General features: G+C 38.0%; 233 protein-coding genes, 15 tRNA genes, 1 rRNA gene, 1 pseudogene, 1 riboswitch and 1 other annotated feature (1 of these 252 cut by a window edge). Of the genes and pseudogenes, 174 read left to right on the plus strand and 76 right to left on the minus strand.

Annotation, left to right across the window (positions count from 1 at the left end):
- Nucleotides 1-247 precede the first annotated feature (247 nt).
- The 17 genes from rrf (at nucleotide 248) to CEY16_RS00090 (ending at nucleotide 5,709) form a co-directional block, all read left to right on the plus strand.
- Nucleotides 248-363, plus strand: a 5S ribosomal RNA gene (gene rrf, locus CEY16_RS00010).
- Nucleotides 364-404: 41 nt separating this feature from the next.
- Nucleotides 405-479 (plus strand) — tRNA-Asn (locus CEY16_RS00015).
- A gap of 8 nt (nucleotides 480-487) precedes the next feature.
- Nucleotides 488-580: transfer RNA gene (locus CEY16_RS00020), tRNA-Ser, on the plus strand.
- Nucleotides 581-591: 11 nt separating this feature from the next.
- Nucleotides 592-666, plus strand: a tRNA-Glu gene (locus tag CEY16_RS00025).
- A 16-nt stretch (nucleotides 667-682) separates the two neighbouring features.
- Nucleotides 683-758, plus strand: a tRNA-Val gene (locus CEY16_RS00030).
- A gap of 27 nt (nucleotides 759-785) precedes the next feature.
- Nucleotides 786-862: transfer RNA gene (locus CEY16_RS00035), tRNA-Met, on the plus strand.
- 75 nt (nucleotides 863-937) lie between these two features.
- A tRNA-Asp gene (locus CEY16_RS00040) sits at nucleotides 938-1,014 on the plus strand.
- Nucleotides 1,015-1,046: 32 nt separating this feature from the next.
- Nucleotides 1,047-1,122: transfer RNA gene (locus CEY16_RS00045), tRNA-Phe, on the plus strand.
- A 15-nt stretch (nucleotides 1,123-1,137) separates the two neighbouring features.
- Nucleotides 1,138-1,223: transfer RNA gene (locus CEY16_RS00050), tRNA-Tyr, on the plus strand.
- A gap of 16 nt (nucleotides 1,224-1,239) precedes the next feature.
- Nucleotides 1,240-1,313: transfer RNA gene (locus CEY16_RS00055), tRNA-Trp, on the plus strand.
- 11 nt (nucleotides 1,314-1,324) lie between these two features.
- A tRNA-His gene (locus CEY16_RS00060) sits at nucleotides 1,325-1,400 on the plus strand.
- Nucleotides 1,401-1,403: 3 nt separating this feature from the next.
- Nucleotides 1,404-1,478, plus strand: a tRNA-Gln gene (locus CEY16_RS00065).
- 3 nt (nucleotides 1,479-1,481) lie between these two features.
- Nucleotides 1,482-1,556 (plus strand) — tRNA-Gly (locus CEY16_RS00070).
- Between the two features lie 6 nt (nucleotides 1,557-1,562).
- Nucleotides 1,563-1,636 (plus strand) — tRNA-Cys (locus CEY16_RS00075).
- Between the two features lie 231 nt (nucleotides 1,637-1,867).
- Nucleotides 1,868-2,061: riboswitch (cobalamin riboswitch) on the plus strand.
- 129 nt (nucleotides 2,062-2,190) lie between these two features.
- Nucleotides 2,191-4,473, plus strand: a complete 2,283-nt coding sequence (locus CEY16_RS00080; protein ID WP_101329867.1) for a ribonucleoside-diphosphate reductase subunit alpha — start codon at nucleotides 2,191-2,193, stop codon at nucleotides 4,471-4,473.
- Between the two features lie 12 nt (nucleotides 4,474-4,485).
- Nucleotides 4,486-5,526, plus strand: a complete 1,041-nt coding sequence (locus CEY16_RS00085) for a ribonucleotide-diphosphate reductase subunit beta (RefSeq protein ID WP_101329868.1) — start codon at nucleotides 4,486-4,488, stop codon at nucleotides 5,524-5,526.
- A gap of 101 nt (nucleotides 5,527-5,627) precedes the next feature.
- Nucleotides 5,628-5,709 (plus strand) — tRNA-Leu (locus CEY16_RS00090).
- Nucleotides 5,710-5,950: 241 nt separating this feature from the next.
- Here CEY16_RS00090 and CEY16_RS00095 read toward each other — a convergent pair.
- Genes CEY16_RS00095 through CEY16_RS00105 form a run of 3 tightly spaced genes read right to left on the minus strand, consistent with a single transcriptional unit; the run spans nucleotide 5,951 to nucleotide 8,205 of the window.
- Nucleotides 5,951-6,787 carry a MetQ/NlpA family ABC transporter substrate-binding protein gene (locus CEY16_RS00095; protein WP_101329869.1) on the minus strand — a complete coding sequence of 279 codons (837 nt, stop codon included), beginning with the start codon at nucleotides 6,785-6,787 and terminating at the stop codon, nucleotides 5,951-5,953.
- 13 nt (nucleotides 6,788-6,800) lie between these two features.
- Nucleotides 6,801-7,463, minus strand: a complete 663-nt coding sequence (locus tag CEY16_RS00100; protein WP_101329870.1) for a methionine ABC transporter permease — start codon at nucleotides 7,461-7,463, stop codon at nucleotides 6,801-6,803.
- Nucleotides 7,456-8,205, minus strand: coding sequence for a methionine ABC transporter ATP-binding protein (locus tag CEY16_RS00105; RefSeq protein ID WP_101329871.1), 750 nt, complete (start codon nucleotides 8,203-8,205; stop codon nucleotides 7,456-7,458). Before CEY16_RS00105 ends, CEY16_RS00100 begins: the two co-directional genes overlap by 8 nt.
- Before the next feature lie 468 nt (nucleotides 8,206-8,673).
- On the opposite strand from CEY16_RS00105, the gene CEY16_RS00110 reads away from it, so the two are divergent.
- Nucleotides 8,674-9,474 carry an alpha/beta fold hydrolase gene (locus tag CEY16_RS00110; protein WP_101329872.1) on the plus strand — a complete coding sequence of 267 codons (801 nt, stop codon included), beginning with the start codon at nucleotides 8,674-8,676 and terminating at the stop codon, nucleotides 9,472-9,474.
- A 211-nt stretch (nucleotides 9,475-9,685) separates the two neighbouring features.
- Here CEY16_RS00110 and CEY16_RS00115 read toward each other — a convergent pair whose 3' ends face one another.
- Together CEY16_RS00115 and CEY16_RS00120 are read right to left on the minus strand one after the other, a co-directional pair.
- Entirely contained in the window at nucleotides 9,686-10,327 is a 642-nt protein-coding gene (locus CEY16_RS00115) for a hypothetical protein (RefSeq protein WP_101329873.1), read from the minus strand.
- Between the two features lie 22 nt (nucleotides 10,328-10,349).
- A complete protein-coding gene (locus CEY16_RS00120) occupies nucleotides 10,350-11,084 on the minus strand; it encodes a hypothetical protein (protein ID WP_101329874.1) in 735 nt (244 codons plus the stop codon).
- A 638-nt stretch (nucleotides 11,085-11,722) separates the two neighbouring features.
- Between CEY16_RS00120 and CEY16_RS00125 the strand changes: the two genes are divergently transcribed.
- The 7 genes from CEY16_RS00125 (at nucleotide 11,723) to CEY16_RS00155 (ending at nucleotide 19,210) form a co-directional block, all read left to right on the plus strand.
- Nucleotides 11,723-12,913, plus strand: a complete 1,191-nt coding sequence (locus tag CEY16_RS00125) for a DUF4317 domain-containing protein (protein ID WP_101329875.1) — start codon at nucleotides 11,723-11,725, stop codon at nucleotides 12,911-12,913.
- Between the two features lie 391 nt (nucleotides 12,914-13,304).
- Entirely contained in the window at nucleotides 13,305-14,036 is a 732-nt protein-coding gene (locus CEY16_RS00130) for a GntR family transcriptional regulator (RefSeq protein ID WP_101329876.1), read from the plus strand.
- Between the two features lie 55 nt (nucleotides 14,037-14,091).
- Complete coding sequence (locus CEY16_RS00135) at nucleotides 14,092-14,601, plus strand: TRAP transporter small permease (RefSeq protein ID WP_101329877.1); 510 nt, start codon at nucleotides 14,092-14,094, stop codon at nucleotides 14,599-14,601.
- Nucleotides 14,598-15,869, plus strand: a complete 1,272-nt coding sequence (locus CEY16_RS00140) for a TRAP transporter large permease (RefSeq protein ID WP_101329878.1) — start codon at nucleotides 14,598-14,600, stop codon at nucleotides 15,867-15,869. The genes CEY16_RS00135 and CEY16_RS00140 overlap by 4 nt, the downstream gene beginning before the upstream one ends.
- Nucleotides 15,870-15,913: 44 nt before the next feature.
- Nucleotides 15,914-16,705 (plus strand): creatininase family protein, encoded by a 792-nt coding sequence (locus CEY16_RS00145; RefSeq protein WP_101329879.1) that lies wholly within the window; start codon nucleotides 15,914-15,916, stop codon nucleotides 16,703-16,705.
- A 100-nt stretch (nucleotides 16,706-16,805) separates the two neighbouring features.
- Nucleotides 16,806-17,852, plus strand: coding sequence for a TRAP transporter substrate-binding protein (locus CEY16_RS00150; protein WP_101329880.1), 1,047 nt, complete (start codon nucleotides 16,806-16,808; stop codon nucleotides 17,850-17,852).
- 173 nt (nucleotides 17,853-18,025) lie between these two features.
- A complete protein-coding gene (locus CEY16_RS00155; protein WP_101329881.1) occupies nucleotides 18,026-19,210 on the plus strand; it encodes a M20 metallopeptidase family protein in 1,185 nt (394 codons plus the stop codon).
- Between the two features lie 163 nt (nucleotides 19,211-19,373).
- On the opposite strand, the gene CEY16_RS00160 is transcribed toward CEY16_RS00155, so the two are convergent.
- On the minus strand, nucleotides 19,374-20,852 hold the full coding sequence (locus tag CEY16_RS00160; RefSeq protein ID WP_101329882.1) for a methyl-accepting chemotaxis protein: 1,479 nt from the start codon (nucleotides 20,850-20,852) through the stop codon (nucleotides 19,374-19,376).
- Nucleotides 20,853-21,008: 156 nt separating this feature from the next.
- Between CEY16_RS00160 and CEY16_RS15000 the strand changes: the two are divergent.
- Nucleotides 21,009-21,164, plus strand: a pseudogene (locus CEY16_RS15000) (CBS domain-containing protein); the annotation flags it as partial.
- Between the two features lie 78 nt (nucleotides 21,165-21,242).
- Here CEY16_RS15000 and CEY16_RS00165 read toward each other — a convergent pair.
- Entirely contained in the window at nucleotides 21,243-21,965 is a 723-nt protein-coding gene (locus tag CEY16_RS00165) for a DUF421 domain-containing protein (protein WP_101329883.1), read from the minus strand.
- A 160-nt stretch (nucleotides 21,966-22,125) separates the two neighbouring features.
- Here CEY16_RS00165 and CEY16_RS00170 point away from each other — a divergent pair, with 160 nt between their 5' ends.
- From CEY16_RS00170 to CEY16_RS00190, 5 genes are all read left to right on the plus strand, one after another.
- Complete coding sequence (locus tag CEY16_RS00170) at nucleotides 22,126-23,082, plus strand: alpha/beta hydrolase (RefSeq protein ID WP_238378723.1); 957 nt, start codon at nucleotides 22,126-22,128, stop codon at nucleotides 23,080-23,082.
- A gap of 119 nt (nucleotides 23,083-23,201) precedes the next feature.
- On the plus strand, nucleotides 23,202-23,408 hold the full coding sequence (locus CEY16_RS00175) for a DUF6366 family protein (RefSeq protein ID WP_101329884.1): 207 nt from the start codon (nucleotides 23,202-23,204) through the stop codon (nucleotides 23,406-23,408).
- Nucleotides 23,409-23,420: 12 nt separating this feature from the next.
- A complete protein-coding gene (locus CEY16_RS00180) occupies nucleotides 23,421-23,927 on the plus strand; it encodes a DNA-deoxyinosine glycosylase (protein WP_101329885.1) in 507 nt (168 codons plus the stop codon).
- Between the two features lie 103 nt (nucleotides 23,928-24,030).
- A complete protein-coding gene (locus tag CEY16_RS00185) occupies nucleotides 24,031-24,888 on the plus strand; it encodes an AraC family transcriptional regulator (RefSeq protein ID WP_238378724.1) in 858 nt (285 codons plus the stop codon).
- A gap of 132 nt (nucleotides 24,889-25,020) precedes the next feature.
- Nucleotides 25,021-25,215 (plus strand): YwbE family protein, encoded by a 195-nt coding sequence (locus tag CEY16_RS00190; protein ID WP_101329886.1) that lies wholly within the window; start codon nucleotides 25,021-25,023, stop codon nucleotides 25,213-25,215.
- A 37-nt stretch (nucleotides 25,216-25,252) separates the two neighbouring features.
- Here CEY16_RS00190 and CEY16_RS15360 read toward each other — a convergent pair whose 3' ends face one another.
- Nucleotides 25,253-25,876: a peroxiredoxin gene (locus CEY16_RS15360; protein WP_238378767.1), complete on the minus strand. Its 624-nt coding sequence runs from the start codon at nucleotides 25,874-25,876 to the stop codon at nucleotides 25,253-25,255.
- Nucleotides 25,877-26,076: 200 nt separating this feature from the next.
- On the opposite strand from CEY16_RS15360, the gene CEY16_RS00205 reads away from it, so the two are divergent.
- The 3 genes from CEY16_RS00205 (at nucleotide 26,077) to CEY16_RS00215 (ending at nucleotide 28,424) form a co-directional block, all read left to right on the plus strand.
- Nucleotides 26,077-27,297 (plus strand): MFS transporter, encoded by a 1,221-nt coding sequence (locus CEY16_RS00205; RefSeq protein ID WP_238378725.1) that lies wholly within the window; start codon nucleotides 26,077-26,079, stop codon nucleotides 27,295-27,297.
- 64 nt (nucleotides 27,298-27,361) lie between these two features.
- Entirely contained in the window at nucleotides 27,362-27,880 is a 519-nt protein-coding gene (locus CEY16_RS00210; RefSeq protein WP_101329889.1) for a hypothetical protein, read from the plus strand.
- On the plus strand, nucleotides 27,870-28,424 hold the full coding sequence (locus CEY16_RS00215; protein WP_101329890.1) for a hypothetical protein: 555 nt from the start codon (nucleotides 27,870-27,872) through the stop codon (nucleotides 28,422-28,424). The genes CEY16_RS00210 and CEY16_RS00215 overlap by 11 nt, the downstream gene beginning before the upstream one ends.
- Nucleotides 28,425-28,458: 34 nt before the next feature.
- On the opposite strand, the gene CEY16_RS00220 is transcribed toward CEY16_RS00215, so the two are convergent.
- Nucleotides 28,459-29,409, minus strand: a complete 951-nt coding sequence (locus tag CEY16_RS00220) for a DUF4349 domain-containing protein (protein ID WP_101329891.1) — start codon at nucleotides 29,407-29,409, stop codon at nucleotides 28,459-28,461.
- A gap of 139 nt (nucleotides 29,410-29,548) precedes the next feature.
- Between CEY16_RS00220 and CEY16_RS00225 the strand changes: the two genes are divergently transcribed.
- The 12 genes from CEY16_RS00225 (at nucleotide 29,549) to CEY16_RS00275 (ending at nucleotide 44,586) form a co-directional block, all read left to right on the plus strand.
- A complete protein-coding gene (locus CEY16_RS00225; RefSeq protein ID WP_101329892.1) occupies nucleotides 29,549-30,208 on the plus strand; it encodes a TVP38/TMEM64 family protein in 660 nt (219 codons plus the stop codon).
- Between the two features lie 27 nt (nucleotides 30,209-30,235).
- On the plus strand, nucleotides 30,236-31,933 hold the full coding sequence (locus tag CEY16_RS00230; RefSeq protein ID WP_101329893.1) for an ABC-ATPase domain-containing protein: 1,698 nt from the start codon (nucleotides 30,236-30,238) through the stop codon (nucleotides 31,931-31,933).
- 52 nt (nucleotides 31,934-31,985) lie between these two features.
- The gene (locus CEY16_RS15075; protein WP_162297810.1) at nucleotides 31,986-32,135 is read left to right on the plus strand and encodes a hypothetical protein; all 150 of its coding nucleotides are present in this window, start codon (nucleotides 31,986-31,988) and stop codon (nucleotides 32,133-32,135) included.
- A gap of 90 nt (nucleotides 32,136-32,225) precedes the next feature.
- On the plus strand, nucleotides 32,226-33,365 hold the full coding sequence (gene queG / locus CEY16_RS00235) for a tRNA epoxyqueuosine(34) reductase QueG (protein WP_101329894.1): 1,140 nt from the start codon (nucleotides 32,226-32,228) through the stop codon (nucleotides 33,363-33,365).
- 27 nt (nucleotides 33,366-33,392) lie between these two features.
- Nucleotides 33,393-33,926, plus strand: a complete 534-nt coding sequence (locus CEY16_RS00240; RefSeq protein WP_101329895.1) for a methylated-DNA--[protein]-cysteine S-methyltransferase — start codon at nucleotides 33,393-33,395, stop codon at nucleotides 33,924-33,926.
- Nucleotides 33,927-33,972: 46 nt separating this feature from the next.
- On the plus strand, nucleotides 33,973-34,446 hold the full coding sequence (gene trmL / locus CEY16_RS00245; RefSeq protein WP_101329896.1) for a tRNA (uridine(34)/cytosine(34)/5-carboxymethylaminomethyluridine(34)-2'-O)-methyltransferase TrmL: 474 nt from the start codon (nucleotides 33,973-33,975) through the stop codon (nucleotides 34,444-34,446).
- A gap of 325 nt (nucleotides 34,447-34,771) precedes the next feature.
- Entirely contained in the window at nucleotides 34,772-36,463 is a 1,692-nt protein-coding gene (locus CEY16_RS00250; protein ID WP_101329897.1) for a hypothetical protein, read from the plus strand.
- Between the two features lie 227 nt (nucleotides 36,464-36,690).
- Complete coding sequence (locus CEY16_RS00255) at nucleotides 36,691-39,528, plus strand: 2-oxoglutarate dehydrogenase E1 component (protein ID WP_143484578.1); 2,838 nt, start codon at nucleotides 36,691-36,693, stop codon at nucleotides 39,526-39,528.
- A 14-nt stretch (nucleotides 39,529-39,542) separates the two neighbouring features.
- Complete coding sequence (odhB, locus tag CEY16_RS00260; protein ID WP_101329898.1) at nucleotides 39,543-40,856, plus strand: 2-oxoglutarate dehydrogenase complex dihydrolipoyllysine-residue succinyltransferase; 1,314 nt, start codon at nucleotides 39,543-39,545, stop codon at nucleotides 40,854-40,856.
- Nucleotides 40,857-40,970: 114 nt separating this feature from the next.
- Entirely contained in the window at nucleotides 40,971-41,726 is a 756-nt protein-coding gene (locus CEY16_RS00265) for a hypothetical protein (protein ID WP_101329899.1), read from the plus strand.
- A 121-nt stretch (nucleotides 41,727-41,847) separates the two neighbouring features.
- Nucleotides 41,848-43,044: a NupC/NupG family nucleoside CNT transporter gene (locus CEY16_RS00270; RefSeq protein ID WP_101329900.1), complete on the plus strand. Its 1,197-nt coding sequence runs from the start codon at nucleotides 41,848-41,850 to the stop codon at nucleotides 43,042-43,044.
- 111 nt (nucleotides 43,045-43,155) lie between these two features.
- The gene (locus CEY16_RS00275; protein ID WP_101329901.1) at nucleotides 43,156-44,586 is read left to right on the plus strand and encodes an aldehyde dehydrogenase family protein; all 1,431 of its coding nucleotides are present in this window, start codon (nucleotides 43,156-43,158) and stop codon (nucleotides 44,584-44,586) included.
- A 53-nt stretch (nucleotides 44,587-44,639) separates the two neighbouring features.
- On the opposite strand, the gene CEY16_RS00280 is transcribed toward CEY16_RS00275, so the two are convergent.
- Nucleotides 44,640-45,995: an MATE family efflux transporter gene (locus tag CEY16_RS00280; protein ID WP_101329902.1), complete on the minus strand. Its 1,356-nt coding sequence runs from the start codon at nucleotides 45,993-45,995 to the stop codon at nucleotides 44,640-44,642.
- Between the two features lie 93 nt (nucleotides 45,996-46,088).
- On the opposite strand from CEY16_RS00280, the gene CEY16_RS00285 reads away from it, so the two are divergent.
- The gene (locus CEY16_RS00285; RefSeq protein ID WP_101329903.1) at nucleotides 46,089-47,159 is read left to right on the plus strand and encodes an undecaprenyldiphospho-muramoylpentapeptide beta-N-acetylglucosaminyltransferase; all 1,071 of its coding nucleotides are present in this window, start codon (nucleotides 46,089-46,091) and stop codon (nucleotides 47,157-47,159) included.
- A 67-nt stretch (nucleotides 47,160-47,226) separates the two neighbouring features.
- On the opposite strand, the gene CEY16_RS00290 is transcribed toward CEY16_RS00285, so the two are convergent.
- Genes CEY16_RS00290 through CEY16_RS00300 form a run of 3 tightly spaced genes read right to left on the minus strand, consistent with a single transcriptional unit; the run spans nucleotide 47,227 to nucleotide 50,960 of the window.
- Nucleotides 47,227-48,366, minus strand: coding sequence for a Ger(x)C family spore germination protein (locus tag CEY16_RS00290; protein ID WP_101329904.1), 1,140 nt, complete (start codon nucleotides 48,364-48,366; stop codon nucleotides 47,227-47,229).
- A complete protein-coding gene (locus tag CEY16_RS00295; protein ID WP_101329905.1) occupies nucleotides 48,350-49,462 on the minus strand; it encodes a GerAB/ArcD/ProY family transporter in 1,113 nt (370 codons plus the stop codon). Before CEY16_RS00295 ends, CEY16_RS00290 begins: the two co-directional genes overlap by 17 nt.
- A 16-nt stretch (nucleotides 49,463-49,478) precedes the next feature.
- Complete coding sequence (locus CEY16_RS00300) at nucleotides 49,479-50,960, minus strand: spore germination protein (protein ID WP_101329906.1); 1,482 nt, start codon at nucleotides 50,958-50,960, stop codon at nucleotides 49,479-49,481.
- A gap of 86 nt (nucleotides 50,961-51,046) precedes the next feature.
- On the opposite strand from CEY16_RS00300, the gene CEY16_RS00305 reads away from it, so the two are divergent.
- The 23 genes from CEY16_RS00305 to CEY16_RS00415 all read left to right on the plus strand — a co-directional run bounded on the left by CEY16_RS00305 (nucleotide 51,047) and on the right by CEY16_RS00415 (nucleotide 76,524).
- Nucleotides 51,047-52,084, plus strand: a complete 1,038-nt coding sequence (locus CEY16_RS00305) for a TIGR00341 family protein (protein ID WP_238378726.1) — start codon at nucleotides 51,047-51,049, stop codon at nucleotides 52,082-52,084.
- 538 nt (nucleotides 52,085-52,622) lie between these two features.
- Nucleotides 52,623-54,365: an ABC transporter ATP-binding protein gene (locus CEY16_RS00310; protein WP_101329908.1), complete on the plus strand. Its 1,743-nt coding sequence runs from the start codon at nucleotides 52,623-52,625 to the stop codon at nucleotides 54,363-54,365.
- Nucleotides 54,366-54,367: 2 nt separating this feature from the next.
- The gene (locus CEY16_RS00315) at nucleotides 54,368-56,389 is read left to right on the plus strand and encodes an ABC transporter ATP-binding protein (protein ID WP_101329909.1); all 2,022 of its coding nucleotides are present in this window, start codon (nucleotides 54,368-54,370) and stop codon (nucleotides 56,387-56,389) included.
- Between the two features lie 30 nt (nucleotides 56,390-56,419).
- Complete coding sequence (locus CEY16_RS00320) at nucleotides 56,420-57,244, plus strand: S1C family serine protease (RefSeq protein WP_101329910.1); 825 nt, start codon at nucleotides 56,420-56,422, stop codon at nucleotides 57,242-57,244.
- A 56-nt stretch (nucleotides 57,245-57,300) separates the two neighbouring features.
- On the plus strand, nucleotides 57,301-58,044 hold the full coding sequence (sigI, locus tag CEY16_RS00325) for an RNA polymerase sigma-I factor (protein WP_101329911.1): 744 nt from the start codon (nucleotides 57,301-57,303) through the stop codon (nucleotides 58,042-58,044).
- A complete protein-coding gene (locus CEY16_RS00330) occupies nucleotides 58,041-59,375 on the plus strand; it encodes an anti-sigma factor domain-containing protein (protein ID WP_101329912.1) in 1,335 nt (444 codons plus the stop codon). Before sigI ends, CEY16_RS00330 begins: the two co-directional genes overlap by 4 nt.
- 131 nt (nucleotides 59,376-59,506) lie before the next feature.
- On the plus strand, nucleotides 59,507-61,090 hold the full coding sequence (locus CEY16_RS00335; RefSeq protein WP_101329913.1) for a DUF6583 family protein: 1,584 nt from the start codon (nucleotides 59,507-59,509) through the stop codon (nucleotides 61,088-61,090).
- A gap of 56 nt (nucleotides 61,091-61,146) precedes the next feature.
- The gene (locus CEY16_RS00340; protein WP_162297811.1) at nucleotides 61,147-62,334 is read left to right on the plus strand and encodes an ABC transporter permease; all 1,188 of its coding nucleotides are present in this window, start codon (nucleotides 61,147-61,149) and stop codon (nucleotides 62,332-62,334) included.
- Nucleotides 62,331-63,350, plus strand: a complete 1,020-nt coding sequence (locus tag CEY16_RS00345) for an ABC transporter permease (protein ID WP_101329915.1) — start codon at nucleotides 62,331-62,333, stop codon at nucleotides 63,348-63,350. The genes CEY16_RS00340 and CEY16_RS00345 overlap by 4 nt, the downstream gene beginning before the upstream one ends.
- A gap of 13 nt (nucleotides 63,351-63,363) precedes the next feature.
- Nucleotides 63,364-64,065 carry an ABC transporter ATP-binding protein gene (locus CEY16_RS00350; protein ID WP_101329916.1) on the plus strand — a complete coding sequence of 234 codons (702 nt, stop codon included), beginning with the start codon at nucleotides 63,364-63,366 and terminating at the stop codon, nucleotides 64,063-64,065.
- A gap of 94 nt (nucleotides 64,066-64,159) precedes the next feature.
- Nucleotides 64,160-64,744, plus strand: coding sequence for a YhcN/YlaJ family sporulation lipoprotein (locus CEY16_RS00355; RefSeq protein WP_101329917.1), 585 nt, complete (start codon nucleotides 64,160-64,162; stop codon nucleotides 64,742-64,744).
- 57 nt (nucleotides 64,745-64,801) lie between these two features.
- A complete protein-coding gene (locus CEY16_RS00360) occupies nucleotides 64,802-66,007 on the plus strand; it encodes a SpoVR family protein (protein WP_101329918.1) in 1,206 nt (401 codons plus the stop codon).
- A gap of 16 nt (nucleotides 66,008-66,023) precedes the next feature.
- The gene (locus tag CEY16_RS00365) at nucleotides 66,024-67,796 is read left to right on the plus strand and encodes a methyl-accepting chemotaxis protein (RefSeq protein ID WP_101329919.1); all 1,773 of its coding nucleotides are present in this window, start codon (nucleotides 66,024-66,026) and stop codon (nucleotides 67,794-67,796) included.
- 99 nt (nucleotides 67,797-67,895) lie between these two features.
- Complete coding sequence (gene chrA / locus CEY16_RS00370) at nucleotides 67,896-69,065, plus strand: chromate efflux transporter (RefSeq protein ID WP_338015846.1); 1,170 nt, start codon at nucleotides 67,896-67,898, stop codon at nucleotides 69,063-69,065.
- A gap of 12 nt (nucleotides 69,066-69,077) precedes the next feature.
- Nucleotides 69,078-69,863 (plus strand): cobalamin-binding protein, encoded by a 786-nt coding sequence (locus CEY16_RS00375; RefSeq protein WP_101329921.1) that lies wholly within the window; start codon nucleotides 69,078-69,080, stop codon nucleotides 69,861-69,863.
- Nucleotides 69,864-69,911: 48 nt separating this feature from the next.
- A complete protein-coding gene (locus CEY16_RS00380) occupies nucleotides 69,912-70,649 on the plus strand; it encodes an AzlC family ABC transporter permease (RefSeq protein WP_101329922.1) in 738 nt (245 codons plus the stop codon).
- Nucleotides 70,646-70,939, plus strand: a complete 294-nt coding sequence (locus tag CEY16_RS00385) for an AzlD domain-containing protein (RefSeq protein WP_101329923.1) — start codon at nucleotides 70,646-70,648, stop codon at nucleotides 70,937-70,939. The genes CEY16_RS00380 and CEY16_RS00385 overlap by 4 nt, the downstream gene beginning before the upstream one ends.
- A gap of 22 nt (nucleotides 70,940-70,961) precedes the next feature.
- A complete protein-coding gene (locus CEY16_RS00390; protein WP_101329924.1) occupies nucleotides 70,962-71,501 on the plus strand; it encodes a GNAT family N-acetyltransferase in 540 nt (179 codons plus the stop codon).
- 92 nt (nucleotides 71,502-71,593) lie between these two features.
- Entirely contained in the window at nucleotides 71,594-72,190 is a 597-nt protein-coding gene (gene wrbA, locus CEY16_RS00395) for an NAD(P)H:quinone oxidoreductase (RefSeq protein WP_101329925.1), read from the plus strand.
- Between the two features lie 201 nt (nucleotides 72,191-72,391).
- Nucleotides 72,392-73,486 (plus strand): hypothetical protein, encoded by a 1,095-nt coding sequence (locus CEY16_RS15005; RefSeq protein ID WP_143484579.1) that lies wholly within the window; start codon nucleotides 72,392-72,394, stop codon nucleotides 73,484-73,486.
- Nucleotides 73,487-73,730: 244 nt separating this feature from the next.
- The gene (locus tag CEY16_RS00405) at nucleotides 73,731-73,967 is read left to right on the plus strand and encodes an IDEAL domain-containing protein (protein WP_101329926.1); all 237 of its coding nucleotides are present in this window, start codon (nucleotides 73,731-73,733) and stop codon (nucleotides 73,965-73,967) included.
- A gap of 187 nt (nucleotides 73,968-74,154) precedes the next feature.
- Nucleotides 74,155-75,126, plus strand: coding sequence for a M15 family metallopeptidase (locus CEY16_RS00410; protein WP_101329927.1), 972 nt, complete (start codon nucleotides 74,155-74,157; stop codon nucleotides 75,124-75,126).
- A 96-nt stretch (nucleotides 75,127-75,222) separates the two neighbouring features.
- Nucleotides 75,223-76,524: an MFS transporter gene (locus CEY16_RS00415; protein ID WP_101329928.1), complete on the plus strand. Its 1,302-nt coding sequence runs from the start codon at nucleotides 75,223-75,225 to the stop codon at nucleotides 76,522-76,524.
- Nucleotides 76,525-76,596: 72 nt separating this feature from the next.
- On the opposite strand, the gene CEY16_RS00420 is transcribed toward CEY16_RS00415, so the two are convergent.
- Nucleotides 76,597-77,514, minus strand: a complete 918-nt coding sequence (locus CEY16_RS00420; RefSeq protein ID WP_101329929.1) for a zinc dependent phospholipase C family protein — start codon at nucleotides 77,512-77,514, stop codon at nucleotides 76,597-76,599.
- 100 nt (nucleotides 77,515-77,614) lie between these two features.
- On the opposite strand from CEY16_RS00420, the gene fumC reads away from it, so the two are divergent.
- Together fumC and CEY16_RS00430 are read left to right on the plus strand one after the other, a co-directional pair.
- Nucleotides 77,615-79,006 carry a class II fumarate hydratase gene (fumC, locus tag CEY16_RS00425; protein WP_101329930.1) on the plus strand — a complete coding sequence of 464 codons (1,392 nt, stop codon included), beginning with the start codon at nucleotides 77,615-77,617 and terminating at the stop codon, nucleotides 79,004-79,006.
- 100 nt (nucleotides 79,007-79,106) lie between these two features.
- Complete coding sequence (locus tag CEY16_RS00430) at nucleotides 79,107-79,322, plus strand: alpha/beta-type small acid-soluble spore protein (RefSeq protein WP_101329931.1); 216 nt, start codon at nucleotides 79,107-79,109, stop codon at nucleotides 79,320-79,322.
- Between the two features lie 93 nt (nucleotides 79,323-79,415).
- Here the strand turns inward: CEY16_RS00430 and CEY16_RS00435 are convergent, their stop codons facing one another.
- Nucleotides 79,416-79,616 carry a hypothetical protein gene (locus tag CEY16_RS00435; RefSeq protein ID WP_101329933.1) on the minus strand — a complete coding sequence of 67 codons (201 nt, stop codon included), beginning with the start codon at nucleotides 79,614-79,616 and terminating at the stop codon, nucleotides 79,416-79,418.
- A 157-nt stretch (nucleotides 79,617-79,773) separates the two neighbouring features.
- Here CEY16_RS00435 and CEY16_RS00440 point away from each other — a divergent pair, with 157 nt between their 5' ends.
- Both CEY16_RS00440 and CEY16_RS00445 read left to right on the plus strand, forming a co-directional pair.
- The gene (locus CEY16_RS00440; protein ID WP_101329940.1) at nucleotides 79,774-80,910 is read left to right on the plus strand and encodes a DUF445 domain-containing protein; all 1,137 of its coding nucleotides are present in this window, start codon (nucleotides 79,774-79,776) and stop codon (nucleotides 80,908-80,910) included.
- 118 nt (nucleotides 80,911-81,028) lie between these two features.
- On the plus strand, nucleotides 81,029-81,382 hold the full coding sequence (locus CEY16_RS00445) for a YlbF/YmcA family competence regulator (protein ID WP_101329943.1): 354 nt from the start codon (nucleotides 81,029-81,031) through the stop codon (nucleotides 81,380-81,382).
- A 207-nt stretch (nucleotides 81,383-81,589) separates the two neighbouring features.
- Here CEY16_RS00445 and CEY16_RS00450 read toward each other — a convergent pair whose 3' ends face one another.
- Nucleotides 81,590-81,775 (minus strand): YhzD family protein, encoded by a 186-nt coding sequence (locus CEY16_RS00450; protein ID WP_101329947.1) that lies wholly within the window; start codon nucleotides 81,773-81,775, stop codon nucleotides 81,590-81,592.
- A 176-nt stretch (nucleotides 81,776-81,951) separates the two neighbouring features.
- On the opposite strand from CEY16_RS00450, the gene CEY16_RS00455 reads away from it, so the two are divergent.
- The 4 genes from CEY16_RS00455 to yhaM all read left to right on the plus strand — a co-directional run bounded on the left by CEY16_RS00455 (nucleotide 81,952) and on the right by yhaM (nucleotide 87,731).
- On the plus strand, nucleotides 81,952-83,193 hold the full coding sequence (locus CEY16_RS00455) for a metallophosphoesterase family protein (protein WP_101329949.1): 1,242 nt from the start codon (nucleotides 81,952-81,954) through the stop codon (nucleotides 83,191-83,193).
- The gene (locus tag CEY16_RS00460) at nucleotides 83,190-86,123 is read left to right on the plus strand and encodes an ATP-binding protein (RefSeq protein ID WP_101329954.1); all 2,934 of its coding nucleotides are present in this window, start codon (nucleotides 83,190-83,192) and stop codon (nucleotides 86,121-86,123) included. The genes CEY16_RS00455 and CEY16_RS00460 overlap by 4 nt, the downstream gene beginning before the upstream one ends.
- Nucleotides 86,124-86,198: 75 nt before the next feature.
- Complete coding sequence (locus CEY16_RS00465) at nucleotides 86,199-86,753, plus strand: GbsR/MarR family transcriptional regulator (RefSeq protein WP_101329958.1); 555 nt, start codon at nucleotides 86,199-86,201, stop codon at nucleotides 86,751-86,753.
- Between the two features lie 42 nt (nucleotides 86,754-86,795).
- Complete coding sequence (gene yhaM, locus CEY16_RS00470; RefSeq protein WP_101329961.1) at nucleotides 86,796-87,731, plus strand: 3'-5' exoribonuclease YhaM; 936 nt, start codon at nucleotides 86,796-86,798, stop codon at nucleotides 87,729-87,731.
- Between the two features lie 45 nt (nucleotides 87,732-87,776).
- Here the strand turns inward: yhaM and CEY16_RS00475 are convergent, their stop codons facing one another.
- Entirely contained in the window at nucleotides 87,777-88,649 is an 873-nt protein-coding gene (locus CEY16_RS00475) for an HpaA family protein (protein ID WP_101329964.1), read from the minus strand.
- Nucleotides 88,650-88,799: 150 nt separating this feature from the next.
- Between CEY16_RS00475 and CEY16_RS00480 the strand changes: the two genes are divergently transcribed.
- Nucleotides 88,800-88,889, plus strand: a complete 90-nt coding sequence (locus tag CEY16_RS00480; protein ID WP_101329967.1) for a YjcZ family sporulation protein — start codon at nucleotides 88,800-88,802, stop codon at nucleotides 88,887-88,889.
- Between the two features lie 279 nt (nucleotides 88,890-89,168).
- Here CEY16_RS00480 and CEY16_RS00490 read toward each other — a convergent pair whose 3' ends face one another.
- The 3 genes from CEY16_RS00490 to CEY16_RS00500 form a co-directional block, all read right to left on the minus strand.
- A complete protein-coding gene (locus tag CEY16_RS00490) occupies nucleotides 89,169-89,708 on the minus strand; it encodes a DUF3267 domain-containing protein (RefSeq protein ID WP_101329971.1) in 540 nt (179 codons plus the stop codon).
- Nucleotides 89,709-89,831: 123 nt separating this feature from the next.
- Nucleotides 89,832-90,302, minus strand: coding sequence for an HTH-type transcriptional regulator Hpr (locus CEY16_RS00495; RefSeq protein ID WP_238378769.1), 471 nt, complete (start codon nucleotides 90,300-90,302; stop codon nucleotides 89,832-89,834).
- Between the two features lie 179 nt (nucleotides 90,303-90,481).
- Nucleotides 90,482-90,970 carry a GbsR/MarR family transcriptional regulator gene (locus CEY16_RS00500; RefSeq protein WP_238378728.1) on the minus strand — a complete coding sequence of 163 codons (489 nt, stop codon included), beginning with the start codon at nucleotides 90,968-90,970 and terminating at the stop codon, nucleotides 90,482-90,484.
- Between the two features lie 284 nt (nucleotides 90,971-91,254).
- Between CEY16_RS00500 and CEY16_RS00505 the strand changes: the two genes are divergently transcribed.
- The 4 genes from CEY16_RS00505 (at nucleotide 91,255) to CEY16_RS00520 (ending at nucleotide 95,288) form a co-directional block, all read left to right on the plus strand.
- Nucleotides 91,255-92,454, plus strand: a complete 1,200-nt coding sequence (locus tag CEY16_RS00505) for a quaternary amine ABC transporter ATP-binding protein (protein ID WP_101329974.1) — start codon at nucleotides 91,255-91,257, stop codon at nucleotides 92,452-92,454.
- Nucleotides 92,447-93,289 carry an ABC transporter permease gene (locus CEY16_RS00510; RefSeq protein ID WP_101329977.1) on the plus strand — a complete coding sequence of 281 codons (843 nt, stop codon included), beginning with the start codon at nucleotides 92,447-92,449 and terminating at the stop codon, nucleotides 93,287-93,289. Before CEY16_RS00505 ends, CEY16_RS00510 begins: the two co-directional genes overlap by 8 nt.
- Before the next feature lie 66 nt (nucleotides 93,290-93,355).
- Nucleotides 93,356-94,297: a glycine betaine ABC transporter substrate-binding protein gene (locus tag CEY16_RS00515; protein WP_101329979.1), complete on the plus strand. Its 942-nt coding sequence runs from the start codon at nucleotides 93,356-93,358 to the stop codon at nucleotides 94,295-94,297.
- 91 nt (nucleotides 94,298-94,388) lie between these two features.
- On the plus strand, nucleotides 94,389-95,288 hold the full coding sequence (locus CEY16_RS00520; RefSeq protein WP_238378729.1) for a glycine betaine ABC transporter substrate-binding protein: 900 nt from the start codon (nucleotides 94,389-94,391) through the stop codon (nucleotides 95,286-95,288).
- A gap of 136 nt (nucleotides 95,289-95,424) precedes the next feature.
- Here CEY16_RS00520 and CEY16_RS00525 read toward each other — a convergent pair whose 3' ends face one another.
- Nucleotides 95,425-95,802, minus strand: a complete 378-nt coding sequence (locus tag CEY16_RS00525) for a YtxH domain-containing protein (protein ID WP_101329982.1) — start codon at nucleotides 95,800-95,802, stop codon at nucleotides 95,425-95,427.
- Nucleotides 95,803-95,900: 98 nt separating this feature from the next.
- Nucleotides 95,901-96,329, minus strand: a complete 429-nt coding sequence (locus tag CEY16_RS00530; RefSeq protein WP_101329984.1) for an HIT family protein — start codon at nucleotides 96,327-96,329, stop codon at nucleotides 95,901-95,903.
- Between the two features lie 137 nt (nucleotides 96,330-96,466).
- On the opposite strand from CEY16_RS00530, the gene CEY16_RS00535 reads away from it, so the two are divergent.
- The 4 genes from CEY16_RS00535 to CEY16_RS00550 all read left to right on the plus strand — a co-directional run bounded on the left by CEY16_RS00535 (nucleotide 96,467) and on the right by CEY16_RS00550 (nucleotide 99,895).
- Nucleotides 96,467-97,216, plus strand: coding sequence for an ABC transporter ATP-binding protein (locus tag CEY16_RS00535; RefSeq protein WP_101329985.1), 750 nt, complete (start codon nucleotides 96,467-96,469; stop codon nucleotides 97,214-97,216).
- The gene (locus tag CEY16_RS00540) at nucleotides 97,206-98,429 is read left to right on the plus strand and encodes an ABC transporter permease (protein WP_162297812.1); all 1,224 of its coding nucleotides are present in this window, start codon (nucleotides 97,206-97,208) and stop codon (nucleotides 98,427-98,429) included. The genes CEY16_RS00535 and CEY16_RS00540 overlap by 11 nt, the downstream gene beginning before the upstream one ends.
- 222 nt (nucleotides 98,430-98,651) lie before the next feature.
- Entirely contained in the window at nucleotides 98,652-99,512 is an 861-nt protein-coding gene (locus CEY16_RS00545; protein WP_101329988.1) for a YitT family protein, read from the plus strand.
- Between the two features lie 59 nt (nucleotides 99,513-99,571).
- Nucleotides 99,572-99,895 (plus strand): YbjQ family protein, encoded by a 324-nt coding sequence (locus tag CEY16_RS00550; protein ID WP_101329990.1) that lies wholly within the window; start codon nucleotides 99,572-99,574, stop codon nucleotides 99,893-99,895.
- A gap of 173 nt (nucleotides 99,896-100,068) precedes the next feature.
- Here the strand turns inward: CEY16_RS00550 and CEY16_RS00555 are convergent, their stop codons facing one another.
- Together CEY16_RS00555 and CEY16_RS00560 are read right to left on the minus strand one after the other, a co-directional pair.
- The gene (locus tag CEY16_RS00555) at nucleotides 100,069-101,244 is read right to left on the minus strand and encodes a M20 family metallopeptidase (RefSeq protein WP_101329993.1); all 1,176 of its coding nucleotides are present in this window, start codon (nucleotides 101,242-101,244) and stop codon (nucleotides 100,069-100,071) included.
- A gap of 107 nt (nucleotides 101,245-101,351) precedes the next feature.
- Entirely contained in the window at nucleotides 101,352-101,783 is a 432-nt protein-coding gene (locus CEY16_RS00560; RefSeq protein WP_101331093.1) for a ferritin-like domain-containing protein, read from the minus strand.
- 190 nt (nucleotides 101,784-101,973) lie between these two features.
- Between CEY16_RS00560 and liaF the strand changes: the two genes are divergently transcribed.
- The 4 genes from liaF (at nucleotide 101,974) to CEY16_RS00580 (ending at nucleotide 105,108) form a co-directional block, all read left to right on the plus strand.
- A complete protein-coding gene (liaF, locus tag CEY16_RS00565) occupies nucleotides 101,974-102,939 on the plus strand; it encodes a cell wall-active antibiotics response protein LiaF (RefSeq protein WP_101329997.1) in 966 nt (321 codons plus the stop codon).
- A gap of 11 nt (nucleotides 102,940-102,950) precedes the next feature.
- Nucleotides 102,951-103,991 (plus strand): sensor histidine kinase, encoded by a 1,041-nt coding sequence (locus CEY16_RS00570; protein ID WP_101330000.1) that lies wholly within the window; start codon nucleotides 102,951-102,953, stop codon nucleotides 103,989-103,991.
- 11 nt (nucleotides 103,992-104,002) lie between these two features.
- Nucleotides 104,003-104,647: a response regulator gene (locus tag CEY16_RS00575; RefSeq protein WP_101330003.1), complete on the plus strand. Its 645-nt coding sequence runs from the start codon at nucleotides 104,003-104,005 to the stop codon at nucleotides 104,645-104,647.
- Between the two features lie 62 nt (nucleotides 104,648-104,709).
- On the plus strand, nucleotides 104,710-105,108 hold the full coding sequence (locus CEY16_RS00580; protein ID WP_101330006.1) for a hypothetical protein: 399 nt from the start codon (nucleotides 104,710-104,712) through the stop codon (nucleotides 105,106-105,108).
- Nucleotides 105,109-105,130: 22 nt separating this feature from the next.
- Here the strand turns inward: CEY16_RS00580 and CEY16_RS00585 are convergent, their stop codons facing one another.
- Nucleotides 105,131-105,625, minus strand: a complete 495-nt coding sequence (locus CEY16_RS00585; protein WP_101330009.1) for an antibiotic biosynthesis monooxygenase family protein — start codon at nucleotides 105,623-105,625, stop codon at nucleotides 105,131-105,133.
- A 134-nt stretch (nucleotides 105,626-105,759) separates the two neighbouring features.
- On the opposite strand from CEY16_RS00585, the gene CEY16_RS00590 reads away from it, so the two are divergent.
- On the plus strand, nucleotides 105,760-106,899 hold the full coding sequence (locus CEY16_RS00590; RefSeq protein WP_101330013.1) for an acyl-CoA dehydrogenase family protein: 1,140 nt from the start codon (nucleotides 105,760-105,762) through the stop codon (nucleotides 106,897-106,899).
- 291 nt (nucleotides 106,900-107,190) lie between these two features.
- On the opposite strand, the gene CEY16_RS00595 is transcribed toward CEY16_RS00590, so the two are convergent.
- Together CEY16_RS00595 and CEY16_RS00600 are read right to left on the minus strand one after the other, a co-directional pair.
- Nucleotides 107,191-107,961 (minus strand): 3-hydroxyacyl-CoA dehydrogenase, encoded by a 771-nt coding sequence (locus tag CEY16_RS00595; protein ID WP_101330017.1) that lies wholly within the window; start codon nucleotides 107,959-107,961, stop codon nucleotides 107,191-107,193.
- Nucleotides 107,961-109,124, minus strand: a complete 1,164-nt coding sequence (locus CEY16_RS00600; protein ID WP_101330021.1) for a thiolase family protein — start codon at nucleotides 109,122-109,124, stop codon at nucleotides 107,961-107,963. Before CEY16_RS00600 ends, CEY16_RS00595 begins: the two co-directional genes overlap by 1 nt.
- Before the next feature lie 180 nt (nucleotides 109,125-109,304).
- Here CEY16_RS00600 and CEY16_RS00605 point away from each other — a divergent pair, with 180 nt between their 5' ends.
- From CEY16_RS00605 to hemY, 5 genes are all read left to right on the plus strand, one after another.
- Nucleotides 109,305-111,506, plus strand: coding sequence for a transglycosylase domain-containing protein (locus CEY16_RS00605; RefSeq protein WP_101330025.1), 2,202 nt, complete (start codon nucleotides 109,305-109,307; stop codon nucleotides 111,504-111,506).
- A 58-nt stretch (nucleotides 111,507-111,564) separates the two neighbouring features.
- Nucleotides 111,565-112,683, plus strand: a complete 1,119-nt coding sequence (locus CEY16_RS00610; protein ID WP_101330027.1) for an HD-GYP domain-containing protein — start codon at nucleotides 111,565-111,567, stop codon at nucleotides 112,681-112,683.
- Between the two features lie 120 nt (nucleotides 112,684-112,803).
- A complete protein-coding gene (gene hemE / locus CEY16_RS00615) occupies nucleotides 112,804-113,835 on the plus strand; it encodes a uroporphyrinogen decarboxylase (protein WP_101330031.1) in 1,032 nt (343 codons plus the stop codon).
- An 18-nt stretch (nucleotides 113,836-113,853) separates the two neighbouring features.
- On the plus strand, nucleotides 113,854-114,783 hold the full coding sequence (gene hemH, locus CEY16_RS00620; protein ID WP_101330035.1) for a ferrochelatase: 930 nt from the start codon (nucleotides 113,854-113,856) through the stop codon (nucleotides 114,781-114,783).
- Between the two features lie 6 nt (nucleotides 114,784-114,789).
- The gene (gene hemY, locus CEY16_RS00625) at nucleotides 114,790-116,169 is read left to right on the plus strand and encodes a protoporphyrinogen oxidase (RefSeq protein WP_101330039.1); all 1,380 of its coding nucleotides are present in this window, start codon (nucleotides 114,790-114,792) and stop codon (nucleotides 116,167-116,169) included.
- A gap of 75 nt (nucleotides 116,170-116,244) precedes the next feature.
- On the opposite strand, the gene yhfH is transcribed toward hemY, so the two are convergent.
- Entirely contained in the window at nucleotides 116,245-116,373 is a 129-nt protein-coding gene (gene yhfH / locus CEY16_RS15490) for a protein YhfH (protein ID WP_101330041.1), read from the minus strand.
- 103 nt (nucleotides 116,374-116,476) lie between these two features.
- Between yhfH and CEY16_RS00635 the strand changes: the two genes are divergently transcribed.
- The 7 genes from CEY16_RS00635 to CEY16_RS00665 all read left to right on the plus strand — a co-directional run bounded on the left by CEY16_RS00635 (nucleotide 116,477) and on the right by CEY16_RS00665 (nucleotide 123,860).
- The gene (locus CEY16_RS00635) at nucleotides 116,477-117,208 is read left to right on the plus strand and encodes an MBL fold metallo-hydrolase (RefSeq protein ID WP_101330042.1); all 732 of its coding nucleotides are present in this window, start codon (nucleotides 116,477-116,479) and stop codon (nucleotides 117,206-117,208) included.
- A gap of 90 nt (nucleotides 117,209-117,298) precedes the next feature.
- A complete protein-coding gene (locus CEY16_RS00640) occupies nucleotides 117,299-118,306 on the plus strand; it encodes a lipoate--protein ligase (RefSeq protein WP_101330043.1) in 1,008 nt (335 codons plus the stop codon).
- A gap of 207 nt (nucleotides 118,307-118,513) precedes the next feature.
- Nucleotides 118,514-120,052 carry a fatty acid--CoA ligase family protein gene (locus CEY16_RS00645; protein ID WP_101330044.1) on the plus strand — a complete coding sequence of 513 codons (1,539 nt, stop codon included), beginning with the start codon at nucleotides 118,514-118,516 and terminating at the stop codon, nucleotides 120,050-120,052.
- 160 nt (nucleotides 120,053-120,212) lie between these two features.
- Nucleotides 120,213-121,226: an ABC transporter substrate-binding protein gene (locus tag CEY16_RS00650; protein WP_101330045.1), complete on the plus strand. Its 1,014-nt coding sequence runs from the start codon at nucleotides 120,213-120,215 to the stop codon at nucleotides 121,224-121,226.
- A 15-nt stretch (nucleotides 121,227-121,241) separates the two neighbouring features.
- Nucleotides 121,242-122,267 carry an ABC transporter permease gene (locus CEY16_RS00655; RefSeq protein ID WP_101330046.1) on the plus strand — a complete coding sequence of 342 codons (1,026 nt, stop codon included), beginning with the start codon at nucleotides 121,242-121,244 and terminating at the stop codon, nucleotides 122,265-122,267.
- The gene (locus CEY16_RS00660; protein WP_101330047.1) at nucleotides 122,242-123,036 is read left to right on the plus strand and encodes an ABC transporter ATP-binding protein; all 795 of its coding nucleotides are present in this window, start codon (nucleotides 122,242-122,244) and stop codon (nucleotides 123,034-123,036) included. Before CEY16_RS00655 ends, CEY16_RS00660 begins: the two co-directional genes overlap by 26 nt.
- Before the next feature lie 323 nt (nucleotides 123,037-123,359).
- Nucleotides 123,360-123,860 (plus strand): competence protein ComK, encoded by a 501-nt coding sequence (locus CEY16_RS00665; protein ID WP_101330048.1) that lies wholly within the window; start codon nucleotides 123,360-123,362, stop codon nucleotides 123,858-123,860.
- On the opposite strand, the gene CEY16_RS00670 is transcribed toward CEY16_RS00665, so the two are convergent.
- On the minus strand, nucleotides 123,820-124,209 hold the full coding sequence (locus CEY16_RS00670) for a YhjD family protein (protein ID WP_101330049.1): 390 nt from the start codon (nucleotides 124,207-124,209) through the stop codon (nucleotides 123,820-123,822). The genes CEY16_RS00665 and CEY16_RS00670 overlap by 41 nt on opposite strands.
- A 149-nt stretch (nucleotides 124,210-124,358) precedes the next feature.
- Here CEY16_RS00670 and CEY16_RS00675 point away from each other — a divergent pair, with 149 nt between their 5' ends.
- From CEY16_RS00675 to addA, 3 genes are all read left to right on the plus strand, one after another.
- Nucleotides 124,359-125,012 carry a TVP38/TMEM64 family protein gene (locus tag CEY16_RS00675; RefSeq protein WP_101330050.1) on the plus strand — a complete coding sequence of 218 codons (654 nt, stop codon included), beginning with the start codon at nucleotides 124,359-124,361 and terminating at the stop codon, nucleotides 125,010-125,012.
- Between the two features lie 224 nt (nucleotides 125,013-125,236).
- Nucleotides 125,237-128,722 carry a helicase-exonuclease AddAB subunit AddB gene (gene addB / locus CEY16_RS00680; protein ID WP_101330051.1) on the plus strand — a complete coding sequence of 1,162 codons (3,486 nt, stop codon included), beginning with the start codon at nucleotides 125,237-125,239 and terminating at the stop codon, nucleotides 128,720-128,722.
- A complete protein-coding gene (gene addA, locus CEY16_RS00685) occupies nucleotides 128,719-132,438 on the plus strand; it encodes a helicase-exonuclease AddAB subunit AddA (RefSeq protein ID WP_101330052.1) in 3,720 nt (1,239 codons plus the stop codon). The genes addB and addA overlap by 4 nt, the downstream gene beginning before the upstream one ends.
- A 50-nt stretch (nucleotides 132,439-132,488) precedes the next feature.
- Here the strand turns inward: addA and CEY16_RS00690 are convergent, their stop codons facing one another.
- From CEY16_RS00690 to CEY16_RS00715, 6 genes are read right to left on the minus strand one after another with little or no spacing between them, the layout of a single operon-like run.
- Nucleotides 132,489-132,707 (minus strand): spore germination protein, encoded by a 219-nt coding sequence (locus CEY16_RS00690; RefSeq protein WP_101331094.1) that lies wholly within the window; start codon nucleotides 132,705-132,707, stop codon nucleotides 132,489-132,491.
- A gap of 32 nt (nucleotides 132,708-132,739) precedes the next feature.
- Nucleotides 132,740-133,099 (minus strand): spore germination protein GerPE, encoded by a 360-nt coding sequence (locus CEY16_RS00695; protein ID WP_238378771.1) that lies wholly within the window; start codon nucleotides 133,097-133,099, stop codon nucleotides 132,740-132,742.
- A gap of 46 nt (nucleotides 133,100-133,145) precedes the next feature.
- Nucleotides 133,146-133,343 (minus strand): copper-exporting P-type ATPase CopA, encoded by a 198-nt coding sequence (locus CEY16_RS00700; protein WP_274379923.1) that lies wholly within the window; start codon nucleotides 133,341-133,343, stop codon nucleotides 133,146-133,148.
- Nucleotides 133,321-133,920 carry a spore germination protein GerPC gene (gerPC, locus tag CEY16_RS00705; RefSeq protein ID WP_101330055.1) on the minus strand — a complete coding sequence of 200 codons (600 nt, stop codon included), beginning with the start codon at nucleotides 133,918-133,920 and terminating at the stop codon, nucleotides 133,321-133,323. The genes CEY16_RS00700 and gerPC overlap by 23 nt, the downstream gene beginning before the upstream one ends.
- Before the next feature lie 41 nt (nucleotides 133,921-133,961).
- Nucleotides 133,962-134,180, minus strand: coding sequence for a spore germination protein GerPB (locus CEY16_RS00710; protein WP_101330056.1), 219 nt, complete (start codon nucleotides 134,178-134,180; stop codon nucleotides 133,962-133,964).
- 4 nt (nucleotides 134,181-134,184) lie between these two features.
- Complete coding sequence (locus tag CEY16_RS00715; protein ID WP_101330057.1) at nucleotides 134,185-134,406, minus strand: spore germination protein; 222 nt, start codon at nucleotides 134,404-134,406, stop codon at nucleotides 134,185-134,187.
- 108 nt (nucleotides 134,407-134,514) lie between these two features.
- Between CEY16_RS00715 and CEY16_RS00720 the strand changes: the two genes are divergently transcribed.
- The 4 genes from CEY16_RS00720 (at nucleotide 134,515) to CEY16_RS00735 (ending at nucleotide 138,883) form a co-directional block, all read left to right on the plus strand.
- Nucleotides 134,515-135,693 (plus strand): DUF418 domain-containing protein, encoded by a 1,179-nt coding sequence (locus CEY16_RS00720; protein ID WP_162297814.1) that lies wholly within the window; start codon nucleotides 134,515-134,517, stop codon nucleotides 135,691-135,693.
- On the plus strand, nucleotides 135,683-136,891 hold the full coding sequence (locus CEY16_RS00725; RefSeq protein WP_101330059.1) for a DUF2157 domain-containing protein: 1,209 nt from the start codon (nucleotides 135,683-135,685) through the stop codon (nucleotides 136,889-136,891). The genes CEY16_RS00720 and CEY16_RS00725 overlap by 11 nt, the downstream gene beginning before the upstream one ends.
- 2 nt (nucleotides 136,892-136,893) lie before the next feature.
- On the plus strand, nucleotides 136,894-137,406 hold the full coding sequence (locus CEY16_RS00730) for a GDYXXLXY domain-containing protein (RefSeq protein ID WP_101330060.1): 513 nt from the start codon (nucleotides 136,894-136,896) through the stop codon (nucleotides 137,404-137,406).
- A 100-nt stretch (nucleotides 137,407-137,506) separates the two neighbouring features.
- The gene (locus CEY16_RS00735) at nucleotides 137,507-138,883 is read left to right on the plus strand and encodes a DUF2254 domain-containing protein (protein WP_238378730.1); all 1,377 of its coding nucleotides are present in this window, start codon (nucleotides 137,507-137,509) and stop codon (nucleotides 138,881-138,883) included.
- Between the two features lie 104 nt (nucleotides 138,884-138,987).
- On the opposite strand, the gene CEY16_RS00740 is transcribed toward CEY16_RS00735, so the two are convergent.
- Nucleotides 138,988-140,178, minus strand: a complete 1,191-nt coding sequence (locus CEY16_RS00740) for an ornithine--oxo-acid transaminase (RefSeq protein ID WP_101330062.1) — start codon at nucleotides 140,176-140,178, stop codon at nucleotides 138,988-138,990.
- 147 nt (nucleotides 140,179-140,325) lie between these two features.
- Here CEY16_RS00740 and CEY16_RS00745 point away from each other — a divergent pair, with 147 nt between their 5' ends.
- Both CEY16_RS00745 and CEY16_RS00750 read left to right on the plus strand, forming a co-directional pair.
- Complete coding sequence (locus tag CEY16_RS00745) at nucleotides 140,326-140,703, plus strand: YisL family protein (RefSeq protein WP_101330063.1); 378 nt, start codon at nucleotides 140,326-140,328, stop codon at nucleotides 140,701-140,703.
- A 59-nt stretch (nucleotides 140,704-140,762) separates the two neighbouring features.
- Complete coding sequence (locus tag CEY16_RS00750) at nucleotides 140,763-142,163, plus strand: alpha-amylase family glycosyl hydrolase (protein WP_162297815.1); 1,401 nt, start codon at nucleotides 140,763-140,765, stop codon at nucleotides 142,161-142,163.
- Between the two features lie 11 nt (nucleotides 142,164-142,174).
- Here the strand turns inward: CEY16_RS00750 and CEY16_RS00755 are convergent, their stop codons facing one another.
- Entirely contained in the window at nucleotides 142,175-143,032 is an 858-nt protein-coding gene (locus CEY16_RS00755) for a DegV family protein (protein WP_101330065.1), read from the minus strand.
- Between the two features lie 145 nt (nucleotides 143,033-143,177).
- Between CEY16_RS00755 and CEY16_RS00760 the strand changes: the two genes are divergently transcribed.
- Both CEY16_RS00760 and CEY16_RS00765 read left to right on the plus strand, forming a co-directional pair.
- Nucleotides 143,178-144,032 carry a YitT family protein gene (locus CEY16_RS00760; protein ID WP_101330066.1) on the plus strand — a complete coding sequence of 285 codons (855 nt, stop codon included), beginning with the start codon at nucleotides 143,178-143,180 and terminating at the stop codon, nucleotides 144,030-144,032.
- Between the two features lie 56 nt (nucleotides 144,033-144,088).
- Nucleotides 144,089-145,036 (plus strand): BsuPI-related putative proteinase inhibitor, encoded by a 948-nt coding sequence (locus CEY16_RS00765; protein WP_101330067.1) that lies wholly within the window; start codon nucleotides 144,089-144,091, stop codon nucleotides 145,034-145,036.
- A 55-nt stretch (nucleotides 145,037-145,091) separates the two neighbouring features.
- On the opposite strand, the gene CEY16_RS00770 is transcribed toward CEY16_RS00765, so the two are convergent.
- The gene (locus tag CEY16_RS00770; RefSeq protein ID WP_101330068.1) at nucleotides 145,092-145,355 is read right to left on the minus strand and encodes a NifU N-terminal domain-containing protein; all 264 of its coding nucleotides are present in this window, start codon (nucleotides 145,353-145,355) and stop codon (nucleotides 145,092-145,094) included.
- A 111-nt stretch (nucleotides 145,356-145,466) separates the two neighbouring features.
- On the opposite strand from CEY16_RS00770, the gene CEY16_RS00775 reads away from it, so the two are divergent.
- A complete protein-coding gene (locus CEY16_RS00775) occupies nucleotides 145,467-145,922 on the plus strand; it encodes a hypothetical protein (RefSeq protein WP_101330069.1) in 456 nt (151 codons plus the stop codon).
- On the opposite strand, the gene dat is transcribed toward CEY16_RS00775, so the two are convergent.
- The 7 genes from dat to CEY16_RS00810 form a co-directional block, all read right to left on the minus strand.
- Complete coding sequence (gene dat / locus CEY16_RS00780; RefSeq protein ID WP_101330070.1) at nucleotides 145,919-146,770, minus strand: D-amino-acid transaminase; 852 nt, start codon at nucleotides 146,768-146,770, stop codon at nucleotides 145,919-145,921. The two genes, CEY16_RS00775 and dat, sit on opposite strands and share 4 nt — an antisense overlap.
- Nucleotides 146,771-146,869: 99 nt before the next feature.
- Nucleotides 146,870-147,667 carry a phosphonate ABC transporter, permease protein PhnE gene (gene phnE / locus CEY16_RS00785; protein WP_101330071.1) on the minus strand — a complete coding sequence of 266 codons (798 nt, stop codon included), beginning with the start codon at nucleotides 147,665-147,667 and terminating at the stop codon, nucleotides 146,870-146,872.
- Entirely contained in the window at nucleotides 147,667-148,512 is an 846-nt protein-coding gene (gene phnE, locus CEY16_RS00790) for a phosphonate ABC transporter, permease protein PhnE (RefSeq protein WP_420795498.1), read from the minus strand. The genes phnE (CEY16_RS00785) and phnE (CEY16_RS00790) overlap by 1 nt, the downstream gene beginning before the upstream one ends.
- Entirely contained in the window at nucleotides 148,466-149,281 is an 816-nt protein-coding gene (gene phnC, locus CEY16_RS00795) for a phosphonate ABC transporter ATP-binding protein (RefSeq protein ID WP_101330072.1), read from the minus strand. Before phnC ends, phnE (CEY16_RS00790) begins: the two co-directional genes overlap by 47 nt.
- A 125-nt stretch (nucleotides 149,282-149,406) precedes the next feature.
- Nucleotides 149,407-150,336, minus strand: a complete 930-nt coding sequence (locus tag CEY16_RS00800; protein ID WP_101330073.1) for a phosphate/phosphite/phosphonate ABC transporter substrate-binding protein — start codon at nucleotides 150,334-150,336, stop codon at nucleotides 149,407-149,409.
- Between the two features lie 151 nt (nucleotides 150,337-150,487).
- Complete coding sequence (locus CEY16_RS00805; protein ID WP_101330074.1) at nucleotides 150,488-150,676, minus strand: DUF3813 family protein; 189 nt, start codon at nucleotides 150,674-150,676, stop codon at nucleotides 150,488-150,490.
- Between the two features lie 206 nt (nucleotides 150,677-150,882).
- Entirely contained in the window at nucleotides 150,883-151,719 is an 837-nt protein-coding gene (locus CEY16_RS00810) for a Cof-type HAD-IIB family hydrolase (protein WP_101331096.1), read from the minus strand.
- A gap of 160 nt (nucleotides 151,720-151,879) precedes the next feature.
- Here CEY16_RS00810 and yjfP point away from each other — a divergent pair, with 160 nt between their 5' ends.
- Both yjfP and CEY16_RS00820 read left to right on the plus strand, forming a co-directional pair.
- Nucleotides 151,880-152,641: an esterase gene (gene yjfP, locus CEY16_RS00815; RefSeq protein ID WP_101330075.1), complete on the plus strand. Its 762-nt coding sequence runs from the start codon at nucleotides 151,880-151,882 to the stop codon at nucleotides 152,639-152,641.
- Nucleotides 152,642-152,718: 77 nt separating this feature from the next.
- A complete protein-coding gene (locus tag CEY16_RS00820; RefSeq protein ID WP_101330076.1) occupies nucleotides 152,719-153,030 on the plus strand; it encodes a metal-sulfur cluster assembly factor in 312 nt (103 codons plus the stop codon).
- A gap of 117 nt (nucleotides 153,031-153,147) precedes the next feature.
- Here the strand turns inward: CEY16_RS00820 and CEY16_RS00825 are convergent, their stop codons facing one another.
- Nucleotides 153,148-153,960: an undecaprenyl-diphosphate phosphatase gene (locus tag CEY16_RS00825; protein ID WP_101330077.1), complete on the minus strand. Its 813-nt coding sequence runs from the start codon at nucleotides 153,958-153,960 to the stop codon at nucleotides 153,148-153,150.
- 77 nt (nucleotides 153,961-154,037) lie between these two features.
- Here CEY16_RS00825 and CEY16_RS00830 point away from each other — a divergent pair, with 77 nt between their 5' ends.
- Nucleotides 154,038-154,331 (plus strand): hypothetical protein, encoded by a 294-nt coding sequence (locus CEY16_RS00830; protein WP_420795499.1) that lies wholly within the window; start codon nucleotides 154,038-154,040, stop codon nucleotides 154,329-154,331.
- Nucleotides 154,332-154,446: 115 nt separating this feature from the next.
- On the opposite strand, the gene CEY16_RS00835 is transcribed toward CEY16_RS00830, so the two are convergent.
- Nucleotides 154,447-154,626 carry a YjzD family protein gene (locus tag CEY16_RS00835; RefSeq protein ID WP_101330079.1) on the minus strand — a complete coding sequence of 60 codons (180 nt, stop codon included), beginning with the start codon at nucleotides 154,624-154,626 and terminating at the stop codon, nucleotides 154,447-154,449.
- Between the two features lie 114 nt (nucleotides 154,627-154,740).
- Here CEY16_RS00835 and CEY16_RS00840 point away from each other — a divergent pair, with 114 nt between their 5' ends.
- From CEY16_RS00840 to fabF, 4 genes are all read left to right on the plus strand, one after another.
- Nucleotides 154,741-155,214 carry a hypothetical protein gene (locus CEY16_RS00840; RefSeq protein WP_101330080.1) on the plus strand — a complete coding sequence of 158 codons (474 nt, stop codon included), beginning with the start codon at nucleotides 154,741-154,743 and terminating at the stop codon, nucleotides 155,212-155,214.
- Between the two features lie 143 nt (nucleotides 155,215-155,357).
- Entirely contained in the window at nucleotides 155,358-156,302 is a 945-nt protein-coding gene (locus tag CEY16_RS00845; protein ID WP_101330081.1) for a BMP family ABC transporter substrate-binding protein, read from the plus strand.
- Nucleotides 156,303-156,392: 90 nt separating this feature from the next.
- Nucleotides 156,393-157,331 carry a beta-ketoacyl-ACP synthase III gene (locus CEY16_RS00850; RefSeq protein ID WP_101330082.1) on the plus strand — a complete coding sequence of 313 codons (939 nt, stop codon included), beginning with the start codon at nucleotides 156,393-156,395 and terminating at the stop codon, nucleotides 157,329-157,331.
- Nucleotides 157,332-157,347: 16 nt separating this feature from the next.
- The gene (gene fabF, locus CEY16_RS00855) at nucleotides 157,348-158,589 is read left to right on the plus strand and encodes a beta-ketoacyl-ACP synthase II (protein ID WP_101330083.1); all 1,242 of its coding nucleotides are present in this window, start codon (nucleotides 157,348-157,350) and stop codon (nucleotides 158,587-158,589) included.
- Nucleotides 158,590-158,656: 67 nt separating this feature from the next.
- Here the strand turns inward: fabF and CEY16_RS00860 are convergent, their stop codons facing one another.
- On the minus strand, nucleotides 158,657-159,637 hold the full coding sequence (locus CEY16_RS00860) for an LCP family protein (protein ID WP_101330084.1): 981 nt from the start codon (nucleotides 159,635-159,637) through the stop codon (nucleotides 158,657-158,659).
- A gap of 139 nt (nucleotides 159,638-159,776) precedes the next feature.
- On the opposite strand from CEY16_RS00860, the gene CEY16_RS00865 reads away from it, so the two are divergent.
- Together CEY16_RS00865 and CEY16_RS00870 are read left to right on the plus strand one after the other, a co-directional pair.
- Nucleotides 159,777-159,983, plus strand: a complete 207-nt coding sequence (locus CEY16_RS00865) for a YuzI family membrane protein (protein WP_101330085.1) — start codon at nucleotides 159,777-159,779, stop codon at nucleotides 159,981-159,983.
- 110 nt (nucleotides 159,984-160,093) lie between these two features.
- Entirely contained in the window at nucleotides 160,094-160,849 is a 756-nt protein-coding gene (locus CEY16_RS00870; RefSeq protein WP_101330086.1) for a DUF3603 family protein, read from the plus strand.
- Nucleotides 160,850-160,891: 42 nt separating this feature from the next.
- Here the strand turns inward: CEY16_RS00870 and trpS are convergent, their stop codons facing one another.
- Nucleotides 160,892-161,893, minus strand: coding sequence for a tryptophan--tRNA ligase (gene trpS / locus CEY16_RS00875; protein WP_101330087.1), 1,002 nt, complete (start codon nucleotides 161,891-161,893; stop codon nucleotides 160,892-160,894).
- A 59-nt stretch (nucleotides 161,894-161,952) separates the two neighbouring features.
- Nucleotides 161,953-162,157: a binding site (T-box leader), on the minus strand.
- A 182-nt stretch (nucleotides 162,158-162,339) separates the two neighbouring features.
- Between trpS and CEY16_RS00880 the strand changes: the two genes are divergently transcribed.
- From CEY16_RS00880 to spxA, 3 genes are all read left to right on the plus strand, one after another.
- Nucleotides 162,340-163,572: a putative glycoside hydrolase gene (locus tag CEY16_RS00880; protein ID WP_101330088.1), complete on the plus strand. Its 1,233-nt coding sequence runs from the start codon at nucleotides 162,340-162,342 to the stop codon at nucleotides 163,570-163,572.
- 288 nt (nucleotides 163,573-163,860) lie between these two features.
- On the plus strand, nucleotides 163,861-164,451 hold the full coding sequence (locus CEY16_RS00885; RefSeq protein ID WP_101330089.1) for a GNAT family N-acetyltransferase: 591 nt from the start codon (nucleotides 163,861-163,863) through the stop codon (nucleotides 164,449-164,451).
- A 320-nt stretch (nucleotides 164,452-164,771) separates the two neighbouring features.
- Nucleotides 164,772-165,167, plus strand: a complete 396-nt coding sequence (gene spxA, locus CEY16_RS00890; RefSeq protein WP_101330090.1) for a transcriptional regulator SpxA — start codon at nucleotides 164,772-164,774, stop codon at nucleotides 165,165-165,167.
- 100 nt (nucleotides 165,168-165,267) lie between these two features.
- Here spxA and CEY16_RS00895 read toward each other — a convergent pair whose 3' ends face one another.
- Complete coding sequence (locus CEY16_RS00895; protein WP_101330091.1) at nucleotides 165,268-165,939, minus strand: TerC family protein; 672 nt, start codon at nucleotides 165,937-165,939, stop codon at nucleotides 165,268-165,270.
- A gap of 308 nt (nucleotides 165,940-166,247) precedes the next feature.
- On the opposite strand from CEY16_RS00895, the gene mecA reads away from it, so the two are divergent.
- The 4 genes from mecA (at nucleotide 166,248) to pepF (ending at nucleotide 171,864) form a co-directional block, all read left to right on the plus strand.
- Nucleotides 166,248-166,952, plus strand: a complete 705-nt coding sequence (gene mecA, locus CEY16_RS00900) for an adaptor protein MecA (RefSeq protein WP_101330092.1) — start codon at nucleotides 166,248-166,250, stop codon at nucleotides 166,950-166,952.
- 324 nt (nucleotides 166,953-167,276) lie between these two features.
- Complete coding sequence (gene cls / locus CEY16_RS00905; RefSeq protein ID WP_101330093.1) at nucleotides 167,277-168,788, plus strand: cardiolipin synthase; 1,512 nt, start codon at nucleotides 167,277-167,279, stop codon at nucleotides 168,786-168,788.
- Between the two features lie 25 nt (nucleotides 168,789-168,813).
- A complete protein-coding gene (locus CEY16_RS00910) occupies nucleotides 168,814-169,959 on the plus strand; it encodes a competence protein CoiA (RefSeq protein WP_101330094.1) in 1,146 nt (381 codons plus the stop codon).
- Nucleotides 169,960-170,055: 96 nt separating this feature from the next.
- Nucleotides 170,056-171,864 (plus strand): oligoendopeptidase F, encoded by a 1,809-nt coding sequence (gene pepF / locus CEY16_RS00915; RefSeq protein ID WP_101330095.1) that lies wholly within the window; start codon nucleotides 170,056-170,058, stop codon nucleotides 171,862-171,864.
- 262 nt (nucleotides 171,865-172,126) lie between these two features.
- Here the strand turns inward: pepF and CEY16_RS00920 are convergent, their stop codons facing one another.
- The 3 genes from CEY16_RS00920 to CEY16_RS00930 all read right to left on the minus strand — a co-directional run bounded on the left by CEY16_RS00920 (nucleotide 172,127) and on the right by CEY16_RS00930 (nucleotide 174,126).
- Nucleotides 172,127-173,041 (minus strand): ClpXP adapter SpxH family protein, encoded by a 915-nt coding sequence (locus CEY16_RS00920; protein WP_274379924.1) that lies wholly within the window; start codon nucleotides 173,039-173,041, stop codon nucleotides 172,127-172,129.
- Between the two features lie 19 nt (nucleotides 173,042-173,060).
- Complete coding sequence (locus CEY16_RS00925; protein ID WP_101330096.1) at nucleotides 173,061-173,447, minus strand: globin domain-containing protein; 387 nt, start codon at nucleotides 173,445-173,447, stop codon at nucleotides 173,061-173,063.
- A gap of 112 nt (nucleotides 173,448-173,559) precedes the next feature.
- A complete protein-coding gene (locus CEY16_RS00930) occupies nucleotides 173,560-174,126 on the minus strand; it encodes a CYTH domain-containing protein (RefSeq protein WP_101330097.1) in 567 nt (188 codons plus the stop codon).
- A 150-nt stretch (nucleotides 174,127-174,276) separates the two neighbouring features.
- Between CEY16_RS00930 and yjbM the strand changes: the two genes are divergently transcribed.
- From yjbM to CEY16_RS00945, 3 genes are read left to right on the plus strand one after another with little or no spacing between them, the layout of a single operon-like run.
- Nucleotides 174,277-174,891 (plus strand): GTP diphosphokinase, encoded by a 615-nt coding sequence (yjbM, locus tag CEY16_RS00935; protein WP_101330098.1) that lies wholly within the window; start codon nucleotides 174,277-174,279, stop codon nucleotides 174,889-174,891.
- A 31-nt stretch (nucleotides 174,892-174,922) separates the two neighbouring features.
- Nucleotides 174,923-175,735 (plus strand): NAD kinase, encoded by an 813-nt coding sequence (locus CEY16_RS00940; protein ID WP_101330099.1) that lies wholly within the window; start codon nucleotides 174,923-174,925, stop codon nucleotides 175,733-175,735.
- Between the two features lie 2 nt (nucleotides 175,736-175,737).
- A complete protein-coding gene (locus tag CEY16_RS00945; RefSeq protein ID WP_101330100.1) occupies nucleotides 175,738-176,601 on the plus strand; it encodes an RluA family pseudouridine synthase in 864 nt (287 codons plus the stop codon).
- Between the two features lie 48 nt (nucleotides 176,602-176,649).
- Here CEY16_RS00945 and CEY16_RS00950 read toward each other — a convergent pair whose 3' ends face one another.
- The gene (locus tag CEY16_RS00950) at nucleotides 176,650-177,831 is read right to left on the minus strand and encodes an FtsW/RodA/SpoVE family cell cycle protein (protein WP_101330101.1); all 1,182 of its coding nucleotides are present in this window, start codon (nucleotides 177,829-177,831) and stop codon (nucleotides 176,650-176,652) included.
- Between the two features lie 108 nt (nucleotides 177,832-177,939).
- Here CEY16_RS00950 and mgtE point away from each other — a divergent pair, with 108 nt between their 5' ends.
- The 3 genes from mgtE to CEY16_RS00965 all read left to right on the plus strand — a co-directional run bounded on the left by mgtE (nucleotide 177,940) and on the right by CEY16_RS00965 (nucleotide 181,061).
- Nucleotides 177,940-179,337, plus strand: a complete 1,398-nt coding sequence (mgtE, locus tag CEY16_RS00955) for a magnesium transporter (protein WP_420795500.1) — start codon at nucleotides 177,940-177,942, stop codon at nucleotides 179,335-179,337.
- A gap of 157 nt (nucleotides 179,338-179,494) precedes the next feature.
- A complete protein-coding gene (gene fabI, locus CEY16_RS00960; RefSeq protein WP_101330103.1) occupies nucleotides 179,495-180,271 on the plus strand; it encodes an enoyl-ACP reductase FabI in 777 nt (258 codons plus the stop codon).
- Between the two features lie 421 nt (nucleotides 180,272-180,692).
- A complete protein-coding gene (locus CEY16_RS00965) occupies nucleotides 180,693-181,061 on the plus strand; it encodes a CotO family spore coat protein (RefSeq protein WP_101330104.1) in 369 nt (122 codons plus the stop codon).
- Nucleotides 181,062-181,123: 62 nt separating this feature from the next.
- On the opposite strand, the gene CEY16_RS00970 is transcribed toward CEY16_RS00965, so the two are convergent.
- A complete protein-coding gene (locus tag CEY16_RS00970) occupies nucleotides 181,124-181,576 on the minus strand; it encodes a CotY/CotZ family spore coat protein (protein ID WP_101330105.1) in 453 nt (150 codons plus the stop codon).
- A 188-nt stretch (nucleotides 181,577-181,764) separates the two neighbouring features.
- On the opposite strand from CEY16_RS00970, the gene CEY16_RS00975 reads away from it, so the two are divergent.
- From CEY16_RS00975 to CEY16_RS00990, 4 genes are all read left to right on the plus strand, one after another.
- Complete coding sequence (locus tag CEY16_RS00975) at nucleotides 181,765-181,971, plus strand: hypothetical protein (protein WP_101330106.1); 207 nt, start codon at nucleotides 181,765-181,767, stop codon at nucleotides 181,969-181,971.
- Nucleotides 181,972-182,054: 83 nt separating this feature from the next.
- Complete coding sequence (locus CEY16_RS00980; RefSeq protein ID WP_101330107.1) at nucleotides 182,055-182,234, plus strand: hypothetical protein; 180 nt, start codon at nucleotides 182,055-182,057, stop codon at nucleotides 182,232-182,234.
- Nucleotides 182,235-182,314: 80 nt separating this feature from the next.
- Nucleotides 182,315-182,617 (plus strand): hypothetical protein, encoded by a 303-nt coding sequence (locus CEY16_RS00985; RefSeq protein ID WP_101330108.1) that lies wholly within the window; start codon nucleotides 182,315-182,317, stop codon nucleotides 182,615-182,617.
- 30 nt (nucleotides 182,618-182,647) lie between these two features.
- Nucleotides 182,648-183,553 (plus strand): MBL fold metallo-hydrolase, encoded by a 906-nt coding sequence (locus tag CEY16_RS00990; RefSeq protein ID WP_101330109.1) that lies wholly within the window; start codon nucleotides 182,648-182,650, stop codon nucleotides 183,551-183,553.
- A gap of 103 nt (nucleotides 183,554-183,656) precedes the next feature.
- On the opposite strand, the gene CEY16_RS00995 is transcribed toward CEY16_RS00990, so the two are convergent.
- From CEY16_RS00995 to CEY16_RS01010, 4 genes are all read right to left on the minus strand, one after another.
- Nucleotides 183,657-184,328 carry a DUF421 domain-containing protein gene (locus CEY16_RS00995; protein ID WP_101331098.1) on the minus strand — a complete coding sequence of 224 codons (672 nt, stop codon included), beginning with the start codon at nucleotides 184,326-184,328 and terminating at the stop codon, nucleotides 183,657-183,659.
- A gap of 119 nt (nucleotides 184,329-184,447) precedes the next feature.
- Nucleotides 184,448-184,873, minus strand: a complete 426-nt coding sequence (locus CEY16_RS01000; protein WP_101331099.1) for a GNAT family N-acetyltransferase — start codon at nucleotides 184,871-184,873, stop codon at nucleotides 184,448-184,450.
- Between the two features lie 6 nt (nucleotides 184,874-184,879).
- Entirely contained in the window at nucleotides 184,880-185,398 is a 519-nt protein-coding gene (locus tag CEY16_RS01005) for a YjcG family protein (protein ID WP_101330110.1), read from the minus strand.
- A 97-nt stretch (nucleotides 185,399-185,495) separates the two neighbouring features.
- A complete protein-coding gene (locus tag CEY16_RS01010; protein ID WP_101330111.1) occupies nucleotides 185,496-186,221 on the minus strand; it encodes an alpha/beta hydrolase in 726 nt (241 codons plus the stop codon).
- 126 nt (nucleotides 186,222-186,347) lie between these two features.
- Here CEY16_RS01010 and CEY16_RS01015 point away from each other — a divergent pair, with 126 nt between their 5' ends.
- Nucleotides 186,348-186,908, plus strand: a complete 561-nt coding sequence (locus tag CEY16_RS01015) for a phosphatidylglycerophosphatase A family protein (RefSeq protein ID WP_101330112.1) — start codon at nucleotides 186,348-186,350, stop codon at nucleotides 186,906-186,908.
- Nucleotides 186,909-187,009: 101 nt separating this feature from the next.
- On the opposite strand, the gene pcp is transcribed toward CEY16_RS01015, so the two are convergent.
- From pcp to CEY16_RS01030, 3 genes are read right to left on the minus strand one after another with little or no spacing between them, the layout of a single operon-like run.
- On the minus strand, nucleotides 187,010-187,624 hold the full coding sequence (gene pcp / locus CEY16_RS01020; protein WP_101330113.1) for a pyroglutamyl-peptidase I: 615 nt from the start codon (nucleotides 187,622-187,624) through the stop codon (nucleotides 187,010-187,012).
- Between the two features lie 22 nt (nucleotides 187,625-187,646).
- The gene (locus CEY16_RS01025) at nucleotides 187,647-188,267 is read right to left on the minus strand and encodes a flavin reductase family protein (protein ID WP_101330114.1); all 621 of its coding nucleotides are present in this window, start codon (nucleotides 188,265-188,267) and stop codon (nucleotides 187,647-187,649) included.
- Nucleotides 188,268-188,280: 13 nt separating this feature from the next.
- Entirely contained in the window at nucleotides 188,281-189,060 is a 780-nt protein-coding gene (locus CEY16_RS01030; RefSeq protein ID WP_101330115.1) for an AAA family ATPase, read from the minus strand.
- A 133-nt stretch (nucleotides 189,061-189,193) separates the two neighbouring features.
- Between CEY16_RS01030 and CEY16_RS01035 the strand changes: the two genes are divergently transcribed.
- The 12 genes from CEY16_RS01035 to CEY16_RS01090 all read left to right on the plus strand — a co-directional run bounded on the left by CEY16_RS01035 (nucleotide 189,194) and on the right by CEY16_RS01090 (nucleotide 199,933).
- Nucleotides 189,194-189,595: a zinc ribbon domain-containing protein gene (locus tag CEY16_RS01035; protein WP_101330116.1), complete on the plus strand. Its 402-nt coding sequence runs from the start codon at nucleotides 189,194-189,196 to the stop codon at nucleotides 189,593-189,595.
- The gene (locus CEY16_RS01040; protein WP_101330117.1) at nucleotides 189,592-191,178 is read left to right on the plus strand and encodes a zinc ribbon domain-containing protein; all 1,587 of its coding nucleotides are present in this window, start codon (nucleotides 189,592-189,594) and stop codon (nucleotides 191,176-191,178) included. Before CEY16_RS01035 ends, CEY16_RS01040 begins: the two co-directional genes overlap by 4 nt.
- 8 nt (nucleotides 191,179-191,186) lie before the next feature.
- A complete protein-coding gene (gene pxpB, locus CEY16_RS01045; RefSeq protein ID WP_162297816.1) occupies nucleotides 191,187-191,903 on the plus strand; it encodes a 5-oxoprolinase subunit PxpB in 717 nt (238 codons plus the stop codon).
- A complete protein-coding gene (locus CEY16_RS01050; RefSeq protein ID WP_101330119.1) occupies nucleotides 191,893-192,645 on the plus strand; it encodes a LamB/YcsF family protein in 753 nt (250 codons plus the stop codon). Before pxpB ends, CEY16_RS01050 begins: the two co-directional genes overlap by 11 nt.
- A 19-nt stretch (nucleotides 192,646-192,664) precedes the next feature.
- Nucleotides 192,665-193,525, plus strand: coding sequence for a 5-oxoprolinase subunit C family protein (locus tag CEY16_RS01055; RefSeq protein WP_101330120.1), 861 nt, complete (start codon nucleotides 192,665-192,667; stop codon nucleotides 193,523-193,525).
- Between the two features lie 149 nt (nucleotides 193,526-193,674).
- Complete coding sequence (locus tag CEY16_RS01060) at nucleotides 193,675-195,417, plus strand: carbon starvation CstA family protein (protein ID WP_101330121.1); 1,743 nt, start codon at nucleotides 193,675-193,677, stop codon at nucleotides 195,415-195,417.
- 69 nt (nucleotides 195,418-195,486) lie between these two features.
- Nucleotides 195,487-195,783, plus strand: coding sequence for a cory-CC-star protein (locus CEY16_RS01065; protein WP_420795501.1), 297 nt, complete (start codon nucleotides 195,487-195,489; stop codon nucleotides 195,781-195,783).
- 24 nt (nucleotides 195,784-195,807) lie between these two features.
- A complete protein-coding gene (locus tag CEY16_RS01070; protein ID WP_101330122.1) occupies nucleotides 195,808-196,752 on the plus strand; it encodes an ArsA family ATPase in 945 nt (314 codons plus the stop codon).
- Nucleotides 196,752-197,741 carry a zinc-binding dehydrogenase gene (locus tag CEY16_RS01075; RefSeq protein ID WP_101330123.1) on the plus strand — a complete coding sequence of 330 codons (990 nt, stop codon included), beginning with the start codon at nucleotides 196,752-196,754 and terminating at the stop codon, nucleotides 197,739-197,741. The genes CEY16_RS01070 and CEY16_RS01075 overlap by 1 nt, the downstream gene beginning before the upstream one ends.
- 94 nt (nucleotides 197,742-197,835) lie before the next feature.
- A complete protein-coding gene (locus CEY16_RS01080; protein ID WP_101330124.1) occupies nucleotides 197,836-198,810 on the plus strand; it encodes a DUF3221 domain-containing protein in 975 nt (324 codons plus the stop codon).
- A 173-nt stretch (nucleotides 198,811-198,983) separates the two neighbouring features.
- A complete protein-coding gene (locus CEY16_RS01085) occupies nucleotides 198,984-199,667 on the plus strand; it encodes an N-acetylmuramoyl-L-alanine amidase (RefSeq protein WP_101330125.1) in 684 nt (227 codons plus the stop codon).
- Nucleotides 199,664-199,933 (plus strand): phage holin family protein, encoded by a 270-nt coding sequence (locus CEY16_RS01090; protein WP_101330126.1) that lies wholly within the window; start codon nucleotides 199,664-199,666, stop codon nucleotides 199,931-199,933. The genes CEY16_RS01085 and CEY16_RS01090 overlap by 4 nt, the downstream gene beginning before the upstream one ends.
- 30 nt (nucleotides 199,934-199,963) lie before the next feature.
- Here CEY16_RS01090 and CEY16_RS15080 read toward each other — a convergent pair whose 3' ends face one another.
- From CEY16_RS15080 to ligD, 3 genes are all read right to left on the minus strand, one after another.
- On the minus strand, nucleotides 199,964-200,140 hold the full coding sequence (locus tag CEY16_RS15080) for a hypothetical protein (RefSeq protein WP_162297817.1): 177 nt from the start codon (nucleotides 200,138-200,140) through the stop codon (nucleotides 199,964-199,966).
- Nucleotides 200,141-200,201: 61 nt separating this feature from the next.
- A complete protein-coding gene (locus CEY16_RS01095) occupies nucleotides 200,202-201,686 on the minus strand; it encodes an HD-GYP domain-containing protein (RefSeq protein WP_101330127.1) in 1,485 nt (494 codons plus the stop codon).
- 81 nt (nucleotides 201,687-201,767) lie between these two features.
- Nucleotides 201,768-203,534 carry a DNA ligase D gene (ligD, locus tag CEY16_RS01100; protein WP_101330128.1) on the minus strand — a complete coding sequence of 589 codons (1,767 nt, stop codon included), beginning with the start codon at nucleotides 203,532-203,534 and terminating at the stop codon, nucleotides 201,768-201,770.
- An 88-nt stretch (nucleotides 203,535-203,622) separates the two neighbouring features.
- Between ligD and ku the strand changes: the two genes are divergently transcribed.
- From ku to CEY16_RS01125, 5 genes are all read left to right on the plus strand, one after another.
- Nucleotides 203,623-204,444: a non-homologous end joining protein Ku gene (ku, locus tag CEY16_RS01105; protein WP_101330129.1), complete on the plus strand. Its 822-nt coding sequence runs from the start codon at nucleotides 203,623-203,625 to the stop codon at nucleotides 204,442-204,444.
- A gap of 83 nt (nucleotides 204,445-204,527) precedes the next feature.
- Nucleotides 204,528-205,154 (plus strand): flavodoxin family protein, encoded by a 627-nt coding sequence (locus tag CEY16_RS01110; protein ID WP_101330130.1) that lies wholly within the window; start codon nucleotides 204,528-204,530, stop codon nucleotides 205,152-205,154.
- Between the two features lie 65 nt (nucleotides 205,155-205,219).
- On the plus strand, nucleotides 205,220-205,705 hold the full coding sequence (locus tag CEY16_RS01115; RefSeq protein ID WP_101330131.1) for a DinB family protein: 486 nt from the start codon (nucleotides 205,220-205,222) through the stop codon (nucleotides 205,703-205,705).
- Between the two features lie 126 nt (nucleotides 205,706-205,831).
- Entirely contained in the window at nucleotides 205,832-206,326 is a 495-nt protein-coding gene (locus CEY16_RS01120) for a DinB family protein (protein WP_101330132.1), read from the plus strand.
- A gap of 80 nt (nucleotides 206,327-206,406) precedes the next feature.
- Nucleotides 206,407-207,051: a class I SAM-dependent methyltransferase gene (locus CEY16_RS01125; protein WP_101330133.1), complete on the plus strand. Its 645-nt coding sequence runs from the start codon at nucleotides 206,407-206,409 to the stop codon at nucleotides 207,049-207,051.
- Between the two features lie 47 nt (nucleotides 207,052-207,098).
- Here the strand turns inward: CEY16_RS01125 and CEY16_RS01130 are convergent, their stop codons facing one another.
- Nucleotides 207,099-208,259 carry a thermonuclease family protein gene (locus tag CEY16_RS01130; RefSeq protein WP_143484580.1) on the minus strand — a complete coding sequence of 387 codons (1,161 nt, stop codon included), beginning with the start codon at nucleotides 208,257-208,259 and terminating at the stop codon, nucleotides 207,099-207,101.
- A gap of 90 nt (nucleotides 208,260-208,349) precedes the next feature.
- Nucleotides 208,350-209,540: an NO-inducible flavohemoprotein gene (gene hmpA, locus CEY16_RS01135; protein ID WP_101330134.1), complete on the minus strand. Its 1,191-nt coding sequence runs from the start codon at nucleotides 209,538-209,540 to the stop codon at nucleotides 208,350-208,352.
- A gap of 161 nt (nucleotides 209,541-209,701) precedes the next feature.
- Between hmpA and CEY16_RS01140 the strand changes: the two genes are divergently transcribed.
- The 4 genes from CEY16_RS01140 to CEY16_RS01155 all read left to right on the plus strand — a co-directional run bounded on the left by CEY16_RS01140 (nucleotide 209,702) and on the right by CEY16_RS01155 (nucleotide 212,407).
- Nucleotides 209,702-210,142 (plus strand): Rrf2 family transcriptional regulator, encoded by a 441-nt coding sequence (locus CEY16_RS01140; RefSeq protein ID WP_101330135.1) that lies wholly within the window; start codon nucleotides 209,702-209,704, stop codon nucleotides 210,140-210,142.
- 82 nt (nucleotides 210,143-210,224) lie between these two features.
- Complete coding sequence (locus tag CEY16_RS01145; RefSeq protein ID WP_101330136.1) at nucleotides 210,225-211,202, plus strand: ring-cleaving dioxygenase; 978 nt, start codon at nucleotides 210,225-210,227, stop codon at nucleotides 211,200-211,202.
- A gap of 7 nt (nucleotides 211,203-211,209) precedes the next feature.
- Nucleotides 211,210-211,623 (plus strand): VOC family protein, encoded by a 414-nt coding sequence (locus CEY16_RS01150; RefSeq protein ID WP_101330137.1) that lies wholly within the window; start codon nucleotides 211,210-211,212, stop codon nucleotides 211,621-211,623.
- A 154-nt stretch (nucleotides 211,624-211,777) separates the two neighbouring features.
- Nucleotides 211,778-212,407, plus strand: coding sequence for a hypothetical protein (locus CEY16_RS01155; protein ID WP_101330138.1), 630 nt, complete (start codon nucleotides 211,778-211,780; stop codon nucleotides 212,405-212,407).
- Between the two features lie 53 nt (nucleotides 212,408-212,460).
- Here CEY16_RS01155 and CEY16_RS01160 read toward each other — a convergent pair whose 3' ends face one another.
- The 3 genes from CEY16_RS01160 to CEY16_RS01170 form a co-directional block, all read right to left on the minus strand.
- Nucleotides 212,461-213,183, minus strand: a complete 723-nt coding sequence (locus CEY16_RS01160) for a 3-ketoacyl-ACP reductase (protein ID WP_101330139.1) — start codon at nucleotides 213,181-213,183, stop codon at nucleotides 212,461-212,463.
- Nucleotides 213,184-213,202: 19 nt separating this feature from the next.
- Nucleotides 213,203-214,120, minus strand: coding sequence for a YncE family protein (locus tag CEY16_RS01165; protein WP_101330140.1), 918 nt, complete (start codon nucleotides 214,118-214,120; stop codon nucleotides 213,203-213,205).
- An 88-nt stretch (nucleotides 214,121-214,208) separates the two neighbouring features.
- The gene (locus CEY16_RS01170; protein WP_101330141.1) at nucleotides 214,209-214,922 is read right to left on the minus strand and encodes a YwaF family protein; all 714 of its coding nucleotides are present in this window, start codon (nucleotides 214,920-214,922) and stop codon (nucleotides 214,209-214,211) included.
- A gap of 178 nt (nucleotides 214,923-215,100) precedes the next feature.
- Between CEY16_RS01170 and CEY16_RS01175 the strand changes: the two genes are divergently transcribed.
- From CEY16_RS01175 to CEY16_RS01190, 4 genes are all read left to right on the plus strand, one after another.
- Nucleotides 215,101-216,195 (plus strand): NAD(P)/FAD-dependent oxidoreductase, encoded by a 1,095-nt coding sequence (locus CEY16_RS01175; protein ID WP_101330142.1) that lies wholly within the window; start codon nucleotides 215,101-215,103, stop codon nucleotides 216,193-216,195.
- A 30-nt stretch (nucleotides 216,196-216,225) separates the two neighbouring features.
- Complete coding sequence (locus CEY16_RS01180) at nucleotides 216,226-217,635, plus strand: amidase (RefSeq protein ID WP_101330143.1); 1,410 nt, start codon at nucleotides 216,226-216,228, stop codon at nucleotides 217,633-217,635.
- Between the two features lie 150 nt (nucleotides 217,636-217,785).
- The gene (locus CEY16_RS01185; RefSeq protein ID WP_101330144.1) at nucleotides 217,786-218,583 is read left to right on the plus strand and encodes a 3D domain-containing protein; all 798 of its coding nucleotides are present in this window, start codon (nucleotides 217,786-217,788) and stop codon (nucleotides 218,581-218,583) included.
- A gap of 137 nt (nucleotides 218,584-218,720) precedes the next feature.
- Complete coding sequence (locus CEY16_RS01190) at nucleotides 218,721-220,313, plus strand: peptide chain release factor 3 (RefSeq protein ID WP_101330145.1); 1,593 nt, start codon at nucleotides 218,721-218,723, stop codon at nucleotides 220,311-220,313.
- 197 nt (nucleotides 220,314-220,510) lie between these two features.
- On the opposite strand, the gene CEY16_RS01195 is transcribed toward CEY16_RS01190, so the two are convergent.
- A tRNA-Val gene (locus CEY16_RS01195) sits at nucleotides 220,511-220,582 on the minus strand.
- Nucleotides 220,583-220,671: 89 nt separating this feature from the next.
- Here CEY16_RS01195 and CEY16_RS01200 point away from each other — a divergent pair.
- The gene (locus CEY16_RS01200) at nucleotides 220,672-220,872 is read left to right on the plus strand and encodes a hypothetical protein (protein ID WP_101330146.1); all 201 of its coding nucleotides are present in this window, start codon (nucleotides 220,672-220,674) and stop codon (nucleotides 220,870-220,872) included.
- 216 nt (nucleotides 220,873-221,088) lie between these two features.
- Here CEY16_RS01200 and CEY16_RS01205 read toward each other — a convergent pair whose 3' ends face one another.
- From CEY16_RS01205 to CEY16_RS01220, 4 genes are read right to left on the minus strand one after another with little or no spacing between them, the layout of a single operon-like run.
- Nucleotides 221,089-221,766, minus strand: a complete 678-nt coding sequence (locus CEY16_RS01205; protein WP_101330147.1) for a hypothetical protein — start codon at nucleotides 221,764-221,766, stop codon at nucleotides 221,089-221,091.
- A gap of 25 nt (nucleotides 221,767-221,791) precedes the next feature.
- Nucleotides 221,792-222,703: an ATP-binding cassette domain-containing protein gene (locus tag CEY16_RS01210; protein ID WP_101330148.1), complete on the minus strand. Its 912-nt coding sequence runs from the start codon at nucleotides 222,701-222,703 to the stop codon at nucleotides 221,792-221,794.
- Nucleotides 222,703-223,872 carry a hypothetical protein gene (locus tag CEY16_RS01215; protein ID WP_101330149.1) on the minus strand — a complete coding sequence of 390 codons (1,170 nt, stop codon included), beginning with the start codon at nucleotides 223,870-223,872 and terminating at the stop codon, nucleotides 222,703-222,705. Before CEY16_RS01215 ends, CEY16_RS01210 begins: the two co-directional genes overlap by 1 nt.
- Before the next feature lie 20 nt (nucleotides 223,873-223,892).
- Entirely contained in the window at nucleotides 223,893-225,101 is a 1,209-nt protein-coding gene (locus tag CEY16_RS01220; protein ID WP_101330150.1) for a hypothetical protein, read from the minus strand.
- 629 nt (nucleotides 225,102-225,730) lie between these two features.
- Here CEY16_RS01220 and CEY16_RS01225 point away from each other — a divergent pair.
- The 4 genes from CEY16_RS01225 (at nucleotide 225,731) to CEY16_RS01235 (ending at nucleotide 229,010) form a co-directional block, all read left to right on the plus strand.
- Nucleotides 225,731-227,077, plus strand: a complete 1,347-nt coding sequence (locus CEY16_RS01225) for a cytochrome ubiquinol oxidase subunit I (RefSeq protein ID WP_101330151.1) — start codon at nucleotides 225,731-225,733, stop codon at nucleotides 227,075-227,077.
- Nucleotides 227,077-228,090, plus strand: coding sequence for a cytochrome d ubiquinol oxidase subunit II (locus tag CEY16_RS01230; protein ID WP_101330152.1), 1,014 nt, complete (start codon nucleotides 227,077-227,079; stop codon nucleotides 228,088-228,090). Before CEY16_RS01225 ends, CEY16_RS01230 begins: the two co-directional genes overlap by 1 nt.
- A gap of 12 nt (nucleotides 228,091-228,102) precedes the next feature.
- A complete protein-coding gene (cydS, locus tag CEY16_RS15560) occupies nucleotides 228,103-228,216 on the plus strand; it encodes a cytochrome bd oxidase small subunit CydS family protein (RefSeq protein WP_420795503.1) in 114 nt (37 codons plus the stop codon).
- A 107-nt stretch (nucleotides 228,217-228,323) separates the two neighbouring features.
- Nucleotides 228,324-229,010, plus strand: a complete 687-nt coding sequence (locus CEY16_RS01235; protein WP_101330153.1) for a CPBP family intramembrane glutamic endopeptidase — start codon at nucleotides 228,324-228,326, stop codon at nucleotides 229,008-229,010.
- A gap of 54 nt (nucleotides 229,011-229,064) precedes the next feature.
- Here the strand turns inward: CEY16_RS01235 and CEY16_RS01240 are convergent, their stop codons facing one another.
- Nucleotides 229,065-230,357 (minus strand): MFS transporter, encoded by a 1,293-nt coding sequence (locus CEY16_RS01240; RefSeq protein WP_101330154.1) that lies wholly within the window; start codon nucleotides 230,355-230,357, stop codon nucleotides 229,065-229,067.
- A gap of 119 nt (nucleotides 230,358-230,476) precedes the next feature.
- Here CEY16_RS01240 and CEY16_RS01245 point away from each other — a divergent pair, with 119 nt between their 5' ends.
- Nucleotides 230,477-230,686, plus strand: the beginning of a protein-coding gene (locus CEY16_RS01245; RefSeq protein WP_101330155.1) for a helix-turn-helix domain-containing protein. It continues 993 nt past the right edge of the window; the window shows 210 of its 1,203 coding nt (coding positions 1-210); its start codon is at nucleotides 230,477-230,479; the stop codon falls past the right edge of the window.

Below are 230,686 nucleotides of genomic sequence, written 5' to 3' on the forward strand. Positions count from 1 at the left end.
ATAGGTCCGAGGTGGACGTGTGGTGACACATGGAGCTGACGGATACTAATCGATCGAGGACTTAACTTCAATATTTGTGGTAATGACGCTTTGATTCGTGCTTGCGCTTTGATTCTTATCTAGTTTTGAAGGTGTATAATAATATTCAATAATAAATTTATTTTTATTATCGAAATTCCCTTGCTTTTTCGAGTGAAGGTGAATATAATATTATTTGTCCTCAAAATTATTAACAAGATTAATATTATCCGGTGGCTATAGCAGAGAGGTCACACCTGTTCCCATGCCGAACACAGCCGTTAAGCTCTCTAGCGCCGATGGTAGTTGGGGTTCTTCCCCTGTGAGAGTAGGACGCTGCCGGGCAATATTACATAATATCCTTCAAGGACAGTTGATTTTAAAATTCCAGCGTAGCTCAGTGGTAGAGCAATCGGCTGTTAACCGATCGGTCGCAGGTTCGAATCCTGCCGCTGGAGCCATACTACCTGGAGAGCTGTCCGAGTTGGCCGAAGGAGCACGATTGGAATTCGTGTAGGCCTCTACCGAGGTCTCGAGGGTTCGAATCCCTCGCTCTCCGCCATTTTAATTAATGGCCCGTTGGTCAAGTGGTTAAGACACCGCCCTTTCACGGCGGTAACACGGGTTCGAATCCCGTACGGGTCACCATTTATTTACTTAGGCTGGAGGATTAGCTCAGCTGGGAGAGCACTTGCCTTACAAGCAAGGGGTCGCAGGTTCGAGCCCTGCATCCTCCACCATTTCTTTCGACAATCAAATGTCAATATCGCGGGGTAGAGCAGTCTGGTAGCTCGTCGGGCTCATAACCCGGAGGTCGCAGGTTCAAATCCTGCCCCCGCAACCAATTAATTTTGATTGAAACTAAATAGGAAGCGATCCTGGTCGTAACCCATTTAATTCAATATCAATAATTACATATGGTCCGGTAGTTCAGTTGGTTAGAATGCCTGCCTGTCACGCAGGAGGTCGCGGGTTCGAGTCCCGTCCGGACCGCCACTTTTAATTTTATAATTTGCACTTGTATGTATGGCTCGGTAGCTCAGTCGGTAGAGCAACGGACTGAAAATCCGTGTGTCGGCGGTTCGATTCCGTCCCGAGCCACCATCTATTTAAAATGATGGAGGGATAGCGAAGTTGGCCAAACGCGGCGGACTGTAAATCCGCTCCCATCGGGTTCGTAGGTTCGAGTCCTACTCCCTCCACCATTTTTTTGTTATGTGTAGGGGTATAGTTCAAAGGTAGAACAGCGGTCTCCAAAACCGCCGATGTGGGTTCGATTCCTACTACCCCTGCCATTTTTAATATGGCGGTCGTGGCGAAGGGGTTAACGCACCGGATTGTGGCTCCGGCACTCGAGGGTTCGATTCCCTCCGATCGCCCCATATTGGGCCATAGCCAAGCGGTAAGGCAACGGTTTTTGGTACCGTCATGCGCTGGTTCGAATCCAGCTGGCCCAGCCATTTGCGGAAGTAGTTCAGCGATAGAACACCACCTTGCCAAGGTGGGGGTCGCGGGTTTGAATCCCGTCTTCCGCTCCATATGAAGGCGGCATAGCCAAGCGGTAAGGCAGAGGACTGCAACTCCTTTATCACCGGTTCGATTCCGGTTGCCGCCTCCATGTTTTTATATATTTACATACCTTTCTCAAGTTGGTAGACAGTACAAGCTCTGTCTATCAACTTTTTTATTTGGGCATTTTTGAACCTATGATAGTTAGTGATTGATATTCGTTCCATTATCTTATTCTAATCAAGGAATTAAATTTGCTCTTGTTTTTATATATTATTTCTTCTATAATGAAATCAAATCACGATATATAGTGATTTTTATTAACTTAAACAACTATATATAGTATTCCGTTTATTTAGATGCCTTCAAGGCTTAATAGGGAATCTGGTGAAAATCCAGAGCTGCCCCCGCAACTGTAAGTGTGGACGAGCTGGTATATCCACTTTATGAGAAAACTTTAGAGGTGCTCATAAGGGAAGGACCGGTGTAGATCGAAGCACGAGTCAGGAGACCTGTCTGAGTAAACAAAGTTTCTATTTTCTTCGGGGAATAAGAGAATGAAACGACGTGATAAACTAGTTCAATTATTGATTATAGTATATTGCTCGTTTCTATTCGCTTCCTCCGGAGAAGCGAATTTTTTTATTTTGAGGAGGACTATTGATGACAATTACTCAAGAGAGACAAGCTTTTGTAAAAGATGATCAAGGAATTGAAGAAGAGTTTGATCAGTATCGTTTAAAAGATTTCATTGAGAAAGTATCAAAAGATTATCCGCATCTGGATACAGAAAGTTATCAAGATACGATTTTGGAGACCATGAAATCAAAAGGAGATATGACTAAACGACAAATCACGAATGAATTACTTCTCCGTGGTTTAGAAAACATTCAACCTTCAGCTCCAGATTGGACGTATGTGTGTGCTAATGTATTTCTTAGACAAATGTACAATGAAGCAGCTGAGAATAGAGGTAATGCTTCTTCTGGGGGTTATGGCTCATTCTTTAACTTACAAAAGATTCTTGCTGAAAAAAACATATATAGCGAAAGAATTCTTGCAGAGTATTCTAAAGAAGAGATTACTCAGCTTGGCGACATAATTGAGCCGGAACGTGACCAGTTATTCACATATATTGGATTAAGAACACTAGCGGATCGGTATTTGGCTCGTGATCATGACGGTAAATTGTTTGAACTGCCACAGGAACGCTTTTTGACGATTGCCATGACTTTGATGATCCAAGAACCAAAGGAGCGTCGAATAGATCTCGTAGAAGAAGCATATTGGGCGTTAAGTAACCTTTATATGACGGTTGCGACTCCTACGCTTGCGAATTCCGGAAAGTCATACGGGCAGCTATCAAGCTGTTTTATAGATACGGTGGATGATAGTCTTCAAGGAATTTATGATTCTAATACAGATATCGCTAATTTATCAAAAAATGGTGGAGGAATCGGTGTTTATCTAGGTAAAATTCGCTCTCACGGAAGTTCAATTAAGGGATTTAAAGGGGTATCCAGCGGAGTGATGCCTTGGATGAAGCAGTTGAATAACACGGCTGTCAGTGTCGACCAACTTGGGCAACGCCAAGGCGCTATCGCGGTCTACTTGGATGTTTGGCACAAAGATATATTCAAATTCCTAGATGCTAAGCTGAATAATGGTGACGAACGCCAACGCACGCATGACTTGTTCACCGGTGTATGTTTACCTGATCTTTTCATGGAAAAAGTTGATGCGAGAGAAGATTGGTATCTATTCGATCCCCATGAGGTAAGAGAAGTGATGGGATATAGTTTAGAAGATTTCTATGATGAAACACAGGGTAATGGATCTTTTCGTGAAAAATATGGGCAATGTGTACAGCATCAGGAATTATCAAAAACACCTGTACCAGCGATTGACATCATGAAAAGAATTATGGTCAGTCAGCTTGAAACAGGGACGCCTTACATGTTCTATCGTGATGAAGCGAACCGTCAAAATCCGAATAACCATCAAGGGTTGATTTACTGCTCAAACCTTTGTACGGAAATCATGCAGAATCAAAGTCCAACAACCGTAGAGGAGGAAGTAACTCAAGACGGTAAAATTGTCATCACGAAAAATCCTGGTGACTTCGTGGTTTGTAATTTATCCAGTATCAATTTAGGAAAAGCTGTACCCGCGAATGTATTAGAGCGATTGATTCCCATTCAAGTTCGCATGCTTGATAATGTGATTGACTTGAATACAATACCTGTACTGCAAGCCCAATTAACGAATCAAAAGTATCGTGCGGTTGGTCTTGGTACCTTTGGATATCATCATCTGTTGGCATTAGAGGGGATACGCTGGGAATCAGAAGAAGCAGTTGACTATGCAGACCATCTTTATGAAAAAGTTGCTTTTTTGACGATACAGGCAAGTATGGAACTCTCAAAAGAGAAGGGTAGCTATCCACTATTTAATGGATCGAAATGGGAAACAGGCAGTTATTTCGAAGATTATATGGACACTGAGGAATTCAAATGGTCATTATTAGCAGATGAAGTTAAAGAACATGGCATCAGGAATGGATATTTGATGGCTATCGCGCCAAATTCCAGTACGAGTATCATCGCTGGAAGTACCGCCAGCATCGATCCGATTTTTAAAAAGTTTTATTCAGAAGAGAAGAAGAATTACAAGATTCCTGTCACGGCACCTGATTTAAGCGAGAAAACGTTCTGGTATTACAAATCAGCTTATGAAATTGACCATCATTGGAGCATCAACCAGAACGCTGCACGACAAAAGCATGTCGACCAGTCGATTTCATTCAATCTATATGTGAAAAACAATATAAAAGCGAAGGAACTACTCGAATTACACATGCATGCATGGAAGTCAGGTTTAAAAACGACTTATTACACACGCTCTACATCATCAGACATTGAAGACTGCGAAAGCTGCTCATCATAAGGGAGGATGACGATGACTCAACAATTACACGAACGTAAATTATATGAAACTAACGCACCGAACGCTTCAACAGGCATCATCAATGGACAAAGTTCAAACGTGCTAAACTGGGATGACGTTCGCTTCAGCTGGGCATATCCCATGTATAAAAACATGCTTGCGAACTTTTGGACGCCATTTGAAATCAATATGTCGAACGATCGTAAGCAGTGGCCAGAGCTTACAGCAGACGAGCAAGAAACCTTTAAGAAAATAATCGGACTATTAGCTTTTTTAGATTCGATTCAGACTGACTACTCCTCTAAAGTAGCCGATTATTTGACCGATTCAAGCCTTGCAGCCTTAATGCAGGTGCTATCTTTCCAGGAAGTTGTTCATAACCAGTCATATTCCTATGTGTTATCTTCTTTAGTAGAAAAAGATGAACAGGATGCAATATTTGAATACTGGAAGCACGATGAAATCCTCAAAGAACGTAATGAATTCATTGCACAAGGCTATGAACGATTCGTGAAAGAAAAGTCCCCCCAAGCATTTATAGAGTCAATCGTCTATGATGTTGCCCTTGAAGGTTTATTCTTTTACGCAGGGTTCGCCTTTTTCTATAATCTGGCTCGTAACCAGAAGATGGTATCAACTAGCACGATGATCAATTACATCAATAGAGATGAACAATTGCATGTTAACTTGTTCGCGTATATTTTTAAAGAGACATTGAAGGAAAATCCAGAACTGAATACAGAAGAAAACCTACAGTTTGTAACTGATACATTCAGAAAAGCTACAGAGCTAGAAATCAAATGGGGTCATTACATCATCGGTAATCGCATGGATGGAATCCATATGAGTGATCTCGAAAACTATATCAAATATATGGCTAATAAGCGCTGTAAGCTATTAGGCGCGGGGATACCATTTCCGGAAGTGACAGAAAACCCTATGAAATGGATCAAAGCATACAAAGATGTGGACGAAGGAAAGTCTGACTTCTTCGAACAAAAATCCAGACAATATACAAAAGTGTCCGACACGAACGGATTTGATGAACTATAGATTGAAGCGGGTTTACCAAGTTGTAAACCCGCACATTTTCATTGAGAAAACCCATTGACAAACAAGCCAATCCATACTATTATATTCTTTGTGACACATTTGCCGGTGTGGCGGAATTGGCAGACGCGCACGACTCAAAATCGTGTTCCTCACGGAGTGTCGGTTCGAACCCGACCACCGGTATTTTAGTTGATTACGAGATAATTCTTAAAAAAGCATTCACAAATGTTGATGTATCAATGTTTGTGAGTGCTTTTTTGTTATTGAGAAAAAGATTTTAATAATCATTAAAAGAATTTAAAAAGGAATTTCATCTGCAAAAATAAAGGGTCAGCCACCTCTTATATGGACGAATGTCCGAGGAGGTCCTGACCCTAGCTCTGACTTTATAAGATAAATGTCAGAGGAAAGTTGTACAATTTTTTTAGAATGCTGGAATAGAAGCTTTGCCTTCACGAGAATTTAAAAATTCGCGAACCTCTTCGCTAGTCATCGCCTCAGATAATTTCTGAATCAATTCTGAGTCCACATTATCTTCGCGTGCGACTAATGTAATTGCGAATTTATTATCTTCTTTTTCGGTGATGAGCGCATCCTCAGCTGGAGTTAAATCTAAGTTACCAGCGTGTGTTGGGTTAATTATAACGCCATCAAAATCTTCATATAAACGAGTTAATGCAGCAATACCCGCTTGTTCAAAACTATAGTTGTGTGAGTCTTCCTTGATATCATCTAATCCGTATTGCTCGCCGTCTATTTCTTTCAACTCTATTAAGTCGTGTGAAGCCAATAGGCGAAGAGAACGATCGATGTTAGATGGATCATTTGCTATACCAATCGATGCGTCATCAGGAAAATCTTCGACGCTAGCGGATTCTTGTGCATAAAGGCCGAAATTCGCATGATAAATCGGCTGTACCTCTGTTAAATTAGCATCTTTGTTTTGGTTGAACTGTTCCATAAATGGAACGTGTTGTGAAAAGTTCGCATCGACTTCCTCATTTGCTAGTGCTACGTTTGGTTGAATATAGTCACCCATTTCAACGATCTCTACTTCAATATTGTCTTCAGCGAGTTTTTCCTTTGCAATTTCTACAACATCTAACATAGGTGATTCAACCACAGCAACTCTTATTGTTTGTTCTTTATCTTCACCATTATCTTCATTTGAACTTTCTGCGTTCTCACTTTCGTTGCTGTCACCACATGCGACTAGCACAGATACTAGGACTGTCATTATAATTATGAGCCATTTTTTCATTAATAATTTCCCCTTATCGTTTGTCTATCTTTCTTGCTAAAGTAATGCCAGCATATTGAATAAGTTGCACAAATATCACCATAATAATGATAATATAAATCATCAAATCGGTTCGAAATTGTAGGTAGCCATAACGTATTGCAAAATCACCGATGCCGCCACCCCCCACGACACCCATAATTGTTGAATAAGAAATAAAACTAATTGTTGAGGTTGTCATGCTTAGGACGAGCGCTGAGCGTGCTTCAACGTACAAAAATTTAAAAATAATTTCTTTAACCGAGGCGCCCATTGAAACAGCCGCTTCCATCACTCCTTTAGGAACATCGAGAAGAGATTGCTCTGCAAGACGAGAATAGTGCGCGATTGCGATCACAACCATTGGGACGGTCGCAGCTGCTGTACCAGTTCCCGTTCCAATAACAAAACGTGTGAATGGAATCATAAAGATCACAAGTAACAAAAATGGAAAAGAACGAATAATGTTCACGATTAAGTTCAACGATGAAAAGACAAGCTTATTATCAAGCAATTGTCCTTTGCGACACAGGAATAAAAACGTCCCAATTGGAAGTCCGACTAACAATGCCGCTAGTATTGAAAAACCAACCATAATAAATGTTTCGCCAATCGACACCCAAATCTCTGTTTGATACTCAACTAATATATTAGGCATGTTCGTTGTCACCGCTTGGCTTCAATCTATTGATAAATCCTTCTGCGCTATGTTCCATTTTGTGTACACCTGTCGGATCAATTTCAATTTCCTTATAGACTCGACCATCTGCCATGACCGTTACTCTTGTACAGATGCTTTTGATTACTTCCATTTCGTGACTAACAATGATGACGGTCACGCCAAATTCTTGATTAATCCGTTGTAATACTTCGAGCACTTCCGCTGTCGTATTGGGATCAAGTGATGAGGTAGGTTCATCACATAACAACACTTTAGGCTGGTTGACAATCGCGCGTGCGATAGCGACGCGTTGTTTTTGCCCTCCACTAAGTTGACTTGGGTACTGATTTTTCAACTCTTCCATGCCTACAAACCGCAGGCTCTCCAATACTTGTTCTGCACGGTCTGTTTTCGGAGTTTTAGCTAGTTCTAATGGTGTGACTACATTATCGAAAACCGTTTTATTGTTTATTAAATGATACCCTTGAAAAATCATAGCTAACGACTGACGTATCTGACGTATTCGCTTTCCCCTTAAATGGTTTAGCGTTTCTCCATCGATGATCACGTCGCCTTCATCAGGATGTTCGATCAAGTTAATCATACGCAGTAATGTTGATTTCCCTGCACCACTCGCCCCAATAATACCGTGAATTTCGCCCGACTTTATACTTAACGATACCGACTGAACTGCTTCAAAAGAGTCGAACCGTTTGCTGACATTATTTAAAGTAATCATAAAAAAACCCCTTCCTTAATTGAAAGGTGATTCAAAAGCATACCTATTATAACTTATATTCAAGTCAATAAACAAACTGTTGTGTCTGTAAGGATAGATTAGCAGAAAAGCAGACGTAATTTCGGGGGGCAGTATAGATTCTAAAGCACTCAAGAAATGATGACGTGAAGCTTCCGGAGAACAAAAGCTAATTCAAACGCACGACACGTGATTTTGTTCCTCACAGAGTGGCGGTTCGAACCAGGCCACCGGTACTTAACTTTAAAGTTTTAGCGCTTTGCGTATATTCGTAGAGCGCTTTTATTTTTCTTACACACACTTGCGGAGTCGCTGATGCATTTAAAACTTGAAAATTGCTTAGAAAACCTATATTGTGAAGGGGTGTAATTACGTTTATTTTAATAGAAAAAAAGATTTTTAACTGAATTTGATGCGTTTAAAATATTTTAAGTGTTTGAGGGGAAGATAATGCTCTACTATAAAGAATATAGATTAGCCAAAAGTGATGAATGGGTAGTGTTCGTACATGGGGCAGGTGGAAGTTCATCTGTCTGGTATAAGCAAGTGAAAGAATTCAAGAAACATTTTAATGTTTTGCTAATAGATCTAAGAGGACATGGTAAATCTAGGAACCCAATTGTCTTAAACAAGAAATATTCCTTCGATAATGTCAGTCGGGATATTATTGAAGTGTTAGACCATAAGAACATTAAGAAAGCTCATTTTGTAGGAATATCATTAGGTACTATTTTAATTAGAAACATTGGTGAAATAGATCCAAGCAGAGTTCAATCAATGGTTTTAGGTGGAGCAGTAATCCGCTTAAATACTCGTGTAAAAACACTGATATCGCTTGGGAATTTAACTAAAAAAATAATTCCGTATATGTGGTTGTACAAATTCTTTGCTTGGTGTTTAATGCCCAAGAAAAGACATCATGAATCGCGCATACTATTTGTTAATCAAGCAAAAAAACTGTGCCAAAAAGAATTTATTAAATGGTTTAAGTTAACGAATGATGTAGCGCCTCTTTTAGTTCATTTCGAAGAAAATAAAGTTGATATACCAACACTGTATGTCATGGGACAAGAGGATTATATGTTTCTCTATGGTGCACAACAAATGGTGAAAAATAGTGAACAGGCACAATTAGAGGTAATAAAGGATAGCGGTCATGTATGTAATGTAGAAAAACCAGAGGAATTTAATGATGTCTCTATTGACTTTCTTAAAGGGATTTGTAACCAAAGGGCTGTAATGTCTTCGTAAGACTGAACGCCGGTTCGACCCCTGCGACTAATACTACATCTTTTTAAAAAAACTCTTGGACGTTGTTTTAAACAACATCCAAGAGTTTTTTATTAGGAAAACAAAAATTATTAACGTTTGTATGATAGTCAAGGGAGAAGGATTTAAACTTAATCCCAAACCCCCATCAAAAAAGTCCCCGTCTCCAAGAAAAAAGAGGACAAAGATTATATTAAGCTCCTTTGGTTTCGGTCGTTTCATCTTCATTACTAGAAAGATCTGCACCACCGATTAATCTAACCCCATTTGTAATTGACTTATATAGTCCCCAATAAGTAAGTAATAATGCTAGGAAGACAACCTCTACAGAAAGCCATATAAAATCAGAGATAAACTCTTGAGAAGCCAACATATCATTAACTATATTGGCTAGAACTCGGTCTGCGAAAGTCAAAATATATGCAATTGGTAACAATGCCATTATTCTATCACCTATCTTAGTAAAATTAGAGTAATTACGCTGACTGAAAGTATTCGACAGGTTAGAGTGCACGTTCCAAGCACCGTACAAGTTGTAAATAGGAATTAGAAAACTCCAAACTGATTTACTTGGCCTAATGGGATAATTTAAGGTGTAATATTGCATGTCTATATGTACTTTATACATCCAAGTAAAATATATTACATACATAATAAGTAGTGAGATCAGAATAAATATATTAATTGCATGTTCCATTTGAGCAAGAGATAGGTATAAATCATAATTGATAACATAAATAATTGTGGTGGATAAAGCAATTAATTCAGCAATAATAATCACCAGGAGAATAGTGCGCAATATTTTTCCTATTGATTCAGATGCTAGTTTTTTCATTCAGAATCACCTTTTCTATTTTTTAATTTAAATTCTCAAGAAAATTAATCGCCTCTTGTAATGTTGAGACATATACGACTTCTAATTCTAGATCTTCTTGTCTTAAAACATTGATCGCTTTCCTTTGGTTGCTAGCTTCTCCGTAATACGCCTCATCTTTGGGTACAAAAAAGATATCTACGCCATTTTCTTCGGCAGTTAATAATTTATAGCGTATGGCTCCCACTGACCCTACTGATTGATCCTTTTCAATTGTACCTGTTCCAGATATTAATAAGGACTCTCCTCTTGAATAGTCCTTACTAAGCTCTTCTTCCAACAACCCAACAGCAACCATTAACCCGAAAGAATCACCATAATATTCTCTGGCCTCGTACATGATATCAGATATTCTATCTTGATTTTCAGCTTTAGGCTCATGTTCAGAGGTTAAATTAACAGCGTTTACTATGGTTTGTTCCTTATAATATTGGACATCATTCTCGTATTCCGTGGTATAGTAATCATATTCATAATCATTAAGAGTGAGATATTCTATATCATCGTGTTGTAAGTCAAGAAAGAATTTTTCTAAGTAGTTTTCGATTATCCCTGAATGAACATATGTAAAATATACACTTCCGTCTATACCAAATTCAGTTATTGGTTCAATGTCACCTTTAGTTGTAAACTCTTCATGTATTGGTAGGAAAAGAAGAGATGAGACGATTAGTGGAATCATTAGTAATAGAATACTTATTTTAGATTCTTTACTCATTTTAACTTTCAGTAATAACACCTCCTTACTAAACCTTTATAACTAATATATCGGGAAACACTGAATCATTTTGACAAAATTGTGAGAAATATTTACTAAAAATGAATATTGAAAGTGATATTAATACTGAATAATAATGAGCCTAGATAAAAGTATATACGTCTTATAAAATATTCAAATCTTAAATGGAGTTTCTGCATATAGGTAAGGTAGAGAACTTATTAGTGATTATAAGATTCCTGTTTCTCGAGAGTTTATTACCTTATGGAAGAGTAACCAGGGAATAGTTCCTCATGTACATAAATCTCCAGTTTACGGTTAAAATATAAATAACTTAACATCATTGGGAGGAATGTACATGACAAAAGACTCTAAAGCACCTAAAGTAAAAAGAAATGGTGAAGGTAAGCGTCCGGATGAACAAAGAAGAGGAAAAGCTAAATCAAGTGCACGAAATACAGATAATTAACACCCAATAAAATGGAATATATTCAATTAAAGCGCCTTCCAAACGGAGGGCGTTTTTTTATTTTAACTAAGTATTTTTACCGACAAATGTAATTGCTATCTATGATAAAATAGGACAGTATGTGTGAGGACTTAAATATACAGATATTCAACATAGGAGCGTAATAACATTGAATAAAAAAGACATCGCGAATTTTCGTAAACAATTTAAATTAAATAATGATCTATTAGAAATCAGTGAAATCTTTAATGTGTACATAATGAAAGAGTCTAGTGAAATCTATCATCATCAGAGCTTATCATTTGGTTTGCTGGAAGATGAACAGAAAGAGTTATTTATGAACAACTTTAAAAAAGTGCTCACAGGTCAGTTGGATGAGAAGTTATTCGAGTTGAAATTCCAACGTGATGTAGAAAATAGCAGCCAGCTAATCCTTCACCAGGGTCTTTTAAGTAATAACACGGAAGATTGGACACATGATATGCTTCAAATCGTGGAGAAGATGTTGAAGGAAAAGCAATATGAAATGGACGTCGTTATTACGTTTATTCGAGGGGAATACCAGAAGCCGATGAGAGCGAGCAATGAAGAGGCAGAAGAGAGTGGCAGGGATACGGTATATTCTCACCCATTCATTCTATGTAGTGTGAATAAGACGGAAGATCCGAAAAAAGAGTTACTGTTTGATTATGTAGAAAAAGAGTTCAAATATAATATTGTGGTGGATCCTATCATCAACCTCAAAGCTCCGATATCAGGATTTCTTTTCCCGAGCATCACGGATAACGCCTCAGATGTAAACCATGTGCTCTATTCTTCAGGCAAAGCGAATGAGTTGGATGAGCATTTCATAGAAGAAGTGTTGAATGCTGAAGAGATCATGACCGCTAAAGAAGATAAAGTTGTTTTTGAGGAAATTGTAAGAAACGTAGCTGGTAATCAGATCAATACTTCTAATCTTTCAAACGTTTACGAGGAGATTCATCGTGTGATGGAGGAGAATGAAGAAGAGGAGATACCGAAATTAGATTCTACTGATGTAGAAAGGGTCTTGAAGACCAGTGGAATAAAAGATGTTGATAAAGAAAAGGTGGATTCGGCTTTTAAGAATGTGATTGATGATGAAAAGCATGAGTTCAAAGCGAGTAGCATCGTTCCTAAATACAATTCGAAATCGATTAAAATTAAGACCAAGATAGCGGATATATCAATCAGTCCCCAAGACTTGAAGTATGTTCGTCAAGTTCAAATGAATGGGAAGCTTTCTCTAATGCTTGAAGTAGAAGAGAATACGGTTATTGATGGGTTTGAAATGATCCCAGAAGTGTTGTTCGGAAAAGCCGAAGATAACAACGAGTGATTATTAAAAAACGTACAATATTTCACCAAGATCAAACTGCTAAAGTCTATTAATGTATAAAATCATAAAACAGTAATGTGTTGATTATTCATCACATTGCTGTTTTTTTTATGAAATTTTATCCATAAAAGTAAATGATAATTTTAGAACATAAACCAAAATTAACTAATTATTTTAAAGATAAAACAATGGAAATTATAATTTTTAAAATATTTTTGAATTATTTATTTTTTATTCAAAATGCCTATACACCAGTATTTCAACACGGCACAATTTGTCGAAATTTCTGAATTTAAATAAAAATCACTCTTGACGGATAATTATACATTAGCTAGACTTTGTTATACCAAAGTAATAAAAAAACATAACAAGACGAAGTTTGGTGGTGTAATTGATTAAGAAACCTTTGAATGAAGTAATCTTTGATGATCTTTATGAAAAAATAAAAATCAGTTATTTTGCTGTAGGTGATTCACTACCTACTGAGTATGAGATGCAAGAAATTTATGGCGTTAGTCGAGCACCCATACGCCAGGCGTTATCGAAACTGAAATCTGAAGGATTCATCACAAGAAAGCCAGGGATTGGAACAGTTGTAGCAGAAAATTCGGTGTCGGCTCCATGGACTCCAATGGGAGGATTCAGTTCACAATTCAAAGCTTCATCAGACTCCCTGTCTTGCCAAACGTTAGATGTTTCAACAGTGATTCCAGATGAACATATAACTGAGAGTTTTCAAATTGAAAAAGACTATCCTGTAAGCAAAATTACTAGAATCAGAAAAGAAGATAGACAGCCTATATTTTTATTGAATCATTATTATTTGGATGTTGATCTTGAGAAGATCCGTCAGGCGGGGGACATTTTATACATGCGCCAATTCGCCTCGGAAGTTCTAGGTATTAATTTCGAATATGTCAAAGAGGATTTAAAAGCGGTTAATGCAGATAAGAATATTGCTTCCTTGTTAGAAGTTGAAGAAGGAGCTCCATTATTAAAAATCATGCGCTTATCCTATGATGCAGATTACAACCCCGTAGAATACGTTGAATATTTTGTTAATTCTGATAAATGGCCTTATTCAATCGTATTTTCAAAATCGGGTCAAAACTTTGAGTATTAAACGAGTAAGATGCCAATAGTTGACGCTAAAGCCATCTGAAAGAGGAGGGGATTAAATGAGAAAACATAGAGACCTTGCGTGGGGGCTTCGATATTTAACCAGCGCTCTACTGTTCGCAATCGTTTTTGTGACCATTTTACAGGTAGTTTTCAGGTTCGTATTTGATAGTCCACTAACTTGGACAGACGAGATCGGACGATTCTTATTAATATGGGTTGTATTTTTAGGAGTCGGTGTCGTCTCATTTGATGATAAACACTTAGCTGTTAATATGCTTCAGGAAAATATGTCTCCTAAAGTACATTTAATCACAACACAAATCATGAGACTTATTATCATCGTTTTTCTAGTAATTGTGATCTACACTTCGATTGATGTGGTAAGGGTCGCACATTTGAATAGTACCGGGGCACTCGATATTCCTTATTCTTTCTGGAGAGGGGCAGCACCGGTTGGGTCGGCCTTGATGATTATTTTTACCATTTTAAGAAGCATAAATGATATTAAGGATTTCAAGAATGGCACATACGACACTGGTAGTTTGACGGAGGAGGTTGACGAATGATTTTTATCGTACTTTTGATCATGGTAGTTCTAATTATACTTGGTATGCCCGTTGCCTTCTCTTTAGGAATAGCTTCCATGGCTTATCTGATACTTGAAGGTATTGACCTAGGCATGGTAGCCCAAAGCATGGTGCGAGGGGTCGATTCATTCACCTTACTTGCAGTTCCGTTTTTCCTACTTGTCGGTGAGTTGATGAACTCAGGGGGAATTACCAATCGTATCATCGATATTGCGAGAGTCATTGTAGGTCACATAAAAGGTGGACTAGCACAAGTAAATATTTTAGCCAGCGTTTTATTTTCCGGAATTTCAGGCTCTGCTACAGCAGATACTGTGGCTTTAGGTTCTGTACTGATTCCTTCGATGGAAAGAGAAGGGTACGACAAAAAATTTGCTGCAGCTATAACAGCTGCTTCATCAATTGTCGGTCCAATCATTCCACCAAGTATCACGCTGATCATTTTCGGGATTGTAACCCAGCAGCCTATCGGACCGCTATTAATCGCAGGTATTATCCCGGGTGCGCTATTGGCGATCTCACTAATGGTCTACACATATTTCATCGCTTCAAAACGGGGATACCCGAGTTATGAAAGGGCGACCTTTAAGCAAGCTCGTTCTGCATTTTCATCAGGTTTTCTCGCATTAATGTTACCAGTAATTATCGTTGTAGGTATTGTCAGTGGTGTTTTCACTCCAACTGAGTCAGCGGCAATTGCGGTACTTTACGGGATTATCGTTACATTCTTCTTTTATAAAAATGTCAACTTGAAGTCGTTTGTTGGTATTTTGAGACGGACGAGTTTTGATACAGCAAATATACTATTTACTTTAGCAGCAGCAACGGTATTCGCTTGGGTAGTTACACGCTCCAAGATCTCTGAAACACTTGGTGAATTCATATTAAGCATTTCTGCAAATGAAAATGTCATCCTTGCGATGCTCGTTATCTTTTTACTTATTATCGGACTATTCATGCTTCCATCAGAAGGAATCATCGTTTTCGCACCGATTTTAACACCAATTGTGATGCAAGTGGGTGTCGATCCGATTCACTTCGGTGTATTGATGGTAATTACATTAACCATTGGTGGTGCAACTCCACCGGTTGGAATATTGCTTTACATTGTAGCGGATATAGCGAAGCTCAAGTACACAAAGCTTGTGAAGGAAATGCTGCCTATGTATATTCCATTGATTGTAACAGCATTCTTAATCGCATTTTTCCCATCACTAACACTATTTATCGTTGATATGTTCTTTTAAATAACACAACAGACAATTAATACAACAACTGAGGAGAGTAATTCATGAGTAAAAATAAAAGCGCGATTCATCATATGACTTGGAAAGAAGCAGAAACAGCGTTCAGTAAAGACCCAGTGGTGATTGTGCCGTTAGGATCAATGGAAGAGCATGGTCCACATTCAATCACAGGGGATTACTTGGCAGCTACCGAACTAGCGAAGAGGGTTTCTGAAGAATCGGATGCCATCTATATTCCGACGATCCCCTTTGGTAACTCTGAATATTTCAGAGGCTACCCTGGAACGATTTCGTTATCACAAGAAACCGTGCTTGGATTTCTTGAAGATATTTTCAGGAGTTTGATTGAACATGGCATTTCAAAAATTGTCGTGTTCAACGGGCATGCAGGTAATGCACCTGCAGTAGATCAAGTCGCTCGAAAAGTCAGAAGAGCCGATGATGTCATGATTGCGTCGGTTAATTTATGGCAAGGGTTGGATCCAGTTAAAAAGAAAGAAATTTATGGCGATGTCGACCCTTCAGGACATGGAGGAGAGCCACTGACTTCAATTATGAGTTATTTGTATCCAGATGATATGAGGATGGATTTATTAAATGACTGGAAAGAAGCTGAAAAATGGCAGGATTTCGAAGTGAAGAATTTCAAAGAGGTCAAGGTTGGTAATGCTTCAGCAAATATTTATTTCAATATGGAGGAAGTATCACCTGAAGGAATTATGGGTGATCCAACTCAATCTTCTGCTGAGCGAGGAAAAGTTATCATAGAACACCTGACTCAATTTGGTGTTGAATTAGTTGAGAAAGTTTCAAATTCTCAAATGAAGGTTAAATAATCAATCTTTTAAAGGGGGGGATTAAGGCAAAAGATAGGCGTCTAAATAGCGGTTTTAATTTTTAGAATTAAAATAAATTTATTAAAAAGGGGACATTAGAATGAAAAAGTTGTTGTTAGCACTTGGTTTGATTGTCATGATGGTATTTGTTGCTGCATGTTCTAGCGATTCTGAAGAAGGTTCAGACAATGAATCAGAAGGTAGTGACGATTCAGGGAGCTCTGAAGAAGCTTCAGATGAAACATTCGAAATAACTTATAGTACATGGGCGAATCAAGGTGAACCGGCATTCCAAGGTATGGAAAAGTTCAAAGAGATCGTTGAAGAGGAAACTGACGGTAACATCACTGTTGAATTGTTCGCAGGTAACGAACTTGGTTCAACAGCTGAACAAATGGAACAGGTTAAAATGGGTACGATCCAGATGATGTCTAGTGGTGACCCTGGTATGGATGAGATTGAATATCTATCACTTCCATATCTAATGGACTCAAACGAGCACTGGAGCCATGTTCTTGGTTCTGAAGTTGGACAAGAATGGAACGAACAACTTAAGAGTGAACAAGGTGTACGTAACATTGGTATTCTTCCAAGAGGCCCGCGTGTAGTTTCTGCAAACAAAGCAATTGAAACACCTGAAGATATGTCTGGTCTGAAAATCCGTGCACCAGAAGTTGACTATTACATTGAAACGTTCAAAGCAATAGGTGCAAACCCTACACCAATGGATTTTGGTGAACTATACAACGCACTACAAACTGGTCTTGTTGAAGCTCAAGAGAATCCTCTAGAAACAATTTATGCAGCTGGATTCCACGAGGTACAAGACTATGTGATCAATACAAACCATATGTATAAACCAGCATTCGTAACATTGAATGAAGAATTCTATCAAAGTTTACCAGAAGATTATCAACAAATTTTGATGGATGCAGCTAAAGAGGGTGAAACATACGCTCAAGAGCAGCTAGATGCTAATGCATCTGATATGAAAGCTGAAATGGAAGAAAGCGGAGTAGAATTCATCGATCCTGATGTGGAAGCATTCCGTGAAAAGACTCAGTCAGTACGTGATGAATTAGGAACAGAAATCTGGGGCGAAGAAACTTATAACCAGATTGTAGAAATGGGACAAGAAGACTTATAGAAATCTCAAAAATGAAGGTTATTGTTTTCAAATAACCTTCATTTTTTCTTTAACAATTTGGAATGATTAAATTCTTTCTTATAGTATAGAGTATTTGAAAAACTAGGGCTTTCGCTGCTAAGAAGTGGCGCAAAGCCAAGTTTTTCTCACCATGATTAAGGAGTTATCAACTTATGGAAATAAAAAACATTGTTTCAGAAATTGAAGAAGAGATGATAAGAGTTAGACGACATCTACACAGAAATCCTGAGTTGAGTATGAAAGAATATAATACGACTCAATTTGTATTAGATTATTTAAAAGACACAAGTGTTGAGCTGTCAGTTATAAATGATGACATCGGTGTGGTAGGTGTTCTTCGAGGTAAGAAGGAAGGAAAAACGATCGGTCTTAGAGGAGATATGGATGCATTGCCTATACTAGAACAAACGGGTCTGGACTTCAGTTCCGAAGTAGAGGGAAGCATGCACGCTTGTGGGCACGATTTACACACGACAGTTTTGCTCGGTACGGCAATTGTTCTTGATCGCTTAAAAGATGAACTTGAAGGGCAAGTCAAGTTTATTTTCCAGCCTGGTGAAGAAGTCATGAAAGGTGCTAAATTTGTAATCGAAAACGGCGTCCTATCGAATGAACCTAAAGTCGATAAGATCGTATGCTTACATACGTGGCCGTTAGTTGATGCAGGTAAAATTGGAGTGAGACATGGACCAATCATGGCTGCGACGGATACATTCGAAATTGAAGTGTCAGGTAGTGGAGGACATGCTGCGCACCCTCATATCGCCACCGATCCTATTCCTGTTGCAAGCCAGCTGGTGAGTTCCTTGCAAAATATTGTTTCGAGACAAATTTCTCCACTGAATTCTGCGGTGCTGACACTGGGCCAAATTCATGGTGGTAATGCTGATAATATAATTGCTAATAAGGTGACTTTATCTGGTTCGATTCGTACACTAGATTACGAGACGAGAGATAAGATGCAAGAAAGTATTGAACTAATGGCGGATCACGTGGCGAAGGCGAATCATACTGATGCTAAGGTTACGTTCCATCCAGGTAGCCCACCAGTCATTAACGACGATGAATTAGTCGATATTATGATCGAGTCGACAACTGCGGAATTGGGTGAAGAAGGCCTTGCCTATTTACCTGATCCATCCTTAGGTGGGGAAGATTTTTCTTTCTATTTACAAGAAACAGAGGGTATGTTGTTTAGAATCGGAACAAGGAATGACCAAGAACAGTCAACTCGTTCACTACACAACCCAGGGATAATCTTTGATGAAAAAGCGATTCCAGCTGGAATTACTGCCATGAGCGCATTTGCCATCAATTATTTAAAAAAAGATAAATAGATAGAAGATTAATGTTTAAGATAGGGTCGAATAATTAATATACAGTGATATTTTTTGTTTGACGAAGGAGACCGAGAATTTTCTCGGTCTCTTTTTTAATATGTAATTGACAAAATAGAAGAAACCGAAAAAAGACCGAGCATTAATAAGCTCGGCCACACTTTTATGATTCTTTAGTAGTCAAACTGACGGCTACTTTTTCTGTCTCTACCATTTCTTCACCAATGAGCTTGTTCTGATGGTTTAGATTCTCTACAGTGGCACTCATTTCTTCCAAACTGGCTGATGCTTGCTCGATGACAGAAGCTAATTCACTCGTTGATTCTTCCACTATGGAGGAATTATCTTTTACTGTCGAAGCTAGTTCTTCAAAGCTTGTGAATTTATTATGCAAGCTTTCTAGTTTTGTTGATAGGTTTGAGAATGCCTGATTCACTTGATCTGTTTTTTCTAAATTCTCATTGACCATCTCTTTGTTTGTATTCATCTTATCCAAGGCTGAGTCATTAGTGGTATTCACGTCCTTAAGGTTGGAAGTGATTTTCTCTGCTGTTTGATTCGTCATCTCTGCTAAGTTACGGATTTCATCAGCGACTACTGAGAATCCTTTGCCAGCTTCACCTGCTCTTGCTGCTTCGATGGAAGCATTTAATGCTAGTAGATTTGTTTGTTCGCTAATATTAATGATATCTTGCGAGAATGAATTGGTTTCACTGATTTTACTTGATAAGGTATGGAATGCTTGGCTAAGTTCTTCTACATGTGACTGGAACTCATTCATATTGGTCGATAGTTGCTTTGATAAACTATTTCCTGTTGAAGCAATGTCTGTTGATTGATTAAATTCTTCCTTCAGGGCATGAGTCTCATCTAACATGCTCATCATTTGCTGGTAAGTATTTTCTGCATTTTGGGCGATATCTGAGATTTTGTCACTTTGTACTGTACTTCCACTAGTCACTTCATTAATCGCTTCTGATAATTCTGATTGGGAATCAATATTACCCTGGACTTTCGAATTGACGTTTGTGATTTTGTGGATTATATCATTAACATTCTGCTGTAAGTCTTGTCGCTCTTGTTCTTTTTGTTGTGTTTCCAGCTCGCTATTGGAAAGAAGATTCTCGATATGTAGGAATTGCTTTCGATTTAAAAATATTAAAATTAAGGACATGACTCCGGCCAGAATATAAGCCACCATTATAGAGTTGATATTTTCTTGTAGTACTGCGCGCTCTACTTCAGCAAAGATGGAATTTAAGTATAAGGCGATTCCACCTAAGATATAGCCGATTAAGAATACAGGTCTTGTTAAATGAACAGTGGATAAGAAAAGTAAAAAGAATAAAACAACTACAGTAGATAGTCCACCACCCAAAATAAAAATTGAAGACAATACAAATGAGTAAGCAATTATAGACATCACGTATGGAAAAATAAACTCCCTTTTAATTAAATACCTGATGACAAGGTAACTTCCAATTAAAAAAGCTAGTTCGGATCCATAAAAAATGCTCCCAGTAAAGTCCCCTTCTATCAATGTTACCCCCATTGCAGCAATTACTGAAAATGAAAAAGCGATTAGCACTAACAAGTTTTTCTTTTTTACGTCGTTCAGTTTCAATTCATCTACGGCTTTCATTTCTTTCCCCCTAAAAATTATTCTATCTACATATGTATATCGGATGAATTTTGATTATTTTGAGACACGAAATGAACTGTTATGTTTTTTCCATTAGGTTATTTTTTTCTCATATGTTTATCCAGAATTAAAGGTTGGTAAGATGAAGCAGTACGTTTAATGCAAGATCATCAAATTAAGCGCCTGCTTGTATTAGATCAAAATCAAGAGAAAATAGAAGGTGTAGTATCACTAGGAGATTTAGGAATTAACTATGCGAATTATGCAGGGAACATTGTAAGCGAAACCTCTAAAGGAATAGGTAATAACTAAATAGTTACCTCCAATAATTTCTTTAATTAATAGTTTGTGAGGATAGTCGTCATTTCCTGAAATGGCGGTTTTTTTCACTCAATGTCTTATATACGGAACAATTACTGAACCATCATTCTTCATTGAAACATGTATTTCTTTCCTTAGATTAATTGAGGCGTAAAACACTTCTCCAATATCTGTGACTCCTAATGTCTTTAGTTTCTCTAACAACCATTTCTCATCTAGTTCAAAACGATTTAGTACTTTCTCGTAGATTTCTCCTTCTACTATTACTGGAAAGGTCATAGTTGAACCTTTTTTATAATTCATATCTTGTAAAGTAACATGTGTGTGTTCTGGTTTTTTCAAGACGCTTAATTCCCCGTTAGCCTCTAAAATGGCTGTCTCTACCTCATTCAGATCGAAGATATCTTTTTCTCTTAGCATTTGTAGGATGTTATCAATAGAGTAGTTCTGTTTTTTCAAGTTTTTGTCTAGTAGTTGTCCATCTTGAATGACTACAGTTGGTTCAAATGAAAGTAATTTCCCTATTTTTCGGTTAGAGACTTTCCATTTTGCTACAAATTTTTGTAAGACACCTATGGTTATGATTGCAATTGCTGTAGGTAAGTGGCTAACTTCTGTGTCAGCTATATCTGCCCCTACCACTGAACCTAAAGTAATTATTATCAGAAAATCGAATATCGGTAGTTCCCCGATGGCTCTTTTTCCCATATAAATAGTTACAAATAGTAATAAAGGTAAGATTGTAGCAACGCGGAAGATAACTAGTCCTATATCTTTAAAAGTTTCAACCATGAATGTTCATCTCCAACTGAAAATATATGTATCATCATACTTTCCTTCAATAATTAAAAAAATACATAGGTAAATATATCAATTTCCATAAATTAATGTATTCAGAAAGTTCTGTTATAAGTTATAATAGAGTTAGGACATCTTAGGAAGGGGACTTGCGGTGAAGAAAAAGAAGTGGATAAAGATAGGGTCAATAACCTTTGTATTGATCATGGTTATCAATATAGTAGCTAGTTTTTATTTTTATGATTTGGCGATTAAGAGAGAGAAGAAGGATTTCCTTGTAGGAAATGATGATTTGACGGTATCCTCAGAGGCGATGGATGTCTTTATAGAAGGAAGTTGGCGTGATTGGGAATCAAAACAGCGTTTTGCCGAATGGTCCATTCATTCTTTCGATGGATTAAAATTATTCGGTAATTATTTGGAGGCTGAGGAGCCAACGAATAAGACGGTGATATTTGCACACGGATACCTAGGCAAATCTCGGGATATGGCCTTATATGGCCAGCATTACTATGAGGATTTAGGATATAATATCTTTTCGCCGGATCTGCGTGGTCACGGGAAAAGTGAAGGTGACTACATAGGGTTCGGTTGGCACGATCGATTGGATTATGTGAAATGGATCGATCGAGTCATTGAAGAACAAGGTCCAGATACAGAAATTATTTTACACGGTTTATCGATGGGGGCTGCAACCGTCTTGATGACGAGTGGCGAAGACCTGCCTGATAATGTGAAAGCCGTGATTGCTGATAGTCCATATACGAGTAGTTATGATTTGTTTGATCATCAGATGGAGCGGATGTATAATCTTCCGTCTTTCCCCGTTTTACCAACAACGAACCTGGTGACGAATATGCAAGCAGGATACTCATTGACCGAAGCTTCTGCACTTGAACAAGTGAAAAAAGCGGAAGTGCCTATTTTATACTTGCACGGGGATAGCGATTCATTTGTACCGACGGATATGACGAATCAGTTGTATTCAAACACGAAGAGTGAAGCTGACATGACTATATTTGAGAACGCAGGTCATGGAGAAGCATTCGCGATCTATCCTGATAAATATGAAAGTGTATTAAGCGATTTTCTAACTAAATATATGGATTAATTTTTAGCCAATACTCAATTGAGAGTATTGGCTTTTTGATTCAAAGGATTTAAAGAACTTGTTATAGAATTAAAAGGGAAAGGACGTATTTCATGTAACCTAGATTGGAGTGATTTAGAATGAGAGAATCTCCCGAGAATAGAAGAGAAAGACTACGCCAACAAGAGTTGAAAAATAATAAAGCAAGTAATATAGGTGATGGATTTAATCGAGCTCAAGCAGGAGCATTGCAAGATCTCGTCGGAGCATTAGGATGGAAAGGTACGGGGATATTGATTATTGTCCTCATTGTAGGGTTTATAGTATATTCAATATTGTTTAACTAGGAGACATTAGAAATGAATGAAAAGATCTATTCGTTAGACCCGATTATTGATGAAAATGCTAAAGTGCTGATTCTTGGATCGATTCCAGGGCATCAGTCATTAGTGAAACAAAAGTATTATGGTAATCCACGCAATCATTTTTGGGGAATTCTATTCGAATTGTTCGATCACGAGTTTATAGAAGATTACGAGAAGCGGATACAATTTTTACACGAACATGGAATAGCAGTGTGGGATACGATTGGTGCTTGTTACCGAGAAGGTAGTCTCGATTCGAAAATTAAAGAAGCCGAACCGAATGATATAGAGGGGTTGTTAATGAGGTATCCCAACATTGAAGCGATTGGATGCAATGGTACGAAGGCTTACCAAACATTCAAAAGGCATTTCAAGCATTTGATGAATGAAATTGAAGTTGAGCTCTTGCCCTCCACGAGTCCGATCCCTGGCAGGTATAACAAGACGTTTGAAGGTAAGGTTGAAGCATGGGGAGTGTTACTGAAATACTTAAATGATTGAGAACACATTTTTTATTAAAGAAAACGGACATAACAAAGCACTACCGGACAGGATTATATTGAATGATCAAGCTATTATCTAGATAAGGGAGGAGGGAGAAGTCATGTGGATCGAATCATTACAGAAAGCGATTGATTATATGGAGGAACACCTATTGGAAGATATCTCAGTGGATGACATTGCAAGTGCATCGAATTTTTCACCTTTTCATTTTCAACGTACGTTTGCTTTATTGACAGGAGTGACTGTAGGTGAATATCTTCGTAGACGTCGTCTTACTCAAGCTACATATGATTTGGGGAAGACAGACATGAAGATCATTGAAATTGCTTTGAAATATGGCTTCGACTCTCCTGAGGCTTTCTCTAAAGCTTTCCGTCGACAACATGGGATGTCACCAAGTCAGGCGCGGAAAAATGAAGGGAAGCTGAAATCTTATAATCGCTTGGTGATCCAGGTGAATCTGAAAGGGGCAGAGCCAATGAATTATAGAATTGAAGAAAAGGAAGAATTTCACTTCATAGGTATGAAGAGAAATTTTTTGATGGAGAATGGAGAGCCACCTAAAGGCATTCCTGAGTTTTGGGATGAAGTCAATGAAAGTGGTGCAGATGAGAAGTTATGGCGTTTGAATGATGGCGCAGTCAAAGGTGTACTTGGCGTATGTGTTGATCAAGGTGCTGGAAGTATTGATTACTGGATTGGAGTAGCTCATGAGGCTGAATATGCAGAAAATAGTGATACACTGGAGAAAATGACGGTGCCCGCAGCTAAATGGGCAGTCTTCGAAGTACATGGAGCGATGCCGAACGCAATGGTTAACACTTGGAAGAAGATTTATTCAGAGTGGTTTCCAACAAGCGAATACGAATACGCTGGAGGACCAGAATTCGAGTTATATACAGAAGATGATCCGTTCAGTGAGAATTGTTATTCTGAAATTTGGATTCCTGTGAAATAGACTGTATATTTAATAGATTAAAGAGTTGGTCTTTTAAGAGAAAATTTTCTTTTGGCGGAAAAATTACGTTTTAAAAGAATTCTCGTAAACATCCGTGATAAAATGTTTATTAGATAGAAAGGATGTGCGAGAATGTCTGGTCAACAACGTAGTAATATTAGCCCTGGAGCTAAAGTCAGTATCGTCCTCAAGCAGGATCAACGGTCTGGAAAACTGACTGAGGGAATCGTAAAAGATATTTTGACTAAATCACCAAACCACCCTCATGGAATCAAAGTTCGATTAGAGGATGGTCAAGTTGGACGAGTGAAAGAAATTCATTCTTAATACAGGCAACCCCGAGTGTTAACCACTCGGGGTTTTGTCATATCTTTCCTATGTCTTCAGTACTTCTCTCGATGCCTGGCATACCAGGCATCCAGTTTGCGGGGACGCCTAGCCCCGTTTCTCGGCCGAATTGTATTGCTTGTAATAAACGTAGAAGTTCATATGAGTTTCTTCCGACTTCTCTTGGGTAGGTAACTTTGGAGACAATTTCTCCACTTGGGTCGATTATTACTGTTGTTCGACTAGCGACACCAGCGTTTTCATCTAATGCACGATAAGCTCGACTGATCATTTGGTTTCGATCACTTATTAAAGGATATTGAACCTGACTAGCAGAAGGGGATATATCTTTGAAAACCTTGTGGGAATATACACTGTCTGTGCTGATCCCTAGGACTTCCACGTTCATGTTACGTAATTCAGGATAAACAGCAGCAACTGCTGCTAGTTCTGTTGGTCAAACAAAAGTGAAGTCGCTTGCGTAAAAAAATAGTACAACCCATGAATCCCGGGCGTCTTCTAGTTGAATGGTTTGTATTTCATTATTCACATACGCTTCAGCAGTGAACAGCGGGGCAATATCTCCCCTCGACGCGCAGAAAGGGAGAGGGTGATCATTGTAATCTGCTACTGTTGGGAGCTTAGTGTTCTTTTCTGTCATTTATTTTACACCTCCTTAAAAATATCTATATGTGAAAGATATGTATTTAACTTCTTGTGGAGGGTTTTCTTCAATCAAATTTTTTTACAATGATCATTTTAGTGATTATAGTTATAAATATACGAGTAAGTCGTATATTTTTTTGTGAAAATATATACCTTGTAGGGTATTATTAGTCTAGAAAGCGAGGAGGAAGAGAATTGAAAACTCAAATAGGGATCAAAGAGAATATATTATTATTTTCGTTATTAGTGGCCATGAACTTCTTCGTCGGTTCAATGGTTGGAATTGAACGTACAATTCTTCCGATAATCGGTGAAGATGAATTCGGACTAGCATCCACAAGTGCGGCACTTTCATTTATTGTGAGTTTCGGTTTCTCAAAAGCGATAATCAATTACTTCGCGGGTGAAATTGCCGATCGATTCGGTCGAAAAAAAGTTTTAATTGCCGGTTGGGTCATCGGGTTATTTGTACCTGTATTGATTATTTTCGCACATGCTTGGTGGGTGATTGTTGTAGCGAACGTACTTCTTGGGTTGAACCAGGGGCTTACTTGGTCCATGGCAGTAAATATGAAAATCGATATATCGAAAGCGACTCAGCGAGGTACAGCGGTTGGTATGAATGAATTCGCCGGTTACTCTGGGGTAGCGATTATGGCAGCCGTTTCAGGGTATGTCGCTTCTACTTATGCTTTAAGACCAGAACCTTTCTTTATCGGTATTGCAGTCGTGATCATTGGTATCATTTTATCAATTTTTATTCGTGATACTCAGGAATTCTTAGATATACAGGTTAAAAATAATACTACAGTAGAAGAAGATGAACTATCGTCTAAACAGGTCTTCAACTTAACGACTTTTAAGGACAGGAATTTATCGAGCGCCAGTTTATCAGGGTTGACCACTAACTTAAAGGACGGAATGGCGTGGGGACTTTTTCCACTATATTTTACGACGGTCGGACTAACGGTTAGTGAAGTTGGAATAATTGTCGCTGCCTATCCTGCGGCATGGGGGGTATTCCAGTTGGTCACTGGTATTTGGAGCGATAAGATTGGTAGAAAGGTTTTGATCACAAACGGTATGTTGCTTCAGGCAGCGTCGTTATGGTTCATCTTACTGGTAGACGGATTTTTTCTTTGGTTGATTGGAGCCATTTTATTAGGCGTTGGAACAGCTATGGTGTATCCGACGCTTCAAGCAGCTATTGGTGATGTGGCAGCACCTAGTTGGAGGGCTTCTTCCATGGGGGTATACCGATTCTGGAGAGATAGCGGATATGCCTTCGGCGCGATTTTAGCAGGTGTTTTCACAGATTTCATCAGTGTATCTTGGGCCATCGGGTTAGTGGCTATCCTTCCATTCCTTGCGGGGGTACTAAGCCAGGTTCGAATGAAAGAGACTCTAGTAAAATAAATGATTTCTAATTAGTGGAAGTGGTATACTGAAATCACCTTAAATTTAAAAGTAGGTGAAAAAAATGAGTACCACTGCAATGGTTACATTATTCATTTCGATTTTTTCATTGACGATTTCTGGGATTGTAGCGTTCATTACGTATCGCTATAACACGGTTGAGATAAGAAATAATGCAAGATTGGAGCATAATAAGCTTCTTCTTGAAATTGACCGGATGTATATCGATGATCCAGATTTATGGAGCATATATGATAACCATCCAATTTCGAAGCATATAGAGCGAACCCCTCTTAAAAAGGGTAAAAGAGAAGCGTTCATCTATTACTACTTGAACTTTTTTGATATTATCTATGATTTTTATCATAAGCAAATCTATAAAAATAAAAATGATCGCAATGATTGGGATTCATGGGATTCATATATTCGACACTTTTTCCAAGGGTGTACGATGGCGAGGGAAATGTTCAAAGATTCTTCCGAGTGGTATGATAAGGATTTCGCTAAGTATATACTAAAAATCATCAGAGAGATTGAATGGAAAGATTATGACCGATTCGTGGAGGATAAAGATGAAGTTTGATATGGTTACTCCGACATTTGAAGATATTGATGGAATGCTGGATTTGAACTACCGGATCTATCCGAAAGAGTGGCATGTATCTCCAGAGTATGTGAAAGAGGTAATGATGCAGAATCCTGAAGTCTATCGGGTATGCAAAGTGAACGGAACAGTGAAAGGTGTTTATAGTCTTTTTCCTCTGAATAAGAAAGATTATGAAGGGGTCTTAAAAGATGAAATAGACGAGAAAGACTTGGCTGATAAAGTTCTATCTTATGATGGTTGTAAAGAGGTTTATCTTTATTTAATTTCCATTATAGTAGATATTTTTGATGAAGATTATAAACGGTATACTCTTGCACTATTGCAAGATATGCCTGAACAGTTGAAACTATTAGAATCAAAAGGAATACAGGTAAAAGAAATTGGAGCTTTTGCAATCTCTGAGGATGGAAGTCGTATATTGAATCGAATCGGCTTCAATCAAGATCCTGAAATCGAGACGAATGAATTTCCTGTATTTCGTTCAACAGCCCCTGATTTAATCCAGGCTATTAAAAAGTAATCCCTCTACTAATAATGTAGAGGGATTTTAATTTTTAGCTTTCGTTACTATTTCTCTTCTTCCGTTTTCTAATAATCATCCAGACGCCCCCACCGATAATCAACAATGGTACTAGAACTGGTGACATTCCAACAAAAAAGACGAATAATCCTGAGAACATCGTTATGATTCCATTTACTGTTTTCATGAAAAAGCTTTGAGCCCGTTCCCAAGTGTTCAGCGAGTCTTGAGTTTGGATTTCAGCAATATTGACGCTACGTTCCCTGATCGAAAGTGTAACTGTAGAAAAAGCCACATTGTCTTCTAGATAAGTCATTCTTCCTTTGATTTGTTCGATTTCTTCTTGGACGGAAGATAGGTCATCTGAGATCTTAAGTAAATCTTCGGTTTTCTCAGCCTCATTTAAAAAAGTAAGCAATCTCTCTTCAACTGCTTCTTTCGATCGTAATCGTGACTCCAAATCCACATATTCCTCAGTCACATCATCACCGTGTGTTCTTTTTTCTAATACTTTTGCGCTCGCAGACTCCAAGCTGGACATGAAGGGTCGAAAATTTTCCTGCGGGACCCTAATTGTCAGTTCACCATTTCTAAGTTCATCATTTTCTCCGCTAGAGTATTCTGAGGATTCAACAATATACCCATCGACCCGATTGATTTCGTCGGTAATCTTGTCGTAGGCTTCATTATAATCTTTCACTTCGATCGCGATTTGCCCCTCATAGATGATCATCTGTTTCTTACTACGACTACTTGTTCCTTCAGTTTCAGTTTTAGTATCAGCCTCGGCTTTGGAATCTTCGGTGGTTCCTTCTTGCTCACCATCTGATGAGGATTCCTCATTTTCAACGAAGCCTGCCTCATCTCCGCTGTCTTCCGCACCCTCCATAGAGTTATCGGAAGACTCACTGGAACTGTTGCTACAAGCACTGAATAGGAATACACTAACTATAATCATTGAAACGAAAAATATTTTTCTAAGCATAAATAGCCCCCCTACTATACTTATTTGATTGATTAGACGTTAAGAATTAATAAATGTTACAAATAAGTTGTTCGTGATTGAATCACCAGAGTAGTGGGAATATGTTTATCAGTGCAGTTACAGGAAAAGGATGATGTTGATGGAGTGGAAACATGTTTGGAAAGGGATCGTCGTATTAATATTCGTCCTTGTTTTATATTCGTTTAATCAACGACTACTTAATTTTTCACCAGAAGACATACGGACACTTATTTATACTGCGGGCTGGTTAGCGCCCGTATTTTATATAGTTTTATTCACGCTGAGACCACTCGTACTTTTTCCTGCTTCAGTATTTTCGATCGTCGGTGGCTTAGCTTTTGGTGCTTATTTTGGTTCGTTATTAGCATTGATTGGAGCTGTTTCTGGAGCCGTTTTGTCATTCATTTTGGCAAGGAAGTATGGAGAGAGATTCGTCCGGAAAGCACCTACAGGTAAAATGTATGAGATCAAGGAAAAATTCGAGGAGAAAGGTTTTTTCTATATATTAATGCTCCGTTTTTTACCAGTAGTCAATTTTGATTTGATTAGCTATTCAGCTGGATTATCAAAGGTGAAGATCAAGGACTTTATTAAGGCAACCACACTGGGTATTATCCCAGGTACTTTAATATATAACTTTTTAGGAGCTAGCCTTGTAGAAGGTGACCGAACGACCATGATAATCGTTGGCACCATATATTTAATCGTTATAGTCGTTCCTGTCATATGGAATAAACAAATTATGAAAAGAATTGAGGAAGTTCCTGAAAAAAGCTGACTATCTTTTTATTGAGGAGGATTTATTTTGAAACGATTGCAACAAACATTACAGCGAATTGATGGAAAAAGTTATAAGGCGTATAAGGATATTCAAGGGAAATTCCAATTCAATGGATTTGAATTGCATATGGATTATGTACAAGGGGATCCGTTTGCGGCTCCTTCTAAACTTCGATTGGTTATACCAAAAGACTCACAAACGATCGACAGCGAGTGGCTAGAGACAAAAAGACGTCGTATTTATATCGAGGATTATATCGCTAGAATGGTCGACCGAGCTATCTTCAGTAATAAAATCAACGTTAAAGGCAGTGGAAAAAGCGGAAGTGTCTCCATCGATGGACCTGACCAAGAGATACTAGAACGCGCAGCTGTCAATGTGACCAGCAATGAGGTGACTGTTTGTCTTTCAATCGGATTACCTGCAAATGGTCGACGAATTAATGGACGTGAAGCGGACAAGCTATTTTTCACTCTGCTGCCTGATATTTTGAAAAACTCCGTATTCAAGCTTGATACAAACAAACTGAAGCGTGCAATGGAACTTGCTGATCAGCATGGTGTTATCAGAGAAAAGATGCGTGAGGAAAATTGGATCGGCTTCATTGCAAATGGTTCCATTTTACCGAGAAAAAGTGGAATCAGTTCCAGACCTCTAGATAATGCAGTTCCTTTTGAGAGCCCTAAGGAGAATGAGGTCTCCTTTGAAATCCCTCATCGCCAAGAACCGATTACAGGGATGGCAATTAAAAAGGGAATCACGTTGATTGTCGGTGGCGGTTTCCACGGTAAAAGTACATTGTTGAATGCACTTGAAGAAGGTGTGTATGAACATGTTGCTGGTGATGGTCGAGAGTATGTATTGACTGACCCTACAGCAGCAAAAATCAGAGCTGAAGACGGTAGAAGCATTTCAAACGTTAATATTTCACCGTTTATCAACGATTTACCGAACGGTGATGACACTGCAACATTTACAACTGAGAATGCTAGTGGTAGTACTTCACAAGCTGCCAATGTGGTCGAAGCCCTAGAAGCAGGTGCTAAGACCCTGTTGATCGACGAAGATACGAGTGCGACCAACTTTATGATTCGTGATGAGCGGATGCAACAACTAGTAGCTAAAGATAAAGAACCTATCACACCTTTCGTGCAAAAAGTTAAGCAGTTGAGAGACGATAAAGAGATCTCGACTATTCTAGTCATGGGTGGTTCTGGCGATTATTTCGATATCGCTGATGATGTAATCATGATGGATCGTTATATACCAGTTAACCGCACGAATGAAGCTAGAGAAATCGCTGAGGCAGAACCAAGAAAATATGAGACGATGGAGCACGATTACTTCGGTTCCCTTACAAAGCGAACCGTCATTACGAATTCGATCAACAAAATTCTAGGACCGAAGAAAAAGGCGCAAGCAAAAGGCAAAGGAACAATTTTGATTGGAAAAGAAGCAATCGACCTTTCATTAGTTGAACAAATTGTCGATGTTTCCCAAACAAGAATGATTGCAAATGTGTTAAAATATATGGCGTTAAAGCCTTCATCAAGTGAATGGACACTAGAAGAATGGCTAGATCAGATTGAAGAAGAAATCGATCAGAACGGACTAAGCTTCACCCAGAAAAATCAAAAAGCACACCCTGGTGATATAGCACGACCACGAAGATTCGAAATCGCAGCAGCCATTAACCGCTTAAGAGGCGTGCAGATGAAATAGAATTAGTTGTTTTAGGGCGGAAACTCGCCGTTTGGAGGAGGAAACCCGCCGTTTGGAGGTGAAAACCCATCTCCAAGTAGCGAGAACTTCAGGGAAAGATGCTGGAATTCACGGGCAAGAAGCGGGAATTCACGGGAAAGAAGCGATAACTCACGGGAAAGAAGCGATAACTCACGGGAAAGAAGTGGGAACTCACGGATAAGAAGCCAGAATTTACGGGTAAGGTGCAGAAACTCACGGGCAAACTCAAAAAAGTCACTCACAAAACTCATCAATAGAAAGGAGGGGTTGTATGGACGTCGCTCAATTAAAACAGGAACTCATCGAATATAGTAAGGAAATCAACATCCAGGAAATAGGTTTTACTTCAGCTGATACATTCGACTCGTTAAAGCAACGGTTGATCGTGCAGCAGTCGTTAAAATTCCAGTCTGGTTTTGAGAAGGGGTCTGTCGAAGAACGTACAACTCCTTCCGAATTGATGCCAAAAGCTCGCTCTATCATATCGATCGCACTCGCTTATCCTTCAAAGATGAAAGGTGCACCTAAAAGCACAAAACAGGAACCTCGTGGTGTTTTCGCTAGAGCATCCTGGGGGCAGGATTACCATGATGTTTTAAGAGAGAAGCTACGCCTGCTCGGTGAATTTTTGCAAGAAAAGGTTGATGGTGTTGCCTATAAAGCAATGGTGGATACCGGAGAATTGCATGACCGTGCGGTGGCAGAACGCGCAGGGGTCGGTTTTGTCGGAAAAAATTGTGCACTGATTACGGAGGATTACGGTTCATACGTGTACTTAGGAGAACTGATTACAAATATCCCCTTCCAACCGGATGAACCTATCGAAGAAGGCTGTGGCGACTGCAATATTTGTGTAGATACTTGCCCGACTGGGGCACTAGTTCAAGGCGGGCAACTGAATGCACAGCGTTGTATCGCTTATCTAACGCTGACGAAAGGTTTTCTAGAAGATGAATTCCGTACAAAAATCGGAAATCGAGTATACGGTTGTGACACCTGCCAAGTAGTTTGTCCGAAGAATAAATCAAAAGATTTTCATTTGCATCCTGAAATGGAGCCAGATCCTGAACTAGTAAAACCTAAGCTACAGCCTCTTCTGAAAATATCGAATCGGGAGTTCAAGGAGAAGTATGGTTATATGTCTGGATCGTGGAGAGGAAAGAAACCGATTCAACGAAATGCTATCATAGCGTTAGCCCACTATAAAAATGAAGATTCTGTCGATGATTTAGCAGACTTGATGAACAATGACCCTAGACCTGTCATTAGAGGAACGGCTGCATGGGCCATTGGGAAAATTGGACGTAGCGATTCAGAGGAGTTGATTTTGAAAGCGAAAGAACGAGAATCGGATGAACAAGTCATCAACGAAATGGAGAAAGGATTGTCTTTTAAACATCAAACGGTGTAGACAATTCAAACCATGGAGGTGTATGTAATGAAAAAATTGATCGTTTCAAGATATCAATCTCCGGTTGGGCCATTATTGATCGGCGGGGATGGTAACAAGGTTTATTTTGTAAAATATGGACAGTTGATTGAACACGAAGAGTGGTTAGATCGATGGACCCAAAAAAATCGCTTGGATGTTTCAATTGAAGAAGATGACGAAGCTTATGAAACAGCGAAAAACGAACTAGATCGATACTTTCGTGGTCAGTCTGTTGATTTCACTTTCGATTATCATTTGCTCGGAACCGATTTCCAACAAAAAGTGTGGTCTTCATTAATGGAAATCCCTTATGGAGAAACATGGACTTATGGCGATATTGCGAGACATATCAATCACGAAAAAGCTGTGCGTGCCGTCGGGGGAGCCATTAATAAAAATCCGATATCAGTGGTGGTTCCGTGTCATCGTGTCATCGGTAGCGATGGAACGCTTACTGGATATGCTGGAGGACTCGATAACAAACAATTTTTATTGGAGCATGAAAAGAAACATCATTCAACGATGCAACTATCCAGGTGAATTGTGATATAATACTCGCGGAATGTACATGAAAGAGGTGGCAACCGTGGGTTTACATATGGTTTTATATCAACCGGAAATACCGGCTAATACGGGAAATATCGCAAGGACGGCACTCGCAACTGATACAACGCTTCACTTAATTCGACCGCTTGGATTTTCAACTGAAGATAAAATGTTGCGTCGCGCGGGGCTGGATTATTGGCATGATGTGAATATCCAGTACTATGACTCATTGGAAGAGATGTATGAACGCTATCCGGAAGGTATGTTTTACTATATCGAGAATTACGGTACGAAATATTACACTGATTATGATTACAGCGACAAAGATCAAGATATCTTTTTCGTATTCGGTAGGGAGACGGATGGCATTCCAGAAGAATTGATTACAGGAAGAGAAGATCAATGTCTGAGGGTGCATATGACTGGTAAAGTTCGCTCGTTGAATCTGGCTAATACAGCTGCAATCGTGATTTATGAAGCGCTAAGACAACAGAGATTCCCAAATTTAAACTAAAAAAAGCTGACCTCTAATGGGTCAGCTTTTCATGTTTTTAAAGTAATTTCATTAAATTATAAACGGAATCTTTTCTTCGGTTCGCCCGGCTTTGCATCATAACCAGCTGTAAAAATTGAAACTATAAATACTACGCATACGCCTAAAATAACTGCTAAACCCATAAATTTCACCTCTGATGTCCTCTAATAATTACTTGTATTATATCTTAGTTTTGGCAACTTGTGAACTAAAGATGTAAAAGTTCAAATAATGTTCGTTTTCAGACACATTATAATATATTCCCCACTACCTATTGAATAGGATATTTAGTAGGGGTGGTTGTATGCGTGATAGTTATTCATTAAAAGAATATGTTCAAATGATCCTCGATAAAAAATTCATTCCACTGACCAGTCATCAAAGGTTATGGAATGCTTTGGTTAAAAATGATTCCTTATTGAAAGATCCGGTTTTGTCCAATGCTGATTTTTTCAAAAAAACGATCGATGAATATTTTCGCCCGGCGGGTAAGGGATATGATGTTCGTAAAAGAATGCTTGTATTAGTAGGTCCTCCCGGGAGTGGGAAGTCAACATTCGTACAAAAACTCAAAGAATCTATAATCGTTTATTCTTATACAGATGAAGGAGCAGTGTTCAGAATTAAGGGGTGCGCTCTTAATGAAGATCCATTATTGGCCGTACCAGAAGCTATTCGATCAAAAATCAGACAGTGTGGAATTGAGGTTAGGGGCCAACTATCAACTTATAATCAGTACCGTCTCCAACAATTTCAAGGTGAATGGGAAAATGTCCAAATTGAGCGATTCTATTTATCTGAAGCGAAAAGGCAAGGAATCGGTCATTTTTTTCCGGGAGACCATTATTCTCAAGATCAATCCGACCTTTTAGGCTCGATCGATTATTCAACGATAACCAAGTACGGATCTCCCTCTCACCCGATGGCTTATAGATACGACGGAGAAATTCAAGCGGCTAACCGAGGCATATTAGAATTGAATGAAGTGTTCAAATGTCAACGACAGCTCTTGTATCCATTCATATCTTTATCAGAGGAGGGAAGCTACAAAATTTCACGCCAATCCCCTCTATGTGCGGATGAAGTGGTGATCGGACATACGAATGAAACTGATCTAGAAGATTTTATTAAAGAAAAAAACAACGAAGCTCTAACAAGTCGAATGGTTTTCATACGAGTTCCCTATAATTTGGTTTTATCAAATGAAATCATACTTTATCAGGAAAAGCTATTAAACCATGATGTATCTCGCCTCCAGTATCAAGCACTTGAAACGCTAGCTATGGCGGTTTTACTGACAAGAGTGAAAAGGTCCAATCAGTTCCCCGTTACAAAAATGGAAAAAGTCATGTTATATAATGGTGAAAAAGTGGAGGGGTTCTCAAGGGACGATTTAACAGAGGAATACCAAGATGAAGGTATGTCTGGTATTGAACCAAGAATGGTTTTCAATTTATTGGCAAAGGTATGTGCAAGGGACACTGATCAGATTGACGCCGAATTACTTTTAGAAGAATTAGAAATTTCTCTTAAAAATGATTATGTTCTCCCCTTACAAGAGCGTGAAAAATTTCTGAATGCAATTGAACAAGCAAGAGCATATTATCATACGAAACTCTATGACTTGGTGCTTGATTTCATTGAGGATGAAAAAATGTCCGATTTGGATCAAAATGTGCAGAGGTATTTTCAAGAATTATCATCAGAAACTTCATTCTCAAAATCCGTTGATTCGTTAATGGAAATGAACCTGAAACATAATCGAGATTCGCTTCGTGAATGGTTGGAGGACGATTTGGATAATATAAGATATTCAGATTTGCCTGATGACTATCAAAGAATCTTCAAACGTTTCACTTTGAAACAAATTCAGGTAACAGAAGAGAATTTCCGTGAGCAGTTATATGAATATGGCCTTCAACAATGGAAGAATAAGTCGATTTTTGTATCCGATTCTATGCTTGATACGATTGACCAGTTGATGAGAAGTGAATAAATATTAATAAAAAATGTTGATAAACGCTAAGAAATCGACAATTTTTATAGCGTTAGTCTTTTCTAGAAGCGCATTTTCATATATACTTGTTTCATGTAATCACCGTTTTTACGCTTATGCATCACACCTTGTTTGTACATAATAGTAAAAGGGTAAACATTGTGATGTGGACAGCGGAAAACTATGAATAAATACTTTCAATATATGAACCATATTGAACAAAATTGATGGGGGTAGTAAAAGTGGCAAACAAAGGGTCTAATGATAACGTTTGGCATGCTTTTCATGGTCCGAATATGGGTTATGTAGAAGAGCAATACGATCTATACTTAGACGACCCTGATGCAGTCGATGAATCATTGCGTCAAATGTTTGAAGAATATGGAGCACCAGATTGGGTTTCTACTAGTGGTGAAACCGCACAAGGTGGACAAACTTCTTCAGCAGATCTTAAGAAAGTGGCATCAGCTATTCGCCTAATCGAAGCGATCCGCAGACATGGACATTTAGAAGCGGATATTTTCCCAGTAGGTAGGCAAGATGACCGTCAATCCAAGTTACTAGATCCAGAATCATATGGACTTTCTAAAGATGATTTAAAATCAATTGATATTGGATTATTGGCAAATGAAGTGCCTGGTCATGTTAAAAATGCATGGGAGTTTGTACAGCATTTAACAGACACTTATGCAGGAAAAATCTCATATGAATTCAACCATATTCCAGATGATGACGAGCGCGAGTGGCTCTACGGCAAAGTAGAAACTGGCGCATTTGATGTTTCTTTAAATGATGATGAAAAGAAAGATCTATTAACTCGTCTTGGTGAAGTTGAAGGTTTTGAACAATTCTTGGGTAAAACATTCGTTGCTCAAAAGCGTTTCTCGATTGAAGGATTGGACGTAATGGTACCAATGCTCGATCGTATGGTGATGAATGGGAACAAAGATGAAGTTGAACACATCATGATGGGCATGGCCCACCGTGGTCGCCTGAATGTGTTAGCTCATGTATTAGGAAAACCTTATGATCTTATTTTCTCAGAATTCGCTCACTCTCCTGATAAGGAATTAGTTCCTTCAGAAGGTTCTACAGGAATCAATTATGGTTGGACCGGAGATGTGAAATATCACTTTGGTGCGGACCGTGAATTCGAGAACGGTGAGCATAAAACAAAAATAACTTTAGCTCATAACCCTTCTCACCTTGAATTCGTGAATCCAGTAGTTCAGGGTTATACTCGTGCGGTTCAAGATGATCGTAATGTAAAAGGATATGCAAAACACGATCCAGATAAAGCTTTCAGCATTCAAATCCACGGAGACGCAGCATTTATTGGTGAAGGTGTTGTTCCTGAGACGATCAACATGTCTCAATTGAACGGTTATGAAACAGGTGGGTCCATCCACTTGATTGCGAATAACTTAGTCGGTTTCACAACTAACCATACAGATGCACGTTCTACGAAATATGCAAGTGATCTTGCTAAAGGTTTTGAAGTACCTGTAATTCACGTGAACGCAGACGACCCGTTAGAGTGTCTCAAAGCGGTAGAGTTTGCATACAACTATCGTAAGGAGTTCGGAAAGGACGTATTGATCGACCTAGTCGGTTATCGTCGTTACGGACACAACGAGATGGACGAGCCACGTAGCACTCAACCATCGTTGTATAAACAAATTGATGATCACGGGACTACTTATGAAGTCTTCGCTAAACAACTGGTTGATGATAAAGTTGTTTCTGAAGACGATGCGAAGAAGTTCAAGGATGACGCAATCAGCAATCTTCGTGAGATTTATAACAATATGAAAGAAGACGAAAAGAAAAGGTCTTCGGTACCAGATCTTCCTGAAGAAGTTGCTAATGGATTAGATAAGATTGAAACGGCAGTAGAAGAAGATGAATTGAAAAAATTGAACGCAGATATGTTGAATCGACCAGAAGATTTCACTGGTTTCAAGAAGCTTGAAAAGATTTTACAACGTCGTGAGAAAGCATTTGAAGACGGTGAAAAAATTGATTGGGCATTAGGAGAAGCGTTAGCATTTGCTTCAATTCTAAAAGATGGTAAACCGATCCGGATGTCTGGTCAGGACTCCGAACGTGGAACCTTCGCTCATCGTCATGCGGTCATTCATGATGTAGAAACTGAAGAGACATACAGCCCATTCCACGGAATAGACGATGTGGATGTATCATTCAGTATTTACAATAGTCCATTATCAGAAGCTGGTGTATTAGGTTTTGAATATGGTTACAGCGTACAAACGAAGAATACTCTTGTTCTTTGGGAAGCACAGTACGGTGACTTTGCGAATGCTGGTCAAGTAATTTTCGATCAATTCATCGCTTCAGGTCGTGCAAAATGGGGTCAGATTGCTAGCATGGCAATCCTGTTACCACATGGTTATGAAGGCCAAGGCCCTGAGCACTCTAGTGCACGTTTAGAAAGGTTCCTACAGTTGTCAGCTGAAAACAACTGGACGGTTGCGAACGTAACAACAGCATCACAGTACTTCCACTTGTTACGTCGTCAAGCAGCAATCGTAGGAACGGATGCGGCACGCCCGTTAGTATTGATGACACCTAAGAGCTTGATCCGTAACCAACGTGTTGCTGTAGATCATGAGCAGTTATCCAGTGGTAAATTCGCTCCGATTCTTGAGCAAAAAGGTACTGGAGACGAACCTGAGTCAGTGAAGCGTTTAGTTATAGGTAGTGGTAAGATTATGGTAGATTTAGAAGAGACGCTTGAAGAGAAAGATCCTAATGAGGAGATTCATGTCGTCCGAATGGAACAAATTTATCCATTCCCAGAAAAAGAACTGAAGAAGTTATTGAAAACTTATAAAAACATCGAAGAAATTGTTTGGGTTCAAGAAGAACCTAAGAACATGGGTAGCTGGGATTTCGTCAAAGAACGAATCCAGGAGATCATGAAAGTGAAACAAAAACTTCACTTTGTAGGTCGCCCTTATCGTTCATCACCAGCTGTTGGTGATCCAAACATCCACAAATCAGAACAAAGCCGCATCATTAACGAAGCATTAAAGCTTGATTAAAGGAGGAGAATGACGTGAAGGAAATCAAAGTCCCTGAGTTGGCCGAGTCCATTACTGAAGGTACAGTTGCCGAATGGTTAGTAAAAGAAGGTGACCAAGTAGAAAAGGGAGACCCAGTTGTAGAATTAGAAACAGACAAAGTAAACGTCGAAGTAAATTCAGACTTCTCTGGTGTAATTGCAGAAGTATTAGTTGAAGAAGGCGATGATGTTGAAGTTGGTGACACGATCGCAAAAGTAGACGAAAGCGGAGAAGCTTCAGGCTCTAGTGATAGTGATGACTCTAAGGATGAAGATGAATCTAAAGAGGAATCAAAAGAAGTGAGCAAGGAAGAGAAAGAAGATAGTAAAGAAGACAAGAAAGAAGAAAAAGAATCTAAGGACGATTCCGAAGAAGAATCCAAGGAAGACTCTAAAGAAGATAAATCTGATCAGCCTGTAGCTTCACCTGCTACTCGTAAGCGCGCACGCGAATTAGGAATCGACTTGAACGAAATCAAGCCAAAAGATCCTGTTGGTCGAATTTCTAAAGAAGACGTAGAAGCAGCTGCTAAATCGAAATCTGATGAAGGTAAGAAAAAATCTTCTAAGAAAGAAGACAAATCTGCTGATAAAACAGAATTTGATAAGCCAGTTGAACGAGTGAAGATGTCTCGTCGTCGTCAAACAATCGCTAAGCGTCTTGTAGAAGCACAACAAAACGCTGCAATGTTGACAACATTCAATGAAGTTGACATGAGTAACGTTATGAAGCTACGTAGCGAGCGTAAAGATGACTTCTTGGAAAAACACGGTGTAAAACTTGGTTTCATGTCATTCTTCACTAAAGCAGTTGTAGCGGCACTTAAAGAATTCCCATTAGTAAATGCGGAAATCCAAGGCGATGAAATCGTTAAGAAGCAATTCTATGATATCGGAATGGCCGTATCTACTGAAGAAGGTCTTGTAGTACCGGTTGTTCGCGATGCTGATCGCCTAAGCTTTGCAGGTATTGAAAGTGAAATTGGTGAATTAGCCAAGAAAGCTCGCGATGGTAAACTGACGCTAAATGAACTTCAAGGTGGTTCATTCACAATCACTAACGGTGGTATTTTCGGATCATTGAACTCTACTCCGATTATCAATGCTCCACAAGTTGGTATCTTGGGTCTACACAAGATTGAAAAACGTCCAATGGTTATGGATGACGATTCAATCGAAGTTCGCCCGATGATGCACATTGCGATGTCTTACGATCACCGTCTTATCGATGGTCGTGAAGCAGTACAATTCTTAGTAAGAGTGAAAGAATTAATTGAAGATCCGTACGATTTATTATTAGAAGGTTAAGATAAAATGAATCCTCCTCGTTTCTTAATAGGAAATGAGGAGGATTTAGTTTTGTTTGAGCCATCTTCTACCTTGATTTCTCTATTCATAAAATAAGAATAGAGGTGAGTGATAATGACAGAAAAGAAGTATGATATCACTGAATTTCCTATGATTTTTCACGGATATGAGCACCTACCTGATTTGACTTTGGGTTCAAGTATTAAAAATAAGCCTGTCTCTAATAGGCAAAGAGAAGAAATTGATTGGGATCTACTTTCTTTAGAGGCAACAGAGTTATTGGGGAAATTGAATCATCAAAATGAGCCTGTTATTTCTCCTAGAATTAACCTCGCTAAAACCCTCTTGAACTACTCATCCTTCGGTGAACCTCTTGAAGAACGTTTAATGCATCAGTGGGTAAAACTTAAAGTGAAGTCTCCACCTTTGAATATCCTCTTAATAGATACATCAAATTCGATGAGGTCTATATTTTCTAAAATAAAAGAGGGGAAAATTATCAACTATTTTAGCGATCAACTTACTACTGATAACATAGATGTGACGATGTTACATGATACAAAAATTTATCACTACAAATGGGGAAGCGAATTCTCTATTACTGGATGTAATAACGGTACTTCTTTTTTAAACCCACTAAAAAGCATTCATCAGTTCTCAGTTCAAAAGGGGATTAAGGTAAACATCTTCCATTTATCAGATGGTGGTGTGCACCTTTCAGAGTGGAAAGAAGTCATATGGTTGGTCAAAAGGTTAGATTATTATTATTGTGAAGTGGTATACAATAATAAAAGTTCTAAATATATTCACTTCCTCGAAGCCCATTTGAAATCTGAAAAAATCAGACGTAAAAATTTGGGTAAAAAATAAGTATTTGGATGACAAAAGATTGTCAATAATTAACGGTGTTAAATTTATTGCGACGGTAACATATTGTTGATACAATCCGTTTGGGAAATATTTAAGAAGCATCATGAGGAGGACAAGCATAATGGATATTTTACTTGCAATTGTTGCAATCGCTTTAGTATTGGGAATTGCTTTCCTAATGTCGAATGACAAAAGAAATATTCCAGTCAAGGGTATCGGGATCATGCTCCTTATCCAATTTGCCTTGACATGGTTTATGTTTAATACAGATATTGGTCAAACAATAATTATAGGTATTAGTAATGTATTTTCTAAATTGATTGAGTTCGGGATGAGTGGTGTCAATTTCGTCTTCGGAGGTTTGGCGTTTGAAAATCCGGATAACCCACAAGTTTTCTTCCTAAACGTATTACTGATCATCGTCTTTTTCGCGACGATTTTGTCAGTACTGACACACTTTAAGATTTTGCCTATCATCATTAAATATGTCGGTGGATTCATTTCAAAAATCACAGGGCTTCCGAAGATCGAATCTTTCAACGCTGTCAACAGTATGTTCTTCGGGCAATCGGAGGCACTAATTGCAATCAAATCACAGTTCCACCGATTAACAGATAATCGATTATACATTGTCAGTGCATCTGCTATGGGTTCTGTATCAGCTTCAATTGTAGGTGCATACATGGAAATCATTCCACCACAATATGTCCTGGTAGCGATTCCACTAAATATGTTCAGTGCCTTGATTTTAGCTTCAATTATAGCTCCAGTTAAAGTTGAGGACGAAGACGATGAAGTAGACGTCAAAAATGTCAGTCAATCTAAAAGTGTTTTTGAAGCGATGGCAAATGGTGCGCTTGACGGTGGGAGAATTGCACTTATTGTTGCTGCTATGCTAATAGCATTCTTAGCTTCTCTAGAAATGGTGAACTGGGTCATCGGCGCAGTAGCTAGCGGATGGACGCTCGAGGAACTACTGGGTTACGCTTTAGCTCCAATTACGTTCTTGATGGGTGTTGCACCTGGAGAACTCGTTTCAGCAGGTAGCTTCATGGGGACTAAGATTATCACTAACGAATTCGTAGCTATGTCTCAGTTCATGGAAGTGAGTGGTGACTTATCTGAGAAGACAGTTGGTATTGTTTCAGTCTTCTTAACAAGTTTCGCGAACTTCTCTTCAATCGGTATCATCGCTGGTACAGTTGCCGGAATTGATTCTGAAAAAGGTAAGACAATCTCTAGTTTCGGGATGAAATTACTAATTGGTGCAACTCTTGCATCGATCCTTTCTGCAACAATTGCAGGTATGTTTTTATAAAAAGATGAAGCGACTGCTCATATTCATGGGCAGTCGTTTTTTAGTTTAAAAGTTGTCATTCAAGGAAATATAGAAAAAGAGAAATGACGAAAAGAAAAGAGGTTGGTTAAGATGAAAACATATGGTCTTTATATAGGCGGAAAATGGACACAAACAGATGAGACAACCGAAGTTTTAAATAAAACAAAACAAGAACCTTTTGCAAAAATATCAAAGGCTTCAGAAGATGATGTAACTAAAGCAGTAGATGCTGCCAAAGAAGCTTTTGATGCTGATTTAACTTCTCCTTACGAGCGTTACGAATATTTGATGAAAGTTGCACAATTGCTTAAAGAAAATAAGGAAGACATGGCACAAACGATTACTCATGAGGCTGGTAAACCGATCAAACAAGCTCGTACTGAAGTGGCCCGAGCTGTACAAACCCTTGAGCAGTCTGCTGAGGAAGCAAAAAGATTAAGTGGACATGGTGTCCCTGTAGAAGCAGCTCCTGGCAGTGAAAATCGAATGGCATTTACTATTAAAGTTCCTGTTGGTGTAGTTGCTGCTATCAGCCCTTTTAACTTCCCACTCAACTTAGTCCTTCATAAAGTTGCACCTGCAATAGCAGCAGGAAATACGGTCGTTCATAAACCAGCAAGTGCGACACCAATTACTGCCTTGAAATTGGCTGAACTATTTGAACAAGCTGGTTTACCAAAAGGGGTATTGAATGTTGTAACTGGTAGTGGTTCAGAAATTGGAAAAGCTTTGACTAACGACGAACGAGTCCAATTATTTACGTTCACTGGAAGTGCAGAGGTCGGGCTTCAGATCAAACAGAATACAGGAATGAAAAAGTTAGTTCTTGAGCTAGGGAATAATTCCCCGGTTATTGTTGATCGTGATGTAGACATAAAAGAAGTGGCCGAAAATATTGCGGCTAAAGGCTTTGCTTTTGCTGGGCAAGTTTGTATTTCTGTGCAACGTGTTTATGTCGACGAATCAATCAGAGACGAATTCCAGAATGCCTTAATTGAAGCGGTTAAGAATCTGAATGTGGGTGACCCATATGATGACGAGACGGATGTCGGACCGATGATTGGTATCGATGAAGCGGAAAGAGCTGAAGAATGGTTGAACGAGGCTAAGGAAAAAGGTGCGAAAGTGTTGCATGGTGGTGAGCGCAAAGATAACATGCTTCAGCCGACGATTGTCACGGATGTTGACCATGACATGCAAATTGTCTGTGAGGAAGTGTTCGCCCCGTTAGTTTCTGTTATTCCATACGATAACTTTGAAGAATGTCTAAAAACAGTCAACCTTTCCAAATATGGTCTTCAAGGTGGAATATTCACCAATAATATCGATAAAGCGTTTTATGCTGCACGCCATATGGAAGTCGGTGGCATTATGGTGAACGATAGCTCTCAGTATCGTGTGGATCTGATGCCATACGGAGGAATGAAGGATAGTGGTTGGGGTAAAGAAGGTCCAGCCTACAGTATAGAAGAGATGACGGAAGAAAGATTAATTGTGTTGAATTTAAAAAATGAATTTTAGTCTATGAAATGAATGCTCCATGATAAGGGATCATGGAGCATTCTCATTTGAAGTTATGATTTTTTTGCGGAATATATCTTTAATTGATTAATTAATCGCGAAATCAATGCAATCGCACCAGCACCAAGACCAATAATCAGTCCCATCCAATAACCGAATGGGCCCAGGTTCGTGAAGTTCGCAATCAATATACCAGATGGAAGACCAATCACCCAAAATGAAACAAATGCTATTCCTAGAGTGACATTTACATCTTTGTAACCTCGAAGTGCTCCTTGAATCGGGGTGCCGAATCCATCAGACAGCTGAAAGAAAATAGCATATATCAAAAATTGCTGGGTAAGCGAAATGACCCCTGGATCTTGGCTATATAATTTTGAAGCTTCTTCGCGAAAAACAAAGATGAAAATCCCTGCAAGAATTGCGAAAAGAAAGCCGGAACTAATTCCTATTTGGCTATAAACTTTTGCATCTTGATAGCGTTTCGCTCCAACTTCAAACCCAACTGCGATAGTAAGGGCCATAGCTATAGCAAGTGGAACCATGTAGAAAATCGTTGCGTAGTTCATAGCCGCCTGGTGTGCTGCAATTGTCTCAGTATTATACGCACTAATAAATAATGTTACGGCAGCAAAAATACTTGTTTCAAAGAAAATCGTCACACCAATCGGAACACCAATCTTCAACTGTTCCTTAAAAGCTGTCAATGATGGTCTCACCCAATTACTGAAAATGTTAAAAGCACGAAATGGGTGCATTCTTTGAAGAATGAACATGGTGATCAACGCCGTGCATAAATAGGTGATGGCTGAAGCGACTCCTGCCCCAATACCTCCTAATGCAGGTACTCCCCAATTACCGAAAATGAAAAGGTAATTGAAGAAAACATTGAGCGGAAGAGCGATCAAGATAACGAACATGGAGATCTTGGTTTGTCCTAAAGCGTCAATGAAACACCGAAGTAGATTGAATACGAACAACGGAATCATTCCGAAGCCTAGGGCGACCAAATAGTAATAGGCCACATTTTCAACAGACGGATCAATGGCTAGGTATCCGAGACCTGGTTTTAAAATGAAAGCTCCAATCACGAAAATAATTATTGAAATAGTGATGGCTAGGTAAATTCCTTGTTTCACCACAGAAGGGATTTCATCTCGCTTATCTCCGCCTAATAATTGAGCGACTATTGGCGAGAGAGCAAGCATGATTCCATTCACACCCGTTAAAATAGGAATCCATACTGATGAACCGATGGCGACTCCTGCCAAGTCATTGGCACTAACTTGGCCTGACATGACGACATCGAAGAAATTCATCAGGTATATACCGACCTGGGTGATTAAAATTGGCATAAGTATACGCATGAATAAAGATAATTTCTCTTTGATGGAAAAGGTTTTATACATAAAGTAAAGACCTTTCTATTAAAATGGTTTTAGGTTTGCTAATATGTCATTATATCTGATTTTAAGAGGAATGAATAGAAAGGACGTTTAACATTGAACAAAGAAACGATTGTTTTTACTGGTGGAGGGACTGCAGGTCACGTTGTGGTGAACCTTGCTTTGATTCCTGAATTTATTAATAAAGGCTACGATGTACACTATATAGGCTCCTATGAAGGAATTGAAAAAGAGCTGATTGAAGGTCTCAACGGTGTGACTTACCATTCTATAGCGACAGGTAAGTTGAGAAGGTATATGTCTAAAGAAAACTTCAAAGATCCTTTCCGTGTATTGAAAGGGATCATGCAAGCGAGAAAATTGATAAAAAAATTGAAGCCGAGGATCGTTTTCTCAAAGGGAGGGTTCGTTTCCGTACCTGTTGTGATGGCAGCTAAAATGACTGGAACCCCTTCAATTATTCACGAATCAGATTATACACCAGGACTTGCTAACCGTATTGCATCCAATTTTGCTAATTACGTGTTGACCACTTTCCCTGAAACCAACCAACATCTATCACAGAAAAAAGCCAAAAATGTTGGCGCGATTGTCCGGGAGGAGTTGTTTGAGGGAGATAAGGAAATGGCCTTTCAATTAACAGGGTTGACTTCTGAGAAACCTATCATCATGGTGATGGGTGGGAGTGCTGGTGCACAGAAAATAAATCAAGCTGTTAGAGAGTCTTTACCTACTTTGCTCAAAGAATTTCAGTTGATACATTTATGCGGTAAGGGTAATGTCGATGAAGCGACTAAACAACGTGGCTACGTCCAGTTTGAGTATGTTACTGATGAATTAAAGGACCTATTTGCTGCAACAGATCTAGTCGTATCACGTGCAGGATCCAACGCTATTTTTGAATTTTTAGCACTAAAAAAACCGATGCTGCTTATTCCATTATCAAAGCAAGCTAGCCGGGGTGACCAGATTCTAAACGCCAATTCATTTAAAAAGAGGGGTTATGCAGAAGTCTTAGAGGAAGAGGAACTGGATTCAAACTCTCTGATCGATTCGTTGAAACATTTGCAGGAAAATCGAGAAAAGTTCCAAACGAACATGAGTGCATACCAACCTCAACAATCGAAGGATGAAGTCATCGATTTGATTTTGAAAACAATGAAATAGGTATAAATGAAACGCAAGTACCGACCAAGGTAACTTGCGTTTTTAAATCTCAAATTCGATTTTCTTACTATTGTATGATTCCATACCTGTTTACTGTAGTATCGACTGAGATAGAGACATTTATTTCTGGATATATTTCTCTCCACTCATCCGAAGTGAGCTGCTCATTTCGCATTTTAGAATTATATATTCTACCAAATCCAAATACGTCAGTCTTGAGTTCTTGTGTTTTAGCAATTACTTTGTACAACTCGTTCTCAATTTGAGTACAAATTTCATCCTCCAACAATCGAACCACTTTTTCATCATTTAGACTAACTCGTTCACTCATTTCTGTGAGCCTTCCCTTAATTTTCAATTGAATATCGTAGGAAAGTGATTGTGAATCTGTTAATTTAATATCAGAATGACTTTTGAGTTGATTTAGAACTACTTGAAAAGTTTCACTTTCTATTTTTTCGTGGGGCTTTAAATGTTTCTTGAACTTTTCCATTGGCAATTGAACTTCTATCACTCCATCGCCTATTCTTTTCATAAGTGTTTGAGCGTAAAACATTTCATCCAAGTTAAATTCCCCAACATATCGGTCATTTTGAAACAATGCCATTTCCTTTATATAAACTTTCCCGTTCTCAACACCTAATATAGGAATCATTGGGTCGATTCCTGCCATCGTATAATCCCTCAGAAACTCGTGTAATGTGCTACTCATCATTTCTTCTTCATCAATGGCAGTGTCCAATAATTCTTGAATGTATGTTCCAATATTCGGGGCTTGCTCATAGTTGGAAGCACTTAAAACCTCAGAGGCACTCATGTCTGTCATTGTTACATAGAGCTTATCCGAGATTGAGGCGTCCCTTTCTAGCGTGTCTAACAGATGAAAAACACCTTCTTCTGCAACCGACTGTCCGAAAAGAACTGTTCTCAGTTGCCCTGCTACAATTTTATAAGCCGATTTTTTATTGGCATTTTTCTTGATTTCTCTAAAAGTACTGCCTTCACTTTCAATAATTTGTGACGCTTCACTAATATCAGGGTTGAATTGAAAGATGACAGTAGTAGCTTTTGTCAATCCTTTTTCATCATCTTTGTCAAATCCAAATACGGTCACAATCCCAAGATCCTCAATAATATTTTTTTCAACACAACCGGTTAAAAACACAAGTACAAAGATCAACATATACAATTTACGAATTTTTGGCATGGCGATTATTCCTTTTCTTATGAATCCATACAATTGGGAGTAAAGCTATGGGAAATATGAACCCAAGGTATATACCAAGTTGAGCGACCAAATCAGTGAATTCATTTACATAATAACGTTCGTCTAAAAATATGGTCGTGATCAATGCTATAATAGCCAATGCAATTAACACATAGTCATCTTTACACTTAGTCATACGATTAATGCTATATGTCACCATCCAGGCTAATAGGATAATATTCGGTAGAATGATAAACATCCATAAAGCAACAAGGAGAATATCAAACCTCTCGAAGAAAGACATGCTTAATATTTTAAATAGTGTTAAGACAGGCCAAATTTTTTCTTCTAGTTGAGTTCCACTAAAATAGCCGATAGAGACTACAGTGACATACATCAATAGTGTAATTGTGAAGATGGCCGCTGTTTGACTGTATCTCTGTACATGATGTTTATCACTGATGAAGGGGTAGATAATCCATAAGATCTCGAATCCAATGACCGAAAATGAAGTAGCTTTAACCCCTCTCAACCATTCCTCAGGTGTTGTCGTAAGAATGGGATAAAAGTGGTCGAATTCCATCATCGTTATCGGTTTAATTAGTAAGAAGACCATCCAAATCGTTATGAAAAAGAAGATGATACTTGTTCCAACAGCAACTCTTAAACCACCATGAACTGCATAGACCACAAGGACAATCAATAGAGTCCCAATGAACCATGGTGCTAAATCAGGAAAAATAAACACTTGAACAAACTCCACATAATTGACGAATACACTAAGAAACATGCTCAAAAAGTATAAAATGAATATGGTATTAATTATCTTACCAATCCATTTGCCAAATAGATTTTGCAGAATTCCTTGCAAGTCCTCATTTTTAAATGAATTTAAAATATAGACTATTGTGAAGATCACGATATGAAGTAAGATAGCTGCTAAAAGAAGGACAAACCAACTATCTTGTTTTGCTTCCATATAAATGATCCTTGGGAATCCTGCTAAGCCGACGCCTATTTGCATCGTATGAATAACAATAAATAAATAAGCAGCTTTTATTTGTTTGTCGATTGGAACTAATACGGATTCCTTCATTAGCAGCACCTATCTGTCATGATTTTTTCGGACGATCGAACCTCTTTAGTTTTTTCGGTAGATTAGAGCGTGCTCGTTTATTGCTCAGTAAAAATGGTAGACGTAATAATGAGTTATCTATATCTTTTATTTGAAGCGGATATAAAGGAGATAGATATGGTCGTTTCAGAGAGCTTATTTTCAACAGATGAATAATTAAAAACGCAATCGCAAATGCGATTCCTATAAATCCCCAGAAACCCGCTAATATTATCACTGGAAAACGAATGATACGTATAGCCGAGCCCATCAGGTAGCTAGGTGCCGTGAAGGAGGCAAGTGCACTAAGTGCTACGATGATAATCAAGATATTACTAGTGAATCCAGCCTGCACGATTGCCTGACCGATAACGATACCACCTACGATACCCATGGTCTGACCAACTTTTGTCGGTAATCGAGCCCCAGCCTCCCGAATTAATTCGATTAAAACCTCCAAAAGCAAGGCCTCTAGTAAAGGAGGAAACGGAACTCGTGAACGTGAGTGACCAAGTGATACCAGAAGTGCCGATGGTATGATTTCATAATGAAATGTTAGAGCAGCTACATACAGCGGAGTTAAGATGACAGATAGAAACATGGCAACCATTCTCATGAGTCGAATAAAAGTTCCCATGCTCCAACGTGTATATAAGTCTTCAGTTGATTGAAAGTAACTGAAAAAAGTTGTTGGTGCTATAATCCCAGTTGGACTCTTGTCTACCAGCACGCCGATACGTCCTTCTTTCAAGCTATAACAGAACCGATCGGGCAGTTCTGTAGCTAGAAACTGAGGGAAAATGGTGTAGGAGTTATCTTCGATCATCTGGGTTAATGTCGAACTTTCAACTACATCATCTACTGCTAATTTTTCTAGACGTTTCCTCATTTCCGAAACATTTTCATCACTCGCGATGTCATTTAAATAAACTAGCCTGACTTCTGTGGGTATGGTTTTTCCTATTATGAACTTTTCAACTTTCAACTCAGGCGTATCCAGTCTCCAATGAAGGATATTCAAGTTTGACTGTAGTGACTCAGTAAAAGATACTTGTGGCCCGAAAACCAGTGATTCTGTTTCAGCTTTTTCAAGAGATCTCTTATCCAGTCGCGGAATAGGATATGTGACACATGCATCCATTTCCTCTATATAGATGGCGACATGGCCTTTCATCAGGTCGTCGCCAACTTCTTGAAAGGTCGTGCGTTGCTGATTGCTCTCTACGGGGATTTCATTGTTTAACGATCCTAAATCCCACTGCTCCTCCTTTTTCTGTAAAGGCTCAAGAATATATTCATATAAATGATTTTTATCAATCATGTAATTGATGAACAATACGATTATAGGCTGTCCGTTAACTGTGAAATGCTTCGTAGAAAGGTCTGGAGTATCTTTAAAGAAGTCGTTTTTAATGATTGATTCTAGTTGTTTGATATCTGTAGGAAAATCCTCAGATCTCTTCCTGCTTTTTCTTTTCATATAAAACTCCTTCATCAATTTGTACTTATTATGTGATTTTGTGGCATTAATATGTAAAAGAAGATTTCTTTAATGGTAGTTGGGAGGTGGGTATTTTGGGACTACAAATGGTGGAGACATATGTGCCGAAAGAATTTTACGATAAAGTTGTTCTAGAGTTGAAACAGTTTTCTCGGCAAGGGGCTTGGAAGGAAAATAAGCTAGAAGAAAGAGTCTGGATTCGCATGGTCATCTCTGATGAGGACGTGGAAGAAGTGCTTAATTTTCTAGAGAAGATCTCACGTGAACATGAAAGTTTTGAGACGATTCTCTATCCAGTAACTAGTTATTTTTCTTCTCAAACTTTAGAGGAAGCAGAAGAAAAAGTTGAAGAAGAGTCAGAGGAATCGAGTGACGAGGAAGAGGGTAAGAAACTGTTAAGGGCAAGCCGCCAAGAGTTGATTCATATGATCGATGATAAAAGCACTTTAACGATGAATTACACGCTTTTAATTATATTCTCTGCAGTAGTAGCAACAGCTGGTTTTATTAAAGACAGTGAAGCTGTCGTTATCGGCGCAATGGTTATTGCCCCTTTAATCAGCCCAGCAATATCCATGTCATTCGCATCTATATTAGGGGATCTGAAGCGGTTAGGTCGAGCTTCATTCACATTGTTAATAGGTTTTATCATCATATTTTCAATTGCCATTATTTTTGGGCTCTTTTTTGGAGAAAGTACATTGACTAATCAATATATATCAAGGACGAGAGTATCTCTTGCAGATATATTTTTAGCATTAGCTTCAGGAGCGGCTGGAGCTTTGTCCATATTGAATAGATTATCTGGTAACCTTGTCGGCGTTATGGTAGCAGTCGCCTTACTTCCACCATCTGTAACTTTTGGGCTATCCATCGGACAGAGGCATTGGGACGACACTTATGGTTCCTTTTTGCTGATCACAACCAACGTAACTTGTATTTTACTTAGTGCAATCATCATTTTCCTAATGAGTGGTATACAGCCAAAACGCTGGAAAGAAGAGCCTATAGCTAATGTCTCTAGAATATTTTCGATCGTTATAACATCCGCTATGTTCATCGCATTATTCATCGTAGTTGTATTCGGGTTAGAGTTAAAATGAAAAAAATGAAATTTTTTGAAAAAGAGTATTGCTTTTCTCTGAGGGAAAGGATATAATTTTCTAAGAATTTAAAAAACGTTAGGAGGTCATGGACATGATTAAAGGATTAAAAGGAATTACTTATCAACAAAATAATCAAATCGACGTGATCTTGCTTAGAAATATGCGTTTTTGATCTTAAAGATAATTTCAAAATGACTATTTGAACCAAGGTCGCGTACGCTATAGCGTTGCGGCTTTTTTATATGGGAAATTTTAATGAAGCACATTTAGCGCTAAGGCTAGGTGTGCTTTTTTGTGTTTAACTTTGTTAATGGATTAAAGTATGTGAAAAACAAAGGCTTTCGCCATTAGGACTTGGCGATAAGCCAAGTTTTTCTCAAAAGGGGGTGAGAGTATGTTTACAATTTCGTTCGAGTTTCATAATCAGAAAAAAGGAGTGAAGAAAATGATTCATGTGCATTTTTCGTTATTCAGTAAGAACGATCGGATCGACGGCGGTTAGTAAGGATGAACAAAAGGAAATGAGGGATAAATTATGCTAAGTGTTTTTAGGAAATTATCGTGGTACTTCAAGGAGCAATGGATCAGATATACACTTGCTATCACTGCACTTATAATTGCGAATATTATTATTGTCATTCCTCCGATGATTGTTGGGGAAGTGATTGACCAGATTCAATATAACCGAATCACTACGGAATCATTTATCGAATTGGTGACATGGTTTGTTGTACTTATGATTTCGGCTTATGTTGTTTCAATTTATTGGGACTATACATTGTTTGGGCGGGCCATCTTATTAGAAAAAAAGATGCGCTCTCAGTTAATGAATCATTTTATGAAAATGACGCCGATTTTTTTCGGAAGATACCGGACGGGGGACTTACTTGCCCGCAGCACAAATGATCTCAAAGCAATCATGATGACAGCCGGATATGGAATCCTCACGCTAGTTGATTCGACCGTCTTCCTATTTTTAATTGTTGGGATTATGGCGATGACGATTAGCTGGCAATTGACGCTTGCTGCATTGATTCCACTTCCGATTATGGCACTCGCCATTCAGAAGTACGGGAAATCAATTCACGAGCGGTTCATGAAGGCCCAGTCGGCGTTTAGTGAACTTAATAACGATACACTTGAATCGATCCAAGGTGCTCGAGTGATTCGAGCGTTTGTTCAAGAGCGCCAAGACGAGAAGCGTTTTGCCGATAAAACAGAAGATGTGTTTTTAAAAAATATTGACGTTGCGAAAATGGATGCCCTTTTTGAACCAACTGTCAAATTACTAGTCGGTTTGAGTTACACGATCGGACTAGGATATGGTTCTTACCTTGTCATGCAAGGGATGCTGACGATCGGTCAGTTGGTGACATTTAACGTTTACCTCGGTATGTTGATCTGGCCGATGTTCTCGATCGGTGAACTAATTAATGTGATGCAGCGAGGAAACGCGTCTCTTGACCGGACAGACGAACTTCTATCCCACAAACCGGACGTGGATGAACCAGCTGATCCGAAGACCATCGAAAGACCTGACAGTATCGAGTTTCATCAGCTGACGTTCCGTTACCCGGGTGCAGATCGAAACGACCTAACCGATTTTCACGCAACGATTCAACAGGGTGAAACAGTCGGATTTGTTGGGAAGACCGGTGCAGGAAAAACAACGATTTTCCGTCAGCTCCTAAGGGAATACCCTCCGACTGAACAAGGGCACCTCACGATCAACGGTGTGCCGATTCAGGAGTTTCCATTAGCGAAAACTCGGGAGTGGATCGGATATGTGCCGCAAGATCATATTTTATTTTCTAAAACGGTAAGGGAAAATATTTTATTCGGAAACCCAAAAGCAATAGACGAAGATATTCACCATATACTAGAACTTGCTTCGCTGAAAGAAGATATTGAAAACCTGCCAGAAGGTCTGGATACGGTAGTAGGCGAAAGCGGGGTTACATTGTCAGGTGGGCAAAAACAGCGGGTATCTCTTGCTAGAGCTCTTATCCGCGATCCGGAAATTCTGATTCTTGATGATTCTTTATCTGCAGTCGACGGGAAAACAGAAGCGAAAATTATCGATCACTTGAAACGTGCTCGAGCGAACCAGACGACTTTGATTGCCGCACATAGGCTTTCAGCTGTGCAACATGCCCATCAAATCTTCGTACTTGAAGATGGAAAAGTCGTCGAGCATGGTACTCATGATGAATTAATGAAACAACATGGCTGGTACAGCATTCAATTTGCGATCCAGCAAATGGAAGGGGGCGAGTAATCATGCAAAAACCTTCGACGGAAAAACGTCTCTTTCGATATGCTTTAGGAATGAAGAAAACGATTATTATTGGTTTACTGTGCGTACTCGTCGCAGCAGGTCTTGAGCTTACTGGTCCTTTCATCGCAAAGAAAGTCATCGATGATCATATCGTCGGTGTCGCTAATCATTACGTCGAAACTGATGACGGTGGAATAGACTTCCGCGGTGAACAATATGTTCGTGCGAATCGCATAAACAATGAATCTGACGAAAAGGTTACATTGTTTCAAGATGGTCTATCTTTCTATTTTCTAGAAGAAGAAGTGAGTTTGAATGCCCAGCTAGTAGAAACAACGAATGGCGAGTATCGATTCGATCTTCAGGGAGAATCAATCACTGCTTCCGGGTTCGAACTTACGACTTCAGAAGTATTTATGTTCTTCCAGCCGGAAATTCAGCCGATCATGTGGTGGCTGGCGCTCTATATCGGGTTGATTATCTTATCGACCGTATTTCTTTACTACAAAACGTATTTACTTCAATTTGCTTCGAATAGAATTATTCAGCGGATGCGTAAAGACGTGTTTGGCAACGTCCAACGTGTTCCGGTCTCTTATTTCGTCAATCAACCGGCTGGAAAAGTTCTTGCCAGGGTGACCAACGATACAGAAGCAATTCGCGAGTTGTATGTCAAAGTGTTAGAAGTCTTTGCATCAGGTGCGATTTACATGCTCGGGATCTTCATTGCACTTATGATTCTAGATTTCAAGCTTGGTTTGATATGTTTAGTCTTAATCCCAATCATGCTCATTTGGATGAAAGTGTACAAAAAGGTAGGCGGTAAATACAACAAAGTCATCCGAGAAACGAACAGCACGATTAACGGGAACATCAATGAATCCGTACAGGGCATGTCGATTATCCAAGCTTATAACCAGACAGGTCCACGCATGAACGAATTCGAAGAGTTAAACCAGAAACATTATGATTACCAAATCAAAATGAACACATTTACGGCCGCTACAGCGTTTAATCTTGTTGATCTGTTTCGAAACGTAGCATTCGTAATTTTTATTATGTATTTCGGCGGGGCTGCGCTTGACGGTACCTCAATCATCACAGCAGGTGTACTTTATGCGTTTGTTGACTATCTGACTCGCTTGTATGAGCCGGTGGAACAAATCATCAGTCAGCTCCCGCAATTAGAACAATCCCGTGTTGCTGGAAGTCGAGTATTTGAATTACTTGATGTCGAGGGCGAAGACGTCGACGATCGATTTAAATCACGAGAAATTGATGGCTCTGTCGCTTTTCAAAATGTTTCGTTCGCTTATGAAAAAGACGATTATGTGCTTAGACATGTCGACTTTGATATCCGACCCGGCGAAACTGCCGCATTCGTAGGTCACACGGGTTCAGGAAAAAGTACTATAATGAATTTGCTGTTTCGTTTTTATGACCCAACACACGGTCAAATCACCATTGATGGGGATGATATCGGTAACTACTCCAGACAGGAAATTCGTAGCCATATCGGTATCGTATTACAGGACCCATTCATTTTTTCAGGGACGATCATCTCGAATATAACGATGAATGATCCAAATATTTCGAGAGAAGATGCGATCCAGGCGCTTAAGGCTGTTGGAGCGGATCAATTTATTGAAGCGTTACCTGAACAATACGATCAACCAGTTAAAGAAAAAGGAAGCGAATTTTCAACAGGACAGAGACAACTATTGTCATTCGCCCGTGCCCTTGCATTCAATCCGTCAATTCTCGTGCTCGATGAAGCTACAGCTAATATCGACACAGAAACTGAAGGAATGATTCAAAAAGCGTTACAAGTGTTGAAGAAAGGAAGAACAACCCTTGTCATCGCACACAGACTATCTACAATTCAGCAAGCAGACCAAATTTTTGTACTGAAACATGGTAAAATAATAGAAAGAGGAAATCACGAAAGCCTCTTGCAAGCAAATGGCGAATATTTTAAGATGTACGAAATGCAACTAGGGAAAAAAGAGCGCTTGAATGCTTGATGATATTTTACTTGTAGATGGGTGAGTCGTATGACAGACGAAAAAAAACCAGAAACTACTGACGAAAAAGATTTATATGAAAATTTAACAGAAGAAGAAATGTATGAATTGATCCAAGAAGAGAAGGAAAAAAAACCTCTTCAGAAGGAAGATGATAAGCCAAAACGCCCGTTTCCAAAATGGGTATTTTGGCTTATCGCTTTATTCATGGTTATTAATATTGGTGCTGCTCTTCCAAGTATTTTTTCATTACCAGCCTTGGAATTCCTTAAGACGTCTGCACAGTTACTAAATGATGACGATATAAAAGAATATAAAGAGTCGATTGTGGTTGTTGATACAGGTAGCGGCAGAGGGACAGGTTTTTCCATTTCACCAGAAGGCTATATCATAACCAATTATCACGTTGTTGATGAATATGAACGGCTGTGGCTATATTTTCCAGAACACGGTCCGTTAGATGCAGAGATTATCGCTACATATCCGGAATATGACCTAGCTGTACTTGATGCGGAAGGTGAGAATTATCCATATTTAGAGTTGGCTGACCAAGCCTCTTTTGAGACGAACGAATCTTTTTATTTCATAGGGAATCCTCTACGATTTAGTGGTATAGCAAATAAAGGCAATATCATAGACTACACGAGTTCCAGTTTGGAATCTGATGCTCTGATGCTGGATGCACCTATATATAAAGGTAATAGTGGGAGTCCGGTTATTAATGAAAATGGTGAAGTAATCGGTGTCATCTATGCTACTAGACAGGATGATGAGCACGGAAAAGTAGGACTAGCTGTACCAATCGAACGCTTTCACGAAAAATTTAACCAAGATTTAAACTTAGAAGAAGAGTGACACCCATAAAGAATCTCTTCTCTACGAATACTATTATAAGTTGGGGGTGATGAGGGGTGTATACGCGTCGAAAGAAAAAGGAAGACGTATCCCTCGAAGAGCAAGTGCTTGCGGTCCAAGCAGGGGACGAAGAGACCCGTCATCATCTGCTGTCGAATTATCAGCCATTTATCGCAACGTGTGTATCTAAAGTATGCAAACGTTATATCGACCCCAAAATGGACGACGAGTTTAGTGTGGGAATGATGGCATTCAACGATGCGATCGATTCTTACTCTGAAGATAAAGGCAGTACTTTCCTTTCATTTGCTCGTTTAGTGATTACTCGAAAAGTCATTGACTATATTCGATTCGAGAGTCAGGACGTACAAATATTATCACTAGATGAATCAACAGGCGAACAAGATGATGATACAAATGCTCAATGGAAAATGACAGATGCCGCAAAACAAGCTTTTCAATCCGATGAAGAGTCGTGGTATCGTCAAATGGAAATCGAGGAGTATTCAAAAAAATTGAAAGAATTCAAAGTGTCGTTCTCAGAACTATCGAGAATCTCACCTAAACACCAAGACGCGAGAGAAACTGCGAAAAACATAGCTAGAATTGTTTATGAGAACCAAGAGATCAGAGATTACGTGCTATCAAAAAAACGACTTCCAATCAAACAACTAGAAACATACGTAGATGTCAGTAAAAAAACAATTGAGCGTAACAGGAAATTTATTTTGGCTATATTTGTTTTGTATTGTGAAGATTATACTTATTTAAAAGAATATGTGAAGGGGGTGAGCGGATGAGAAGAGGAGTCATTGTAGAACAGAAGAAAAGGTACGCAGTTGTGATGACGTCTGAAGGATCTTTTTATAAAACTAAATTGACTGAACCTCATGTGATTGGTCAAGAAATCACTTTCCAACCAATAGAAGAACGATCTTTTTCTTTAGGTTCAATACTTGAATGGTTTAAATTCAAACCTCAATGGAAAGCAGCAACTGCACTTTTATTATGCATATTATTAATTATACCTTTATACCCTTGGATGGATGATGATGAGGTTCATGCTTATGTCAATATTGATATTAACCCGAGTATGAAAATTGAAGTCAACAATGATTATGAGGTTATTTCCATTGATGGTTTGAATGAAGATGGTGATGAAGTAATCGATTCATTGAATAGTTGGGAAAATAAATCATTACAAGACGTTTCTTCTGAAATATTGATGACTAGCAAAAATATGGGTTTCTTAACTGAAGATCATAACGTATTGTTAGGCATCAGTTTCGCCGACCGATTAAAAAGTGATGATTCAATTCTCAACAGTGTATCTCAGTCGCTCCAAGATGAAAATAGTTCCTTGAATATTGCTTCATTTGAAGTTCCATCTGATATCCGCGAAGAGGCTGATGTTGATAATACTTCAATGAATCTACTGTATGCATCGAAGTTGATGGAATCACGAGATGAAAATCTTTTTGATGAAAATAAGAACACAGAAAATACAACAGATAACTCTAACAGTAATGAAGATTCTGCAAACAACGAATCTTCAGATGAGGTTCCTCAAGAAAAAGAAAATAGAACAAATGAAACCCATGAGGAGCGCACATTCCGAATTATCGAGCAATATCTAAAGCGTACAAATAAAGATGAATTGCCACCAGGATTGAAAAAGAAATTCGAAGAAATAAATCAAGAAGAACCACCTGATGATTTGGGTGAAGTTGAAGACGAATACAACGATGACGGAAACCAAAATAAAGACCAGGGAAATAAAAACAACGAAAATAAGAACAAAGGTAATAAAGACAACAGCAATAGCAATAAAGGAAATTCGTCAAAGTCTGAAAAGGCAAAAGACAAATCTAATAATAAGAACCATCCATCTAACAACAAAGATAACTCAGAAAAAAAATCTAAAACAAATTCTACAAATAACAAACATAAAGCGGATGATCATCCAAGTCAAAAGAATATAACGGATGATCATCCCAGTAATCGAAATGAAAAATCGGACGACCATCCTTCAAATAGAGGGAATGGGAATGACAACGGAAAGTCCAACCGTGATTCCGAAGAGCAAGGTTTTACTCCTCCAGGACAAAAGAAAAAGCAAGACCGTGAATAATTAAAAGAGCACTTATTTGAACGCCATTGCTAGGCATTCGAATAGGTGCTTTTCTAATTTTTAACTTAACGAATATAATATTTAATAGTATAATATTTGGGTAAGTGAAGCTTTAACAGGAGGAAGAATTAATGATAGATAAAGGGAAAGAACGCCCGAAAGGTAGCCGAAGAAAGAAAGTTGTTATTATCGTTGCTATTGCATCAATTGCAATCATTGGTGTTGGGGCTTATGCATATAATCAAATATTTTTGAATCATCCACTGATTCAATATGCGGAAGCTGAAAGGAAAACAGTTGAGAAAATTAGTGGATTTACTGAGAAATACCATCAGGAGGATCAAGAAATTAGCGATCGATTAAATCAAGAGAGGTCTCTTACACAATCATCCATCACAGCGGATTATTCTTTATCTAAGTCAACAGATGAACCGCTCAACCCGATGTTTTCTATTATCCAAGGATTTTTATCTTCAACTGAAATCAAACTAGATACATATATGAATCCTGATACATTGGAAAGTACATACGACATGGAATTGTTAGTCCAAAGCAGTAGTTTACTAGAAGGTACCATGTTTCAATCTCGGGACGTGACAGCAGTCCAATCAGATATGCTTTTTGACCGAGCTATTGGCATCAATAATAACCACCTGGGAGATTTTTTGCAGGATACGGGTGAACAAGTAACGATTGAAGAGATGCCGAATTTTGTTGAACTACAGCAACAATCGGTTTCAAACGCTGAAGCGAATGATCTGACTGAAGAGTATTTAGGATTTATCGGTAAAGAAATGAGTCAACAAGACGTAAATATAGAAGAGGATGTAGAGTACGAAGGGAAATCTTATGGTCTTTTTACTCTAGAAATGAAAGAAGAAGAGGTTAAAGAATTACTTGATGATCTATTAGGGAAGATGAAGAATGATGATCGCATCAATGCCCAGTTGAATCAGCCATTCATTGAAAATGATGAGAATCCTCTTGAAACATTGCAAGAAGAAATCAATCAATTGAGTTTTCCGGAAGGTTTTACTTATCGTGCTTATTACAATAATGAGCATGTCGCTCACCGGGAACTAATCGGCCTGGTTGAAGGAGAGGAAGATTCAGTAGAAATTTCAATGACTGTTGATACTTTTTTTAACGATAAGGATCAATATGATTTAGAAGCCGAAATAAGTCTTAATACTTTAGAAGATGATATGTATTTTGTTATAAATTATGATTCGATGGGTTCACCTGAGGCACATCATTATCATATTGATCGAAGAATCTCTGTTGGTTTTGAGGACTCAGTAGAATCAGGTGCATTGCAAATTGATTGGAATACAACTTACCAAGATGAAATGTTTGAAACAGATTTTCTGATTCTTGCTGACACATCAGACCCTATGATGCCACAAATTGAAGGAACATTGGTTAAAGAATTTTCACTAGAAGCTAATGAGGCGGCGCAAAACTATCGTTTAAATGCTGGCTTCCAACGGACATCGGAGTTAGAACAAGGAGAAGCGAATCGTTCAGAATTTGGTGTGCGACTAGATCAAACAATACTATTCGGAGATGAACAGGAATATCCCACATTCAATGAGGAAGATGTATTGAAAATCGATGAATTGAGTCAAGAAGAGTTAGACAATTTGTGGAAGACTATAGAACAAAATGCTGATGATTATTATGATCAATTACTTGGGAATTTCCTTCCGTTTTAAGGGTTATAAGATAAGAATGTATAAAATTTGATGTATTAATGAAAGGGGTAGGTCAGATGATTTTTCATTTACTCTTAAACGAATGGAAAAGAGTGATGAAAAGACCTACTCTTTTTTTATTTGTATTTTTGTTCCCAGTCGCTGGCGTTTTAATTACTGCAGGTTTCATTTATACCGTAGCTAATGAAGAACTCGGTGAAGTGGAATTATTAGTGATCGATGAGGATGATACACTAGAAACCCGTGCACTGATCAGCCAATTGGAAAATGATGAAACGTTGACTGGACAGGTTCGTTTTATAAAAACTGAAGAAGAGCTATCATCTGTCATGGATACCAGTTCTTCATATGCTGCGATTGTGAGAATTCCTAGTGGTTTTACAGATCAATTACGCAGCGGAGTGAATGAAGAAATCGATGTCTTCTTGAATGAATCAACTCCTTTTTCTTCACAGTTAGCCCAGACATTGTTGTCTAGTGGTGAAAATTATATTTCAGCTGCACAAGCAGGTGTAAATACAGTAAATAGATATTACATTCAGGAAATGGATTCATCTGAGCGATCCCAAGCCATACAACAAATGACCATATTTTTTACCATGTTTGCGTTAGATCGCAATCAGTTTTTTAACGTGGAACAACAATTCACATATATGAGCTGGAAACAGCAATTATTCATAAGCATAGGTTCACTTGTCTTGTTCTTAACCTATATATTTTTCGCATTTATTTATCGCCTTAAGCATGAAAATATCATGAACCAACGTTTTACTTTGTTAGGTGTTACTAGAGACAAACAATTTATCTACCGTACATTATTTCATATCACATTTTTACTTATCTTTGTGAGTAGCATTTTATTCCTGATTCCATCGAGCTTTTTACCATTTGTAGCTTTTGATTGGAAGGTTCTCATGCAGTGGGTCATGCTAGCCATAATGATTGGCACTCTATATTTAGTAAGTCATTCTTTATTGGAAAATATTGGGCTTTCTTACGTGTTTTTCTTGGCATCCTCCGTCATTTTATTACTTTTCAGCGGAGCAATTGTTCCTCCAGTTTATTTTCCTGATTCCATTGGGCCGGTGGACTTATCTGGTTTGCAAATGTTTTACCATTCCTTTCATTCTGTCTTTAAGGCTGAGGAAGCACCTTGGCTTTTATGGATTTCCACTATTGCAATAAGTTCTTTATTGCTATTGACTACCTTTCTTTTTGAGAAAAGAAAGGGGTTGATCCAATGATTATTTTAAAAGCAATGATGCGTAATAAATGGTTTCCAGTGATGGTAGTTTTGATTCCAATTATAATAATTGGGATATTGTTCCCGCTTGTTCAATCAACTTCTAACCAGATAACAGTGCCTATTGCCATTGTAGATGAGAGTGATCAGTCAATCACTCAGGAGATTGTTCAGGAACTGGAGTCAGATGGGCCATATTCTGTTGATGTATTGACTAATATGCCAGATGAAGCTTTTTATCAACGGGAGTATGAAGCGGTGTTTGTATTTCCTCATAATATGCTTGGGAAAATTAAAAGGGGTCAGCACGAACAAATCGTTACGTGGTACCGCCATAGTGAGACGGGTGTTGATGCTCTTCTTAAGGAAAAATTAGCTGGAGAATTAATGAAGTTGGCTACTAGGGCCGAAGCTGCTTCTATTGTGCTTAATAGATCAGAGAGTGATCTAAATAGCGAAGAAGTATTTCAATATGGGCTTCGGTATTTAGAACCCGAGTTGATTTTTCAAATGAACTTCGAATCTTTTGAAGGTGGGAAAGAAAATCAAGAAGTTGAGGATGATCATTCATATTCTCTGGTTCATTTGAGTGCTTGGATTTATATATGGATCCTCGTCGGATATTTCGGAAGTCACATGTTGCACTGGCAGCGTGAGAAAATCATTCAGCGTTTTCAAATTAGTTATTCTGGTAGAAATAGCATTCGTGCATTATGGTTTTATATGGTCAGTTCAATATCAATTATCCTTTATTTTTTTAGCTTATTTCTAAGTGATATCTCAGGTATATTTGATTTATCGATCGGCAGAGATATTAAATATATTTTTGCTCTCCCAATCTTGTCAGTATGCCTTTATCTATTTAGTTTAAACGTCTCTAAGAACAAGCAGTCATTGTTCGCTTTTGCCGTTGGTTATGGAGCCGCATCGACTGTAATGGTGTTGTTGATTCAACTGAACATCTTGGATTTTGCGTGGTGGATGCTATTCTTCATACCTGTATGGTTATTAATCTAAGGGGGATCAGCAAATGATTGAACTCAATGGAATCAGCTATCGACAAAGGAATAATATCATTTTGAATGCTGTATCATCATCGATTCATAATGGAGATTGTATAGCGATTTTTGGACCGAATGGTGCCGGTAAATCAACTCTTATTCAAATCTTGGCTGGATTATTAAAAAGCTCGTCCGGGGAAATTAAATATGACTTTGAACGGAGCAATCAGGTTATTGGTTATGTTCCACAGAAAAATGCTTTATTTGAAAATTTGACAGTTAAAGATCACCTCAACTTCTTTTCTAAAATGGTTAAAGACAGCGACCCAAACTTTGTTGACGGGATGTATGATGCCCTGGATTTAAAAAGTCTCTTCAATCAGAAAGTATCAAAACTGAGTGGAGGACAAATGAAAAAGTTGAATTTAGCAGTAGGTATGATTCAGAAACCAGATATCGTATTTTTGGATGAAGCCTTTGTGGGAGTGGACTTAGCGGCTAAGTATGATATGTTGGATTGGCTAAAAAAAATGAACACCGAAGGAATGACGATTGTTTTTATCACTCATGATTGGGATACGATTAAATTTCTATCACGTAAAATGTGGGTTGTTGACGAAGGGAAATTAACCGCTGAGCTTTCCCCTGAACAATTTAAAAGTATGCCTACCCAAATAACTGAAGGATCAAGAGCTCTTCAGAAGATGTTCAAAATGCAGGGTTCTGGTTAGTGTAAATACCATTGTTTACCTGCAAAAAATAAGCATATTCTTTTCTCCTAATTTTCATACTAACAAGTACATGGAATAGAAAGGAGATTGGAATATGCGTTTATTTATGTTTGCAATAGTGATAACTTTCGGTATGACACTCGTTGCTTGTCAGGGCGATGAAATGGGTATCAACCCAGAGAATGGAACAGATGATTATCAACAGACTAGATATGGTGATCAAAATATGGGTGATCAAAACATGGGTGACCCAAGAGATGATGGTGGTCGTTTAGGTATCAATCGAATGCAAAACGATGAAAACAACAATGATCTCGGTGGAAACAACAATGGTCGCTACGAAATGGCAGATCGAGTAGCAGATCGAATTAACAATGATGTTGAAGAAGTAGATAATTCATATGTGATGACTGGCGAGAACAACGCCTATGTAGCTGTAAATTTACGGGACAATGATAGTGATGAGGTCAATGATCAAATTAAGGACAAGATCTCAAATATTGTGAAACGTACAGATTCTGATATAGAAAATGTGTATGTTTCTGCCAACCCTGACTTCTTAGGAATGGTTGATGATTACGCAGGAAGAGTCCAAAATGGTGATCCTGTAGAAGGATTCTTTGATGAATTTAATGATATGTTCGACAGAATTTTTCCAGATAGAGACGGGACGGAGTAGTATACTCCGTCTTTTTTTTAATAAAATTGAAGGATAAACATTAAAGGGGGATGCACATTGACGCAATCTTCAATTTCATTGTCCTCATTGCTGAAAGCAGCTGGAGATTTAGGAGTTTCAAATATAGATCTATTTGATGTTCAATATTTATCCAATAAAGAGATGAATATTCTACAGAAGGAAAGATCGAGCCGTAGAATTTTCCATAATGAATCTTTTTTCTCAAATGACTATAATGCTGAACAGTTTGAGTGGGATGCTAACAAAAGTACGGTCTATTTAAACGAGAACAATTCACCTTTGTTAAATACTTTTGTGCTTGCTCATTCCATCGCCCATCAAGATTTTTTTCAGCAAAACAAATGGTTTCAAGCACGTAAAATTGAACTATTTCGCCAACGTTTTTTACTCAAAGGCTTCATAAAAAGAACTATCGCAGACTATGGAAAGGATCAAGTTAAGGAAACTTTATATCATCTACAAACACTTTCTACATATCAGTATACTGCTCTGCATGAAGATTTTTTTCGTGAACTAAAGGATCCACGTCTATCTGGTTTCGTTCCTCGAATGACTTCAGATAGTATTACTCCTTATCTCATTCATCACAGTACTCGAATGAAACCATGGCAAAAGGAATTGGCAAAGCTATTGCGATTTGAAGAAGAATACTATTTCTTAATAAAGTTATCCCGTATAGCCAATGAAGGATGGGCTACATTTTGGCAACGTAAAATACTACTAAATACGTCTTTAACAACTCATGAAAAACTTCAATTTCAAGAATTCGAATCAAGAATGATGGAATTACCCTGTAGGGAACTAAATGTATATTCTTTAGGTAAGAAATTATGGGAGCAAGTACCCCAAAAACAATTGTTTTCTTATAGGAAAGTAACTTCAGACTTTAAACTTTTGACTGAGCATTATAACCGGATGGTGCATGAAACTGAAAAAATATCAATCGTAAGTCCCGGTTCTAGCCATCAATTAATGTATATTAAAGACTATGATTCGGTAAAAAAACTCTTGATCGATATTCACTTATTCAATCTAAAGCCGATAATATTGTTAGATAAGGAATTGACTTATAAAACAGGTCACATAACGATGCGATGGATGCAAGGTCATCAAACAATCAAGGAAGTAAAAAAAGTGAGGTCATCTATAGAGTTTTTTTATAATGGAAAAGTCTATATGAAACCATTTGAGTGTGCTAACATTAGTTCTAAAGACTCAGATAGAATAGAACCATCAGGATAATATAGGGGGGATTCTAGTGGCGTGGTCGTTCAAGAAAAAACGCTCTAAGAAAGTTGAAAAAGACATAACTAAAAAAGGCAGTAAAAAGAAGAGGGCATTTTTAAGTAATGTCACTTTAGGTAAAAAATATGGAATAATCCTTATTACTACGATTTTATTGTTTTTACTTGCTTCAGGTGCTGTCTACTTTTTTATCAATCAAGCGAATAGCGCTGTTGATGAACAAGACAGGAGAAGCGAGCGAGCTGTCGCGATCGAGGAAATGAGATCGTTATTCCGGGGGAAGGACGTCAGAATCAGTGATTATGTGAACTTCAAAACGCCTCAATACATAACTGAGTATGAAGAAATGAATAGTCGTTTCATATCTTTAGGAAATGAAATCCAAGTAGGATTATCGGGCCAGCAAAAAGAGCTGATGAGTCAAATATTAACTAAAAATGAAGAAGTAACGACAGTCTTTAACGAAGAAATCATTCCTAATGTGCAGGAGAGAAATAACAGTGAAGTGATGGGCGGACGGACAAAAGTAAGTATGTTGCGCTCAGAGACCACTGAATTATTAGCACAATTGAGAGATGGCGTGATGACCTCATACGGAGAAGCTTATGATACGACGAAAGCGTCGTTTGTTCTTATTGTTTCAGTGCTTCTAGCAGGTGCCGTAATTGCTTCTATTGTTGCCTTCTTATTATTATGGGTCGTAAATAGAAAGGTACGTCATAACCTGCGTGAAGTAGTGCATGTAGCAGATGAAATTTCTAAAGGTCAGTTAAATGTACCGTCTTTGGGTTATCATGGAAAAGATGAAATTGGGCAGTTAGCTCTTTCAGTCAATACAATGAAAGATAATCTAACATCCATTATTTATGAAGTGCAACAAGCTTCTGATCATGTGTCTAGCCAGAGTGAAGAGTTAACCCAATCATCAAATGAAGTTCAAGAAGGTAGCGAACAAATCGCATCGACTATGGAAGAGTTATCTTCCGGATCAGAAAACCAAGCTCAAAGCGCGGCTAAGCTTTCAGAAATGATGGAACAATTGATGACGAAAGTGGAGCGTTCGTATGAGAACGGGCAGAACGTATCAAATGCTTCTGATGAGGTACTTAATTTGGCAGAAGATGGCCGGGCTCAAATGGTGGAGTCGGTAGGACAAATGAGAAACATCCATCAGATTGTAGAAGAAGCGGTCCAGAAAGTGAAGTCGCTAGATCGTCAATCCACCGAAATCTCAAAACTGGTAACCGTTATCCAAGACGTAGCTGAACAAACAAATTTACTAGCATTAAATGCTGCAATTGAAGCGGCGCGTGCTGGTGAACACGGTAAAGGCTTTGCAGTTGTGGCAGATGAAGTACGGAAATTGGCAGAAAAAGTTTCTGACTCTGTGGGAGAAATCACTTCTATTGTCAGTGAAATTCAATCTGAATCTAAAGGAGTAACTCAGTCATTAGAATCAGGTTATAGTGAGGTTGAACAAGGGTCTAAACAGATTGAAAATACTCAACAAACATTCGAGAAAATTAATGACTCGATCAATCAAGTGGTTGGTAAGATTCAAGAGATTTCTGCTCATTTGAAAGAAGTTTCGGATGACAGTATAGATATGAATCGATCGGTGGAAGAAATTGCTGCTGTTTCTGAGCAGTCGGCTGCAGGTGTCGAGCAAACTGCAGCATCTGTTGAGCAAGCGAATAGCTCAATGGATGAGATTTCAAGAGCTGCTGAAGATTTGGCTAAGCTGGCAGAAGGTTTGAATGTTCAAGTACGTAAATTTAATTTATAATTAGAGTTAGAAAAGAAAAGGTTGGAATCTATTCAGATTCAGCCTTTTTTCTATGGTTCAATCAATTATAAACAAAATTTTATTTGGAGGATGCATCAAATGAAAAATTACATAGAGATATTTCTTACAGCACTTAGATTAGGAGTAACAGCTTTTGGAGGTCCTGTTGCTCATTTAGCTTATTTTCAGGAAGAATACGTCAAACGGAAAAAGTGGTTGTCTGATCAAGCTTATGCTGATTTGGTTGCTTTGTGTCAGTTCCTCCCAGGACCAGCAAGCAGTCAAGTAGGTATATCAGTCGGCATGGTACGTGGAGGGATTCTTGGGGGAATTTTAGCATGGATCGGCTTCACATTGCCATCTGTATTGTTACTTGTTTTCTTCGCTGCTTACGTACTGCAATTCGACGTGAGTCAATCAGTTTGGATTTCTGGTTTGAAAATCGTAGCTGTAGCAGTAGTAGCACACGCCGTTTTAAACATGGGTAAGAAATTAGCACCTGATCTACCTAGAATTACGATCATGTTACTAGCAGCTGTAGCTTTATTACTTTTCCCTTTTTCATTTGTTCAGATCATCATCATATTAGTAGCTGCTATTGTCGGACTTTGGTTATTTAAAGATCTAACTTTTGAAGAGAAAGCACCTGTTAATATCAACATATCTAAAAAAGTCGGTATCCTTTCACTAACCACTTTCACTGCTTTATTAATTGGTCTTCCTATTTTGAGTCAAGCTACAAATGTATTTTGGCTTCAAATAGTAGATATTTTCTATCGGGTAGGCTCATTAGTATTTGGTGGTGGTCATGTTGTATTACCTTTATTGGAAAGAGAACTTGTTCCTAAAGACCTTTTGACAGAAGAAATGTTTTTAGCAGGATATGGTGCAGCACAAGCAATTCCTGGTCCTTTATTTACTTTTTCAAGTTACTTAGGTCAAGTGATTAGCGGCTTACCAGGGGCTGCTTTAGCAACCCTCGCAATTTTCTTACCTTCGTTTTTATTGATTATTGGTATTCTTCCTTTTTGGGACTCTATTAGTCATCACCCAAAAGTAAGAGCCGGATTACTGGCAGTGAATGCCGCAGTAGTAGGAATTTTGATTGCTGCTTTTTATGACCCGATTTTTACGAGTGGAATCAATGATTCAATTGATTTTGCTGTTGCTCTCGCTGCCTTCTGTTTACTGCATTTTTGGAAAAAACCAGCATGGTTAGTTGTGATTGTTACGGTATTAGGTTATGTTGCTTTGAAAACTCTGCTCTAGGAGGTGTGTTTCATGAGAATAGTTTCAATATGTCCAAGTAACACCGAAATTCTAGCTTATTTGGATTTAATCGATCAACTTGTTGGTGTAGATGATGATAGTGACTGGCCTGAAGAGGTAAATAATTTACCTCGTGTAGGTCGTGATTTAAACATTGATATCGATGCGGTCGAGGATTTGAAACCAGACTTGGTATTAGCTTCTTTGAGTGTTCCGGGTATGGAAAAGAACATAGAAGCTTTGAAGAATAAAGATTTACCTTATATCATTTTGGATCCCAATTCGCTTGATGAGATTGCTGAAGATCTGCTTACAGTTGGAAGATTCACTCATTCTGAGGAGAAAGCAGAACAGGTTTATCAAGATTTTCATAACGAAATAGAAAAGTACCGTTCGATTTCTCAACAAATTGACGCACCGAAAAAAATCTATTGGGAATGGTGGCCAAAACCTATTTTCACACCAGGGCGAGCTAATTGGCTTAGTTATATCAGTGAATTAGCTGGCGCAGAAAATGTTTTTGCCTCTTATGAAGATGCAAGCATACAAGTAGAATGGGAGGAAGTTATCGATAAAAATCCAGACGAGATTTGTATGGTCTGGGTAGGTGTACAGGAAAAGAAGATGAATCCTCAATTAATCAAAAAACGGAACAGGTCAAATGAGATCAAAGCAATTCAAGACAATAAAATCCATGTGTTACAGGAGTATTTATATTGTCGCCCTTCCCCTAGGTTGCTTGAAGGTTTGAGGCGGATTGCGTACCAGTTGCATCCAGAATACTTTCCTAAACCCTGATTCTGCATTATAATCTATAGTAATTGAGGTAAGAGAGAAGGAGTTTGAATGACTGATTCACATACCTCTAAACAATTGGAGGCACGAACGAAGTCAACGGCTGTGAAGAGTGGTGCCGTTGCAGGTTTCCCTATTTTTCTAGGATATCTCCCGATTGCGGTGGCCTATGGAGTGTTGGCCACACAATCGGGTTTAAGTACATATGAGACAACATTGATGAGTGTATTGGTTTTTGCAGGGGCTGCTCAATTCATGGCAGCAAATATGTTTGCTCAAGGTGCAATGTTTTTGCAAATTGTCATAGCAACTTTTGTACTTAACTTTAGGCACTTCGTTATGAGCATGTCCTTCATGAACCGTGTGCACTCACTACCTTTAAGGTGGAAGTTTGGACTTTCGTTGGGTCTTACCGATGAGACGTTTGCAGTTTCGTCTCTGCATGCTGATGAAGTGAAGAAAGAGAACAGTACGTATTTTTATTTATCGTTGATTCTGGTGGCTTATTTTTCATGGGTTTCTGGAAGTTTTTTAGGGGCGATTTTAGGTGAGGCACTACCGCCTACACTTAGTGAGAGTATGGGGATAGCCCTTTATGCGATGTTTATCGGCTTGCTGATTCCTTCTGTTAAAAAAGAATGGCGAATAGGTCTGATTGCGTTAACTGCAATGGTATTGAATTTTTATTTTATTGAAGTGATTGAACTAGCTCAGGGTTGGGCAATAGTTCTCGCAACAATCCTTGGCAGTTTGCTTGGGATCCCCTTGTTGAAGGAGGAAAAGTCATGATTATTGCAACAATTATTGGTATGGCAATAGTGACGATGATTCCAAGATTTATCCCTGCCTTCATCATGGACAAGATCCAATTTCGGCCGTGGGTCAACCAATGGTTGAATGCTATACCATTCGCTGCCCTTGGAGCGTTGATATTTCCTGGTATCATGACCGTAATTCCTGAGAGGCCATTGATAGGATTAGCAGGTGGAGCAGTGGCAGTAGTTATTGCTTTATTCAATGTAAATGTTATTTTTGCGGTATTAGGTGCGATCCTAACCGTGTTTTTAATTACGATGTAAAGAGTGAAAGCGGTGAATTAAGATGGTAACAGTAAGAAAAGCTAGGTTGGAAGATGCCGAACACATTGCGGAAGTACATGACAAAACTTGGCGTTCTACATATGAACCAATTATCAAAGAAGCTGATCTGCAACAGGTGAAATCTTTTCAAACAAGAAAAATAATGTGGGAGACAGCTCTGCAATCATCAAAAATCAATCAAGATGTTTTTGTAGCTGTAAATGAAAATGATGAAGTCCTAGGGTTCATTTCAGGAGGAAAAGAACGCACAGAGAATTTCGATTATGAAGGCGAAATATATGATATATACATTTTGGAACAATACCAAGGTGAAGGGGTCGGAAGGCTGTTGCTGAAGGCTTTTGTCGATTCTTGTGAAGAAAATGGTTATACCTCACTTCTTGTCTGGATCCTAACCAAAAACCCAGCCGGTCGGTTTTATACAAGGCACGGAGCCGCTAAAGTGGAAGCTGAGAATGTAACGATAGGTGAGGGCACCTATGAGGAAACCGCATATGGGTGGAAGGATTTAAATGAGTTGAAACATAATTTAAGTAACTGATACAAAGCAACTCCTTTTAGTTTATTTAGAACGATTTATGGGTACATTTATTAATGTGATAAATTATCTTGAATTAAAAGGAGTTGTGATTTATGACTAAAATGGCTGTATTTTATTATAGTTCAACTGGTGCAAACTATCAGTTAGCACAATGGGCCGAATCAGCACTCAAAGAGGCTGGTGCCGAAGTAAAATTAGTGAAAATTCCTGAAACAGCGCCAATGGAAGCAATTGAACAAAACCCTGCTTGGAAAAAACACTATGAAGAGACCAAAGATGTTCCGGAGGCTTCAATAGATGACTTAGAATGGGCAGATGGGTATATTTTCAGTGTACCAACAAGATTTGGTGCCTTACCATCCCAAGCAAAGCAATTTATTGATATGGCTGGAGGACTTTGGGGTGAAGGTAAGTTAGTAAACAAAGTCGTAAGTGGAATGACTTCTGCTGCTAACCCTCACGGCGGTCAAGAACAAACATTAACTAATCTTTACACATCCATGTACCATTGGGGAGCTATTGTAGTACCACCTGGTTATAGTGATAACGTGATCTTCGGCTCCGGAGGAAACCCATACGGTACAAGCACTACGGTAGACGGAGAAGGAAATATAACTGATGACGTAAAAGGTGCAGTTGAGCATCAAGCACGTCGAACCTATGAAATAACTAAAAAAATCAGTGAATAAATTTGATTATACAAAAAGCCCAACGGAAGTTGGGCTTTTTTTTGCATATGTATTAATATATAGAATTTCTCAGTTTTAATCACTAACATAAGGACGATTGCAATTTTCTTAATATAGAAATTAAATTATTTTTTAAATAACCCCCAAAAATTATTCTCTACTTCTCGTAAGCTATAGTAACTTTAAAAAAGAGGTGAGAAGATGAGAAGAAACAAATTCATTTATTCTCTTTCAACAGCAGCACTTACTACATCATTAGTAGTAGCACCATTAAGTACGCTTGCGGAAGAGGACGTAACAGAAGAAGAAAATCAAGACCAAGTAGCTGAAGAAATTCAATTGGCACCGGAATTATTTTCTTATCATACAAAAATTGCCAATCAATTATCTTTGGCTCTGGAAGAAAACAATCCTGAACGAGTACAACAACTGATCGATTGGTCATTACAACAAATCGAAGAAGCGCAAACATTGTACGATGAGGGTAATGAGGAAGAAGCAGAAAAACTACTTAATGAAGCATTGAATGTACTTGAACGTGCAGAAGCTTCACAAGATGAGTCAGACGATGAAGAGTCTGAAGATACATCAGAAGAAGATACTGACGAAGAAAACACTGAAGAATCAGAAGATGAAGAATCTGACGAAGAAAACACTGAAGAATCAACAGAAGAAGATACTGACGAAGAAAACACTGAAGAATCAGATGAAAACGAAGAAGAAGAAGAGAATACTGAAGAAGAAGAGGAAGAGTCTTCAGAAGTAGCTTATGGTCAGAATGTTCTTTCATTAGCTCTTGCTATGGAAAAAGTGAAGAATCCGGTTGCTAAAGCAGCATTAAAAAGAAATGTTGAGCGTTCTTTAGATCGATTAGAAGCTAAAAACGAAGATGTTTCTGATCTAATGACTCACTTAAACACTATTACAGATGAGTTTGCTGAAGAAGAAACTGACAATAACGAGGAAACAACTGAAGAAGAAACGACAGAAGAAGAAACAACTGAAGAAGATACAACAGAAGAATCTACTGAAGCAACAGTAGAGGTAGAGGCAGAAGAGAGTGACGATCGTGTTGAAACGGATCGTGACGAGAACTATGAAGTAAAAGCTGAAAAAGCTGAAAGAAAAGCTGAAGCAAAAGCTGAGAAAGCTGAAAGAAAAGCAGAAAAAGCTGAAAGAAAAGCTGAAGCAAAAGAAGAAAAAGCTGAAAGAAAAGCAGAAAAGGCTGAAAGAAAAGCTGAAGCAAAAGAAGAAAAAGCTGAAAGAAAAGCAGAAAAAGCTAAGAGCAAAGAATAGTCCAAAGAAATGAAGAAGAACAAAGGTTCAGCGGGTTATTGAAATAAAGGAAATGGTAACCGCGAATAATCGGTGACCCCTTCGCTGAATAGGCGAAGCTCACATATACACCTCTCTCCCAACAAGAGGACTAGTCCCTGGTAAAATTGCCAGGGATATTTTTTTAAATAAAAATTCTGAAAATTGTTGCAATTTAAGCCGATATCTAGGATAATAGAAAAAAGGGAGTAAGGGGGAGTTAAAAATGAAAAAACAAGTCACCTCTTATGTGTTAATTAGATACCACTTTCCTAAACATGTAAAAATCAAAGCAAAAAAAGATGTACCTTACGAAATCCGACTAGCAGCAAGATTAACACTCGATGAACTTGTATTTAAGCTCAACAAATCACAATTGGAAAAACAAATTAATCAGGCGATTGATGATCACGATCAACATTCATTTGCAGAATTAAGTAAGCAATATGCTAAGTATGTTTAATTAAAGAAGACTTTGTTGTGTAAGCCACTCTTTTAAGGGTGGCTTATTTATATTGTTATGATGCAACCACATTACTTCTGAATGAGTCATATAAAAAAAGCCATAAAAAATAGTCAAAAATAATTTGGTGAAAACTTATTTTGTCATGATATAGTAAGAGGTAGAATATAAAGGATTGGAGTTTTATATGAGAAACATAAGTTTAATCGCAGCGTTGATAACAATCATTTTTTTAGCATTAACAGGATGTCAGAGTGAATCTTCGGAGTCTCTAGATGGTGGAGAGTTAAATAAATCGACTAATGAGAAACAAGATAAAGAAGATATAAATGTGATTTCTGACAATGATGAAGATAGTCAGGAAGAAGATGAGGAGGAAGAAAGTGATTCTTCTCAAGACGAAGAAGATCAAACTTCTTCTAATGAAGATTCGGATAATAATGAACACACCACCGAGGATCAATCAAATGATGATCAATCAAACAATAACGAGTCGAACGATGAACAAGCGAACAATGATCAATCAAACAATGAAAGTCAAAATGAAAATAACCAAGGTGATGACTCAGACGTAACAGTTGTATCAAATCCATCAGCTATAGATGTGGTAGTAAACAAACGGAGAAAACTACCTGATGGCTATACACCACCCAATTTGACTGAACCCAACGTCCGTTTTTCATTTGATGAACAAAATATGAAGCGGAATATGCGTCCAGTGGCAGCAAATGCACTTGAAGAATTATTTGCTGGTGCTAATAAGGCAGGGGTAGACCTGTTTGCTGTATCAGGTTATCGATCCTACGATCGTCAAGTCGCCGTTTTCAACTCCCATGTGGAAAGTAAAGGTAGAGAGGAAGCCGAAAAAGTCTCAGCGATTCCTGGACATAGTGAGCATCAAACTGGATTAGCGATGGATGTAACTTCTCAAGCAGTGGGTTTTTATTTAACTACTGACTTTGAATCGACCACTGAAGGGCAGTGGGTTGCAGAAAATGCCCATAAATATGGTTTTATTATTCGCTATCCTAAAGGAAAGAGTGAGATTACTGGGTACAGTTTTGAACCATGGCATTTAAGGTATATTGGAAAAGATCTTGCTACAAAAATTCACGAATCAGGCCTAACAGTTGAAGAGTACCTTGGATTAGTTGAGTAGTATATACTGAATTTTTGTAAATTTTTATTTAATTCTTCTCCATTTGCCCGAAATTTCTGATATTCTTAAAGAAAAGATGAAAATGAGGGAACCAGAATGGGGAATAAGAAATTAACTAGAAGCTGGATGTTATATGATTGGGCAAACTCTGCTTTCGCGACGACGATTATGGCAGCTGTTTTGCCCATTTTTTATTATGATGTTGCTGCTTCTGGTCTTGACGAAAATTTAGCAGAAAGTTACTGGGGTTATTCTCAAGCTATCGCTGTTTTGTTAGTGGCTATTTTATCCCCATTTTTAGGGGCAATAAGTGATTATTCTGCTTCAAAGAAAAAGTTTCTCCGTTTCTTCGCTTACATGGGTATGGTCGCAAGTGTCTTACTTGCTTTCGTAAACCAAGGTGATTATATATTCGCTTCAATATTATTGATCATAGGGACGCTTGGTTTCTCTGGAGGAAATGTTTTCTACGACGCTTTTCTACCTGAAATAGCTAAAAAAGACGAACTCGATCGAGTTTCTACCTGGGGTTATGCTTTCGGATATATTGGCGGCGGAATTCTTTTAGCGATCAACTTATTGATGATTCTCAAGTTCGAATGGTTCGGATTTCCTGATACGGTGACAGCAACCAAGGCTGCTTTCGTGTCTGTTGGTATATGGTGGTTTATCTTTTCTCTTCCTTTGTTTAAAAATATTAAAGAAGAAAAAGTAACTCGCGTTAAAAGAACCCAGTCCTACGTGAAAATAGGCTTAACTAGGGTGACATCGACTTTCAGGTCACTAAATAACTATAAACAGTTACTTATTTTTCTTCTTGCTTTTTGGATGTATAACGACGGAATCTCAACCATTATCAAAATGGCCACTATATACGGCCGTGGAATTGGAATTGATTCGAATGATCTGATCGCTGCATTATTAATCACTCAATTTGTAGGCATCCCATTTGCATTTTTCTTTGGTTGGTTCGCTAAGAAAATCAGTGCTAAGCGAGCACTCAGTATTGCTCTGGTCACTTATATTTTCATTGTTGTATTAGGATATTTCATGTCATCTGCATTGCATTTCTATTTGTTAGCGATATGTGTAGGATTTGTTCAAGGAGGAGCTCAAGGTCTAAGTCGATCCATTTTCAGTAGAATGGTGCCTGAACACAAGCATGCTGAGTTTTTCGGGTTTTTCGCAGTGTCCGCTAAGTTCTCGGCCGTCTTCGGACCATTCATATTTGCAATGGTAGGCCAATTGACAGGATCAACGAGACTTGGAATACTTTCCTTACTGCTATTCTTTGTTGTGGGACTCGTCCTATTACAGTTTGTTGATATTGAAAAAGGCGAGAAAGAAGCAAATGACGCAAGTATTTCTAGTGGTGCGGCAGATGTAACTTCAAAATAAACGTTTTCTAAAAACGAAAGTTATATTAAACAAAATCCCTTCGAGCTCTTTAGCTCCGAAGGGATTTCTTAATTAAACGATTGGATCACTGTATTTTAGTTCCAAGTTCAAATGTAATGCTTCGCCAGTATCATAAGAAATGTGTCCAATTTTATCAAGCAATTCTTGATAAGAATCTGCTTTTTCATCGTTCCAATAATCTAATGTGAGTGTAAGTATCACCTTAGCTTCTTCTAATCCGTTCTCGTATAAATCTAAGAATGACTCTGTCCGTTGTTCATTTGTTGCAGGATGATACCAGGGTGATCTATCCTCATTCAAATAATCCACATTATCATTAAGCGGAGCATGTGAAAAAGGGCGAATTAAATTACCTAAGAATTTGTGTTTCACTCCTGTTGGGTCGAAAAGGATCCTTAAAGCTTTCTTTTTATCTTTATATGCTGCATCGATGAAACTTGACTCCTCAAATGATTGTTCCTCTTGATAATGGAAATCCATAGCATGAAAAATCACTTGCTTGATTTCATCATCGACCTTTTTTCCAATATCAATATGCTTATAAACAGGATTCTTCCAGGTTTTTTCGGACTTTTTCTGTTCCAACATAACAGTGTCCATATGCAGCTCCAACAACTGATGCTTGTTTCCTTCATATCCAGAACGGTAGTGGACATATGGGTGTGTATTGCGATCTAAAATATGATGAGTTAAAAAACCTAATACATATGCTTGTGTTTGGGGTCTTGCCGATTTAGCTTGTTCAACCATGGTCATCAAAAAATCTCCACATTTGGTTCTGTGAAGCAAACCGCCCAATTCGTTGATAGCCGACTCATTTTTCCATGGCCAGAAATTATGATAAAAGAAAGGATCCGGGCCTTGAGCTCCAAGATTAAAGTGATTTTGGTACTTGTTATATAGCTCATCTTTATGAATCGACTTCATCGCTTCTTCGCAAAATAAGATATGAGTCCAAATATTCGGCATTGTTTTCCCTCTTTTCGTTTAAAAAATCAGTTATTCTTATTATAATAGATAGTGGTTGAAAAGTATTGAGTATTTTTAATATGTCGAGGAGGAACAAAGTATGGATTACCGCATTGAAAAAGATACACTAGGTGAGATGAAAGTTCCAAGTGAAAAATATTGGGGAGCACAGACACAGCGAAGTAAACAAAACTTTCCTATTGGTAAGGAAACTATGCCTGAGGAGATCATTGAAGGTTTCGCAATTTTAAAAAAGAGTGCTGCTTTAGCAAACGAATCTTTAGGGTTATTAGAAAAAGAAAAAGCAGAAGCAATCGATTATGCTACTGACGAAATTTTAAAAGGAAATCTTAAAGAGCACTTCCCGCTTGTCGTATGGCAGACAGGTAGTGGTACTCAGTCCAACATGAACGTGAATGAAGTCGTGGCATTTGTAGGTAACGAATGGTTGGAGAAACAAGGGAAAGATGTGCGCCTTCATCCAAATGATGATGTCAACAAATCACAAAGTTCCAATGATACTTATCCGACAGCATTACATATTGCTGCCGTGAAAAAGGTGGAAGAGCATGTACTGCCTTCACTTGTTCAGATGAAAAACACATTAAAAGAAAAAGCAGATGCTTATCAAGATGTTGTAAAAATTGGACGAACCCACTTGCAGGATGCAACACCATTGACACTAGGACAAGAAATCAGTGGCTGGCATCGCATGCTTGAAAAAACTGAGAACATGATTCAAGATTCATTGAAATATGTCCGTGAAGTTGCCTTAGGTGGTACTGCTGTTGGAACAGGGATCAACGCTCATCCTGATTTCTCTGAAACAGTAGCAAAAAAAATAAATGAAGTAACGAACGGATCATTCATTTCCGCACCAAACAAATTCCATGCGTTGACTAGTCATGATGAGTTAGTTCACACTCACGGAGCATTAAAAGCACTAGCGGCGGATGTAATGAAGATTGCGAATGACGTACGTTGGTTAGCGAGTGGTCCGCGTTGTGGTATCGGTGAAATTGAAATTCCAGCAAATGAACCAGGTAGCTCAATCATGCCAGGAAAGGTAAACCCAACTCAAAGTGAAGCAATTACAATGGTGGCTGCACACGTGATGGGTAACGATGCTGGAATCGGTTTTGCAGCAAGCCAAGGAAACTTTGAATTGAATGTATTCAAACCAATGATTGCATATAACTTCTTGCAATCTTGCCAACTCCTTGGTGATAGTATGCAATCATTCGATGAACGCTGCCTAGTAGGCTTAGAACCTAATCATGAGAAAATTGAACAGTATTTGAACGATTCACTTATGCTAGTAACAGCCCTAAACCCTCATATCGGTTATGAGAATGCCGCAAAAATTGCAAAATATGCTCACGAAAAGAGTCTCACTTTACGAGAAGCTGCTGAAGAAACAGGGATTCTTTCTGGGGAAGAATTCGATAAGTTAATCGACCCCAAAGAAATGACTAAGCCAAACGCTAAGTAGGCTGGGTATTCAATTGGTCTTATAGCAAATATTACCTAAAAATTTTCGACATAAGTTTTCATCTCTTGAAGAAACTATAATTACACAGGAGGTGAACAACATGACACAAAACAACAGTTCAAATCAATTAGTAGTTCCTGGAGTATCACAAGCTTTAGACCAAATGAAATATGAGATTGCACAAGAATTTGGTGTTCAACTTGGTCCAGACTCAACTTCACGTGCTAACGGTTCAGTTGGTGGTGAAATCACAAAGCGTTTGGTTCAAATGGCTGAACAGCAACTTGGTGGGACTCAACAACAACAACAAAAATAATTATTGAGGGTCGATATAGGCCCTCTTTAGAACTTCAATCAAGAAATATCTATAATGGTTTTTAAATAAAACAGAGGGCGAATCAGCCCTCTGTTATTTTTCTTCTTGATCTTCGACAGTACTGAAAGGTTCGTTATTTCCCTTGATTTCGTGTGTCTCTTCTATTTGACGCCGTTTAATATCTGACCCCACATAGCCTCCAGCTAGCCCCTCACTCACCATACGGTCTACATCTAAATCATGAGTTTTCCTGCTATCTTTATCTGTACGTTCTGTACGGTCTTTCTTGACCATTGATCCTCTGCCTCCCTTCCCAACTGAGAATCAAGCAGGCTGTTCAAGGTGTGAACGCCTTTCACAGTATGCTTTCAAGCTTATTTTATGTTACTGTTAATAAGTCATACATACGCTTTTATTTAATAAATTATTTGCAACAGAGAGGTAGATCTTAATGAATCTTGGTTTCTTGTTACTTATGATGGTTGGAATTGGAGCTTTGATTGGTGGGATGACCAATTATTTAGCCATTAAAATGCTTTTCAGACCTTATAACCCCATTTATATAGGAAAATGGAAGGTTCCATTTACTCCAGGGCTGATCCCGAAGCGGCAAGATGAACTTGCAAGACAATTAGGTGATTTAGTCGTCAATCACTTAATTACAGCAAATGCACTTGAAGAAAAACTGAATAGCAAAGAACTTCAAGGAAATGTGAGTTCATTCATTAATAAACAATTAGAAGATCAACTCAAAAGTAAACGGACAGTTTTAGATGTTCTATCGACTATAAATAGTTCAGTAAATGAAAAAGTTGTGAAGAATAAGGTTGAATCATTTATTCAGATAGAAATTCATTCGTGGATTCAAGAAAATAAGGACAAGCCTTTAGAACAGGTTCTCCCAGAAGACTTTCTACAAAAAATAGAAAAAAATATTCCTCAAGCTAGCGATTATATCGTAAACCAGCTAAGCCAGTTTCTTTCAAGTGAAGAAGGAAGGGCAAAATTATCTCAGGCAGCATCGGAATTTTTAGAAACTCAAGGTTTCTTAGGGAATATGGTATCTTCCTATTTGGGAGAGGAAGGCTTGGTGGACAAATTAGTTCCACCCATTCAACAGTTCCTACAATCCGGTGATACTCATGAAACAGTCTCTAAAATGCTTGAAGATGAATGGAGTAAATGGAAAAAGAAAGATCTTACTACGTTTTTTGATTCGTTAGGTATTGAGGAAATCGATCATAGGGCTGCAAATTATCTAGTCAATCATTTGAAAATCGAAAATTATTTACATCAGCCGGTTTCAGATTGGTTAAGACCATATCATCAAATGATTCAAACAGAGCTAGTCCCTAGAGTAGTTGGTGGGTTCCTCTCACAACTTTCTCGTCATATGGATTGGTTGTTCGAAACGATGGACTTGAGTGAGATGGTGAAAGAGCAAGTAGAGGCATTTGATGTGGCACGTCTTGAAAAGATGGTATTGGAAATTACTAAGCGGGAATTTAACATGATTACCTATCTAGGTGCGCTTTTAGGTGGGATGATCGGGTTAATTCAAGGTATCATAGTCTGGATGATGACTTGATATGAATAATCAGGAATAAAAAGGTTCGATATCAATCAACGGTTATCACTATACACACTTTTTAATCTTTGTTACAGTTAATGTTGGACAAAAGGTAACTATTTAGGAGGAATTTGAAATGGCTAATATTTATGATTTAGCATATGATTTAGAAAAAGGACTTAGAGAAAGTGAAGAGTTCCAAGACTTGAAACAATCTTATGAAAACGTTATGAATGATCCTACTACTAAGCAAATGTTCGACAACTTCCGTGATACACAAATGAACTTGCAACAAAAACAAATGCAAGGCGAAGAAATTTCAGAAGAAGAAGTTGAAGAAGCGAAGAAAGTAGTTGAGTTGGTTCAGCAACAAGAAGATATCTCAAAATTAATGGAAGCTGAACAACGCTTGAACACAATGATCAACGATGTAAGTAAAATCATCACTAAGCCTTTAGAAGAACTTTATGGTGAAGACGAACAAGCATAAAAATTGCCTGCTGGAAATATTTCCAGCAGGCTTTTTTTCTATCTGAAAGTAAGTATAAAAGTTCGGCGCACAATATCTAGCTCCAGCGCCCAGAAACTAGGTGACTTCGCTGACCAACCTGCGATAAATCAACATTGGTTCAATTCTTCACCGTGTTAGTTGTTGAACTCCAGTCACTACGTTTCTAACAGGGCACTTGAGCTTTTCTTATCTGTGAAATAATAATAATCGACCATCTGGTGATACGCAGCGGTGTGTTTGATCTTGATGACCTTCTTCCTCGAGCTTTGTTTTTCCGATTTTGATTGCTTCTTGGTCATCTGATGCCTCGAATGAATCATTCAGCAGTGCTTCGCCTTTTTGAGAATATACTGTTAAGAAATATGTCTTCATCTATAATTTCCTCCTATAAAAGTTGAAAAATCTTCTATGTTAACTATATGGACTTTAAGGGATTTTGTAAATAGCTGTACATCTGAGGAAGTTTTTGAAAACACCAAATACGAACGTGCATTCGTGTTTATGTTCTGATAGAATAGAAGTAAGAAATTAAGACTGGGAGGACCAACATGGCTAACCAACCGTTACGATTTATACATTGTGCAGATTTGCATTTAGATAGTCCCTATAAAGGATTATTTAATTTACCAGACAAGATTTTCTCTGATATTAAAAACAGTACGTTTATTGCTTATGAGCGATTGATTGATCTTGCAATTGAAGAGCAAGTTGATTTCGTTCTATTCGTAGGGGATTTGTTCGATCAACATTCAGCCTCATTGAAATCGACTGTTCGTCTCAAAAAAGGTTTACAACGATTAAACGAACATCATATTAATGCATACATAAGTTACGGCAACCATGACTACGGAATTGGCCAGAAAGCAGATTTATCTTTTCCTCCTAATACTCATGTATTCAAAAGTGAAAAAGTCTCGAAATTCGTCTATTCCAAAAATGACGTGGAAGTAGCTTCTATTTATGGCTTCAGTTATGAGCAACGTGAAGTCAAAGACTCCAAAGTTGGAGAATATCAAATCGAAGATAACACTCTTACAAATATCGCCACGCTGCATGGGTCTCTCGAGTCGAATCATGAACATGCTACTTATGCCCCTTTTCTTCTTGAAAGCCTTAGAAAACAAAACTTTGATTATTGGGCTTTAGGTCATATCCACAAGAGGGAAATATTGTCAGAAAATCCACCAGTAGTATACCCAGGAAATATTCAAGGTCGACATATTAAAGAAACAGATGAAAAGGGTTGCTATCTAGTTGAGATGAATAATAATGAATCAAATTTATACTTTCATTCTCTACAAGAAATTTTATTTCAAGAAATCGCTTTAGACGGATCCTCTGTGGAAGAAAGTGATGAACTTTTAAAGTTGATTGAATCCTTGAAAGAAGATATTCGTAATCAAAATGGAAAGACTATTGTTCGATTGAATTTAATGATTTCAAATGTTCTAGCGCAAAACCTTTCGTCGAATGATCGTGAGGAGTTGCATCAGCTAGCCAATGAATCAGAAGAAGATGAAACGACATGGGTATGGCTGAAAGACATCAAATTTTCTGAGCATATTGAATACGATCGAAACCAACTTAAGCAGTCAAAGCAATTTATCGGCGAGGTTATTACTACAATAGATGAACAAGTATCAATAAAGTCATATGTCGATGATTTAATGAAGAACGGGGTTTTCAAAAAGATGGATTGGCTTGATGAGGAGAGGGAACAACAAATCATGTATGAGGCTGAGCAGTTTCTCATGCAGGAATTATTAAAAGATGGAAGTGATGATAAATGATCATCAAAAAATTAGAACTGACTTCATTTGGTAGATGGAATAGGGAGACAATAAATTTTTCGGAGGGTCTCAATGTATTGCATGGACCAAATGAAATCGGAAAATCATCCATAAGAATGTTCATCACTTATATTTTATTTGGTCTTAATGCGCAAGAAAGAGAACGCTATACATCTAATATTGATGGTCAGTTAGGTGGTAAAATTCATATTTCAGATTCAAATCAAGAATGGGTAATTGAAAGATATGCTCATCGCTACAGAGGCCATCGAGTTGGCTATTTAGATGGCCAAAAAGTGGATGATGAAGATATCAAACAATTGCTGAATGGAGTGGATCGTTTTTTATTTGAGTCTATCTTTTCTTTCCAAGATCGCGACCTTCATGCAATACGTCATAAAAATCCAGATGATGTCGGAAAGGTTTTATTCAACCTTGGATTGACTGGATCTGATCGAATAGTGAATTTAGAGAATAAGTTGAATAAAAAAGTTGAAGATTTATATAAAAAACGAGGAAAAAAACCACTATTAAATGCAAAGCTTTCAGAGTTGAAGCAATTGAATGAGGAAATTCAACAAGCTTCTGAAAAAGAATGGGCACATCAAAAGCTGAATGAGGAAGTACAACAATTAGAATCCCAGGTTACTGAGCTTGAAAGAAAAGAAAGAGCCCTATCGAAGGAATTGAGTCACCATCAATCATTACTACAAACAAAGTCGGCAATTGTTAATTACCAACTCTTGAACAATGAAATGAAAGAGATGCAACAAGCTAAAGAATTTCCTGAAGATGGGCTTAAAAATTTCCAACACTTAAAAGAGAAGAAATTAGGCTTTCAGGAGAAGAAAAATGTTACCCAATCAAAACTAGAACAATTGCGAAAAGAACAGAATGAACTACAGAGTGAAAGTAGACAAGCTGATTTTGATAGTTCTTTGGGTGAAATAGAAGAGATGATTGATGAGTCAACTCGACTTTCAAACAAATATGACGAGCTTGAAAAGGAAATCCGCAATAAAGAAGTTGAGTTTACGCAAGTTTCAGATGACTTGGATTTGGATTTATCGGTGAACGAAGTATTGGACATAAATTTATCCATTTACACAGAGGAAACTTGGAAGAGGATTTCTACAGAAAATCATCAGGTTAAGAATGAGAAAGAAAAAATAAATAATAAAAAAGAAGCTAAACAGGATGACTTAAGAAAGCTTACGTTAGAAAAAGAAAACCTATCGCAGCAAATGATGGATACAGAACAAGTGGACATGCTCCATTCGAAAGAGCAGGAAATAAAAGACCGTAAAGCTGCTCGCTCTATAGAGGAACAATATCAACAAAGCATTCGTGAACGTGAACAATCATTAGAAAGTTTTGAACGACTTTTCTCAATATTAAAACCTGTAGTACCTGCCGTCCTGTTCTTCAGTTTAATTGGATTTATCTTTATAGGCTTTTCACCAACTGTATTGAGTTATGCGATCGTTACTGTTTTATTAAGTGCGACCATTGGAAGCTATATTTTCTTTCATAAGCAACAACAGAAGCTTAGAAGAGATCTACAACAAGAAAATAAACCGAATGAAAATCCGAGTGAAGAATCAGATGATTTGGATGAGATCACTGAGCAACTGAAACAACAAGCATCCAAACAAAGGCAGTTAGAAGAAATGGAATTGAAGATTAAATATTTAGAAGCGGACTTAAGAGACGTTGAACAGGATGAAGCTTACATTTCAAATCAAGAGGATGAGTTGCAAGAAAGTATTAATAATGAAAAAAGTAAGTATCCATTTTTGCTTCAATACGAATTTTATCAATGGCCAAGTGTGTTTGAGAAATTGAATCAATTAAAACAGATTGCTAAGGCGATAACTGCTTATGAAAAACAACGTACTGAAGTTGAAGAAAGCATGAAAAAACTTGAAGCAAATGGTGCACACGCAATTAACCAAAATCACGAAATCTTTTCGTGGGCCGAAACAAAAAAGCTATTGGATTTTGAAAAGAGCATAAATGATCGCTTGAAAGACCTCGCAAATTGGTTTAAACAGTTGAATAGTGAGCTTAATGAAATAGAAGCTGCATATGAACCATATGAAAAAGAATTACAGCAATTATTAGGAAAAGCTGGCGTTGAAGATGAGGTTTCATTTGAAGCCTTAGCAGAGCAACACGAAGCATTTTTGAAAAAGAACCAACAACTCAACGATGCATACCATTATGTTTATGAAGTTTTTGGTCAAAAAACCGATGAAATTATCAGTCAAGATTATAATTGGCATTTATTAGAAGAGAAGACAGGTGAAATGAAATCGCAGAGTCAATCTTGGTTGAATGAAAGAGAAGAGCTTCAACAGTTAAAATCCGACAAAAAAGCAGAAGTGAAACAACTAGAAGAAGGCGGTAGGTTGTCAGACCTTATTCACAAACAATCAATGTTGGAAGAAGAGGTCAAACAGTTAGCTGATGAATGGGCGGTAGCAAAGACCGCACAAGGCTTGCTGGAAGATACTAAAAGTAGGTATCAAAATGTTTATTTGCCAGGTATGATCGAAAGGTCTACACAACTCTTCAGAGATATTACAAATGGTAAATATCTAGATATTCAGTTTTCGTATGAAGAAGAAAGTTTGTTCGTCCAAGACAGGGAAAATGATTGGTACCACGTCCAGCAACTTTCGGAAGGTACTGCCGATCAGCTTTATGTCTCACTCAGGTTCGCAATGAATGAAACTTTAAATCATGATTCACCCGTACCGTTCATTCTAGATGACGCTTTCGTACATTTTGACGCAGAACGAAAAGCATTAATGATGAGGCTACTTGAGCAGCAAGCGAATAAACAACAAGTTTTATATTTCACGTGCCATGATGTATCAGATCACGCCCAACAACCGAACCATACTATTGCACTGTCATTGAATTAGAAGAATAGATACAAAATTAATCGGGAACATGTTAAAATACAACAAGTTAAATAGGAACGAAACGGAGGAGACTCAATGGCAAATCAGGAAAATGAAAAGTACTGGGAAGAATACGATAAAGTTATAGAACAATTTATCCAAGTTATAGCAAAAAACATGACCCTATATGGGATAACCCCTTCAGTTGGTCGTCTATATGGTGCTCTTTATTTTTCTGAAGAACCAATGACTCTCGATGATATGCGAGATCAAATGGGCATGAGCAAAACAAGCATGTCGACAGGAGTGAAATCTCTCGCAGATATGAAAATGGTGGAGCCATCTTTCAAGAGAGGGGTACGAAAAGATCTCTATCAATCTGAAGAGGATTGGTATAAGTCATTTACCTCTTTGTTTGGGAATCGATGGAGACATCATACCGAGACCAATATCGAAGAGGCTGATGAAGCTATTCAGCTTTTGGAAGAAATCAGAAATGAAACAACCGATGAAGATTTAATAGATGAGATTAACCGAAAGATCGATCGTTTAGTTTACGCTCGAAATTATTATGAATGGCTGATGGACTTTATTAGGGTTGTAGAGACTGGTCAAATTTTTGATTTTGTACCTAAAAAGAGCCATAAATAGTTGCTCAGTGAAAAGTTTCAATTATAGAGAGGAGTTACACGGATGAAGGGGATTGCAAATGTAGCGGTAGGGGATCAATTTGAAGGATATTTACTAATTAAATCAGCTCAAAAAGGTGTAGCAAGTAATGGAAAGCCCTTCCTAACAATCATCTTTAGAGATCGAACAGGTGAAATTGAAGCCAAACTCTGGGATGTAACAAAAGATGATGAGGAAGTTTTTCAGGCCGAATCCATTGTTTCAGTCCAGGGAGAGATTCGACAATTCCGTGGGAAGTCACAACTTAACATCCGGCAAATGAGACTATCGAGTCCGACTGATGATGTTAAAGTAGATGATTTCATTGAGAAAGCTCCTGTACCTGTGGAGGAACTTAAAGAATATATGACTCAAGCAATTTTTGATATGAGTAACCCGAACATCCAAAGAATTGTCAGGTACTTCATTAAAAAATACAATGATGAATTATTTATTTATCCTGCTGCAACAAAGAATCATCATGAGTATGCAGGTGGATTAGCTCATCATGTGGTTTCAATGTTAAAACTAGCCCACCAGTTGAAAGAACTTTATCCTGAGATTAATAAAGATCTTTTGTATGCAGGAATCATTTTGCATGATATAGGTAAAGTAAAAGAATTATCAAGTCCAGCTTCTCCTACTTATACGTTGGAAGGAAAAATGCTAGGACATATCACAATGATGGTTAATGAAATAGGTGAGGCTGCTAGAGAATTAGGAATTGAAGGTGAAGAGGTTCTCCTATTACAACATATGGTCCTTAGCCACCATGGCAAAGCTGAGTGGGGAAGTCCTAAGGCTCCTTTAATAAGGGAAGCAGAAGTGCTACATTTGATTGACCTTGTTGATTCTAAAATGAATATGATGAATCGATCACTTGCCAAAACGTCTCCAGGGGAATTCACTGAAAGGATTTTTCCTTTAGACAACAGAGCACTGTACAATCCAAATATGTAAAGAAAGAAAAAAGCGAGTGATATTATTATCACTCGCTTCATCTATTTAGGATTCGTTATTTTCAAAGATGTTTTCAAACTCTTCAATTTTGATGTCGACTTCTGCTTCATCTAACATCTTTTCGCGTTTATCAGCAAGAGTCGCCTGATCTACTTGGCTTGCGATAATTTGATCACGAATTTGGTCTTCCATTTCCTCGAAGTCTTCAATTTCTTCTTCAGTTTCACGGCGGTCTTCAACTTTTATGACGTGCCAACCGAATTGAGACTCAACTGGTTCACTGACTTCCCCTACTTCTAGGTCGTATGCAGCATTCTCAAATTCTGGAACCATGTCACCAGTAGAGAAATAGCCTAAATCTCCACCTTCTTGAGCCGAACCATCACTCGAATACTCTTGAGCCAGTGTTTCGAAATCTTCACCACTATCCAGTTGCTCAATCACTTCTTGTGCAGTCGCTTCATCTTCAACCAAAATGTGACGAGCTTTGACTTCAGTTTGCATACGGTCGTATTTTTCCTGTACTTCTTCATCAGTCACTTCAATATCCTCTGCGGCAAGTTCGAAATCAAGCTTGGACAAATAAAAGGCATTACGAAACTCAGCTTCAGTTTGATAACCTTGTTGCTGGATAAATTGCTGGAATTGAGCTCCAAGCTGATCTTTGAACTGCTGAATTTCTTCATCAACATCTTCCTCAGAAATATCAAAACGATCTTCTAAGATTTGCATCAAAGTCATCTCTCGTATCACTTGCTCACCAACACGATCTTTCATTTCGTTATAAAAATCTTCTTTGGTGATATCACCAACATTAGTTTCTACAACTGTCTCACTATCTGATTCTGTGCTGTCATCTGTGCAAGCAGCTAAAATCATCAAGCTAACGGTTATTAAAACCATTAAAAATTTCTTCATCTTGTACTCACCCCTAAGTATGTATTGAACCCTAATGAATAATATATCATAATTTAGTATTTCTTACATGAGAATTTTAAAAGAAACGCCTATACAATTAATGAGAAGTTTTCATAGGATACTGTAGTTACGACCAAGGAGGTGAGTGTAGTGAGCTACGGAAAAGGATATGGTGGAGGCTTTGCGTTAATTGTTGTGCTTTTCATCTTGTTAGTAATTGTTGGTGCCGCTTGGTTCTAGAATCGATACCTTATGTTGAAATGAAAAAAAGGTTGTTCCAAAGTATTTGGAACAACCTGTACTTACAAATAATTCACTTCATAATAAGATGATACTAATAAGATGAGCATTGATATATTGATCGTTCGATAGATTTTGCTACTTTTTTCATTCGACAACTCTGACTTTACGCAAAATTTATGAGTCAATGAATTGAAAGCATACAATATAAACAACGCGAATGGTACATAAAAGAATAGCAATATGTTCCCTCCTAATCGAAACGAACCCATTCAACCATTAGGGTTGAATCAAAATGTCATAATTGTTTTTTGTCTTAGTTACTACGCATTTCTTTGGTGCTTTGATAAAGAATGCTAGTGTATACCAATCTTCAACTGAAATTGCGATATTGATCGCAGTAAATAGCAAAAGTAAAGGATACAGTGTCGGAAATACTGTTGCTGCAAAAAGCAAAGGCACCGTTAGAAACAAGCTTGGAGCAAGTACCATTAAGATTGATGTTCTTTTAGACAAGTTTGAACGTACTCTAATCTTTAACATTGGTAGATATTGATATTTAAAGCTCCACTTAAAGTAGAATTCACGATCTGTGAATAAAATAGGAATAGCATGCCCTAATTTATGCAACACAGGTATTAACAATAAACCTATCATAACATGATATATGCTAGGTTCAAAGATTGTAACACCTTTATATATAATTGAAAAAGGTACATAAAGTACACTGAATGATAAAATCCCTACAAGGACCGAAAGAATCGCTAGACGATTATGGCCTAACTCTCTTGAGATGTTGACGGTTTTCCAGCAAGTCATCTCGGGACCCCCTTTTCTGCTTCGTTAAGAGTAGATGTATTACTACTTAATTGAGTTTACTCAAAGAATAATACGCCTAAAGCAGAAAAATTTCAACCCTTTTTATGAAAATTTTTTAGAACCTTAATATTCCTCTCGAATACTTGCTGTGGAGCGCTCGAGAATGTCTAAATAATCCTCTCCATAAAGTTCTTTTACGATTGATTCCATGTCTTGAAATTCTGGAAATCTTCCATAGATATTTTTCAAGGGTAAAGATGCTTTCAATAGAGTATTTTTTTCAGGATCATGAGCGTTCATTGTTTCCTCGAATAATGTAATTCCTTCATTAGTTAACTGTACATAAGTATTACGTTTATCATCCTCTTTTTTGGAAAATGTAAGCAAGCCGCGCTGCTCTAATTTTTTAGAAAAATTAAAAGCAGTAGAAACATGCATAATACCAAATTGTGAGATCTCCGAAATCTTTGCACCATGCAGATGATAAGCGATCCAAAGGATATGGTGTTCGTTAATGTTCAAATCGAACGGCTTAACCCACCTTTGCCAATCTTTTTCAATCGTTTTCCATATCGCTTTTGTCAATTGAGTCATTTTATGTGAATACAATAATGCTTCTTGTAAAGAATAAGAATCCTTGTTCACAAAATCTACTCCTCTTATCTTTTGAATTTCATGAATTGTGTTCTATTTTAACATAATTAATATTCATGAGGATTTAGAACCTGGGTAAAAAAACAAACGACAACTTTAGTTGCCGTTTACAGTCGCTACTATTTGCTTTTTCTTTGGATGCTGAGAAAGGCTGTTTCTAAGGATTCATGAAAGTGGATTGCTTCTTTGATCCTGTTCTCAGTAAAGTGGTGTGGTGTAGATTCTTTTTCCAATTCATTTTTAATACTGGACAAGTTTTCCTTTTGGCGCTCAATTGCATTTAACCATCTATTTACGTAAGTTTTCATGAATTTGTGATATAAGTCTTTTTCAGCTTGATACAAATCCTTTCGAACACCCTTAACCCATACACGTTCGACTAAATTGTAATCTAACAGTGTTCTGATCGCTGTACTCATAGAAGTTTTACTCTTTCCAAGCGTTTCTTTCATATCGTCCAGAGTCATGGGATCATCACTTAAGTAAAGAGTGACAAATAATTGAGACTCAGTAGCATTTAATGAAAACATTTCTAATGTCTTCGAGAATTCCGAAATAATTTGGTTATTGACTACTTCATTTTGTTGTTCGTCATTAATTGCACTCATACTTTGAGCCCCCTTGGTATTACTGTCTATTTAGTACCTTACACGAAAATGTAAATAAGTGAAAATAGCAGATGTATGAGTATATTTGAGAAAAATGGAGGAAAAAGCACAAATTTACCCTTTAAGTTTGTACAGTTTGAACTGTACGTCCAAAATGTACTTATCTTTACGTTTTTCTCTGTTGATATTTAGGGATAAAACTACTATAGTAGTAAAAGTGATTGTTACAGGATATTTACAAAAATAGTTCAAATGTATTACTAAAGAAATGAGAGGTGAAGATAGTGTCTTTAATCAAAGTGAATCAATTGTCCAAAGTCTTTGGCAAACGAGTCAAGGATGCGGTGCAATTGTTAGATGAGGGTTACTCTAAAGATGAAATTTTAGAGAAGACAGGTTGTACTGTCGGTGTAAACCGTGCTTCTTTCGAAGTGGAAGAAGGAGAAGTATTCGTTATTATGGGACTTTCAGGTAGTGGTAAATCGACATTGGTTCGTTTATTGAACCGCTTGATTGAACCGACTGAAGGTGACGTTGAACTTTCTGGTGAGAATTTAGCCAAAATGAATAAAGAAGACCTGCGTGTAATTCGTAGAGAAAAAATGAGCATGGTTTTCCAAAAGTTCGCGCTATTTCCTTTCCGTACTATTCTTCAAAATGCGGAGTTTGGATTAGAGATTCAAAAGATGGAAAAAGAAGAGCGTGAGAAAAAAGCCACTGACGCTTTAGAATTGGTAGGTTTGGGTGGATATTTAAACCAATACCCAGCTCAACTATCTGGTGGTATGCAACAGCGTGTTGGGCTAGCACGTGCTTTAGCAAATGATCCTGAAATTCTTCTTATGGATGAGGCATTCTCGGCACTCGATCCATTAATTAGAAAAGATATGCAAGATGAATTATTGGACTTACAGGAAAGAATGAAGAAAACTATTATTTTCATCACGCACGATTTAGATGAGGCTTTGCGTATCGGCGATCGTATTGCGTTGATGAAAGATGGACATATTGTTCAAATTGGAACACCTGAAGAAATTCTTGTTAATCCTGCTAACGATTACGTTGAGAAATTTGTTGAGGATGTAGATCGTTCCAAGGTACTTACAGCTGAGAACATTATGAAACGAGCTGAAACGGTTGATATAGATAAACATGGTCCTCGTGTAGCAATAGAAAGAATGCGTGAGCAAGGATTATCTAGTATGTATGTCGTTAATCGTTCGAGAGAACTGAAAGGATATGTTACTGCTGACGATGTGGCCGAAGCACGTAATAAAGAGGCTACAAACTTACATGACATTATTCGTACCGATATGCCAACGGTGGAAAAAGATACTTCTGTACAAGACATCTTTGAAGTTATTCATAATGCACCGGTTCCAGTCGCAGTGGTTGAAGACGGCAAATTAAAAGGAATTATTGTCCGTGGTTCGGTTATCGGTGCCTTGGCAAATGGAAATGAGGTGAACACAGACGATGCTTGATTTTATTCCTGAAATTCCAATGGCAAGATGGGTTGAAAACTCTGTTGATTGGATCCAAGATACATTCAGCTGGTTGTTTGACCCTTTAAAAAACGAATTTGGTGATTTTATAGACTGGACAGCAGAGAGAATGGCTGAAATACCGCCTGTGATCTTTATTGTACTACTTGCTCTGTTGGCTTTCTTCATAACAGGTAAAAAGTTTGGGTTAGCTGCTTTTACTGTTATAGGTTTGATCTTTATTCAAAACCAAGGTCTTTGGGAGCAATTGATGTTGACCCTTACCTTAGTTATATATGCAAGTTTAATATCGGTAATAGTTGGTATTCCTGTGGGTATACTAATGTCTAAGAGCAAATGGGCTCAAAATATTATTACACCGATCCTCGACTTTATGCAGACTATGCCAGCATTCGTTTATTTAATTCCGGCAGTTGCATTTTTCAGTATCGGTATGGTACCTGGTGTGTTCGCATCATTCATTTTCGCAACACCGCCAGTCGTTCGTTTCACGAACTTAGGTATTCGCCAAGTTTCTGCTGATTTAGTGGAGGCTTCTGAAGCGTTTGGTTCCACTGGAAGTCAGAAATTATTTAAAGTAGAACTGCCTATGGCAAAGCAAACAATCATGGCTGGTGTAAACCAAACGGTAATGTTGTCACTATCAATGGTTGTTATTGCATCCATGATCGGTGCGCCTGGTTTAGGTCGTGAAGTATTATCAGCTCTACAACGTTCAAACGCAGGTACTGGGTTTGTTGCCGGGCTAGGTATTGTTATTTTGGCGATCATCATCGATCGTCTGACGCAAAATCTTTACAAGGATAAGAAATAACTTAGTGAGTTACTTCCTAATAATGGAAGCTCAAATAAAAAATTTAGAATAAGGGGAGATTATTTTATGTTGAATTCAACATGGAAAAAGTTAACACTAGCTGCAATGCTAATGTTTGTATTAGTTGTAGCTGCAGCATGTGGCTCTGACGATGGCGGAGATTCAGATTCAGAAGGCGATTCTGAAGAGAACGGTGAAGAAACTTCTGGAGATGACAGCTCAAACGTTGGAGACGGTCAAGAGATCGAATTAGTATACGTTGAGTGGGATACAGAAGTAGCTTCTACTAACGTAGTAGGTAAAGTACTTGAGGATTTAGGTTATGAAGTAGAACTAACTCCACTTGATAATGCAATTATGTGGGAAACAGTTGCTAGTGGCGAAGCTGATGGTATGGTAGCTGCATGGTTACCTGGAACACACGGTGATCTTTATGAAGATCATAAGGACAGCCTAGTAGATCTAGGTGCAAACTTGGAAGGCGCTAAAATTGGTCTTGTTGTTCCAGAATACATGGAAGCAAGCTCTATCGCAGATCTTACTGATGAAGCTGATCAAACAATTACTGGTATCGAAGCAGGTGCTGGTGTTGTAGCTGCAGCTGAATCTGCACTTGAAGATTACGATAACCTATCTGACTGGTCTGTTGAGCCTTCTTCTAGTGGTGCTATGGCAACTGCACTAGGCGAAGCGATTGACAATGAAGAAAATATCATTGTAACTGGTTGGTCTCCTCACTGGAAGTTCGCTGAATATGACCTTAAGTATCTAGAAGATCCTGAAGGTTCATTTGGTGGTGAAGAGAATATCGCAACAATGGTGCGTGAAGGACTTGAAGAAGATATGCCAAACGCATATAAAGTTCTAGATAACTTTGCTTGGGAAACTGCTGACATTGAATCTGTTATGTCTGCGATTCAAGGCGGCACAGATCCAGAAGAAGCAGCAGCTAACTGGGTTGAAGAAAACGAAGATAAAGTATCTTCATGGACTGAAGGCGTAGAATAATTTATTTTTAGAAATTATTAACAGAGAGAGAAAGAGGAGTGTAATATTTTTTATGTTCCATTTTGGTGAAAAATTTGGAAAGGCTATGCTTATGCTTAGCCTTTTTCTTTTATTATTTGTTGCTGCATGCGGTAATAGCGATGAAAGTGATGAAGAAGGAAACGAAAACGAAGAGAGCTCATCGAACTATGGTGAAGAGCTTGAACATACCATCACTGGAATTGAACCTGGTGCCGGAATAACTGTAACTACTGAGAAAGCAATTGAAGAATATGATAGTTTAAATGGCTGGACATTAGAGCAGTCTTCCACAGCAGCGATGGTAAAAACTTTAGAAGAAGCGATTAATAATGAAGAACCCATTATTGTTACTGGTTGGAACCCACACTGGAAGTTTGCAAAGTTTGATAATTTGAAGTATCTAGATGACCCAGAGAATGTTTACGGCGCTGAGGAAGATATTCGTACTTTAGCTCGTACTGGTTTAGAAGATGATAAACCAAATGCATTCAAATTATTGGACCAATTCGAGTGGTCTGTAGAAGACATGGAATCGATCATGTATGAATCACAGGACACGGGAGAAGACATCGATGTAATAGCTAAACAATGGGTTGAAGATAATGAAGATAAGGTTTCGGATTGGACAGATGGAGTAGAGGACGTTGATGGTGTTGAAATTGAACTAGTCTCGACTCCGTGGGATTCTGAACGTGCTTCTTCAAGTGTATTGGCTGAAGTTATGACCCAAAAAGGTTTTAATGTAACAGTCACTCCGGTTGACGTAGCAGTAGTATTCGAATCGGTTTCAGGTGGAGATGCTGATGCTACTGCTGCAGCATGGCTACCACTTACTCACGCTGACTTTTATGAAGATGTTAAAGATGACGTCGTTGATTTAGGTGCAAACCTAACCGGTGCGAAGATCGGTCTAGTTGTTCCTGAATATATGGATATTGACTCGATTGAAGATTTAAAAGCAGCAGAATAATGATAAGAAATCACATGGCGAGATAGCCGTGTGATTTTTTTGTTTTTGCTCTGTTAGCTTAGTGTTTAAATAAATTAAATAAGTGTGATGACGAAAAAAACACGCTACCATTGAATTGGCAACGTGTTTTAGTTGATTAAACTTCCTGTTGTTCGTTCTTTTCTTTCATTTTATCCTCAAGATCTTTAAGGCTTTCTTCAATTTGTCTTAAGTGTTCTTGTAAATTCTCTTGGTGTGGCTCAATTGTTTCTTTCCAACTTTCAATTGACGTTTTAATATCTTGGGATAGATCTTTTAATAATGCAGCACCTTCTTTAGATGTCTGTGTCAGTTGGTTTTTAAGATCTAATCCGTTTTCTTGGAGTTCTTGCATGATATCTCTTAAGCGCTCACTCTGGTCTTTCACCTTCGTGCGCAATTCTGCTCCGGAACTAGGTGTTGTTAATAATGAAACGGACGCACTGACTACACCACCGACTAGTGCTCCTAGTAATAAGGATTTTCCACTTGGCATCAAAATTAACCCCTTTCTATTCATAGTACTATTATAACCCTTTTTCCCTATAATGTTTAGGGATAATCACATGTTTGGTTAATATTCATTCATAATAATTAATTAATTTTACTAGAGATTCTACTTGCTATTTCTTGAAGCTTCTCAGGAGTGTATTCATTTTCGTGAGTTGTCCAATTCGATTTGAATCCATCATTCTCATCATAACGAGGTAGTAGATGGAGGTGCAAATGGAATACGCTTTGATCGGCAAAAGAGCCATTATTATTCAGTATATTCATACCTTGTGGTTGATAGGCTTCTTTAATTGCATTAGCTATCTTAGGGATTGCCGAAAATAAATTCGAAGCTGTTTCTTCATCTGTTTCAAATACATCTTTACAATGCTTTTTCGGGATAACTAAAGTATGCCCTTCAGTTACTTGACTTATATCTAAAAAGGCATAGACATGTTCATCTTCATAAACTTTTGCTGAAGGGATCTCTCCGTCTAAAATTTTACAAAAGACACAATCTGACATTTTCATCCTCCTCAATAAGCTCGGTTACTTAACATTTTAACGTATCCTTTTGTCGAATAACAGAATAAAAAGGCTAAACTATATTTTCTTCTAGAATTTTTGATATGATTAATGGAGAAATGTAGATAGAAGAGAGGGTTAAGATGAGCCAGTTACTAGAGATTAATCAATTAGTGGGTGGATACACGCAGCAAGATGTATTACACGGGATATCTTTTGAAGTGAAAAAAGGTGAGGTTGTTGGGCTTATTGGATTGAATGGGGCAGGGAAAAGTACAACCATCAAGCATATTATTGGGCTGATGAATGCAAAGAAAGGTTCCATTACAATAAACGGGTCTTCAATCAATGAGGATTTAGAAAATTATCGCACAGAGTTCGCTTATATCCCTGAAATGCCTATGTTATATGAAGAGTTGACACTAGATGAACACCTTCATTTAACGGCAATGGCGTATGGTATTGATGAAAAGACATATAAAGATCGAGTGGGTTACTTATTAAAAGAGTTTCGATTAGACCAGAAACTTAACTGGTTCCCCGTACATTTTTCTAAAGGTATGCGTCAGAAGGTGATGATCATGTGTGCATTTCTTGTACGTCCTTCCTTATATATAGTGGACGAGCCATTCGTAGGTTTGGATCCTATAGGAATTCAATCTTATTTGGATACGATGAATGAAATGAAAGAACAAGGTGCAGGGGTGTTGATGTCGACCCATATTTTAGCGACAGCTGAAAAATACTGTGACCGGCTCGTCATTTTGCATCAAGGGAAAATTCGCGCAAAAGGTACACTTGAAGAATTGAGATCAGAATTCTCAATGCCAAAAGCTAGCCTTGATGACATTTATATTTCGTTGACAAAGGACGATGAATCAAATGGATACTAATGCCCTTTGGAAGGACCGACTGAGTAGTCATGTGAAAATGACCAGCAGATACTTACGATTGATGTTTAATGATCACTTAGCATTTGCGCTCATATTTTTTGCTGCGGGGTTCGCATATTTTTACCAGCAATGGTTGGAAACCGTACCTAATGACTTCCCGGTAGCGTGGTTGATGGCTCTAATTCTAGGGCTATTGTTGACGTATAGCCCCGTCCGTACATTTTTTAAAGAAGCTGATATGGTTTTCTTACTAAGTGTCGAAAATCGTTTATCGCCGTATATAAAAAAGAGTTTCATATACAGCTTTGTAATGCAAAGTTACTGGATCGCTATATTTCTATTTGGATTTACACCTTTATATTTAACAATTTACCAAGGTGTTTCTTCCTCTTATTTATTATGGTTGTTCGTTATTCTACTAATCGTGAAACTAGGGAATATGATCGCGATGTGGTTTATTCAAAAATCGCGAGACCCTCGACTACATTATTTGGATTATGGCATTCGCTTCGTTATCAATCTTATGATTGTTTTCTTTTTGATCAATCAGGGCATCCTTTTTGCGATTATTGCAGCAGCACTATTGGTGGGCGTTGGATTTTTAAACTATATGAATATCCATCAGAAGTTCAGTTTACCTTGGGACTTGTTGATTGAAAAAGAAGAAGCGCGTTTGCAGTTTTTTTACCGAATGGCGAACATGTCTACGGATGTTCCGAACTTGAAACGAAAGCCTAAGAAGCGTCATATGCTTGTTAGGTGGATTACGAAACTTTTTGATTATAAAAAAGATAACACGTTCCTTTACTTATACAGCATCACTTTTATTCGTAGCCGTGATTATTTCGGTATGTATATCCGTCTCGTGGCATTAGCTATATTCTTTATCTTTTGGGTACCACTATTCGCAGGCAAAGTTATATTCGCGATGTTACTACTATTCGTCACTGGCTTCCAGTTCATACCGATTTATCAACACTACCGATCGTTAGACTGGATACAGCTTTACCCGGTCAATATTGACGTTAGGAGAAAAGCAGTCCACATATTAATTATTTCACTAATGGTAATTATGGTATCTGTGCTGGTTGTCACATTCTTTATCGTGACTGGTTGGAGTGAAGCATTAATGTTTGCTGGGTTAGCAGTTGCCTTTACTGTGCTATTTGAAAGGTTCTACGTAAAAAACCGAATCGCTCGTTTAGAAGGGTAGATATTATTGAAAGCTGGCTGTTAAAGTCAGCTTTTTTTGTGTTCTTTTGATTAAATTATCAAGGAATTTATTGATCAAAGTCTCCTGATGTAAACTGCTTACTGCCACACTTTACCAACCAATCTTTTAGTACTGCAAAGCGTTTATTCGTTGTTGTTCACAAACCGACATTATAGTGGTAGACTCTACAAGGTTCAACACAGAGAGAAAGGTACGATCACTATGATGATGTCGAGAAGAAAGAGATCAAAAACTACTAAAATAGAACAATTGATATATATAATCATTGGTTCTGCAATTGTTGCGTTTGCTTATAACGGATTTTTACTCCCGAACTACGTGGCTGCTGGGGGAGTCAGTGGTATAAGTACAATTACAGAATCATTATTCGGATTAGAACCTGCTTATGTGATTTGGGGAATTAATCTCCCACTACTAGTTGCGGCCTATTACTTATTAGGCAAAGCTTCTGCTTTAAGATCGGTGGCTGGATCAATAATCCTTCCGTTCTTCGTATTCATCACTCGCAACCTAGAACCGATTACTTCTGATGCCCTTCTTGCTGCGCTATTCGGAGGACTAGGAGTCGGAATAGGTTTAGGAATAGTTTTTCTAGGAGATGCTTCCACGGGTGGCACGGCACTTATTGCTCAAATGATCCATAAGTTTACGAACTTCTCATTAGGGGCAGCAATTGCAATGATCGATGGATTGATTGTGCTAACAGCAATTATTGTATTTGATATTGAATTAGGATTATATGCTCTGATCGGACTTTACATGACGAGCAAGTCGATCGATCTGGTTCAAACTGGGTTCAATCGCACGAAAACGACTCTCATTGTTTCTAATCACTATCAAGAAGTACATGATGCGATTTATAAAAGAATTGATCGTGGAGTTACAAAGCTTGCTGCACAAGGCGGTTTCACTGAAGCTGATAGGCCAGTTCTTATGTGTGTTGTATTTCAAACAGAAATGGGTGCACTGAAGCGGACAGTGAAAGAAATTGATCCTGAAGCTTTTGTGATTGTCATGAATTCATCTGAAGTCCTTGGTCAAGGATTTTATGAAGCTGTATAATATGAGAAGGAATCTTCCTCTTGTTATCGAAATAGTTATTCAAGAGGGAGGGATGTGAAATGATTACATCTACAACAAACCATTTAGATGGTAAATTTGTTACTGACTATATTCAACTGGTTTCAGGTCAAACGATTATGGGTGCCAACGTTGTCAGGGATTTCATGGCAGGAATCACTGATATGGTCGGTGGAAGAAGCGGCACTTATGAAAACAAACTTAATGAAGGTAAAGAGATTGCCATTCGTGAGATGCAAGAGGAAGCTGCCAAGTTGGGGGCTGATGCAGTAATCGGAGTCGACCTTGATTTTGAGACTTTGCGCGATGGAATGATGATGATCGTTGCAACAGGTACAGCAGTTAAAATAAGTGAGCATGAGTAAAAGTGTGAATACGAAGTGAAATGAAAAATCCGAACTATCTTTCGATAAATTCGGATTTTTTCTTTAATTACTAGTCATAATCGTTGAAATACTAGTCGCAAGTCCAACCTATCTAAATAAAAAACTCCAAACTATTTAAAAGTTCGGAGTTATGAAAGATGTTCTGATCAGCATTAATTGTTCTCTTGATATTTTCGGTAGCCATGTAGCAAAGCTTTTGCCGCAGTAGGAAGTGCGCGCTCATCGATATCGAATTTTGGGTGATGGTGAGGGTAATAGTGCCCTTCCTTTTGAGCTCCAGTAAAGAAGAAGGCACCAGGGCGTTCCTCTAAATAGTAAGCAAAATCTTCTCCACCCATTACCGGAGGCACTTCTTCGATTCCAGCTGTTCCATCAATTTCATTACCTTGATCTAGGTAGTAAGAGACTTCTTTTTCGTGATTATTGACTGTCGGGTACCCTTTAACGTAATCCAACTCGTAATCAGCATCGTAACTGGTCGTTATGCCTTTCAATATGCGATCCATCTCTTCAATGATGCTTTCTTGTGTTTCTTTATTCAGGATACGGACCGTGCCAACAAGTTTTGCTGTATCAGGAATAACGTTAAACGCATTTCCAGCTTCTACGCGTCCAATTGTCAACACTGCTGATTCAAGTGGATCGATTCTACGGCTAACGATTTGCTGAAGTTCAACAATTGCCTGACCGGCCATTACCACGGGATCCTTGGTTTGGTGTGGCATTGCTCCGTGTCCGCCTTTACCCTGAATCGTGATTTCAAATCTATCGGCTCCAGCCATGAAAGGGCCACGAGAGGATTGAATCACATTTAATGGAGCATTCGACCATAAGTGTGTTCCAAAGACAGCATCTACTCCGTCTAGAACACCTTCGTCAATCATCGGCTTGGCACCACCCGGGGCATATTCTTCTGCAGGTTGATGAATCAGTACCATGGTACCTGGTAAGTTTTCTTTCGAGGACCAAACAGCCTCTGCAAGACCAAGAAGGGTCGACGTATGACCATCGTGACCACAAGCGTGCATGACTCCATCTACTTTGGATTTATACGGTACATCATTTTCTTCTTGGATTGGTAATGCATCGAAATCAGCACGCAAAGCTACTGTTTTACCTTCTTTTCCACCTTCAATTCGAGCAACAATACCATATCCTCCAATATCTTTTTCATAAGGAATGCCTAATTCATCATAACGTTTTGTAATATATTCTGAGGTCTCTTTTTCATGAAAAGATAACTCAGGGTGTTGATGTAAGTATCTTCTATCCTCGACCATGCGATCATATTGCTGATCGATGGACTGATTTACCTGATCCCAGTTCATCTCATTCTCCCTTTCTATGTAAAAGTTATGTTCTAGTATAACAAAAATTCTGTTTTTCAAAAGAAAAAGGGAGGTGGTTTTAAACCACACTCCCGATTCATTTCTAATTAAAATCTTGAATCATCCAACAGGCGTTGAATTTCTTCTTTGTGATGAGTTTCATCAGAAATTAAATCATCTAATTTTACTACAAGCTCTGTATAGCCAAGTTCTTCAGCTTGGACTTTGCGCTTTTCATAACGTTCAATCGTATCGATCTCAGCCTGCATCGCTGTTTCAAGCATGTCTTTAACCTCAGTCTTAGGTTTAACTTCAGCAGGTTTCGTGGTCGGTGCTCCACCTAAAGTCTTGATCTTTTCTGATAAGTAAAGCGCGTGGCCTGACTCATCTTCAACTTCTCCTTGGAAAAATGGTTTAAGCACCTGACGATACAGCCCTGAGACTGTTGCAGCATAATAAGTGTACATAATCATCGCACCATACTCGTGTGATAAATCTTCGTTTAAACCGTCAATTAATTCTTTTAATTTTTGATCCATGTCAATCATCCTTTCTCGTAAATGTTCATCCATCCATTAATGTACCCTATAGATCATTAGATTAAACGAAAAGACATCTCGGTCTCTAGACTTAGTCAAAAACATGCCACAGTATGTTCAAATTAAATGGTAAAATAGATATGATAGTTATAATTCAATATAACTACAACAATTGCTGGCGGTGAACAGAATGTTTTTGACAAAATTTATAAAGTTACTTATAGCTTTTTTCTTAATATTGCTAGGTGTAACCTTCCTAATGACAAACCTCAACATTATTTCCTTGGAAATATCCAATGTCGTTTGGGATTCTTGGCCTGTTATTCTTATTCTACTCGGCTTAATCAGCATCCGAAATAATTTTCATCCTAACAAAGGAGGAAGTTGGTTTTTCGGATTCCTCATGATTATCTTCGGGGGATTATTGTGGGCAGGTAATTTTGGTTATATCGACTTCAGTTTTATTGATATTTGGAAGTTGTGGCCACTGTTATTGATTTACATCGGTGCGAATATAATGTTTGGAAAAAAAGCGTTAACTGTAAAAATTGTGACTTCTGAAGATGAAGCGGGTAAAACAAGAAAGCAATGGGAATACCATGCTAACGAGCAAGCTGAAAGAAAGTTCTCAAAGGAAAAAGAGAAAAGAAATCACAGAAAAAATAATGATATTTTAGACGACATTGATGATCAAATCAACGATGCTATGAGTCAAGTGGATGATGCACTTAATCAAGTGAGTAACACATTTAAAAGTGATAAGAAAAAAGATTATAAAAGATATTCCAAAGTAGCAAGTAAACATTTTATTTTAGATATGAATTATTCAAAAGATGATTGGGAAGTTGAACCTCTTGATATATCTACGGGAATTTCAAATTTATATTTTGATTTCTCAAAGGCGTACATTCCAGACTATGAAACGAATATAAATTTAAGGGGATATATCGCAGATGTTGTGATGAAGATCCCAGAACATATCCCTGTAAGAATCTCAGGAAAAGTGAACATCGGTGAAGTGACTATTTTTGATGAAAACTCTGGAGGCCTAGGGAATGCAATAAAATATGAATCACCAGATTACCAAACTGCAACTAGGAAATTAGATATTCATATGAATTATCGGATAGGCGAAGTGCAAGTGATTTCAGTATAGGAGAGTTGCCGATGTTAAAGCATTTAAAGGGAATTCGTTTCCAATTCATGCGAATGGAATTATACATTATATATTTTTCTTTATTAGTGATCTCATTGATCATGTTTTTCACATATTCAGTCCTGCAGCCTCAATGGTTAACTTTGCAATCCATTTTTCTTGGCTTAGGTCTTGTGGTCCTTATTATGACACCTGTAAGTTTATATGTGAGCTTTCGTAAGACGAAAGATTTGAAAGAAAGACTTCAAACGTTTTCTGTCTTTTTATCTACATTATCGCAAGGGAAATATTCTGCTCGGTTGCTTCATTATGAAAAAGAAGATGAGTTGGATACGATCGGATCTGAATTGAATGACTTGGCAAAAAAACTTCAGGATCAGGTGAAATCATTACAAAAGCTTGCGGATGAAAAATCAGAATACGCCCAACAAGCTCACCTTGCAGCAACAATTGAAGAACGTCAACGACTTGCTCGGGATTTACATGATGCAGTCAGCCAACAGCTTTTCGCGTTGAGTATGATGTCTCAAGCGACAGTTAAATTGATAGATCAGAAGCCTGAACAAGCCAAAGGACAAGTAAAAGAGATCGCAGACATGGCTTTGCAAGCTCAAAATGAAATGCGCGCCCTCTTATTGCATTTAAGGCCTGTTCATTTAACAGGGGAAGGTCTTCAAGCAGGATTATTGAGCCTCATTGAAGAATTAAAAAAGAAATGTACTTTAAACTTTGAGACGGACTTCGACGCATCTGTCCAAGTTTCTCAGTCAAAAGAAGAACATTTATTTAGGATGATTCAAGAGGCGCTTTCCAACATTCTTAGGCACGCTAATGCCCATAAGGTCGTCATGAAGATGAAAGACCACCAAGATAGTATCTACATACATATCAGTGACGACGGTGAAGGTTTTCATTCGGAAGAACAGTTGAAAAACAAAACTTCATATGGACTAAAAACGATGAAGGAACGGTGCGAAGAAATTGGAGGTACATTCCGCCTGAAATCTAAAGAGGGGGAGGGTACTTATATTGATATTAGGATACCGAAGTAGGGGGTAGGATTATGGGAACGATTCGCTTAGTGATTGTGGATGATCATGATGTAGTGCGAAAGGGTTTAAGAACTTATTTAATGACTGAAGATACGATTGATGTCGTAGGAGAAGCTTCGAGTGGAAACGAAGGCGTCGAAGTAGTTTTAGAACAAAATCCTGATGTCGTCTTAATGGACTTGATTATGGAGAACGGAACGGGAATTGAAGCAACGAAAAAAATTATTGAAAAGAATCCAGCTTGTAAAATAATCATTTTAACAAGTTTCTATGATGATGAAAAAGTATTCCCAGCCCTTGAAGCGGGGGCATTCAGCTATATGTTGAAAACTTCTTCCGCTGAAGAAATAGCTTCTGCAATCAAAAAAGCCGCTACAGGTGAAAATGTCATTGAACCGAAAGTGGCAGGAGCCATGATGAATCGTATCCGTACGCCCGAGCGTAAACTCCATGATGACTTGACTGAACGAGAACTGGAAGTACTCATGTGTGTTGGCAATGGACTGACAAATACCGAGATCAGCGAAAAGTTATATATTGGTATTAAGACAGTTAAAACGCACGTCAGTAATATTTTGAGCAAACTTGATGTCCAAGACCGTACTCAAGCTGCCGTTTATGCACATCGAAATGGTTTAATGAAAGAGAAACAATAATTTATGCAAATCCCTAGTTCAACGCCGAATTAGGGATTTTTCTCATAGAGGAGGAGGCTATGATGATAAAAAGGAAAGTGCTCACAAGCTTATTAGCAACTCCTTTATCACTGATGGTTATTTTTGTTGTAATGTTTGGGGAGTGGAAGGATCCACTTGAGTTGGTTGTTATGTCTCTCATGTTCTGCTTGTTTTTAGCTCCATACATTCTTTTCTATGCGATTCCAGCGACCTTGATTTCAGATTATATTACACGAAAGTTGAATGGACTGAGAAGAACTGGTGTAGCATTGTGTGTTCATTTGATATTTGGAATGAGCTTCGTATTAATCCTGAGTATATTTAATACTGTGAGGGAATCGGAAGTAGAAATCGTGTTCATCTCAGGAGTTGTAGTAGCTATTTTCTTCTGGGTGATCGATGAAATTGTTAGAAGAAAAAACGTCCTGATTGATAAGTAACCAGGACGTTCCATTAGATTTTTTATTTAACGACATTCAACTTCGTCAAATAAGATTCTCCCGCGATGAATGACGGTTTCTCTTTACTTTCTGGTCCAGATTTTTGGTGAGCCTTGTCGAAAGCCTTGGATTCTCTCCATTGTTTAAATGAAGCTTCATCTTTCCACTGGGTAAACACGATATAAGTATTGCTATTCTTAGGCCGTAGGATTCGAATGGCTTGGAATCCTTCAGTATCTTCGATTTTACCTGCGCGATTTTTGAATCGGTCTTCGAAAATCGGACGCCCTTCTTGGGTGACAGGAATGTTATTCAAAACGATGAACCCTTCCTGGGAAAGCGACCCTTCATGATCAATCACTTCGTATTCGTGTGCTTCTTTAAAAACTTCTTGAGATTCACCTTCGATGAAAGCGACTGCTTTATCTTCATCCTCTGATACTACGATAGAGTTATCTTTTTCTTTCAAAGACGTTAAGTAATCGGTGGTGCCATGTGTAATCCATAGTTTGTTCATTCGAATATCTCCTTTTCATCAATAAGTATGACTCAGTTTTTACATTACATTCATCTTTACCCTAATTACTCGTTATGCTATCTTACAATCAATTAAAGTTCAAAATAATTTAATCATTTAAAGGGGCTAAATATATGGGCAGCAGTTATTTACAAGAAGAACACTACATGTTTCGTGACTCCCTACGAAAATTTTTAGAAAAAGAAGCGGTTCCTTTTTACGAAGATTGGGAAGAGGAGAGGATGATTCCTCGAAAGCTATGGACGAAGATGGGTGATAATGGTTTCCTATGTCCTTGGCTTGATGAGGAGTTTGGAGGATTAGGAGCAGATTTCGGCTATTCGGTTGTATTTAATGAAGAAATCGAGCGCGTAGGCACGAGCATGATCGGGTTAGGACTACATAATGATATAGTAGTTCCGTACCTGAATGACTATGGTTCTGCAGGAAAAAAAGTAGAGTGGTTACCGAAATGCGTTTCAGGTGAGTGCATAACAGCGATTGCGATGACGGAACCTGATGCAGGGTCAGATCTTGCTGGTATTAAGACTACTGCGATAAAAGATGGAGACCATTATATTTTGAACGGTCAAAAAACCTTCATAACGAATGGTATATTAGCTGATTTGGTTGTAGTCGTGTGTAAAACTGATCCAAGCGCGGGTCATAAAGGCATCAGTCTCTTAGTTGTAGAAGAGGGGATGGAAGGCTTTTCTAAAGGTAGAAAACTGGATAAAGTGGGTCTTCATGCACAAGACACAGCTGAATTATTTTTTGAAGATGTTAAAATTCCTGAAGAAAACTTGTTGGGTGAAGAAGGCAAAGGGTTTTATTACTTGATGGAGAAATTACAGCAAGAGCGATTGATTGTCGGAATCAGCGGCCAGGTTGCTGCTGAAGAAATGTTAGAAATGACCATGGATTACGTTAAGGAGAGAAAAGCTTTCGGAAAGCGTGTATCACAATTTCAAAATACACAATTCAAAATAGCCGAAACGGCAACGGAAATAAAAATTGGTCGGACATTCTTAGATGATGTGATTTCTAAACATATGGATGGAGAAGAAGTTGTCACGGAAGTATCAATGGCTAAGTGGTGGATCACAGATATGGCGAGACGGACCGCAAATACTTGTATGCAATTGCACGGTGGATATGGCTATATGGAGGAATATCCGATTGCACGCAGGTATCGGGATATACCTGTTTCTTCTATTTATGCAGGGACGAACGATATCATGAAAAATATTATCGCGAAAAATATGGGGTTATAATCAGTAAAGCACAGGCGCTCGTGTATTGTCTCTGAAGAGAATACACCGAGCGCGGAACGTCCATAGACTGATAACAAAATCTATAGATTGCTTCGTGAAAGCATCTGGGATCAGCACTTTTATAAAACCTTTAGAACTTCAGTAGCCCTTGAGCTATAAATATGAAAAAAGTACCGGGATCAGCAAAATAAGAATTGAACCAACAGCAGTTACAGATACAACTTTTATTACATCTTTTTTCTCATCTTCTTTCAGAAAATCACCTCATAACAATTGTTAATTTGAAACAAATTATTTCGGAGGCATTCGAATAGCTCCGTCCAGACGGATCACTTCACCGTTCAACATCGGATTATCTATAATACTCTCAACAAGACGAGCATATTCTTCTGGCTTTCCTAACCGTGGAGGGAAAGGTGTCATTTCACCAAGAGCACTTCTAGCTTTTTCAGGTAATGAAGAAAGAATAGGTGTATCAAAAGATCCCGGCGCTATCGTCATGACTCGAATTCCTAGTTTAGAAAGGTCCCGCGCGATTGGTAAGGTCATTCCCACGATTCCGCCTTTTGATGCACTATATGCTGCTTGACCTATTTGCCCGTCATATGCCGCAATAGAAGCTGTATTTATGATTATTCCACGCTCACGATTCTCATCAGCGTCATTATCACTTATCTGCTTAGCAGCCAAGCGAATGACATTGAATGTTCCAATAAGATTGACATGGATTACTTTTTGGAAAGTTTCTAAGTCATGTACTCCTTTGCTACTCACTGTTTTCTCGGCTGCACCTATACCGGCACAGTTAACAGCCAAGTGGAGTTCGCCCCATTTGTCCACTGCTATTTTAATAGCTTGTAAGACACTTTCTTCCTCCGTCACATCTGTGTGTGCAAAGACAGCTTTTTCCTGCCCTAGATCGTCTGTAAGCTCTTTTCCTTTCTGTACTTGTACGTCGGCAATTACGACTTTTGCACCCTTAGCAACCAAGTGACGGGCAGTAGCTTCTCCTAACCCAGAAGCCCCTCCCGTTACAATGGCAACCTTATCTGTTACGTTCATTAATTTTCCTCCTGGTCCAATCTTTCAATTATTGTCGCATTTGCCATGCCGTGTCCTTCACACATGGTTTGTAGACCGTATCTACCACCAGTGCGTTCAAGCTCATGAATCATCGTAGTCATCAGCTTTGCACCACTTGCTCCTAAAGGATGACCTAACGCAATAGCACCACCGTTAACATTCAATTTTTTAGAGTCAGCACCAGTCTCCTCCAACCAGGCCAATGGAACAGGAGCGAATGCTTCATTTACTTCGAATAAATCGATGTCATCAATCGTCAGACCTGCTTTTTCTAAAACTTTCTTAGTTGCAGGTATAGGTCCTGTTAGCATTAAAGTTGGGTCAGATCCAACCACGGTTCGAGCGATCACTTTAAATCGTGGCTTGTAACCTAGTTCTTCAGCCTTTTCTTTAGACATCAGCAAAAGGGCTGCAGAACCATCACTAATCTGACTAGCATTTCCTGCATGAATGACGCCATCTTCTTTGAAGACCGGTTTGAGTTTTGAGATGTTGTCCATGTGCGCATCTTCGCGTGGACCTTCGTCAATTTTCATCCTTTGCTTAGTGCCATCACTCATAGTTACTTCTATCGGAAAGGTTTCTTTATCAAAACGACCTTCATCAATGGCTCTAAGTGCCAGTAAATGGCTACGGTACGCGAATTCATCCAATTGTTTTCGGGAAAAACCCCATTTTTCTGCGATTCGTTCAGCTGATAATCCTTGGTTGATCATTTCGTATTTTTCTGTAAGCTTTGGACTCATTGTAGCCCCATTTAAGTTTGAAAACATCGGAACTCTAGACATACTTTCAACACCTGCTGCAATCACTACGTCCATATCGCCACTAAGGATGGCTTGTGACGCAAAATGTACAGCTTGTTGACTGGAACCACACTGTCTGTCGATCGTCGTACCTGGGACTTCCTGTGGTAGTCCAGCAATCAGGGAGGCAAGTCTCCCTATGTCAGAAGCTTGTTCACCTGATTGTGTGACACAACCCATAATGACATCTTCAATTAACGATGGGTCGATATCTGAACGATTCAACAACTCACGTAAGGTTTTGGCTGCTAATTCATCAGGTCTAATTTCACTTAATAGTCCATTTCTTTTTCCAACTGGTGTACGCACTGCTTCAACAATCACTACTTCTCGCATGTATGATACTCCCTTCTTTACCTATATCACATTATAACAATTTCTCTAATTGTCTGAAAAAGTTTTAATGAAATTCAAAATTTCTATGAGAATCGTGGTGTCGTTAAAGTACATGTTTTGTCGAAGTGACTCGACTATATTATAATAGTAGTTAGTTTTAATGGAGAAGTATCGAAAAAGGTGTATGAATTATATGCTCAAAAGGTTTACGGGGTGGAAGTATTGACAATCATGAAACGTCTTCGAGAAAAAGTTCCTAGAAAATGGAAGTGGATAGCGTATAGCTTAATAGGTTTATTCATACTGAGCATTATCGGTTATTTAACTATTCTATTAGGCGGACGATTTGTGGTTGATGAAAAACATTTTATCTTTTCAGAATCGACTGTTCTTCAAAATGAAGAGGGAGAAGAAATTATCAAGTTATACGACGAAAATCGTACATATGCACCGATTGAATCAATCCCTGACCATGTCAAAGATGCTTTTGTTGCTATTGAAGACCATCGTTTTTATGACCATAGTGGAGTGGACCTACAAGCTATTTTGCGTGCGGTTTACGTAGACGTAGTGACATGGAGTAAAGCTGAAGGAGCAAGCACGATTACTCAACAATTAGTTAAAAACACTTCTCTTACAAGTGATAAATCTTGGCTAAGAAAAACGAAAGAAGCGATGGGTGCGATTTATTTAGAACAAGAGAAGTCGAAGGAAGAGATACTGGAGTATTATTTGAATGAAATTTACTTCGGCCATGGAATATATGGGGTTGAAGAAGCGGCACAACATTTTTATTCGAAGCCTGTATCTGAACTAGACATTTCAGAGGGAGCAATGCTTGCTGCACTACCAAAAGCGCCTAATAATTATTCCCCTCTTATTGATCCTGAAGCAGCTTTGGATCGAAGGAATGTCGTATTATCTAGAATGTATGAACTAAATATGATCGATGCTGAAACGTCTATCAGAGCGCGTGGAAAAACATTAGGTTTGAATCAAAGTGAACAGGAAGATCAACCTTTTATTAATAGTTACATTGATATAGTGCTTAATGAGGTAGAAGAAGATTATCATCTATCTCGTAATGAAATATATACTGGTGGCTATGAGATTACTATAGGCTTAGATTTAAAAGCTCAAGAGATGGCCTATAAAGAGTTACAAAAGGATGAGTATTTTCAAGGTTCCCAAGGTAACATTCAGTCATCTGTCGTCATTGTAAATCAATCAAACGGTTTGATCCGAGCTGCTATTGGAGGCAGGGAATATCAACGAGGCGATTTGAACCGTGTGCAAGTTAAAAGGCAGCCAGGATCTACATTGAAACCTCTTGTCGTCTATGGGCCTGCACTTGAGGAGGGAGTATATGAACCTTACTCCCTTGTTGAGGACAAACAAGTAGACTATGATGGTTATTCACCGTCCAATGCAGATGGGACATATGAAGGTGAGATGACTCTTTACGATGCATTGCTTAAATCCAAAAATACACCTGCTGTTAATATTCTGAATGAACTGGGTGTGGCGCATGGTAAAGAGTATTTGAATGAGGTAGGAATTGACTTACAAGAGGATGGATTAGCAATAGCCCTTGGAGGTTTGGAAGAAGGGTTGACGCCTCTACAATTAGCCGGATTGTACCGTACATTTTACAACCAGGGGGAATATATTGAACCTTACAGTATTGTTGAAGTAAAAGGTAGGGACGGAAACGTATTGGATGTTGATCGCCCAGAACCTGAACAACTTTTTTCACCACAAACCTCTTGGTATCTGACCCGTATGCTAGAAGCAGTAGTTAATGAAGGGACCGGTCAAGATGGTAGTTACCCCAAAGCTCTAGCTGGGAAAACAGGATCTACTCAACATCCACAGGTTCAGGGAGCCTATAGAGATGCGTGGTTTATAGGGTATAACCCAGAATATACGATATCAACCTGGATCGGTTATGACCAAGCGAATGAAGATAATTATTTAACCACTGGTAGCTCAGCACCGACGAGATTGTCAAAAGCAATACTTTCTAGTTTAGATGAAACGAAAGATTTCTCCTTATCTTTCGAACGGCCGGAAGGTGTTGAGGAACTGGAAGATCCCGTTCGATTACCTACTTTAACGAATTTTTCAGCTGATTTGTCGTTCGGAATTCTAGATGGACTATTCATAGAATTGACTTGGGACAGAGCGTCAGATGAGAGAATTGAATATCATATATACAAGAATTCTGGTGAAGAACCTACATATGTAGGAAAAACAACAGGTAAAGGCAGATATAAAGTGCAAACCCTTGGCTTCATGAATAACCCAACATTTTATGTAATACCAGTTAATCCATTAACTGGTCAGGAGGGCGAACCCTCTAATACAGATAGCGCCTATTAGAAAAAGATATTAGTAAAATAACCTAAAAAAACTGAGCCGTAGAAAGAGATGAGAAGATATGCGACTAGTTAGTATAACTGATTTGAGAGCTGGCATGGTAGTAGCAAAATCAACTTACATGCAAGATGGCCGTCTTTTACTCGGGGAAGATGTTGAACTAAGTGACCGTTTGATCGAGAAGGTTAAAAACTCGAGCCTTGGAAGTGTTTATATCAAAGATGATCGTGTAGAAGACTTTGTTATAAACGAGAATATTCCAGAACCACTGAAAAGGCAGGCTGCAAATGCGTTAGAAAATTCTTTTAGACCCATGAAAACTAAAAAAGATAACAGTCAACTGGTGCATCTGGAAATGAAACCAATCGAGAATGTGTTGGACGAATTGCTGGATGAAGTGAGAGGGTTAGATGGATTACTAGAACTCATAGCTAACACTTATCACTATGACTTATACGTATTTTCACATTCAGTAAATGTAGCCTTATATTCACTGATGGTAGGAAAAGAAATTAAATTGACTCCAAAGAAGTTGAAGCGACTGGGAATGAGTGCACTACTTCATGATATCGGAAAGATGATGGCTCCAGTAGATATTTTGAACAAGCCTGGTGCTTTGACGGACGAAGAGTATGAAACCATCAAGAAGCATGCCCAAAATGGTTATGATATTCTAAGTCAACAAATGGTCTTTTCACCAGATGTTTTAAGAGGCGTAGCTGAACACCATGAGCGATTAGATGGTTCTGGTTATCCGAAAGGTTTGACGGAAGATGAAATCCACTTGTTTGGAAAGATCATCGCAATTGCGGATGTATATGACGCTATGACTTCTCATCGTGTTTATCGGGATCCGATGTTGCCACAGGATGTTTTGGAGTTTTTACTAGCAGGTGCAACAAAATTGTTTGATCCTGAACTGGTCAAAGCTTTCAACCGTTCTGTAGCCATCTACCCGAAAGGTGTAACCGTTCAATTGTCTACGGGGGAAGTAGGAGTAGTAATCGAAAATCATTACAATTTCCCGTTACGACCTAAAGTGTTGGTTATCGAAAATGCTTCACACGTCTCATTAGATCAGCCAAAAGTTTGTGATTTAGTGGAGAGGGAGCACCTGACGACTTTCATCGTAGGCTGTGAATCTATGGGTATGAAAAGCAAGGAATCTCTAGCAAAATAATTGAGTTTATCAGTATACGTGGCGAATTCATGACATTTGAATGGAATTGCTATACAGTCAAAACAAATTGATTTATAGTGAAATTGACAAGAATGATACGTGTTTGAAAGGTGAGTCTAGATGAAATCGTTTAATGATACAATACTTCGTGCATATCAAGGGGAAAAGACATCTTATACTCCATTGTGGTTTATGAGGCAAGCTGGACGTTCCCAACCTGAATATCGTAAATTAAAAGAAAAATATTCACTATTTGAAATTACACACCAGCCAGAATTATGTGCATACGTTACCGAGTTGCCAGTTCAAAACTACCAAACTGATGCCGCAATCCTTTATAAAGACATCATGTCTCCTTTACCACCAATTGGAGTGGATGTAGAAATTAAATCAGGAATCGGTCCTGTCATTCACAATCCTATCCGGTCGATGGAAGACATCGAGCGACTTGGTGAACTTGATCCGAAAAATGATGTCCCATATGTTCTTCAAACAATCGAATTACTTACAAAGGAAAAACTGAATGTTCCATTGATCGGTTTCAGTGGAGCTCCATTTACTTTAGCTAGCTACATGATTGAAGGTGGACCTTCTAAACAATACAACAAAACGAAAGCGATGATGTATGGACGACCTGATCTTTGGTTTGCACTGATGGACAAGTTAGGTGATCTTGTAATCACTTATACAAAAGCCCAAATCAAATCAGGTGCTAAAGCGATTCAGATTTTTGACTCTTGGGTAGGAGCCGTAAATGCTCCTGATTACCGTATGTTCATCAAACCAGTTATGGACCGGATCTTTACTGAGTTGCAAAAAGAAAATGTTCCAACGATACTGTTCGGAATTGGAGCGAATCATCTTTTATTAGAATTCAATGATCTTCCTGTAACGACTGTCGGACTTGATTGGCGAACTTCGGTTAATGAAGCTCGTGCTATGGGGATTCAGAAATCTGTTCAAGGGAACTTGGACCCAGCAATTCTTTTAGCAGATTGGGATGTAATCGAGAAGAGAACGAAGGAAATTCTCGACCAAGCAAGTGATCAACCAGGCTATGTCTTCAATTTGGGGCATGGTGTGTTTCCAGATATACAACCAGATACACTAAAACGACTAGCAGCGTTTGTACATGAGTACACAGCAAAATAAAGGAGTTGACGTGTAACAATGGCAAAGAAAACGGTAGGACTACTAGTTATGGCTTATGGAACGCCATACAAAGAAGAAGACTTAGAACGATACTATACTCACATTCGCAGAGGAAACCCTCCAACAGACGAAATGTTAGAAGACTTAAGAAGTCGCTATGAAGCAATCGGAGGAATTTCACCACTTGCTAAAATTACAAGGCAGCAAGCTCAAGCATTAACTGGAACGTTGAACCGAGTTCAAGAGGATGTAGAATTCAAACTTTACATCGGATTGAAGCACATCGATCCATTTATTGAAGATGCTATTGAAGAAATGAACAAAGATGGAATAGATGAAGCTTATAGCATCGTGCTAGCTCCACACTATTCTACCTTTAGTATTAAGTCTTACAATGGAAGAGCTCAAGAAGAAGCTGATAAATATGGCATCAATCTATCTTCAGTAGAGAGTTGGTACAATGAGCCAGGATTCATCAATTACTGGAGTGAGCAAATAAATAAAGTGTATGGTTCAATGACTGAACAAGAGCGTGAAAACGCTGCATTGATTGTTTCTGCACACAGTCTCCCTGAAAAAATCATTCAAAACGGAGACCCTTACCCAGAGCAATTGAAAGAAACAGCAGACCTGATTGCTAAAGAAACTGGCATTCAAGATTATCATATCGGCTGGCAAAGTGAAGGTAACACCCCAGACCCTTGGTTGGGCCCTGACGTGCAAGACTTGACGAAAGATTTACATGAAGAAAAAGGCTACACGACTTTTGTATATGCACCAGTTGGGTTTGTTTCTGACCATTTAGAAGTCCTATATGACAACGATTACGAATGTAAAGTTGTGTGTGATGAAATCAATGCATCTTATTATCGTCCAGAGATGCCGAATATTCACCCGAAATTTGTGGCGACATTAGCTAAAGTCGTTTTGGACAAAATGAGAGGTTAGGCCGATATGGGAAAGAATAAAATTGTAATCATCGGCGGTGGCATTACTGGGCTCACCGCCGCTTACTATTTACAAAAAGAAAATATTGATGCTGAGATTACTCTTATAGAACAGTCTGACAGGTTGGGTGGAAAAATTCAGACAGAAGAGAAAGATGGTTTTACCATAGAAAGAGGCCCGGATTCTATCTTAGAGCGTAAGCCTGCAGGAAAACGCTTGATCGAAGAATTAGGTTTAGCAGATCAAATTGTTCATAACGCTACAGGCCAAGCATTCATTTTATCTCAAGATCATCTCCACCCTATACCTAAAGGTGGCTTTATGGGAATTCCGACAAAAGTTACTCCTTATGCCTTTTCTTCTCTTTTTTCGATTTCTGGTAAAGTTGCTGCACTGAAAGACCTGGTTCGATCAAGGTCAGAAGTGGAAGGCGATATTTCTGTCGGTCAGTTTTTCCGTCGTCGTTTAGGTAATCAAGTGGTAGATAGATTGATTCACCCACTGATTTCCGGAATATATGCTGGTGACATCGATCGGTTAAGCTTGATGGCAACATTTCCGAACTTTTATCAATTGGAACAAAACCACCGTAGCCTGATGTTAGGACTCAAAAAAACGATGCCTAAAAAACGCGGAGGAGCCAAGAGTGCCTTCATTACCTTGAATGGTGGTTTGCAGAAAATCGTTGATGCTCTTGAAAATGAGTTAACTTCTACAAATATTTTACGTAATACAAAGGTCAAACATATTGAGAAGAATGCTCAAAACTATACGATTCACTTGGTAGATGAAGAAGAGGTATTAGACGCAGATCATATCGTTATGACTACGCCTCATCAAGTAACCTCGAAGATTTTCAGTCAATATGATTTTATGCATAAGTTGATGGAAGTGAAAAATACATCTGTAGCAAATGTGGTGCTAGCTTTTAATGAAAATGCTGTTCATGACCTGCCGAATGGAACAGGGTTCGTTGTTTCTCGAAAAGAACAGTACCGAATGACTGCATGCACTTGGACACACAAAAAGTGGCCACACACGACACCAGAAGGATATGTATTGATGCGTGTATATGTAGGGAAACCTGGAGATGAAGAGTTGATTCAAGAATCAGATGAACACATCAAATCTGTAGTTCTTGAAGATCTGCAATCTGTCATCAAGATTGATGGAGATCCGATTTTCCATATGGTTACTCGTTGGAATGAAGCAATGCCACAATATACAGTCGGTCATTTAGAAAGATTAAAAGAACTAGAAAATAAAATGGCTGAAAAACTACCCAATGTTTATTTAGCAGGGAACGCCTATCGTGGAGTAGGTATCCCTGACTGTATGGATCAAGCTGTGGCCATCGCTGATGGTATATCTAAAAAAATAAACTAACTAAGAAAAGCACCTAGACTCGTCTAAGTGCTTTTCGCTGTTTAACATTCATTTAATTTTTAGTCTTGTCCGCTGTTATATGACAGGTGAACATTTTTCGCAGCGGTTAGTGTAGCAGTCTGCCTGCTCCTCCATAGGTTTTTTACAGGATGTACACAGTTTTTTCGGTAAATTTCTGAAGAATTGCATTGGTGAAGTAATCATCAATATCCTCCTTTAAAGGTGTTTGTTAATACTATACTGTATTAGTACAGAAATGTGAACAGTTTTTCTGTATTATAACAAAAAATAGGAAGGAAGTACTATTTTGAAAATTACGACAATTGGTTTTTGGGGTGCATACCCGGGGCAAGATAGTGCAACTTCTTGCTATTTAATCGAACAGGATAATTTTCGGCTAGTCATCGACTTGGGAAGTGGGGCTTTATCTAAGCTTCAGAAATATACAGATATACCTTCAATTAATGCTGTAGTCATTTCTCATTTTCATAATGACCATATAGCGGATGTAGGTGCTTTTCAGTATGCTTGTTTCGTCCAACAGCAACTTGGAAACCTGTCTCGATCTGTACCAATTTATGCGGGAAAAGATGAAGCGGAGAATTTTGCAAGCTTGAATCATGAAGCAACTGAAGCAGTCCCTATTCCTAAAAATCAGGCTTTTACAGTCGGGCCATTCAAAATTGAAACGACGATGACGGAACACCCAAGACCATGTTATGCTTTGAAGATTTCCAATCAAGATCGGACAATCGTTTATACTGCCGATACTGCTTATTTTGACGAGCTTGTTGACTTTTCTCGAGAAGCCAATTTGTTAATTGCAGAGTGTAGTTTTTATAAAGGAATGGATGGATCCGGCCCAGGTCACATGACAAGTGAAGAATGTGGAACTTTAGCAAGTTCGGCGAATGTTGGGTCCATGTGGCTCACTCATTTACCTCATTTCGGAGATCATCAACAACTACTACAGGAAGCCAAAGAAGTATATACTGGCCTAGTGAAGCTTACCTCAGAAGGGCAGACATGGGAAAGTTAACAATTGCTATCACTCGAGTTGTTTTTTATACTTTAAGAGGGTAGCAAGCGATTAAACAGTATAACTAATTATCAATAGGAGGAATAATCTATGCTCTATTTTATCGATAATGAAGGTATTACAGATCCATTCGTCAACTTAGCGATTGAAGAGTATGCGCTTAAGCATTTGAATATTGACGATGACCAGCAATATCTTTTGTTTTACGTGAACGGTCCATCAATCATCATTGGGAAAAACCAGAACACCATTGAGGAGATCAATACGGATTATGTAGAAAAGAACAACATTAAAGTCGTTCGCCGTCTCTCAGGTGGTGGGGCTGTTTATCATGATTTAGGTAACCTGAACTTCAGTTTCTTAGCAAAAGATGAAGGAAACAGTTTCAGTAACTTCGCTAAATTCACAAAACCCGTGACGGATGCATTGCAACGTCTTGGAGTTAACGCTGAGCTTTCTGGAAGAAACGATATCACAGCAGATGGGCGTAAAATTTCTGGGAATGCGCAATTCACGACTAAAGGACGTATGTTCAGTCATGGTACTCTAATGTTCGATTCAGAGGTAGAGAACGTCGTTTCTTCATTAAAAGTCAAATCTGAAAAAATTCGTTCTAAAGGAATCAAGTCGATTCGGAGTCGTGTGGCTAATATCTCCGAATTTTTAGAAGAGCCAATGCCAATGGACGAGTTCAAAAAAATATTATTGAAATACATTTTCGATGTGACTGATGTCAAAGATGTACCACAATATAAATTGACCGAGGAAGATTGGAATAAAATTAATGAGATTTCAAAAGAACGTTATCAAAGATGGGATTGGAATTACGGACGTTCGCCATCGTTTAACATCCAACATACGAAGCGTATTGAAGGTGTGGGGTCATACGACTTCCGTCTGGATGTGAAAAAAGGTGTCATCGAAAATTGTACGATTTACGGTGATTTCTTCGGAATTGGTGAAGTAGATACTGTTGAAAATCAGCTGAAAGGGGTCAAATATGATCCTAAAGCCATTCGAGAAGCAGTTTCAGACCTTGATTTACAGCATTACCTCGGCAAGATTGAAGAAGATGATTTCATATCGCTAGTTTACTAGTATGTTGTCTCCTGTTGCTTTATAAAGCGACAGGAGTTTTTTTGCAGAGTTCGACATTTTTAATTAAGCCATCTAACAAACTTTTAAACTCGGACAAATGTATCTCATGATTTGAGTTACTTGCTCATGAGAGTCTAATAAATTATAATGAATTCAGAATATTTTAATGAATGATGATTCATTCACATTCAACAAGGAGGCGTACATATGAATTTAAGTGATCAATTATCACTAACAGCAAAAGACAATTTGTCGAAGCCTGCCTATATTTTCAATGGTGAAGAGACAAACTATCAAACGCTAGAAGGCTCAGTTACTAAGTTTGCTTCAAGTTTAAAAGCTTTGGGTTACAAAAAAGGGGACCATATTGGTTTAGTTGTAGGAAATACACCTCATTTTGTGATTGGTTTATACGGGGCGCTGCGTCTAGGACTTACAGTTATTCCAATCAATCCGATTTATACTGCAGATGAAATCTCCTATATCGTTAACAACGGGGATGTTAAAGGAATCATTACGCTTGATGTTTTATTCGAAAAGTTCGAGAAAATGAGCGAATCTATTCCAGATGTTAAAAATTACATTGTAGGTGAAACTAAGCCTGATTCAAGCTTTGAATCTTCGCCTTTAAAAGAAAAAACTTACTCGTTCACTGAATTAGTACAAAAAGGTAGTCTTGAATTAGAACGACCTGTTTTAAACGATGATGATACCGCTGTCATTTTGTATACTTCAGGTACAACGGGTAAGCCGAAAGGTGCCATGTTGACTCATAAGAATATCTTCTCAAATGCGAAGGATACTGCAGAGTATTTAAATATCAATGCGAATGATCGAGTGATTGCTGCATTACCGATGTTCCATGTTTTCTGTCTAACGGTAGCTTTGAATGCTCCATTAGTGAATGGTGCGACTGTGTTAATTGTTCCTCAATTTTCACCAGAAGCTGTATTCAAGATTACTAGAGAGCACCAAGCAACAGTATTTGCTGGAGTTCCAACAATGTATAATTACTTGTTACAGTATCCAAATGAAGATGAAAAAGATTTCTCTAATATCCGTCTATGTATCTCAGGTGGTGCATCAATGCCAGTTGCGTTACTTGAAAAATTTGAACAACATTTTGATGTGCAAATATCTGAGGGATATGGTTTGTCAGAAGCTTCTCCAGTTACATGTTTCAACCCGCTTGATCGACCAAGACAAGCAGGATCCATCGGAAAGAGCATCATCAATGTGGAAAACAAAGTCGTCGATGAAAACGGAAACGAGTTACCACCAGGACAGGTTGGTGAACTGATCGTACGTGGACCGAACGTCATGAAAGGCTATTATAAAATGCCTGAGGAAACTCAAGCGTCGATCAAAGATGGATGGTTATACACGGGCGATATGGCTCAAACAGATGAAGAAGGGTACTTTTACATTGTCGACCGTAAGAAGGATTTAATTTTGGTCGGAGGTTATAATGTATACCCAAGAGAAGTTGAAGAGGTCTTATATAGTCACGAACAAATCAGTGAAGTGGCTGTTATTGGTGAGCCTGATGAAGACTTAGGAGAGGCAGTCGTAGCATTTGTTGTCTGTAATGATGAAAATGTTACAGAAGATGATTTGAATGAATTATGTAAGACAAAGCTTGCTAAATATAAAATTCCTAAGAAAATTGAATTCCTAGAAGAACTACCTAAAAATACAACAGGAAAAATTCTGCGCAGAAGCCTACGCGATCAATTATCTTCATAGCAGGTGAGTAAGCGTTTACAAGAATCCTCCAGCAAACTATGCTGGAGGATTTTTTATATTTTTGGGGTTGATTTTTCTGATATAGACGAATATACTCGGTGTTAACATTTATTTTCGCTTTAATGCATAAAAGCATACAAGCACAAAAGGGGTCGAAACTATGAAAAAATTATGGATGATAAGTCTTTTAGGATTAATGGTATTTCTAGCAGCGTGTGGAAGTGACGCAGAGGGCGCTTCCTCTGAAAGTTCAGGTGGCGAGTCTGAAGAGGTTGATTACACGATTGGTATTTCTCAAATCGTCGAGCACCCTTCTTTGGATCGTGCTACCGAAGGATTCAAACAAGCATTTGAAGATGCAGGGCTGAATGTTGAATTCGATGAATCCACAGCTCAAGGTGATAATAACAACAATCAATTGATAGCCGAAAAGTTAGTCGGTGATGAAGTTGATTTGATTTTTGCCAACTCTACGCCTAGTGCACAGGCTGCCCTGAACGAAACAACTGAAATTCCTATTGTTTTCACATCGGTGACGGATCCTGTGGGCGCAGGTTTAGTCGAATCAATGGACGCTCCTGGCGGGAACGTTACTGGAACGGCGGATATGCATCCAGATTCAGTTCCAAATACGATAGCTTTGATCAAGGAAATGGGCTTTGAATCAATCGGTCTTTTGTATAATGCATCTGAACAAAATTCCGTATCTCAAGTTGAAACGATTAATGAATTAGCTCAACAAGAAGGATTGAGCACTGTTGAAAGAAATGTTTCTTCATCGTCTGAGGTTCAACAAGCGAGCGAAGCTTTAGTAGGTGAGGCGGATACCTTCCTAGTAATCACAGACAACACAGTGGTCAGTGCGCTTGAATCTGTTTTGCAGGTTGGTCAGAACGAAGAAGTTCCAGTATTCGTTAGTGAACTGGATTCAGTGAAACGTGGTGGCTTCGCTGGTTATGGTTTCGATTACTTTGATATTGGTTTCGAAGCAGGTCAAAAAGCTGTCAAGATTTTAGAAGATGGAACTTCTCCTGGAGAGATTCCAGCAGAATACCCACAAAATTTGAAGTTACAGATCAACGAAGATGCAGCTGAGAAAATGGGTGTAGAGTTGAAAGAAGAGTGGACAGAAGACGCAGAAATGGTTTCAACAGAAGCGTCTGATGAAGAATAAAGGAGTCGGTACGAAATGGTTAGTTCATTATATGGAGCATTAGAATCAGGTTTGATTTACGCAATTATGGCATTGGGTGTGTATCTATCCTTTCGTATATTAGACTTTCCTGATTTGACCGTTGATGGAAGTTTTGTCACTGGAGGAGCTGTAGCCTCCGTGATGATTGTCGGAGGAGTGGACCCTTTTACTGCAACTATGACCGGGGCAGCTGTGGGCTTCGTTGCGGGGTGTTTCACGGGCCTTCTCCATACAAAAGGAAAAATCAATCCCCTCCTGGCTGGGATTTTGATGATGATTGCTCTTTATTCCATCAACTTAAGGATTATGGGCCAACCCAACATTCCATTATTAAATGAAACGACTCTGTTTACAGTCATAGGTTCATGGTGGGGAGGGCTTTCTTTAGATGCAATATTAGTAGCTCCTTTCGAATTGGTAGGACTGACAGACTACGCGCCACGTACTTTCTTAGTAATTGTTACGATGGTTTTGATCGTTTTGATCGTCAAAAAAGTAATGGACTTTTTCTTGCGGACCGAAGCTGGCTTAACTTTGCGTGCTACAGGCGACAATCAGACAATGGTCAAAAGCTTCTCTGCTAATACAAACATCTACATCATATTAGGGATTGGGTTATCAAACGCCCTGGTAGCTTTAAGTGGCGCATTAATTACTCAACATAACGGATTTGCGGATGTGAATTTAGGTGTAGGAATGATCATTATTGGTTTAGCCTCTGTTATTATCGGTGAAGTTCTTTTTGGAAAAGACAAGGTCGTTCGAATGACATTAGCGGTCATTCTAGGCGCGATTACCTATCGTGTGATTTATTCCTTAGCGCTACGGATTGACTTTCTAGAACCGAGTGATATGAAGTTGATCACGGCCATTATCGTAATCACAGCGTTGGTTTTACCGAATTGGTTCCACCAAAATAATGCAAAGAAACAATTCAAAAAATCAAAAGAAGCTTCTCAAAAGCGCGGGAATGTAAAGAAAGGAGGAGTTTCTATTGCTTCAACTGAATCAAGTTCATAAAACGTTTTATCCAAACACTCCAGATGAACGGCAAGCACTGGTCGATATTACCCAAGTTTTGAATGAAGGAGACTTTGTTTCGATTATCGGAAGTAACGGTGCTGGTAAGTCGACATTGTTGAATACACTCGCAGGTTCTATTATTCCTGATGAAGGTGATGTGTGGATTGATGAACGGAACGTAACCACATTGACTGAAGAAAAACGGGCGAAATACCTTGGAAGAGTATTTCAGAACCCTATGGCAGGGACTGCACCTCACATGACAATCGAAGAAAATATGATGATTGCATTTGGTCGGACGAAACGTCGAAGTATTTTCAGTGGGGTGACGAAGCAAGTGCGTGAACGATTTCAAGACCATTTATCGACATTAGAGATCGGTTTAGAGAATCGTTTGACCTCGAAAGTGGGATTACTTTCAGGTGGGGAGCGCCAGGCACTTTCCCTGTTGATGGCAACCTTTACTGAGCCTCGAATTTTATTGTTGGATGAACACACTGCAGCTCTCGATCCTTCAAAAGAAGAATTGATTTTGAAACTGACGCGAGAATTAGTTGAAAAACATTCTTTGACTACTGTTATGGTTACCCACCAAATGGAGCAAGCGATCGACTTCGGAAATCGATTATGGATGATGGATGAAGGGCAGATCATCTTTGAAGCGAACGATGAAGAAAAAGACAATTTAAGTGTTTCTGATTTGTTAAAAGCATTTCAAGATATTCGAGGCAAGAAAATGGCAAATGATCGGGCGTTGTTGAATTGATTGTTTGCTGACGTCACATATGATCTTGGTTTCACTACAGGTCAATAAATTATGAAAACCACCAATAGTTGGTGGTTTTCATTTTTATCCAGTTGGTAAAATCTCCGTATCAATTCCCCTATTTGAAAAAATTCTACAAAAAAACAAAATAAATGGTAATTTCAATTATTCGCTCGATTTTTGTTAAATTCATTCAAAATCAGTCACATTTCATCGATTTTTAGGGTCAATAACGTCTTTTCGACAATTTTACAAATGATTTGAATTTTCATATACTTTTTTCAAGTTGTCGTCGACCAATTTCATTGTAGGAGTGATTTGTATTGGATATATTAAAGGACCCAAAGATCACAGCACTAACCATGGCTGTAACACCTCATGTAGTTTCAGGTGATGTATATGGATCATATGTTTTGGAGAAAAATGGTGAGTATCTATGCGAAATCCCTCCTAAGCAATTGATGGATAAAGGGTGTCGGTATTTTGGCTCCAGTTTGAAAGGAAGGTTGGATGGAACACGTGAAGTTTTTGGTATCACTCGAAAAGCTCCAATTTCTCTTGATCCGATGAGCGGAATCTTTTTCCTCCCTACGACCTCTCCGCATTCTTCTGACTGTATCTGGATTGCCCACGGTCATGTTCACTCTTTAGAAAAACTAGAATCCAAACAGACACGCATTCATTTTGAAGGAGGAAAAGAACTAACAGTAGATTCTTCATTCACTTCTTTAACCAATCAGATTCAGCGTACAGCACAGTTCCGTCATTTAATGCTAGACCGCATCACAAAGCATCAGAGAGAGGTGGAGTTGGCTTCTTCATAGCTGAAAACATGAGCTCATATAAAATGTGCTCGACCTTCTTTCTGACGGCTGGATTAAAATACCGTCTTTCTTCCTCATATCCATTCGCGATAAATAAATAAGTTGAAAAAGTGTCGTTCTTTTGGACAAAAACAACATCAATTTTATCATGTGCCATCTTTTTTCGAAGCTCACGTCGTTCATTTTTTGCGACATGATCCATTTTTCTCAAAAGTTCCAGATAAGGTTCTTTTATTTTGAATGGGCCGGACTCGATTTGACGAATATCTTTACCAAGAACGACGATAGCCATGGAAAGAAACAAGAATCGTGATGCCACTTGAATTTCCTCTTCTTTTAGGTTTCTCATTTGTACCCCTCCACTTAATCGAACGTGTGTTCTATTATAGAATGTGCCCCACTCATTTGCAAGTCTTTTCTTTCACACGACAAAAAAGTATGCAAAGCAATCTTTTTTTTATAAAATAGAGGTAGAGAAATAAAGATAGGAGTAATTGGATGGGTCAGGATGTATCGAACTTAGAAGAATTGGAAGAGTTATTACAGGACAATGTTGTAGGTGAATTCATCATTAGGTTGTTGGAGTTTTACGGTAGCTTCGGTATTATTCCGGGATTTGCATTCCCTTTTATTGAAGCCTTCCTTTCCTTTTTACCTGTAATTGTTTTTATTATGGCAAATTCAATTGTATATGGCCTAGAATTAGGTTTTTTATTATCGTGGGCAGGTGCTTCGGCTGGTGCGATTGTGTTCTTTATTATCATACGAAAAATGATTCGCTTCAGGTGGGTAAGGAAAATCCAACATCAGAAACAAGTGCGCAGGGTTACCGCATGGTTTGACCGACATGGTTTCGGACCATTATTTCTGTTGCTTTGTTTCCCTTTTTCGCCGTCTGCATTGATCAATATCGTGGCTGCATTTTCAAAAATCCCCTTAAAGCAGTTCATGTTAGCTGTGCTCTTAGGTAAAGCCGTCATGGTCTTTTCTGTATCATATGTGGGAGAAAGCCTTGCTTCATTTGCTCAAAATCCCACGAAGACAATTGTCGTCGGTATCTGTATCGGATTGTTCTGGATGGTTGGGAAGTATGTTGAAAAGCGGATTCAATCAAATGCTGAGCAAGGCGAGCACCCGAATAATAAAGGCTGATGATCAAAAACATCAGCTTTTTCGCGAGGAATGAAAGTATAGAAATTTGGCGCATAATTGTCTAGCACCATTACCCAGAGAGCTAGTGGCTTTTTTCATCTATCAATGATTAGCCAACACGGTTTAATACTTTACCGGGTTTCTTTTATCACGGTTGATGAGTTCCTGTCACTAGCTTTCTAAAAGGGTCTTTGCGCTTTTCTTATTTAACTGGAGGGTGATTTATGGGTTTACAATTTATATTAGGGCGAGCAGGCTCAAACTTGAGTACATATTGTTTGGAAGATATTGAATCATCTTTGAAGAAGGATCCTACGGGTGATCCTATTTTTTATATTGTCCCTGACCAAATGGCCTTTCAGCAAGAGTATGATTTGTTAAGGAAAAGCGATCTATCAGGCTCAACGAGGGCTCAAGTGTTCAGTTTTTCAAGGCTAGCGTGGTATATCTTTCATGAAGTGGGTGGCGGTACTAAGCCATTCATCTCAAGCACTGGTATTCAGATGATGCTAAGGAAACTGTCGGAACAACATAAGGACTCTCTATCGACTTTTCAAAAAGCTCTTGAAAAACAAGGGTTCATCGAACAATTGGAAGCGATGATCACTGAGCTCAAACGTTATCGTATAACTCCTGACGTGCTTGATCGTATTGTGGATGAAATGCAAGATTTTCAGCATCTGAATGCGAACGAAAAAGCATTGCAGCAGAAACTTGAAGATTTATTGCTCATTTTTCAACACTTAGAGGAACAATTGAAGGGTCATTATATTGATAGTGAAGATCAATTGGAGATGATGGTTGAGAAGATAGAAGAAAGTAATGTCTTAAACGGTGCCACTATTTATATTGATGGGTTCCACCGTTTTACACCGCAAGAGTTTTTTGTGATTGAAGCTTTCATGAGGAATGCTAAAGATGTAAAGATTGCTCTGACTTATGATGAAGCATCGAATCAAAATAATCAACTCGATTTATTTTATCAAACGAAAACTACTTATGAGACGCTTAAAGAAATAGCTAAACAATCTTCAATAGTCGAGTATCCACCTATGAAACGCTATCCAGATGAGCAACTACAGCAGGAAGCCTTTCAGCATTTAGAACGACATTTTGAGACGCATCCTGTCCCTGTTTATGGAAAAGATGCCCCTGTAGATATAGTCGAAGCCGTCCATCCCCGAGCTGAGGTTGAACGGACAGCGCAAGAGATTATACGCCTAGTTCGAGATGAAGGGTTTCGTTACCGAGAGATTGCCTTGCTAATTCGAGAGTCGAATACGTATCATGATTTGATTGAGACTATCTTTGAAGATTATAATATCCCTCTATTCATAGATGAAAAGAAAACGATGTTGAATCATCCATTTATAGAGTTAATAAGAACTGGTCTTGAGGTAGTAGAAAGTAATTGGCGATATGATGCCATTTTTCGTTTACTTAAGACTGGATTCATCCGACCAAGCGACGAAACCTATCCATTAGATGAGGAAGCAATTGATACATTAGAAAACTATGTGTTGGAGTATGGGATCCGTCGAAAAGATCAGTGGCTTTCAGAAAAAACATGGACTTATCAACGATTCAGCGGGCTTGATTTTCGCAAACAAACGACAGAAGAAATAGAATTTCAGGAGAAAATCAATTCATACCGATTACAAGTAGTGGAAGCGTTGAGCACTTTCGACCGTTCGATGAATCAGGCAGGAACCGTTAAAGAAAAGTGCAGAGTATTATACGAATGGGTTGAAGATGTACAAGTCCCTAATAAGCTTGAGCAGCTTCGAGATGACTATGAAGAAGCGGGCCAAGTTGAAATCGCACGTGAACAGGAACAAGCATGGCAGTCAACGATGGAATTGTTGGATGAAATGGTTGAAATGCTAGGGGAAGAGGAAGTCGATCAACGTTTATTCATACAAATGATGGATGCAGGTTTTGACACATTAACTTTTTCTCATGTGCCACCAACGATTGACCATGTCATTATAGGAAATGTTGAACGCTCTAGGATTACAAATGTTCGAGCGAGCTTTTTATTAGGAGTCAATGATGGCACATTTCCGATGAAACCACCTAGCGATGGAATGGTGACGGATGAAGAACGAGCGATTTTAGAAGAAAAAGGTTTATTGTTAGCTGATCGTGCAGATCGGGTTTTATTAGATGATCGATTTTATATCTATCTTGCTTTCAACCTTGCTTCTGAACGTCTTTGGGTCAGTTATCCTTTGAGTGATGAAGAAGGACGCACGAAGATTCCTGCTTCGATTGTGAAGCGGCTTGAAACCATGTTTCCGGAAGCGAAAAAACATTGGGTGCTTGATGACGAAGATGAGGTTGAACCTTTACGCTTCATCACTAATCCGACTAAATCTCGTGCGATCTTAACTGCTGAGTTATCAAAATATTTGCGGGGATATCCTGTGAACGATGTCTATTGGGATACTTTACATTGGTATATGGAGCACGAAACAAAAGACGAAAACACTCGACTGATCTTAGAAAGTCTTTTTTATCAAAATAAACCGTCGAACCTTCAACAAGTGACGGCCAAGGAAATGTTCGACCAAACGATACGGTCTAGTGTTTCTAGATTAGAGACGTATCATCAATGTTCCTACCAATACTTTGCAAGATACACATTGGGATTGAAGGAACGCCAAGGTTTTCAGCTAGATGCCCCTGACATTGGTCAATTGTTCCACGAATCTTTACGCATGATTACAGATTGGGTACATGAAGATGGTAAAGCCTTATTCCAATTGACGAAGCAAGAAATCCTCCATTACGTGAAAAAAGCAATGGACAAGCTCGCACCTGTTTTACATCATCAGATTCTATTTAGTTCGAACCGTTATCGTTTCATTTTGAAAAAATTAGAACAGGTTGTGATCCGGGCTACATCTATGCTCGTTCACCAAGCTAAAAATTCTGATTTTACGCCTGCCGGGGTGGAAATTGGTTTTGGTCAAAAACAGAAGCTCCCTCCGTTGCAGTTGAATCTATCCAATGGATACATGCTCGAATTGAGCGGTCGAGTTGACCGAGTCGATCAGACGACAATCGATGATCAACTTTACTTACGTGTCATTGATTATAAGTCTAGTAGTAAAGATTTAAGCTTGGTCGATGTTTACTATGGATTGGCATTGCAAATGTTAACTTACCTGGATGTCGTATTAACCCATTCTGGGGATTGGTTAGGTAAAAAAGCAGATCCTGCTGGTGTGCTCTATTTCCATGTTCATAACCCTACGATTCAGGATCCAAAATCTCAGGATGATGAAGCAATTGAAAAAGAATTGGAGAAATCCTACAAAATGAAAGGCCTATTGCTTGAAAAAGAGTCAATTGCACAAGCGATGGACAACTCGTTGGAAAGTGGAGTCAGCACTATAGCTCCTTTCGGTGTTAAAAAAGACGGGTCTTTCAGAAGTGGTTCTAAAACGGTTAACGAAGAAATGTTTCAGCGAATGAATCAATATGTAAGATCATTGATGACAAATGCTGGTGAAGAAATTGTTGGTGGCGAAGTGCACTTGAATCCTTTTCAGAAAAAGGACACAGTTGCATGCACATACTGTCCTTATCAGTCTGTTTGCCAATTCGATTCGTCACTAGAAGAAAATAATTTCAGAAGATTGAATGAAGGTAAAGATGAAGAAATACTTGCGAAAATGATTGAGAAGGGAGGAGTTCAGCTATGAAGTGGACAGATGAACAACAGTTAGCCATCGATGAGGATGGAAAAGATATTTTAGTTGCTGCCGCTGCTGGATCTGGTAAAACAGCCGTACTTGTAGAGCGGATCATTCAAAAGATGTTGCGAGAAGATGAGCCTTATAATATTGATGAAATGCTAGTTGTAACATTTACGAATGCTGCGGCACAAGAGATGCGTACAAGAGTCGGTGCTGCTTTAGAGAAGTCCCTTCAAGCGAACCCTTCTTCTTTCCACTTGAAGAAGCAATTATCGTTGATTCAACGAGCGAACATTTCAACACTCCATTCTTTTTGCATGGAAGTGGTGAGAAAATATAGTTATCAGCTTGATTTAGATCCAAACTTCAGAATTTTAGACGATATTGAAGCAGATCTATTAAGAACAGATATCATGCAAGAAATTTTAGAAGAGTGGTATGGAAAAAGTGAAGAAGAGCAGAACTCGTTCTATAAACTAGTAGATAGTTTTTCAAGTGACCGGGATGATGCCGAAGTTGAGTCGCTGATTCTTAAAGTGTATGAGTTTTCTATGCAAAATCCTTGGCCAATCGAGTGGCTCGATCAGCTAGAAGAGTCTTACACGATTGGAGAGGACTCGACACTGGACGATTTAGTGTGGATGCCAGTGGTCAGGGATGATCTTCATGAGTCACTTGAGGCAATACGGTTTGATATTGAACAAGCGCTATCGATTGCTCAAGATGTGGACGGTCCCTACCATTACGCTGAAACGTTAGAAGCTGATTTGCAACAAGTTCTTGCTATTCAGGAGTCATTGAAGTCGCCGTGGGATAAATTGAGTGTTACTGTCCAAGAAAACGCTTCTTTCGGAAAACTCTCAGGTAAGAAGGCAGAGTGTAACGAAGATTTAAAGGAAGCTGTAAAAGATATTCGTAAGAGGTATAAAGATCGGATGCAAAAGCTGAAAGAACGTTGGTTTGAACGCAGACAAGAATCGCTATTAGAAGATCTGAATCATCTAAAGCCTTTGATTCATCAATTGGTGATACTTGTGAAAGAATTCCATGAACGTTTCAGAAAAGCCAAAGCAGATGACGCAATGGTCGACTTTTCTGATTTAGAGCACTATTGTTTAAAGATTCTACTATCAGACTCCGCAAAACCGGATCAATTGATAGGTTCAGAAGTTGCACACCAATACCAAAACCAATTCAGAGAAGTCCTGATTGATGAATACCAGGATACGAATCTAGTCCAAGAAACAATTCTACAGTTATTGACACAGGGAAACCATGCTGGTCAACTATTCATGGTTGGAGATGTTAAACAAAGTATATATCGTTTTCGTCATGCGGAACCAACCCTGTTTATGAATAAATATAAAATGTTCCAACAGCCAGAACATAATTCACTTCGTATCGATTTAGCCCGTAATTTCCGTAGCCGGAAAGAAGTGCTCGATGGGACGAATTATATTTTTAGGCAATTGTTGGACGAGCGCGTAGGGGAAATGGAATATGAAGAAGATGCTGAGCTCATTTACAGCAATCGAGTGTACGATACTTTAACAGACACCGATGTTGACGCAGAAGTCCAAATTATTTCCCGGGAAAACATTGAAGATGAGTCAGTCTCAGATGATTGGAAATATCTTGAGAAAGCACAATTAGAAGCTCGGACTTATGCAGAAAAAATTCAATCTTGGATTGGTACTGATGACTCAAAACCAATGACTATTATCGATAAAGAAACAGGTCAACAGCGCTCTATGCAATATCGAGATATCGTCATCCTGATGCGTTCGATGACCTGGGCAGGAGTCATTGTAGAAGAATTGAAACAAATGGGAATTCCAGTATATGCAGAATTATCGGCAGGGTATCTCGATGCAATTGAAATCCAAGTGATGATCAATGTGCTCAAAACCATTGATAACCCACAACAGGATATCCCTCTAGCCAGTGTATTGAAGTCTCCTATTGTCCAAATAAGTGAAGATGACTTAGCTAAGATTCGATTAGCGGGTAAAAAAGAGTCCTTTTATCAGGCAATGAAGAATTATGTAATTGGGGGGGAAGATGAGCAGCTGATTCGACGACTTGAACGCTTCTTAAGTCAGTTAGATGGTTGGAGGAAAGAGGCGCAGTACGGGGCTCTTTCTCAACTAATATGGCATATTTACCAAGAAACAGGTTATTTCGAATTTGTTGGTGGTACACCTGGAGGTAAGCAACGTCAAGCTAATCTGAGGGCGCTTTATGATCGTGCTCGTACTTATGAGAACTCATCATATCGAGGGTTATTCCGTTTCCTCCGTTTTATCGAAAGAATGGAAGAACGAGGGGAAGATTTAGCAGCTGCACGTGCTTTAGGTGAACAAGAAGATGTAGTTCGCATCATGACGATTCATAAGAGTAAGGGACTTGAGTTTCCTGCGGTGATTCTAGGTGCATCTGATAAAAATTTCAACAAAAAAGATATCCAGTCTAAGTTTTTGCTTCATAAAGACTTAGGATTCGGATCTAAATACATGAATTTAGATAAGAGAATCATGTATTCTACCTTTCCTATGGAAGCTTTGAAGGTGGCGATGACCCGTGAAATGCTTGCGGAAGAGATGCGTGTATTATACGTTGCATTGACTCGTGCGAAGGAAAAGTTATGTATTGTAGGTACCGTAAATGATTGGGACAAACGATTGGAAAAATGGAATGAAGTTCTGAGCCACCGTGAGTGGGTACTTCCTCCTCATAGTCGTACAGACCAAGCTACTTATTTGAATTGGATTGGTCTTTCTCTTGCTCGTCACCATTCAGCTGAAATGATCCACCAGCAGCAATTAAGGAGTGAAGTGCCAAAGAATATCACTTTGGATGATTCAAAATGGCAAATTCATGTTCGTCACGCCAGTGAATTGATGAATCCTGATTGGGTGACTGCAACCCGTGATGAGAATTTGCGCCAAGCGATAACTGAGTGGAGGGAAGAGCTCCTACCGAAACGCTCTTCCAATTTTAGTGAGGTCGATCGAAGACTCACATTTTCATATCCTTATAGTAATAGTATGAAGAAAAGAGCTAAGCAGACAGTTACTGAACTGAAGAGGTTGCGAGAGGTTCCAGATGATTATACAAGCACTGACCTCATTCGCAAGCAATCGAAATCTTCATTGTCGCGTCCAAGGTTTATGCAATCGGATCCGAGTCAATTGAAAGCGAATGAAGTTGGTAGTGCTATGCACACAGTTATGCAGCATATCGATTTTAATCGTTCTTGGGATGCTCAAGAGTTAGACGAATTTATTTCAGGTTTGGTTTGGAAAGAAATTTTAAGAGATGAAGAAGCAGAAGTGATTGATAAACAAGCGATCATCGATTTCTTTCAATCTGAGCTTGGACCACTCATTGGTCAAGCTACACGTATGGAAAGGGAACTGCCTTTTACCATGCAGCTTCAGGCTTCAGAAATCTATCCAGATTGGGATGGTCAGGAAGAAGAAGCGGTTCTTGTCCAAGGGGTGATTGATTGCCTAATTCAGACAGACCAAGGATGGTACTTAATTGATTACAAAACGGATCATATTTTAGGAGCAGTAACAGAAGAAAAACGGCAAGAACTCCAAGATCGGTATAATGTACAAGTTGAACTCTATCAGAGAGCTGTAGAATCCATTTGGAATATAGAACTCGAAGGTGTCTACTTATATTTCTTTGATAAAAATCTAGTAATCAAAAATTGATTTGAACGATTTTGACCCCTTGCTTCATTTAGCAAGGGGTTCCTTATTCTTTATTTATTTGCTGTAATGACTTGATCTAATAGATCAGCATCGAATGGATTGGTTGAACTGAAGCCGTTGTTATTATTAATGAAGTCTCCGGTATTCAGTGCACCAGAGCCGGCACTTGTTTTCGACGAAGACTTGGGTGAGATATAGAAAGCATCACCTAGGTTAACTGTCCCGCCGCTTACACTATTTATTTTAAAAGGTCCTACAATGGAGGGCATAAATTCACCTTCTTTTCCATTGATTTTCATTCTTAATCTTTATTTCTTAATCTACGAACATGTTTGACGTGAGCTTTTGAATTGCCAGTTTGAACTGAGCCGATATGAACGATTGAACTTGCGGTTGCTCCAATCATTTCAATTCCCCCAACATCGATTGAGGAGTAATTTTTTCTTTTGATTTCAATAGGAACAGTGATGAGCTGCTCCGGTAATTGTTTTTGGAAAAAACCTTGTTCTTCAAATGTAAGTTCATTTGAAAAAACAGCGCCCTCTTGTTGAATAGCTAATACATCAGCATATGGGTTTATTTGCTCACTATCCCCGACTTGAAGAATTGAACTGAATTCGAGCGAATGACATTTGATACGTTGGACCCGACTGTCTCTCATAGGTTTCAAGTTATTAAACTCCCTCTCTCAATTACTACAATCGAGGTTAACCTCCAGTAACAGGCCCGATTGGAACAACATTTTCGATAATATAGGATTCTGGTGGTGTATCGAATGTAGATGCGAATTGAAGATGATCGGCGTCGCCCACTAAAAATAGTGATGAAGTCGAAACGCCGGAGATTTGAATATGTTCGACACACAATTGATCATTATAAATATTAATAGCCATCGTACGTTTCATTCTCCTTTATTTTTTCAAGATATCTAGAAACCCCTTGAAGAATTTCTTTTTGTATATGCTTTGTTAGAAGAGGGATTCTTTCAGGCTCAATTTTCAGACTTCCATCCGTTGCTAATTGCCCAACATGTGCTTTCACTTTCTTTGGTAACTGTTGTTGAACATCTTGAAAAATTGTATTCTTCCACTCGTCACTTAAATTGAAATCTAGTTCTCTTGCCATCTGTGTTATTTGACCAGGTAGTTGCTTCGTGATAAATGGTTGTAGTTGATGCAATATTGAAGATTCAATTGCAGTCAAGGAGTTCTGATTACTACCTTCTGATGGTATTTCCAATTGTTCGAATGGTAAAGTTTCTTGAGGGGTCAAACCAATGTTCAGGGTTCCTTCTAACGTTTCTATTTTTAATTGTTCAAATTGGTACTCTATTTTTTCAATACTGGGTTTTGAAGGTGGTTGGTCATCTATGGAATTCTTCAATTCAGAAATTGTTTCTCGCATTTCATTGATCACATTAGCTTGCTGATCAATTTTATTGTTGAGATCGACAAGAAGTTGCCAAATTGAGTGATGATACATCCTGATGCCTCCTTAACCCTTATTGATAAAATATGAAGAATTCACGAATCAGTGAATGGAATATGTGGGATAGGAATAACTGGAACGAAATCTTCTATCGCTTCAGCAGGTCTAGCTGGTTCGGTAAAACCACCCGTGTTATAAGCATTCGACACTGCTTGTAGACAACCTGTGCTACCCACTTGTAAGACAGAAGAGTTGGTAACCGAGCCTACTTTGAGAAATTGTATATGAATTTGTTGATGGACAGTGAAGGACATATTATCACCCCTGAGTAGTTATACCTTGATCAATGAAATCTTTATCATATACGAATGTACTGGAGTGGCCTAGGTGAACATTGATCCCTTCGCCCGTATTAAATGACCCCCCACCTGCATAGGTCTTAGCAGTACTCATTGGTTGAATTGAATAAGCATCTCCGATATGAAATATCGACGATGAAGAAACGCTCGTAACTTTGATTGCTCCTACATAAGCGGGCATGGTTATTAAGCTCCCTTCAACATAATATATGTGGAAAGTATCAAAATGTTTTTCGAGTGCTTGCAAATTTTACAAATAGATTATAATGGAGGTATGAGGTGTTTAGGAATGGAAAATGATGTTATAAATCCTACAAAAAATCGAATTGAATCACTTGATGCCGTCAGGGGTTTTTCTTTATTAGGTATCTTAATTGTTAATCTTCTATCCTTTCATGCTCCACATTTTATGTATGGTGGTGGAGAAGGCAGTTATAGTGCCAGTGACGAAAGATGGCTCGCTTTCATAGATATGTTCATTCAGGCGAGCTTTTATCCTTTATTCTCATTGATGTTCGGGATAGGGTTATATATGATGTATGAAAAGATGGATTCTGATAAAAGTAAGACAGTCATTCGCCGCAGAATGTTTGTCTTAGCGGGATTAGGTATTGTACACGGCATAACCCTTTGGTATGGAGATATTTTATTGACATATGCAGTTATCGGGCTCGTTGCAATATTATTTATCAAACATAAAGAATCTACGTTAAAAATATGGGCTTTCAGTTTACTTGTAATACCTACTGCCCTCGTTACGTGGTTATATTACGGCGTGAGAACTCAGCTTGAAGGCTATCGAGACACTGAGTCCATTCGACAATCGTATGAAAATTTTACGGGGTCCATAAGCGATATATGGCAACAAAACTTTTCCAACTGGTTAGTGATGGTGAGCCCCATGCAATGGATCTTCACTTTCAGTTCGATTTTACCGATGTTTATTTTAGGAATGATATTTGCTAAAAGAGGGTGGCATAAAAATCCCAAAGATCATTTATCCGCCATTTATCTGTGGATGGGAGTATCTTTTTTCCTATTTATTACTTTTAAAATTGGCCCTTATTTCTTCGGGATGCCAGAATGGTTTGATCTTGCTCAAGACCTAATTGGTGGTTCATTCTCTAGTATCTTTTATTTCTTTGCTTTATTAATCTTTTTTACTAGCGATTGGAGTAAGATAATTAAGAAGTTGTTAGCTTGGGTAGGAAAATTGTCTTTAACGAATTATGTTATGCAATCGGCTATTTGTTTCTTTGTTTTTTATGGCGTGGGGTTAGAACAGTATGGGCAATTGCAAATGTATGAATTGATATTGATCGCTTTACTAATATATAGTTTTCAGATTTTATTCAGCTATTTATATTTGAAAATATTCAGGTTCGGACCACTGGAATGGGTCTATCGTTCGTTAACTTATGGGAAGACACAACCATTTCTAAAAGGAGGGAAAAGTCATGAAGTTTGACTGGCTGAAAAATGAATCTAAAAAATGGGTTGAAGAAGGCGTAATTGAAAGTCATCAACGAGAGAAAATTCTGAGTCGCTACCCTAAAAAAGATTCTTTTTCACTGATTTTCTTTTTCGCAGCAATACTGATTGGTTTAGCGTTCTTGACATTCATTGCAGCCAACTGGAGTGGCATTCCTCAATTTATTAGAATGGCTATTATAATAGGTTTTCTCTTATTCTTCTATGGTCTTGGAGAGTACTTCTTCAAGCGTTCTAAACCCCTTTATGGCCTATCCTGTTATATTATCTCGATATGTGTGTTTGGAGCAGGAATCTTTTTATCTGGTCAGATGTACCATTTCAGTATGGAGAATGTTTTTTCCTTCTTTATATGGGGATTTGCAGCTTATTTAATTTATGTTAGTCGACCTCATATTTCTTTATTTTCCGTTGGAATGGTCATTGTAACGGTAGGGCAACTTTATGGAATTATATCCTTAAGAAGCTTTGACTGGTGGCTCTTTGCTCTTTTCATAATTGGTTACGGTACAGTGGTATTTAACAAAGGGTCTGCAGCAAAAGCGTGGATGTTTGCTACAGCTTTTTTATTACAAATGCTTGCATTTTCTTTAGAGCAACAACAGGAATACTATTGGTTCATCTTATTTGTTCTACTTATCTACGTAGCAGGAGAAGTCTTTAAACGAGCTTCACTGCGAAGACCATTCCAACATGTCGCAGCCCTAACAATGTTCGTTGTAGTTATTATTCAAGGGTTGTTTTTTGATGAGGGTTTTGCACGAGATCAAGTGTTACCAATCGACAATAGTTATTATTTGTACTTCATTCCATTGATAAGTATAGCAATTATTCTAACTCAGTTAAGAAAAAAGAGATCAGCACTTTATCAGCTTGCTTTATTTTTCCCAGTGTTTATTTGGGTAGATGCAGCTGCACTGCTATCTTATTTGGTTTTGTATGTCTTTTCAGTTGGAATGCTCTTACAAGGTTATCACAAGCATCATCCTCGTCTTATTCAATTCGGTATGATTGCTTTTCTGATAAGTACTTGTATTGTTTACTTCCAAGTCGCGTGGAATTTCTTAGATAAGTCGTTGTTTTTCCTATTGGGAGGAATTGTCCTGTTTGCTATAGGATACTTCCTGGATCGCCAACGTCGGGAAGTCATCAAAAACGAACGAGAGGATGGTTGATCATGCGCAAAAAAATATTGATTTTCGCAGTAGCTTTTCAAGTCTTATTTTTAATCAGCATGGCAGCATCCAGTTATTTTATCGAAGAATTCGGGAAAGTCATAAAGCTGCAGACGGAACCGAATGACCCTCGAGACGTTTTCTATGGTGATTACACTTATTTGAATTATTCTGCAGAAACGATTAGGCCTGAGAATTGGTTTACAAATGAGAATGTCCAAAGCAATCAAGTAATATATGTTTTGTTGACTCCTAATGAGAATAATATCCATCAAGTTAAAGCTGCTTCTGATAAAAGAATGGATGCGGATGAAGAGGATGTAATAATCACAGCAAGATATTCGTATCAAGACCAAGATAATATGCACCATGTCAATTTTGGTGTAAACAGGTTCTATGGAGAAGGTCATACTGACGAAAATTTTAATAACAATAAGAAACGTTATTTAGTTGAAATTGCTCTTTCTCCTTGGGGGCAAAAAAAGATCTTGAATATGAAGGCAATGGAAGAATAATTATGTTGACTCGATAAAATTAGGATGATGCCTGTTTACAATTGCTTTTTCAGGGAAAACAATGCCAGAAATTCTTTTGTCAAAAGAGGGGTGGCTAAAATTGATTCCAGTATCTTTAAAGAAATATTTTAATATGTCCAAAAGGTTGAGAAAGAAAGAAATACAATCGACCTTATGGTTTATGCCTTTACTTTACATTTTGGGTGCACTATTTTTAGTTGCGTTTACATTATACATCGACTTTGCGGTTGGATTACGTGAGGTCGCCCCTGAAATCTTACAATTCGAGGCTTCAGTTGCCCGTACACTTGTTAGTGTATTAGTGGGTGGTATTTTAACACTGAGTGCCTTTACCTTGAACTCATTGTTGGTTGTCCTTACGACATTCAGTGGTCAGTTTTCTCCTCGAATGTTATTGAACTTCATTGCAGATAAAAATACTCAACACGCACTAGGTATTTTTAATGGTAGCTTTGTATATGTTTTGGTCATTTTTCTATTCATCGGGAACGCCCCTTTTGAAACCCTTGTAGCAGTGCCTGTCATGAGTATCTTGCTAGCATTTATTACTTCAATTGTTTTTGTTTATTTCATTAATCACGCTTCTACTTGGATGCAAGTTCATAATATTACCTACAGTATGAAAAATATTTCTAAAGATATTATTTATTCTTCATTAAGAAAAGACTTGGATCAGTACCGTACCACAGAGCCTGGCGATATGATGAAAGAATATAAAGATAATCAGTATCAAGTTTTATCTAGAGAAGTAGGATATCTTCAACTGGTTGATTATAAAACGATGATTGAAGAAGCCAAGAAAGATAATATTATTGTTCAAATACAACCTCAAGTGGGCGATTATTTGCTTACAGGAAACGTATTATTTACTTACTGGGGGCCGGGTGCTGACGAAATAGAAGATGATACGAAATACTATAGGATGTTTGAATTCGGTCATAAAGAAACGGAAGTCCAAGACCTTCAAATGGGCATGCACAAGCTTGCTGAAATTGCGATAAAGGCGGTCGGGAATGATGATCCGAAAACAGCTACAAATACCATTCATCAAATGGCAGATCTAATGATCACTGTTGATGGTTATATTACATTCTCCCCATATCTGGCCGATGACGAAGATCAAGTGAGAGTAATTTTACAAGAGGAAACTTTCGATTATTACATTTATCGTGGTTTTGGTTTCATTCGACATTATGCAAAAGATAATCATTTGATCATTACGGATATAATGGGTGCTTTAGCAATGATATCTGAATCTATCAGTGAAAATAAATATGAAAGTATTTGGGAATTCGCAGTAAATACGATGGATCATATTGAAGCTAATTTAGTTTATGAACTGGATAAAAGATTTTTATTAAGACAAGTGTATCGTATAGCTGAATTAACAGGACACATTGAAGACTACCCTCGTATTGAATCGAGGTTCTACCCTAGTGCTAATGAAAATGTATAAGCTTCTAAACGAAGTAAGAAAAACAATAATCTAAAACGAACAAAAAAAGGGTTGAAGAGCATTCATGCTCCTCAACCCTTTTATTTCATTGAAACAAGAAAGAATTAAAGAACTTCTTTTATTTTCTCAATCGCCCAATCTAGATCTTCGTCACTAATAACAAGTGGAGGAGCAAAACGGATGACGTTTTCATGAGTTTCTTTACATAATAGGCCTTTTTCTTTAAGCTGTTCACAGTATTTTCTTGCAGGTTCATTCAATTCAACACCTATGAACAGACCTTTTCCTCTGACCTCTTTGATGATCGGGTTGTCAATCGCTTTCAAGCTATCCATCATGTGATTACCAAGACGTAAGGAGCGTTCTGCTAACTTTTCTTCTTCTAATACTTCTAAGGATGCTGTAGAAACAGCACAAGCTAACGGGTTACCACCGAATGTTGATCCGTGTGAACCAGGATTGAATACGCCCAGTACATCTTCGTTGGCTACCACACAAGAAATAGGGAAGACCCCACCACCTAAAGCTTTTCCTAGTATTAATACGTCAGGTTCAACGTTTTCCCAATCACAAGCAAACATTTTTCCAGTACGAGCTAAGCCTGCTTGTATCTCGTCCGCAATGAATAAAACGTTATTTTCTTTACATACATCATATGCTTCTTTTAAAAATCCTTCAGGTGGCATGACGATTCCCGCCTCACCTTGGATTGGTTCTAGTAAGAAACCGGCCGTATTTTCAGTAATAGCTTCTTTTAGGGCATCGACATCACCATAAGGTATGACTTTGATTCCAGGAAGCATTGGACCGAATCCTCTTTTATATTCTTCTTCTGAGGAAAGAGAAACTGCAGTCATAGTTCGACCATGGAAATTCCCTACACAAGCGATAATTTCAGCCTGATTCTCTTTTACACCTTTTTTATCGTACGCCCAGCGACGTGTGGCCTTAATAGCAGTCTCAACAGCTTCCGCACCAGTATTCATAGGCAAAGCCATTTCTTTATTAGTCATTTTGCAAATCTTTTCGTACCACGGTCCTAACTGGTCATTATGAAATGCTCTAGAAGTCAGCGTTACACGATCGGCTTGTTCTTTTAATGCGTTGATAATCTTTGGATGACGGTGTCCTTGGTTTACGGCTGAATAAGCACTTAACATGTCCATGTAGCGGTTTCCTTCTGGATCTTCTACCCAAATGCCATCAGCTTTAGAAATAACAATCGGTAAAGGATTGTAGTTTCGAGCACCATATTGATCGGTTTGTTGCATAATTGATTGACTTGAATTATTCATAGTATCCCTCCAAATTCGTGAATTCACCAATACCTATTATACCCTTTCCCATATTTTGTTTCAAAGTTGTCAACAAATTCGTCGCACCGTTTTGAAAAAAATGATACGATTAAAAAAATGAGTTTTATTAATTAAGGAGGTATGAATATGACTCACTTACATATCACGACGTGGGCAATTGCAATAATTCTATTTGTTGTCGTAGTTATGATGCTTCGTAAAGGTGTTAATTCAAAAGCAGCAAAAATCAATCATATGGTGTTGCGTGTGTTTTACATTTTAATCGTCTTAACTGGTGCTGATCTATACTTCAGGTATTATTCAGACCTATCTAGTAATTTTTTCGTAGCAGAATCAATTGTCAAAGTGATCGCTGGAATTTGGGTAATCGCTGCAATGGAAATGGTTGCTGTGAAATTGAAAAAAGGTAAGCCTGCTTTCAGTGCTTGGCTCCAATTTGCTTTTGCATTGATTTTAACGGTGGCTCTAGGCTTTGGAAGATTACCTTATGGTATATTGCCTTAAATAATAAAAAAAGTCCCATTTAGGGGCTTTTTTAATGAATGAAATGCGTGGTGAACGTCATGAAGTTACAAAAAATCATTGGTTTATTATTTGTTATTGGCATGCTACTCAGTAGTTTTCAATCTGTGTTAGCCGAGACAGAAGATAAGCCGAATCAATATTACTATATTTTAGTAGACCGTTATCAGAACAGTGAAGATGAGGGAGCCAGTGAGCTAGAATCAAGAGAATCGTTCATGGGTGGAGATTTCCAAGGTATATCTGAACGACTCGATCATTTGGAAACGATAGGTGTGACCCATTTAGTGCTTTCTCCCGTTTTCAGTAGTGAAGATTATTTAGGGAATGAAGTGAAATCTTTCGATGAGGTTCAAGAAACATATGGATCGAAAGAAGATCTGCAAAATCTTGTAGAGGCAGCGCATGAGCGTGACATGAAGCTTATTCTGGAATTTCCTCATTCACAAGTAAGTGAGAGTAGTGCTTTACAAGAGGAAGAATGGGTGGAAGACGGAGATATTGAACTGACTGAAGAAGCGCAGTCTTTTTTAATCGAAAAAATGAATCAGTGGAAAGATGAATTGAATTCTGATGGCTTTTACTTTAAATCTATCGAGCAGGCACCAGATGAGTTTTGGAGCAAGGTTTCCAATGAAGTTGGTGATCAATTCTTGATTGGTGAGCCTGGTGAATCCTCAGATAAGAACTTCATTGATATGGGGTTTGATCGTATTTTAAACACATCTTTTCAACAAAAAGCAGAGGAGATTTTCAAGGACACTGATACTGATTTTTCTCCGTTATTAGATTCGCCAACTTTTGAAGAAACTGATGTTGTCCAATACATGGATCATATTTATACTGATCGTTTTACAAGAGCGTCAGAAGATACAGGTTATCATCCGATTACACGTTGGAAGCTAGCGCTAACCTATCTATACACAACGCCTAATGAACCATGGCTTTTTCATGGTACGGAGGTTCCTACTGATGGGATAGTAGAGGATGGAAGTCATCATAAGATGGTCAATTACATGGCTAACGATGATCAGCTTTCTCAACATGTTGAGAAGCTATCTGATAGCCTGGAAGAATTCGAACCTCTTCGAACAGGGGACATTGAAATTTTACATGAACAAGAAGGGTTCATTGTATATTCGAGATCTACTGAAGATGAAACAGTTTATATCGCTATAAACAACACTCCAACATTCCAGAGTTATGACATAGAAGGGATTGAATCCGATAAAGAACTAAGAGGTATCACGGACAATGATTTAATCAAAGAGAATGATGATGGTACTTATTCAATAGGGCTGAATCGGGAACTGGCGAATGTATATACCGTCCATGAGAATCGCGGTATATATTGGCCACTTACACTTCTTTTCGTCGGTGGAATGGGTACATTCATTGCTTTTGTTATAATTGTATCAAGAAGAAATAAAAAAACTGAGTAGAGGGAATCCCTTTACTCAGTTTTTGATAGGAAGAATAATGCGATTGTACCAGGGCCAGCGTGTGCACCAATTGCTGAACCTATTGGGTAAATGATGATATCCTTAGGCTGAAGTTCATCACGTAATAGTTCAGCTAATTTTTGTGCGTTTTCCTCATCATCACCGTGTGTGATTGCAAGCGTCTGTTGGTTGAAGTCTTCGCCACGTTCTTTTGCAAGATCGACCATGCGACGCAATACTTTTTTTGCACCACGGATTTTTTCAAGTGGTACAAGTTTTCCTTCTTCTACATGAAGTAGTGGCTTGATTTTTAATAGACTACCTACAAAAGCTTGGGTACGGCTGACGCGTCCTCCACGCTGAAGGTACTCTAAGTCATCTACTGTAAAAATGTGTTCCATATGACTGACATAATGGTTAGCTAGATCCAGGATGTCTTGAACACTTGCCCCTTCATGTGCTAACTTGGCAGCATGGTAAGCTATAAGTCCATAGCCCATAGAAGCGGCTTTTGTATCTATTGTATAGATATCTGCATCTGGATAGTCTTCTAAAATCTGTTCCCTAGCGATAGTTGCACTTTGGTAAGTTCCAGATAGCTCGGACGATAAACCGAAATAAATAATCGTTTTACCTTTGTCAGCATATTTTTTGAACACTTCATGAAAAGATTCTGGAGATGGCTGTGCTGTCTTTGGAGCTGCACCATCACGCATTGCATCATAAACTGTTTTTGATTCGATGTCTACTTGATCAAGGTAATCTTTTTCATCCAGATAAACAGTTAGCGGTACCATTTCGATTGAAAGTTCGTTATAATATGCCTTTGGTAAGTCTGTTCCGGAATCAACGATAATTTGGACGTTCATGTCTTTCCCCCTAAATAATTACGACTATTTCTTTTAAGTTTAATCGTATGAACTGAAATCGTCAATGTTGCTGTAAACAATTTCCTAAATACATAGATGGCCTAGATTCATTGTGAACTATTTGGTCTATCGGAAGGAGGCTTTTATGTTTATTTTTGAAGCAAAACGTTTTTTAATAGTGATTATAGGTGCTCTATTTAATGCCATTGCACTTAACTTTTTCCTCATTCAAGCGAACGTGTATGCCAGCGGGTTCACTGGCGTAGCACAAATGTCTTCAAGTATATTCAAAGATTTTCTCGACCTAGATGTGAGTACAGGTATTCTTCTATTTATTTTAAATATTCCAGTGGCAATACTAGGTTGGTTGAAAGTAGGTAAGGGGTTCACTGTTTACAGTGTGATTTCTGTTGCCTTTACTACTATTTTTCTAGAGACGTTACCATTAACTAATCTTGCTGAAGATATTTTACTGAACGCTGTATTTGGTGGTCTATTAGCAGGTGTCGGTGTAGGGATCACATTGAAGTGGGGTGCCTCTACTGGTGGTATGGACATTGTTGCTATGATTCTATCTCGTGTAAAAGACCGTCCAATCGGGATGTACTTTTTAACGATGAATGCTTTGATCATCTTTTTCGCTGGCGTATTGTATGATCCTGAGAAGGCATTGTATACACTAGTGACGCTATATGTTACCACACGTGTAATTGATGCTATTCATACGCGCCACGAGAAGCTTACAGCGATGATTATTACAACAAAAGGTGAGGAAGTCACCAAAGCGATTCATTCCAAGATGGTTCGTGGTATTACAGCCTTTCCTGCTAAAGGTGGTTTTTCTAACGAACAGCGAGAAATGCTCATGATTGTGGTTACTAGATATGAATTATATGACTTAGAACAAATTTTAAAAGAAATCGATCCAAATGCGTTTACTAATATTGTTCAAACGACAGGTATATTTGGCTTCTTCAGAAAAGATGATGAGAAAGTGTAACCATTTAAGGACTTCAAACGACTAATGATATAAATAAATATGATGGGGTGAATTAATTGAAGAAAATTTTATTTATATTATTTACCTTATTGCTGGTAGCTGCTTGTGGAACTTCTGAAAGCGAAGAGGTTTCAGAGGGAAATGAGGGTACCGGTGATGTCGTTGAAGATGAAAAAGATAAAGAACAAGAACAAAAAGAGGAAGATGGTGCGGACATGGAGGAATGGGTGAATCAGTTAGATTTTAAAGCCTCTGTAGATGCTGAAAAAGAGAAAGCAACATTTTCAATGAATTTGGCTAACAATGAGGAAGAAGATTTAGAAATGACATTCTCCTCTGGCCAACAATTTGAAATCGTCGTTATCGATCCAGAAACAAATGAAGAAATTTATCGCTTCTCGGATGGACGAATGTTTACAGAAGCTTTAGAGACGAAAACTATTGAAGCCGATGGGGAATTGACCTGGGAAAGTGATTGGGATTATACAAGTGATGGGGAACGTGTTGAAGCTAAAACCTATGACGTCCAGGTAGAAATTTTACCGATGTCGATCAACCAGAAAAATATTGAAGAGGGGATCTTTAAAGCTGAACTAGAGCTTCAAATTCCTGAGATGAAAGAAGGATCTTCTGCTGGGACATCGTCCTTGGCCGGTAGTGAAGGGAATGAAGGGGAAGAGACTGACGAACATCCTTCAAGTGACATGTTCCGGAATATTAATGTTCAAGGAGAAACTGGAAACTATACAGTAACTGGTGAGGCAAGAGTATTCGAAGGAGTATTCCATTACACAGTTGAAGATGGACATTACGTTTTAGTCGAAGAACAGATGGTGCAAACTGACGGCGCACCAGATTGGGGTCCATTTGAGCTGGATGTTGAAATCTCTGAGGAGAATCTACCCGAATTTGGAGTATTGACCATGATAATGTATTGGTACGATGCAAAAGATGGGGAACCTTCTGATCATTTATTTATTACACTCGAAGACTTCAATCCTTAAATGAAAAAACTTGCCATTTGGCAAGTTTTTTTATGCTTTCTTATATGATTTTATCTTAGTAACCATAGCCTTCCATGATACTCTCTACTTTCGGTGTCAGTGAATCCCATTCAGCATCGAAAGTTTTGTTGACTGTAATGAAGTTGTGATAACCGAAAACATTATCCACGCCTTCAACATCCATCAGATCATTAAGAATTTGATGTTCACTTGTTTCGCCTTGCATCACTGAAATGCTATCGTCACCTTCAAAAATCACTTTGTCTACAGTAAATTTCATTGCATTTGGATTTGGTGTAGGTTCAGCAATTACTGCCATTAAAAATCCCTCCCTGATATTCTCTATTTAATAGTAGCATGAAACAAGTTCTGACAAAAGAAAAGCCTATAAATTAATGATATGATAGAGTCGAAGAAAGGGATGAATATATTGAAAAGATTTCAAATAGCCCTAATTGTAGGTGTCGTATCGGCTACAGCTATGGGCACCTACTTATACTGGATCGAACAGATGACAGGCAAGCAACTTTATACTCTACTCATGAATATAGACTTCATTTATCAACCTGATGATAATATGAACAGCCAATTATTTGCAGTATTCGAGTTTTCCTTACATGTTTTAGTGGCTATCATCATGGTCTTGATATACTTATTTATGATCCAAAGAGAGTTTTTCAAAAATAGACGTTTTGAATTAGCAGCTATCATTACGTTTGTAGCTTTTTTGACCTATTTTCCTTTGACCATACTGGCTCAGACTGAAACGCCTGCAATCACGGATTTTGTAGCAATTTCTGATTGGTTTTTAGCTCATGTTATCTTTTTCTTTATTTTTTATTATTTTACTGAGTTCTTGATGAAAAAGGTGAATTTCAATATCTAAACACGGATTTGGTCCGTATCCACATGTTTGAAAAATTCGTCCAAGAGCTTTCGAGAGATCGAACCAGGCTCGCCGTTTCCGATTGTATAGTCATCAATTTGAGTTACAGGCATTACTTCAGATGTGGTTGAAGCAAGAAAGACTTCATCAGCATTTAGAAGTTCATCAACAGAAAAAACGTCTTCTTCAAAGGTGATACCCAGTTGATTCGATAAGTGATGAATATATCTTCTGGTAATGCCATTTAAAATGAAATTGTTGGCTGGGTGTGTGATTACCTTGCCATCTTTAACAATAAAGACGTTAGTCGAACTTCCTTCTGTCACATGTTCAGGGTTGCGGTATAAGATGGCCTCAAATGCTTCAGCCTCTTTAGCTGTTTGTTTAGCCATCACATTACCTAATAAATTCAGACTTTTAATGTCACAGCGCAACCAGCGAACATCCTCTTCCAAAATGACTTTTGCTCCAGATTCTTGTAACTTGATTGGACGACTTATTGGTATCGGGTATGCCATTAAAGTCGGAATTGCTTCTGTAGGGTATGGATGAGATCTTGGGGCGATCCCTCTGGTGATTTGTATATAAATTGCTCCGTCATCAATCTGGTTTTTCTCAGCTAAATCTTCTAGTTGTTCTGCAAGTTTTCCTTTCTTGATATCAAATTCAATTCCTGTTTCAGTCAGACTATACTGAAGTCGTTCCAGGTGTTCGTTCATTAAGAAGAACTTGCCCTCATAAATACGGATTACTTCGTATACGCCATCCCCAAATTGGAAACCACGATCTTCCATATCTATTATAGCTTCTTCACGTTGTACGAGTTGGTTGTTTTTTAGAATAATCATTTTTTCATCCCCTCGATAAAAAAGTTAGAGTAATTATACCATTGTTTTCACTAAAGAAAAGAAGCTCAAACTAGAAAAGTTGAGCTTCTTCATATAAAATTATACGATTCTTTTTCGAATATAAGAGGAGACGTAGTCGATTACTGTAACCACCACAATAATGACCAATAAGATCATACCCATCTCATTCCAGTTTCGGTTACTTGATGCGAAAAATATCAATAAACCAATACCACCTGCACCTACATAACCAAGTACAGTAGAGGCACGCACGTCAATTTCAAATCGGTAAATCGCGTAAGATAAAAATTCTGGGATGACCTGAGGAATGATTCCATGGAACATGATTTGAATACCATTTGAACCATTCGCTTGCATCGCCTGGACGACTTCCATGTCGATCGATTCCAGCACTTCGGAGTAAAGCTTTCCTAACATACCTGTTGAACCGATAGCGATAGCCAATATACCAGCAAATGGAGTTGGTCCAACTGCGACAACGAATAAAATGGCTAAGATAATTTCCGGGAATGCACGGATAGCACTTAATATCCATTTACCGATTGTCGTTAGAATTTTACTATTTGTCATGTTGATTGCAGCCAAAAATCCTAAAGGTACGGCCAAGATCGCTGCAGCTAGTGAACCGGCATAAGCGATGAACAGTGTTTCCACCATCATTCCCCAAACTTTACCTAAACTATCCCATTCAGGATCGAAAAGTCGAGGAACAATTCTCTGAAAGTTGCTCTGCATACGTTCTAATGCTTTTGCTAAATCTACATCTATTGTTGCAAAAGTCCAAATGTATAAGGTTATAACAGCTATTCCAATCATCAAATATTTAATGATTTTCATTATAGGAAGTGGCCGTCTAGGAGGTTGTTCCATAGACATTATACAATCGCCTCCCTTATTTTCGTACTGATGTATTCAATAACTACCACTACTAAGAAAATCACGATTATAATCATCATTGCACTTGGATAGCTATAGAACTGAATTTGTTGGTTAAGTAATAATCCAATACCGCCTGCTCCAACTAAACCAATAACTACTGATGCACGGATATTGATCTCAAATACGTATAACGTAAACGAAGTGAATTGTGGGAGTACTTGTGGGACTAAACCGAAATAAATCGATTGGATTACACCAGCACCCGAAGCACGCATCGCTTGGATAGGTTCCATATCTACAGCTTCAATTGTTTCACTGATCAGCTTCGCTAATATTCCCATTGAGAAAATGAATAAAGCAATAATTCCTGAGAAAACACCAATACCAAAGATACCGACAAAAATAACTGCAAGCACGATGTCAGGTACTGTACGTAGGATGTTCAAAAAGAATCGTACCCCATTATACACCCATTTATTTGTCGTGATATTTTGTGCAGCTAGTAAACTCAATGGAATAACAAAGATTGTTGCGAAAGTAGTAGAGATAATCGCCATGTGTATCGTTTCGATCAAGCGATCCATTGTTGTTGCAAGTATGCCTGTCTCAGGAGGGAAGAATTTCCCCATAACCTGGAACGTGTTTGTAAACCCTTCGGCTAAGTCGCCAAAACTGACCTCTGTTTCAATAGAGCTATAGAAAAGTAATGCGATTATAATAATCGCTATAGCAAATAGTCTTCCTTTGACTCTCCAGGGAGAGACCATAGGAGTATATCGGCCATCCTTGTCCTTTTTAATTTTCGGTGGATTCGACGCTTGGCTCTTCTGTTTCGTCAACATCGTCTGCACCTCCGCGTAAATCATCTTCACGGATTGAGCGGCCGTATATTTCCTCAAACGTTTCTTCAGAAACTTCAGAAACAGGACCGTCAAACACAATCTCACCATCTCTCATACCGATGATGCGATCTGCATATTCCATTGCCATGTCAATAAAATGAAGATTGACGATTGTAGTAATCTGGTCTTCCTTATTGACTTTTTTCAAATAGGTCATTACTTGATGGGAAGTAGGTGGATCTAATGATGCTACTGGTTCGTCCGCTAGAATGTATTTAGGTTTTTGTGTAAGAACACGAGCAATACTAACACGTTGTTGTTGCCCACCGCTTAATTGGTCTGCCCGACTGTATAGCTTCTCACCGATATTTACCCTCTTTAAGCTCTCATACGCCAAAGCTTTATCATCTTTACTGAATAAGTTGAAAATAGAACGCAAGGTACCTGTGTGGCCTAAACGACCCGCAAGCACATTTTTAAATACGTTTGAACGTTTTACTAAGTTATAGTTCTGAAAAATCATACCTATTTTTGTGCGAAGTTTTCTTAACCCACGGCCTTTATAAGAAATGATGTCCTCGTCATCCACTAGTAATTCACCGTCTGTTGGTGTAACCAAGCGGTTTATACTTCTGATAAATGTAGATTTACCTGCACCGGATAATCCGACGATAACAACGAATTCACCGTCTTTAATCGTAACATTAATGTCTTTAAGCCCTTGAGTGCCGTTTGGATAAACAAGGGAAACATCTTTGAATTCAATCACGTTCAACACCCCGTTATGTATGTAATAGCCCCTAAAAAGCAGGGAAAAAGGGGGGGATTCATCCCCCCCTTAAAGATAACACATTCCCAAATTAATCGACATTAAAATTTAGAAAATTTTAATAATTAATCCAAAGAAATATCGTCTTGGAACTTCTTGTATGTTTCTTCAACAACTTTGTATTCAGAGTGTTCTGCTTCGTCAATAGCATCCCAATTGTAAACTTCGTTCATGATTTCGATCATTTCTTCATCATCGTTAAATGATAGGAATACATCTTTAATTTCTTGAACGAATTCATCTTCAAGCTCTGGAATTACTGAAATTGTATCGTTTGGAATTTCATCTGTGTAACCAATTACTTTTAGCTTATCCATGACATCTGGATACTCTTCTTCAAGTTCTCCACGAGCATCATCGAATGTTGTTGCAACGTCAGCATCGCCTTCATAAACGGCAATTGCTGCTGTATCATGTCCACCAGCCTGAGTTGAGTTCGAGAAGAATTCAGTTTGAAGAGCTTCAGTCGACTCGATATCAAATTTCTCCATTAACTGAGAAGCAGGGAATAAGAAACCGGACGTAGATGTTTGGTCTGGGAATGCCCATACTTTACCTTCTAAATCTGCTAATTCTTCAATATCTGAATCAGAACGAACCACATACTGTGCTTTGTAAGTAGAAGAACCGTAGCGGATAGATTTCAAGATAACTTCAACGTCATATTCTTGGTTCGCTAGAACATAACCAAATGCAGGTACAAACCCGATATGTATTTGTCCAGCACCCATGCCTTCGATTAAAGCATTGTAGTTAGTCATAACCTGACCAGATACTTCAATACCTAACTCTTCACCCAAACGGTCTGCAAGAGGTTCAACGGTTTCAGCAATCGTATCAGATTCTTGAGATGGTACGAATCCCATTACTAGTTCATCTGGGCGTTCACTACCTTCTTCACCACCATCACCGTTGCCTTCATCATCAGATCCACCACAAGCGGCTAATACAGTTAGTAGCAATGCAGCTACTGTCAATAAAAGAAACTTTTTCAAAATTATTTTCCCCCTCAAAAAGTTTTTGAATCATGTTAATTATAATTAAAATGGAAAATTAGTACAACACAATTATTAAAAAATTACTCAAATTTACGATATTTTTACAAAAAAATAGCGACACAATAAGTTATGTGCCGCTAAAAAAATATTAAGAATGGTGCTGTTGAAGTTTTGCTTCGAGTTCTCTTAGCTCTTGTTCTTCTTCAGGAGAACACTGTTCATAAGCTGCTTGAATGGAGGACTGGATACTTTGAATTTCTTCATCGTTTTGTTTTCTATTCCCATTTCCAAGGTTCTGGATTGCTTGGCGTGCTTGCTGTAACATATGGTTAGGCATTAAAATCCTCCTCTCGTGCTTTGCTCAACTTCTTTTTCTTTTCTCTTTTTGTCCGTAAAAAGGTTTTGCTTTGATTGTTGATTCTTCTTGTTCGGCTGTTCTCTATTTTGTTGCAAAACAAACCCTCCTCTAAAAAAGAAAAAACCTGAACACATATAATCGTGTTCAGGTATAGATTGTTCAATTTTTCATAAAATATGATTGGTTTATTTCTCCGTTAAAATGGGCGCTGAAATATTGAGGTATTGTTCAATGAAATGCGCTACGCCATCTTCATGATTGGTTAAAGTTGTCTCGTTTGCTAAGGTTTTGAGTTCATCGATCCCGTTATTCATAGCGACTCCAACACCTGCAAACTCAATCATTTCTAAATCATTATCTTCGTCCCCGAAAGCAATGACTCGATCTTGCGGAATTCCATATTCTTCAGCAATCTTCTGAACCCCAATGGCCTTGTGTAAACCACTGCGCACGATTTCGATCACGTGAAATGGAGCTCCCCATTTACGGTGCTCGACGATAGAAGAATGTTGTTGATCCAGTGTATCTCTAATCTGACCGACCCGATCATCAAATGGATGGATCAGAATCGAAGAAGGGTCACGATCTAAAGTGTCCTTCAGTCTACCGATCGTTGCTGGTTTGTCTAACCCTTCTAGGAAAAAGTCAGTCAATGAATGCTCATCATTCTGATCAAGAAAAACCTCATCCCTGATTTCAGCCATGATATTTTGAACACCAACATTGTAACAAGTTTCAAAAATATCATGTGCAACATTACGAGGCAGAGGAGAGTGGATAGGGTCCCAGGATTGATTACGTGGGTGGTGCACCAATGCTCCATTCATATTAACAATAGGTGTATCTAATTTAAGCTGACTGTAATACTGTTTACTAACTCGGAAAGGGCGTCCAGTTGCAATCATAACCACATGTCCGGCTTCTCTTGCTGCGTTCAAGGTTTGAACGGTTCGTTGTGTAACTATCTTTTTATCGTTTAATAATGTCCCGTCTAAATCGAGAGCAATTAAATGTTTATCCATATTTTCACCTCTAAAAACTATATCCATGTTTTTTCTTCTAATTATAAAATATTAACACACCCTATATACGTTGTCACTTTTCCTACCCATTCTAATGATGATTGAAAGAGTGAATATAATGATTTACTATTGTAATAAAATATTCAGGAGGTACCATTTGATGATAGCAATCGAGCAAGAACATATAGAAAATATCCCGACTCTCGTCATTCATCCAAATGAAAGTCGCAAGGAACAGTTACCAGTTGTCATATACTTTCATGGTTTCACGAGTGCAAAGGAACAGAATCTAGCCCAGGCATATATGCTTGCAAACGAAGGTTTCCGCGTTTTATTACCAGATAGTTATCATCATGGAGATAGACGTGAAACTGAAGATGTAAACAAAATTCAATTCGATTTCTGGAAAATCGTCTCTCAAAATTTAGAGGATTTATTAAGAATGAAAACCTGGCTGGAACAGCAACAACTTTTACATAAAGGACGGATAGGAATAGCTGGAACGAGCATGGGAGGCATCACTGTCTCAGCCGCACTGACGAAATTTGAATGGGTGAGATCTGCCGGTATCATGATGGGTACGACCAAACTTGTGGAAATGGCTCAGTACCTTCTCAAAGGAATTGAATCTCAAGGGATTGAAATTCCACTAACTGAGAATGAAATTAGTGAACAATTAAAAGGACTTGAATCAATCGATTTATCTAACCAATTGGATCGCTTGAACAATAGGCCACTTTTCGTTTGGCATGGTGAGGCTGATCAGGTCGTTCCGTTTGAACACTCAAAAACATTCGCTGAACAGATGAAAAACTCATATCCAGAAAACGAATTCAAGTTTATTTCAGAGCCTAACCGTGACCATAAAGTAAGCCGGGAAGCTATGCTATTATTGAGGGATTGGTTTAAAAGACATTTATAAATATGTGTTGAAATCCTTTTAAAAAAAGTCGAAACATGTTTATAATAAGATAGAGTAAATTTGAAGGAGGAAGACAGATGGATAAAGCGTTAGAGGAAAACCTCTGGGGAGCGCTTGAAAATGTTATTGACCCTGAATTAGGAATCGATATTGTTAATTTAGGTTTAGTATATGGAGTCGATTTGGATGAAAATGGCTTAGCAACAGTAACAATGACACTAACAGCAATGGGTTGCCCGTTAGCGGGTCACATCGAATCAGACGTCAAGCGTGCACTTTCCGATATTCCTGAAGTTGAAGAAACAGAAGTGAACATCGTTTGGAATCCGCCATGGACGAAGGAACGCATGTCACGTTATGCAAAAATAGCACTTGGAATTCCGGATTAATAAAGTAAGGAACCCCTGCTCTACAAAAAGAGCAGGGGTTTTTAATGTTTAAATTCTAGAACCAGATAAAAATACGATATTCTAGTTGGGAAAAGGGAACTTATAGTTGCTAATTCTCTATAACAAGATAAATGCTAGTAAACCTACAATCCAGCAATAGAAAGCGAAATACTTCAAGTTACCAGACTTCATGACGTTAATAAATAGCAATAAAGCGAAATATGAAGCGAAGATCGCTCCCACTAGTGCTATGATATAAAGCGTTAATTGCCCTCTAACTGCTTCATCTCCAATAATGTCTTCCACAGCGAATATCATTGTTCCTATGCTAACGGGGATGTACATTAAGAAAGAAAATCTTAAAGCACTGGATCTTTTCATATTCAGTAGCATAGCCGCAACGATCGTCGCTCCAGATCTGCTAATGCCCGGGAACAATGCGACAGCTTGGGCAAATCCAACGATAACAGCATCCTTATATGTGATATCGCGGTCGTCTTTGAAACCTTGAAGGTTACGGATAATCCACAAAGCTAGCCCTGTCAGTATTAAAGTAATTCCAACAATACTTAACCTTTCTTCAAGCAGACTGCTGATGAAATCCTCAAACAACAAACCTAAAACCCCTGCGGGAATCGTCGCTATGAATAAAAGAAGTAAATATTGAAACTCGTGCTGGTGTTCTTTTTTTCGTTGGAAGAGAAATTGAGAACCATTCAACGCTAAGTTGTACAAATCTTTTCGATAAACAGCGATGACTGCGATAAGTGAACCGAAGTTGATGAATCCTTCGAAAGTTAAAGGAAGTTTGATTTCCATCAATGATCTAGCCATCAACAAGTGTCCACTTGAGGATATAGGCAACGGTTCTGTGAATCCTTGAAATATTCCTAAGAAAAGAAATTTTAGAATCTCTATCAATTCATTCATTTTAAAAAAATCCTCCTAGTTCGTGTGCACATATCACGATTCTGCTGAATACATTGAACGTGAAAGGGGAGATGCACGTGAATCAGCAATCAATGAGTCATCCGTATAACCTATGTAAAAATCATATGAAACAGTACGTTTTGATACAAACGGTAGATGGACAACAGATCGAAGGCGTAATAATTGATCTCGATGAAGACCATGTTTATTTGGTTACTTCAGGAGAAGGTATGGAACGTCAATTCTATCCTGGGTTCGGTGGCCCTTATGGATATGGTTCTGGATTTGGATACCCTTATGGTGGAGGGCTAAGACGATTGATTTTACCACTAACTGCTATTGCAGCGTTAAGTTTATTACCGTGGTATTAAGATTGTTAGATAATCAAAAACATTAACTCCAAAGGTAGTATAATGGAGTAACAAAATTTATTGACAAAAAAAGAGGTTGACTCTGAACAATGATTCGTCGAGTCAACCTACTGTGTTATTCGGCAGCATCATCCGTAATGATCACTTCACTTAATAATATTGCAACTACTGTGAAGGCACTTGCCATTACTACGCCACTAACTACACTAAATGTTCCTTCGTTCATTGCAGAAATTACATATACAATCATAAAACTTAATAAAAAGCTCCAAAAAGCCGTCCAAAATAAACGCATTATTTTTCACCTCATTCAACTATACTGTCTGTACAATAGTTTACCAAAGGATGAACAAAAAATAAATATCCAAATGATGTTGTTTGATGAATTGCCATAATTGGAGGGTGCAAAATGATTACAATCTATGGATGTTTTGAAGGATTGGGTTTTGAATTCACTGAGTTTCTTCTGAATGAGGATGAAGAAGTGTTCGGATATGATCGATTGGACGAAAAGAAACAATTTAAATTCGAATTGATTGGCAGAAATGCTAAGTTTAATTTCGTCGATGAAGAAGAACAACTTCCTAACAATGATTTTGCTTACGTTTTCAATAAGGATTTGCCATTGAGTAATAAAGGAACTCATAAGTTTGTAGTGATATGTGATGCAGTTAAAGGAGAAAAAACTCGTGATGAAACTTTAATCGATATTAAGAACATCAAATTAGGTGATGAAACTGATACTAGCGACAGGAAAAATGACATCATTACAAAGCAACATTTTTTCAAATGGTTAGTAGAATTACGTAAATACTCATTGTTACCACAAGAACTTGTATTAAATGGAGAAGGTGAAGATGGAGTATTTTTGTTAAAATGTTAAGCGACTTTTAAAACTATTGCCTCCTCAAACTTAATACAGAACTTTTTTCTTAGAAATGTGTGCTCCTTGGTTGCGAATTAATTCATTTCGATACAGAATGGAAAGTAGAGAGATAAATACCTTAAAAATCGGAGTGCGTCGACTTGAAAAATCTAGCTGTAGTTCTCTTGGCTGCTCTACTACTTTCAGGGTGTAATGAATGGTTTGATCGAGGACAACTTGAAAATGTGGGTCTGATCCTAGAAGGGACAATCCATGATGAAACATGGGGGCAAGGTGCTTATTTAGGTTTGTTGAATATTAAAGAAGAGGAAAATGTAAGTGTTTTGTTCCGAGAAAATATTGTTGGCTCACGGTCTACAGATGAAGTGGTGGAAGATTTTGATCGCCAAGGGGTTAATCTGATATTTGGGCATGGTTCAAAGTTCGGTGCCTATTTTAATGATTTAAACGAATATTATCCTGACATCCATTTCGTCTATTTCAATGGAAATAATTTTGGTCGAAATATTACAAGTCTTCAATTTGAAGGCTATGAAATGGGATACTTTGCTGGCGTCATGGCCGGAGAAACTACTGAGACAGACCATTTGGGGATTCTTGCTGCCTTTCCTAACCAACCTGAGGTGGAGGGCTTCTTTGAAGGTGTCAAATCAGTAGATCGTTCATTAAAAGTGACGATTAAGTATGTCAATGATTGGTATGATCAGCAAAGAGCAATGATGTTTTTTCAACAAATGGTTGAACAAGATGTGGATGTCGTTTATCCAGCTGGGGATGGCTTCAATGTGCCAATTATCCACGAAGCTAGTAAACTGGGTATCCACGCTATCGGATACATAAACGATCAAAAGGAGATCGATCCCGATACAGTTATCACTTCAACAGTTCAAGATTTAGAAAACCTTTATCTTGATATTGCCCAAAAATACGATAAAAATGAGTTGCCTACTGGAATTATGCGAATTGGTTTCGAGGATGAGTTTGTTTATCTAGGCTCTTATGGAGATGATGTTCCGGTCCGAGTTCAAGATCACGTAAATGAATTAATAGAAAAGTATATTGAAACTGGTCAACTTCCTAAATAGTTATTTGTTCATACCTTTTTTTGTGGTAAAATTAGAACCAGGTCATAATATATGATAACAATACCTTTTCAAGGTGAGGGGATGACTATTATGAAAGCGGGAATCATAGGAACTGGTCATTACGTTCCTGATAATGTCTATACGAATCATGACATGGAGAAAATAGTTGATACCACGGATGAGTGGATTCGTACACGAACTGGTATAGAGGAGAGACGCTTTGCGCCAGATCATATAAATACTTCTGATATGGCATATGAAGCGGCTAAAGGTGCAATCGAAGAATCCGGTATATCTGCGGATGAAATCGATATGATTCTGGTTGCTACAGTAACAAGTGATATGGGCTTTCCATCTGTTGCTTGTCAAATACAAGAAAGATTGAAAGCTTTCAATGCTTCTGCAATGGATATCAGCGCAGCCTGTGCCGGTTTCATGTATGGATTGATTACTGCGAAACAATTTATTGAAACTGGAGTTCAGAAAAATGTTCTTGTAGTAGGTGTTGAAAAGCTAACTAAAATTACGAATTTCAAAGACCGTAATACATGTGTTCTTTTTGGTGATGGGGCAGGGGCCGCAATCGTAAGCACTGTATCTGAAGAGAAGGGGATCCTATCATTTGAATTAGGTTCTGATGGAACCGGGATTCCTCATTTACACCAAACCGACGAAGATCATATTTATATGAATGGTCGAGAAGTGTTCAAGTTCGCAGTAAGACAAATGGGTGATTCCGCATTGAATGTGGTGAACAAGATTGGTCTATCCAAAAATGATGTAGACTATTTGATTCCACATCAAGCAAACATCCGAATTATGGAAGCTGCAAGAGAGAAACTCGATATTCCTGTTGAGAAAATGTCCAAATCAATTCATAAATACGGCAACACTTCCGCAGCATCGATTCCGATTGCATTGTCGGAAGACGTTAAAGCGGGTAAGATAAAAGATAATGATTTAGTCGTATTAGTTGGTTTTGGTGGCGGATTGACTTGGGGCGCTGTCGCCCTTAAATGGGGAAAGTAATTAGGAGGTATAAATCATGACAAAAAGACGAGTAGTTGTCACTGGAATGGGAGTTATATCACCAGTAGGTAATGAACTTGATGAAATGTGGAATAATATCGTCGCAGGTAAGAGCGGTATAAGTGAACTGACTAAAGTTAATAAAGATGAATTTCCTACGAAAATCGCTGGAGAAATTAAAGACTTTGATGCTTCATTATATATGGAAAAGAAAGATGCACGTAAAATGGATCCGTTTACTCAATATGCGGTTGCCGCATCCAAAATGGCAATCGAAGATGCTAAATTAAATATTGATGAAAATCTCGCGCCACGTACAGGTGTTTGGATTGGGTCCGGAATTGGTGGAATGACCACATACGAGGAGCAATTTCATAAATTTTTGAAAAAAGGTCACCGTAGGGTCAGCCCATTCTTTATTCCAATGCTTATTCCTGATATGGCATCTGGACAAGTTTCGATCATGTTTGGTGCAAAGGGTATTAATTCATGTACAGTAACTGCATGTGCTTCCGGTACCAACTCAATCGGGGATGCTTTTAAAGTGATTGAGCGAGGAGATGCAGACATAATGATCACAGGTGGAACTGAAGCTCCACTTAATTCAATGTCTTTCGCAGGTTTCACATCTGCAGGAGCATTGTCCAAGAATGAAGATGCAGAGAAAGCTAGTCGTCCATTTGATAAAAATCGTGATGGCTTCGTGATGGGCGAAGGAGCTGGGGTTGTTATCCTAGAATCACTAGAATCAGCTCAAAAACGTGGAGCTCATATTTACGCAGAAATTGTTGGTTATGGCTCTACAGGGGATGCTCACCATATCACCGCTCCAGCACCGGAAGGAGAAGGGGCAGCCCGTGCGATGCAACAAGCTATTGATGACTCGGAACTGAGCCCTGAAGATATCACTTACATTAATGCACATGGTACAAGTACAGAGTATAATGATATGTTTGAAACAGAAGCAGTTAAATCAGTATTTAAAGATCATGCTTATAAGCTTGCAATGAGCTCGACTAAATCTATGACAGGCCACTTATTAGGTGCTGCAGGTGGTATTGAGGCGATAATTACCATCAAGGCGATTGAAGATGGAATTTTGCCACCAACTACCAATTACGAGACTCCAGATGAAGCATGTGATTTGGATTATGTCGTGAATGAGCATCGTAAAAAAGAAACAAATGTAGCTATGAGTAACTCCTTAGGCTTCGGAGGCCACAATGCTTCGTTAGTATTCAAGAAATTCGAAGAATAGGATAATGGTTCTTTACGTTATATAAGTTTTAAAAAACGCTTTAGTCAAAATCGACTAAAGCGTTTTTTTATTCAGCATCTAGAAACTCTTGTAAAGCTTCTCGGTTCAATTGTTCGTCTATTTCTAACACGGCACCAGCATGCGAATGATTTTCATTCCAATAAGATTCACCATAGGGCTCTATAGGAATTCTTAACGTTTCAATTTGATCAGGAGTATCCATAAAATAGTCTCCAGCTAATGATATAATCTTGCTAGTTTCCATATTGGTATCAATATATGGTTGCAGTGTACCAACAGCTCGAGGTAGATTAATCACACCTGTAAAGGAGGTCATCTCTTCTTTAAGGAGAGACATTACATGTTGTTGTCTTGCAACTCTCCCGAAATCATTGTCTTTATCTGCTCGGAAACGAGCATAATCAAGTAGCTGTTCACCATCCAACTTTTGTTCGCCAGGATATAAATCAATCGTTACATCCTTAGTCTCATAATACATCCTTTTCTCAATATCAATTTCTACTCCATCTGGAGCTATCGTATCAACAATCTGTTCAAATCCACGGAAATTGACAATGGAATAATAGTTAATTTCTATACCAAAATTTTCTTCGATTGTCTTACGTAGTAGTTCAGGTCCACCAATAGCATATGCTGCATTAATTTTATTGTAGCCTTCACCTGGAATATCTACATACGTATCGCGCATGATTGATACTAACTTAGCAGAATTTTCATTCGTGTTATATTGACCGATCATAATTGTATCAGTTCTAGATATACCATGCTGATCCTGGTCAGACCCAAGAATCAAAACATTCGTTTTTTCATCAGTAGGCTCATTGCCTTGAAAGTTATTTTCGAAGTCCTCACTTTGCTCTGTATCTTGGTACTTCTCAATATCTTCTTCAGCTTGATTTTTTCCATCCCAGTATTCGTAAATCCCAAAAATGATAATACTGAAAAATACAACTAAGATAGAAGAAATAAAGAGTTTTCTTTTCCTTCTACGCTGTCTTTTTCTTCTCTTTGTTCGATTATTCTCCATAACTAGACCTCTCTTTATAAAACCACTAACTTAAAATTTACAACGAATCCCTTGATAAGTAAACCCATTAACTATAATTATTATCCAAGCTTGTACATATATTTATATTAGACGCTTGTACAAGCAGGGAGGTTTCATGATGTGGCAGTTGACTTTCTTTTTTATTGGATTCGGTTTTTCGTGCGTGGGTGGAGTATCAATTATAGGTTATTCAACTTTCGTCCCTGCTGGAATGAGTTATATCGATTTCTTTCATTTCATCTATAAAAGGCCAGAGTGTTACATGCTCCCGATTGGTATGATTCTCATGCTCATCGCGATGTATAAAAATCCTTTTAATTCATAAAGTAAATTTAAAATTGCACCATTTACAAAGCGATTTCATATAAGTATAAAAATGATGTTCTTGGTCATAATGAGCTTAAATGGAAGATTATGATAAAGTGAGGGGTTACGATGATGTATGTTCATGATATCTGGGTGAATTGGTTCGAGGGAGAAGAGAATGGATATAATGTGTGTCATTTTCATGAGTGGCGTAAAACGGATTCCATCGAACTTTTAGACCAAGTTCCAGTTGCTCATATAAAGCCTAATTTATTCGATTACATAGAGAATGATATGCAAGAAATTCCTAAGCGGCTTCTTGATTCTGTTTATCAAAGAGCTTATTTGAAAAAGAATCATAAACGTGTTCCTCTCGACTATTCCTTTGTAATGACAGATGGGGAACATACATTAGTAATTGATACATTGGGTTATGAAATACCTGTCAGAAAGAGTCGGCTTGTCCCACGTCAAGAAAGGTTAGTTTTAGACTTAGTTAAAGGAAAGACTCCTACCTCATTCTCTTTACCCTTACGTAAACAAAAGAAAAAACATCATTTATTATCTTTGCAGCCAGTATTTATGGTGGGTCTTACTCGGAAAGAAAGGCACCTTAAGCATTTGATGATGCTTATGTTGGATCAACTTGAGCAAAATCAAAGAATAGATGAATTAAGGTATTGGTTGACTGAATGGAAACCGGAAGCGTATGAACACATACAACAGATGAGCTTTAAAGAAGGGTTTCAAATCCTGATTGAAGAGATAAAATTGGGGTGGGGCCAACGTCATGAAGATATATGCTACAAGATGGCTAAGGGTCAACCATTTTTCGAACGACTCTGGGAAATGGAACATCATACAAAGAATATGATTAAAAAATGAGTTGACGCATAGGTCAACTCATTTTTTCTTTCACTGTATCCTTTATCTTCTTTTAAGATGAACACGACCGATTCCCATAGCCTTCTTCGCTTTGCGAAGTGTTTTAGATGCAACAGCATCTGCTTTTTCAGCGCCTTCATCTAAAATATCATCTAGTTCTTCAGATTCGTATAATTCAAAATAACGATCTTGGATAGGTTTTAATTTTTCAACAACTAAATCAGCAAGATCCTGTTTGAATACTCCATAACCTTTTCCTTCATATTGACTTACAATTTCATTTACAGTTAAGCCAGAAAATCCGGAATAGATATTAATCAAATTCGTAATACCTGGTTTTTCTTCTTTGTTGTATTCAATAATCCCTTCAGAATCAGTCACAGCACTTTTTATTTTCTTTTCAATTTTTTTAGGCTCATCAAGCATGAATATCGTCGCTTTTTGGTTGTCATCAGATTTGCTCATTTTCTTCTCAGGGTTTTGTAGCGACATGATCCTCGCTCCCACTTCCTGGACACGGATATCTGGAATTGTGAAAATGTCGTTGTAACGCTTATTGAACCTCTCAGCAACGTTTCTAGTCAACTCAAGATGTTGTTTCTGATCATCACCTACTGGAACTACTTCTGTGCCGTATAATAAAATATCCGCTGCCATTAACGGTGGATAGGTCAATAAACCAGCTGTAACAGACTCTTTTCCAGTGGATTTATCTTTGAACTGTGTCATTCTCTCCAGTTCACCGATTGAGGCTACACACTGTAACATCCAAGCCAGTTCAGCATGAGCACTTACTTCAGATTGAATAAATAGTGTTGATTTTTTTGGATCGACTCCACAAGCTAAATAGAAAGCTGCCAACGAACGTATTTGTTCACGTAACTTCAAACGATCCTGAGGAACCGTAATTGCATGATAGTCTACGATACATAAGTAGCTTTCGTATTCTTCCTGTAATTCTGGAAATTGCTTCATTGCTCCTAAGTAATTTCCAATCGTTAAAGTCCCTGATGGTTGAATACCAGAAAATAGTCTTTTAGTCATAAAATTTACTCCCTTCAATATAATGCATATAAATACAAAAAAAGCCCACTCATCCCTTGCACAGGGACGAATGGACCGCGGTACCACCCTGAATTATTTCTTTCAAGAAAGAAATCACTCGATTAGCATATGTAACGTTTGCCAGACGGAAATTGCTCAGCTTAAGAGTCCCAAATTCCAATTAGACATTCTTACCTGTTTCCACCATCCAGGCTCTCTGAAAAGAAGTCGTCTAATGTACTTCAACTCTCTCATTGCTTTTCAAGTATTCGATTAATGAATTCATTATATGAAATAATTACAATCGATGCAACTAGTCAAGACCTAAATTCAAAATAGGACTCTTGACATTTTTTGAAAAAAGTTAATAAATACTATCCTATTTTTACTTGTAATCTATTATAATAGATTATAGATATTATTAAACAACTGGGGGATAGACATAAATGTCAGATAGAAAATACATATTTAGTTCACTGTTGGGATTATTGTTAATTAGTTTGTTTGTGGTAATCAATCCGGTTTTTGCGGATGAAGAAGAATCAAAGGAAGAAAAATTCACAGTTAATTTTCATTCTGAGTTTGAAACCAATATTCAACAGATTGAATTGCCAGATCCTGTCCCTAGGTTTGTCTATGACTCAGGAGTGTCATTTGAATATCCAGAAGCCGTCAGAGGAATCTATCTCACTGGACACACAGCTGGTGGATCAAGGTTCGACGATATGATCGGATATGTGAATGAAACAGAATTGAACGCAATGGTAATCGATGTGAAAGAGGATAATGGGAATATCATGTATAAAATGGACGAAAACTCCTTATACCATGATATTTCAAAAAATGTTATTAAGGATCCTCGTGGAATGATTGAAAGATTAGAAGAAGAACAGATCTATCCTATAGCAAGAGTAGTTGTGTTCAAAGATACAAGTCTTGCACATGAACGCCCTGAATGGTCATTTACAAAGAATGGCGAAGTATGGAAGAACGGTAGAGGAGAAGCATTCGTCAACCCGTTCGTAAAAGAAGTATGGGATTATAACGTAGAAATCGCTAAACATGCTGCAGAGCTAGGTTTTCAGGAGATCCAGTTCGACTATGTCAGGTTCCCTGAAGGATTCGAGCATCGCGATGAGGAACTGGAATATAGTCGTGGTGAATATGATGATGCGGACTTAAACAATGCTAAAGAACGTGTTAAAGCAGTTACTGATTTCGTTGAATATGCTAGAAATGAATTAGAACCATATGATATCGATGTCTCAGTGGATATCTTCGGTTATTCGGCAACACTTGAAGAAGCCCCTGGGATTGGGCAGAACTTCCTGAAAATTTCAAATAATGTTGATGTAATCTCCTCAATGATCTACCCAAGTCATTGGACACCTTATTTTGGAATAGATATGCCAGACAAAGAACCTTATAGACTGGTGGATGAATACTCTAAAGTAGAAAACGAAGTGTTAAGCCAACTAGAAGATGGACCAACATCACGACCTTGGCTGCAAGACTTTTCAGCACCTTGGCTTTATCCTGCTGGCCAAACATTCACTTATGGAAAAAATGAAGTCCAGGCTCAGATTGACGCATTATATGATAACGGAATTTATGAATACCTTCTTTGGAACCCAGTGAACAGGTATACAGAAGGTGTAGACTATGACCCGAGTAATTAAATAATGAGAAAAAGAAACTCTCGAGTTAAATCTCGAGAGTTTTTTTGAATTTTTGAGTTTATTGATGCATATAAAAGGGAAAATAGTGATATAAAGAGTATGTATGTCTAAAACGTTTCATATACCAATATATACTAAAATTCGAAGTTTAACAGATACTCCATTGTTCGTTATAATTATTTTTGTTCGGTTATTTAGTGTCATGAGCCACAAAAACTGGCATATAGTAAATAATTATAGGAACTTGAAACAAAATAAGTGAAATAAAAACTTTTAAGGAGTAGATCAATGAATTGGTATGAGAAGCTTAATAAGTACTTTCCTGTGGAGGAAATGAAGTCACAAGAACACATGGAGATGCTGCTAAAAGAAAAAGGCGATGTGTACCACAAGGACGAAGGTAAATATCACGTACTAATGTATGCTGAATTTGAGACATTCATCTTTATTGATTATGTATATGTATCCAATGAGGCTCGAGGTCAAGGTATCGGCCACAGAATACTCGACAAACTCAAAGAAAAAGGTAAACCAATCATCTTAGAAGTAGAGCCAGTGGATTACGAAGATACCGATACTGCTAAAAGGTTGAAATTTTATCAGAGAGAAGACTTTAAACATGCACAATCAATCGGTTATTCAAGAAAATCATTGGCAACAGATGAAGTAAACACAATGGAGATCCTTTATTGGACACCTGAAGAGTCCACTGAAGAAGAAATCTATGAAAAAATGAAGAAAATGTATGAACAGATCCACACGTACAAAGACGAAGAGTTTTACGGAAAATGTTATCAACCAGTCGAAGAAGTATTGAAAATTGATAAAGACCGTGAGTCTGATTTATTTAAAGAACTGAAGAAACCTAAAGAGATCTAAATAGGAAAACTATCTCAAAGTACTATTGAGATAGTTTTTTAATTTGTACATATTTCTAAATGAGCTTAATAAAAAGAATTTTTTTCGTAAGAATTATCAAAAAAGTGTTTAATTGTTTTGAAGTAGGGTAACTATACTATTAAGGTCATAAAAATGAACAAATTTTTATTTACAAGTATGTTACACCCCTATTCAGCAATAACACTTTAATGTATAATAAACATAGAGGTTACATTAAATTAATTTTAAACAAGTAATTGTTTTTAATAATAAGGGTTATCGAAAAATAGCTCTGAGCCTTTTAAAGGAGAGTGAATGGCATGGTAACACTATTTACATCACCAAGCTGTACATCTTGTAGGAAAGCGCGAGCGTGGTTAGAAGAACACGAAATCCCGTTTACTGAACGAAACATTTTTTCAGACACATTATCTGTGGATGAAATTAAAGAAATCTTACGGATGACTGAAGATGGAACAGATGAGATTATCTCAACACGTTCCAAAGTCTTTCAATCCCTTGATGTTAGTCTAGATCAGATGCCTCTTAAAGATTTAATTGACTTAATCCAACAAAATCCTGGGTTATTGAGACGCCCGATCATCCTCGATGATAAACGTCTACAAGTGGGTTATAATGAGGACGAGATCCGTCGCTTTTTACCAAGGAAAGTCCGCTCTTTCCAGTTGAAAGAAGCACAGCGTTTAGTTAATTAATATTAGATATAGAACGAACTAGCTTTAAAGCTAGTTCGTTTTTTTGTGGAGTAAAAAAGTATAGTGATAAATTTAAAATTATAACAGTGTAATCCTTTTTTTAGGTTGCACTCTTTCTCATTATTCCGCCACTTAAGCATACTAAAATGATTAAGAAGAGTGGGAAAGCCCATTCGATTGCCCCAGTATGAATAAATGGTTTAATCTTTTCTTCTTTCAATATGAGGTCTGCAGCAGTGAATGCAAGTAAAGATGCCCCCAAATAAACGATAAGAGGGAATTTGTTCATTAAAGTGAGGATGATCTTACTTCCAAAAATGATGATAGGTACAGAAAATGCTAGTCCAATTATAATCAAGAAAATGTTTTTGTCAGAAACGGCTGCAATAGCTAGTACATTATCGAAACCCATCACAACGTCTGCAATAACAATTGTCTTCACTGCACCAATAAGAGTAGTGGAGGATTGAATTTCTGGGTCATCATCGTGATCTTCTAGAAGCTTAACTGCAATATATAATAAGAAAATACCTCCGACTAATTGTAAATAAGGAATAGTTAAGAGGAAGATAGCAAAGCTTGCTAAAATAACACGCATGAAAATCGCAAGAAAAGTTCCGATAAATATCGCTTTATTTTGTGATTTCTTTGGAAGTTTTCGGCTTGCCATAGCAATTACTATTGCATTGTCCCCACCTAATATTAAATCCAATCCAATAATGATCAGAATAGCTTTACATAGATCCCAATTAAACTCCATTAAAATTTCCATTAAAAACCTCCAAAAATGACGTGACAAAGAAGTTAATCTAAGTTAAAATTTACTACTAAATAATTCATGCAAATGGCTTGTACGTATAAAAGACATGTATTATACTAGAATTTCAAAATATAGGGCTAACATGGATTTTTCCAAAAATGAATTTCGTTTAAGCGCTATTACTCATAAAATATGAATAAGAAGAAATAAATATGAAATGATTGAACTAATTTAGTTTCGGGTACACAATATAGTAAGAGATACATTAGGGTTTAGTCCTTCCCATATAACGATAACCGAATGAAGGGAGAGGAACACAAATGGAAATAGAACGCATAAATGAAAATACGTTAAAATTTTATATTTCCTATGCAGATATAGAGGATCGCGGTTTTAACCGAGAAGATATTTGGTATAATCGCGAAAAAGGTGAGCAACTCTTCTGGGAAATGATGGATGAAGTAAATGATCAAGAGGAATTCAATATAGATGGTCCGTTATGGATTCAAGTACAGGCTTTGGATAAAGGTCTTGAGATTGTTGTTACTAAAGCTCAGGTATCTAAAGATGGTAAGAACCTAGAGGTTTCTGATGACGAAGAACAACCTTTCCAAACAAACATGGACCAAAAAATTGAATCGCTGATTGATAATAATTTATCTAATCATAAACAGACGAAGAATAAAAGTCGCTCCCAGTCTAAGTCTAAAAAGGAAAAGACGAAGCAGACAGGCGATTTATCCTTAGTTATTCAGTTCGATGATTTAGAAGATGTAATTTCACTAAGTCATACCGTCAAGGATTCCAGATTTATGGTCGATCGCTTATATGCACACGATGATATTTATTATCTGTATGCATCATTCCCTGAGGGATATCTAAGCGAAGACGAACAAGAGGATTATATTAGCCAGCTTCTTGAGTTTGGTGAAGAGTCATCATTTACCGTTCATTATTTAATGGAGTACGGTAACTCGATCTTTACCGATGAAGCATTAAAAGAAGTAAGAAGCAAATTTGCTTAAAAACACTGACTCAAAAAGTCAGTGTTTTTTTTTTTTTGAAGACAATTGTGTTCTTTTATCTCCGTTTTTATCATGATTTATTCGTCAAAAAGAGCACATTAACGTTTATATCAGTGTGATTGTTTCACAAGCTATTGAATATTTTTTTTTAAGATAACTTTATGTATGTAAAAAAGGAAAAAACTCCAAAATTTGCGCAAATATTAATTTATATCAAAGAAAAAGTTGAATTGAAGGAATGAATCGATTTTCTCTGTGATTGCAATTTTGAATAGATTTCAGTATGTTTAGAGTAGCTAGGCATATAAAGAGAGGAAATCGAGCATGCTAAAATGGATCCAGGTACTTGTATTTTTAATTCTACTTATTGGTGCAGCATATATTTCTTATAACTTATGGGAAGGTCGAATCATTACGACGTTCTCCATTTTTATTACAATTTCAGCGATTTTAATCGGTTTCCTAATCTTTATTGAAAACCGTGACCCTTCACAAACGATAAATTGGATTCTTGTCTTTGCTTTGTTTCCTGTACTAGGTTTCTTTTTCTATTTATTGTTCGGCAGAAACTACAAGAAGAAAAAGCGTTTTGAAAAGAAGCAAGAGGCTGACGAAGAAGCATTTATGAAAATAGAAGGTGAGCGTCAAATTGAAGAAAGAGAGCTTAATCAGATGGGAGATCATCAAAAGATGTTGTTCCGTCTAGCTCATCGATTAGGGAACTCTCCAATATCCTTCCATACCGAATCAAAGGTATTGACGAACGGGGATGAGACATTCCCTGCTATTCTTGATGCATTAAAGAAAGCTGAACATCACATTCATTTAGAGTATTATATAGTTCGCGATGATGAATTGGGCCAAGAATTCAAGGATATATTAATCGAGAAAGCTAAAGCAGGCGTAGAGGTTCGCTTCCTTTATGACGCTGTAGGTAGTTGGAATTTATCCAGCAAATATAAGGCAGATCTTATCGATGCTGGAGTTCAGTTACAGGCATTTGCGCCAGTACGAGTGCCATTGGTAGGAAATCGCATTAACTTCAGAAACCACCGTAAGATTGTTGTAATTGATGGCAAGTATGGTTTCGTAGGTGGACTCAATATTGGAGATGAATATCTAGGTAGGAATGAAAATTTTGGTGACTGGCGAGATACTCACCTCTACTTACGTGGGGAAGCCGTTCGAAGTCTTCAAATTATTTTCTTGCAAGATTGGAATTACGAAACAGGAGATTTTCTACTGAAACAGCAATACTTATCGCCAGAAATGGTGTCTGAAGAACATCTCGGTGGGGTCCAGCTGATTGCTAGTGGCCCAGATAATGAGTGGGAAACAATCAAAAAGCTCTATTTCTCAATGATTATATCTGCAAAGAAAACGATTTGGATTGCTTCACCTTATTTCATTCCTGATGACGATATTTTAACAGCTATGAAGGTGGCAAGTATGAGTGGGGTGGATGTCCGCTTACTTGTGCCTAAAAATCCGGATAAAAGAATTGTATTCCATGCTTCCCGCTCATATTTTCCGGAATTGATGGATGCAGGAATCAGAGTATTTGAATACCCGAAAGGATTTATGCACAGTAAGGTTGTAGTAGTCGATCACGAACTAGCTTCTATCGGTACTTCCAATATGGATATGAGAAGTTTTCATTTAAACTTTGAAGTGAACGCATTTTTGTTCAGATCGGATAGTACGAATCAGTTAGTCGAAGATTTCAATAGAGACTTTTCTGTGGCTGAAGAGATAGACCCTGCAACATTTAAAGAACGGTCTATTTTCATAAGAATGATTGAATCCTTGTTTCGTTTGTTGTCCCCAATATTATAATGAATCTGCCAGGAGTTGATAATTATTGTTGAAGGCAATTGATTCTAATGGTAAAGATGTGGTGGCTTTTGAGTATTCTGGCGATGAACTTGAAGCACTCCGTCACCACCCTCTTATGTGCCCATCTTGTCGGGAGCCAGTTTTACTTAAAGCTGGCCCGATCAAGCTACCCCACTTTTCTCATCATCCACAATCTTCTTGTGCGTTCCGAAAAGGTGAAACACCTGAACATATAATAGGCAAGACTCATTTTTATGAATGGTTCAATTCTCAGCAGCTTCCCAGCTATATCGAGTATTTTGTTCCGAGTATCAATCAAAGGGTAGATGTACTTACAAAGGTTAAAGAAATATATTACGCGATTGAATATCAGTGCTCACCTATAACTCAACAAGAGTTCAGAGATAGAACAGAAGGTATGATAAGCGCTGGAATTCGCCCGATTTGGATTTTCGGTTCCAATTACTTGAAACCCTCAGGAATAAATCAGTTTAAATTAAACCCTATATTACGGATAGCCACTTATTATTCTTCAGTAAAAAATTCCTCTTATGTTTTATTTTATGACTCTTCGAATCAGCAATTGATCACTCTTTCAGATATTCACTCTTTTCAGACACACTACCTCGCTTCTATGAAACGACGAAATTTGTCATCTCTTCAATTCAAAGAATTATTCGATACAGATCAACTTGCTATTAAGAAAGTCCAGTCCACGATCTTAAAGAGTAAAAACCATTTTCGAACAAAGTCTCGAAAAAGATTATCACAGGTTGAATGCAATTTTCTTAAAAAACTCTACGAGATACACCTGCACCCCCAAAACTTACCTTCATGTATCAATTTACCCATTAAGAATGGTCATCTATTCAAGCACCCACCTTATGAGTGGCAAACTGAGCTTATCATCAAACTTATCCATCCTTTACCTGTTGGGGCAAAGTTTACTTTTAAACAAGCAAAACAGACCGTAGCAGACTCCTTACAGGCACCTTTCATTTCAGTCTATCCCCAATCCACACAACATCCAATTTCATCTTATTTGAATCTATTAGTCATTAAGAAATATTTAAAGTATTCTAATGGCAGTTATTATAAGTTGAAGTCTATTTATTTTCCTAAAACATTAGATGAAGCCTTGAAAGAAGATCGTGTTTTTTTAAATCACTAAAAAAATTGCCGAACGATATTCTTTTACTTTGATTCGAATTTTATATAAAATATAGAATTGTAAGAAAAATATATTTTTTTATAGGGGGTTACATAAGTGTCAGAAAAATCGACTGGCCTGAAAACAAGGGAAGAGGTACCTGAGAATCTAACGTGGGACCTTGAAAAAATCTTTTCGACTGATGAAGAGTGGGAAAAAGAATTTGAGTCACTTAAACAAGAGTATCCCAAAATTGCTGAATATAAAGGGAAAATTGCAGAGTCTGCGGAAAACTTACTAAAGGTTTTTCAAATCGAAGACGAACTGCATTTAAGAATTGAGAAATTATTCGTATATTCTCATATGCGCAATGATCAGGATACAGCAAATAGTAAGTATCAAGATCAAAATGCACGTGCCCAAAGTCTTGCGACTCAAATGATGAGTACATTCAGCTTTGTGACTCCAGAAATTTTATCGATGAAGGATGAAGAAATCGAAGCATTCTTAGCTGAAAACAAAGATCTTCAGCACTATGAAAAAACGTTAAGAGATATTATGAAATCTCGTCCTCATGTCCTTAATGAAAGAGAAGAGGCGTTATTAGCTAAAGCATCCGAAGTGGCATCAGCACCGGGTAATGCTTTTGGTATGTTAAGTAATGCTGATATGGAATTCCCTACGATTAAAGATGAAGATGGAAATGAGGTACAGCTTTCTCAAGGACGTTTCCGTGATTTCTTGGATTCAAAAGACCGTCGTGTACGTAAAGAAGCATTCGATGCGATGTACGATACATTCGGAAAATACCGTAATACTTTTTCGGCCACATTAAGTGGTCAAGTGAAGAAAGATAATTTCTTCGCTGAGGCAAAAAATTATGAGTCAGCGAGACATGCTGCTTTAGATCGTAATCACATTCCTGAAAAAGTGTATGATAATCTTGTAGAAGCGGTTCATGATCGTCTACCAGCATTACATCGTTTCATGAAACTCAAAAAAGAGATGCTTGGTGTAGATGAACTGCATATGTACGATATTTATACTCCTTTAGTTGATGAGAAAATTGAAGTGACTATTGATGAAGCTAAGGATATGGTTGTAGAAGGTTTAGCTCCATTAGGGAAAGAATATACGGATATCATCAAGCAAGGTTATGAAGATCGTTGGGTTGACTGGGTTGAGAACAAAGGTAAGAGAAGTGGAGCTTACTCCTCTGGAGGTTATCTAACCAATCCATATATTTTGATGAATTGGCAGGATAATATCGATAACTTGTTCACATTAGCCCATGAATTAGGCCATTCACTTCACAGTTATTATACGAGAGAATATCAAAAACCACGTTACGGAAACTATTCAATTTTTGTTGCTGAAGTGGCTTCCACGACAAATGAAAATCTATTGAATGACCATCTATTGAAAACGCTTGATGATAAAAAGAAAAAGCTTTATCTCCTGAATAATTTCCTTGAAGGGTTCAGAGCAACTGTTTATCGTCAGACGATGTTTGCTGAATTTGAGCATATCATCCATCAGAAGGACCAAGATGGTGAAGCTCTAACTGCTGATAAATTAACTTCTATCTACTATGAACTGAATCAGAAATACTTTGGTGAAGATGTACATGTGGATGAAGCAATTGGATTAGAGTGGGCGAGAATTCCTCACTTTTACATGGGGTATTATGTGTATCAATATGCTACTGGCTATTCAGCAGCAACAACACTTGCATCAAAAATCCTTGATGAAGGTGAACCTGCGGTAGAACGTTTCAAAGACTATTTGAAAGCAGGAAGTAGTGCTGACCCTATTGATGTATTGAAAACAGCTGGTGTTGATATGACCACCAAGGATCCTATTCTTGGAGCACTAGATGTATTTGAAGAAAAATTAGATGAATTTGAAAAGCTTTTAAACGAATAATCATAAAATAAGCCACTGTCTGTTTATCCAGATAGTGGCTTATCTATTACTTACACTTTTATAGGAGTTCTTTTGGGTAAGGAAATAAATATATAAAAATATTGAAAGAAATAGCAATGGCAGTGTAAAATACCGAGGTAAAATGTTCATCATACCGAAAATATTTAAAACAAAAGCCCCAAACACTATTAGCAACCAAATGAAATTGATCATAACCAATCCCACCTCTCGTTACTAATATGTGTATGGAGCTTTACTGTTTTTATGAATGTGATTTTACTGCATTTGAATGGTATTTCCAAAAAGTCCCGTACTTAACAGGAACTTTTCCTACTTTACCAGCTAACTGTAACTTTTTCATTTCTTTTTCTGCTTTCTCTATCGGCCAGTCGAAGACGACAGCGACCTCTTTTGAAGCCACAAAATTAAAGTGGGATAAAAAATCTTCCAAACAAGGTTTAATAGATGGCCTTGCTTCTCTTTCCATCACTTCAAATAGTGCTTTTTCATACGTTTCATAATTATGAAGACCGGATACTTTAAGACCGTCTTGATCTTCTTCGCGGTTGAACATGACGATTGTTGGGACTTGTTCAACCTCCATCTCACGAGTCAATTTCAAGTCACATTGTAATGCTCGCTCGGCGGTAGTTGAATAAATATCTTTCTTGAATTCTTCGACATCCAAATTCACTTTATCAGCAATTTCTATAAGCACAGGTACATCTGTAATATTCTTTTTATCCAGGAATAGATATTCTTGTAATTTCCTTAAAAATCTTGAACCAAGTCTTTGCCCCTGCATCTCTGCAGCTTTAATTGCCAATAATGCAGTCCAAGGCGAATGAATTGGGTTTTCATACCACAAATCACCGTCGCAACTCATACCAGTCCTGTTGGCGACCCTATCCCAAGAGTTGGCTAATCTTTGTTTTCTGCGAGAAGGTTTGAAGTTCAAGTCTGCGATATTTCCTGTAACGATTGGACGTAGTTTAAAATAACATCCATATTCAATAGCTAGTTTTCTTATATAAGGCTCTAATGACCAGCATTCTGGACATAAGGGATCGATAAATACATAGATTTCTACGGGTTTAGTTAATAGATTACAAAAATTAACTTGGGAATTATCGTTCGATGCAAGATTGATCATGACTTCAGAAGTTTTTCTATACACATCGATTTCTCCTTTCCCATTACGATTCTGGTGTGTTCATCATATGATTAGCTGTCATTGTTAATCGTTCGAAGATTGAGCTTTTATAAGGCTCCTCGATTTCGGCTTCATCCAAAGCAGCTGCCATACAATCTAACCATGCATCTCGTCTAGTTGGAGTAATCGGAAATGGATTATGCCGAGCTCGTAACATGGGGTGTCCATGTTCTTGAATATATAGAGGTGGCCCTCCGAAAAATTGTGTTAAAAATTGTTTTTGTTTCCTTGCGGTTTCAGTTAGATCATCAGGGAAAATAGGTTTTAAATCAGGATGTTGAGCAACTCTAGCATAGAATGCTTCTACTAAGCGATCTACTGCTTCTTCTCCCCCAATGGCTTCAAATACATTACCTTGTTGATGAACCATAATAAAATCCTTTCTTTCTCGTATATGAACGTTTATGTTTATTTTCTAGTTATCTCTTTGGCACTTTCATTATTGTAGCAACGGTCTATGATCGATTCAAACGATATGAATATTATAACGACATGAAGAAACGCTGAATTTTACTTTGAGTTGTTCTCTTAGGTATTTGGTACCTCTTTAACCAGCTGTTGAACAAGTCCAATCCACTTTCATATGTTTTTGCTTCGATCTCTAACTCGTAATCTACCTTTCCGCTATACTCACTACGGTCCAGTACTATAATGAAGTCATCTTTTTGTTTCTCTAAGCGGTGGGTGACTAAAGCACCTTTGTATTTTATCTTATGTATGGGAACGTTCAATTCTGAGAGTTGTTTTTTTATGTTTTCTTTTAATACAATTTGATTGTTGAACCATGAATCAGCTTCTTTTTCAGACAGTCGATCATGAGTTTCGAGTAAGCCATCGCCCCGAGGCTGTTTCAAGGTGGCTACATACTTGTGGTCCTTTTTTCTTATCCGTAAAGCACACTTATTTTCTTTTAGAAAAAAGTCATCTGTTTCAAAATAATAGTTCGTCTGTTTTTTTTGAGAATCAGGATTCTGGAATTGATCATCTGCTATATGTTGATATTCTTCTTTTGTAAGTAAATTTTTGAATTCTATTTCTAACTCTTGCATTTGTAGCACCTCACGGCTATATGGGAATCTTTACTACTAATTAATATTATGTACGATTATTGACTAGTAAGCAAAGATTATGACCTTGGACAAATTATGATACAATGGTTGTGTATGGTAAGCGAACAAGAGAAAGTGAGGGAGTAGGCTTTGAATTGGGACATTTTCTTAGCACCATATGCTCAAGCAGTAGATGAATTAAAAATCAAGTTAAAGGGTATGCGAAAGCAGTTCGATTACGAATCCCGCCATTCTCCCATTGAATTTGTGACAGGGCGTGTAAAGCCGATTACAAGTATTGTTGAAAAGGCAAGAAGACGCGAACTAAATATGAATAAAATGGAAGAAGAAGTTCAAGATATTGCTGGACTTCGAGTTGTCTGCCCATTCGTGGATGATATTTATGACGTTGCAAAAATGTTAAGAGAACGTAGTGATTTTAATATTCTTGAGGAAAAAGATTACATCGATAAGAATAAAGATAGTGGTTATCGTTCATACCATATCATTATTGAATACCCAGTTGAAACAATCTATGGACAGAAGAAATTACTGGCTGAAATTCAAATCAGGACTTTGGCTATGAATTTTTGGGCAATTAATGAGCATTCTTTAAATTACAAATATTCGGGTAAGATGCCTGAAGAAATCCAAAACAGACTGAAAAACGCTGCTGAAGCCGCCTTCCGTTTGGATGAAGAGATGTCTAAGATCAGACAGGAAATACGTGAAGCTCAACAGGTTTTCAGAAGAAAAAAAGACTAGATAATACTGACAGGTAAAGGAGTTTATTTTCATGAAATTCGCCGTACAATGTCGTGGAGATCAAGATTCCAAAGAAATCAAATCCAAGTTCAAAAGTTACTTATCTGAATTTCAACTTACTTATGATGAAGAAGAGCCTGATCTAGTCATATCTGTAGGTGGAGATGGTACATTATTAGAAGCGTTCCACAAATATGTTCACCGTTTGGATCAAACAGCTTTCATCGGAATTCATACAGGCCATTTAGGGTTCTATGCCGACTGGATACCGGATGAATTAGAGAAATTAATTATTGAAATTGCTCGAACACCTTTTCAAGTCGTGGAGTACCCACTTCTTGAAATCACGATTCGCCCGAAGGATTATGACGAAGAACACCGTTATCTTGCTTTGAATGAAAGCTCCGTTAAAACTGCAGAGGGTTCGGTAGTGTTGGATGTCGAAATTAAAGGTGAACACTTTGAGACTTTCCGAGGAGATGGCTTGTGCATCTCAACTCCGTCAGGTTCCACTGCATACAATAAGGCTCTAGGCGGTGCAATCATTCACCCATCATTAGAGGCTTTTCAAATCACTGAGATGGCTTCGATTAACAACCGTGTTTTCCGTACAGTAGGGTCTCCGTTGATTTTACCGAAACACCATACTGCTATGTTAAGACCAAAAAATGACCGTAGCTTTTTAATTACAATTGATCATTTATCAATGTCATTTAATCACGTTCATTCGATTCAATGTCGTGTTGCGAAAGAGCGAGTAAGGTTTGCGAGGTTTAGACCATTCCCATTCTGGAAACGGGTGCATGATTCATTTATTTCAGATTCAAGAACGGAATTGGATTAATAATGCAATGGAAAATTAGTAGAACATATGACAAATGGCTCGTACGTGATTATTTACTCCACGTACGAGCTTTTTCTAAACGATTGTTGAAAGATGTGAAGAATGATGGGGCAATCTTACTGAATGGGTCTCCGGTAAATGTCCGACAGCGTGTTTCCTATGGAGATTTTCTTATAGTTAATTTACCAAATGAATCAGGGTCTAAGTATGTTGAACCCGAAAAAATGCAGCTTTCAATCATTTATGAAGATGAACATTACCTCTTAGTCAATAAACCTAGAGGGATGGCTGTATCGCCTAACATGAATGATGAGGGTGGGACCCTAGCAAACGGGCTCATGTATCACTTCTTTCAAAAAGGTTTACCATATACGATACACATTGTTAACCGACTCGATCGATATACTTCAGGAGTGGTACTGGTAGCGAAACATCGATTGGCCCATCATTTGATGCAAATTTCAGAGGTTGATCGACTATACCTAGCAATTGTTCAAGGAACTAGACTAGAAAAGAGGGGAACAATTGATGAACCTATCGCTCGTAATCTTCCTTCAATAATCGAGAGAAAGGTTTCAACAGAGGGTAAACGCGCGGTGACTCATTATGAAGTGGTTGAAGAAAAGAATGATTACACATTAGTGAGAATAAATTTAGAGACAGGTAAAACTCACCAAATCCGAGTTCATTTTAGTCATATCGGTTATCCTTTAATAGGAGATGATTTGTACGGTGGTCCGATAGAATTATTGAAGGGCCAGGCATTACACTGCCGTTCAATTCGTTTTTTTCATCCATATCACAAGCAGTGGATCTCGGGATATGCATCTCTCCCTAAAGAAATAAAACATATAGTAGAAAAATAGACTCACGTTCAAATCACTGAATCAGTAACTTGACGGTGAGTCTATTTTTTAGTCATCTTCTTGTTCAAACATATATTGCTTTTGTCGTGATCGAACATTCAGAATTAGTCCGATCGCTGCCATATAAACTAGTAAAGACGTTCCGCCCTGACTTAAGAAAGGCAATGGTAAACCTGTTAATGGTAGCAATTGAATAGACATTCCGATGTTCTGAAAGATTTGGTAAGAAAGCATCCCGACTACGCCGATGCTTAGATAGGTTCCAAATGGATCCTTACACTCTAACGCAATTTGGATGATTCTATATATTAATAGAAAGTACAGTGCAATTACCACACTTGAGCCAATAAAACCAAATTGCTCGGCAATTGCAGTGAATATCATATCAGAATGTCTCTCAGGCACATAGACATCAAAAGACATCATGCCTTTGCCAAATAATTGCCCTGATCCTATCGCAAGCATAGATTTAATTACTTGCATTGATGAACCGTCTTGATATAAATGAGGATTTTGCCATGCTTCAATTCTTTGGACAAAATGTCCAAAGCCTTGTTCCTCAAGCAGGGTAACAATTTGGTCATTATAAGCAGTGTAGATATATGTCAGCGCTATTCCGACCAGCAAAGTTATACCTGCAATAATTGCTAATACGCGCCACCTGATTCCTGATATCAAAATAAGAAATCCTGCAATTGCAGCGATTACAAGAGCTGAACCTAGGTCAGGTTGAATAAAAATCAGGCAAAGGGGAGGTAAAGTTAAGAGTACAATTTTCCCCAGTAAGAAAAGGTCGTATTTCAAACTTTTTGTCGTCCATTTCTCATTATGTGAAGTGATTACGTGCGCCAAAAGAATTACCAGAAATAGCTTCATGAATTCTGATGGTTGAACTGTCTGTCCAGCAATCACGTACCAACTCAACGCCCCGTTCAGTTCCAAACTCCAAGGCAGAAAAAACAATCCTACAAGCATGCCGATTCCTAATATGTACAATGGCCATGCCATTTTACGATACTTATCGAAATCCAATATCATCAGCATAAAAATAGCAACTATGCCAATTAAGAACCAGACACCTTGCTTTAAGTAGAACATGCTCCCCTGTAAGTTTGAGGGAAGGTAACCGTCCAGTGTATATAATGTGAAACAGCCGATGAATACTAACGCTGTCATAACTGTAATTAAAAATGAATCAAGCTTCGGCTTTTGTATATTGTCGTTGTTCATAGAAGTACTCCTTAAAAACATTCATATTCCTATTCTTCATGATACCCCACAATACACCAAAATTAAATAGGTAAAAGTTTGTGAACAGACATATTTGTGTATACAATAATGGAAAGGAATAAGAGGGAAGAGGGTGTCTTTATGGAACCGAATCACGAAGAGCCAAAACTCGAAGCTTTTGATAAAATTTTAGTAGCCTTAGAGAACGAGCAGATCGATTTGTTCCGTTCGGAATTTTTAGAGCTTCATCCTTACGATCAGGCATCGATTTTTGATGAAGTGACTGAAGATAGAAGACAACAAATATATACCTACCTTTCTCCTCAAGAAATGTCAGAGGTTATTGAGCATTTTGATTTTGAAGATGTTTCCCCTCTTATCATTGAAATGAACCCAACTTATGCTGCGCACATACTAGCTGAGATGTCTACAGATGATGCAGTAGATATAATGAATAACTTTGAAAAAGATCAGGTTGCAAGTTATTTGACACTTATGCATAAAGAAGAAGCCGATGAGATTAAAGATCTTCTTCATTATGAAGAGAAGACTGCAGGTAGTATCATGACAACAGAATTTGTTGTTGTGAATAAAAATATGACAATCCGCGAAGCAATGGTTCATCTCCGAACACAAGCTCCTGATGCTGAAACGATTTATTATGTGTTCGTCGTAGATGAAGATAAACATTTAGTTGGAGTTATTTCTCTTAGGGACCTTATTATTTCAGAAGAGGATTGGCTAGTCAGTGATATTATGAGTGACAGAGTAGTCTATGTTTCAGTTGGTGAAGACCAAGAAGTAATTGCTAAGATTATGCGTGACTACGATTTTTTAGCATTACCCGTAGTCGACTTCAAAAAGCATATTTTAGGGATTATCACTGTTGACGACATTATGGATGTCATGGAAGAAGAAGCAAGTGATGACTATTCAAAACTTGCTGCTGTTTCTGATATGGACCGTGCGGATCTAACACCATTCGATGCCGCTAAGAAACGTTTGCCTTGGTTGATTATCTTATTGTTCTTAGGGATGGTGACAGCCAGCTTGATTGGTCGTTTTGAAAATACATTAGATCAAGTAGCTATTCTTGCGGTGTTCATCCCAGTAATTGCGGGGATGGCTGGTAATACTGGAACTCAGGCGCTAGCCGTGACTGTGCGTGGTATTGCAACAGGAGACATTTCAAAAGAGGGCAAATTAAAACGTCTGAAGAAGGAAACTCTGACTGGACTCATTACGGGAATAACTTGTGGTCTTATTATAACTGGTGTAGTCATGCTTTGGTTCGGTCATGTCTATCTTGGGATGATTGTAGGATTCTCAATATTATGTTCTTTAATCGTGGCAACAATAGCAGGTTCTTTCCTTCCTTTATTGATGCACAAAATGAATATTGACCCAGCAGTAGCGAGTGGACCGTTTATAACGACCATCAACGATATTATTTCGATCATCATTTATTTTGGTACGGCTACTATTTTCATGGATTTATTGATATAAGGTAAAGACCTCCCCAAAGAATTATTATTATGGGGAGGTTTTTTCGCATAAAGATGTGAACAGTTCTTGCGATTATACAATATTTTATATAAAATAGGACTAGGTACTAATAACAAATCATAAGAAAGTATTATATCCTGTTTGGAGGCCAATAAATATGAACTTTTCATTAGAAGGTAAGACTTATGTGGTAATGGGTGTAGCTAACAAGCGAAGTATTGCTTGGGGAATTGCACAAGCTTTACATGATGCAGGAGCTCGATTGATTTTTACTTATGCAAGTGAACGTTTCGAAAAATCTGTCAGAGACCTAGCTGATTCACTCGATAGGGATGACTCCTATTTTTATGAATGTGATGTCACCGATGATGAAGCAATTGAAAAGACATTCGCTGATATTAAAAATGATGTAGGGGTTATTCATGGTTTAGCACACTGCATCGCATTTGCGAAGAGAGAAGATCTGCAAGGTGAATTCATAGACACTTCTAGAGATGGGTTTTTATTAGCTCAGAATATCAGCGCATTTTCTTTAGCTGCAGTTTCACGAGCGGCGAAAGACCTAATGACTGAAGGCGGAAGCATCATGACTTTGACTTACTTAGGTGGAGAACGCGTCGTTCAAAACTACAATGTCATGGGTGTTGCCAAAGCGAGCTTGGATGCTACTGTAAAATATTTAGCAAACGACTTAGGAAAGCATGGAATCCGCGTAAACGCAATTTCAGCTGGGCCAATTCGTACACTGTCTGCTAAAGGTGTAGGTGACTTTAATTCAATTCTTAAAGAAATTGAAGAAAGAGCACCACTTCGTAAACCAGTAACTCAAGAAGAGGTCGGCGATGCAGCTTATTTCTTGATGAGTCGATTGTCACGAGGCATTACTGGGGAAATCATTCATGTAGATTCAGGATATAGTATCCTGGGTAGATAAAAATCTGAATTGAAATCTTCGAACTTCTTCTCAAAAGAGGAGGGTTCGGAGATTTTTTATTTGGCTCTGTTAAAGTTTGTTGATGATTCTGACGAAGCGCTTACCGACGGATGCTTTTTGACGACCTGGATGGTCTAGTGTCGGCTTTGGCCACAGGACGTGGCCGTTTGTAGCCGACTAGGAGTCACCGTCAGGCGCGTTTTGTCAGAATCAACAAGGTAGCACTCAATTTCGTTCTTCTCAATTAATAACAATGGACTTTAACAGAACCTTTTATTTAAATGTATTGTTTTCATCCGACCAAAATTTTGCGATTCTTATTTAAAGACCCGACAAATGGCAAGTACTTCGTAGCTGAGATTCACTCCGCCCAATTCTTTCGCATATAATACATCAGATTATATGAGAGGAGATAACACGCATGGCAGATCGCTTTACGAAGCCTCCAGTGCTTTATATCGCCCAGAAGAAAGAATACTTACCAAACGTTTCAGCTCAATCCTTCTACTATAAAACTGAGGATCAAGTTTCATCCAATTCTAAGAAAAAGAAATCTGGCAATAGGTCGAACTTTCAAAAATTTAGTTTACAGGAGAAATTAAATTACTTGAAAGATATGCCTAGTATCATTCCTAAGTTGACATGTGAAGTATCAACAGGGAACGGAACATATAGAGGAATTGTTGAAGAAATAACTCAGGAAGTAATCGTAATGAGGAACCAAGAAACACTTTTGAAAGAAAAGCTTTTAGTTTCAACGGTTAAAGATATTAGATTGTTAAGTTTTTAAAAATTTTTACCCAAAAGAAAACGCTGACCAGTGATTGGTTCAGCGTTTTTAATTGATTATTTTTATGAAATGGATCTTGTTGCTGGTAAACAAGTGACGTGACAGAAACATTTCAGATCCACCGTAATACATAGTCCGGTCCCTCTTAAGTTAGCAGTTTTCTGCTTTGTAGGGTCGTGATAATTTTGTTGAGAATCACTTGGGTCTCTTAGAAGTTCAAGTGTTGCACAACAATCATCATCAACTTTTTTCACTCGGAAATAAAAGCTTGCGACCACCGTTCTCTGTTGGTTGTTCTGAACAGCGAACCCTTTGAATGGATCACATTTACAATAAAGTAGAACAGGTACCGTATCTAATCCTGTTGGAGAAGTAGTGTCTCCTAACAAATCTTCAATCGACTGCTTACAGCTGATATCGCAATCTTCTGCAACAATATCATTCTGAGCGTCCACAATTTGTCTAAGAATATCACACACACAATTTTCACTACGATGCTCATCGCGACAAGACATTTAATATCCCCTTTCTGGTCCAATGACCTTCATACAGTAATAAACTATGCTTTTGAATCTGGGCGGTGTGGGCGGAAAGTATATTTTTCAATTATTGTTTTTCTCGAAAAAAGGGCGTTTGACCATTCTGATTAAAAATGGATGAATATACTAATATCGATATCATGGCTAACTAAAGGAGTGAAAATATGTCTGATTCAAAAAAAGAAATACATGTAAAAGACTTGGTGATCAAGGCAGATAATGTGATATTCGAACAACCGCGTAGAGAAAATCCTTTTTTTGGACCTAGAAAGATGGAAGAAGAAGCAATAGAAGATATCGATAAAAGAGAAGATGTAGCCGAAGAAACTGATGATGATAACGATAGAAAACCTCCATTTTATTGGATATAAGGAGAAATCAGCAGGAACTCGTGTAAAACGGGTTCCTTTTATTTAGTAAAACTATTTTCAAAGATGCTGGGAGGGCGGAGAAGATGTATGATGGAAATTTCTATCAGATTTTTGAGCAATGGGGCAAACTGTTTCAACCCCCAGAAAAGCAATTTAAAAAAGAAGAACAAAAATTCAACGATTGGGAAAAAATGTTGGATTCGGATGCTGAAAAGATAGGTAATTGGATGGAGGAGTTAGGTAAATGGTTCGAATCTTCGTGAAACGTACAAAAAAATTCCTTCTTGAACGAATATGTTAGTAACAAAACGGGTATTAGTTAAATAAGAGGAGGCGGATTCTGATGGGTTATATTCTACCGATTGATCATAATCAATATAGCCAGTATCAACGTCGAACCATTGGTAACGAAAAGCCCTCTATATTTTTAGAGCGGACGTTCAGAACTGAGTTGAAAGGCATGCTTCATCATAGACGGTATAAATTGAATGATCAACTTCGAAAAGAAGAACATGGGAAACAACAAGAACGCCGTCAATTGAAACACGAATTATATACCACTGATCAAACTGAAGTTGTTAAAAAAGATTATGCCCAGTTAGCAAAAATAACAGGAAAAGGTGAACATTTTAGCGAAATGATTTAAGAAGACAAATTTTGAAGGAGTTTCGTTAGAATGGACATGAAACAGATTAATGAACATTGCTATTATTTTTCAAGCTCTGTCAATATTGGTTATGTACATGAAGGGGATCAAGGTTTAATAATTGATGCGGGAATCGATCAATCAGCTATACGGAAAGTGGTGAGACAGTTAGAGGATCACCATTTGCCAATTACGCATTTATTCATTACTCATGCCCATGCAGACCATTATGGCGGGGCTTCTTATTTGCGTAAGAAATATGGGGTAAAAATAATTGCTCCTGAAATGGAAAGTGCAATCTTGAATTATCCGATATTAGAACCAATTTATATGTTCTCAGGTAATGAGCCAATTGAAGAACTGAGAAATAAATTCCTAGAGGGTCCGCCAATTGATGTTGATGAGGTGGTGAAGGAAGGTAGGTTTCTGGAGGATAATTTTGATTTAGAGTTAATAGCAACTCCTGGTCACAGTTATTATCAACTCTGTGTTGCAACTCATGGAGTGCTATTTGCAGCAGATACTTACTTTGGTAAAAAAGAAATCGAAAAACATAAAATTCCCTATATTACGTGTGCAACAAAAACCATTGAAAGTTTAAACAAACTTCTCGATTATTCTTTTAACGGAGCAGTACCTGGTCACGGAGAATACGAAGAGAATTACAAAGAAACCGTTCGATATAATATTGAATATCATAGGAAGTTATTGCATATGATATATGAGATTGTACAAGCATCCTCAACTAATATCTCTCATGAAGAGTTAGTTAGAGAGATGTGTGTGAAACGGAAGGTTAAAGCAGATCAATTATCAATGTTCTTGCTTTTTCGAACTGCTGTCACGTCCTACCTCACTTATTGGATTTATCGAGGGGACATTGTACATTCCATCCAGCAATTCCGCTGGGTGTTTCATATAAAGGAGGAAGGTTAATTGCTAACCTTCCTTTTCTTTTGTTTCATTTAGGTTCACTTTGCTTTTTCTGAACTTCAGAAGTATAGAGGTGAGTTAATAATTCAAGTATTTGTAAGCCTCTTTAATATCCCATCACGAACATTCCTGATTCTTTATCCCACTCTGCGTACATTACATCTTCTACTAAAAGTCCTTGGGTTTCGAGTTCTGCTTTGATTTCCTCTTCAGTGAGTTCAACTTCCTTCAAGTTTTCATAAATGATTTCCCCGTCAGATATCATGGTGATCGGAAGGTTAGTAGTTTGAGGGGGGAGGTTGAATTGTTCATTCGTAGGTGATTGATAATTGAATTTTTTTAACACACTGATTGCACCATTCGTTTCGAATACAGCATATTCAACTTCTTTTAAAGAGAACACGTCTTTATCTCTTAATAAGTGCATTAACTGGTTAATATCTAGTTTACACTTTGTCATAACATCTTTCTGTATTTTTCCGCGCCGAATGACTAACGAAGGCTTACCCTCAAGGGTGGTCCGAGTCCGTCTGAATTTCTGAGTCAACCATTCAATCACATAAAGCAAGACCCCCCATAATGCAATAGCATATAAAATCATTGATATTCCAACTTCGGGGTCGAACAATGCATTACCTACAAGTTCCCCCAATACGAGTGCTGCTATAAAATCGAATGCGCTGATCTGAGTGATTTGGGACTTACCTAGTACTTTAGTTAAAACGAATAGGGCTGAAAAACCAACTAATGAGTCGACTGTGATTTTCATAAAATCCATTTGATTCACCAACTCTCCACGTCCTCATTATGGACTTTTCAATGCGCTTGCATACATTAAAATGAAAGTCGGTAAACAAAAAAAGCCTCCCCACTTTTTTGTGGGAAAGCTAGTCATATCTAAAGCTTTTTAATCATTGTTACGTGTGGAATACCTGCATCCATAAATTCACCAGATACCGTTTCATAACCTAAGTTTTTATAAAAATCTTCGGCATGTGTTTGACCGTTCAATTTAGCTTTCTGGTAGCCTTCGATAAGGATGCGCTTTTCCATTTCACCAATGATTTGTTGACCATAATGGTTACCACGGACGTCTTTAAGTACGCATATTCGCTCGAGTTTTCCATACTCATCAACGAATCTCAAACGACTTGCTGCGACGGGCTTGCCTTCTGGATCATATCCTACAAAATGGATGGAGGTCTCATCGTGCTCATCCATTTCTTCTTCCATAGGAACATTTTGCTCTTCTACAAAAACAATCTTGCGAATATTATATGCGTCTTCCAATTGTTGTCTGGACTCGACTTGTTTGATATTCAACATGATTTAGCGACCCAATTTAAAAGTTTCGTACACGGTCCAAGTTTTATCTTCTAATTGATATAACAATTGGAAACGATCAATTTGGTCTTTTAAATCGAAACTGGACATTTGCAGGCTGCCAAAAATATCAGAGTGCTCATCTTCTGATAAATCCTGACTGATAGTAATATGTGGCACGAAAGAGAATTCACGTTGATCAGGGAAATTACCTTCATGCATTTTGTCACTCAAAGTCTGTAAGCTCTCGTTAGGTTCTACCTTGAGGTAAACCGTATTTGTGACAGGACTGAATGAACTTACCTTTTTAATTTCAATTTCAAACGGCTTGACTTGGCTTGAGATCTTCTCTAATTCTTCTTCGATTTTTGCAATTTCATCTTTATCAGCTTGAAATTTTTCCTTTAGAGTAATGTGAGGTGGTATATAAGAATAATGTGGATCGTACCTCATACGATAGGAATTAGCAACATCTTGTACTTCTTTAGATGGAAAGATGGCAATACCATAGTTTAATTTTGACAATTCAATCCCTCCTATAATCTATATACGAAATATTTGTCTATGAAGTCTAACTTTTATTATAACAAAAGTAAAGGTTAAAAATCTTGTGAAAAGTTGATTATACCCCAAAAATAGTTTGAATGGCACGGGGTAAATCCTTTTGCCATTGCTTCCAAGTGTGTTTTCCCTCTAATTCGTAGAAGGTATAGTCTTCTGTTTTTTTCTCTAATAGTTCTTGCAATTCCTTATTCGGTGTCAAAAAGTCATCAATTTCACCGTTTGTCGTTTCAACTTTTTCTTCTTCATCGCCAATTGTATGATATATGGACATTGAATCTAAGTGTTCTGATTCTTTGACCATATCCATTACACGTTCATCGACATACGGAGATTGCATGATTACTTTCCCGAAAGTATTCGGGTATTTTAAGGCAGTCATTAATGACACTGTTCCTCCTAACGAATCACCCATCAACACACGACATGAACTTACGTGATAGCTAGGAAGCTCCTTGTCCAACAATGGTACAACCTCAAAGCGAAGAAACTTAATATAATCTTCTTGTTTATCACTATCCGGATGATATTTATCCCAACGATCGTAGCGATCTTTATAGTGTATGCCAGCAAAAATTGTATTCTCTATAGAACCTTCATCATGTAATTTATCACTGACACGTGCTATTCGCCCTAGCTGATAATAGTCATTTCCATCTTGCATGATGCATAAATGATATTTATATAAGGGTGAGTAATTTTCAGGACGATAAATCTTGATTGTGAAGGTTTCATTCATGTATTCACTTTCAATCTCTGTTTCAATCATTGATCCATCTCTGCCCAAGTTAAAAACCTCCAAGTTCATATATTTACATGAATATTTTATCATAAGTCGATTAGATGGCTAATAATTTGAATTTAAGTGATAAGTTGACCCGTGATATAATAAGAAGTGAAGGGGATGAAGAAAATGAGCATTCATTCGAAGCATATCAAGAGCCAAGAGGTTGAAAAAGCTGCAAGAGAGCGATTAGAAGAACGCGGGGTCCCGATTTATAGTATTGCAGAAATCGTGTATCAGATGCAGAAGCCCTATAATGCTTCATTAACATTAGAAACTTGTATAGAAAGTGTAGATCGCGTCTTGGAAAAGAGGGAGATTCAACACGCTATTCTTGTTGGTGTCGAACTAGATGTTTTAGCTGAAAAAAATCAGCTTACTGAACCTTTACAATCCTTAATCGCTAGCGATGAAGGGCTATTTGGTGTTGATGAAACAATTGCTCTAGGAGCTGCGCTCGGATATGGAAGTATTGCTGTAACAACTTATGGTCATTTAGATAAACAAAAAGTAGGAATTATAGAAAAACTCGATACGAAAGATGGAGTTCAATGCCACACATTTTTAGATGATATCGTTGGGAGTATTGCTGCTAATGCCTCAAGTAGAATAGCCCATAAACTCAGAGATGAGGAAGATGGATTACCTGAAGAGGAAGTCATCCAAAGAGAGCAAGAACATAACTTTTAATTTAATATAATTTTAGAAATAAAAAAGAACTTGCCAATCGGCAAGTTCTTTTTTGATGAGAAAGAATATAATTGGCGAGTTTTCAACTTCACTTATATTACTTATTCATCTGATGTTGCGATAACCTCTAATGATAATTTCACACTTTCTGTCAAATCATCTTGTGACCAGCTTGATAATTGTGGTTGTTGTTGAGCTATTTCGTGCGATGGTGGTAGGTGGATGAATCCTGCAATATAATTCAAATCACTGACCGCCTCATGATGTAATGCTTGGTACATGACATGATTACATAAGTACGTTCCAGCAGAGTTTGAAATGGAAGCTGGGTAACCATTCTTTTGGACATGTTCGACCATCTTTTTAATAGGAAGTGTCGTGAAATATCCATCGGGCCCATCATCAAAGATTTTTTCACCGTTTGGACGGTGACCTTCGTTGTCTTCTGGTCCGTCGTTACAGTTGATGGCAATTCGTTCAGGGGTGAAATGACGACGGTTTCCAGCTAATCCTAAGGCCACAACAACGTCAGGTTCAACGTCCTTGATCATTTTTAATATCTCATCTCCAGATCTTTTAAAATCCACTGGTAAAATGCGACTTTCCACAACGTAGCCATTTAATTCTTCACCATTTAATCTCTCTGCGATTTCCATAGTAGGGTTAGTTTTGAATGATAAGAAAGGTTCGAATCCTGTCAGTAATATTTTTTTCATAAGTCTTAAATTACTCCTTTGATTATTTAGTATCTGTCGGTCTTGCAATGGTTTGATAGTTTCCTAAATTTGCATAGTTTGGTCCGGCTAATCTTGCTACCGGATTGAGTGCTTCAGCAATGATTTTTCCGTCTTCATAAACGGCTTCATCAAAATGATAACAGAGGACTTCGCCTATAAGAAGGTCATTTGAATAAACTCCATCTTTACCAAGTGGAATGGACTGACTCAAGCGACATTCCATACGAATTTTAGGTTCTTTCAGTGATGGTACAGTAACTTTCTCACTGTCTATCGAAGTCAAATTCACTTTATCTACTTCACTGATACCATCTTCATATGGTGCGGCTGTTTGATTCATCTCATGTAATATTGTTTCATCTACAATATGGACGACGAACTCTTTATTTTTCAAAATGTTCCTTGATGTATGTTTAGCCATTTTTCCATCGACTCGACCTACAGAAAAAGCAATCATTGGTGGTTCAGCACTGACTACATTAAAAAAGCTGAAGGGTGCAGCATTCAATGTCCCTTCCGAATCCATGGAGGTTACAAATGCTATTGGCCGGGGGATAACACTACCACTAAGTAATTTATAGTTTTCTTTTTTATTCAAGGAAGCAGCATTGATTGAAATCATATGAATCACCCTTCTATAAATGTTTTATGAAACGTTCTGGCGCATCAAGAAAATCTTTCATCACTCGGACGTGTTCCACTTCTTCGAAGGCGACTTCTTCCATGGAACCTTCTACAATCTGATAAATAGCTGCATTGGGCATTGCCATAATCATGGGCGAATGAGTCGCTATGATAAACTGTGAACCTTGCTCTACCATCTCTTTAATAAGTGAAATTAGTGAAAGTTGTTTTAAAGGAGAGAGTGGGGTTTCAGGCTCATCAAGTACATATAACCCTTTTCCTTTCATTCTGGCTTGGAATAAAGATAAGAAACTTTCCCCGTGTGATTGATATTCTAGTCCATCTCCATATAAGTTTTTAAGTTCCCCTAAATTCCTAGCATAAGGCAACGCTTCTAAGCTATTCGGATCTCGAGCTTTTATTTCACGATAATCTTTTTCTAAATCTTGACGAGTCTCCCTTGTCTTTTTCATGAATGAGGTAAAATCTTCAGATCTGAAGAAGAAGCCATCTTTAGACTTGAAGCTCCAAGATAACTGAAGATGTGGGGCTAATTTTCTAGCAGCATCAAATGTATCGTCTATATCCATAGTTTCTCCACTTACCAGGATGTGATTAGATTGGTAGGCGATAGCTTCCAACAATGTTGATTTTCCTGAACCATTATCTCCAACGAAAATTGTTACTGGTTTCTGTAAGCCAATAGACTTAAATTCTTTAATCACTGGCAACTGAAAAGGGAAGCCATTTGATGGCATGGTCGCTTTTTTCTTGATTTCTTTTAATAACATCTTTTGCACCTTCCTGACCTTCATTTATATATTATCAGAATAGCCAGAAGGATGAAAAAAATTGCCTTAAGTATATGATGAATTGTGGTAGAATGATTGTAAAAGATTGGTTGACTAGCAGGGGGGAAGAGATGTGAATGAAGAACACGATTCGAGAATCAGTCAATTAAAACATAGGAAGACGCTCCTTTTAACAAAACTAGGGGAATCAATATATCACGAGTATAGATTAGGAAACGTGTACAGTGATGAGCTGAAACATTTTGGTGATCAGCTACAAACAATTGATAAGCAAATTTATAAAACGTTAGAAGAGCAAAATTCATCTGTAAGGCGTGAACACATCGAATGTGATTGTGGTCACTTGCTTGATTCAGACGACTACTTTTGTCCGAAGTGTGGAAAAAAGGCACCTATCAAGGAATCTAAAACGGAGCCAAGCTGTGATAATTGCAATACAGAGTTGTATGGAAGGGCGAACTTTTGTCATGTGTGTGGAAGTAGACAGGTAAATGAAAAGAGGTATGCTCGTTGATCTATTGTACGAAGTGCGGAAAGGGTAATGCTGATCAGGCTAATTATTGTATAAATGATGGGGCTGCCTTACATAGTTATGAACATTTACCTCAAATAGATGAATCTTCTTTGCTCGACTGCAAAAATTGCGGTACGGAACTTCATGAGACTGCGAATTATTGTCATTATTGTGGTCAATCACTTGAAAAGATAACATCACCTGAAATGAAGGTGAACCGCCCCTTGGCTAAGTTTGAAAAATTGACTCCTTCAATGGTACTACAGTCATTTGTTAAAACATTTCCAGTTGCCATAATTACGCTACTCACTTTATTTTTTGTGAGCCAATTGTTTATTTCTGAGACAGATATAGAATCTTCCTTTGATCAGAACATTAATGAATTCACTATAATAGATCAACATGACCGTACCCTTCAGGAAGTGGAACATTTTAAATATTATACAATGTACGGTTTCGATAATATGGGAATGACAGACACGAGCCAAATCTATAAACCGAGTGACATCATCTTATCTTCATTTATGGTTTCTAGTGAATACAAAATCGAAGATTCGAATGTTTTATATGGTTCTGATTCTTCGATGCCTGAAACCGAAAGAAGAACAGAATTTAATTTAGGATTTTTGTATCATTTTATGATTTTTATCGTAATTTTAGCGTTGATCTTGTTTGTTTTGAGTAAAATTCAAAAGCGAACAAGTCGCCTCACTCCAATAATTGCGGGTTCAATTACATATGGCATGTGGATGGCTCTAGGTGCTTTGATTATTGCATATCTCGCACAGACTTCATCTTATGACGGAAATAATACAACTATTTATTTTTCCTATCCTTTATTCGAGGTTATTTGGAAATCCCTACTTCTAAGTGGTGGTTCTTATCTATTGTTAAAGTTAATTTTTTCCAAACTACCTCTTCATCCTTGGCTACAATCTATTGTTGAAGGGGCAAGGATAGCTATTACACTGTTTATTACGTTGGTTTTCATAAGCACTGTAATGTTCCTAGTTGTACAATCTCGTAGTGAAACTTTCTCATCTCTAATCGAATCGACTTCGTTAATTAATGGGTTAGCAGTTATTATACAGATTGCAGTAGTGCTATTAAACTTGATTATCTTTAATACTTTTGGTTATGAAAATTACTATTCTAATTCGTTCATAGACGCAAAATATTCCCTGATGAATCAAGTAATCGAGAAGGTTCAAGAAGGCCCGTTCATGGAAGTTACTGATTTTTATTTTGATCCAATTTCTCAAATTGAAAATGTTATATGGATAGTCTTTGGATTATCTATCATACTTTTACTGGTTCATTCCAGGAAATTTGTTCGATTAAGTTTGAAGTCGAAAATAACGGCAATAACGTTATATAGCTTGATCTTTTCTACGATAGTAGGGGTCTTCAGTTATGGAGCGACATTTGTAGTTGAACGCTCAAATTTTGGTGATAATGCAAATCAAATGATTGGTTTCGATTTGTCAGCTTCATTATTTTACTCGTTTATATTCGTATGGGTTATTACATTTGTTGGATCATATTTAATCGCAACCTTTAAAAATAATACATCAATGGATTAGGTGATTATGTGAGAGATAAGAGTATTCTTCCTTTAAATGACCAGGCTATTACTGTCTCATTTGGAGAGAAAATTGATCCTGATATAAGACTTGAAGTTCAAAGTTTTTACCAGTTCATCAAGGATAAGAATTTGAGTTACATCATTGACATTGTGCCGACTTATACGAACGTGACCATCTTTTTTAATCGAAGTGAAATTAATTTTAGAACTTTTGAAAAGATACTCAATGAACAATTAGACTCTTTTTCTTTAAATGATATAGATTTGCAAGGGAAATTGGTGCACATCCCCGTCCTTTATGATGGAGAAGATTTAGATCGTGTAGCAAAACACCACAGTTGTGAGGTAGAGGATGTAGTCAACAGACATATGTCAAAAGACTACCCAGTGTATATGATTGGTTTTTTACCTGGATTTCCTTACTTAGGAGGCTTGGATGAACGTTTAATCACTCCTCGTTTGGATTCACCGCGTAGATCTGTTGAAGCGGGAAGTGTAGGCATTGCCAATAACCAGACTGGTATATATCCATTAGAGTCACCTGGAGGATGGAACTTGATCGGGAGAACTCCAGTGCAAATCTACCAGCCTGAATTGAAAGAACCTTTTCTCTTTAAAGTAGGAGATGTTGTGAAATTCTATGAAGTGAATTTAAGTGAGTATCAGCATTGGATGGCTGAACAAAAAGAACCAAAATGGGAGTGGATGAATCATGAAGATTGATTTGAACGCTGATCTTGGAGAGAGCTTCGGTGCATATACAGTGGGTAATGATGATGAACTCTTGAAATTGATTACTTCTGCTAACGTAGCTTGTGGATTCCATGCAGGTGATTACTCGACCATTCCTTCAACTATCCATAGTGTTAAAAGTAATGGAGTATCCCTAGGAGCTCACCCAGGATTTCAAGATTTACAAGGGTTCGGCAGAAGAATGATGAAATTAGCTCCTGAGGAAATCTATCATTTGATCATCTATCAATTAGGCGCAATTTCAGGTTTCGCGAAAGCTCAGAATGTTCCTTTAGTACATGTTAAGCCGCATGGAGCACTATACAATTTCGCTTGTAAAGATTGGGAAGCAGCACAAGCAATAGCTCAAGCTGTCTATGATTTCGATTCTAGTTTAATTCTTTACGGATTATGTAATAGTGAACTAGTTGATGCAGCTCAGGAGAAAGGTCTGCGTGTGGCTAGGGAGGCCTTTGCAGACAGGCGGTATACAGACGATGGACAACTGATGTCACGAAATGAATCAGGCGCTGTTCTAACTGACACAGAAGATATAACAAAACAAGTATTACAAATTGTTAGAGACGGTAAAGTAGTCTCTGGCAATGGGAACGAGGTGTATCTGAGTGCAGATACTATTTGTATTCACGGGGATACTTCAGAAGCGGTTGAACATGCTGTAGCCTTGCAGAGTACTTTAAAGGATAACGGTATCACTATAAAATCGTTGTAAGTGACAAGGAGAGGTTTGAATGCTCAAGGTCATCAAAGCAGGAGTATATGCTTCAGTACAAGACCATGGTCGTTTGCATTACAGAGCATTTGGAGTGCCAACGTCAGGAGCAATGGATCAGTATGCATTTAAGATGGCGAACAAAATAATCGGTAATCAACTTGGTGAAGCAGTAATTGAAATCACCATGGGTGGAACTTCTTTTGAAGCGTTAGATGATGTTGACATTTCTATTACAGGGGCAGACCTTAAGGCTACAGTCGATGATGAGGCAGTTGATATATGGCAAGTGATTTCATTGAAAAAAGGTCAAAATCTAGCATTTAAAGGGCCAGAAGCCGGGCTCCGTTCATATATAGCTTTCCCTGGAGGCATTGATGCACCAGAATATATGGGTTCTAAATCTGTTTATGAAAAAGCAGGTCTCGGAGAGGTGCTAGGTAGTGGTGATATCATCGTCTCTAATGAACAAAAATCATTAGATCATACTCACGTTGGACTACAACAAATCCCAACTTATACGAAAGAAACTACAGTCAACGTCATACCCAGTATTCATGAGACACTTTTTGAAGATGAATCAGTAAAACTTTTTTATAATGAAGCCTTTACCCTTAAGCAAGGAGATCGAATGGGGGCGCTTTTAGAAGGAGTAAGTAAAATAGACCAGATAGAAAAAGGTAATATCGTTTCAGAGGCAACAACTTTCGGGACCATTCAAATACCGCCAAGCGGCCACCCGATGATTTTACTTGCAGATGCTCAGACAACAGGTGGCTATCCAACAATGGGTACCATTCACTCGGAAGATGTTTGGAGAATTTCACAATTGCCTCCTGGAGGAAAAATTCACTTTAATAGATACAATCAATTCAGTTAGTAAGCATTATTAGTTTTAACTGGTCAAATTTTCCCAAAATTTAGATTTTTATCTACAAAATGATTGAATCGTGCAAACCTTAATAGTAAAATGCCAAGTAAATGTAAGCGCATTCAATATATAAAACTATTAAATCAGGAGGGTATTGCATGAGTGGGATATGGTTAGCACTAGTCGGTGGTATCGTTTTCTTCTTTGGGTATCGTTTTTATTCCAAATTCATTGCTGACCGAATTTATCGATTAGATCCTGAGTTCGTAACACCAGCCCATCAATATAAAGATGGAGTGGATTTCGTTCCGACGAATAAATGGGTATTATGGGGGCATCACTTTACCTCAGTAGCTGGGGCAGCGCCAATCGTGGGACCCGCAATTGCTGTCTATTGGGGTTGGCTACCTGCGCTATTATGGGTACTGCTTGGAACAGTTTTTGCAGCAGGTGTACATGATTCAGGGACGCTTCTAATGTCAGTTCGTAATAAAGGTCAATCCGTAGGGACGTTGGCAAACAAATTAATTGGCCAGAGAGCTAAAATTTTGTTCTTATTCATAATACTGCTATTGGTATTGATGGTGAATGCAGTGTTTGCTTGGGTTATTGCAAACTTGTTCATCTCTAACCCTTCGAGTGTTGTTGCTGTTTTCATCCAAATTCCTTTAGCTATTTGGATTGGTTACTCTGTTTATAAACGTAAGGGAAGTATGTTAGTACCTTCGTTGATTGCTTTAGCTGTGATGTATTTTACAGCGATTTTAGCAAGTTACTTCCCGGTACTTCAAATTGATCTTGTGCAAATGTTTGGCGGTGAGGGAGCAACGACCTTTATTGGAATGAACGCCACTGCAACTGCATTCTTTGCATGGATCATTATCCTTATGGTATATGTGTATATTGCTTCGACTTTACCAGTTTGGAAACTATTACAACCACGCGATTATATCAATTCTCACCAGCTAATTGTAGGTTTGGCTTTGCTTTATATAGGTCTACTTGTAACGAATCCAGAAGTTACAGCACCTGTAACAAATTCAGGGGCAGATGATAAATCTTGGTTCCCGTTACTGTTCATAACGATCGCTTGTGGTGCCATCTCAGGTTTCCATGGTCTTGTTTCATCTGGTACAACTTCAAAACAGTTGAATAATGAAAAAGACGTTCGTTTTGTCGGTTATTTAGGTGCGATTGGTGAAGGTGCTTTAGCATTAGTTGCAATCATCGCAGTTGTCACTTTCTTCCCAACTACTGGCGAATTCACAAGTACGTATAGTGGCTTCACAGCAGCAAATGGTGCGGGTCTAGGTGTCTTCGTACAAGGCGCAGGTCAACTTATTAATGGCCTTGGAATCCCTGTTGAAGTAGCTACTACTATAGTAGCCGTAATAGTAGTAAGTTTCGCTGCAACTACACTTGATTCTTCTGTTCGTTTGATGCGTTATATCATTGCAGAACTTGGAACTGAATATAAGATTAAGCCGATTACAAAAATGCATGTAGCTACAACTATCGCGGTTGTGTCAAGTGCGGCCCTGACGCTAATTCCTGAAGGACCTAATGGCTTCGGTTCAGGTGGATATCTACTATGGCCGCTATTCGGTACCTCAAATCAGCTACTTGCAGGAATCAGCTTACTATTACTAGCTATTTGGTTGAAGAGAAGGGGAAGCAATTATTGGCCAGCTCTCATACCAATGGTCTTCTTGCTTGTGATGACTTTGTATGCCATGATCATTCAAGTATTCACTGAATGGGCTCCATGGGCAGGAGAAACTAGTGACTGGTTACTGTTCACATTTGGAGCAATTGTATTCATATTTGCTATATGGATTGTCCTCACTGCCTTTTCAATCTTTAATAAAGAAGGCGATAATCCAGAAGTCGACAATAAATAAAACTTGAAGCTCAAAGGATAAAAGCCGTGCAAATCGTACGGCTTTTATTCAATTACTGGAATAGTTAAAATGAAAGAAACAAAAGGGGTAGGGATTGAAATGGCTGATAAAAAATTCTCTTTTAAAAAGTTGATGGAGTATTATGATGAAGTCTTGAGTCTACCTCATCGAACAGAGGTAGCACGTGAGCTTCGGGATGAAGAAGATTTGTTCATGTTGTTGATTTATTCAGATATGCTCGGAATTCCTAATCCTGCATTCTATTACACGTTGGAACTATACCCTCACATCATTGAAAAATTTCATGATTGGCACCTTCGTATGGGGATGGAGAAATCTCCATTAGAAGGAATTCGATGTTGTTAATTTCAAGAAAGTTGGTGCACGGTTATGATTACTGATAAACAGATTATATTTGTTGGAGGTAAAGGAGGGGTAGGTAAGTCTACATCATCTGCTGCAATTGCCCTATCTTATGCTAATCAGAATATGAAAACATTAATCATATCAACTGATCCTGCACACAATTTGGGCGATATTTTTCACAAGAAAATTAAACATGACAAAACTGAACTACAAGAGAACCTTTGGGGTATCGAAATTGACGCAGAAAATGAATCTAAAAGGTATATTGATGAAGTGAAGAATAACCTGGAAGGGCTTGTGAAATCAAGAATGGTTGAAGAAGTGCATCGCCAAATAGATATGGCCAGCGCAACACCAGGAGCAGAAGAAGCGGCTTTGTTTGACCGCTTGATCTCAATTATCATCGATGAGTCCAAGGAGTTTGATAAAATCATTTTTGATACGGCTCCAACTGGGCATACCATTCGCTTATTGACCCTTCCGGAATTGATGAATGTATGGATTGATGGAATGATAGAAAGAAGACAAAAGACTAACGAAAATTACACACAGCTTTTAAACGATGGAGAACCAGTTGAAGATCCGATTTATGAAATCCTCCAAAAAAGAAAAAGAAAATTCGAAGCTGTAAGAGAAATTATCTTAGACCAAAATCGTACAGGGTATGTTTTTGTATTGAATCCAGAAAGGTTACCAATATTGGAAACAAAGCACGCAACAAACCAGCTTGATCAACACGATATAAAAGTTAAACATCTAATTATAAATAAGGTTCTCCCTGATTATGCAGATGGCAAATTTTTAGTTCAGCGGAAAGAGCAAGAGAAAAAGTATTTGAAGGAAATTGATGAAGTTTTCAAAAACCAATTTAAAATACAGATCCCTTTATTAGAAGAAGATGTCTCAGACCTTGAAAAACTGAAGCTATTTTCTAACTACATGGATCAACTATTAAAGGAGGAAGCTTAATGCGAGCAATCGTTCATGAAGGAAAAGAAGGATTAAATGGGCTAGCAATTAAGGATATGGACCAGCCGAGTTTGCAGAAAAATCAAGTACTCGTCAAAATGAAAACTTTCGGGATGAATCGACGCGACTTGGCTGTGACGATGCGACATAATACAAATGATCCTGCTTTAATTTTAGGTTCTGATGGTGCGGGAATTATTGAAAGCGTAGGGTCAAGTGTTAACAATTGGAGCGTAGGTGATGAGGTTGTTATTAACCCAGGTATGGGTTGGAAAGATAACAGTGATGCTCCACCAGAAGGTTTTGAAATCGTTGGTTTACCTGATCATGGCACCTTCTCAGAGTTTATGGCTGTAGATGCCAATCATGTTGAGAGAAAACCATCTCATCTATCTTGGGAGGAAGCAGGCGTTTTATCACTTGCTGCGTTGACTGCCTATAGAGCCGTGTTTACGAGAGGGAAACTGACTAAAGAAGATACTATTATGTTACCAGGTATCGGAAGCGGCGTTTTAACATTTGCATTAAAGTACGCGAAAGCTATTGGCGCAAGGGTGATTGTAACTTCTCGTAGTGATGAGAAGTTGAAGAAGGCGAGTGAACTTGGGGCAGATGTCACTGTTCAAACGCAATCGGACTGGAAAGAGGAGTTAAAAGATGAACAGGTTGATCTGTTAATTGAATCCGTTGGAGCAGCAACATTCAATAAATCACTCGATATCATTCGCAAAGGTGGAACCATCGTTACTTTCGGAGCAACAACAGATGACGATGTAACAATCAATATTCGTAAATTCTTTTATGGACAATACAATTTATTAGGTTCTACGATGGGAAGTGCTGAAGAATTATGTGAAATGATTTCATTTATCGAGGAGCATGACATCAAACCGGAAATTGACCATATGTTTGAAATGAATGATTACAAGCAAGCATTTGAATACCTGAGGGATACGAAAAACTTTGGAAAGATAGGCTTTTCTTTATAAGTGGTCAGAGAACTGAACTTCGAAAATGAAGTTCAGTTTTTTTGTAACATTCCACAAGGCGAAAACGTCTAGTTAAGTAAGAAGGGGTGACGTGATGAAATTGTGGATTGCATGGTTTGTCGCAATGTTATTTTTATTGGTGGGTTGTGGAACTGGAGATGAGGTCAGTGGCGAACAAGGAAATGACGGTAATCAAATCGATGAGAAGATAAGTCAATTCGAAGGGTATGTGGCTGCATATGAAGATGAAAGAGTATTGATTGTGGAAAATGAATTGAGTGAACCATATAAAGACATGGAATTCGAGGATTTCACGGAGAAAGCAGGCCAAGCGATATATTTCTCACTAGAAGAAATAGAAAATTCTATGAGAGATTCACTTGTTCTCGGTGAAAAAATTACTGTTGAGCATGGTGCAGTTGCAGAGTCTTATCCAGGTCAAAGCAGCGCAGTATCGATCAACAGAGTGGTCGATGAACAAAACGACTTGATCGTGAATCATGAAAAGGTAGATAACGTTCATGCCTGGCATTCTTTTTTACATTCGAAAGATGGTTCAATGAGAAAAATGAATACAACTACTGAGGGAGATTCTGTCTTTACGATGATTCAGAGAAAAGAAGATAACTATAAAGTTATGATTGATGGATCCCAAGACGAATTTGGGCCGATGGAAATAAATAATTATTCTTGTGGACAGTATGCAGAATCCTACGAGCAACCCGATGTGAATATAACATTGACCGATTGCAATAATGACAGTGGTGAGCTCACTCTTTTTAGTTTAGAAGCTAATCAATTGATAATCCCTGAACAAAAATACAGTTCTCTTTCTGTGCAAACGTTGGAGGGAGAGAGTGTTTTTGAAAGCGATGATCAAGCAATCATTAACGAAACGATCGAGAAAATAAAGTCGGGTAACAAGACGTCAGTTGCTCAAATGGGGTTGATGGCCTCTGATGGTAAATTGACTCTTAGCGGAGAATATGCAGATGTAATCTTGGACTATTATCTTGATGGAAATGTTATAAGTGGTGGAGCTTATATCGAAGCCGGGTTGAATTATTAATAATGCTTTAACAGCACCTACAGTGATGTAGGTGTTTTTTTGTATCTGTAGTCAGCTGAAAAAAATCTGCAATTAGCCACTTTTTCCACTCCTATCTCGATTATAGTATGAGTGGACAAAAACCGCGTCGTAAGAGCGTCAGTCCACATACATTATATGGAGGAGGTGTATGAATGCGTCAATGGATTCAAGATGCAGGTCATGGGGGAATAGATCCTGGAGCAGTTGTACATGGACAACAAGAAAAAGAATGGAACCTAGAAGCATCAATTTATGTGAATGAGCGACTGAAGGAGCTTGGATACCATTCCACGTTGACTAGGGGTTCAGATAAAAGCTTATCTAACCAGCAACGTACTACAATAACTAAACGTTACCCAAAAGGTATTTCACACCATTTCAACGCAGGTGGAGGAAAAGGTGCTGAGTTTATTCACAGTATCCATTCTGATGGGAAATTTGAAAAGTTACTTGAAGAAGAATTCAAGAAAGCTGGATATCCATTCCGGAGGACATTTTCAAAGAGGTATGCAGAGCATTCAAATAAAGATTATTATTTTATGCACCGGGAGACAGGTGCATGTCGCGTGACGATAGTGGAATATGACTTTTTAGATGGACCTAATAGAAATAAACTTAAAAGTGAAAGCTATCGCAAAGGAATGTACGAATGCGTTGTTCGTGCTGTAGTAAGGGAAGAGAAGGGATCGTTCAATATCCCATATGTAGAGGAAAACGTTGACACTTTTTATCGGGTAATCACCGGCTCTTTCCGAGAACAAAAACATGCTCAAAAAAGAATTGACCAGCTTAAAAAGGTTGGATTCGATTCATTCATTGACGTTTTGAAAAAATGACAGAAATCACTCTTGATTATATAAACTTCATTATGGAAGAATTATTGATTTTGGTTCCAGTATTGCTGATTATAGGGAAAATCATAAAAATATCTACGACTATTCCTCATCGCTATATTCCATTGTTTCTGCTTGTTACCAGCATGGTACTAACCTTTACACGCTTAGGGATCAATTTTGAATCACTTGTGCAAAGTGTATTGATTACCGGGACTGCAGTTTTTGGGCATCAATTATTTAAACAAATGAAGGAACCAAAAAAATGACAGACCTGTTATCATAGGTCTGTCAAAAGTTTAATATTTTTCATAACCATTTTTAACAACAAGGTTTTCATAAGATTGGTCCACTACATAAAACTTATTATCACCTTTTACGACGATGTGATCGTCAGTACAAAATTCCCTCGCCTGAGCAACATCTTCAAATGGTACAGCTTCTATATATTGGTTTTCAATCTGAATTGAAGCCATTCAGCTCATCCTTCCTATCGAAAAAGAACTTTAATAAAAGAATACCCCAATTCCATTTGGTTTAAGCTTTATTTTTCAATTCGAGGAATATGTTGGCACACTGAGCATCCCACTGGGAACCTGCCCCGTCTTCAATGATGGACATAGCTTTATGTTTCGTCATTCCTTTACGATAAGGTCTGTTCGATGTCATAGCGTCAAAAGCATCTGCTACTGCTATGATTCTACCGAACAAAGGAATGTCATCCCCAGATAATTGATCAGGATATCCTTTTCCATCATAACGTTCATGGTGGTGTCTCACACCTGGAAGTAAGGGAGACATTGATTCACTAGGCTGCACTTGTTTTAGAATATTTTCTCCCAAGACAGGGTGTTCTTGAATTCTCTTAAACTCTTCATCTGTCAACTTACCGTCTTTTAAAAGAATTTCGTCCGCGATCCCTATCTTACCTATGTCATGGAGGAGGGCTGTTTTCTTCAGCTGAGAAAGTACAGCTGGGGAAAGTCCTAATTTCCTGCCAATTTCAACGGATGATTCAGATACTCTGATAGAATGTCCAGCGGTATAAGGATCTCTTGCATCTAATGCCGTAGCGAGTGTTTGAATGAAACTGTCAAGTAATCGTTGATTTGTATGGTCTTTGGTTTCTAAAGAGTCTACCATGTGATTGAACCCTTTGATTAATCGAGAAAAGTCGTCCGTATAGGAATCGTGTTCACGGATGGTTAAATCTCCATTTTGCACCTTCTGCATTCCATCATAAATCGTACTGATAGGCTGTTGTATGGATTGAGAAATAAGACGTGCACCTATAACAGAGAATATAATACTTAATAAAATTATGATGCTGGCCCACTGCCAGTACTGGTTCGCTAGCACTTCTGAAATTTGTACCAAGCGGATTTGGGCAGCTAACGTGAATAAAAGTATAGGGAATAATCCTATGACCAGAAAACTTGCTAGCAATTTTTTCTGAATAGATATTTGAACCTCTTCATTCAAAGATAAAGTAAGGTTATGATCAGAAGCGAGTTCCTTCAAATAAAACAATACGGGTTGAATGGCTCTTAATGTTAAGAAATATTCTATCAACGCATGCATCGCTGCTATCAGAATGGAACCGATATAGGCAAAACTTATAAACGAATAAGGAACATCGAGATATCCCATCTGAATGAAACTGAATGAAAGGCTGCCTGCTGGTATAGCAAAACCGAGCAAATGCGGTAACATAATTCTCCTTACGGTCAAGAAGGGGAATTTTTTTAATTGTTCATGTGCCAGTTTTAAATGAGCGTTTTCTAGATCTTTTTTTACTAATGAGAGCTTTATGATTCTTAAGTCTTTGCGAAATACAAGAAATTCGCAAATGAACATAATCAAGACAGAAACCAATATCGTTCCTGCCATCAAATACATTTCACTCATGGAAAGCGAAAGCGTAGTGAAAATAAATATCCCACCAACAACAAAAACTGCTACTGATGAACCAATCACATAATTGATCAATAGGCGTTTCATAAAAGTCTGATAGATTGTCATAGTAAAATTCACCTAATTAATTTGTCTTACAATAAATATATAAGAAAACTCGACAGGTGTCATTATTTGAAGGTAAATACATTACATCGTTTTTGTTAGGAAGTATCGCTCACCCCAAGGACAGCCTTTTTCTTCAATTCTCTTCATAATATTTTTTATGGTAAATTGAGTGGGGTCTAAACCTTCCTCAACCTCATTCCAAAATAGTGGAGTGGCAACAGTACCTTCTCGAGTTGCTCTTGGTGAGTAGGGTGCGATGATCGTTTTCCCTTTTGCGTGTTGAACATAGTCGATGTAAAGACGATTCCCTCGATGCTTTTTGAGGCGCTCGACAGTGAAAGACTCTGGGTAATTTTCAACCAATACGGATGATACAGCTTTCATGAATTCTCTTGTTTGTTCATAAGACATAGGATCCATTAATGGAATATGAATTTGCAAACCTTTTCTACCAGATGTTTTGACAAAGGTTGGGTAATTTTGATGTTCACACATTTTCTTAATAAGCTGAGCTGCCTCCACAGCCAAAGGAAATTGGTTGATTGAAGGAGGATCTAAATCGAAAACCATTTCCGAAGGGGAGTCATGCATATATTTTTGAAAAGGTACATGGTATTCAATAGCCGCTTGGTTTGCAATCCAGATTAAACTTTTTAAATCTTGACAAACCAAATGCTTCTCTTCTTCTTTTCCTACTCCTTTTATAAAGGTGGGGGCATGGCTAGGGACATGTTTTTGATAAAAATGGTCATTTTCGACTCCATCAGGATAACGGATGACAGTCAAAAGACGATCCTTCAGATGTGGAAGAAGGTAAGGAGCTATTAAACGAATATATATAAGAAAATCTAATTTAGACTGATATTTGAAAAATTGCTTTTCCAGATTAGATAAATCGATCTCTTCAGAAAATTGTGCTAATCCTTGCAGTACATTTTCGTAAGTGCACGAATCTGCTACAAGATCAAAGCGAAATTGACCAAAATTAGGTTCTCTCAGCTCTCCATCTTTTGCATTTAAGCAATGAATGTCAGCACATATAGAAGGGGGAACTTGGAAAGAAGAATCTGGAAGCTTTTCACCGTTTTTGTGAAAAAAAGTTGATAAGGTCTGCTTGTTTTCAGTTGAGAACCCGTTTTTAACTTTACCAATGTTAATCCATTGATTTTGTTCCGTCACCGATATTGAGAAATAGTCATTTTCAGGATTCCATTGGGTGATCGTTCCTTGAACTGTCTTATAGTTTTTTATCTTTCTCCACTCGTGGGATCTCTTACCGGCCTCGTATTTTGAATTAATTTTTTTGGCAATGATTCCTTCTCCTCTATGAAGAAAAACCTCATCCCATAAACCATCGAGATTCGAAGTACTTTGAACAACCTTGATTCGATTGTTTTCATTATTTTCAATTGGTATTAGGTTCTCTAATTTTTCCCTTCGTTGTTGTAGAGTGAGGCTTCTAATTGATTTTCCGTTCAGTAACAGTATGTCAAAAGCAAAGAATGTAGCAGGTCTAGATTGACTTTGAAGTTTAATTGTTTCAGCTCGTTTCATACGACCTCTTTGTTGTATCTTTTCAAAGTTTGATTGAACGCTAGTGTTTTGTACTGCAAGCTCTCCATCTAAGTAAATAGGCAGGTGCTCTTGGAAATGATCTTTAGATCTCTCACACCACTCGATGACCTCCTGGAATTTCTTAGTTAAGTCTTTTCCGTTCCTACTCCACAAAGTTATTTTCTGGTTGTCCCATTCCAATCCACATCTGAACCCGTCATATTTAATTTCATAACTCCACTCTTTTCCGCGTGGAGCTTCCTCATAGAGAGTCGGTAACATTGGTTTTAGCATAATTCACACCTTCTTTAGTTATTACTTTTTCTCTATATAGAATTTTTATGAAAAATTGGTCAAACCTATATGGAAAGGAGATGATCGAATGCATACGATGTGGAAAGGGACAATCAGTTTCGGTTTGGTAAATATACCTGTGAAACTACATTCAGCAACAGAAAATAAAGATATTAAATTACGTAATCTGCATAAAGAGTGCCAATCACCAATCAAATATGAAAAAGTCTGTCCTGTGTGTGATAAAGAGGTTGGGAATGATGATATTGTTAAAGCATTTGAATACACGAAAAATAAATTCGTCGTGTTAGAAGACGAGGAATTAGAAGCGATTAAAGAAGAGAGTCACGATAAGTCAGTGGAAATCATGGACTTTGTGAAATTGGAAGATATCGACCCGATATATTTCGAACGGAGTTATTATTTGTCACCGAATGAAGGCGGAACTAAAGCTTATTCACTTTTGAGAAAAGCGCTTGAAGATACAGGGAAAATTGGTGTTGCAAAAATTACGATTCGTTCCAAACAACAATTAGCAATCGTCAGAATCTACAACAATACGATTGTTATGGAGACGATCCATTACCCGGATGAAGTTCGAAACGTTCAAGAAGTGCCTAATGTCCCTGAAGATGAAAAGGTAGTGAAAAAGGAACTGGATACTGCAAAACTACTGATTGAACAATTGACAACTTCATTTGAGCCTGAGAAGTATACCGATGAATATCGAACAGCTTTACTTGAAGTGATTGAAAAGAAAAAAGATGGAGAAGAAGTGACTACTGCAAAAGAGCCTAAGACGACTGATAATGTAACAAATCTGATGGATGCATTAGAAGCTTCGCTGAAAAAAACAGAAAAAGGCAAAAAGAAAAAGAGCACGACAAAAAAGAAAGCCAAAGCCAACTAACTATCACAAAGCGAGCTCTTATAGTTTATGCGATAAATTATAGGGGAATATGACTCCTATCAGTCTAGATAGGAGGATAATCTATGTCGGAGATCAAAGCGATTTTTCTGAATGCTTCTCTTAAAAGTGGAGAAGAGGATTCTAATACTGAAGCTTTATTTCGTGAAGTGCAATCGATATATGAAGAAGAAGGAGTCAATACTGAAGTTGTTCGTTTAGCTGATTATAAGATCCCCTATGGCATCACGGACGATTTGGGCGAAGGAGATGAGTGGCCCAAAATACTGGATAAAGTGAAACAGTCGGACATTTTGATTCTAGGTAGCCCTATATGGTTAGGTGAAAAGAGTAGCTTAGCAACAGTTGCTATAGAACGTTTGTATGGCAGCAGTACTCATACGAACGATAAAGGTCAAAGTGTTTACTACAACAAAGTCGGGGGCACGGTTATTACAGGAAATGAGGATGGTGCTAAGAATGCTGCAATGTCTATTCTTTATGGACTTTCGCATATCGGTTTCACCATTCCGCCGAATGTCGATACTTATTGGGTAGGAGAAGCTGGTCCTGGTCCATCTTATATGGAAGCAAATGGACGAGAAAATGAGTTCACACAATCTCATGTGAAAATGCTAGCCTATAATACCATTTATTTCGCTAAACTCCTTAAACACAGCCCGATTCCACCTAAAGGAAATACAATGGAATAGATTTATAAAGCATACCTGGTTAAAGGTATGCTTTTTGATATAATGCTGTGAAAGGGGTGTTTGAAATGACTGAGGAAGAGCTCTTTGCACAACTTATGTTTATCAGAAATAGGACATTATCTATGTTGGATGCAACAGATGAGAAGTTTTTAGATGAACAGCCAGATGGTTTTAATAATAACATTCGCTGGAACTTAGGCCATATTTTTGTCGCTCAAGAAAAGAGAATTCACAACGTGCTGGGTGCTGAACCGGAGATGCCAGCTAACTTCTTTGAATCTTTCAATCGTGGAACAAGTCCTTCAGATTGGGGTAGTAATGTCCCTACTTTAATTGAAATTCGAAAGCATTTATCAGATCAGCCCCATCGTATGAAAGAAAAGTTGACTGGCAGAACAAAAGATCTTGGTGTCGAGCCTTTCGATGTGACAGAAGATTACTCCATGAAAAAGATAGAAGAGGTGGTCCATTTCATGATTTGGCATGAAGGGTTACACCAAGGTGTAATTATTGGTTTAAAGCATGCTCATGGTGATAAGAATCTGTTTTGAATTTAGAATGTCTAAGCACTATGTTCGTTCGCGAACAAGTGCTTATTTCATGATTATGGAGGAATTCCGAATATTTTATCGAATAGTAAAAAGAAGAACTACAATATTCTTAATAGGGGTTTTATTATGAATGAGAAAACACTATTCGCTCAATTGCGCTTCATTCGTATGCGCACGATTGCAGCTCTAGATGCTACTTCAGAAGAGAATGCAGATAAACAGCCAGCTGGTTTCACAAATAATATTCGTTGGAATTTAGGTCATATTTTTGTTGCTCAAGAAAACTTATTATACGCATTTATTGGTGAAAAGCCACCAATGCCGGAGCATTTTTTAAAATGGTTTAACAGAGGGACAAGCCCGCAAGATTGGGATGGTGATCTGCCTTCACTAGAGGAACTGCGTCAATTACTAAAGGAGCAACCTGATCGTATGGAAGCTACTTTTACAGGGCAACTAAATGAAAAAGGCCCTCAGCCGTTTGCATTAACTGAAGATTTCGTCTTGGAAACGATAGAGGATGCTTTTCATTTTGTCATTTGGCATGAAGGTATTCATCAAGGAACCATTACCGGGTTGAAACATGCCATTGGTGATGAAGAATTGTTTAAAGTGGAATAACTTAACTATTTGATAGAGGTGAATGAAGTGGTCAAATTGAGGAATTTAGTCTCCCAATAATAATTTTAGGAGGCTAATAGTTGAAAAATGAACAAATAATAGATTTTTATGGTGCTTCACATCCTGAACTATTTGAAATTGAAAGAAGATGTATGGATCGTCCTGGTAAAGTGATAGATTATCTGAACCTAAATTTACCGAACGGAACAGTCATCGACATAGGTGCTGGTAATGGCTATACATCAGAAAAGCTAAACAAAAAGGACCGACTAGTTTTACCTATGGAACCTGATGATCATATGATTGATATAAATAAAAACCTTGCATGGATTAAAGGAACAGCCCAACAAATTCCATTTCATGATAATTCATTGGATGCTGCCTATGCGACGTGGGCTTTCTTTTTCAGTGGAATGAAAGGTGTCGATGAGGGAGTAAGAGAAGCCGAGAGAGTTATTAGACCTGGAGGAAAATTCATTATCGTTGATAACTATGGAGATGATGAATTCACTTCGCTTTCTCCTTCGCCAGGTCCTTTATCTAGTAGCGTTGATTTCTGGAAAGAGCGAGGTTTTGATTATGAATTGATTCATACCACGTTCAGTTTCGATTCGATTGCCGAGGCAAGGAAACTTTTATCCTTTTATTTTGAGGAAAGAGGTATGGAAGTTTCTAAAAGAGAATTTGAATACAAAGTAGTTATTTACTCGAAGACTATTAATTAAAAAAGCAGCCCAGTCCTATTGTTTAGGATTGGGCTGCTTTGTTGCAACTAAGGTAAACTTTCGCATGCTAAACCATCGTTTTCACGGTCCAATCTGTGGGGATCTTTATCAGGTCCTCCAGCAGCGATGTAAAAGTCTTGAGCTTCTTGGTGAGTATCGAAGTCACCGCAATCACGATCGGGTCCGTCAGGGTCATATTTTAAATTACCGTTGGAAGAAGTGTTATTCGAACTATTACTATTTGAAGTTGTTGATTCGGAAGCACCTGAATCACTATTCGATGAATTTTCACCTTCGTGGTTGAATCCATCTTCTTGTACATAGCCCTCGATGCTCCATATACCTTTTCCTGCATTCATAGCTTTCGTTTGAGCTTTTACATAAGCATTGTAATGTGTATAAGGTGGGTCATAAACGTAAGCTAATCGTGCTAGCCCTTCTGCTAATAGCATCTCGTTGAACATCTGGCCGTCCACCCAAATATACCCTAACAATCGATCATACTTATCACGTTTTGGGCCATCATATTCTAGTTGTATATCTTTACCTGAAAGTTTTTGTTTTGCGAACTCACTAGCTTCTGGACCAAATGGTTGTACGGGTAGGGAGGGATGTTTGGTTTCAGGTGTATCTACTAATAACAATCGAACCTGTTCTTCTTGACCATTGATTTGTATTTCAATCGTGTCACCATCTACTACTCTTGTTACTGTTGCGGCAACCGAGTCAGTAGGACCGTTGGATTTATCAGAATCAGTTGACTGATCGCTAGTCTCTTCTGACTTGTTTACATCATTATTGCTTTGTTCAGTGTCATCAGATGATTCTTCTTTGTTCTTACTAGGGTCCTGTTCTTCGGTATTCTTATCAGGTTCGTCGGATCCAGTGTCATCTTTTTCTTTGTTATCGTCCTCGCTGGAGTTAGTCTCAGCTTCCTCCTCAGGCTCATCACGTGAATCTGATTCAAGATCACCTTGATTAGAAGCTGTTTCTTCATCTTCGATTTCCTCTGTGTCTTCGCTATCAGAAAGTTCATCTTCAACTGGTTCTCCGAAAACGCCGATCATAATGAAACATATCACTAGAATAGGTAAAAAGATTTGAAGCACTTTTTTTCTACTGGACATGAAAATGATTCTAGGATAGATCATCCCTAAAATAAGCCCCAACATACTTATTACAAAAATAAAAGCAAATATCTCTGCCATCGTATTTCTCCTCACTCATGCCGTCTTTTATATCAATTATTGTAGCACGAGTGCTAGTGGTTTAGAATCTCACTATTAAAATTCATATAATTAATCTAAGTTTCCTTGAGGCCCGAAAAATTCATAGTTGATACGCTCTCCAGGAACTCCCCAATCTTTTAATGATGTATTAATTGCTCTCATGAATCCTTCAGGTCCACAGAAATAGAAGTCGGCTTCTTTAGGAACTACTGTTTTCAACCATTCTAAGTCCACTATACCTTTCCTATCATAAGCCTGATCTTCATCACTAGGTTTTTCATACACGATAAATGTATTCTCGCCATTCATTTCATCTTTAAGTGCGTGCACTGAACCGTTACGTGCAGCATGAATGAAATAGATTTTACGGCCTGGGTGCAACTTCTCAGCTGTTTTTTTCATGCTTAATAATGGCGTAAGCCCTACACCTCCACTTAATAAAACAATTGGACAATCTTTTTCCGTATCGAGATAGAAGTCCCCAGCCGGTGCACTCACTGGAATGATATCACCTTCTTGTACTTGATCATGGAGCCATGAAGACACAATTCCTGCTGGAAGTTCTCCTCTACCACTTTCTTTCTTAACACTGATGCGGAAGTGATTCTCGTTTGGAGCATCAGACAAACTGTATTGGCGAAGATGCGTATATTTTTCTCCTGGAATTTCCGCTTTAATCGTCAAGTATTGACCAGGCTTGAATGATGGTAAAGCTCTATGATCGACAGGTTTTAAATAGAAAGAAGTGATCTCTTCACTCTCTTTAACTTTTCCAGCAATACTGAAATTGATAAAGTCGTTCCACGGTGAGTGGTCATATTTTTCCTTTTCAATTTTGATGAAAAGGTCTGCAATTTCTTGATAGGCGGCTCCCCAAGCATCGATCACCTCGTCAGTCACCGCGTCACCGAGAACCTCTTCAATAGCGATCAATAAGTACTTACCAACGATAGGGTAATGTTCAGCTTTGATGTTCAAGCTGACATGTTTTTCTGCAATTTTTTCAGCAGCTGGTGCAATGACGGTCAGGTCATCAATATGCTTTGCTGCAGCATACACCGCATTCGCTAATGCTCTTGGTTGCTTACCTTCTTTTTGATGGACCATGTTAAAAATATTTTTCAGTTCAGGGTGATCAGCAAACATTCTCTTATAAAAGTGAGTCGTGATCGCCTCACCGTGTTCAGCTAAAACGGGAACAGTCGATTTGATGATGTCTCTTGTTCTTTCGTCTAATCCACTTGTAATTGTAGTTGTCATTTAGAAAACCTCCAAAAGATGTATTTTGAATACATGTTTAATGATAGATGCTTTGAATTTTGAATACAATACGTTTAATATAATATTTATGAAAACTTTGTTAACAATTTCACAAACTTTTGTATGATAAAATTAAGAAAAAGACTAGAAGAGGGTTATTTATGAAACTGAAAAAATATACGGATTACGCGTTGAGAGTATTGATATATACAGCTTCTGTCCCAGATGGCGAGCTGGCAAATAAGAAGGATATTTCGAAAGTCTTCCATATCTCTGAAAATCATATAGGAAAGATTGTCCATGAACTAAATAAAGCTGAGATTCTCCAAACAATTCGAGGGAGAAGCGGAGGGATCAAGCTTTCAAAGCACCCTTCTGAAATCAACATCGGACAAGTAGTGAGGTTGATGGAAGGCGATTTTGAAATGTTCGAGTGTTTCAGTAAAGATGATAATTATTGTATTATTACTCCCGCATGTAAGCTGAAGAATATTGTTAACGTAGCTCTGAAAGAATTTCTCAAAGTGATTGATCAATATACGTTAGAAGACCTTTTGGAAAATAAATCTGAATTACAAAACTTGATGGAAGTCGATAATTAAGCTAATAAGCCAATGAGAAGATGTTTTAAATATTTTTTGTTATAATTATTATGAATTCGAGATATTTTGTGGAGGGTTGTAAATGGAAGGGTTAAAAGGAATACACCACGTAACAGCGATTACTAGCAGTGCTGAAAAAAACTATGAATTTTTTACCTATGTATTAGGTATGAGATTGGTTAAGAAAACAGTGAACCAAGATGATATACAGACGTACCATTTGTTCTTTGCCGATGATGAAGGAAACCCTGGAACGGATATGACTTTCTTCGATTTTCCAGGAATCCCAAAAGGTTCACACGGAACGAATGAAATATTCAGAACGGCTTTCCGAGTCCCATCCGATGAAGCACTTGATTACTGGGTGAAACGTTTAGATCGTTTAGGAGTCGAACATAAGGGGATACAAGATCTTTTCGGAAAAAAAGTTTTACCCCTTGTTGACTTTGACGAACAGCAATTCCAGTTGATTTCTGATGAGAATGATCATGGAGTAAAAGCAGGAACTCCTTGGCAGGATGGCCCAGTGCCATTGGAATACGCAATTACGGGGCTAGGTCCACTCCATATTAGAGTTGATGAAGTGGACAACTTTAAAATGATTCTTGAAAAAATCTACAACTTTAAGGAAGTTGAGAAAGAGGGCTCATTTTATTTGTTCGAAGTTGGTGAAGGCGGTAACGGAGGCCAAATCGTAGTCGAGCATAACAAGTTATTACCTCAGGCAGTGCAAGGTTTTGGTACAGTTCACCATGCAGCATTTCGTGTGGAAGATGAGAAAGTATTGAAACAATGGCGAGACCGTTATGAACAAGTAAGACTTCCAAACTCAGGAATCGTCGATCGTTTCTTTTTCCAATCATTATACGCAAGAGTCGCACCACAGATCTTAATTGAACTGGCGACAGATGGGCCTGGGTTCATGGGTGATGAATCTTATGAAACTCTTGGTGAAAAGTTATCATTACCACCATTCTTGGAATCAAAAAGAGAAGAAATTGAAAAGCAAGTTCGCCATTTTGATACCGTGCGAAGCGATAAGGAATTTAAGAAGGAGTAATGGGGTAATGAACGCTTGGAGTTATATGAGAATCGCAAGACCGACGAACAACCTCGAAAAAATGAGAAATTTTTATGTAGAGGTTTTAGATTTAGAAAAAATAGGTGAGTTCAATCACAACGGGTATCATGGACTGTTAATTGGTTTACCAGATCAAAAAGTTCATTTAGAACTACTGGAAAGTGAACATGACCTTGAAACGCGAGCTCCTTCTGAAGACCACTTGCTTGTCTTTTACTTTGAAACGAAAGAAGAAATAGTTCAAATCAAAGAAGAGCTAATGGCACATGGTTACAAACCTGTGGAACCTTTGAATCCTTATTGGAGCGATAAAGGATATACGTTCGAAGATCCAGAAGGTTGGAGGATCGTATTTTGTATTGATATTCAAAGATATAAAGAAGGGGTTACTTTCAACTAAATAACACAATTACTTTTCGTCCTGATTCATTTTTGAATTGGGACGTTTTTTTATGGTTTTAATTTACATCCATGTGAATATGGTAAAATTATGGTTAATAATATGAACTTAGATATCTTAGTAAAGAAAATTGGAGAGAGGATGTATAGACCTAGTGAAGCGTTTGATTATATTAATCGTAACCTTTATTGCCGTTACTTTGATAAGTGTGGGTTGTTCAGACTTATATGACAAGGATAAACGTCCGACCATTTCAATGAATCCGGACTCTGAATACATAAAGACATTTGAAGATTTGAGTCTGGGTATCTTGTTTGATTTTGAGTTTTATTTGCCTGAAGCTGACCAAAGGTGGGTAAATCTTTGGGTTGAAAAGTATGAGAATGGAAAAAAAGCTTCTGAACCTTTTGGACAGTTAACCTATGACCTTAGCCCGCAGGAAGAGAGCGAAGATCACTTAGGTTTTGGGATGATTAATCCAAACTCTGAAGATACTTCTTTGTTTCTCTATGGTCCTGGGGTAAAATCCCATTCTTCCATAACTGATACAAATATAAATAATGAAACTGGAAAGGCAACTTCTTGGGGTTACGCTTTGGGGGATGAGGAGGAGCTCAAATTAAACTTAGGTGAACCTACAATACTAGCTACATATAGAAAATCTAAAGATGGTTCTATCAGTACAGTTGATCTAAAAGATGAAGAATCAATAGAAAACATGATCAGTGAAAACGAGTTTGTTCTTTTACTCAAGATTGAGGTAACCGAAGAAAAGAATGAATAGGTCCTATCAAAAACAATCTCCGAGAAAATCCCGGAGATTGTTTTAGTTAGCTATTAAAATGGATTCGTCGCCCACTGCAGTGATTGTTTGATAAAAATCCGTTGATCCAACTTCAATTGTGCAATCATGAACTCAGCCAAATCTTCTGGCTGCATGTATTTATCTGCATTCTTTTCATTTAATTGTTCACCAAATGCGAGTTCCGTCGCGACGAGACTAGGGTTCATTGTGAAAACACGGATGTTATTTTTTCTGACCTCTTGCATTAAGGCTTCCATCATTCCTTGCACAGCAAATTTAGAACCACTATATGCTGACGCTCCCGCAGTGGCTTTCAAGCCGTTACTAGAAGAGATGTTTATGATGTCTCCCTGATCTTTTTCAATCATGTGGGGAAGAACGGCTCTCGTTACATGATAGGTACCAAATACATTCACTTCAAAAGCACGCTTCCATTCTGCAGGATCAGCATCTAACATCGTTCCTTTCGATCCGATTCCTGCGTTATTGATTAGAATATCAGCAGGGCCAACTTTATTTTTCAAATCCAGGATCGCCTGTTCAACGGCAGTTAGGTCTGAAATATCTACTGGTTCAAAAGCGACGTTCACACCATAGCTCTCAACTTCTTTTGCCACTGCTTGAAGGTTACTTTCAGTTCTTGCAATCAGGGCTAAATGTACACCTTCTTTTGCTAATGAGAGGGCGGTAGCTTTGCCGATTCCACTACCTGCCCCAGTGACATACGCAACTTTTCCTTTAATTTCTTGTGCCATTTTTTCATCCTTCCTTCAATTATTTAGATAAATAAGCAATGCCGTCTGGATGGATTCCAACCTCAATCCTTTCAGTTTCTTTTAAGGTTTCCATATCAATAATTGAAATATCGTTGGTTTTATTATTAGCAACATAAGCGAATTTTCCGTCAGGTCGGAATACGATTCCACCAGCCCAGATGCCGACAGGAATGCGTTTAATTTCCCACGGCCTAACTTGTCCATTAATTTTCTGTTCAGTTAAAATCACTGAGATATCAGCTGAATAGCGGTTAGCGGTCAAAGCATATTTACCATCAGGAGAAAATACCAAACGAACTGGGCATGCACCGATTTTTCTTTTAAACAAAACCTCATAGTTTTCGCGATCGATTACAAATAGGGTATCTTCATCTTGGTTCGCTACATATATATGCTTCCCGTTTGGATGTACAGCTAATCCTTCAGGCCCTTTCCCTACAGGGAAATGATTCACGACTGATTCACTCTCAACATCAATTTCTGTGACATTATCACTTCCGATATTAGGAACATAAACAGTCTTGCCGTCTGGTGAGAAGGAGATCATATGAGAATGCTTCTGGTGAGTAGGAAATACATTTTCAATTTCATCAGTTTCTGTATCAATCAGAAAGATTTTACTTGTAAAAGTTGAAGCTAGATATAGTTTCTTACCATCATTCGTAAGCTCCACCCCATGAGGAAATTTGAAATCTACATGTTCGATCGTTTTAATGATTTGAAAAGAATCATTATCCATGACATCTAATTTATTTCCTAGAGAACAAGCGATATAAGTTTTCTTAGCATCTTTTGAAACGACTATCTCGTGAGGGTTGTGCGATGTTTCGACTGTTTGGACGACTTTCTTACTTTCCATATCGACGATAGAAAGCGTATCTTCGTCTTTATTAAGTACAATTAAATGGTTAGACATGAACAGACCTCCTAATTATTTCGAATCACGAATTTATTTTAACACTCTAATATTTTAATTTGGTAATGATATGGTTGAATACATTCATTTAAAAGAGCTTGCGTTGAAATTTTGATACCAACAAATATATAAGTAAGAAGATTAGAATTGCTACTATCTCTAGTGATAAGATATACCAAGGATAAGGCCCGAGATAGTCGATGATACTTGAATTACTAGGTTTGTGAGCCAGGAACATATAATTAGATCCAAGTTGTTGGTTTATGATGAAAATGATGGTTGCTAATAAATTAAGAAACACAAATGAGCGAATGACAGATGAAAAAGTAAGTAAGAACTTTTCAACCCATAACATATAGAAACATGAAAGTATGATGGCTATGTGTGCAATAAAAAACTGAAAGAACCGTAAATGAGGGTAACCGAAGAATAGTTCTGGTGTTATGATTGCGATGACTGCTCCAGCCATACTTATGAAAAAGCACACTTCGAATACACGATAATTTTTGGAAATCAGCATGAACACACATAAGTATATGGATAAAGAACAAAGCTGAAGTGGTAGGTTGATACTTACATCCCAGCGACCATTCCAAAGAAACCAAAGGTGAAAAGTGATCTCGCTTATAAGTAAAAGGAAAACAAGAAAAACGGTCACGATTTTTTTATAAGAGTGAAGTTGATGGCGGAGTTTATATAAAACTGCAATGGAAAGAAACATAAAAGCAATCGCCAATATATGTGTCATGGAGAAAGTTTGAAATGGATACATATCACGTTCAAAACCAATAATCTCGGTCATTTTCAAGCTCCTTCCTATACTAACTGTACCATAATATTTTTCGCATGATGAAGCTTGTATTGGTAGACTTTAAATGGGGTTTGTTTAGAACTTTAGAATGTATAACATTGTTAATGGATAATAGTATGTGAAAAATTTTGGGCGTCAAGCCAAGCTTTTCTAAAAAGGAGTACAATTCATGAAACCATATATCATAGTCGGAGCAGGAATACTGGGGGCTTCTACAGCCTTCCATCTCGCTGAAAAAGGTCATCAAGTCATTTTAATTGATAAAAAGGACGTTGGCGAAGCGACAAGAGCTTCTGCCGGTATCATCAGCCCATGGCTTTCACAAAAACAAAATCCAGAATTGTACGATGTAATTCGATTAGGTGCATCTTACTATCCTCAACTGATCGGTCGACTAAAGGAAATCGGAATCAATCATTTAGGCTACGACCAAGTTGGTTCATACCATTTACACAAGAGTCATGACAAATTAGAAAAAATGATGGAAGATGCAAAAGATAGAAGGACAGCAGCTCCCGAAATTGGTAAAGTTTCTCTCGTGAAAGGAGAAAGCATCTCAAAATCCGTGCCAGTTGTGGGGGACCGGATGGGTGCAGTCTTCATTGAGGGAGGAGCTAAAGTCAATAGCGAAATCTTTCGCAATGCATTGATAGAAGGTGCCAAATACCATGGTGCAGAAATTATAGAAGGACAAGCTGAATTGAAGCGTAACGATTTGCCACGAGTCCATGTTAATGATCAAACCCTTGAAGCTGAAAAAGTGATTGTCACAACTGGTGCTTGGGCAAATTCATTATTAAAAGAAGTAGGTATCAATTTTAATGTCTATTCGACAAAAACACAGACAATTAAACTTCGCTTACCTGAAGCAGATACTTCAAAGTGGCCTGTTGTAATGTTACCGAACAACAAATATATAGTAGGCTTCAATAATCATGAGGTATTAGTTGGCGCTGAGCACCATGAAAATCACGATTTTGAAAGTTTTCAATCTGCTTCTGCTGTATTCGATCTTTTAAAAGTTGCTTTTAAATTTGCACCAGGGTTGAAGGAAGCTGAAATAATCGAATCTAGAGTAGGGTTCAGACCAATAGGTGAAAAAAATCATCCGGTTTTCGGAAAACATCCGACAAATGAAAAGTTAATTATAGCAAACGGTCTTGGAGCCTCCGGTATGACAAGTGGTCCTTTTTTAGGTTTAGAAATTGCCAAAATTGCATTGAACGAGGAAACACATTTGGATCAAACTATTTATCAATATTAATTAGAAGAATTATTGAAAGGATTTGAATGTATGTCAAACCTACAAGCGTTACAACACATTGATGCAACAAGACAAAAAGAGTTAATTGATAGACGAGAGATCTCTTCATTAGAGTTGACTCGATATTATATCGAACAAATTGAAAAGAAAAATCAAAATTTGAATGCTGTCGTGTATGAAATGTTCGATGAGGCACTCCATCAGGTGAAGGAAGGGAAAATATTCGACGGTCCTTTTTCAGGTATGCCTTTCCTTATAAAAGATTTGAATTCGATTAAAGGACATCCAGCTACCAGTGGATCCGAAATGTTACAAAATTTCACACCTACTCAGGATGATGAAATTGTTCGTAGATTTCGAGAGGCTGGCCTCGTTTTTCTAGGAAAAACGAATACCACAGAATTCGGTTTTTTACCTACAACAGAGCCTACCCTTTTCGGTCCAACAAGGAACCCATGGAACACGACGTTATCAGCTGGTGGATCAAGTGGTGGGGCAGCTGCAGCAGTGGCATCAGGGATGATTCCGTTCGCACATGCAAGTGATGGGGGAGGCTCAATTAGAATTCCTGCTTCCGCCTGCGGGCTTTTTGGATTCAAGCCATCTCGTGGGGTACTACCATACTCTATGTATATGAATCATTTGTCAGTTAACCATGCTGTTACGCGTTCAGTAAGGGATAGTGCAGGTTTACTTGATGTATTGAAGGGTGGGACTTCGTATGAACTATATCCCACACTTGATCAAAGTTCCAGTTTCTCTTCATCCCTTGAAAAGCCTACTCAGAAATTACGAATAGCATATTCTTCAGATTTCGGTGGTCAGGTAGAAATCGATCAGGATACTCGTCAAGCTCTGAATCAGACCGTTCAATTATTGAGGGGATTAGGCCATGAAGTTGTGGAAATGGATCCTCCTATTGATTTCTCAAACTTTACAAAACACTTTATGAATATCTGGTTGGCTGCGGGCTCCGTTATCATCGACCACCTCGGAAAGGCGAGTGGAGAAGAGCCCTCAGAAAAAAACCTAGAGCCATTGTCATTTAACGTTTTGAAGGAAGGGGAAAAGCTCACAGCGTTCACATATGAGGAGTCAAGAGTACTTATTCAATTAGAAGTTCAAAAATATCTATCTATGTTTCGAGAATTCGATGTTTTGCTTTCACCCGTCATGAATACCACACCGAAAACTTTAGGTTCTTTTCAATCTGATGACATTCATTCGATGCACACTACTATGATGGAATATTGTAGTTTCACTCAAATTGCGAACGTATCAGGACAACCTTCTATGAGTGTACCACTTCATTGGACGGATGAAGGACTGCCGGTGGGTATGCAGTTTACTGGCCAAATAGGTGATGATGCTGATTTATTCAAACTAGCCAGTCAACTAGAGAATGCACAACCTTGGTTCCATCAATATAAGGCACTATAGAAGTATTAAACGAATTCTATTAATCTATCTTCTTTTAAATGAAGTTACATGATTGTAACCTGCGTAAATTCTTCTTAACCTCACTGTAACCCAAAATGGTAGATTCATATGTTAAGCTACGCTTGTACCATTTAAAAGGAGGAATGCAACATGAAAAAAGTCGCTGTATCACTTGCGACAGGCATAGTACTTGCAGGAGCGGGTGCTTACTCTGCAGCAGCAGACGGAAGTCACGAAGTCAAAAGCGGAGACACTCTATGGGGGATTTCCCAAGAACACAACACTTCAGTTGATGAAATAAAAGATATAAACAACTTAGATTCAAACTTAATTCTCCCTGGAGATTCTATAAAGTTATCAGGAAGCACCAACACTGAAGGGACTTACAAAGTCCAATCAGGAGATACTCTTTGGGGAATTTCCCAAGAACAAGGTGTACAAGTTAACCAACTTAAACAATGGAACGATTTACAATCTGATCTAATCTTAGTTGGTCAGGAACTAGCTCTTGACGGTCAATATACTGCAGAGACAGCAAACCAAAGCACTTCAAATAACGAAGCTACTGAATCAAGTCAATCTGAACAAGCAGCTGATGAATCAGCATCTGCTTCTGAGTCTAACGTTGAACAAGCTTCCCAAGAAGTAGCGGGAGAAACTTTCACCGTATCAGCAACAGCTTATACTGCTGATTGTGCAGGATGTTCAGGCATAACTGCTAATGGAACGAACTTGAACGAAAATCCAAATGCAAAAGTAATTGCAGTAGATCCAAATGTTATTCCATTAGGCACTAAAGTATATGTTGAAGGTTATGGTGAAGCTATCGCAGCTGACACTGGCGGAGCAATCAAAGGTAACAAAATTGATTTACACGTACCAACAAAAGCAGAGGCTTTTGACTGGGGCGTACGAAACGTAGAAATCACAATCTTAGATGAACAATAAAATAAGATGAATTGAAAGCTATAAGGCCAATAGGCTTTATAGCTTTTTTTATGTTTGATTTAGTTACTACCCGAGTAATATCGAGTATGATAAGATGTGAATGGAATAATAATTGTAGACATTGAGAGGAAACTGAAATGAGTATACATGAAGAAGCAAATAAAAGAAGAACTTTTGCGATCATATCGCATCCGGATGCAGGTAAAACTACGTTGACCGAAACGTTATTATTGTTCGGGAATTTAATCCGGTCAGCAGGAACTGTCAAAGGGAAAAAATCAGGAAAGTTCGCTACTTCGGATTGGATGGAGATTGAGAAACAACGTGGAATATCTGTTACCTCAAGTGTGATGAATTTTCCATACAAAGGACTTGAAGTCAATATTTTAGACACTCCCGGTCACGAAGATTTCAGTGAGGATACTTACAGGACATTAACTGCAGTAGATAGTGTTGTCATGATCATTGATGCGACAAAAGGAATTGAAGCTCAGACGAAGAAGCTATTCAAGGTATGTCGTATGCGTGGGATACCGATATTTACGTTCATCAATAAAATGGACCGTGAAGGTCGCGAGCCACTTGATTTATTAGAAGAAATCGAAGAAGTTCTGGATATTGAAACATATCCTATGAATTACCCTGCAGGAATGGGGAAAAGGTTTTTAGGGAATTTCGATCGACATGGTAATCAATTTGTACGATTTACTAGCAATGAAGAAGAGAAAGCTATTCCTTATGATGAGTTGGATGATCCTCAGTATGAACAAATGGTAGCAAAAGAAGAGTTTCAGTTGGCAAAAGATGAAGTATCCTTGCTGGATGAAGCTGGTGAAGAATTCTCGTTAGATGCAGTGTTATCGGGTAAGCAAACGCCCGTCTTTTTTGGAAGTGCCTTAGCACCGTTTGGAGTACAGACCTTCTTTGATACGTTCATGTCAATGGCTCCACCACCAGCTCCTAGAAAATCAACTCAAGGGGTTGTACAACCAGATAACCCTGATTTTTCAGGTTTTATCTTTAAGATCCAAGCCAACATGAACCCTGCTCATAGAGACAGAGTGGCATTCGTACGTGTCTGTTCAGGAAAATTCGAACGGGAAATGAGTGTCAAACTTGCTCGTACTGGAAAGAACATAAAACTTGCACAGTCTCAGCAATTTGTTGCTTCTTCACGAGACACCGTACAAGAAGCGTACGCTGGAGACATTATCGGTATTTACGATCCTAACGTGTACCGCATAGGTGATACTATTTTAGAAGGTAAAGAACTTTTCGAATATGATGAACTGCCACAATTTCCACCTGAACAATATAAAACAGTAACAGCGAAGAACGTTATGAAATCAAAGCAGTTCAAAAAGGGTATTGAACAACTCGTTCAAGAGGGAGCTATTCAGCTGTTCACTAAATATCGAACAGAGTCTTATATTATCGGGGCGGTTGGTGAACTTCAATTCGACGTATTCAAATATCGAATGCAGAATGAATACAACTCTGAAGTAATCTTGGAGAATATTGGCGAACGGGTACCAAGATGGATCGGCGATGAAAAAATAGATGATTCGCTTTTCGATGAACGTAATATGTTAGTAAAAGATCGAGATGGAACACCAGTTGTTTTATTCAAAAATGAATTCTCCTTGAACTGGTTCAAAGATAAACATCCAGATGTTGACTTGATAGACTTGTATGAAGCGAACGAATATAGTCAAAATCAATGGGGTTAAACTAGAAGGTAAGTCAGAAGAGCGGAGTAACTAGTCGCGAAAACAAAAAATCTCTTTAAACAATCAAAAAAAGGTTGGACCAAATTTTTGTCACAACCTTTTTTGATATATATTTACATAATTGAATATTAGAAAAAGAACCCCCCAGTCACGTGGTTCCACACGTAAGAGGGGGGTTCTTGGGGTTTGGCACCCAGTGACTCCGAGTGGGATCGAACCACCGACCCCTTGCCTGTCAAGCAAGTGCTCTCCCGCTGAGCTACGGAGTCAATTTAATGAACAAAACTAATTTTATCGACAAGTATTAATATAATGCCTTATACTATGGTTGTCAATATTTTTTTGGAGGTTAAGACTTATGATTGCTCGATTGATAACATACCTTTTGATAGGCGGATTACTTGTTGCTGCAGTTGCAGTGGCCGCACCTGAATACCTAGCATATCTTTGGATATTTTTTGGACTTTTATTGATTATCGCATTACTATCACTCGTGGTGCATTATGTTCGAAAAATGCTCAAAATTGTAAAAGAGGAGAAAAGGGACCATTCGTCCTGATTATTCGACTGGTTCGAAAAGGACGAATGGGAGGCTTTCTACTCTAATCTTCTCTCCTTCATTAAGCGTAATTTTGCTATATGAAGCTTCGCTTTCTCCCCGATTACTTCGTATACTCTTGTTTGTTGATCTTCTGAATAGATCTGCACATACTAGTGGCAATGGTTTTCAATTCATGTTTAAAAAAAGTCCATCTCATATAAAATTTCCTTTCCTTTATGATTCAACAGGATTCAAAAGGATGACGGGAAGCTTTTGGACTTTCACAACTTCACCTTTTTCTAAATTAATTGTAATAGTGTTCGAGCTCATTTCATTTGTCAGTAGTTCATAGACTTCAGGTTCTTCATTAAGATCGTAAATGTGTACATAGCCCAGCCCTTCTGGGGAGCTGATTTCATAGGTGCCCGCTTGGATATCTTTCCCTACATGCCATATGCCCGCCCCGAGTTCAGTTTTCATTTCTGTTTCTACTGGTTGAATTGAGAGGCTAGCTAGGCCATCGAAGAGGATATTGTCCGTGTCTTGAATATCAAGTGTCATGGTAGGAACACCGTATCTAGAGCCAAGCACACCGCTAAAAATGATGTCGTTATTTTCATCCGATACGTAAACATTTCCTGAACCGTTAGGAACCAGTTTATAACGGCCAGAATTCACGCTAATTGTTGTGCGGTCTTCGTCGTGTTCTAAAAACTCCTCAATGTTGCTAGCATTATCATTACTTCTGTCACTCGTCTCAAACAATTGCTCACTGACATTTTGTACCATTTGAGATTTTTCCTCTCCGACAATTTCGAAATTTCCCTGATAACTGTCGATGACTGGCGTAGATCTGTCAGTACAGCCAGTTAAAAGTAACACTGAGCCAAATAATAAAATAAATGGTTTCATTATCTACAAACTCCTATGTATATATTTAATTCCTAATATAGCTAATATCATGGTAATACTTTTCATAAAATTCAAGTGTGCCTAGAGTGCTGATATCCAACTCGTCATGGTTATATTCCAGTGCTATTTCGATCCACTCCATCTGGTCGGGGGACGGAAGTGTACTAAACGGGATGCAAAGCAATCGTTTAGAAATATAGTGGTGGTTTTCTGGTACATCATGCTTTTGAATAAAGTTTTCGTATTCAGTAGGGTTGAGTTCGAGCTTAATGAACGTTTCATCGTTGTTATTTACATCATGCTCATGGACAATCTTTCCTCCACGTAGAAACAGCACACGATCAGCATAAATATCGAGGTTTTCTAGAAGGTGGGAGGCAACAAACATGAGTTTGCCTTCGTGTTTCATTTCAATTAGCTTATCTGAAATTAAACTTACATTCGAAATATCAAGACCATTCATCACTTCGTCCATCAACATAACCGAGGAATCAGCTGCACGCATCATCGCAAAGCACAAGCGTTGCCTCATTCCAAGGGAATAGGTTTTGACTTTATTTCGTACATAATGATCCATATTTAATTCATCGATGATCGATTGAATTCCTTTTTTCTTCCCGTTCCACATATTTGCGAACAGTTTAATATGATCAACACCGGAAAGATCTTCAAACAAGTCATCTTGATTAGGGAGGTTCGTCAAACCCTGGTAAATTTTCACTTGGTCTTTCTCCGACTTGTATTCGTACTGCCCTTGAAAGACTACCTTACCCTCATCAGGTTTGAGATAATTGGAGATTACATTGAACATCGTAGTTTTTCCTGTACCGTTAGGAGCAGCAATCCCAATCACCTCTCCCTCAGTAGCAGAAAAATCTAATTGATCAAGTACTTTATTATCTTTAAAGGCCACGGATATATTTTTCAACTTCAACATTAGCGTTCACTCCCACTGCCCGGAATCAAACGAGCAAATTTTGTGTTCTTTTCTCGGAATTGGTTTCTGATTGACATTAAGACTGCAAGTACAACAATGAGAGACATTAAAGCCAACCAAATCAGCCCATATGATAAGTCGATGGAAGGATTATTGTAAGCTGAAGCCGTCTCACCTGATAAGATACCCTTAAAATCAAGTGCGGTAAGAGGTTGAATGAAGCTCCAATCTTCACCAATTGACGTTACCAGTAAAGGTAATAAAACAATGCTCAGCCCAACTAACAGGTTGGCAAAGGAGTTTTTCATCCAGTAGTTCATTAGTAAAGATAACGATAAAATGAAAATTATTGTAAGAATAAAGAAAGCCGAAGCAATGATTACATATTGCCAAACTGGCACTGCAAGGAAATCGTTATTCCAATAAATGATCGTAGGGCTATTAAAGTTTCCTAGTCCATTTGTGTTTTTGGCGTAGACGATCATCGAGATTGCCCCAAGGATTAAAGCAAACATCAAGTAAAGAAAATGTATCATTATTTTACTTAAAGATTTTTGAAAGAAAAATATAGGTAAACCTTTCATCACCGACCCGTGACGCTGCTCGTAAACAAGAATCTCGTTCCCACTTAAAAGAATTAAGGTGACAAACAAAAGGCCGCTTAGAGTGTTAATTGCAAGTACTAGTGCTTCACTAGCTACAAATGGTTCAGTTAAAACTGGCAAATTATGCTCATCGATGTAATTTAGAGTTTCGATCTCTTGACGAATTTGTACTTCTGGAAAAATTAAATGATCGGGAATACCCGCATTATCTAGACGATGAACAGTGAGTCTCTCTTCATTAAGAGCGAGGCCATAATTAATGTATTCTTGAAATTCTCCACGTCTTAAGTGAAATTTTTGGAATCGAATAAGCGAAAGTTGTTCGAGTAAACTTTCGTAAACAATTTCTTCATCCGCATCCCTTTCATCATTTTCTATCTGATCAATCGCAGAGTTGTACATATCTATTTCTTTCTCTTTTTGCTCCGAAACCGTTTCAGGGTTGGAATTAGAATAGTAGAAATAGAATAGCAAGAAAAAAAGAATGATTAGAATCCCTAGTAATAAATGTTTTTTATTGGTTAGTAAAATTTTAGATTCAAATTTAGTGAAATTCCAAAACATACTCTATTGATCTCCTAACGTTACGCCTGAAAGAAACGGCGTTTTGTCACCCATTTTGCTGATATCGCTATCATGATTTCAATGGCCAAAACTGTTATCAGCAGCACAATTAAAGCTTGCTTGAATGTAAATACTTCAGTATACATCAGAAAATTCTTTTCATGATCAGCAATCTGGCCAAAATCGAAATAAGTCTGAGGGAAATATTTCAGATGTATACCGAACAGTTCATAAGTTCTGCGCTCGAAATACATCCATTCTGAGAATAGAAAGACTGAGCTGATCAATAGTACCCCCCAAGTATTACGAATCCACAAACTGATCCAAGCACTAAGACGTGTTAATAGCCACACTATTATCAGCATCAATGTGAAAGATTTTAATAAGATGAAACCGAGTGCTTGGTAATCATAAGCGTCGATGTTGTATGTCGTAAGATCTGTTTTAATAGGGATCTGCATCCCTAGATCGCCTAAGCCGAATCTAATGCCAATCAGAATTGTCCCGAGTACGATTAATCCCATAATTAACATCAAAGTCCAACCAAAAGCTATTGCGCACTTCAAATTGATCGTTCGATACCAAGAGAGCGGAAGACCTTGTGTAACTGATGGGTTATAACGGTCACGGATGAGAACATCGCAACTTATATATAAAGCTATGAAGAGTATCAAATATGTAAGGGGACTGCTGAATAATTCGTGAAGTTTTTGTAGAGCCGTTTTCTCTTCAATCATACTGAATCGTAGAGGCTCGTCTCTATTAATCAAACTTTGATATTTAAGCAGTGTAGAATTGTATTGTTTTAATCGGTCCTGCCCAACATATAGAGACAAACTAAATGTATGGTTTTCAGCAAAATAAGCTCTTGGATTATTTAATATATAGTCCAGTCGTAACCTGCTAAATCGTTCTACATTATTTGTTTCGTATGCTTCAAGCATTTTAGTATGTAAGAGATAGTAATGTTCTCGCTGGGCATAATATGATGTGCCTCGAACAGGACTCATATGTGTGAATCCTCTGTCTCGCCTAGTTTCTTGCTGCGCATGGACTCGCTCCAAGTGCTGTTCCATCTCTGCCGGGTTAAAACTTTCTGGGTGTTCTTCAGCGGGTAGTAGTAAAAAAATATAGGCCAACAAGGTCAAAAGTAGGAAGAGAGTGAATAATTGATTTTTCCGACTCATCAACATTAACTTGGATTCATGTTTTATGTAGTATTTCTTCATATCATAAAAGACTCCTTGAACTCTTTCTTGTAAATTAAATACTTTTCTCAATATAAAGTAACATGAAAAAATTGTAAAGTTCTGATTTTTTAGCAAGAATGATGATTTGTATTGTAGGACCCTAGTACTTATGAATTGGTTTCAGTTTATTAAACAAAATGAAATATTTTATGTTAGTCCATGGATGTAGTCACTTGGCATATTAACAGGAAGTATCATTCTATATACACTATTCACCTTTAAACTGATAAAGCATCCAACTGAGATTATCGAATTAGTATTACTCCCTATAAATTTGTAATATCAGAACATCAAAGTCGCGTCATTTGGATGTAGTGTTTTTGCATGATAAACTGTGAATGTAAGATATTAGACAAACAAGCATCGCTAGATGTTTTTTTAAACCACTTTGTGAAAATGTTCACAAATTTGTCGTTGAATCGGAACGATTTTGTCAGGATTACTTTCGACTTTCCTAGGTAATATAGATTATCATAGAGCAAAAGGGGAGGATCTGCATGTATAAAAAGCACGAACGTTGGTTGATTATCTTGAGTTTTGTCGTTGCGATTATTATGGTGATTTCCTTACTAGGTCGTTTACTTTAAAGCTATAAAGGGGTGAGTGAGATGTTTTGGGAATATGATCCGGTTACTTTTAGTCGTACACTGACGGGTTTGACACTAGCGTTTCATATAATCTACGCAACAATCGGTGTCGGAATTCCGTTGATGATTGCGATTGCTCAGTGGATTGGGATTAAAAAGAATGATGAACACTATATATTATTGGCCCGACGTTGGGCACGTGGTTTCGTTATCACCGTAGCTGTCGGTGTTGTTACAGGAACGGCCATTGGTTTGCAGTTATCGTTATTATGGCCGAACTTTATGGAACTGGCTGGACACGTCATCGCATTGCCTTTATTCATGGAAACGTTCGCATTCTTCTTTGAAGCGATATTCTTAGGAATATACTTATACACTTGGGATCGTTTTGAAAATCAGAAAAAACACTTGCTATTACTTATTCCAGTTGCGATAGGCGCAGCTTTCTCAGCGTTTTTCATTACGATTGTCAATGCTTTTATGAATACACCACAAGGTTTCGATTTGGTAAATGGAGCTTTGGTTAATATCGATCCGATTGCTGCGATGTTGAATCCAGCAATGCCTACAAAAGTTGCGCACGTATTATCTACAGCCTTTATGACAAGCGCTTTTGTTCTTGCATCAATTGCGGCCTTCCGTTTATTTAAGGGAAACAATCATGTTTATCATAAAAAAGCGCTGTTTTTAATGATGAAAGTTGGTTTTATTTTCTCAGTGGCGACAGTGATTGTTGGAGACTTTTCTGGTAAGTTCCTTGCAGAATATCAACCTGAAAAGTTAGCTGCTGCTGAATGGCATTTTGAGACAGAAGAGGAAGCACCACTTATTTTATATGGTTGGTTAGACGATAAAGGGGAAGTGAAAGGTGGACTTGAGATACCATATGCTTTAAGTATACTTGCTCACGGAAATCCAACTGCTGAAGTTGAAGGGCTTAATGAGACTCCAGAAGAGGAGCGGCCACCTTTATTCGTGCACTACTTCTTTGATTTGATGGTCACGATCGGAATGTGGCTAACGTTCATTTCAGGTTTCTACTGGTTCGCGGTTAAAAAAGGTTGGAAAATTATCCGGAAGAAATCGTTCAATTTTGTTTTATTCTTATCAGGTCCTTTAGCCATGATTGCAATCGAGATGGGTTGGTTCTACGCAGAATTTGGACGCCAGCCATGGATTCTAAGAGGCTATATGATGGTATCTGATGGAGCGACATCAGCTGGGTACGTTGATTGGATGCTTTTCTTATTCGCTGGCCTATATATAGTTTTAGGAACTGCGAGTGTTATTGTACTGACGAAGATGTTTAAGAAAAACCCTGTAGAACAAGAGCTAGCTGATCATGCTTACGAAAGGGGTGAATGGTAATGGATCTAGAGATTATTGGGATATCTGTTCTTTGGCTGTTCCTGTTCGGTTACATTATCATTGCCTCAATTGATTTTGGTGCAGGTTTTTTCAGTGCATATAGTGAGTTGACTAAGACAAGGCACATCTTGCACCATATCATTCAAAGATATTTATCTCCAGTTTGGGAAGTAACAAATGTGTTTCTTGTATTCTTCTTCGTTGGAATGGTCGGATTTTTCCCAAGCTCCGCTTATTATTACGGGACGGTTCTACTAGTACCTGTTAGTATCGGAATTGTTTTGATTGCGATCCGCGGCTCTTATTACGCTTTCCAGACATATGGAGCGAAAGATAGTAAACTTTATATTTTTCTTTACGGAGTAGCAGGACTTTTGATACCAGCTTCATTATCAATCGTTCTGACTGTATCTGAAGGCGGGTTCGTCGACATCGTCAATGACCAGCCGGTTTTACTCTATGAAGAATTATTCTTCAGTCCACTGACATGGAGTATTGTAATTCTGAGTATTGTGAGTGTCTTGTATATTTCTGCCACTTTCTTGACGGCTTATGCTGATGTTGCTAAGGATGAAGCTGCAAAGAATTTGCTTCGTAAATATGCGCTTGCTTGGAGTGGCCCGACAGCATTAGCTGCAGGTCTAATTGTATTACAGATGAGAGCTCATAACATCGAACGTTTTGAGAACATTATGGACCTTTGGTGGATTTTCGCTTTATCAGGTGTATTCTTTGTTATAACAGTAGCTCTATTATTAATGAGAAAGTACTACAGTACCGCTTTCTGGAGCTTAGTGATACAGTTCGCACTCGCGTTTTTCGGGTACGGCATATCACATTATCCGTATCTGATGTATCCATACTTGACGATTTACGATGGATTCACTAATGAAGCGATGGCAACAGCATTGATTGTTGCGTTCATAGCTGGTTTTGCCTTATTGATACCATCGCTGTTTCTACTTGCACGATTATTCTTGTTTAATAAAAAATATGTTAAAGGTGGAAAATAGGAGGTCTTACTGATGAATGAATTTTTAATCACGTGGGCACCGTTTATTGTAGTGATTGCTTCGATGACTGGAGCGTTCTGGGTTGGCTTAAAAGATGATGCTGTAAAAGATCATCATATAGAATAGATAAGAAGAGTCGCTCATTCTGTTTGAATGAGCGGCTTCTTTTGTATCAAATGAATGTTAAAATGAGGATACTTAGGTTAAGGGATTAGATAGAAGGAGGAGGGGAAATGGAGAACAGAACATTACATTTGATCAGTCTATCTTTGGTAAGTTGTCTTTTGTTATTATTCATCGAACAAGGCATAGAAGCATCATATATAGTAAAAACGGTGTCCAAAATTGGATTGTTCGTGTTTATTCCAGTGATTTATATTAAATACATATTTCGTGAAAACCTCAGCACCTTTCTTAACGTGAAAAAGATTGACTTCCCACGATTGAAAGTTGGGTTCTTGGCTGGGATCGGTTCTTTTGTCATATTAATCGTGAGTTTTATATTGTTAGAAGAATGGATTGATACGACTGGTATTATATTAGATTTGAATCAACGGCTTGGCATCACTTATGAGACTTTCATATGGGTAGCACTCTATATAACCTTCGGAAATTCTTTTATTGAAGAATTTTATTTCCGTGGTGTTTTGTTTCTTAAAATATATCAAGAAGGAGACAAACTGTTAGCCTATATATTTTCGGCCGGGTTATTTGCTTTTTATCACGTTGCGATTTTTGCCCTTTGGTTTAATGTGTGGTTGATTGGGCTTGCACTTCTCGGGCTTTTCGCAATCGGATTAATTTTCAATTGGCTAAACACGAAATCCAATAATTTTCTTAATTCCTGGATCACTCATGTGTTGGCCGATGTAGCGATAGTAGCAATAGGCTATTACCTATTTGCGACTATACAAATATAAACAGCTTACCATGGCGTCATGGTAAGCTGTTGTTTCTGGTTGATCACTTTCAAATTACTCCGTAACAAATTTTTTGGTCTGAATAGCTTCATCTCCTCGGCTCGGATAAGCTTTTCTTAAAACGGAAGGACGTATCATGTATGCCGTCACAAGGATTAAACAAGCTGACGAAGCGATTAATATCCATGCAGGTGATACATAATCGTACAGCAGTCCATAAACAATCATGCCGATTGGGACCATCGCTTGAGCCATTGTTTCTAAAATACCGAAGATCCTTCCACGATAATTTTCATCTACACCTTTTTGTATCATAACTCCAACAGGTGTGTTCACAAATGTAAGTGTTACACCGATCAAGAAGGTAAGGCTGATGAAAAATATGACCATCATTAGATATGACATATTAACGAGAAGCGGAAGAGCAATAACACTAAGCAATAGTGAGACCAAAAGCATAGCGTTTTTGACCACTACTAATGGATATTTGAAATCTTTTCGAATCGAGAAGTACAGGGAGGCTAGAAGTATTCCTCCCCCGATCATTGCCTCGATGACCCCGAAGTGTTGCGACTTGATCCCAAGCTCTTCTATAACAATAAAAGGTAAACCGACCAAAAGGGACGTAAAGAAAAAATTGATTATTAACGCGGTAGACACTATAACCCATAATATATGATCCTTTCTTAAATAATGGAAACCTGACAGAATACTTTTGAACATCTTTTCATGTTCAATTTCACCGCCCTCATTTTTAGTGAAAAGCTTGAAGTTCATCGTAGCTTCTAATATAACGGCTATTGAGAAAGAGACGATAAAAATGATAAGAAATGCATTCATTGAAACGACACCGAACAGGATACCCCCGATCACAGGCCCGCCTATCGCAGCCGCAGAACTTGCAGATTGGTTGATAGCCATCGCTCGCTGGATTCGGGTATCGTCGATCAAATTAGCGATTGATGATGTGAACGTGAGACTTGTAAACATCGTTGTAACTGATAGAAAAGCTGTAGTTATATAAATGGCGACTAAGTTCAGTTCGAATAATAAGCTGTATCCTAATAAAAAACTGACAATCAGCACTGCAAAAATCTGAGAAAGTATGACGATTTTCTTTTTGGAGTAACGGTCTGCCATGGATCCAGCAATGGGAGAAAGAAGGGTCCTTGGGACTACGCTACATATTAAATTGATTGCAAAACTGGTAGCGGATCCGGTAAGGGTCAAAACAAATAAACTTATTCCAAAAGTATAGATACTATTACCAAAAATCGAAATTAATTTACTTATTGCAAACGTCCATAAATGAAAGGTTGCTCTCTGAAGCTTTTGTTCTTCAGTCATTTTATCAACACCTTTTCAAAAGTTTAATTTAATTAAACTTAATATATCACGCTTTCACTTTCAATGAAAGTGAAAGTTTAATATAATTAAACAAAAGATGTTTTTAAGGAGTTTTTCACATGGAATCTTTAGGAAGCCGAATTAAATCACTTCGAAAAAAAAGAAAACTAACACTTGAAGGTTTAGCTGCTAATCAGATGACGAAAGGCATGCTAAGCTTAATTGAAAATGATAAAGCCAAGCCTTCGATGGAGAGTCTGACATATATTGCTGAGCGTTTGAATGTAGAAGTCAATGAATTATTAGAGCAAGTTAGTATGTCGGAGTTA

The organism is Halalkalibacillus sediminis (assembly GCF_002844535.1).
In the GTDB taxonomy this organism is placed as follows: domain Bacteria; phylum Bacillota; class Bacilli; order Bacillales; family Alkalibacillaceae; genus Halalkalibacillus_A; species Halalkalibacillus_A sediminis.

What these genes read in the sequence shown, in the direction of transcription:
- CEY16_RS00080 (WP_101329867.1), top strand. Translation starts at nt 2,191, where the DNA reads ATGACAATTACTCAAGAGAGACAAGCTTTTGTAAAAGATGATCAAGGA.
- CEY16_RS00085 (WP_101329868.1), top strand. Translation starts at nt 4,486, where the DNA reads ATGACTCAACAATTACACGAACGTAAATTATATGAAACTAACGCACCG.
- CEY16_RS00095 (WP_101329869.1), bottom strand. Translation starts at nt 6,787, where the DNA reads ATGAAAAAATGGCTCATAATTATAATGACAGTCCTAGTATCTGTGCTA.
- CEY16_RS00100 (WP_101329870.1), bottom strand. Translation starts at nt 7,463, where the DNA reads ATGCCTAATATATTAGTTGAGTATCAAACAGAGATTTGGGTGTCGATT.
- CEY16_RS00105 (WP_101329871.1), bottom strand. Translation starts at nt 8,205, where the DNA reads ATGATTACTTTAAATAATGTCAGCAAACGGTTCGACTCTTTTGAAGCA.
- CEY16_RS00110 (WP_101329872.1), top strand. Translation starts at nt 8,674, where the DNA reads ATGCTCTACTATAAAGAATATAGATTAGCCAAAAGTGATGAATGGGTA.
- CEY16_RS00115 (WP_101329873.1), bottom strand. Translation starts at nt 10,327, where the DNA reads ATGAAAAAACTAGCATCTGAATCAATAGGAAAAATATTGCGCACTATT.
- CEY16_RS00120 (WP_101329874.1), bottom strand. Translation starts at nt 11,084, where the DNA reads ATGAGTAAAGAATCTAAAATAAGTATTCTATTACTAATGATTCCACTA.
- CEY16_RS00135 (WP_101329877.1), top strand. Translation starts at nt 14,092, where the DNA reads ATGAGAAAACATAGAGACCTTGCGTGGGGGCTTCGATATTTAACCAGC.
- CEY16_RS00140 (WP_101329878.1), top strand. Translation starts at nt 14,598, where the DNA reads ATGATTTTTATCGTACTTTTGATCATGGTAGTTCTAATTATACTTGGT.
- CEY16_RS00145 (WP_101329879.1), top strand. Translation starts at nt 15,914, where the DNA reads ATGAGTAAAAATAAAAGCGCGATTCATCATATGACTTGGAAAGAAGCA.
- CEY16_RS00150 (WP_101329880.1), top strand. Translation starts at nt 16,806, where the DNA reads ATGAAAAAGTTGTTGTTAGCACTTGGTTTGATTGTCATGATGGTATTT.
- CEY16_RS00155 (WP_101329881.1), top strand. Translation starts at nt 18,026, where the DNA reads ATGGAAATAAAAAACATTGTTTCAGAAATTGAAGAAGAGATGATAAGA.
- CEY16_RS00160 (WP_101329882.1), bottom strand. Translation starts at nt 20,852, where the DNA reads ATGAAAGCCGTAGATGAATTGAAACTGAACGACGTAAAAAAGAAAAAC.
- CEY16_RS00165 (WP_101329883.1), bottom strand. Translation starts at nt 21,965, where the DNA reads ATGGTTGAAACTTTTAAAGATATAGGACTAGTTATCTTCCGCGTTGCT.
- CEY16_RS00175 (WP_101329884.1), top strand. Translation starts at nt 23,202, where the DNA reads ATGAGAGAATCTCCCGAGAATAGAAGAGAAAGACTACGCCAACAAGAG.
- CEY16_RS00180 (WP_101329885.1), top strand. Translation starts at nt 23,421, where the DNA reads ATGAATGAAAAGATCTATTCGTTAGACCCGATTATTGATGAAAATGCT.
- CEY16_RS00185 (WP_238378724.1), top strand. Translation starts at nt 24,031, where the DNA reads ATGTGGATCGAATCATTACAGAAAGCGATTGATTATATGGAGGAACAC.
- CEY16_RS00190 (WP_101329886.1), top strand. Translation starts at nt 25,021, where the DNA reads ATGTCTGGTCAACAACGTAGTAATATTAGCCCTGGAGCTAAAGTCAGT.
- CEY16_RS00210 (WP_101329889.1), top strand. Translation starts at nt 27,362, where the DNA reads ATGAGTACCACTGCAATGGTTACATTATTCATTTCGATTTTTTCATTG.
- CEY16_RS00215 (WP_101329890.1), top strand. Translation starts at nt 27,870, where the DNA reads ATGAAGTTTGATATGGTTACTCCGACATTTGAAGATATTGATGGAATG.
- CEY16_RS00220 (WP_101329891.1), bottom strand. Translation starts at nt 29,409, where the DNA reads ATGCTTAGAAAAATATTTTTCGTTTCAATGATTATAGTTAGTGTATTC.
- CEY16_RS00225 (WP_101329892.1), top strand. Translation starts at nt 29,549, where the DNA reads ATGGAGTGGAAACATGTTTGGAAAGGGATCGTCGTATTAATATTCGTC.
- queG (WP_101329894.1), top strand. Translation starts at nt 32,226, where the DNA reads ATGGACGTCGCTCAATTAAAACAGGAACTCATCGAATATAGTAAGGAA.
- CEY16_RS00240 (WP_101329895.1), top strand. Translation starts at nt 33,393, where the DNA reads ATGAAAAAATTGATCGTTTCAAGATATCAATCTCCGGTTGGGCCATTA.
- CEY16_RS00250 (WP_101329897.1), top strand. Translation starts at nt 34,772, where the DNA reads ATGCGTGATAGTTATTCATTAAAAGAATATGTTCAAATGATCCTCGAT.
- CEY16_RS00255 (WP_143484578.1), top strand. Translation starts at nt 36,691, where the DNA reads ATGGGGGTAGTAAAAGTGGCAAACAAAGGGTCTAATGATAACGTTTGG.
- CEY16_RS00265 (WP_101329899.1), top strand. Translation starts at nt 40,971, where the DNA reads ATGACAGAAAAGAAGTATGATATCACTGAATTTCCTATGATTTTTCAC.
- CEY16_RS00270 (WP_101329900.1), top strand. Translation starts at nt 41,848, where the DNA reads ATGGATATTTTACTTGCAATTGTTGCAATCGCTTTAGTATTGGGAATT.
- CEY16_RS00275 (WP_101329901.1), top strand. Translation starts at nt 43,156, where the DNA reads ATGAAAACATATGGTCTTTATATAGGCGGAAAATGGACACAAACAGAT.
- CEY16_RS00280 (WP_101329902.1), bottom strand. Translation starts at nt 45,995, where the DNA reads ATGTATAAAACCTTTTCCATCAAAGAGAAATTATCTTTATTCATGCGT.
- CEY16_RS00290 (WP_101329904.1), bottom strand. Translation starts at nt 48,366, where the DNA reads ATGCCAAAAATTCGTAAATTGTATATGTTGATCTTTGTACTTGTGTTT.
- CEY16_RS00295 (WP_101329905.1), bottom strand. Translation starts at nt 49,462, where the DNA reads ATGAAGGAATCCGTATTAGTTCCAATCGACAAACAAATAAAAGCTGCT.
- CEY16_RS00300 (WP_101329906.1), bottom strand. Translation starts at nt 50,960, where the DNA reads ATGAAAAGAAAAAGCAGGAAGAGATCTGAGGATTTTCCTACAGATATC.
- CEY16_RS00310 (WP_101329908.1), top strand. Translation starts at nt 52,623, where the DNA reads ATGCTAAGTGTTTTTAGGAAATTATCGTGGTACTTCAAGGAGCAATGG.
- CEY16_RS00315 (WP_101329909.1), top strand. Translation starts at nt 54,368, where the DNA reads ATGCAAAAACCTTCGACGGAAAAACGTCTCTTTCGATATGCTTTAGGA.
- CEY16_RS00320 (WP_101329910.1), top strand. Translation starts at nt 56,420, where the DNA reads ATGACAGACGAAAAAAAACCAGAAACTACTGACGAAAAAGATTTATAT.
- CEY16_RS00330 (WP_101329912.1), top strand. Translation starts at nt 58,041, where the DNA reads ATGAGAAGAGGAGTCATTGTAGAACAGAAGAAAAGGTACGCAGTTGTG.
- CEY16_RS00335 (WP_101329913.1), top strand. Translation starts at nt 59,507, where the DNA reads ATGATAGATAAAGGGAAAGAACGCCCGAAAGGTAGCCGAAGAAAGAAA.
- CEY16_RS00340 (WP_162297811.1), top strand. Translation starts at nt 61,147, where the DNA reads ATGATTTTTCATTTACTCTTAAACGAATGGAAAAGAGTGATGAAAAGA.
- CEY16_RS00345 (WP_101329915.1), top strand. Translation starts at nt 62,331, where the DNA reads ATGATTATTTTAAAAGCAATGATGCGTAATAAATGGTTTCCAGTGATG.
- CEY16_RS00350 (WP_101329916.1), top strand. Translation starts at nt 63,364, where the DNA reads ATGATTGAACTCAATGGAATCAGCTATCGACAAAGGAATAATATCATT.
- CEY16_RS00355 (WP_101329917.1), top strand. Translation starts at nt 64,160, where the DNA reads ATGCGTTTATTTATGTTTGCAATAGTGATAACTTTCGGTATGACACTC.
- chrA (WP_338015846.1), top strand. Translation starts at nt 67,896, where the DNA reads ATGAAAAATTACATAGAGATATTTCTTACAGCACTTAGATTAGGAGTA.
- CEY16_RS00375 (WP_101329921.1), top strand. Translation starts at nt 69,078, where the DNA reads ATGAGAATAGTTTCAATATGTCCAAGTAACACCGAAATTCTAGCTTAT.
- CEY16_RS00380 (WP_101329922.1), top strand. Translation starts at nt 69,912, where the DNA reads ATGACTGATTCACATACCTCTAAACAATTGGAGGCACGAACGAAGTCA.
- CEY16_RS00385 (WP_101329923.1), top strand. Translation starts at nt 70,646, where the DNA reads ATGATTATTGCAACAATTATTGGTATGGCAATAGTGACGATGATTCCA.
- CEY16_RS00390 (WP_101329924.1), top strand. Translation starts at nt 70,962, where the DNA reads ATGGTAACAGTAAGAAAAGCTAGGTTGGAAGATGCCGAACACATTGCG.
- wrbA (WP_101329925.1), top strand. Translation starts at nt 71,594, where the DNA reads ATGACTAAAATGGCTGTATTTTATTATAGTTCAACTGGTGCAAACTAT.
- CEY16_RS15005 (WP_143484579.1), top strand. Translation starts at nt 72,392, where the DNA reads ATGAGAAGAAACAAATTCATTTATTCTCTTTCAACAGCAGCACTTACT.
- CEY16_RS00405 (WP_101329926.1), top strand. Translation starts at nt 73,731, where the DNA reads ATGAAAAAACAAGTCACCTCTTATGTGTTAATTAGATACCACTTTCCT.
- CEY16_RS00410 (WP_101329927.1), top strand. Translation starts at nt 74,155, where the DNA reads ATGAGAAACATAAGTTTAATCGCAGCGTTGATAACAATCATTTTTTTA.
- CEY16_RS00415 (WP_101329928.1), top strand. Translation starts at nt 75,223, where the DNA reads ATGGGGAATAAGAAATTAACTAGAAGCTGGATGTTATATGATTGGGCA.
- CEY16_RS00420 (WP_101329929.1), bottom strand. Translation starts at nt 77,514, where the DNA reads ATGCCGAATATTTGGACTCATATCTTATTTTGCGAAGAAGCGATGAAG.
- fumC (WP_101329930.1), top strand. Translation starts at nt 77,615, where the DNA reads ATGGATTACCGCATTGAAAAAGATACACTAGGTGAGATGAAAGTTCCA.
- CEY16_RS00430 (WP_101329931.1), top strand. Translation starts at nt 79,107, where the DNA reads ATGACACAAAACAACAGTTCAAATCAATTAGTAGTTCCTGGAGTATCA.
- CEY16_RS00435 (WP_101329933.1), bottom strand. Translation starts at nt 79,616, where the DNA reads ATGGTCAAGAAAGACCGTACAGAACGTACAGATAAAGATAGCAGGAAA.
- CEY16_RS00440 (WP_101329940.1), top strand. Translation starts at nt 79,774, where the DNA reads ATGAATCTTGGTTTCTTGTTACTTATGATGGTTGGAATTGGAGCTTTG.
- CEY16_RS00445 (WP_101329943.1), top strand. Translation starts at nt 81,029, where the DNA reads ATGGCTAATATTTATGATTTAGCATATGATTTAGAAAAAGGACTTAGA.
- CEY16_RS00450 (WP_101329947.1), bottom strand. Translation starts at nt 81,775, where the DNA reads ATGAAGACATATTTCTTAACAGTATATTCTCAAAAAGGCGAAGCACTG.
- CEY16_RS00455 (WP_101329949.1), top strand. Translation starts at nt 81,952, where the DNA reads ATGGCTAACCAACCGTTACGATTTATACATTGTGCAGATTTGCATTTA.
- CEY16_RS00460 (WP_101329954.1), top strand. Translation starts at nt 83,190, where the DNA reads ATGATCATCAAAAAATTAGAACTGACTTCATTTGGTAGATGGAATAGG.
- CEY16_RS00465 (WP_101329958.1), top strand. Translation starts at nt 86,199, where the DNA reads ATGGCAAATCAGGAAAATGAAAAGTACTGGGAAGAATACGATAAAGTT.
- yhaM (WP_101329961.1), top strand. Translation starts at nt 86,796, where the DNA reads ATGAAGGGGATTGCAAATGTAGCGGTAGGGGATCAATTTGAAGGATAT.
- CEY16_RS00475 (WP_101329964.1), bottom strand. Translation starts at nt 88,649, where the DNA reads ATGAAGAAATTTTTAATGGTTTTAATAACCGTTAGCTTGATGATTTTA.
- CEY16_RS00490 (WP_101329971.1), bottom strand. Translation starts at nt 89,708, where the DNA reads ATGACTTGCTGGAAAACCGTCAACATCTCAAGAGAGTTAGGCCATAAT.
- CEY16_RS00495 (WP_238378769.1), bottom strand. Translation starts at nt 90,302, where the DNA reads ATGACTCAATTGACAAAAGCGATATGGAAAACGATTGAAAAAGATTGG.
- CEY16_RS00500 (WP_238378728.1), bottom strand. Translation starts at nt 90,970, where the DNA reads ATGAGTGCAATTAATGACGAACAACAAAATGAAGTAGTCAATAACCAA.
- CEY16_RS00510 (WP_101329977.1), top strand. Translation starts at nt 92,447, where the DNA reads ATGCTTGATTTTATTCCTGAAATTCCAATGGCAAGATGGGTTGAAAAC.
- CEY16_RS00515 (WP_101329979.1), top strand. Translation starts at nt 93,356, where the DNA reads ATGTTGAATTCAACATGGAAAAAGTTAACACTAGCTGCAATGCTAATG.
- CEY16_RS00520 (WP_238378729.1), top strand. Translation starts at nt 94,389, where the DNA reads ATGCTTAGCCTTTTTCTTTTATTATTTGTTGCTGCATGCGGTAATAGC.
- CEY16_RS00525 (WP_101329982.1), bottom strand. Translation starts at nt 95,802, where the DNA reads ATGCCAAGTGGAAAATCCTTATTACTAGGAGCACTAGTCGGTGGTGTA.
- CEY16_RS00530 (WP_101329984.1), bottom strand. Translation starts at nt 96,329, where the DNA reads ATGAAAATGTCAGATTGTGTCTTTTGTAAAATTTTAGACGGAGAGATC.
- CEY16_RS00535 (WP_101329985.1), top strand. Translation starts at nt 96,467, where the DNA reads ATGAGCCAGTTACTAGAGATTAATCAATTAGTGGGTGGATACACGCAG.
- CEY16_RS00540 (WP_162297812.1), top strand. Translation starts at nt 97,206, where the DNA reads ATGGATACTAATGCCCTTTGGAAGGACCGACTGAGTAGTCATGTGAAA.
- CEY16_RS00545 (WP_101329988.1), top strand. Translation starts at nt 98,652, where the DNA reads ATGATGATGTCGAGAAGAAAGAGATCAAAAACTACTAAAATAGAACAA.
- CEY16_RS00550 (WP_101329990.1), top strand. Translation starts at nt 99,572, where the DNA reads ATGATTACATCTACAACAAACCATTTAGATGGTAAATTTGTTACTGAC.
- CEY16_RS00555 (WP_101329993.1), bottom strand. Translation starts at nt 101,244, where the DNA reads ATGAACTGGGATCAGGTAAATCAGTCCATCGATCAGCAATATGATCGC.
- CEY16_RS00560 (WP_101331093.1), bottom strand. Translation starts at nt 101,783, where the DNA reads ATGGATCAAAAATTAAAAGAATTAATTGACGGTTTAAACGAAGATTTA.
- liaF (WP_101329997.1), top strand. Translation starts at nt 101,974, where the DNA reads ATGTTTTTGACAAAATTTATAAAGTTACTTATAGCTTTTTTCTTAATA.
- CEY16_RS00570 (WP_101330000.1), top strand. Translation starts at nt 102,951, where the DNA reads ATGTTAAAGCATTTAAAGGGAATTCGTTTCCAATTCATGCGAATGGAA.
- CEY16_RS00575 (WP_101330003.1), top strand. Translation starts at nt 104,003, where the DNA reads ATGGGAACGATTCGCTTAGTGATTGTGGATGATCATGATGTAGTGCGA.
- CEY16_RS00580 (WP_101330006.1), top strand. Translation starts at nt 104,710, where the DNA reads ATGATAAAAAGGAAAGTGCTCACAAGCTTATTAGCAACTCCTTTATCA.
- CEY16_RS00585 (WP_101330009.1), bottom strand. Translation starts at nt 105,625, where the DNA reads ATGAACAAACTATGGATTACACATGGCACCACCGATTACTTAACGTCT.
- CEY16_RS00590 (WP_101330013.1), top strand. Translation starts at nt 105,760, where the DNA reads ATGGGCAGCAGTTATTTACAAGAAGAACACTACATGTTTCGTGACTCC.
- CEY16_RS00595 (WP_101330017.1), bottom strand. Translation starts at nt 107,961, where the DNA reads ATGAACGTAACAGATAAGGTTGCCATTGTAACGGGAGGGGCTTCTGGG.
- CEY16_RS00600 (WP_101330021.1), bottom strand. Translation starts at nt 109,124, where the DNA reads ATGCGAGAAGTAGTGATTGTTGAAGCAGTGCGTACACCAGTTGGAAAA.
- CEY16_RS00610 (WP_101330027.1), top strand. Translation starts at nt 111,565, where the DNA reads ATGCGACTAGTTAGTATAACTGATTTGAGAGCTGGCATGGTAGTAGCA.
- hemE (WP_101330031.1), top strand. Translation starts at nt 112,804, where the DNA reads ATGAAATCGTTTAATGATACAATACTTCGTGCATATCAAGGGGAAAAG.
- hemH (WP_101330035.1), top strand. Translation starts at nt 113,854, where the DNA reads ATGGCAAAGAAAACGGTAGGACTACTAGTTATGGCTTATGGAACGCCA.
- hemY (WP_101330039.1), top strand. Translation starts at nt 114,790, where the DNA reads ATGGGAAAGAATAAAATTGTAATCATCGGCGGTGGCATTACTGGGCTC.
- yhfH (WP_101330041.1), bottom strand. Translation starts at nt 116,373, where the DNA reads ATGATTACTTCACCAATGCAATTCTTCAGAAATTTACCGAAAAAACTG.
- CEY16_RS00640 (WP_101330043.1), top strand. Translation starts at nt 117,299, where the DNA reads ATGCTCTATTTTATCGATAATGAAGGTATTACAGATCCATTCGTCAAC.
- CEY16_RS00645 (WP_101330044.1), top strand. Translation starts at nt 118,514, where the DNA reads ATGAATTTAAGTGATCAATTATCACTAACAGCAAAAGACAATTTGTCG.
- CEY16_RS00650 (WP_101330045.1), top strand. Translation starts at nt 120,213, where the DNA reads ATGAAAAAATTATGGATGATAAGTCTTTTAGGATTAATGGTATTTCTA.
- CEY16_RS00655 (WP_101330046.1), top strand. Translation starts at nt 121,242, where the DNA reads ATGGTTAGTTCATTATATGGAGCATTAGAATCAGGTTTGATTTACGCA.
- CEY16_RS00670 (WP_101330049.1), bottom strand. Translation starts at nt 124,209, where the DNA reads ATGAGAAACCTAAAAGAAGAGGAAATTCAAGTGGCATCACGATTCTTG.
- CEY16_RS00675 (WP_101330050.1), top strand. Translation starts at nt 124,359, where the DNA reads ATGGGTCAGGATGTATCGAACTTAGAAGAATTGGAAGAGTTATTACAG.
- addB (WP_101330051.1), top strand. Translation starts at nt 125,237, where the DNA reads ATGGGTTTACAATTTATATTAGGGCGAGCAGGCTCAAACTTGAGTACA.
- addA (WP_101330052.1), top strand. Translation starts at nt 128,719, where the DNA reads ATGAAGTGGACAGATGAACAACAGTTAGCCATCGATGAGGATGGAAAA.
- CEY16_RS00690 (WP_101331094.1), bottom strand. Translation starts at nt 132,707, where the DNA reads ATGCCCTCCATTGTAGGACCTTTTAAAATAAATAGTGTAAGCGGCGGG.
- CEY16_RS00695 (WP_238378771.1), bottom strand. Translation starts at nt 133,099, where the DNA reads ATGAGAGACAGTCGGGTCCAACGTATCAAATGTCATTCGCTCGAATTC.
- CEY16_RS00700 (WP_274379923.1), bottom strand. Translation starts at nt 133,343, where the DNA reads ATGAAACGTACGATGGCTATTAATATTTATAATGATCAATTGTGTGTC.
- gerPC (WP_101330055.1), bottom strand. Translation starts at nt 133,920, where the DNA reads ATGTATCATCACTCAATTTGGCAACTTCTTGTCGATCTCAACAATAAA.
- CEY16_RS00710 (WP_101330056.1), bottom strand. Translation starts at nt 134,180, where the DNA reads ATGTCCTTCACTGTCCATCAACAAATTCATATACAATTTCTCAAAGTA.
- CEY16_RS00715 (WP_101330057.1), bottom strand. Translation starts at nt 134,406, where the DNA reads ATGCCCGCTTATGTAGGAGCAATCAAAGTTACGAGCGTTTCTTCATCG.
- CEY16_RS00720 (WP_162297814.1), top strand. Translation starts at nt 134,515, where the DNA reads ATGGAAAATGATGTTATAAATCCTACAAAAAATCGAATTGAATCACTT.
- CEY16_RS00725 (WP_101330059.1), top strand. Translation starts at nt 135,683, where the DNA reads ATGAAGTTTGACTGGCTGAAAAATGAATCTAAAAAATGGGTTGAAGAA.
- CEY16_RS00730 (WP_101330060.1), top strand. Translation starts at nt 136,894, where the DNA reads ATGCGCAAAAAAATATTGATTTTCGCAGTAGCTTTTCAAGTCTTATTT.
- CEY16_RS00740 (WP_101330062.1), bottom strand. Translation starts at nt 140,178, where the DNA reads ATGAATAATTCAAGTCAATCAATTATGCAACAAACCGATCAATATGGT.
- CEY16_RS00745 (WP_101330063.1), top strand. Translation starts at nt 140,326, where the DNA reads ATGACTCACTTACATATCACGACGTGGGCAATTGCAATAATTCTATTT.
- CEY16_RS00750 (WP_162297815.1), top strand. Translation starts at nt 140,763, where the DNA reads ATGAAGTTACAAAAAATCATTGGTTTATTATTTGTTATTGGCATGCTA.
- CEY16_RS00755 (WP_101330065.1), bottom strand. Translation starts at nt 143,032, where the DNA reads ATGAACGTCCAAATTATCGTTGATTCCGGAACAGACTTACCAAAGGCA.
- CEY16_RS00760 (WP_101330066.1), top strand. Translation starts at nt 143,178, where the DNA reads ATGTTTATTTTTGAAGCAAAACGTTTTTTAATAGTGATTATAGGTGCT.
- CEY16_RS00770 (WP_101330068.1), bottom strand. Translation starts at nt 145,355, where the DNA reads ATGGCAGTAATTGCTGAACCTACACCAAATCCAAATGCAATGAAATTT.
- dat (WP_101330070.1), bottom strand. Translation starts at nt 146,770, where the DNA reads ATGATTATTCTAAAAAACAACCAACTCGTACAACGTGAAGAAGCTATA.
- phnE (WP_101330071.1), bottom strand. Translation starts at nt 147,667, where the DNA reads ATGTCTATGGAACAACCTCCTAGACGGCCACTTCCTATAATGAAAATC.
- phnE (WP_420795498.1), bottom strand. Translation starts at nt 148,512, where the DNA reads ATGTTGACGAAACAGAAGAGCCAAGCGTCGAATCCACCGAAAATTAAA.
- CEY16_RS00805 (WP_101330074.1), bottom strand. Translation starts at nt 150,676, where the DNA reads ATGCCTAACCATATGTTACAGCAAGCACGCCAAGCAATCCAGAACCTT.
- CEY16_RS00810 (WP_101331096.1), bottom strand. Translation starts at nt 151,719, where the DNA reads ATGGATAAACATTTAATTGCTCTCGATTTAGACGGGACATTATTAAAC.
- yjfP (WP_101330075.1), top strand. Translation starts at nt 151,880, where the DNA reads ATGATAGCAATCGAGCAAGAACATATAGAAAATATCCCGACTCTCGTC.
- CEY16_RS00820 (WP_101330076.1), top strand. Translation starts at nt 152,719, where the DNA reads ATGGATAAAGCGTTAGAGGAAAACCTCTGGGGAGCGCTTGAAAATGTT.
- CEY16_RS00825 (WP_101330077.1), bottom strand. Translation starts at nt 153,960, where the DNA reads ATGAATGAATTGATAGAGATTCTAAAATTTCTTTTCTTAGGAATATTT.
- CEY16_RS00835 (WP_101330079.1), bottom strand. Translation starts at nt 154,626, where the DNA reads ATGCGTTTATTTTGGACGGCTTTTTGGAGCTTTTTATTAAGTTTTATG.
- CEY16_RS00840 (WP_101330080.1), top strand. Translation starts at nt 154,741, where the DNA reads ATGATTACAATCTATGGATGTTTTGAAGGATTGGGTTTTGAATTCACT.
- CEY16_RS00850 (WP_101330082.1), top strand. Translation starts at nt 156,393, where the DNA reads ATGAAAGCGGGAATCATAGGAACTGGTCATTACGTTCCTGATAATGTC.
- fabF (WP_101330083.1), top strand. Translation starts at nt 157,348, where the DNA reads ATGACAAAAAGACGAGTAGTTGTCACTGGAATGGGAGTTATATCACCA.
- CEY16_RS00860 (WP_101330084.1), bottom strand. Translation starts at nt 159,637, where the DNA reads ATGGAGAATAATCGAACAAAGAGAAGAAAAAGACAGCGTAGAAGGAAA.
- CEY16_RS00865 (WP_101330085.1), top strand. Translation starts at nt 159,777, where the DNA reads ATGTGGCAGTTGACTTTCTTTTTTATTGGATTCGGTTTTTCGTGCGTG.
- CEY16_RS00870 (WP_101330086.1), top strand. Translation starts at nt 160,094, where the DNA reads ATGATGTATGTTCATGATATCTGGGTGAATTGGTTCGAGGGAGAAGAG.
- trpS (WP_101330087.1), bottom strand. Translation starts at nt 161,893, where the DNA reads ATGACTAAAAGACTATTTTCTGGTATTCAACCATCAGGGACTTTAACG.
- CEY16_RS00880 (WP_101330088.1), top strand. Translation starts at nt 162,340, where the DNA reads ATGTCAGATAGAAAATACATATTTAGTTCACTGTTGGGATTATTGTTA.
- CEY16_RS00885 (WP_101330089.1), top strand. Translation starts at nt 163,861, where the DNA reads ATGAATTGGTATGAGAAGCTTAATAAGTACTTTCCTGTGGAGGAAATG.
- spxA (WP_101330090.1), top strand. Translation starts at nt 164,772, where the DNA reads ATGGTAACACTATTTACATCACCAAGCTGTACATCTTGTAGGAAAGCG.
- CEY16_RS00895 (WP_101330091.1), bottom strand. Translation starts at nt 165,939, where the DNA reads ATGGAAATTTTAATGGAGTTTAATTGGGATCTATGTAAAGCTATTCTG.
- mecA (WP_101330092.1), top strand. Translation starts at nt 166,248, where the DNA reads ATGGAAATAGAACGCATAAATGAAAATACGTTAAAATTTTATATTTCC.
- cls (WP_101330093.1), top strand. Translation starts at nt 167,277, where the DNA reads ATGCTAAAATGGATCCAGGTACTTGTATTTTTAATTCTACTTATTGGT.
- CEY16_RS00925 (WP_101330096.1), bottom strand. Translation starts at nt 173,447, where the DNA reads ATGGTTCATCAACAAGGTAATGTATTTGAAGCCATTGGGGGAGAAGAA.
- CEY16_RS00930 (WP_101330097.1), bottom strand. Translation starts at nt 174,126, where the DNA reads ATGCAAGAGTTAGAAATAGAATTCAAAAATTTACTTACAAAAGAAGAA.
- CEY16_RS00940 (WP_101330099.1), top strand. Translation starts at nt 174,923, where the DNA reads ATGAAATTCGCCGTACAATGTCGTGGAGATCAAGATTCCAAAGAAATC.
- CEY16_RS00945 (WP_101330100.1), top strand. Translation starts at nt 175,738, where the DNA reads ATGCAATGGAAAATTAGTAGAACATATGACAAATGGCTCGTACGTGAT.
- CEY16_RS00950 (WP_101330101.1), bottom strand. Translation starts at nt 177,831, where the DNA reads ATGAACAACGACAATATACAAAAGCCGAAGCTTGATTCATTTTTAATT.
- mgtE (WP_420795500.1), top strand. Translation starts at nt 177,940, where the DNA reads ATGGAAAGGAATAAGAGGGAAGAGGGTGTCTTTATGGAACCGAATCAC.
- fabI (WP_101330103.1), top strand. Translation starts at nt 179,495, where the DNA reads ATGAACTTTTCATTAGAAGGTAAGACTTATGTGGTAATGGGTGTAGCT.
- CEY16_RS00965 (WP_101330104.1), top strand. Translation starts at nt 180,693, where the DNA reads ATGGCAGATCGCTTTACGAAGCCTCCAGTGCTTTATATCGCCCAGAAG.
- CEY16_RS00970 (WP_101330105.1), bottom strand. Translation starts at nt 181,576, where the DNA reads ATGTCTTGTCGCGATGAGCATCGTAGTGAAAATTGTGTGTGTGATATT.
- CEY16_RS00975 (WP_101330106.1), top strand. Translation starts at nt 181,765, where the DNA reads ATGTCTGATTCAAAAAAAGAAATACATGTAAAAGACTTGGTGATCAAG.
- CEY16_RS00980 (WP_101330107.1), top strand. Translation starts at nt 182,055, where the DNA reads ATGTATGATGGAAATTTCTATCAGATTTTTGAGCAATGGGGCAAACTG.
- CEY16_RS00985 (WP_101330108.1), top strand. Translation starts at nt 182,315, where the DNA reads ATGGGTTATATTCTACCGATTGATCATAATCAATATAGCCAGTATCAA.
- CEY16_RS00990 (WP_101330109.1), top strand. Translation starts at nt 182,648, where the DNA reads ATGGACATGAAACAGATTAATGAACATTGCTATTATTTTTCAAGCTCT.
- CEY16_RS00995 (WP_101331098.1), bottom strand. Translation starts at nt 184,328, where the DNA reads ATGGATTTTATGAAAATCACAGTCGACTCATTAGTTGGTTTTTCAGCC.
- CEY16_RS01015 (WP_101330112.1), top strand. Translation starts at nt 186,348, where the DNA reads ATGAGCATTCATTCGAAGCATATCAAGAGCCAAGAGGTTGAAAAAGCT.
- pcp (WP_101330113.1), bottom strand. Translation starts at nt 187,624, where the DNA reads ATGAAAAAAATATTACTGACAGGATTCGAACCTTTCTTATCATTCAAA.
- CEY16_RS01025 (WP_101330114.1), bottom strand. Translation starts at nt 188,267, where the DNA reads ATGATTTCAATCAATGCTGCTTCCTTGAATAAAAAAGAAAACTATAAA.
- CEY16_RS01030 (WP_101330115.1), bottom strand. Translation starts at nt 189,060, where the DNA reads ATGTTATTAAAAGAAATCAAGAAAAAAGCGACCATGCCATCAAATGGC.
- CEY16_RS01050 (WP_101330119.1), top strand. Translation starts at nt 191,893, where the DNA reads ATGAAGATTGATTTGAACGCTGATCTTGGAGAGAGCTTCGGTGCATAT.
- CEY16_RS01055 (WP_101330120.1), top strand. Translation starts at nt 192,665, where the DNA reads ATGCTCAAGGTCATCAAAGCAGGAGTATATGCTTCAGTACAAGACCAT.
- CEY16_RS01060 (WP_101330121.1), top strand. Translation starts at nt 193,675, where the DNA reads ATGAGTGGGATATGGTTAGCACTAGTCGGTGGTATCGTTTTCTTCTTT.
- CEY16_RS01065 (WP_420795501.1), top strand. Translation starts at nt 195,487, where the DNA reads ATGAAAGAAACAAAAGGGGTAGGGATTGAAATGGCTGATAAAAAATTC.
- CEY16_RS01070 (WP_101330122.1), top strand. Translation starts at nt 195,808, where the DNA reads ATGATTACTGATAAACAGATTATATTTGTTGGAGGTAAAGGAGGGGTA.
- CEY16_RS01075 (WP_101330123.1), top strand. Translation starts at nt 196,752, where the DNA reads ATGCGAGCAATCGTTCATGAAGGAAAAGAAGGATTAAATGGGCTAGCA.
- CEY16_RS01080 (WP_101330124.1), top strand. Translation starts at nt 197,836, where the DNA reads ATGAAATTGTGGATTGCATGGTTTGTCGCAATGTTATTTTTATTGGTG.
- CEY16_RS01085 (WP_101330125.1), top strand. Translation starts at nt 198,984, where the DNA reads ATGCGTCAATGGATTCAAGATGCAGGTCATGGGGGAATAGATCCTGGA.
- CEY16_RS01090 (WP_101330126.1), top strand. Translation starts at nt 199,664, where the DNA reads ATGACAGAAATCACTCTTGATTATATAAACTTCATTATGGAAGAATTA.
- CEY16_RS15080 (WP_162297817.1), bottom strand. Translation starts at nt 200,140, where the DNA reads ATGGCTTCAATTCAGATTGAAAACCAATATATAGAAGCTGTACCATTT.
- CEY16_RS01095 (WP_101330127.1), bottom strand. Translation starts at nt 201,686, where the DNA reads ATGACAATCTATCAGACTTTTATGAAACGCCTATTGATCAATTATGTG.
- ligD (WP_101330128.1), bottom strand. Translation starts at nt 203,534, where the DNA reads ATGCTAAAACCAATGTTACCGACTCTCTATGAGGAAGCTCCACGCGGA.
- ku (WP_101330129.1), top strand. Translation starts at nt 203,623, where the DNA reads ATGCATACGATGTGGAAAGGGACAATCAGTTTCGGTTTGGTAAATATA.
- CEY16_RS01110 (WP_101330130.1), top strand. Translation starts at nt 204,528, where the DNA reads ATGTCGGAGATCAAAGCGATTTTTCTGAATGCTTCTCTTAAAAGTGGA.
- CEY16_RS01115 (WP_101330131.1), top strand. Translation starts at nt 205,220, where the DNA reads ATGACTGAGGAAGAGCTCTTTGCACAACTTATGTTTATCAGAAATAGG.
- CEY16_RS01120 (WP_101330132.1), top strand. Translation starts at nt 205,832, where the DNA reads ATGAATGAGAAAACACTATTCGCTCAATTGCGCTTCATTCGTATGCGC.
- CEY16_RS01130 (WP_143484580.1), bottom strand. Translation starts at nt 208,259, where the DNA reads ATGGCAGAGATATTTGCTTTTATTTTTGTAATAAGTATGTTGGGGCTT.
- hmpA (WP_101330134.1), bottom strand. Translation starts at nt 209,540, where the DNA reads ATGACAACTACAATTACAAGTGGATTAGACGAAAGAACAAGAGACATC.
- CEY16_RS01140 (WP_101330135.1), top strand. Translation starts at nt 209,702, where the DNA reads ATGAAACTGAAAAAATATACGGATTACGCGTTGAGAGTATTGATATAT.
- CEY16_RS01145 (WP_101330136.1), top strand. Translation starts at nt 210,225, where the DNA reads ATGGAAGGGTTAAAAGGAATACACCACGTAACAGCGATTACTAGCAGT.
- CEY16_RS01150 (WP_101330137.1), top strand. Translation starts at nt 211,210, where the DNA reads ATGAACGCTTGGAGTTATATGAGAATCGCAAGACCGACGAACAACCTC.
- CEY16_RS01160 (WP_101330139.1), bottom strand. Translation starts at nt 213,183, where the DNA reads ATGGCACAAGAAATTAAAGGAAAAGTTGCGTATGTCACTGGGGCAGGT.
- CEY16_RS01165 (WP_101330140.1), bottom strand. Translation starts at nt 214,120, where the DNA reads ATGTCTAACCATTTAATTGTACTTAATAAAGACGAAGATACGCTTTCT.
- CEY16_RS01170 (WP_101330141.1), bottom strand. Translation starts at nt 214,922, where the DNA reads ATGACCGAGATTATTGGTTTTGAACGTGATATGTATCCATTTCAAACT.
- CEY16_RS01175 (WP_101330142.1), top strand. Translation starts at nt 215,101, where the DNA reads ATGAAACCATATATCATAGTCGGAGCAGGAATACTGGGGGCTTCTACA.
- CEY16_RS01180 (WP_101330143.1), top strand. Translation starts at nt 216,226, where the DNA reads ATGTCAAACCTACAAGCGTTACAACACATTGATGCAACAAGACAAAAA.
- CEY16_RS01185 (WP_101330144.1), top strand. Translation starts at nt 217,786, where the DNA reads ATGAAAAAAGTCGCTGTATCACTTGCGACAGGCATAGTACTTGCAGGA.
- CEY16_RS01190 (WP_101330145.1), top strand. Translation starts at nt 218,721, where the DNA reads ATGAGTATACATGAAGAAGCAAATAAAAGAAGAACTTTTGCGATCATA.
- CEY16_RS01200 (WP_101330146.1), top strand. Translation starts at nt 220,672, where the DNA reads ATGATTGCTCGATTGATAACATACCTTTTGATAGGCGGATTACTTGTT.
- CEY16_RS01205 (WP_101330147.1), bottom strand. Translation starts at nt 221,766, where the DNA reads ATGAAACCATTTATTTTATTATTTGGCTCAGTGTTACTTTTAACTGGC.
- CEY16_RS01210 (WP_101330148.1), bottom strand. Translation starts at nt 222,703, where the DNA reads ATGTTGAAGTTGAAAAATATATCCGTGGCCTTTAAAGATAATAAAGTA.
- CEY16_RS01215 (WP_101330149.1), bottom strand. Translation starts at nt 223,872, where the DNA reads ATGTTTTGGAATTTCACTAAATTTGAATCTAAAATTTTACTAACCAAT.
- CEY16_RS01220 (WP_101330150.1), bottom strand. Translation starts at nt 225,101, where the DNA reads ATGAAGAAATACTACATAAAACATGAATCCAAGTTAATGTTGATGAGT.
- CEY16_RS01225 (WP_101330151.1), top strand. Translation starts at nt 225,731, where the DNA reads ATGTTTTGGGAATATGATCCGGTTACTTTTAGTCGTACACTGACGGGT.
- CEY16_RS01230 (WP_101330152.1), top strand. Translation starts at nt 227,077, where the DNA reads ATGGATCTAGAGATTATTGGGATATCTGTTCTTTGGCTGTTCCTGTTC.
- cydS (WP_420795503.1), top strand. Translation starts at nt 228,103, where the DNA reads ATGAATGAATTTTTAATCACGTGGGCACCGTTTATTGTAGTGATTGCT.
- CEY16_RS01235 (WP_101330153.1), top strand. Translation starts at nt 228,324, where the DNA reads ATGGAGAACAGAACATTACATTTGATCAGTCTATCTTTGGTAAGTTGT.
- CEY16_RS01240 (WP_101330154.1), bottom strand. Translation starts at nt 230,357, where the DNA reads ATGACTGAAGAACAAAAGCTTCAGAGAGCAACCTTTCATTTATGGACG.